Here is a 163,534-nt window from a genome sequence, read left to right as displayed (position 1 = left end):
AGTTGTGTTTAAGAGACAGTCCAAGCGCCGCATGGATGTCCACTCACACTACGAAGTCTCAGGAATTGTCGCGGTGTTTCGTGGCAGACCCACGCTGCTCGGGCGCGTCGGGATCGACAGCGCGAAATACCTCGGTATCTGCGTTGTCACCCGACCACTGAGGTTGATCCTGGGCCTGGGGCGTCGAAGCCGAAGACGATGCCGAACCGGCGCCGACAAGGTGACGATCGTGGCGTTCCTTCTCCCGCTGCGCATCGGCCGCCTCCAACTTCTTCTTCGCGTCCCGGCCTGCGAGCAGGCGACCGAGGAAGACCGAGATGGTCGCCGGGATGAAGATCACCAGAATGGTGAAGGCGGCACCGGAGGTCAGCTCGAAGAACAAGGAGTTCTGGCCGACGCTGAAGTCGACCATCAATTGCACGAACCAGGTGATCAACCCCGCCGCGAGGCCTCCGAGGACTGCGGCCTTGAGCCACAACATCGTCAGGTCCTCGCCGTATTCGGGATCGGGGTTCTTCCGACGGTCTCGAATGCCGTCGAGCCCCGCCCACACCACGACCGCAAGCAACACTGCTGCCATCCCGAGCCACCGAAGCTGAGATCCGTGCAGCGGCCACTGCGTTACCGCGACGCCAAGAAGGATCCTCACCGCCACGTTGATCAAGCACATACCGATTCCGCGTACCACCCACCCTGTCATGGGGCACAGCCTATCCATACGAGGCGCGCGATGTGGGCGACCCCACAGAACCTGGGGTCTGGGTTTCGATCCTGGCTGGACAAAGTCACAGCGGTACGTTGTACGAATGCCTGTAGATCACAGCAGTAGACGCGCTGCCCTTCGTCGCACCATGGAATCGAACGATCTCGACGCCATGTTGGTGACCGACCTGCTCAACATTCGCTACCTCACCGGTTTCACCGGATCCAACGCTGCACTGATCGTGTCGGCGCACGACTCGGCGGATCGAGAGGACAACACCGTCGTCTGCACCGACGGTCGCTATCTGACGCAGGTCGCCGAGCAGGTACCCGATCTGCGTGCTGTGATCGACAGGTCTTCGGCGGCGTATCTGCTGAGCAGCGATGTGACGCCGCGTCCGGGTTCGGTCGGTTTCGAGTCGCACGTCGTGACCGTCGACCAGCACCGAGCGTGGAGCGACATCGAACCCAAGGCGACGCTCGTACGCGCACCTGGTCTCGTCGAAGAACTGCGGATGGTCAAGGACGAGCACGAGGTCGGACTGCTTCGGGACGCATGCCGCGCGGCCGACGACGCGTTCGCGGTGTTGATCGAACGAGGCGGCGTCGCCGTCGGCCGCACCGAACTCGACGTCGCCCGTGAGCTGGAGGCTTTGATGGTCGAGCACGGCGCTGACGGCATTTCGTTCGAGACCATCGTCGCAGCGGGTCCGAACTCCGCGGTGCCGCATCACCGTCCCACCGCTGCGGTGCTGGCAACCGGCGACTTCGTCAAGTTCGACTTCGGTGCGCTTGTCGGGGGCTACCACTCGGACATGACGCGCACGGTGGTGCTCGGCACGCCGCAGGAGTGGCAGACAGACCTCTACTCGTTGGTGCAGCGCGCGCAGACCGCCGGCCGTGAGGCGCTCGCGCCGGGTGCGAGCACGGCGTCCGTGGATGCGGCGTCGCGCTCGGTGATCGAGGACGCCGGCTACGGCGAGTTCTTCCTGCACGGTCTCGGGCACGGCGTCGGACTCGAAATCCACGAAGCGCCGGGAATCGCGAAGTCGAGCACCGGTACACTCCTGTGCGGTGCAGCTGTGACCGTCGAGCCGGGTGTGTACTTCTCGGGGCGCGGAGGCGTGCGGATCGAAGACACGCTCATCGTTCGCGACGACGGTCCTGAGCTGCTGACCATGACCACCAAGGAACTTACTCTCGTGTGACGCACGGCGGTTCCTGCACACGAGAACACGAGGAGACGTAAAAGACTGTGGCTTCCACCAGTGATTTCAAGAACGGTCTCGTCCTCAGCATCGAGAATCAGCTGTGGACGATCATCGAGTTTCAGCACGTCAAGCCGGGCAAAGGCCCCGCATTCGTGCGCACCAAACTCAAGAACGTACTGTCTGGCAAGGTCGTCGACAAGACGTTCAACGCCGGAGTCAAGGTCGAGACTGCCACTGTCGACCGTCGCGACATGACGTACCTCTACCACGATGGCAGCGACTACGTCTTCATGGACGGCGACACCTACGACCAGATCTCGATCAGCGAAGCGGTGGTCGGTGACGGCGCTCGCTTCATGCTCGAGAACATGCAGGTCCAGGTCGCCACGCATGAGGGCGTACCGCTGTACGTCGAGTTGCCGGTCACCGTCGAACTCGAGGTCAAGCACACCGATCCCGGTCTGCAGGGTGACCGTTCGACCGGCGGAACCAAGCCGGCGACGCTGGAAACAGGTGCCGAGGTGTCGGTGCCTCTGTTCATCAACACCGGCGACAAGCTGAAGATCGATTCGCGCGACGGCAACTACCTCGGGCGTGTGAACTCCTAAGGTGTCGTCGAAGAATTCGTCGAAGAAGAGTTCGGCCCGCAGCGATAACGAGCCGGTCAAGAAGCTCGGTGCGCGTCACAAGGCACGCAAGCGGGCCGTGGACTTCCTGTTCGAGGCCGAAGCTCGTGATGCCGATCCGGTGCGCCTGGCGAAGGAGCGCATCGAGCTGGCCCGCGCCGACGATTCGATTGCGCCGGTCAGCGAGTACACGGAGACTCTCGTGGGCGGCGTCGCGGAGAACCTCGACCGTCTCGACAGTGTAATTTCCGACCACCTCAACGATTGGACGTTGAACCGTCTGCCTGCGGTCGACCGAGCTATCCTGCGCGTTGCGGTGTGGGAACTCTTTCACGCGACCGACGTTCCACCGGTCGTTGCGGTCGACGAGGCCGTCGAGCTTGCGAAACAATTGTCCACCGACGATTCGCCGTCCTTCGTGAACGGCGTGCTCGGCCAGATCGTGCTGGTGGCCCCGCAGGTCCGGGCAGCTGCTGCCGCTGTGTCCTCGCGCAGCGACGAAGCCGGCGACAAGTAATTCGGCTCACGCGACGCTCCCTGAATAACAGGTTCGGGGAGCGTCGTTGCTAGGCTGGTGCACTGTCAGACATCCTTTAACGATCCGTCCAGAGAGGCGGAGAAGGAGGTCGTAGTTTGCCTGCGTCCGAACCACCCTCCAGCTCGTCCCGCGAACTTCTGTCCGCTGCCGATGTAGGCCGGACCATTGCGCGGATGGCACATCAGATCATCGAGAAGACCGCGCTCGACTCAGCCGACGCGCCTCGTGTGGTCCTGCTGGGAATCCCCACCCGCGGCACAACCCTCGCCGAGCGGCTCGCCGACCGGATCGACACCTTCTCCGGGATCAGGCCACCGGTAGGCTCCCTCGACATCACGCTCTACCGCGACGATCTTCGCGGCAAGCCACACCGCCCACTCGAACGCACCTCGGTTCCTTCCGGTGGGGTCGACGACGCCCTGGTCGTGCTGGTCGACGACGTACTCTTCTCCGGACGTACGGTGCGGTCGGCGTTGGATGCGCTGCGCGATCTGGGTCGTCCACGCGCGGTCCAGCTGGCAGTCCTGATCGATCGGGGTCATCGTGAGCTTCCGCTTCGCGCCGATTACGTGGGCAAGAACGTCCCGACCGCCCGTACCGAAGACGTGTCGGTGCAGCTCGTCGAGCACGACGGACACGACGGGGTCAGCCTGGCCGCTACGAGGGAAGCCAAGTGAAGCATCTGCTGTCCGTATCCGATCTCACTCTCGAATCGGCAACCGAACTGCTCGACGAAGCCGACCGGTTCGAGCAGGCGCTGCTCGGCCGTGAGGTGAAGAAGCTCCCCACCCTGCGAGGCCGCACCGTCATGACGGTGTTCTTCGAAAACTCGACGCGGACGCGGGTGTCGTTCGAGGTTGCAGGCAAGTGGATGAGCGCCGATGTGATCAACGTCAGCGCGAGCAGCTCGTCGGTATCGAAGGGCGAGTCCCTGCGCGACACCGCGATGACCCTGCGCGCAGCAGGCGCCGACGCTCTGGTCGTACGGCATCCGGCGTCGGGTGCCGCGCACCAGATCGCTCAGTGGACAGCTGGACAAGGCGACGGCGGTGGTCCGGCGGTGATCAATGCCGGTGACGGAACGCACGAACACCCCACGCAGGCTCTGCTCGATGCCCTGACGCTGCGTCAACGTCTCGGATCCATCGCGGGTAAGCGAGTCGGGATCGTCGGCGACATCCTGCACAGCCGGGTCGCTCGGTCGAACGCGATTCTGCTGTCGACCCTCGGTGCCGAGGTGGTGCTCATCGCGCCCCCGACGTTGTTGCCTGTCGGCGCGTCGATGTGGCCGGTCCGGGTATCGCACAACATCGACGCCGAGCTGCCGGCTCTCGATGCCGTATTGATGCTGCGGGTGCAGGCCGAGCGTATGAACGGTGGGTTCTTTCCGTCACCCAAGGAATACTCGATCACCTACGGGTTGTCCCAGAGAAGGATGGATCTGCTGCCCGAGCATGCCGTCGTGCTGCACCCGGGTCCGATGCTGCGCGGCATGGAGATCGCATCCTCAGTAGCTGATTCTCCCAGAACTGCAGTCCTACAACAGGTTACGAACGGGGTTCACGTGCGCATGGCGGTTCTGTTCCGATTGCTCGTCGGTTCGGACGGGGGTGCGTGATGAGCGTGCTGCTGAAGGGCGTCCTCGTTTACGGCGAAGAACCCGCGACCGACGTATTGATCGACGACGGCCAGATTGCCTCGATCGGACCCGATCTCGACCCCGGCGACGCAGAGGTCGTCGAGGGTCACGGTCAGATTCTGCTCCCCGGTTTCGTCGACCTACACACACACTTGCGTGAGCCCGGCCGCGAGGACACCGAGACCATCGAGACCGGTTCCGCCGCTGCCGCGCTCGGCGGCTACACCGCGGTGTTCGCCATGGCCAACACCGCGCCGGTTGCCGACTCGGTCGTCATTACCGACCACGTGTGGCGACGGGGTCAGGAGGTCGGCCTGGTCGACGTGCACCCGGTCGGCGCGATCACCGTCGGTCTCGGTGGCAAGCAGCTCGCCGAGATGGCGACGATGGCTGCCGGAGTCGGCAAGGTGCGGATGTTCTCCGACGACGGCAAATGTGTCGACGACCCGTTGATCATGCGGCGGGCTCTCGAATACTCCAGTTCGCTGGGCGTGCTCATTGCGCAACACGCCGAGGAACCACGACTGACGGTCGGCGCGATCGCGCACGAAGGGCCGACGGCTGCTCGTCTCGGGCTCGCCGGATGGCCGAGGGCGGCCGAGGAGTCGATCGTCGCCCGCGATGCTCTGCTTGCGCGTGATGCCGGAGCGGCCGTGCACATCTGCCACGCCTCGACAGCCGGAACCGTGGAATTGTTGAAGTGGGCTCGCGGACAGGGCATTTCGATCACTGCAGAGGTGACGCCGCATCACCTGCTGCTGGACGACTCGAGGCTCGAGACATACGACGCGATCAACAAGGTCAACCCGCCGTTGCGTGAGGCTTCGGACGTCGAGGCATTGCGGCGCGGTTTGGCGGACGGCACGGTCGACTGCGTCGCGACGGATCACGCTCCGCACGCCGAGCAGGACAAGTGCTGTGAATTCGCGCAGGCCAAGCCAGGCATGCTCGGATTGGAGACGGCGTTGGCGATCGTCGTGCAGACGATGGTGGAACCGGGATTGCTGGATTGGCGCGGTGTCGCGCGCGTGATGAGTGAGCGCCCGGCGCAGATCGTCGGACTGGCTGATCAGGGCAGGCCCATCGAGGTCGGGGAGGTCGCGAACCTCGTCCTCGTCGATCCGAGCGCACCGTGGACGGTCGTCGGCAAGAGCCTCGCGAGTATCTCCGACAACACCCCGTTCGAGTCGATGACGTTCTCGGCGAAGGTCACCACGACTGTGCTGCGCGGAAGAATCACCGCTCGCGATGGCGTGACGCGGTCCAAGGTCGGTGATTGAGAATGGACAGGATTCTCATCGTCATCGGCTTCATCGTCTTCTGGATCGCCATGATCGGCCTCATCTTCTGGGGTTGGCGCGGGCGCCAGAAGCGCCAGGCCGAATCCATCGGATCCTTCCCGGAGGTACCCGCAGACCTCGGCGAGACGCTGATCGAGGCGTCGACCGGGCTGTACGTCGGCAGCACCATCGCGCCGAGCTGGCAGGACCGAATTGCCGTCGGCGACATCGGACACCGCGCGACCGCGGAACTGTCGCGGCACACCGAAGGCATTCTGCTCACGCGCACCGGAGAGTCCACCATCTGGATTCCGCAGAAATCGGTGCGCGCGATCCGAACCGAGCGAGGGCTGGCAGGCAAAGTCATGAGCAAGGACGGACTGCTCGTGATCCGTTGGGTTCTCCCGACCGGAACCGAGATCGACACAGGATTCCGAGCTGATGACAAGCTCGTCTACCCCGAGTGGGTAGACCCGGACACACATACGAACGATACGAAGGAGACAACCGCGTGAGCAGCGCAGTTCTTGTTCTGGAGGACGGCCGGATATTTCGCGGCACCACCTTCGGAGCCCAGGGCCGGACGCTCGGAGAAGCCGTGTTCTGCACCGGGATGACCGGTTACCAGGAGACACTCACCGACCCCAGCTACCACCGACAGATCGTCGTCGCCACGGCGCCGCAGATCGGCAACACCGGCTGGAATCTAGAGGACGGCGAGGCCGCCAGTGCGCAGGATCCCAACAAGATCTGGGTTGCGGGTTACGTCGTACGCGATCCCGCGCGGCGCACGTCGAGTTGGCGAGCAACGGGATCACTGCAGGATCAGCTCGAAGCCCAGAACGTCGTCGGAATCGCTGGTATCGACACGCGCGCGCTAGTTCGACACCTCCGCAGCCGCGGCTCCATGCGTGCCGGAGTGTTCTCCGGTGACTCCCTCGGCACAGAGGGCGAGATGCTGGAGCAGGTGCTCGACCAGCCGTCGATGCTCGGTGCCGATCTGGCCGGTGAGGTCACGACGTCTGTCGGTTACACCATCGAGCCGTCCGACACGGCCCGCTTCACGGTCGTCGCAGTCGACCTCGGTATCAAGACGAACACCCCACGCATGTTCGCCGAGCGCGGTATCCGCGTCCACGTCGTCCCCTCCGCCACCAGCGTCGAGCAGATTCTCGACCTGAATCCCGACGGAGTCTTCCTGTCCAACGGCCCAGGGGACCCGGCGACAGCGGATACGAACGTCGCCTTGACCCGCGAGGTACTGGCCCGGAAGCTGCCGCTGTTCGGTATCTGCTTCGGCAACCAGATCCTCGGTCGCGCGCTCGGACGCTCGACCTACAAGATGAAGTTCGGCCACCGAGGCATGAACATCCCGGTGATCGAACACACCACCGGACGTATTGCCATCACCGCGCAGAATCACGGATTCGCGCTCGAAGGCGAAGCCGGTGAAGAATTCGACACCGATTTCGGACGTGCGCGCATCAGCCACACATGTGCGAACGATGGCACCGTCGAGGGCGTCGAACTGCTCGACGGCCGTGCCTTCTCGGTTCAGTACCACCCCGAGGCCGCGGCCGGTCCACACGACGCCGCGTATCTCTTCGATCGGTTCACATCAGTGCTCGAGGGAGTTGACAAGTAATGCCACGCCGCAGCGATCTGGGCCACGTCCTGGTGATCGGTTCGGGGCCGATCGTCATCGGTCAGGCCTGTGAGTTCGACTACTCCGGAACCCAGGCTTGCCGGGTGCTCCGCGAGGAGGGGCTGCGCGTCAGCCTGGTCAATTCGAACCCCGCAACGATCATGACCGACCCGGAGTTCGCGGACGCGACGTACGTCGAACCGATCACCCCGGATTTCATCGAGAAGATCTTCGCTCGGGAGGCCGCCCAGGGCCACCCGATCGACGCCGTCCTCGCGACCCTCGGCGGTCAGACAGCTCTCAATGCAGCCGTGGGACTACACGATCAGGGCATTCTCGCCAAGTACGACGTCGAGTTGATCGGCGCGGACTTCGACGCCATCCAGCGCGGTGAAGACCGTCAGATGTTCAAGGACATCGTCACGAAGGTCGGCGGAGAGTCGGCCAAATCGGCTGTCTGCTACACGATGGACGAGGTCCGTGCGACGGTTGAAGAACTCGGTTTCCCGGTCGTGGTTCGGCCGTCGTTCACGATGGGCGGGCTCGGCTCGGGGCTGGCGTACAACGACGCCGATCTGACCCGCATCGCGGGCGGTGGTCTGGCGGCATCGCCGACCGCGAACGTCCTGATCGAGGAGTCGATCCTCGGCTGGAAGGAATACGAACTCGAGCTCATGCGCGACGGCCGCGACAACGTGGTCATCGTCTGTTCCATCGAGAACGTCGATCCTGTCGGGGTGCACACCGGCGACTCGGTGACCGTCGCGCCCGCGACGACGCTGACCGACCGCGAGTACCAGAAGATGCGTGACCTCTCGATCGACATCCTTCGTGAGGTGGGCGTCGACACCGGTGGCTGCAACATCCAGTTTGCGATGGATCCGGCCGACGGTCGACTCGTCGTCATCGAGATGAACCCGCGGGTATCGCGGTCCTCGGCGTTGGCGTCCAAGGCGACCGGCTACCCGATCGCGAAGATGGCCGCCAAGCTCGCCATCGGCTACACATTGGACGAGATCGTCAACGACATCACCAAGGAAACTCCTGCTTGCTTCGAGCCGACTCTGGACTACGTGGTCGTCAAGGCACCGCGCTTCGCCTTCGAAAAGTTCCCTGGCGCCGACGGCACCCTGACCACGACGATGAAGTCCGTCGGTGAGGCGATGTCCATCGGGCGTAACTTCACCGAGGCGTTCGGCAAGGTGATGCGTTCGCTGGAGACCAAACGCGCGGGCTACTGGACCGGTCCTGACGTGGAGGCAGAGAGTCTCGACGCGCTTCTGAAGGATCTCAGCGTTCCGCAGGACGGACGCATGTACGGGATCGAAAAGGCATTCGCGCTCGGGGCGACTCTGGAGCAGCTGTTCGACGCCACCAAGATCGACCCGTGGTTCCTCGACCAGTTCCAGCAGATCCACGAACTCGGTAACGAACTCCGCGCGGCCGCCGACTTCGACGAAGTCTTGTTGCGTCAAGCGAAGTACCACGGCCTGTCGGATCGCCAGATCGCAGCGCTGCGACCGGAGCTGGGCGGCGAGGACGGCGTGCGCGCACTGCGCGATCAGCTCGGGGTGCATCCGGTGTACAAGACGGTCGACACCTGCGCCGCCGAGTTCGAGGCGAAGACCCCATACCACTACGGCACCTACGAACTGGACCCCGAAGCCGAGTCCGAGGTCGCTGAGCAGCGTGAGCGGGACAAGGTCCTCATTCTCGGCTCCGGACCGAACCGAATCGGCCAGGGCATCGAGTTCGACTACTCGTGCGTCCACGCGGCACAGACGTTGTCCGAGGCCGGCTACGAGACCGTGATGATCAACTGCAACCCAGAGACCGTCTCGACCGACTACGACACGGCAGACCGTCTCTACTTCGAACCGTTGACGTTCGAGGACGTGCTCGAGGTGTATCGCGCGGAATCCGCGTCGGGCACGGTGGCGGGCGTCATCGTCCAGCTCGGTGGCCAGACTCCGCTCGGCCTCGCCAAGCGGTTGAAGGCCGCCGGCGTGCCGATCGTCGGAACCAGCCCCGAGGCGATCGATCTCGCGGAAGATCGCGGCGAGTTCGGGCGAGTTCTCACCGAAGCCGGACTTCCCGCACCGAAGTTCGGTACGGCGACGACGTTCGACGGCGCCCGCGACATCGCAGGCAGCATCGGCTATCCCGTGCTGGTCCGGCCGTCGTACGTTCTCGGCGGACGCGGCATGGAGATCGTGTACGACGAGGCGTCGCTCGCGGACTACATCTCGCGTGCAACCGAGATCTCGGACGACCGTCCGGTGCTCGTCGACAGGTTCCTCGAAGACGCCGTCGAAATCGATGTCGACGCTCTGTGCGACGGTACCGAGGTCTACCTGGGTGGCGTCATGGAGCACATCGAGGAGGCCGGGATTCACTCCGGTGACTCGGCATGTGCGCTTCCGCCGATCACGTTGGGCCGCTCCGACATCGAGAACGTCCGTCGCTCGACGGAGTTGCTGGCCAAGGGTATCGGCGTCAAGGGTCTGCTCAACGTTCAGTACGCGCTCAAGGACGACATCCTCTACGTGCTCGAGGCGAACCCGAGGGCAAGCCGCACGGTCCCGTTCGTGTCCAAGGCAACGGCAGTGCAGTTGGCGAAAGCCTGCGCCCGCGTCATGCTGGGCGAGTCGATCGCCGACCTGCGGGCGAGCGGAATGCTCCCCGCCGTGGGAGATGGCGGCACGACGCCACTCGGTGCTCCGATCGCCGTCAAGGAAGCGGTGCTGCCGTTCAACAGGTTCCGGCGCGCAGACGGCACCGGAGTGGACACGCTGCTGAGTCCGGAAATGAAGTCGACGGGCGAAGTCATGGGTATCGACGCCGACTTCGGTACGGCGTTCGCCAAGAGCCAGACGGCGGCCTACGGTTCGTTGCCCGCGTCGGGTGCCGTGTTCGTGTCCGTCGCGAACAAGGACAAGCGTTCCCTGATCTTCCCGGTCAAGCGGCTCGCGGACCTGGGGTTCACGATCCTGGCCACCGAGGGTACAGCGGAGGTGCTGCGGCGAAACGGAATCACGTGTGAGCAGGTCTACAAGCAGTCCGGAGAAGAGGTGCCCGAAGGTGCCGTCACCATCGTCGATCGCATCCTTGCCGGAGACATCGCCATGGTGATCAACACTCCGTACGGTAATTCCGGACCACGCGTGGACGGGTACGAGATCCGCAGTGCGGCCGTCGCTCAGAACATTCCGTGCATCACGACCGTGCAGGGCGCATCGGCGGCAGTGCAGGGTATCGAGGCCGGCCTTGCGGGCGACATCGGTGTGCGGTCGTTGCAGGACCTGCATGCGGTACTGGCTGCAGGAGTGGGACAGGCATGAGTGCGCAGGGATGGCTGGATCGGCTCCGCGCGGCGACGTCCGCTCGAGGGCGTCTGTGTGTGGGGATCGATCCGCATCCTGCGTTGCTCGAGCAGTGGGGTCTGCCGCGCGACGCCGACGGACTCGAGAAGTTCGCCGAGATCTGTGTGGAAGCGTTCGTGGGCGAGATCGCGGTGGTCAAGCCGCAGGTCGCTTTTTTCGAGGCCTACGGTAGCCCCGGGTACGCGGTGCTCGAACGGACCATCTCGGTGCTGCGCGACGCCGGAACGCTCGTGATCGCCGACGCGAAGCGCGGCGATATCGGCAGCACCATGAGCGCATACGCGCAGTCGTGGCTCGGTGCGGACTCTCCGCTGTCCTCCGACGCGGTGACGGTGTCCCCGTACCTGGGCTTCGATTCGCTGAACGAGACGTTCGCGCTCGCCGAGGCGGGCGGTAGGGGAGTATTCGTCCTGGCCCGGACCTCCAACCCCGAGGGGGCTTCGCTGCAGCAGGCGGTCGCGACCGGGCGCACCGTAGGCCAATCGATCGTCGACGCCGGAGCTGCGGTCAACTCGGACGGTTCGGCGACCGTCGGACTGGTGGTCGGAGCGACGCGTGATCACGGTCTGGATCTGTCGGGCTTCACCGGACCGATTCTCGCGCCTGGCCTCGGAGCGCAGGGCGCGAGTGTCGAGGATCTGGCACAGATATTCAGTGGCTCGCTGAAGCTGTTGTTGCCCAATTCTTCCCGAGGTGTCCTCCGCGCCGGTCCGTCGGTCGAAGCGCTTCAGGATGCGGCCAAGAGCCTGCGGGACGAGATCGAAGCGGCCCTGCCATAGATGATCGCTGATCTTCGCCCGGCTACGGGGGCGGGTTAGCGGTCGGGCCGATGCGTCGGTACCGTCGCTGTAGTTGCTGGTAGCCGCTGGTCTTTCAGCAGCGACGTGCACCACAGCCGATGAGTGCATTGTTCACCGACGAACGATACGGAGGAAACGTGGCGCTTCCCCAGTTGACCCCAGAGCAGCGTGCTGCCGCTCTCGAGAAGGCAGCTGCTGCCCGCAAGGTCAGGGCCGAGCTCAAGGAGCGCCTCAAACGAGGCGGCACTGATCTCAAGCAGGTGCTCGCGGACGCCGAGACCGATGAGATCATCGGCAAGATGAAGGTGTCGGCGTTGCTGGAGGCACTGCCCAAGGTCGGCAAGGTCAAGGCCCAGGAGCTGATGACGGAGTTGGAAATCGCGTCGTCTCGGCGTCTGCGCGGCCTCGGCGATCGTCAACGCAAAGCTCTGTTGACCAAATTCGATTTCGAAGCCTGAGATGACACACGACTCGTCACCACACGGGAGGGGCCGGCTGATCGTATTGGCAGGTCCCTCCGGTGTCGGCAAATCCAGCGTCGTTCGAGTCCTTCGGCGGGTGCTGCCCGAACTGTGGTTCAGCGTGTCCGTCACCACGCGGGCGCCGCGGCCCGGTGAGGTCGACGGTGAGGACTACCACTTCGTCACCCCGGAGGAGTTCGACCGGATGATCGAAGCGGACGAATTGTTGGAGTGGGCGAGTGTGCACAGCGGTCTGCACCGTTCCGGCACCCCGGCTGCTCCCGTCGAGCAAGCTTTGAACGAGGGCAAGCCCGTTCTGCTCGAGCTCGATCTTGCCGGTGCGCGGGCGGTTCGCATCTCCAAGCCCGAGGCGACGCTCGTGTTCATGGCGCCGCCGACGTGGGACGATCTGGTGCATCGATTGACCTCACGGGCTACTGAGGAAGGTGCCGCGACCGAGCGCAGACTCGAGACCGCAAAGGTCGAGTTGGCAGCGCAGGAGGAGTTCGACACGGTCATTGTCAATACCGATGTCGACCATTCGTGCGAAGAGTTGGTATCCTTGTTGGTCGGTAGGTCGTCGGTCGGTTGACACCGGCTTTCATGACGTCCCGAATAGTCGCCGAACAGCGTTTTCGCAGCACCAACGATGCAATTTCAGGAGATCAACAGTGAGCAGCACTTCAGTGGCCGGTTCCGACTTCGACGCGCACAGCGCACTCCCGGCTTACGACACGCCGCTCGGTATCACCAACCCACCGATCGACGAGCTCCTCGCTCGGACGTCGTCGAAGTACGCGCTGGTGATCTACGCAGCCAAGCGTGCGCGCCAGATCAACGACTACTACAACCAGCTCGGTGACGGCATCCTCGAGTATGTCGGCCCGCTCGTCGAGCCCGGCCTCCAGGAGAAGCCGCTGTCGATCGCGCTTCGCGAGATCCACGAAGACCTGCTCGAGCACACCGAAGGCGAATGAGAATCGGTAAGGACTAGAGCCGTTGCGCGTAGTCGTCGGAGTGGGCGGCGGTATTGCCGCCTACAAGAGTTGTTCCCTCATCCGTAGCTTCACCGAGAACGGTCACCACGTTCGCGTCATCCCCACCCAATCCGCGTTGGAATTCGTGGGGAAGGCAACCTTCGAGGCGCTGTCCGGGAGCCCGGTACACACGGACGTCTTCTCCGATGTGCCCGAGGTGCCGCACGTCCGTCTAGGCAAGGAAGCTGACCTCCTCGTCGTTGCCCCTGCCACTGCGGACCTGATGGCTCGCCTTGCTGGTGGTCGAGCAGACGACTTGCTCGCGGCCACCCTGCTCACTGCGCGCTGCCCGGTGCTGCTCGCTCCGGCGATGCACACCGAAATGTGGGAGCACCCCGCGACAGTCGCCAACGTCGAGACGCTGCGCAGCCGCGGTGTCACGGTGCTCGAGCCTGCATCGGGTCGGTTGACGGGCCGCGACACCGGAGCCGGCCGTTTGCCGGAGCCCGACGAGATCTTCGGTCTCGCGATGCTCCTCGCGGAGCGCGCCGATGCGTTGCCTCGGGATCTGGTCGGGCGCAAGCTTGTGATCACCGCAGGTGGAACCCGCGAACCCCTCGATCCCGTTCGGTTTCTCGGCAACAGAAGTTCGGGCAAGCAGGGGTATGCGCTCGCCCGTGTCGCGGCGCAGCGCGGCGCCGACGTGACTTTGATTGCCGGCTTCACCACCGAGCTTGCCGATCCAGCAGCCGTCGATGTCGTCCACGTGAAGACCGCACAGCAGATGCAGACAGCGGTTCGCAAGTACGCACCGGATGCCGATGCGATCGTCATGGCTGCTGCCGTGGCCGATTTTCGCCCGGCAACCATCGCGGGAAGCAAGATCAAGAAGGGCGCGAACGAGCCGGATTCGATTCCGCTGGTGCGCAACGACGACATCCTTGCGGGTCTCGTCGATGCGCGGACCGCCGGAGAAATCGAATCATCGACTGTCATAGTCGGTTTCGCAGCCGAGACCGGCGACGAACACGGCGATGTGCTCACGTATGCGCGTGCGAAGCTCGCGAGGAAAGGCTGTGACCTCCTCGTGGTGAATGCAGTGGGCGACGGCAAGGCGTTCGAGGTCGACCACAACGACGGTTGGCTTCTCGGCTCCGACGGTTCCGAGTCCGCACTGGGTGAGGGATCCAAGGCTTTGCTCGCCGGTCGTGTACTCGACGCGGTGGTCGCTGTCTTCGAGTCGGCTTCGAATCAGCGGTGATTTCAATGGTGCACACGCGCTGTGCGCACGACTAGTGTCTAAATGCGCCTCGCGTCTCTTCGGGACTGCGGCGCCGACACTTGTCCATATAGCTTGGCCGAAACGAATGCGATGACACACGTCGAGAGGAAATCCGTGAGCAAGCCCGGCAGTCGGCTCTTCACCAGTGAATCGGTGACAGAGGGTCACCCAGACAAGATCTGCGACGCGATCAGCGACTCCATTCTCGATGCATTGCTCGCCGAGGACCCACGGTCACGAGTGGCCGTCGAGACGTTGGTCACCACCGGCCAGGTCCATGTCGCAGGCGAGGTCAACACGACTGCGTGGGCGGACATCCCCAAGATCGTCCGCGAGAAGGTCCTCGAAATCGGGTACGACTCGTCGGCCAAGGGATTCGACGGCAATTCGTGTGGGGTAAATGTCGCAATCGGCGCACAGTCTCCTGAAATTGCTCAAGGCGTCGACAATTCCCACGAAGCCAGAGTCGAGGGTCTGTCCGACGACGAGATCGATCGTCAGGGTGCAGGCGACCAGGGACTGATGTTCGGTTACGCCAACACCGACACCCCCGAGCTGATGCCGCTGCCGATCGCTCTGGCACACCGGCTGGCGCGTCGACTCACCGAGGTTCGCAAGAGTGGTGTGCTGCCGTACTTGCGTCCGGATGGTAAGACCCAGGTCACCATCGAATACGACGGTGACCGAGCAGTTCGACTCGACACTGTCGTCGTGTCCACGCAGCACGCTGCCGACATCGACCTGGACAACCTGCTGACTCCCGACATCCGTGAAAAGGTGCTCGGAGCGGTCCTCGCGGAGCTCGACGTTTCCACTCTGGATACGTCGAACGTTCGGCTTCTCGTGAATCCGACCGGCAAGTTCGTCCTCGGTGGACCTATGGGCGATGCGGGCCTGACCGGTCGCAAGATCATCGTCGACACGTACGGGGGCATGGCGCGTCACGGCGGCGGAGCGTTCTCGGGCAAGGACCCGTCCAAGGTCGACCGTAGCGCCGCGTACGCGATGCGCTGGGTCGCCAAGAATGCTGTCGCGGCGGGGCTTGCGGACCGCATCGAGGTGCAGGTTGCTTACGCGATCGGCAAAGCGGCACCCGTCGGACTGTTCGTCGAGACATTCGGCACCGAGAAGACAGACCCGGCGCGAATCCAGGCCGCGATTTCCGAGGTCTTCGATCTACGCCCGGGCGCGATCATCCGCGACCTCGATCTGCTCCGCCCGATCTACGCGCAGACCGCTGCGTACGGCCACTTCGGCCGTACGGATATCGACCTGCCATGGGAGTCGACCGACCGGGCCGACAAGCTTCGCGCGGCCGCGGGACTCGCCTGAGCGGGGTAACTTCAGGGGCAGCATCCGAGCTTCCCATTGCTCGGGTGCTGCCGCTTTTGCCTCTCGCGCACCTCGACCGCGAATTCGACTACCTCGTTCCCGCGCAGTTCGATTCCGACGCCAAACCTGGTGTTCGCGTTCGTATTAGGTTTGCCGGCAGGCTCGTCGACGGCTACATTCTCGAGCGGGCGGCGACCAGTGACCATTCGGGCAAACTCGGCTTTCTCGACCGTGTCGTGTCCGCGGAGCGGGTGCTGACCCCCGAGATCACCGAGTTGGTATCCGCAGTGGCGCATCGGTACGCCGGTACCAGAGCAGATGTGCTGAGGTTGGCGGTGCCGCCGCGGCACGCGAAGGTGGAATCCGAGCCCGTTCCCGAGGTGCCCAGCATCGCAGCGCCCACCGATGTCACAGGGTGGGATCAATACACCCACGGCGGCGCGTTCGTCGATGCTGTGCGTGCGAATCGCAGTCCCCGCGCAGTGTGGCAGGCGCTCCCCGGTGAGGATTGGCCTCGCCGTATCGCCGAGATCGCCGCAGTGACGGCAAGTTCCGGACGAAGTACGGTCATAGTCGTCCCCGACCAGCGTGACCTGGACCGGATGACGGCTGCGTGCGAGTCGGTGGTGGGAGCCGATACGGTGGTCGCATTGTCGGCTGGTCTCGGCCCCGCGAAACGCTATCGCCGATGGCTCGCAGCGTTGCGCCGCGAAGTCTCGATCGTTGTCGGTACCCGAAGCTCGGTCTTTGCTCCCGTGCAGAACCTGGGCCTGATGGTGCTCTGGGACGACGGCGACGACGGGTATGCCGAACCACGGTCGCCGTATCCACACGCCCGGGAGGTCGCGCTTCTACGCGCACACGGAACCGGGTGTGCGGTGGTCCTCGCCGGGCATGCCCGAACCGCAGAAGCAGAAGCGCTCGTCGACGCCGGGTGGGCACACGACCTCGTCGCGCCGAGAGAAACAGTCCGTGCACGTCAACCTCACATCGTGGCGTTGGCGGACAGTGATCACGCGCTGGCTCGAGATCCGGGTGCGAGAGCCGCGCGATTGCCGGCAATCGCGTTCGAGGCGGCTCGGGCGGCGTTGAAGGACGGGCTGGGCGTTCTCGTCCAGGTTCCCCGCGGTGGGTACGTCCCGTCGCTGGCATGTGGCAAATGCCGGAACCCGGCGCGATGCCGTCGGTGCAACGGGCCTCTGTCACTCCCGTCGGCCCCGGGCGCAGACGGGGCGGGCAGCCCGACATGTCGATGGTGCGGGGTAGCGGACACGAACCACAAGTGCACTGTCTGCGGTTCGCGCACGCTACGCGCCGTCGTGATCGGTGCGCACCGCACCGCAGAAGAACTCGGTCGTGCGTTCCCTGGTGTGCCGGTGCATACTTCGGGCGGCGCTTCGGTATTGGACTCGGTGGCGCCGGGTCCGTCGCTGGTTATTTCCACCGTGGGGGCGGAGCCGAGGATCCCCGACGGATACGGCGCGGCACTGCTTCTCGACGGGTGGGCGTTGCTCGGCCGCGCGGACCTGCGTGCTGCCGAGGAGACGCTGCGACGATGGATGACTGCGGGCGCGCTCGTTCGGTCGGGTGCGGACGGTGGCCGAGTTGTCGTCGTGGCCGAATCGGAAATCCCGACGGTTCAGGCACTCGTGCGGTGGGATCCTGTCGGTCACGCACGTAGCCAGCTCGACGAACGAGTCGAGGTCAGGTTTCCTCCCGCCGTGCACGTCGCGGCCATCGATGGAACCACTGCTGCAATCACGGCTCTGGTCGAGAACACTGCTCTGCCGGAGGATACCGAGATCCTCGGACCGGTCGAGCTTCCCGAGGGACAGCGGCTGCCTGCAGGCGGGGGCGAGGACAGGATTCCGGGAGACGTGCAGCGAATCCTGCTCCGAGTGCCTCGGCGGGACGGCGGTGCCCTGGCCCGGTCGTTGGCCGACTCGCAGGCTGCCAGCAGCGCGAAGAAGAGCACCGAAGCAGTCCGGGTACAGATCGACCCGATCAGAATCGGCTGACGCGCATCATGAGGTCGGGAAAATGACGCGCTGGCGAGTCTTTCGACGTGCGGCGGACCCGCCCCCAGTGCAGGGTCCCAAAATCCCGTTGGATCGACTGTTGAGAATCGTGTCGTTGTCTCATGGCAACGACCCCGCGGCGACGCCGATTTTTCCAGGTGACCCGGAGTTTTTGGTGGAGACCACTGCGACCGTCGCCGAGGACGGCTACTACCTGCAGAACGTCCACGAGGGGGAGCACACTGGCTCGCACTGGGGTGCTCCCGCGCATTTTCAGGACGGTGGGCTGACGGCTGATCAATTGCTTCCCGAAGACCTGTTCCTCCCTGCGGTCAAGATCGACATTCGCGAGGAGTCGGCTGCGAACGCGGACTATGCGGTGACGGTGGCGGATCTTCAGCGGTGGGAGTCGGCGCATGGCCGAATCCCGTCGGGAGCTGCGGTCATTCTGTGGACAGGGTGGGAATCCCGTTGGGGCACAGGCGCATACGCAAACGCGGACGTGAATGGTGTGATGCACCACCCGGGGTTCTCGGCCGACGCGGCACAGTGGCTCATCGATACCGGAAGGCTCGCAACGCGCGGAGCGTTGGGATCGGACACATTCGGCCCGGATCTGGGTAACGACAGCACGTATGCGGTCTCGATCAAGCTGTACGACCTGCATCGCCTCAGCCTGGAAAATTTGCGCAATCTCGGTGAGCTGCCGCCAACAGGCGCACACGTTCTGGTCGGCGGTCCGATCAATCGGGCAGGCTCCGGATCGCCCGCGACTATTTTCGGATTGATCCCTCGGTTGCCCTGAGCTCCCATACCTGTTCGCAAGACTGTCCTTGCCAAAGATGCATTGCCGATATATCGTCAATATGTCCAACCAACCAAAGAAGGAGACGGACATGGAGAACTTTTACGAAGCACGGCGGTGGCCTCGGGCTGGAGGCGAGCTGCCTCACCCGCACCGACGAGGTAGGCACGGCGGACACGGCGGGCCGGGAGGATTCGGTGTAGGCGGCAGTCTCGGCCGTGGCAGGGGACGGGGAGGTCGTGGCCGTCGGGGAGACGTACGGGCGGCCGTTCTGCTCCTGCTGGACGAGTCGCCGATGCACGGGTACGAACTCATCCAGCAAATTGTGTCCAGAAGCGACGGTGCATGGAAGCCGAGTCCGGGCTCCATCTATCCTGCTCTGTCTCAGCTCGAAGACGAAGGTCTGGTCCTCATCGAGAAGGTCGAGGGTCGCAAGACTGCACGTCTGACCGAGTCCGGACGGAAGTTCGTCGACGAACACCGGGCAGATCTCGGGTCGCCCTGGGACGATGTTCGCAGCAGTGTCGGTGGCGACGCCATGGACCTTCGCGGACTGATCGGTCTCTTGATGGGCGCGGCCGGTCAGGTCGCGGCAGTAGGAACGGCAGACCAGGTGAAAGCTGCGAGCGAGGTCCTGACGGACGCGCGTAGGCGTCTGTATCGGATCCTGGCAGAGGAGGATCGGCCCGACTCGGACTCGGCCGACCGAGGATCCTTAGAATAGGTAGTTCGTGACAAATCCGTTTCACCTATTCGTTGGAGTCCACTGGTGCGAGTTGTGTTCGCAGGTACGCCTGACCCGGCAGTTCCGTCGTTGGAGCGACTGATCGCGTCGGACAAGCACGATGTGGTCGCCGTGGTAACGCGTCCCGACGCCGCTGCGGGGCGTGGGCGACGAGTCAGCCGCTCACCCGTGGGCATCCTTGCGGACCAGCACGGCATTCCGGTGCTCACGCCTGACCGGCCGTCCGACCCGCAGTTCATCGAAGCACTCTCCGAGCTCGACCCCGATGTCTGCCCGGTGGTCGCATACGGCGCGTTGCTGCCGCGTCCTGTGCTGAACATCCCGAAGTTCGGATGGATCAATCTTCACTTCTCCCTCCTGCCGGCCTGGCGCGGCGCTGCCCCGGTCCAGGCCGCCGTCGCGGCGGGGGACGACGTCACCGGAGCGTCCACGTTCCTGCTCGAGGAAGGCATGGACACCGGTCCGGTTCTGGGTGTGGTCACCGAGTCCATCAAGCCCACCGATACGGCAGGCGATCTCCTCTCCCGGCTCGCCGTCAGCGGAGCTGCGTTGCTCGAGGCCACACTGGACGCAATCGAATCGGGGGAAGCGTCGGCCATTGCTCAGTCCGAGGACGGCGTTTCCTACGCTCACAAAGTCACCGTGGACTCGGCTCGAATCGATTGGTCTTCCTCTGCTGCCGCAGTCGATCGGCATGTTCGCTCGGTGACCCCGGCACCTGGTGCATGGACGACGATCGGCGACATTCGACTGAAGGTTGCGCCGGTGACACTCTCCGACATGGTTCTCGAACCCGGCCACATCGTGGTCAGGAAAGACGGTGTGTTCGTGGGAACAGCAACTAACGCCGTATCCCTCGGCGACATCCAGCCCCAGGGCAAGAAATTGATGAAGGCACTCGACTGGGCACGCGGTGCCCGTCTGACCGAAACGGCGGTAGCCCTGTGAACAATCGTCCAGGATCTCGGAGTGCGAAGGGAAACCGCCCCGAACGCGGCAACGGTCCATCGTCGGCGCCGCCTGTCGACAAGGCCAGGTTGGCTGCCCGCGATGTCTTGAAGGCCGTCCGCGAGCGCGACGCGTACGCGAACCTGGTACTCCCCGGCCTGCTGCGCGACCGCAAGCTGGATACTCGAGATGCTGCATTGGCTACCGAGCTCGCCTACGGTGCCTCGCGTGCGCGTGGCCTCCTCGATGCGGTGATCGAAAGCGGTTCGGGTCGCGCGATTTCCGATATCGACGGGGGACTGCTCGACATTCTGCGTCTGGGTGCCTATCAATTGCTTCGCACGAGAGTTGCGCCGCACGCTGCGGTAGCGACCTCCGTTGATCTGGCGCGCGCCGAATTCGGAAGCGGCAAAGCAGGTTTCGTCAATGCTGTACTCAGGCGTGTGTCCGAGAAGACAGCTGAGCAATGGGTAGACGAACTCGCTCCGGACGCGGCCGAGGATCCGGTCGGCCATCTCGCTTTCGAATACGCTCATCCGAAGTGGATTGCGCAGGCGTTCGCAGACGCGCTCGGTGCCGATGCAGCCGAACTCGCCGACGTTCTCGAAGCCGACGACACCAGGCCCGCAGTGCATCTTGTTGCCCGCCCCGGCGAGATTTCGGCTGAGGAGTTGGCGCTCGTCACCGGCGGCGAAGAAGGTCGATATTCGCCGTACGCGGTGTATCTCGACGGTGGTGACCCGGGAAAGCTGGACGCGGTGCGCGACGGTCTGGCGGGAGTGCAGGACGAGGGAAGCCAACTCGTCGCACGGGCGCTGACGCTGGCGCCCCTGGATGGACCGGACGGCGGCCGCTGGTTGGACCTGTGTGCAGGGCCAGGCGGAAAGGCTGCATTGCTCGGTGCCATCGCCGAGATCGACGGCGCACACGTCGATGCCGTGGAACCGACGCCGCATCGTGCGGAGCTGGTCCGCAAGACGACCAAGTCCTTGCCGGTCACCGTGCACGTCGTCGACGGCCGGGAAACCGGACTCGACGGCGGATACGACCGCGTCCTCGTCGATGCGCCGTGCACCGGCCTCGGCGCGCTTCGGCGACGCCCCGAGGCTCGTTGGCGTCGGTCGGCGAAGGATGTCGGCGCCCTGGTCTCGCTGCAGAGGGAGCTTCTTGCATCGGCGTTGAAGCTCGTCAGGCCGGGCGGTGTGGTCATGTATTCGACGTGCTCGCCGCATCTTTCGGAGACTGTGGCTGTCGTAGCGGACGCAGTTCGTCGGTACGGTGCCCTCGAGCTCGACACCCGCACGCTGGTGCCCGAGGTGCCCGCCATCGGTGATGGACCTTCGGTGCAGTTGTGGCCGCACCGGCACGGCACGGACGCCATGTTCATGGCGGCCCTGCAGCGGCCCGTCAGCTAGCTCTACGTTCCACATCGAGCGGCCTCGGTGTCGAATCGGCAGTGGAGCGATATCGATGACCGGTAGGGGTCACAAGATCGAAGGAGTGCAGCTGCCCGGGCGCGCCGTCGGCGCGTGCGGACCATCCGGGTGTCTCCTTGGCGTAGTTGCAGGCCTCGCACAGGCCGGCACCGTTGTGTTCGCTCGTCGCGCCGCCTGCGTGATGTGGGGTGATGTGGTCGTGGTGCCGAACCGGGGCGTTGCAGTACGGCGTTCGGCACCATCGGTCTCGGAGATCGATCAGCGTGGCCAGGGATTTTGGGAAAGCCCGCGCGGCCGACTCCATGGCAGTGACGGCACCGGTACTGGGTTTGCTGTACAGCCTGCGTAGCGTCGCCGTGCCGTCGCTATCGATCGTATTCGCCACTACGTCACGCGCCAGTGCGGCCGGGATCCGTACCCGTGAGCATGTGCCGGCTCCTGTCCTCCCGCCAACAATGCCTCGTCGGAGATCACGATGACGACTTCCACGGGCACGCCTGTCGCTGTGGACGCGCCGGTGCACCGTTCGACGAGTAGGTCGGCCATGATCTGGTTCTTGCTGCGTTCGACAACGTCGTGGGTGCACATGATGGTGTCGGCGTCTCGGCTGAGCGTGGCGTTACAGCCACTGCGTCTTTCATCGGCAACAAGGCGGTCAGGTACGCCATCGAATCCGGTGCAGGCCTCGAGGTGACTCCCCGCTGACCTGGTGCCTTCCTGGCTCGTTCACTATGGCGGCGCAGACTCGCTCGACGGCCAAGGCATATGCCTTGCCGCGAACTCTTTTGTCTCCCAACCCTCGTAGCGTTACAGGGTCGGAGCAGAGCTGCTCGTCGATGTAGCGACGGTCTTCGCGGTCGAGGCAAATGATCTCTTTGATGATCAACGACGTACGCCATTCGTTCAGGACGCCCGTTCGCAATAGTTCCAGCGCGTTCGGCATGTCGTCGACCAGCATCCGAGCTTGGCCGAGCAGGTGACCTCCACGATTCGGTGATTCCCTGCGAGCCAACGCTATCTGCGCAGAAACCCCCTTGGACAATCGTTCGTTGGGTGTGCCACGACGTCGTCGTTCGTTGCGAACCGCGTTCTCGAAGTCGATACTGATCACCGTCTGGGCGGCGCACACCGCTGATTTCAAGTCCTCGAGCGCGCCGATCTGGTCGATGCGGTCGATGTTGGAAATGTCGGCATCGATCTCTCGAACTGCTACCGCGAACGCTGCAATGTCTGAGCTGTCCACAATCGCCCCTTCGAATGTATGTTCGAGCGTAGCAAAGAGATTGGGCTGCAGCAAGTTTCATCGATGTGAATGCACATTCATAGCTTCAGAGTCGGCCGATCCGTCGGACCGGAGGCTGCAGCGGCGTCTGCTAGGTATTCAGCTGGTCGTTGTCAGCGGTGACGATCTGCTCTGCGTGTGCTCGCCTGGCTTCGATCTCCGAAAGCTGGAAGAGGTCGCTGATGCACTGGTTGCTTGCGCCTAGGAATGCGTAAGGAAAGTCGAAGTGCGGGGCCATGCACCATGAGTGATCGGCGGGCCACCAGATGTTTGGCCTGAGCCCGCGGTAGGAGTCTATTGCGCGCTCGACGGGGCCTCTGAGCAGGATGTAGTTGTACCCGGCTATCTGGACGGAAGGTGTCGAGTCGCGTATCTCGTCCAGGGCGGTGTTGCCTTCCCACAGGGCGAACCAACAGTCATGTGGTGTGCCGGTGTGCTCGGCGAGCAGGCGCGATATGACTGCCAGTTGTTCGGACCCGCGGCCTACACGGGGGAACAGGATCCGCGCATATGCATCGAATCCAACGGGTACAAGGGTTCCCACCGTCGTCTTGGGAACGGCGTTCACGTTGTCGGCGACCCATCGACCTTCTGAGACCTCGTGCTGAAGATCGTCGTCGGACCACTCGCCATGCATGACACAAGTGTGCACCCGGCTGGGCATGCAAGTACCGGTCGATGAGTGTGGGAGTAGCCCGAGTATGAATAGGCAGACGATCCGGGGCTCAGCGACCAGCACACTCGCGACTCTGCAGAGCGACCCCGATGGAGTCTCAGCGTCCGTCACCTCGATCGACTCCGAAGCACAGGCGTTCACCGACTGGTCGAACGGCCAGGTCATCATGGATCCCGTTGGTGCCTCGGTGATGGAAGCCGAGGAATGTTTGCATGACGCGACTACTGCAACCGTCGAGATCGTCTGGGGTCGGGCTCCGGTACAAGCAGGCCCAACCGTCAGGCCAGGGGTAGAGCACTGCGAAAGACGCATTAGGCTCTTGACCGTGGCAGCCCCGATGATCGCACCGTCCATTCTTTCCGCCGACTTCGCTCGCCTGGGTGAGGAAGCCGAGGCCGTAGCGGGTTCGGACTGGCTTCACGTCGATGTCATGGACGCACACTTCGTGCCGAATCTGACGCTCGGGCTGCCGGTGGTCCAGAGTTTGCTGAAGGCGACCGACATTCCGCTCGATTGCCACCTCATGATCGAGGACCCGGCTCGCTGGGCGCCCCCGTACGCCGAGGCTGGGGCATACAACGTGACGTTCCACGCGGAAGCGACGGACGATCCGATCGCAGTCGCCAAGGATATTCGTGCGGCCGGCGCACGCGCTGGTCTGAGCGTCAAGCCGGGCACCCCTATCGAGCCGTATCTCGAGATCCTTCGTGAATTCGACACATTGCTCGTGATGAGTGTCGAACCGGGATTCGGCGGCCAGTCGTTCATGCCCGAGGTGCTGAGCAAGGCTCGTGCCGTTCGCAGACTCGTCGATGCAGGTGAATTGACGCTGGTCGTGGAGATCGACGGCGGAATCAACGCCGACACCATCGAGCAGGCTGCCGAGGCCGGAATCGACTGCTTCGTCGCGGGTTCTGCGGTATACGGAACCGCGGATCCAGCAGCCACCGTCCGTGCCCTGCGGGCCCAAGCCGCCGGGGCGTCCAAGCACCTGTCGCTCTGATGGCGACGGACGGCCGCGTCAGCGAAAGCGACGCGATGGAAATCGCCATCGAAGCCTCCGAAGCGGCCCGAGGCCGGACGAGTCCCAATCCGCCGGTCGGCGCAGTCGTTCTGGATGCCGACGGTGTCGTAATAGGGGTCGGGTCCACCCGTCCGCCTGGTGGGGCGCACGCAGAAATAGTTGCGTTGCAGCGCGCGGGGGAGAAGGCGCGCGGCGGTACCGCGGTAGTGACGTTGGAGCCGTGCAACCACACCGGTCGCACTGGACCGTGTTCCCAGGCGCTCGTCGAAGCGGGAATTGCCAGGGTCGTCTACGCGGTGTCCGATCCCAATCCGCTGGCCAGAGGCGGCGCCCACACCCTCGAAGACGCAGGAGTCGACGTCGAGTCGGGTCTCGGCGCGGACGCCGTCGAGCAGGGTCCGTTGAGGGCATGGTTGCACAAGCAGCGAACCGGCCGTCCCCACATCACCTGGAAGTACGCCGCCAGTCTGGACGGTCGAAGCGCGGCGCAGGATGGTTCGAGTCAATGGATCACCGGTCCCGACGCTCGCGCGCATGTCCACGCTCAGCGCGCCAAACTCGACGCCATCATCGTCGGCACTGGGACCGTCGAAACCGACGATCCGCTGCTGACGGCGCGCTTTCCCGACGGGTCGAATTCGCCTCAGCAGCCGGTTCGGATCGTCGTAGGTGAACGCGACATCGCTGCGTCCGCGCGCATTCGCAACGCGGACGCCCCCACGACGTTCTTGCGCACCCGCGATCCGAACGTCGTGATCGAGGCTCTGGTCGAGCACACCGACGTTCTGCTCGAAGGCGGCCCCCGACTGGCCGGTGCGTTCCTTGCCGCAGGACTCGTCGACCGCGTCGTCGCGTACATCGCCCCGGTCGTCCTCGGTGCGGGGACCGCAGCGGTGGAGAATGCGGGCGTCGGAACAATTTCCGACGCCAAGAGGTTCTCGATCGAGAGCGTTGCCGTGCTCGGATCGGACGTCGTCGTCAGTGCGATCCCCATCCGACAGGTGCAGTCCGCGAGCCACCCCGGCCTCGCCGAAGAGAAGTGAGAACAACTGTGTTCACCGGAATAGTCGAAGAACTCGGCGAGATCGTCGGCAAAGAAGACCTGACCGACGCGGCCCGTTTCACCGTCAAGGGTCCGATCGTGACCTCGGATGCCGGCCACGGCGATTCCATCGCAGTCAACGGCGTCTGCTTGACGGTCGTCGACGTCCTTGCCGATGGCGCGTTCACCGCTGATGTCATGCAGGAGACGTTGAATCGGTCGAGCTTGCAACGTCTGGAGGTCGGCAGCCGGGTCAACCTCGAACGCGCGGCATCCCTCGGCAGCAGGCTGGGCGGTCATCTCGTGCAGGGACATGTCGACGGAACCGGCACTGTCGTGAGCCGCGCGCCGTCGGAGAACTGGACGGTCGTGCGGATCGCGATGCCGACCTCGGTCGCCCGGTACGTCGTCGAGAAAGGATCGATCACGGTGGACGGAGTGTCGTTGACAGTGTCGGGCCTCGGTCAGGACGACAACGCCGAACACTGGTTCGAGATCTCGTTGATTCCCACCACACTCGACCTGACCACATTGGGCCGTTCGGACGTCGGAACACCGGTCAATCTCGAGGTCGACGTGATCGCCAAGTATGTCGAGCGACTGCAGACCCTGGCCGCGGACTAGGTGTGCCGGAAAGTACTGTGAAGGTGTATCTGCACCGCACATTCCGGGTCCAGAACGAAACGTATGGAGCGTAGGACGTGACTAGGTTCGACAGTATCGAGCGTGCGGTCGCTGACATCGCCGCAGGTAAAGCGGTAGTGGTAGTCGATGACGAAGATCGCGAGAACGAAGGCGATCTGATTTTCGCAGCCGAGAAAGCAACACCGGAACTCGTGGCATTCATGGTGCGCTACACCTCCGGCTACCTGTGTGTACCGCTGTCAGGCGAAGATTGCGACCGTCTCGGACTGCCGCCCATGTTTGCCACCAACCAGGACAAGCACGGCACCGCGTACACCGTCACTGTCGATGCACGAGAGGGAATCGGAACCGGAATCTCGGCGTCGGACCGTGCTGCGACGATGCGGCTTCTTGCCGATGCGAACACGGGCGCAAACGACTTCACCCGTCCGGGCCACGTCGTACCGCTGCGGGCCAAGGAGGGCGGAGTGCTCCGTCGGCCCGGCCACACCGAGGCCGCCGTCGACCTTGCGCGTATGGCTGATCTCCGTCCGGCGGGAGTCATCTGCGAGATCGTCAGCCAAAAAGACGAGGGCGCGATGGCTCAGACGGATGAGCTTCGGGTGTTCGCCGACGATCACGACCTGGCTCTGATCTCCATCGCCGACCTCATCGCATGGCGTCGAAAGCACGAGAAGCATGTCGTGCGTGTCGCGGACGCTCGAATACCGACCGCGCACGGCACCTTCCGAGCGGTCGGCTACCAAAGCGTCTACGACGAGGTCGAGCATGTAGCTCTGGTGCGCGGCGATATCCAGGGGCCCGACGGCGACGGCAGTGACGTGCTTGTGCGAGTTCACTCGGAGTGCCTGACCGGGGATGTGTTCGGTTCGCTCCGCTGCGATTGCGGGCCGCAGCTGGACGCAGCCCTCGACATGATTGCGCAGGAGGGACGCGGCGTCGTGTTGTACATGCGTGGCCATGAGGGACGCGGAATCGGATTGCTGCACAAGTTGCAGGCTTACCAACTTCAGGATGCGGGTTCGGACACCGTCGATGCCAACCTCCAGCTGGGACTGCCCGCCGATTCCCGGGATTACGGAATCGGCGCGCAGATACTCGTCGACCTCGGTATCTCCTCGATGCGGCTGCTGACCAACAACCCGGCCAAGCGCGTCGGGCTCGACGGGTACGGTTTGCACGTCACCGAACGCGTTCCGATGCCGTTGCGGGCCAACGCGGAAAACTTGACCTACCTACGCACGAAGCGAGATCGCATGGGTCACGATCTCGTCGGCCTCGACGACTACGAAAGCGGACAGCTCTCGTGAGCGGCGAAGGCGAACCGCGACTCGAACTCGACGGCGCCGCAAGCCTCAAGATCGCCATCGTCGCCGGCCAATGGCATCGAACCGTGTCCGAGGCTCTTCTCGAGGGCGCACAGAAGAAGATTGCCGAAGCCGGAGTCACCGACGTGACGGTGGTGCGGGTGGCGGGCGCCATCGAACTACCCGTTGTGGCACAGGCTCTTGCACGCAATCACGATGCGGTCGTCGCGCTCGGTGTCGTCATCCGTGGCGGCACCCCGCACTTCGAGTACGTGTGTGACGCCGTGACGGCCGGCCTGACCCGTGTGTCCCTCGACGAGAGCACACCCGTCACCAACGGTGTCCTTACCACCGACGACGAGCAGCAAGCCCTCGATCGTTCGGGCCTGCCGGGCTCGAAGGAGGACAAGGGAGCGCAAGCGGCGGCTGCGGCGATCGACACCGCGCTGACACTCAAGCATCTGCGCCAGCCGTGGACCGATCAGGACTTTCGATGACCGACGGTGACTGGGATCTCGAGGTCCGTTCGAAGAAGTCCGCCAGGTACGCAATCGCCGCCGCAGTGCTGCTCGTCGTAGCGCACACGACGGTTGCAATCCTGCTGCGTGTCTCGCCGACCGGGGTCTACTTTCGGACTGCGGACCAAATCGCGATGGCCGGAATCGGGTTCCTGCTCGCCGGAGTTGCCCTGCTGCTGACTCGGCCACGAATCCGGGTGGGGAAGAACGGCGTCGCGGTACGGAACATTTTCTCCGAACGGCTCATCGAATGGGATCTCGTTCGTGGTCTTTCCTTCCCGGACGGCGCGATATGGGCCCGAGTCGACATCCCCGACGACGAGTTCATTCCGGTCATGGCCATCCAGTCGAACGATCGCGAACACGCCGTTGCGGCCGTTCGTACCTTCAGGTCGTTGGAGGCCAAGTACTCCGTCGGACCCAACGACTAGCCTGGGTTTCGTGTCCGATCCAGCTACATATCGCCCGGCAACCGGAACCATCCCGGTCGAACCCGGCGTGTACAAATTTCGTGATCCACATGGACGCGTGATCTATGTCGGCAAGGCCAAGAGTCTACGAAGCCGACTCAATTCGTACTTTGCCGACGTCGCGTCGCTTCATCCTCGTACCCGTCAGATGGTCACCACCGCGGCATCGGTCGAGTGGACCGTCGTCACCACCGAGGTCGAGGCCCTGCAGCTCGAATACAACTGGATCAAGGAGTTCGACCCCCGGTTCAACGTTCGGTACCGGGATGACAAGAGCTACCCGATGCTCGCGGTCACCATGAACGAGGAGTACCCGCGACTGTTCGTCTACCGCGGTCCGCGCCGCAAAGGCGTGCGGTACTTCGGTCCGTATGCGCACGCGTGGGCTATTCGTGAGACGTTGGATCTGCTACTGAGAGTTTTCCCGGCACGCACCTGTTCGGCCGGTGTTCTCAAGCGTCACAAGCAGATCGGTCGCCCCTGCCTTCTCGGATACATCGACAAGTGCTCGGCGCCGTGCACCGGCCGCGTGAACGCCGACGAACATCGACGGATAGTCGAGGACTTCTGCGACTTCCTGTCCGGTAAGACGGACAAGCTCGTTCGGCAGCTCGAGAAGAAGATGCAGGACGCGTCGGAGAATTTGGACTTCGAGACGGCCGCACGGTTGCGCGACGACGTCGGTGCGCTCAAGCGAGCGCTCGAGAAGCAAGCCGTGGTGCTCGGTGACGGCACCGATGCCGATCTCGTTGCGTTCGCCACCGATCCGCTCGAGGCAGCCGTCCAGGTGTTCCATGTCCGCGGTGGCCGTGTGCGGGGCCAGCGAGGATGGGTCGTCGAGAAAGCCGGTGAGGTCGTCGAGACACGGCGCGACGATCAGTCGGATCTACCGGCTCTCGTCGAGCAGTTCCTGACCCAGTTCTACGGGCAGGAGGCCGCGCTGTCCTCCCAGACGCCGGGAAACGAGGACGGCAGTTCCAATGCGGTGCCGAAGGAAGTGCTCGTGCCTGTGCTGCCGGCAAATGCCGACGAAGTCCAGCTGTGGCTTTCCGCGCTCCGCGGGTCGAACGTGCAGCTGCGGGTGCCGCAGCGTGGTGACAAGAAGGCGCTGGCCGAGACCGTCGAGCGCAACGCCAAAGAAGCTCTGCAGCAACACAAATTGAAAAGAGCCGGCGACTTCACCTCCAGGTCCGCGGCGCTGCAGGGAATCCAGGAAGCACTCGATCTCGACTCCGCGCCATTGCGCATCGAGTGCATCGACATCTCGCATGTTCAGGGGACCGACGTGGTCGCCTCGCTCGTGGTGTTCGAAGACGGCCTGCCACGCAAGAGCGACTATCGGCACTACGCCATCAAGGAGGCGGCCGGCGACGGTCACTCCGACGACGTCGCGAGTATCGCCGAGGTGACGCGTCGACGATTCCTTCGACACAGCTCGGATGCCGGCGTCGCCGACTCGGGTGGCGACCTGTCACCGGAAGCGTCGTTGGACCCGCAGACCGGTCGTCCTCGACGCTTCGCGTATCCGCCGAATCTGTTCGTCGTGGACGGCGGCGCACCTCAGGTGGCCGCTGCAGCCGAGGTGCTCGACGAGTTGGGTGTGACGGACGTAGCCGTCGTCGGGCTCGCGAAGCGATTGGAAGAGGTGTGGGTGCCCGGAGAATCCGATCCGGTCATCCTGCCGAGGACGAGCGAATCGCTGTACCTGCTGCAGCGAGTGCGCGACGAGGCTCACAGATTCGCCATCACGTTCCATCGCAGCAAGCGCTCACGCCGGATGACCGCATCGGCTCTCGATTCGGTCCGGGGACTGGGGGAGACCCGACGGACTGCCTTGGTGACCCACTTCGGGTCTGTGGCCAAGTTGAAACAGGCGACGATCACCGAGATCACCGAGGTTCCCGGGATCGGCGAGACCACTGCCAAAGCAGTGCTCGACGCGCTCGGTGCCGGTGACCCGGAAGCTGCGCAGAGGGTAGGTTTGGGCCCGGCGGTTCCGCAGGTGGGCAATGATGATGTCGCGCAGGTTCGGGGTCGGCCCGAGACAACTTCGACAGGGCAGGCGTTCACGTGAGCGAATCGGACAATATCGAGGTCGCCCTGGTCACGGGACTGTCGGGCGCTGGACTCCGTACGGCGGCCAAGGTTCTGGAAGATCTGGGCTGGTACGTCGCAGACAATCTGCCGCCCGAACTCATCTCCAAGATGATCGATCTCGGACTGGAGTCCGAGCCACGAATCGAGCGGCTGGCACTGGTCATGGACGTGCGTAGTCGGCTGTTCACCGGTGATCTCGGCTGGGTCGTGCGCGAGCTGGACACGAAGGGCGTGCGCAATCGGGTGCTGTTCCTCGACGCGACCGACGCCGTTCTGATTCAGCGCTTCGAGTCCAACCGTCGAAGTCATCCACTGCAGAATGATGGCCAGGACGGAACCCTGACCGAGGGAATTGCCGCGGAGCGGGAGCGTCTGGCACAGGTCAAGGCGGCCGCCGACGTGGTCATCGACACCACGTCCCTGTCGGTGCATCAGCTCCGGCGAAGGGTCGAGGCGTCGTTCGGAGGAACGGACGCCGCGATGATCGGTGTCACAGTGCAATCGTTCGGTTTCAAGTACGGCCTGCCGATCGATTCCGATCTCGTCTGTGACGTCCGATTCCTGCCGAACCCTCACTGGGTTCCCGAACTGCGCGAGCACACCGGACGGGAGGCCGCAGTTCGTGACTACGTACTCGGTCAGGCCGGCGCCCAGGACTACCTGGAGACTTATCACCACCTTCTGCAGCTGACGGTCGACGGATACCGCAGAGAGGGCAAGAGCTATATGACCGTGGCAGTCGGCTGTACCGGGGGAAAGCACCGAAGCGTGGCCATGACCGAAGCACTGGCAGCCATGCTCGATCGGCACGACGACCTGTCGGTGCGGGTCCTGCACCGAGATGTGGGCCGCGAATGACGAGATCCACACATACCGGGATGAAGGTTGTCGCACTGGGCGGCGGCCACGGTCTCTACGCGACGCTGAGCGCCGCGCGGATGCTCGCATCGGACGTGACCGCCGTCGTCACCGTGGCCGACGACGGCGGATCCTCGGGACGACTCCGAGCCGAACTCGGCATGCTTCCACCGGGTGACCTCCGAATGGCATTGGCGGCGTTGTCTTCGGAGGAGCCGCGGACCCGGATGTGGGCCGACGTGATGCAGCACCGATTCGGCGGGTCGGGCGCGCTGGCAGGCCATTCCGTCGGCAACTTGATCCTCGCTGGGCTCACCGAAGTGCTCGGGGACACGGTGCTGGCACTGGACGAAGCGGCACGGTTGCTCGGTATCGACGGGCGAGTGGTGCCGATGGCGCCCATACCGCTCGACATCGAGGCGGATGTGTCGGGACTGGAAGACGACCCGCGAGTCAGCCGTGTCATCCGCGGGCAGGTCGCGGTAGCGACGACTCCCGGAAAGGTCCGACGCGTCCGTTTGCTGCCTGCGGATCCACCTGCGACGCCGGAGGCACTGGCGGCAATCGCGGCTGCCGATCTCGTGGTCCTTGGACCTGGATCGTGGTTTTCGAGTGTGATTCCCCACGTTCTCGTTCCGGAGTTGCTCACCGCGCTCGATCGGTCCTCGGCGCAGAAGGTCCTGGTCCTCAATCTTGCTCCTGAGCTCGGCGAGACCACTGGATTCTCTGCGGAAAGACATCTGCACGTACTGTCCCAACACGCACCCGAATTCGGTGTCGACCATGTGGTGGTCGACTCGGCGTTCGTGCCCCCTGGCGGCGAACGCGAACATCTCGCGCGAGCGGCGGCACGCTTGGGAGCGCAGGTCGTCTACGTCGACGTCGCCGAACCGGGTACTCACGCTCATCATTTCGGAAAGTTGGCTGCGGCCCTCGGTAGCATCGTCTCCTCACAGGGAGACGCCGCGTCGAGTGTGCCGCGCAGAGAGGGGATCACTTCGTGGCCATGACAGCGGAGGTGAAGGACGAGCTCAGCAGGCTCGCCATCACTCAGGTGAGTTGTAGACGAGCCGAGGTCTCGGCTTTGCTGCGGTTTGCCGGTGGGCTTCACATCGTTGCCGGACGAGTCGTGGTGGAGGCAGAGGTCGACCTCGGTTCGATCGCTCGACGTCTACGCCGGGAGATATTCGACCTGTACGGGTACTCCTCCGACGTACACGTTCTCAGTGCAGGCGGGCTGCGCAAGAGTTCGCGGTACGTGGTGCGTGTCGCCAAGGACGGCGAGGCTCTAGCGCGGCAGACCGGGCTGCTCGACATGCGTGGGCGACCGGTCCGAGGTCTCCCGGCTCAGGTGGTCGGTGGAACGGTCGGCGACGCCGAGGCGGCGTGGCGTGGCGCCTTTCTGGCGCACGGATCGCTCACGGAGCCCGGTCGGTCCTCGGCACTCGAGATCAGCTGTCCTGGTCCGGAGGCTGCCCTGGCGCTCGTCGGTGCGGCTCGGCGTCTCGGGGTAGCGGCGAAGGCGCGCGAAGTGCGAGGAACGGATCGAGTGGTGGTGCGCGACGGTGAGGCAATCGGCGCACTGCTGACGCGGATGGGCGCGCAGGACACCCGGCTGGTGTGGGAGGAGCGCCGCATGCGACGAGAAGTCCGCGCGACCGCGAACCGGCTTGCCAACTTCGACGACGCCAATTTGCGGCGATCTGCGCGTGCCGCAGTCGCAGCAGCAGCACGGGTCGAACGGGCGCTGCTGATACTCGGAGACGACGTCCCCGATCATCTTGCCGCTGCAGGCTCGCTTCGAGTTCAGCACCGGCAGGCGTCCCTCGAAGAGCTCGGCCAACTTGCGGATCCCCCCATGACGAAGGATGCCGTCGCCGGACGTATCAGGCGGTTGTTGTCGATGGCGGACCGGAAAGCGAAGGACACGGGTATTCCGGACACGGAGTCGGCGGTCACCTCGGAGTTGCTCGACGAGGCCTGACCCAGGTTGCGGGTGACGCGCGCGCAACCGAAGCCTGACCACTAGGGTGGAAACCGCATGTGGGGATGTACCTACGTGCAGAACACGACAATTGGTTCAACAACTTAGGAGCGAACAGTGACGATCCGGGTAGGCGTGAACGGCTTCGGCCGCATCGGACGTAACTTCTTCAGGGCGGTCGATGCGCAGAAAGCACTGGGCACCACCGACATCGAGATCGTGGCTGTCAACGACCTGACCGACAACGCGACGCTCGCTCACCTGCTGAAGTACGACTCCATCCTCGGCCGTCTGCCGTACGAGGTCTCGCTCGACGGTGACGACACGATCGTCGTCGGGGATCAGCGCATCAAGGCCTTGGCGCACCGTGGACCGTTGAACGAGCTTCCGTGGGGCGAGCTGGGCGTCGACGTCGTCGTCGAGTCCACCGGTATCTTCACCGATGCGGCAAAGGCCAAGGGACACCTCGACGCCGGCGCCAAGAAGGTCATCATCTCGGCTCCGGCCAAGGGTGAGGACATCACCATCGTCATGGGCGTCAACGACGACAAGTACGACGGCAGCCAGAACATCATCTCCAACGCCTCGTGCACCACCAACTGCCTCGGCCCCATCGCCAAGGTGCTCGACGACGAGTTCGGCATCGTCAAGGGCCTCATGACGACGATCCACGCATACACGCAGGATCAGAACCTGCAGGACGGCCCGCACAGCGACCTCCGTCGTGCGCGTGCAGCTGCCCTCAACGTCGTGCCGACCGGAACGGGTGCAGCCAAGGCAATCGGCCTGGTTCTCCCGCAGCTGCTCGGCAAGCTCGACGGATACGCACTCCGGGTGCCGATCCCGACGGGTTCGGTTACCGACCTGACAGCGAACCTGAAGAAGTCCGCGTCTGTCGAAGAGATCAACGCTGCAATGAAGGCGGCTGCAGAAGGCCCGCTGAAGGGCATTCTGAAGTACACCGAGGATCCGATCGTGTCCTCGGACATCGTCACCGATCCGCACTCGTCGATCTTCGATGCAGGCCTCACCAAGGTCATCGACGACCAGGTCAAGATCGTGTCCTGGTACGACAACGAGTGGGGCTACTCCAACCGCCTCGCCGATCTCATCGGACTCGTCGGAAAGTCTCTCTGATCACATGGCAGTCAAGACTTTGCAGGACTTGATCGACGCAGGCGTATCCGGTCGCGCGGTGCTCGTGCGCTCGGACTTCAACGTACCGATCGAGAACGGTGTCATCACCGATCCCGGTCGGATCGTTGCGTCGCTCCCCACGCTGAACGCGTTGCTCGACGCGGGCGCCAAGCTGATCGTCACCGCACATCTGGGCCGTCCGGACGGCAAGCCGGATGCGAAGTACTCACTCGCCCCGGTGGCATCGAAGCTGGCCGAGCTACTCGGACGCCATGTTCAGTTGGCGGGCGATGTCGTCGGTCAGGATGCCCAGGCTCGCGCAGAAGGTCTCACCGACGGCGACGTGCTGCTGCTCGAGAACATCCGATTCGACCCTCGCGAAACCAGCAAGGACGAAACGGAACGAGCGAAGCTGGCAGCCGAGCTGGTCGCACTGACCGACGGTGAGGGCGCATTCGTGTCCGACGGCTTCGGCGTCGTCCATCGCAAGCAGGCGTCGGTGTACGACGTGGCGCAGTTGCTGCCGTCGTACGCGGGCGGCCTGGTGGCCACCGAGGTCGACGTGCTCGCCAAACTCACCGAGGACCCGGCACGGCCGTACGCAGTGGTTCTCGGTGGCTCGAAGGTGTCGGACAAGCTCGGCGTCATCGAGGCGCTGGCTCCGAAGGTCGACACCCTCGTGATCGGCGGCGGCATGGCCTTCACATTCCTTGCGGCGCAGGGCTACTCGGTCGGATCCTCGCTACTGCAGGAGGACCAGATCGACGTCTGCAAAGATCTGCTGGAGCGGTTCGGCGACGTCATCCACTTGCCGGTGGACATCGTCGTCGGCGACAAGTTCGCCGCGGACGCAGAAGCAAAGACGGTCGAAGCGTCGGGCATTCCCGACGGTTGGATGGGCCTGGACATCGGACCCGAATCGGTCCGCCGATTCAGTGTGGTGCTCTCCAACGCCAAGACGATCTTCTGGAACGGCCCAGCCGGCGTGTTCGAGTTCGAGAAGTTCGCAGCCGGAACCAAAGGCATCGCGGAGTCGATCGTCGGCGCAACGGCGAAGGGCGCCTTCAGTGTCGTCGGAGGTGGCGATTCCGCCGCAGCCGTCCGGGCGCTCGGACTGCCGGACGACGGTTTCTCGCACATCTCGACCGGAGGAGGCGCGTCGCTCGAGTACCTCGAGGGCAAGCAGCTTCCCGGTCTCGCGGCATTGGAAGGCTGAACCACCATGGCACGTAAGCCGCTCATCGCAGGCAACTGGAAGATGAATCTGAATCACCTCGAGGCAATTTCGCTGGTGCAGAAGATCGCCTTCTCGCTCCCGGCGAAGTACTTCGACAAGGTGGACGTGACGGTCATCCCGCCGTTCACCGATATCCGTAGCGTGCAGACGCTGATCGAGGGCGACAAGCTTCTGCTCACCTTCGGCGCGCAGGACGTGTCGGCCCACGATTCGGGCGCGTACACCGGCGAGATCAGCGGCGCGATGCTGGCCAAGCTCGGCTGCACCTTCGTCGTGGTCGGACACTCCGAGCGTCGTACGTTGCACAGCGAGGACGACGCGGCCGTACTGGCCAAGACCAAGGCTGCGTTGAAGCACGGGTTGACCCCCATCGTGTGCATCGGTGAGGGCCTCAACATCCGCGAGGCCGGTGAGCACGTGTCCTACAACGTGACGCAGCTCCGTGGATCGTTGGCAGGATTGTCCGCCGATGAGATCTCGAAGGTCGTCATTGCGTACGAACCCGTGTGGGCAATCGGCACTGGACGGGTCGCAAGCGCGTCGGACGCACAAGAAGTGTGCTCGGCGATTCGTGAAGAACTGAAGACCCTCGCCTCCGCTGAGGTCGCCGCGGGTGTTCGTGTTCTCTACGGCGGCTCGGTCAACGCCAAGAACGTCGGAGAAATCGTCGGCCAGCCGGACGTCGACGGTGCCCTTGTCGGTGGCGCCTCGCTCAAGGCGGACGAGTTCGCCACGCTGTCGGCTATCGCCGCCGGTGGGCCACTGCCCTGATCGGTAGAAGCCGGAAGTAGCTCGACGCTGCCGTGTCGCGTGCCCGTGTGGGGCGTGGCACGGCAGCGTGCGCCCGGCAGGTAAGCTGTGATGGGTTGTGAGCTGAATCGATGTGAGGCGGATATGGATCTGTTCCTGGATATTTTGCTGGTTGTCACCAGCCTGACGCTCATTCTGCTGGTGCTGCTGCACCGGGGTAAGGGCGGCGGCCTGTCCAGTCTGTTCGGTGGTGGTGTTCAGTCTTCGCTGTCGAGCTCTACCGTCGTCGAGAAGAACCTCGATCGGTTGACGATCTTCACAGGCATCGTCTGGCTCATCGCGATTCTCGGAATCGGTCTCGAGATCAAGTTCTCCTGACCTCTCTCGGACTGCGTCCGAGGTTCGCGTGCACGATAATCGTTTCATGAGCGAAACCCATTTCGAGTCGTCCGGATCTCCGGCGTTCGTCACCCCAACGGCACACGGCCGCGAGTTGACCGAACCGCTACGGGAAGACATCCGCTATCTCGGCGGAATTCTCGGCGAGATCATTCGCGAACACGAGGGCGACGAAGTCTTCGAACTGGTCGAACGTGCTCGTGTCGAATCGTTCGCGGTTCGTCGTTCCGAGGTCGGACGTCACGATTCCCTCGGCATCTATTCCAATGTCGAAGTAGCTCGCGCCATCCCGCTGATTCGGGCCTTCAGCCATTTTTCCCTCCTCGCAAATCTTGCCGAGGATCTACACCGCGAGCGTCGTCGCGCCATCCACCTCGACCGCGAGGATCCGCCGCAGGACAGCAGTCTCGACGCCACGTGGAACAAGCTCGATGCCGCGAATCTGACCAGGACTCAGGTCGCCGAAGCGCTGACCGATTCGCTTGTCGCGCCGGTGATCACAGCGCACCCGACCGAAACTCGCCGTCGCACGGTGTTCGATGTGCAGTCCAAGATCACCGAACTCATGCGCAGGCGCGAGGGTGCAACCTCAACGCACTCGGCAGGCGGTCCTCGGGCCTCGAAAGAGCTTGCCGTCATCGATGCGTCGATTCGCCGTCAGGTGTTGACGTTGTGGGAGACCGCGTTGATCAGGCTCTCGCGCCTCCGTATTCAGGACGAGATCGAGGTCGGACTCCGCTATTTCGAGACCTCGCTGTTCGATGTCATTCCGGCACTCAACGCCGATGTCAGGGAGGCGCTGAGGCAGCGATGGCCGGAGGACGATCTCCTTCCGCGGCCGATCCTGCGGCCCGGCTCGTGGATCGGTGGTGACCGCGACGGCAACCCCAACGTCACCGCCGACGTTGTACACACTGCAACCCATCAGGCAGGCTTCGCCGCCTTCTCGCGCTATCTCGATGAATTGGTCGCGCTGGAGAAAGAACTGTCGATGTCTGCTCGTCTGGTATCGGTCACCGACGAATTGGCAACTCTCGCAGCAAAATCGGGCGATCCAGAGGATCAGCGCAACGACGAGCCGTATCGGGTGGCTGTGCGCGGTATTCGTGCCAGGCTCACCGCGACGGCGGTGAAGGTCCTCGATTCGGTGCCCGTCGCGGGACTGGACCTGGGCTCGACTCCCTACGCCACGCCCCAGGACGTGCTCGATGATCTCGACACGATCGACCGTGCGTTGCGTGCCGACGGTGACGCGCTGATCGCCGACGACCGGCTTCAGTCGCTTCGCCGATCGGTGGAAACGTTCGGATTCCACCTGCAGGCCTTGGACATGCGACAGAACTCGGAAACACACGAGGAAGTGGTAGCGGAGCTGCTGGCGTGGGCGGGCGTGCACCCCGACTATCTGTCGTTGGAGGAGGATGAGCGTGTCGCTGTCCTCTCCCGTGAACTCACGACGCGTCGACCGCTCGTCGGCCCGACCGCGGAGCTGAGCGAACTCGCTGCCAAGGAACTGGGCATCGTGCGCGCAGCGAAGGTGGCGATCGACCACCTGGGACCCGACACGATTCAGAACTACATCATCAGTATGTGCCAGTCGGTGAGTGACATGCTCGAGGCCGCGTTGCTGCTCAAAGAAGCGGGAATTTTCGATCCCGGTGCCGATGGAACGGCACCCACGTCGACGGTCGGCGTCGTCCCACTCTTCGAAACCATCGAGGATCTACAGCAAGGTGCCGCCACTCTCGTGGCCACGCTCGATGTTCCCGTCTACCGTGCGTTGGTCGCAGGCCGCGGCATGAACCAGGAAGTCATGCTCGGCTATTCCGATTCCAACAAGGACGGAGGCTACCTCGCGGCGAACTGGGCACTCTATCGTGCCGAACTCGACCTACTGGAGGCTTCCCGCAAGACCGGAATCAGGTTGCGGCTTTTCCATGGTCGCGGCGGTACGGTCGGTCGCGGCGGTGGACCGAGTTACGACGCCATCCTCGCGCAGCCTCCTGGCGTCGTGCAAGGTTCGCTTCGGCTCACCGAGCAGGGTGAGATCATCGCGGCCAAGTACGCCGAGCCGTCGATGGCCCGTCGAAACCTGGAATCGCTCGTCGCGGGCACTCTGGAGTCGACACTTCTGGACGTCGAGGGACTCGGTGACGGAGCCGAACCTGCCTACGAGGTCTTGGACGACCTTGCGGCCAAAGCACGTGCGGCATATGGCCGTCTGGTTCACGAGGAGCCCGGTTTCGTCGAGTACTTCCGCACGTCCACTCCTGTCGCCGAGGTGGGGGAGTTGAACATCGGAAGCAGGCCCGCCTCGCGCAAGCCGACGAATTCGGTCTACGATCTTCGCGCTATTCCGTGGGTGATGTCGTGGAGTCAGTGCCGCGTGATGCTGCCTGGCTGGTACGGCACCGGATCTGCGTTCGCGGAGTGGGTCGATGGCGACGACGCCAAGTTGGCCGTGTTGACCGACCTGTATCGGAAGTGGCCGTTCTTCCAGACTGTGCTGTCCAATCTCGCGCAGGTGATGGCGAAGTCGGATCTCGGAATCGCTGCTCGGTACGCCGAACTCGTTCCGGACGAGGAGCTGCGCCGTCGAATCTTCGGAATGATCGAGGCCGAACACGCCAGGACCATCGACATGTACCTGAAGATCACCGGGTACTCCCGGCTGCTCGAGGACAACTCCTCGCTCGAACGATCCGTCCACAACAGGTTCCCGTACCTCGAGCCGCTCAATCAGATGCAGGTCGAGATGCTTCGGCGCTACCGCGCAGGCGACGACGACGAGCGCGTCAAGCGTGGAATTCTGCTCACGATGAACGGCCTTGCGACGGCGCTGCGAAACAGCGGCTAGGGCGACTCTCCGGGTAGGTGGAACCGGACGGTGCCCGGTCGCGTCCAAAGAAGTATGAGGCAATGCAGCAACAGCGCAGAGGGATGGCGCGACGGAACCGCCTACCGCGTGCAGGGTAGGCGGTTCGTCAGGTCGAACACCGCGCACGAAGAATGCTGCGATGGCGAGGACGCAGAACAGCAGAGAAAAGACACCGACGGCGCGGAACCCAGCTAGCGGAGTACTACTGCTTGTCGAGTTCCGATGCAGCGGCTGTGTCCAAGAACCACACTGTCGATTCGGACCCGGCAGCGCCGGCCGACGGAACGTCATCCGAATCAGCGCCACCTACCGCTGCGGCAACGGCCTCGGCTTTGTTCGCTCCCGACACCAGTAACCACACGTGTTGGGCCCGGCGCACGGCGGGGAGCGTCAACGTGATTCGAACCGGAGGTGGCTTGGGGGAGTCCTCGACCGCGACCACGTATCGGTGCTGCTCACGCACTGCATCCGTATGTGGGAACAACGAATTGATGTGGCCTTCACCGCCCATTCCGAGGAGGTGGATGTCGAACGCGGGCGTGTGCTCGCCGCCAGAACGTGCCCCAAGGATCTGTGCGTACGCCGCCGCAGCCACCTCAGGATCACTTCCGTGCGGGCCATCGGACGCGGCCATCCGAAAGACACGATCCGGATGCACGTCGACGTGATCGAGCAGCGCCTTCGACGCTTGGACCTCGTTGCGCTCGGGATCACCCGAGGGCAGGAAGCGTTCGTCGCCGAAGTAGATATCGACGTTGCCCCAGTCGATGGCTCCCGAGTCCGCGCAAAGAGCGTCCAACAGCGCTATTCCGGTTCCACCACCGGTGAGCACGACGGACGCCGAACCACGCTCGGCCTGGGCCGCCGTCACAACATCTACGAATCGAGCTCGAGCAGCGTCGACCAACGCCTGCGCGTCCAGAAACTGAAGAACCGATGTCTTACTCATAGCTCACTTTCGACAGTCCGTTCAGTGCCAGCTCGTAGATCTCGTCCGTGTCGAGACGACGCAACTCCTCGGCGAGGCATTCACGCGTCTCACGCCGCGCCAGAGCTACTTCGGCGTCCGGTTGACCGGTACGACGCAGCGTCGCGGTCTTACCGGTCTGTGGACGAGTGATCGAGATACTCGTGGTTTCGCGCTGCAGTTCCACCCGAAGTTCGCCGGTTCGACGATGGACTTCGATTCCGAGCTTCGCTGCAAGCCAACCGGCGAGGATGTCCAGAGCTGGCTCCTCGCTGAGGCCGGATACCGTTGCGGACACGACCTTCTCGTGCGGAGCCTGATCGAGCGCGGTCGCCAGAAGACCGCGCCAGTACGTGATTCGGCTCCACGATAGGTCGGTGTCGCCGTCGTTGTAGCTCGACAGGCGACCCTTGATTGCCGCAGTGGTATCCGGCGCGTTCGTCGCATCGGTGATACGACGAATGGCGAGGCGTCCCAATGGGTCCTTGGCTGGAACCGCGGGGGCCTCGTCCGGCCACCACGCAACGATGGGGGTATCCGGCAGAAGAAATGGAATCACGACACTGTGTTCGTGATTTGCCAGCTCGCCGTTGAGGCGCAGTACCACAACCTCGGATGCACCCGCGTCGCCGCCGACTCGAATCTGCGCATCGAGACTGGACTCTGCGGACCTGTCACCGTGCATCAGCACGATGACCCTGCAGGGGTGTTCGCGACTTGCCTCGTTCGCCGCAGCGATGGCGCGTTCCGCCTTGCCCGAATCTCGGCTGGCCACGATGAGCGTGAGGACGCGCCCGATGGTGACGGCACCCCCGGACTCGCGCAGTTCGACCAGCTGTTTGCCGACCTCGGCCGTCGTGGTGGCGGGAATGTCGACAATCACGGCCTTCTCCATTCTCGTCCGGTGCGTTCCATCATTTCGTCGCCCGACGACGGACCCCATGTTCCGGCCTCGTAGGGCTCGGCGGTCCCGCCCGAAGCCCAGAATTCGAGGATCGGGTCAAGGATCTTCCACGACAGCTCGACCTCGGCGTTGACCGGGAACAGTGATGGTTCACCGAGCAGGACGTCGAGGATCAAGCGTTCGTAGGCCTCGGGCGAGGATTCGGTGAACGCTTGTCCGTAGCTGAAGTCCATGCTGACGTCACGCACCTGCATGCTCGAGCCCGGCACCTTGGAACCGAACCGCATGGTGACGCCCTCGTCGGGCTGAACCCTGATGACGAGAGCGTTCTGGCCCAGTTCCTCGGTCATCGTGGCGTCGAACGGCAGGTGCGGTGCCCGCTTGAAGACCATGGCGATTTCGGTGACACGACGCCCGAGCGCCTTGCCTGTCCGGAGGTAGAACGGCACCCCGCCCCACCGGCGAGTGTCCACCTCGAGCGTGATGGCCGCATAGGTCTCGGTGTTGGACTCGGAGTCGAATCCTTCTTCCTCCTTGAGCCCCTTCACCTTCTGGCTTCCCTGCCAACCGGCTGCGTATTGACCGCGCGCTGACGTCTGATCCAACGGTTCGGCCAGTTTGGTGGCCGAGAGAACCTTGATCTTCTCCGACTGAAGCTCGGACGGGCTGAAGCTGACGGGTTCTTCCATCGCGGTAATCGCCAGAAGCTGCAACAGGTGATTCTGGATGACGTCGCGTGCGGCGCCGATGCCGTCGTAATAGCCTGCACGACCGCCCAATCCGATGTCCTCGGCCATCGTGATCTGCACATGGTCGACGTAGTGAGCGTTCCAGATCGGATCGAAGAGCTGATTGGCGAACCGCAACGCCAGGATGTTCTGAACGGTCTCTTTGCCGAGGTAGTGGTCGATCCGGAACACCCGGTCCTCCGGGAACACCCGGTTCACCACGGCATTGAGTTCCTTGGCGCTGGCCAGGTCATGGCCGAATGGCTTCTCGATCACCACGCGTCGCCACTTGTCGTCTACACTCTGCGCCAGTCCGGAACGTGAAAGCTGTTCCAGCACAACAGGAAAAGCGCCAGGCGGAATGGACAAATAGAATGCGTGATTGCCGCCGGTGCCGCGGGTGGAGTCCAGCTCGGCGAGCGTGGCGGCGAGCGTGTCGAAGGCGGCATCATCGTCGAACGATCCCTGTACGAACCGGAATCCCTCGGCGAGGGTGTCCCACACTTCTTCACTGAAGGGGGTACGCGCGTGATCCCGCACCGAATCGTGCACGATCTTGGCGAAATCCTGATCTGCCCACTCCCGACGGGCGAATCCGACCAGGGCGAAACCGGGGGGTAGAAGCCCCCGGTTCGCCAGGTCGTACACCGCAGGCATGAGCTTCTTTCGTGCCAGATCGCCTGTGACACCGAAAATCACCAGACTGCAAGGTCCGGCAATTCGAGGTAGACGCTTGTCACGAGGGTCGCGGAGCGGGTTGTGCCACTCCGCCTGATCCTTGAGGTTCGAGTCTGCGGCGTTCACGTATCAGCTTTTCTGGCCCGCTTGACGAAGCTGCTCGCCAGTGGCCTCCAGCAGTTCGCTCCACGATGCCTCGAACTTCTCGACGCCCTCGTTCTCGAGAGTGAGGAAGACATCGGTGATGTCGATGCCGATCGCCGAGAGCTTGTCGAAGACTTCCTGGGACTCGACGCCCTTGCCCGAGATGGTGTCGCCGGTCACGTCGCCGTGGTCGGCGACGGCGTCGAGTGTCTTTTCCGGCATCGTGTTGACGGTGTTGGGGGACACCAGCTCGGTGACGTACAGCGTGTCCGGGTACGCCGGGTTCTTCACGCCCGTCGATGCCCAGAGCGGACGCTGGGGGCGTCCACCGGAGCCGGCGAGTTCGTGGAAGCGGGGCCCGACCTCGAATGTCTGCTGGTAGGCCACGTACGCCAGCCGTGCGTTGGCCAGTGCGGCCTTGCCCTTGAGTGCTTCGGCGTCGGGGGTGCCGATCTTGTCGAGCCGTGCGTCGATTTCAGTGTCGACACGCGAGACGAAGAACGACGCGACGGAGTGAATCTTGTCGAGGTCGTGCCCGGCTGCCCGAGCAGCTTCGAGACCGTCCAGGTACGCGCCGATGACGGCCTCGTAGCGCTCGACGGAGAAGATCAATGTGACGTTGACGCTGATGCCCTCGCCGATGACCTTCGCGATGGCCGGGATGCCCGCCTCGGTGGCCGGGATCTTGATCAGCACGTTGGGACGGTCGACGATCTTCCACAGTTCGATTGCCTGAGCGATCGTCTTTTCGGTGTCGTGAGCCAGACGCGGATCGACCTCGATCGAGACGCGGCCGTCGACACCTGCCGACGACTGGAAGACCGGAGTGAAGATGTCGCACGCGTTGCGTACGTCGTCGGTCGTGACGGTCCGGATCGTGGCGTCCACGTCAGCGCCGCGCTCGGCCAACTCGTTGACCTGCGCGTCGTAGGCATCGCCCTTGCTGAGTGCTGCCTGGAAGATCGACGGGTTCGTCGTGACGCCGACGACGCTCTTGGTGTCGATCAGTTCTTGCAGGTTGCCGGAGGAGATGCGGTCGCGAGAAAGATCGTCGAGCCAGACGGATACGCCTGCTGCGGACAGATCTGCAAGGTTCTTGTTCTGGGTCATTCGGGGTTATCCCTTCACATTGGTGATCGAGCGCTGCGCGGCCGCGGTCACGGCCTCGGCAGTGAATCCGAACTCACGGAAGAGCGTCTTGGCATCTGCGGATTCGCCGTAGTGCTCGAGGGAGATGATCTCGCCGAAGCCGCCGACGATCTTCCACCACGGCATCGCGATGCCGGCTTCGATCGACACACGAGCCTTGACGGTCGGCGGGATGACCTGGTCGCGGTAGTTCTGATCCTGGCTTTCGAACCATTCCACGCACGGCATCGAGACGACACGCGCAGCAATTCCCTGTGCCTCGAGCTGCTTCTGCGCGTCGACGGCGTACTGCAATTCGGACCCGGTGCCGATGAGCACGACATCGGGCGCCGCCTTGGAGGACTCGGAGAGGATGTAGCCACCCTTCGACACACCCTCGTAGCTCGTTCCCTCCAGAATGGGGATGCCCTGACGCGTCAGGGCCAAACCGACAGGACCGCTGCTGCTGGATCGGGCAAGAACCGACTGCCACGCGTACGCGGTCTCGTTGGCGTCACCCGGGCGAACCACCGACAGATTCGGGATGGCGCGCAGCGCGGCGAGGTGCTCGACCGGCTGGTGCGTCGGACCGTCCTCACCGAGTCCGATGGAGTCGTGAGTCCAGACGTAGATGGGATCGATGTCCATCAACGACGCCAGCCGAACTGCCGGACGCATGTAGTCGCTGAACTGCATGAACGTGCCGCCGTAGGCGCGGGTGGGTCCGTGCATGACAATGCCGGACAGGATCGCGCCCATCGCGTGCTCGCGGATGCCGAAGTGCAGCGTGCGACCGTAGGGCTCGGCATCCCAGTCGTCGGTCGAGATCGATGTGGGACCGAACGACTTGGCGCCCTTGATCGTGGTGTTGTTGCTACCGGCGAGGTCGGCGGATCCGCCCCACAGCTCGGGCAGTACGGGTCCGACGGCATTGAGGACCTCACCGGACGCCGCGCGGGTTGCGATGGCTTTGCTGCCTGGTTCCCAGGTCGGGAGGACGTCGGTCCAGCCCTCGGGAAGATCTCCGGCGGTCAGTCGATCGAGAAGCTGCTTGCGCTCGGGCTCGCGTGCGGCCCAAGCGTCGAATTCGGTGTTCCACTCTGCGTGTGCCTTGCGTCCACGCTCGGTAAGCGCCCGGGTGTGCGCAATGACCTCGTCGGTGACTTCGAACTTCTTCTCCGGGTCGAATCCGAGGGCCTTCTTGACCTTCTCGATCTCCTCGTCGCCGAGTGCGGCGCCGTGTACTGCACCGGTGTTCATCATGGTCGGTGCAGGGAACCCGATGATGGTGCGCAGAACGATGATCGACGGCTTGTCGGTGACGGCCTTGGCTGCCTCGATGGCTGCCTCGATCGCGGTGACGTTCTCCCCGCCCTCGACTACCTGAACGTGCCAGCCGTACGCCTCGTAGCGAGCGGCCGTGTTCTCCGACAGTGCGATGTCGGTCGAGTGCTCGATCGAGATCTTGTTGTCGTCGTAGAACAGGATCAGGTTGCCGAGCTGCTGCGTTCCGGCCAGAGACGACGCCTCGGAAGTGATGCCCTCTTCGATGTCGCCATCCGATGCGATGACATAGATGAAGTGGTCGAACGGGCTGTCTCCGAGTGCGGGCTCGGGATCGAACAGTCCACGCTCACGGCGCGATGCCATCGCCATGCCGACTGCCGAGGCCAATCCCTGGCCGAGAGGGCCGGTGGTGATCTCGACGCCGTCTGTGTGGCGGAACTCGGGGTGGCCGGGAGTCTTCGACTTGTAGGTGCGCAGCGACTCGATGTCGATCAGTTCGAGTCCGAAGCCGCCCAAGTACAACTGCAGGTACAGGGTCAGGCTCGAGTGACCGCACGAGAGAACGAAGCGGTCGCGACCGATCCAGGTGGTGTCGGTCGGATCGTGACGCATCGTGCGCTGAAAGAGTGTGTAGGCGAGCGGTGCCAGGCTCATTGCAGTGCCGGGGTGACCGTTGCCGACCTTCTGTACCGCATCCGCAGCGAGGACTCTGACGGTGTCGACCGCCCTGGTGTCCAGGTCCGTCCAGTCGCTGGGGTGGTGCGCCGTGGTGAGGACGTCAATATCGTCTGTGATCGACACGAGCAGAGATCTCCTGACATTGGTACGAGTGTGGCCGTAACGCGACCGATCGCGATGTAGATCTTTCGCGTCCGCTACCAGCCTAGTTCCGCGCGCGCTTGCTGTCGTGCCATCCCCCTATCAGGCGCCTGCAACGCGGTTTGGGTGCCCTGAGAATTGGAGACGGGGTGCTCGACGTCTACCATCGCCTGTAGTAGTGCGCGCCGCACCGATCGACGGTGGAGGAGTGCGCGCTGAAGATCATGTGTGTTTCGAGCCCGTGCAAGGAGACGTAGTGCGAATTGGGCAGCAGCCGGGCGGCCACGGATTCGCAGGCGGCTCTGGTCATCCCGACGACCACGAGGTCGAGGACTTCGGCGACGAGGGCGCGCAGGTGAAGTCTGCGCCTCGTCGGGCGCTGGCCCTGATCATGGCCTATGTCGCGTTGACCAAGCCGCGAGTCATCGAACTTCTGCTCGTCACGACCATCCCGGCGATGCTGTTGGCCGATCGCGGTCAGGTGCAGCCCGGTCTCATCCTCACGACGCTGTTCGGCGGCATGCTCGCTGCGGCAAGCGCGAATTGCCTCAACATGGTCGCGGACGCAGACATCGACAAGGTGATGGCGCGCACCGCGAAGCGACCGCTCGCACGCGGCGCGATGCCCGTCTCGCACGCGTTCGTGTTCGGTGTGACGCTTGGCGTCGTGTCGTTCTTCTGGCTGTGGACCACCACGAACCTGCTGAGTGGAATCCTCGCCGTCGTCACCATCTGCTTCTACATTTTCGTCTACACGCTCGTTCTCAAGCGTCGAACGTCGCAGAACGTGGTGTGGGGCGGTGCGGCCGGCTGCATGCCGGTGATGATCGGCTGGTCCGCGGTGACCGGGACGATCGGCTGGCAGGCCGTGGTGATGTTCATGGTCATCTTCCTGTGGACCCCACCTCATACCTGGGCTCTCATGCTCCGGTACAAGGAGGACTACCAGGCGGCGAATGTGCCGATGCTGCCCGCGGTGGCGTCAGAGACCAAGGTCACCAAGCACATCGTGGTGTACGCATGGGCCACGGTCGCCGCCACTCTTGCACTGGCTCCTGGATCGGGTGTGATCTACGCCGTCGTGGCACTGGCGTCTGGAATCTGGTTCCTCGTCGTGGCGCATCGACTCTATGCGGGGGTGCGGGCCGGGACCCCGGTCAAACCCCTCAAGCTGTTCATTCTGTCCAACGAATACCTGGCGCTGGTGTTCTGCGGTCTTGCGGTCGATTCCGTCCTCGGCTGGGATACCCTCGCTCAGCTACTGACCTGAGGCCGGTACCTGGGAATCACGGGATCAGCACGATGGATCCGGTCGTACGACGCCCTTCGAGGTCCTCGTGCGCAGCAGTGGCTTTCGACAGCGGATAGCGTGCGCCGACTCGGATGTCGAGCGCACCGTCGGAGACCGCCTTGAACACCTCACCTGCACGCCATTCCAGTTCACTGCGGTCACGAACGTGGTGGGCAAGCGTAGGGCGCGTCAGGAAGAGCGAACCTGCCGAGTTGAGTCGCTGCGGGTCGAACGGCGGCACCGGACCACTCGCAGCACCGAACAGGGCAAGCGTTCCGCGAACACGCAACGCCGCCAGGCTCTGCTCGAAGGTCGCGGCCCCGACGCCGTCGTAGACCGCGTGGACACCCTGACCCTCGGTGAGTTCGCGGACCCGCGCGGCAATGTCGTCGTCGTACCGCACTACATCGGATGCGCCTGCGGTGCGCGAGAGTTGCTCCTTCTCGTCCGTGGATACGGTGCTGATCACCCGGACACCCCGAGCGACCGCAAGCTGGGTCAAGATCAACCCGACGCCACCCGCGCCGGCGTGGACGAGGACGGTCTCACCGGACCGTGCAGGGTAGGTGGACCGGATCAGGTAGTGCGCAGTCATGCCCTGGAGCAGCGTCGACGCGGCCTGGTCGGCCGGCACACCTTCGGGCACTGCCACAGCGCTCCGCGCGGGGACCAGGACTTGCTCGGCATAGCTGCCCGGGGCACTCGCCCAGGCGACGCGCTGGCCTACGAAGAACTCACTCACCTCGGCGCCGACATGCTCCACGACGCCGCATCCCTCCTCACCCGGCACGTAGGGGAGTGCACGGCTGTACAACCCACTGCGGAAGTACGTGTCGATGAAGTTGACTCCTGCCGCCTCGACCCTGACGAGCAGCTCTCCTGGCCCGGGGACCGGCTCTGGAAGGTCGACCGTAGTCATCACCTCGGGGCCACCGTGTTCTCGAATCTCCACTGCGCGCATGCTCCCGTTCTACACGGGCGGCAAAGGCAGGTATCGGCGCGGCCGAAGTTACCGGCGGGTATCGTCTCCAGGTATGGCGACCGAAGCAGAGAACACGACATCGGACACGGACGCGGGCACCGATACGAAAGTGAAGGTACCGCCTCATGCGCTGTCCGCGATCAAGGCATTCGTCGGCGAACACGGTGGTACCGGAAACGTGGTCATTCAGCCGATCGGCCGGGTAGGCACGCGGGTGACTCTCGTCGGTGCCGACGGCGTTCTCGGTGATCAGGTCGTGGAGAACAACGACATCGCCCACGCGCTCGTCGACGCGGTCGACGGACTCACCGAGTCCGAATGGGATCGCGAACTGGTCAGTTCGGTCAATCCTGCTCGCGGGCACTACCGCAAGATGGCCGGGTGGGTTGCTCGACAGACTCGCTTCCCCAAGGCGCGCAACTCAGCGATGGAATAGAGCTCGAAAAAATTCGGCACTCGCCGGAACCATTCGACGGTTCGTTGCGTCGAAACATATGGAGAGGTAGTCGGTCGTCTGAGGGGGAGACCGGCTACCTCTCCTCCGTCATACTGTGCTCGGCTCCACACTTGGCGTCCGCACTCGGCATGCAGCCCATACGGCTGCCGTTGCGGCGGTGCATGCTCCTGCTCCCGCCACATGCACGGCAACGAGTGCGGCAGGCACGTCGGTCAGATACTGAACGATTCCGATGAGCGCCTGCGCGAGCACGATCGCGACGACTATCTTCAAGCGTTTCTTGACCATCTCCGGAGCCCTGACTGCGTAGAGAGCGAATCCGAGGCCGACCAGCAGCGCGAGATAGCCCACCAGGAGTTGTGAGTGCAGGTGGACGAGCGTCACTACCTCCACCTGGAAGCGGGGGACGGGTTCGTCGATGCTCTTGTCTCCTGCATGCGGGCCGGCCCCCGTGACCATCGTGCCTGCGATGAGAACACCGGCGAGCAGAATTCCGGACAACCCGGTGAGAAGTCGCAGAGGTTCGGGAACCGTCTTCGTCACCAGCGAGTCGGAATCCCGTTCACCGATCTTGAAGTACAGCAGCGTCGCCAACCACACCATCGCCATCGATGCGATGAAGTGGATGGCGACGGTCCACCACAGGAGGCCGGTGAGCACGGTGACTCCACCGAGAATGGCTTGCACGACGGTTCCGAGTGGCATCAGCCATGCAAAGACGAGGACCCCGCGGCGACGGCGTGCGCGAGTGACCGCGAGCACGATGGCCGCGGCCGCGAGTACAACCACGAACGTGAGCAGCCGATTGCCGAATTCGACGGCCTGGTGCAGGACCGGAACTTCGGAGACACCGACGGGTGTGAAGCTGCCGGGAAAGCACTGCGGCCACGTCGGACATCCGAGACCGGACGCGGTGACGCGCACGATCGCGCCGGTCACAGCTATCCCACCCTGGGTGAGGATGACGATGAACGCCAGGATCTTCTGCACCCGCAACGACGGCAGTGGCAATCGGTCGACTAGACGCAGGAACACTCGATACAGCACGTGACGATGGTAAACGGCGGTCAACTACAGGCTGTCGTTGACCCCGTCGGCCTGCTCAGGTGAACCGGAAGGTACGTACCGCGAGCCAGCCGCACAGCAGCGCCCACCCGGTGAGGACGGCTATCCCGAACCAGTCCAGCGAGCCGGTGACGGCTTGACCGAGCGCTTCGGCGAGAGCGCCGGACGGAACAACTCGCGCGATGGTGTGCAGCGCGGTAGGGAGTTCCTCGGCCAGTACGACGAGCGAGCCTATTCCCAGCATGACGAACCAGAGAATGTTGGCGAGCGCGAGAACGATCTCGGCTCGCAGAGTCCCGCCGAGCAGCAGGCCCATCGTCGCGAACGTCACGGTCCCGAGTGCTATCACCACTGCACCGAGAAGTAGACCGGCTGGGGCGGGTCGCCATCCGAGTGCAAGTCCGATCGAGCCCAGCACGACCGACTGCAGGACGACGACCAACAGTACGGCGGCCGCCTTGCCCCCGATGATTCCCCACTTGGGCAACGGCGTCGCACCTAGGCGTTTCAGCGCGCCGTAGCGGCGGTCGAAACCTACTGCGATGGCTTGGCCGGTGAAGGCCGTCGACATGACGGCCACCATCATCACTGCCGGAACGACCTGGTTCACCGGTTCGGTGCCCATCGCGCCGAGCGGGAGCAGAGTCAGCCCGACCAGGAGGGTGATCGGAATGAACATGGTGAGCAGCAGTTGTTCACCGTTTCGCAGCAACAGCTTCAATTCGAGGAGCGATTGCGCCGTCAACATGACCATCGGCGAACTGGGCTGCGGTTTCGGGGCGAAGAGCCCGACTTCGAAGCGATTGTCGGCCACCCGGACATCTCTGCGCGCCGTCATCGTCTCAGCTCCCTGCCGGTCAATTCCAGAAATACGTCTTCCAGGCGCCGTTGATCAACCTGGAGTTCGGTGGCAAGGACGTCTTGTTCGGCGCACCACGACGTGACCGTGACCAGGATCGGCGGCTCGATGACGCCTTCGATCACATATGAACCAGGTGTCTCTTCGGTCGGGTGGTAACCGGGAGGCAGAGCCGCATCGAGCAGCGACAGCTCGAGACGCGGAGGGGCGCTGAATCGCAACCGGCCCTCGGCGCCCTGTTTGGTCAGCTCGGACGCGGTCCCGGAGGCGACGATCTTGCCGTGATCGATGATGACCAACTCGTCGGCGAGTTGCTCTGCTTCGTCCATCAAGTGTGTCGTGATGAGGACGCTGACGCCGTCGCGGCGAAGTGCGTCGATCAACTCCCACACCAGCAACCGTGCCTGCGCGTCGAGCCCTGCGGTCGGCTCGTCGAGGAAGACGAGTTCGGGACGGCCGACAATGGCGCATGCCAATGCCAGTCGCTGCTGCTGCCCACCGGACAGACGTCGATACGGGGTCTTGACGGCGTGTTCCAAGCCAAGACAATCGAGAAGCCAGTCGGGGTCGAGGGGGTCGGCCGAGTACGACGCGACGAGTCGGAGCATCTCACCGGCTTTCGCCCCCGGATAGGCGCCACCGCCCTGCAGCATGACGCCGATGCGCGGGCGTAGCTGTGAGGATTGACCGACAGGATCGAGACCCAGTACGCGAACGGTCCCCGAGTCCGGAGTGACGAATCCTTCGCACATCTCCACCGTGGTGGTCTTGCCTGCGCCGTTCGGGCCGAGCAGCGCCAGTACCTGCGCTTGACCGACCTCGAGTCGGAGGCCATCGACCGCCGCCACGCCGTCGTACGTCTTTCGTACGTCGGTCAACTGCACTGCGGGCTGCGCCGACTTCGACGCCCCGCTTCTTCTCTGCGCACCGGCGATCACGAGGAACCAGCGTATTCCTCGCCCGCGCGGCCTGGCACCGGTGGTCCGGTCGTGCCGCGCCACGGCAGACTGGAGCGGGTAAGCAGAAACAGGATTCCAATGGTCAAGATGGTCATCACCGCTGCTTGAACGATCTGGAACGGCTGGTACTCGCTGCCGTTCGGCATCAGGATGACACTCACGATCGAGGAGAAGGCGATGGCCGGTCCGCGGAAAGCGCGAGTCGTCGCCCACGCCGCGAGTGGGGTGACTGCCCATAGCAGGTACCAGGGCTGGACCACCGGGAACAGAAGTACCACCGCACCCAGAGTCACCCCGAGAGCTCCGACCGGATGCAGACGTCCCTTCAGTACCGCGACCAACATGCGTAGCGCGACGAACCCGGCGACGACGGCGGCAATCGGACGCGTGAGACCGAGCACAGCAGTCGTGTGGTCACCCAGCCCGAGCAGAACCCCGGCGAAACCGGTGCCGAGGCCCAGGATCGTCGGTATCGACATCCAGCTCCGCACAACGCCCGCCGTACCGAGTGTATTGATCCACCCGAAGCCCAACCCACTGACGACGCTGACCCCGCCGATGATCACGATGGCGACGGCACCGAGCAGCGCCGCGGACGACAGGACCGCCCGCGGCGTCCCACCCCATCTCCTGGCAAGCGCCATTCCGACGAAACCGAGGGCGATCAACGACGGAATCTTCACCGTCGACGACAACGCGATGAGGCCGGCACCGGCTATCAAGAGCAACAACGGCTTTCCTTGCAGCGGCTTCGCGGACGCTATTGCACGTAGACCCAGCTCAGTACCCGCCAGCATCAGTCCGATCATCAACGCCTCGTTGTGAATACCTGCCACGAGGTGAAAGAGCAGGAGGGGGTTGGCCGCGCCGAGCCACAGCGCGCTGACCGAGGCGACACCACACCGACGTGCCAGGCGGGGAAGCGCCCACACGATCAGCGCGACCCCGGCGAGGGCGAGCAGGCGATGAAAGAAGATGCCGGCGACGATGTTCTCTCCGGTCAACCACGTGATTCCTTTACCCATCCAGAGAAACAGTGGGCCGTAGGGTGCTGGGGTGTCGCGCCAGATGTTCGGCACCGTACGAGTGAGGACGTTGTCGACGCCGAGGGCCCCAGCGGGACCGATCGCATAGGGATCGAGTCCGCGGGCGGTGATCTCGCTCTGCGCGAGATACGAGTAGACGTCGCGGCTGAACATCGGGGGCGCGACGCACAGCGGCAGGATCCACAGCAGGAGCGTCCGGTCCAACTGAGACCGCGTCATCCGACGAGGTACGTTTCCGTCCCGGAGCCGACCTACTGCGAATCTGCCGAGGAGCAACCAGGCCAGCACCACCATGACGGTGCCGATCATGGTTACGGTCAGAGCGGTCGTCGCCATCCGAGAGGGAAGGCTGAGTATCCGGATTCCGACGACGGGGTTCTGAAGCACCGGTTGTGCCCCCGCTCCCAGCGCACCGAGAGACATCATGATCGCTCCGGCGGCGCCGAAACGTCGAATTCCGCGCAGTTGACGGGTCTCGGTTTCGTTCAGACCGGGCGCTTCGGCCTCGTCGCCGTGAAGGACCGAAACACTGGACGAGGGTTGGTTCGCATCGAGACCGACGATGCGTCTGACGGTGTGGGCGACGCGCGCGCGAATCGGCAGTTCTGGTTCCGGCCGAGTCTCGTCGGAGTTCAGCTCGTCTGCGGTCGGTGGCACGTTGGCAGCGTAGCCGTGACCACTTCGAACGTCTGAAGGCCGCTAGCGCTGACGCGTCCGGGGAGGTATGCAACTCCTTGCGGGGACGCTGTATTCCCTGGTCCCGCCATCGGGTGAAGAAGGGCACCCTTGCTGGACCGGTGCCGACAATTCCGTCACACTGGTGTTGTGAAAACAGCAATGAGCTCTACGCGTGCGGACGGAAGTGCCGATGTCGGCATGACTGCTCCGCCGGGAGTCGAGGCTGTGCTGAGTTCTTCGGCTGCTGGTCAGGCTACCGCGGGCCAGGAAGGACACACTCGGTCTGCCGTGGTGACACTTCTTCTCGAAGAGGGTCCGATCACCGCCTCGGATATCGGTAATCGACTCGGCTTGAGCGCAGCAGGCGTTCGCCGTCACCTCGAAGCTCTCATCGACAACGGGGAAGCACGTGTCGCGCCGGTGCGCGCACTTCGTCAGCGCGGTCGGGGCCGCCCTGCCAAGCACTTCCAGCTGACCGCCGTTGGACGCAACAAGCTCGGCCATACGTACGACGATCTTGCCGGCGCTGCGATGCGTCAGCTGCGCAAGATCGGTGGTGACGCCGCAATCGAGACCTTCGCACGCCAGCGAGTCGATGCGATCGTGGCGGACGTCGAACCCGTGGACGGTGACCGTCCCGCTGACGTCGAGGAAGCCGCCGACAGGATTGCGGACGCATTCACCGCAGCTGGTTTCGCCGCATCGACGCGGGTGGTGGGCAACGGTGTACAGATTTGCCAACACCACTGCCCGGTCTCGCACGTCGCCGCAGAATTCCCCGAGCTCTGCGATGCGGAGCGTGCGGCGTTCTCCGAATTGCTCGGCACCCACGTGCAACGCCTCGCGACCATCGCGAACGGCGACTGTGCCTGCACCACCCACGTACCCCTCAACATGCCGACCAGACGAACCACCCCCTCGACAGTGTCCGGCGCGCAGCCCCGCGCCGGAGAACGCACAAGCCTCCGGAAGGAGCTCGCATGACCGTCACACCAGATCAGGTGACACCAGCAGCGCCGATGACCCCAGCAGTGCCGATGACGCAGGACGAGACCATTGCCTCGCTCGGCACCTACGGCTACGGCTGGTCCGACTCGGACGTTGCCGGTGAAAGCGCGAAGCGCGGCCTTTCGGAAGCAGTCGTGCGCGACATCTCTTCCAAGAAGAGCGAGCCCGAGTGGATGTTGGAAGCTCGGCTGAAGGCGCTGAAGACCTTCGATCGCAAGCCGATGCCGAACTGGGGTTCCAACCTCGACGGAATCGACTTCGACAACATCAAGTACTTCGTGCGCTCCAGCGAGAAGCAGGCTGCAACGTGGGAGGACCTGCCGGAGGACATCAAGAACACCTACGACAAGCTCGGCATCCCCGAGGCGGAGAAGCAGCGCCTGGTTTCCGGTGTCGCCGCTCAGTACGAGTCCGAGGTGGTCTACCACTCGATCCGTGAGGACCTCGAAGCGCAGGGTGTGTTGTTCCTCGACACCGACACCGCGCTCAAGGAGCAGCCGGAGCTGTTCCGCGAGTACTTCGGCACCGTGATTCCCGCAGGCGACAACAAGTTCTCTGCGCTGAACACGGCCGTATGGTCCGGTGGATCGTTCATCTACATCCCGCCGGGCGTTCACGTGGACATCCCGCTGCAGGCCTACTTCCGGATCAACACCGAGAACATGGGTCAGTTCGAGCGCACGCTGATCATCGTCGACGAGGGTGCCTACGTGCACTACGTCGAGGGTTGCACCGCGCCGATCTACAAGTCGGATTCGTTGCACTCCGCCGTGGTGGAGATCATCGTCAAGAAGGGCGGTCGTTGCCGCTACACGACCATTCAGAACTGGTCGAACAACGTCTACAACCTGGTCACCAAGCGCGCCAAGGCCGAGGCAGGCGCAACGATGGAGTGGGTCGACGGCAACATCGGCTCCAAGGTCACCATGAAGTACCCGGCCGTCTGGATGACTGGTGAGTACGCCAAGGGCGAGGTTCTCTCGGTCGCGTTCGCCGGACCGGACCAACACCAGGACACCGGCTCGAAGATGCTGCACCTGGCGCCGCACACCTCGTCGAACATCGTCAGCAAGTCGGTGGCGCGTGGCGGAGGCCGCACGTCGTACCGCGGCCTGATTCAGATCAACAAGGGCGCGTACGGTTCGCGCTCGACGGTGAAGTGCGATGCGCTGCTGGTCGACACGATCTCGCGCTCGGATACCTACCCGTACGTGGACATCCGCGAGGACGACGTCTCGATGGGACACGAGGCAACCGTGTCCAAGGTCAGCGACGATCAACTTTTCTACCTGATGAGTCGTGGTCTGACCGAGGACGAAGCAATGGCGATGGTCGTGCGAGGTTTCGTCGAGCCGATCGCTCGTGAGCTCCCGATGGAATACGCGCTCGAGCTCAACCGGCTCATCGAGCTTCAGATGGAAGGGTCGGTCGGATAAGTGAGCAATCCCCTTGCAGGAGTTCCTCTCGACGGAGTGATCGGCGCAGTCAACTCCGAAAACCCGACCTCGGGCCGGGAAGACAAGTCGAAGCTCGTCGCCAACAAAGGTGCTCAGTTCACCTCGTACGACGTCGACGCCTTCGAGATTCCATCCGGGCGCGACGAGCTGTGGCGCTTCACACCGCTTCGGCGGCTGCGTGGTCTTCACGACGGGTCTGCGCCGGCCACCTCGGGCGCCGATATCGCTGTGTCCGCCCCCGACGGAGTGACGATCGAGAAGGTCGGTCGTGACGACAAGCGTCTCGGCGTCGCCGGCGTCCCTGCGGACCGTGTCGCAGCGCAGGCGTATTCGGCGTTCGCAGAGGCAACCGTGGTGACTGTTGCATCGGAGGTCGAGGTCGACGGGCCCGTCGACATCACGATCACCGGACCCGGCATCGATGCAGTGGCCTACGGGCACCTGCAGATTCGGCTCGAGAAGTTCGCGAAGGCCACCGTGGTGATCGATCAGATCGGCAGCGGAACGTACGCCGAGAACATCGAGTTCATCGTCGACGACAGCGCACAACTCACCGTCGTCCTGATTCAGGACTGGGAGATCGACACCGTGCACGTTGGGGCGCACCACGCTCGCCTCGGTCGCGATTCGGTACTCCGCCACTTCAACGTAAGTCTCGGCGGCGACCTGGTTCGCGTCAGTCCCACGGTCCACTACGACGCTCCGGGAGGCGACGCGGAGCTCTTCGGTCTGTACTTCGCCGATGCCGGTCAGCACCTCGAACAGCGACTGCTGGTGGACCACACGGCTCCCAAGTGCAAGTCGAATGTGCTCTACAAGGGCGCACTTCAAGGTGAGACCGGGCCGGGAAAGGTCGACGCACACACTGTGTGGATCGGGGACGTGCTCATTCGCGCGGAAGCCGAGGACACCAGCACGTTCGAGTTCAATCGCAATCTCGTCCTCACCGACGGTGCACGCGCGGACTCCGTGCCGAACCTCGAGATCGAAACGGGTGAGATCCTCGGCGCCGGACACGCAAGTGCCACCGGCCGATTCGACGACGAGCAGTTGTTCTACCTGCGCGCCCGCGGAATTTCCGAAGAAGCCGCCCGCCGATTGATCGTGCGCGGCTTCTTCCACGAGATCATCGACCGGATTCCGGTCGCCGCGGTGCGCGAGCGACTCGACGCCGCAATCGAGACCGAACTCGCCCTGACCGGCGCCTAGTCATTTAAACGAACTTCGTAAGGAAACGTCATGTCCACGCTAGAAATCCGCGACTTGCACGTCAGCGTCGCCAACTCGGACGCCTCCGCAGATCCGATCGACATCCTCAAGGGAGTCGACCTGACGGTGAAGTCCGGCGAAACCCACGCCATCATGGGTCCCAACGGATCCGGCAAGTCCACGCTGTCCTACGCGATCGCAGGACACCCCAAATACACCGTCACCTCGGGGACCATCACCCTCGACGGCGAGAACGTTCTCGACATGAGCGTCGACGAGCGTGCTCGTGCAGGCTTGTTCCTCGCGATGCAGTACCCCGTCGAGGTGCCCGGCGTGTCGATGTCCAACTTCCTCCGCACGGCCGCGACCGCTGTCCGTGGAGATGCACCGAAGCTTCGCCTGTGGGTCAAAGAAGTGAAGAACGCGATGGGCGAGCTGGAGATCAAGGACGAGTTCGCTGACCGTAGCGTCAACGAAGGGTTCTCCGGTGGCGAAAAGAAGCGTCACGAGATCCTTCAGCTCGGTCTGCTCAAGCCCAAGATCGCCATCCTCGACGAGACCGACTCAGGGCTCGACGTCGATGCGCTTCGCGTGGTGTCCGAGGGAGTCAACGCATACAAGGAGCGCGAGGACGGCGGAGTTCTGCTGATCACGCACTACACGCGAATCCTGCGATACATCAAGCCGGACTTCGTACACGTCTTCGTCGGCGGCAAGATCGTCCAGTCAGGCGGCGCAGAACTCGCCGACGAGCTGGAGTCGAACGGCTACGCCGGATTCACGCAGGCTGCAACGACCGGAGCGTGACCATGGCCAGTCCTGCACCAGCAACCCTGAACGAGAGAACATTCGACGTCTCGTCGGTCCGAGCGGACTTCCCGATCCTGGCTCGGACGGTACGCGACGGCAAACCGCTGGTGTATCTCGATTCCGGTGCCACGTCTCAGCGGCCGGTGCAGGTGTTGGATGCCGAACGTGAATTCCTGGTCACGTGCAACGCTGCTGTCCATCGGGGTGCGCATCAACTCGCGGAGGAAGCCACCGACGCGTACGAGGGTGCTCGTGCGCTCATCGGATCGTTCGTCGGAGCAGATGCCGACGAGCTGGTGTTCACCAAGAATGCGACCGAGTCGTTGAACCTGATCGCCTACGTGCTCGGGGACGATCGCTTCGACCGCCACGTCGGGCCTGGCGACGAGATCGTCATCACCGAGTTGGAACATCACGCGAACCTCGTTCCCTGGCAAGAACTTGCCCGGCGCACCGGAGCGACGCTGCGCTGGTACGGCGTGACCGAAGACGGACGGATCGACCTCGACTCGCTCGAACTGACGGACGCGGTCAAAGTCGTAGCATTCACTCATCAGTCGAACGTCACCGGCGCCGTGGCACCCGTCGAGGAGCTCGTGCGTCGAGCGCACTCGGTCGGTGCGCTCGTCGTCCTCGACGCCTGCCAGTCGGTTCCGCACATGGCAGTCGACTTCCACGCGCTCGACGTCGACTACGCCGCTTTCTCCGGGCACAAGATGCTCGGACCGTCGGGCGTCGGTGTGCTGTACGGCAAGGCCGCTCTCCTCGAGGCGATGCCGCCGTTCATCACCGGAGGGTCGATGATCGAGACCGTCACCATGGAGAAGACGACGTACGCGCCGCCGCCTCAACGGTTCGAGGCCGGAGTACCTATGACGTCGCAGGTCGTCGGATTGGGCGCTGCAGTGCAGTACTTGGACGCGATCGGGATCGATTCCATAGCGGCACACGAGAAAACGCTCGTCGCAGCAACTCTCGCCGAATTCGGCGCGATCGACGGCCTCCGTGTGATCGGACCGAACGACAACGTGAACCGCGGTTCTGCCGTCTCTTTCGTGGTGGACGGAATCCACGCCCACGACCTCGGTCAGATCCTCGATGACGAGGGTGTTGCGATACGCGTCGGACACCACTGCGCGTGGCCGCTGCACCGCCGGTTCGGTGTTGCTGCAACAGCACGGGCGTCGTTCGCGCTGTACAACACCGTCGACGAGGTAGCGGTTCTGGCCAGCGCGATTCGGCGTGCTCAGCGTTTCTTCGGGGGCACCCTCGGAGCAGGAGACGCCTGAGATGCGAATGGAACAGATGTACCAGGAAGTGATCCTCGATCACTACAAGCATCCGCATGGACGAGGCCTCCGCGAACCGTTCGGCGCCGAGGTGCATCACGTCAATCCGACGTGCGGTGACGAAGTGACGCTGCGTGTTCACATCGACACCGATGGCATCGTCGCCGACGTCTCTTACGACGGCCAGGGATGCTCCATCAGTCAAGCGGCCACCTCCGTCCTCACCGACCAAGTCGTCGGGCACTCGGTCGACAGAGCGCTCGAGATCGTCGAAGCATTCAGTGCGATGGTCGGGAGCCGGGGTAACGTCGAGGGGGACGAGGACGTCATCGGTGACGGGATCGCCTTCGCCGGTGTCTCGAAGTACCCGGCTCGCGTCAAGTGCGCATTGCTCGGGTGGATGGCTTTCAAGGACGCGGTTGTTCGAATAGTAGAAGCTCCGCACGAAGAACCCGCACGATCGTAGAGGACTGAAAGCATGACCGAAACACCCGTTACAGGTACACCCGAAACTGCGCCGGCGGCACTGACTGCCGAGGAGATCAAGGTCCTGGAGGACCTCGAAGAGGCGATGCGCGACGTCGTCGATCCGGAGCTCGGCATCAATGTCGTCGATCTCGGGCTGGTGTACGACATCAAGATCGACGACGAGGACGTCGTCACCGTCGACATGACATTGACCTCGGCGGCGTGCCCGCTCACCGATGTCATCGAGGATCAGGCCCGTGGCGCACTCGTGCGTAGCGGCCTGTGTTCCGATCTCAAGATCAACTGGGTCTGGCTGCCACCATGGGGCCCGGACAAGATCACCGACGACGGCCGCGAGCAGCTCAGGGCGCTCGGCTTCACCGTCTGACGAGTTTCAGGCGCCTTTGCGTTCGGCGGTCTTCTTGGCTGCCGTCTCCTTGGCCGGTGCTTTCTTCGCGGCTGCTTTCTTCGCCGCCGCTGAATTGGTTGCAGCCTTCTTGGCAGGTGCTTTCTTCGCCGGAGGTTTCTGCGCGTCCGTTTTCTCGGCCGACGCAGAACTCTTCGCGTTTTTGCCGGCTGCTTCCACGCTGCGCTGCAAGGCGGCTACCAGGTCGACTACCTCTGCGTCCTCTCCGTCGTCCGAGGATGCCTCCTCGGTACGGATGACCTTCTCGCCACCGTTGGCGATCGTGTCGTCGATCAATTTGCGAAGCTCGATCTGGTAATCGTCGGTGTACTCGGTCGGGTCGAAGTCCGAGGACATGCTCTCGACGAGGGACGTCGCCATCTTCACTTCCTGCGGCCGGGCGTCAGGCGCGTCGTCGAGGGACGGAAATTCCGCGGCACGGACCTCGTCGGGCCAGAGCAGGGTCTGAATCACCAACACATCGTCCCGTACGCGAAGCGCAGCGAGGCGTGTCTTCTGCCGCAATGTGAAATGGACCAGAGCCGTGCGCTCGGTGTCCATCAGCGTTTGGCGCAGGAGCACGTACGCCTTCGGTGACGACGAATCCGGCTCGAGGAAGTAACTCTTGTCGAACAGAATCGGGTCGATCTGGTCGGTCGGAACGAATTCCAGCACCGGTATTTCGTGCTTCTCGGCGGCCGGCAGTTTGTCGAAGTCCTCGTCGGTGATGATCACCCGTTCACCGTCGGGGGAGTCGTACGCCTTGTCGATGTCGGCGAACTGCACCGACTTGCCGCATTCGGAGCACACGCGGTCGTACTTGATCCGACCGCCGTCCTTCGCATGCACCTGGTGGAATCTGATGTCGTGTGTCTCGGTGGCGGAGTACACCTTTACCGGGACGTTGACGAGTCCGAAGGCGATCGAGCCCTTCCAAATGGAACGCATGGGGTTCATGATTCCCGAGATGCGTGCCTCAGTCGACCCATAGCTCGAAATTCACCGGCCCAACACAGTGCGAGCGATGGCGATACGAGCTGCGGACGGCAGTGTCGGAAACATCCTGGTCATGGCGAGGGCAGTACCCGTCGCGTCGGATCGGCCGGACAGATACGACCTCTGCAGTGTCACCGGCAGATCGAAGAAGCTCGCGAAGAAGTGCGGAACCAGCTCGGGATCGAGGCCGAGCGCGGTACGAAGCCCCAGATTCCGCAGACGCTGAACGGTCCATACGGACAGTGTGCCGACTCGTTTTCCGTGTCGTAGCGCGTCGACGACACTGTCGGCCGCAGCCAGGGACGCAGCGACGCTGTATCCAGTTGCAGGATGCATCATCGATGATCGTGCGCCGAACCGCACCGAGCCTCGATCCGAGTGCGAGCGCGGTGGCGGTTGAACCGGAAAGCGGACCCGCTCGACCGGCTCGGTGCCGGACAGCGTCAGTCCTCGACTCGCCAATCTCGTGTGCAGTCTGCGCCGCAGTTCCCGGTAGTCCAGCGGGGGCCTGCCGACCAGGCATGTTTCTTCGAGCAGCAGGTGGTGTGCGTCGAGCGCGACGGCGTACAGGAAGCTCGGCACCGCCGAGGTCGCGGCGCCGTTGTCGTAGCGCCAGTCCATGAACCACGCACCCGAGCCCTCCAGGAGCGGCTCGGCCTGGTCACGGTCGACCACGACGCCGTATGCCGTCTGTTCCGCCAGCCCGGTCAGGCCCATCGAACCCCGAGCATCGACGACGGTGCGGCCCGTCAGTTCCCGACCGTCGGTGAGGCGGACCGAGGTCGACGTCACCGACGCGGCAGTGCCCGCCAACACGCGGACTTTCTCGGTCTCGAGAGATTTCTGCAGCGCAGCCGTATCGAGCACGCAGTACGTCCGGTCGATCGGTTGCAGCTTTGTCGTGAACGCTGCGGGCATGTCGGTGATGGAACCGACCGCCGATGTCGGCAACCACTCCGGCAGTTCGTCGGCCCAGGCAGAGTAGGTCGGCGTCCATTGCCGATCCGGATGGGTATCGACGGCGATGACGTCCATGTCCGCGACCGACGCCCGGCTGCTCAGTGCTCGGCCTGCTGGTCCGAGCCCTACGACGACGAGGTCGGCGGACAGTGAACGGTTCACAGTCCGCCGGTTGCCAACAGGCCGCCGTCGACTCTGATCGTTTCGCCGGTGATCCAGGACGATTCGTCGGACACCAGGAACCCGACCAGGCTCGCGACGTCCTCGGGAGTTCCGAGACGCTTCATCGGATAGACGGCAGCGGCGTTGTCCTCGCCTGCCGCGACGAGTGCTTCGGCGAACTTGGTCTTGACGACGCCTGGCGCGACCGCGTTGACCCGGATCGACGGGCCGAGTTGCCAGGCAAGTTCCTCGGTCAACCGGATCAGTGCGGCCTTGGACGCTCCGTACGCGGCGATGACCCCGGTCGAACGCAACCCGGCGACGCTCGCCAGGTTGACGACTGCGCCTCCATGCTCACCCATCCATCCGCGATAGGCCTCCTGCACGAACCCGAGCGTCGCTACGACGTTCGTGTCGAAGATCTTCTTGACACCTTCGAGATCGGCTTCCATGAGCGATCCGTACACCGGATTGATGCCGGTGTTGTTGATGAGTATGTCGAGTGAGCCCAACTGCTCCACCGTCCGGTCGACGGCATCACGACGAGAATCGGAGTCACCTGCGTTGCCCGGCAGGTCCAAGACCTGCGCCCCGGCAGGCGCGCCCGCGAGTAGATCACGAGCGGCTTCCGCGAGGGGTTCCGGCTTGCGCGCCGTGATGGCCACCTTCGCGCCTCGGCTCAGCAGTTCGGCGGCAATTGCCTTGCCGATTCCGCGACTGGCTCCTGTGATCAGTGCAACTCGGCCTGTCAAATCCCTGTTGGGTGCAGTGTTCTCAGCGGTCATGCGCGAGACGTTACCGGTGTCACGGCTGTTCGTGTCCGGAGCACACCGTTGGAGGGGCTAAAATGAGTGGTTGCTCGGGTACCTGAACGATCGTCTTCCTTTTCTGGCAGCCAGCCAGTCGGGTTTTCGGCCCCGACTCGTCTGCACATCATCCGCAATCGCTAGGAGCCCCCGCGTGATCACCGCCACCGACTTGGAAGTTCGTGCCGGTGTCCGCACGTTGCTCATGGCACCAGGACCTGCGCTTCGCGTGCAGGCCGGCGATCGCATAGGGCTCGTCGGGCGCAACGGCGCAGGCAAGACGACGACCCTGCGCATCCTGGCAGGCGAGGGCGAGCCGTACGCGGGTTCGGTCGTCCGAACGGGAGATCTGGGCTACCTGCCTCAGGATCCGAAGGAAGGCGACCTCGACGTACTCGCCAAGGATCGTGTGTTGTCGGCCCGTGGTCTCGACACGTTGCTCCATCAGATGGAGAAGCAGCAGGCGCTGATGGCCGAGGTCGCCGACGAGAGTCGGCTCGATCGTGCGGTGCGCAAGTACGGCGACTTGGAGGAGCGTTTCGCTTCCCTCGGCGGCTACGAGGCCGAAAGTGAAGCGGCGCGAATCTGCAACAGTCTCGGACTCGCCGATCGCATTCTCGCCCAGCCTCTGCGGACGCTGTCCGGCGGGCAGCGACGACGCGTCGAACTCGCCCGTATCCTTTTCGCTGCGTCCGACGGCAGCGGTGGACGCAGCGACACCACCTTGCTCCTCGACGAGCCCACCAACCACCTCGACGCGGACTCGATCACCTGGCTACGCGGATTTCTGCAGAGTCACGAAGGTGGCTTGATCGTCATCAGTCACGATGTCGAACTGCTCGGCGACGTGGTCAACCGGGTCTGGTTCCTCGACGCCGTTCGCGGCGAAGCCGACATCTACAACATGAATTGGAAGAAGTACCTCGACGCACGCGCAACGGACGAGCAGCGCCGACGCCGCGAACGCGCGAATGCGGAGAAGAAGGCCGGCGCATTGCGCGTTCAGGCCGCCAAGATGGGCGCCAAGGCAACCAAAGCTGTTGCGGCGCAGAACATGGCCAAGCGTGCGGACAAGCTGATGGCCAATCTCGATGCCGAACGAGTGTCCGACAAGGTCGCCCACATTCGCTTCCCTGATCCCGCGCCGTGCGGCAAGACGCCCCTCATGGCCAAGAACCTCACCAAGATGTACGGCTCGCTCGAGATTTTCGCCGGCGTCGACCTCGCGATCGACAGGGGCAGTCGAGTAGTGGTCCTCGGACTCAACGGTGCCGGTAAGACGACGCTGTTGCGGATCTTGGCAGGAACCGAGAAGGCCGACACCGGTGAGATCGAACCGGGCCACGGAATGCGTGTCGGATACTTCGCGCAGGAGCACGACACGCTCGACGACAACGCGTCCGTGTGGGAGAACATCCGTCACGCAGCGCCCGATACCGGCGAGCAGGAGCTGCGATCGTTGCTCGGTGCGTTCATGTTCACCGGACCTCAACTCGAGCAGCCGGCGGGAACGTTGTCCGGTGGCGAGAAGACGCGTCTCGCTCTGGCCGGACTGGTGTCCTCGGCTGCGAACGTACTGCTGCTCGATGAGCCGACCAACAACTTGGACCCGATTTCACGTGAACAGGTCCTCGACGCTCTTCGTAGCTACAAGGGCGCGGTCGTTCTCGTCACCCACGATCCAGGTGCGGCCGAGGCACTCTCGCCCGAGCGCGTGATTCTCCTTCCGGACGGCACCGAGGACCACTGGTCGCAGGAGTATCTGGAGCTTATCCAGTTGGCGTGATCGCGGCCTGATATTCGGCTGTTCGCCCGTGGTGGGTGTCTGTGTCATCTACCCTTCAGTGGTAGGGGGATTTCGTGAGCGAAGAGCCACCTGCTCGGCTCCAGCGTCGCTGACTGGAGGAACCTATGGCCCGGTCGAATGCACCGTCGTACGTGAAAGGCGCTCGTATCACGGGTGATTCACGCGACCGATTGCAATCCACACTGAAGGAACTCTACGAGGCCGGAGCCAGCATCAGATCCTTGGCAGACCGCACCGGCCGGTCGTACGGATTCGTTCACAAGGTGCTCGCCGAGTCCGGCACCGTCCTGCGATCGCGGGGCGGACCGAACCGCAAGAAGGCGGGCGCACAGCCCTAGCTCGTCGGGTCCGGCTTCCGAACGGATTCCTCGACTAGGTCGAGCACCGCGGACAGATTCGGTCCGCCCTGCCCTGACGCGATACGCGCGACCAGCCCGTCGAGTATCAAGTCGAGATAGTCGACCATCACCTCCTGCGCGACGTCGTCGCGCAATCGACCAGCTGTCTTCTGACGTTCCAGTCGTGCAGCCGTTGCATCGGTGAGCTCGGCCGACTGCTCGGCCCAACTTCTTCTGAAGTCGAGGTCGGTGCGGAGTCGCCGGGCAATCTCGAGTCTGGTACCGAGCCACTCGAATCGGTCCGGTTCCTCGAGCATGTCCCTCATCACCTGGACGAGACCTTGAGTCGATGCCACCTCCGCCATCCGACGCGCATCCTCCTGCGCGAGCGCGAGAAACAACCCGTCCTTGTCCTTGAAGTGGTGGAAGATCGCACCGCGGGACAACCCGGTAGCTTGTTCGAGACGCCGAACCGTTGCGCCTTCGTATCCGTATTCGCCGAAGCACTTGCGCGCGCCGTCGAGGATCTCGCTCCGCCTCGCGGCCAATTGGTCTTCACTGACCTTCGGCACTGTGTGTTGTCCCCACTCTCGCTGAGATGTCCCTCGAATGACGATGGACCCGGAAGAGGCATGCTTTCCGGGTCCATCGTCTTCCGAGAAGGATCAGTACATCGAACTGGTAGAGCCGATCATCAGCCCCTGATCATGTTGCGGAGCACGTACTGCAGGATGCCGCCGTTGCGGTAGTAGTCCGCCTCACCGGGTGTATCGATACGGACGACCGCGTCGAACTCGACCTTGCTGCCGTCGGTCTTGGTAGCCGTCACAGCCATCGTCTTCGGCGTGATGCCGTCGTTCAGCTTTTCGATTCCGACGATGTCGAAGGTCTCGGTTCCGTCGAGCTTCAGCGACGCAGCGCTCTCGCCGACAGGGAACTGCAGCGGAACGACGCCCATACCGATCAGGTTGGAGCGGTGAATACGCTCGAACGACTCGGTGATGACGGCCTTGACTCCGAGGAGCGAGGTGCCCTTCGCTGCCCAGTCACGAGAAGAACCCGAACCGTATTCCTTACCGCCCAGGACGACGAGCGGGATGCCGGCTGCCTGGTAGTTCTGCGACGCGTCGTAGATGAACGACTGCGGTCCACCGTCTTGCGTGAAGTCGCGAGTGTAGCCACCCGACACGTCGTCGAGGAGCTGGTTCTTCAGACGGATGTTCGCGAAGGTTCCGCGAATCATGACCTCGTGGTTTCCGCGGCGCGATCCGAGCGAGTTGTAGTCCTTGCGTTCCACACCGTGCGAATCCAGGTACTGCGCTGCGGGAGTGCCTGCCTTGATCGGGCCTGCGGGGCTGATGTGGTCGGTGGTGACCGAATCGCCGAGCAGCGCGAGGACACGGGCGCCCTTGATGTCCTTGACTGGAGCCGGATCCATCGTCATGCCGTCGAAGTACGGAGGCTTCCGCACGTAGGTGGACTTCGGATCCCATTCGAAGGTGTCGCCCTCGGGGGTGGAGAGGTTCTGCCAACGGCTGTCGCCGGCGAAGATCGTCTCGTAGGACTTGGTGAACATGTCCCGGCTGATCGACGACTTGATCGTGTCTTCGATCTCCTGCGACGACGGCCAGATGTCCTTCAGGAACACCGGGTTGCCCTCGTGGTCGTTGCCCAGAGCGTCGGTCTCGAAGTCGAAGTCCATCGTGCCCGCGAGACCGTAGGCGATGACCAGCGGAGGCGATGCCAGGTAGTTCATCTTGACGTCGGGGGAGATGCGGCCTTCGAAGTTGCGGTTGCCCGACAGCACTGCGGTGACCGACAGGTCGTTGTCGTTGATCGCCTTCGAGATCGGCTCGAGCAGCGGACCGGTGTTGCCGATACACGTCGTGCAGCCATAGCCGCCGAGGTAGTAGCCGAGCTTCTCGAGGTACGGCCACAGGCCGGCCTTCTCGTAGTAGTCCGTGACGACCTGCGAGCCGGGCGCCATGTTGGTCTTGACCCAGGGCTTGGTCGAGAGGCCCTTCTCGACGGCGTTGCGGGCGAGCAGGGCTGCGCCGAGCATGACCGACGGGTTCGAGGTATTGGTGCACGACGTGATGCCGGCGACGACGACAGCGCCGTGATCGAGAACGAACTCGCCGCTCTCGTCGGTGGTGACCTTGACCGGCTTGCTCGGGCGCCCCTCGGCACCGTTGGCTGCGGTCTGAACGTTGATTGCGCCGTCGTCCGCGAAGGACAGCGTGGCAGGGTCGGAGGCCGGGAAGGATTCCTCCACAGCCTCGTCGAGCTGCGAGTGCTCGGTCGGGTAGTTCTCCTCCACGTAGTTGTGGATGTCCTTGCGGAAGGCAACCTTGGACTCGGACAACAGGATTCGATCCTGCGGACGCTTCGGCCCTGCGATGGACGGAACGACCGTGTTGAGATCGAGCTCGATGTACTCGGAGTACACGGCTTCTTTCTCGGGGTCGTGCCACATGCCCTGTTCCTTGGCGTACGCCTCGACGAGCGCGAGCTGCTCGTCGCTGCGGCCGGTCAGGCGCAGGTAGTTGATGGTCTCTTCGTCGATCGGGAAAATCGCTGCCGTGGAACCGAATTCGGGGCTCATGTTGCCGAGCGTGGCGCGGTTGGCCAGCGGCACCTCGGCGACGCCCTTGCCGTAGAACTCGACGAACTTGCCGACGACACCGTGCTTGCGCAACATCTCGGTGGCGGTCAGAACGACGTCGGTTGCCGTGACGCCCGGCTGGATCTCACCGGACAGCTTGAAGCCGACTACGCGGGGGATGAGCATGGAGACGGGCTGGCCGAGCATTGCTGCCTCGGCCTCGATGCCGCCGACGCCCCAGCCGAGGACACCGAGTCCGTTGACCATCGTGGTGTGCGAGTCGGTTCCGACGCAGGTGTCGGGGTATGCCTGGCCCTTGCGGGTCATGACGGTCGGCGCGAGGTACTCGATGTTGACCTGGTGGACGATGCCCATGCCGGGAGGGACGACCTTGAAGTCGTCGAATGCGCCTTGGCCCCAACGTAGGAACTGGTACCGCTCGCCGTTGCGTTGGTACTCGAGGTCGACGTTGCGCTCGAGTGCATCGGCGCGACCGAATACGTCGAGGATCACCGAGTGGTCGATGACCATGTCTGCGGGGGAGAGTGGATTGACCTTGTTCGGATCGCCGCCGAGAGTGGTGACGGCCTCACGCATCGTGGCAAGGTCGACCACGCAGGGCACACCGGTGAAGTCCTGCATGATGACACGTGCAGGCGTGAACTGGATTTCGATGCTCGGATCGGCCGAGGGGTCCCACGACGCGATCGAACGAATGTGGTCGGCGGTGATGTTGGCACCGTCTTCGGTGCGAAGGAGGTTCTCCGCGAGGACCTTCAATGCGTAGGGCAACTTCTCGGCGCCAGGCAAGGCCGACAGGCGGAAGATCTCGTACGAGTTCTCTCCGACTTCGAGGGTGCCCTTTGCACCGAATGAATCATTACTGGCGGTCACTTCAGCTCCACTCGTCTTGAGGCACACCGCCGACAGGGCTGTGTCGACGGATGAAGCGAGACTCACTTCGCGCGGCTGTCGCCGCGGGTGAACATCTCGTGGTCGAGTCTAACAGTACGCTTGTCCTGTTGAAAACGAAGGGCAGCCTACATTGCTGTACTCTGCTTTCGCACTCCCGATTGTCGTGCAGTTCCGACACCTTCGCAATGCAGGGGAGCCTCACTCGCAGACGATCGACCGGACTGGGTGCACGCGGCCGGTGCGGCGAGTGACGTAGGGTTCGTCTCGTCCTTACGACGACGCTCTTCGACTGGAACCTCTGTGATGCCTGAACCGATACTCGCTTTCGTTCCCCTGCTGGCCGATGTGCCACCCGGGATCGACGTCGACGACATCGTGGCCGAAGTAGCGGCAACCGGTGTCAGTGCGCCGGCACCGCTCGAGAGCGACTTGCAGTCGGCCGTCGCCCGCGCCGAAGAACATGGGATCGACCTGTCCATCATCGTGGTGGATCGGGATCCGCGGCACGACTCGCAGTTGCGCGACCTCGCTACCGCGGTCGGAGCCGAGGACGGTGGCACGGTGCTGGTGCTCAGTCCCGGCCAGGTGGGGTCCTTCAGTGACAGTGTCAGCCGCGTGACCTTGGAGGCGGGACAGGATCGGACGTACACCGGGAACCCTGTCGTGGCGGCGGACAACTTCGTCGACACCCTGGTCGGTCCCCAGACTCCGTGGACGCTGATCACCACGGTGGTGATTCTGGTCGTCGCTGGGTGCGGTGCTGCCACCACCTTCGCCAAGATGCGTCGTCGCGCACGTGCAGCAGAGTCGCGTCCAGTCGACGAGACTAGGACCACGTTGCCAGGCTGACGACCCGCCCGAACGATCTGCCCCCGACGTTTCGTTGCCGGGGGCATTTTCCTGTCCGGCCGAAAAAAGTCGAAAAAACTGTTTCCGGCAAATGCCGAGATCAGCGCGTTTTCGCAGGTCGAATTACAAATGTGTCGTTTGGGACTGGAGTTTCCTTAGTGTGCAAAGTGTCGTACGGTGCCATTGGCACTGCTGGGGAAGGAGTGTCGCAGAGGGCACAGGTCTATCCGGGGCGACCCGAGAGGCCAGTGCTGCGGGTGTGGCTGACGTGGCACACCCGTCGTGTTGCTGCGCGCTTTCTCCCTGCCCGGCGAATGCGACGGTGACACCCGGATCGAGGTGTCGACGATCCGCTCGTCCGGCGTCGAGGCTTCCTCACGGAAGCATCGCGAGCGCCGGGACCGAGGGAGACATTTGTGAGGCGACGGACATTCCGCGGCGCACGCCGCAGCGCGTTCTCGAACACAGTTCGTGCACTGATAGGTGCAGGTGTCGTCGTCGCACTGATGGGTGCGGTGTCCGGCACTGCCGCGGCAGTGCCCCCGCCCCCTCCCAATCCGTCGGACTCCGAGATAGCGGCGGCGGGTTCGCGCGTGGACGAGCAGCTCGGTGCGGTAGGTCAGCTGATCAACGAGGTGGCGGCGGCAAACCAGCAGCTCGCTCAACTAGACGCCGAAGTGGCCATCCGGCGCGAGGAGGTCAACAAGGCGCTGGTCGACCTCCAGAACGCGCGTGATGCCGCAGATATCGCAGCTCAGTTCGTCGTGACCGCCCAGCAAGCCCTCGCCGACGCCGGTACGCAGATCCACGCTGCTCAGCAGAAGTTCAACGAGTTCGCAGTATCCAGCTACACCCAAGGAACTGGCGTCGCGTCGGTGTCTTCGTTCCTCGGGGCGAGCGGGCCCGAGGATGTGCTCGACCGAGCGCAGGTGCTGAAGGTCTTGTCGAACAACCAGAACGCTGTACTCGACGGACTTCAGCGAGCTCGTACCGAGCAGGCCAACAAGGATTCCGCTGCGCGTGAATCCAAGCAGCAGGCCGATGCCGCTGCAGCGGAAGCCGACGCGCAAAAGGTTGCTGCAGAGCAGGCCATCGCCACTGCCCGTGCCGCTCTGCAGGCGCAGGCAGACCAAAAGGCCGTGATCGAATCGCAGCGGGATGCTGCGCAGAGTCAGTTGGATGTGGCGCGGACGGACGTTGCCGGTCTCCAAGGACAACGTGTCGCCTACTCCGCATGGGAGCAGCAGAAGGCCGCCGAGGACGCCGCCATAGCGGCAGCCGCCTCAGCAGCACGCGACGCTGCCGTGCAGGCGGCGGCGCGGGTGGCAGCGAATCAGGCTGCCGCGGCAGCGGCTGCCGCGGCTGCCGCTGGGCAGCGATCGCACACCGATATCGATGGAACCGAGTCCGACTCCGACACGAGCACCACGACCCCGACGACGCCGAAGAGGCCGCGCAGTACCACCCAGACCCCGTCCGTCACCGGAAGTGCTGCTGTCGAACTGGCCATCGACCGCGGAATGTCGCAGCTCGGCGTGCCCTACTCGTGGGGCGGCGGTGACGAGAACGGTCCCACCAAGGGAATTCGAGACGGCGGAGTGGCCGACAGTTACGGCGACTACAACAAGGTCGGCTTCGACTGCTCGGGCCTGATGATCTACGCGTTCGCCGGACTCGGTATCTCGTTGCCGCACTACACCGGCTATCAGTACACAGCAGGCAAGCAGGTGCCGTCATCCGATATGAAGCGTGGGGACATGCTGTTCTACGGACCGAACGCCAGCCAGCATGTCGCGCTGTACCTGGGCGACGGCAAGATGCTGGAAGCGCCCCAATCCGGCAGTGTCGTCAAGGTCTCGCCTGTGCGGTACGACGGGATGACACCGTACGCGGTTCGGATGGTTTCCTGACCCTCTTGGCTACCGGCGTTGGCTCGCGTGCCCTCGGCCAACGGACGGTACGGCTAAGCTCGCGAGCGAACGCCGGTAGCCTGGGGTGGGACTGTCGGCGCGTGTAGTTCATTGCCTGGAATCTAGGGCAGCGGACCTGCAAGGACGTGCCCCCCAACATGTCGAGTGAAAGCGGTGGATTCTTGGTGGCATCACGTGACGGCAGTGTGTCGAACAGCAGTGTCTCGAATAGCAGTGTCTCGAACAGCAGCGCGTCGAACAGCAGCGCGTCGAACAGCAGCGCGTCGGAAAGCGCTGCGGCCAAAGTCGGCAGCGCACCCGCGGGCGTGAGCGGGCTTGCGCAGGACGTTCAGATTTTGGAGAAGGCCGTCTACGAAGTGAAGCGCGTGATCGTCGGTCAGGACCGACTGGTCGAACGCATCCTCGTCGGTTTGCTGGCTCGCGGGCACGTTCTACTCGAAGGTGTTCCCGGTGTCGCCAAGACGCTGGCAGTCGAGACGTTCGCGAAAGTCGTCGGCGGGTCGTTCTCGCGCGTCCAGTTCACTCCCGACCTCGTGCCGACCGACCTCATCGGAACTCGGATCTATCGCCAAGGTCGTGAAGAGTTCGACACCGAACTCGGTCCGGTCGTCGCCAACTTCGTCCTGGCAGACGAGATCAACCGCGCTCCTGCCAAAGTGCAGTCCGCGTTGCTGGAAGTCATGGCCGAGCGGCACGTGACCATCGGCGGCAAGACTTTCCAGATGCCCGATCCATTCCTCGTGATGGCCACTCAGAACCCGATCGAGAACGAAGGCGTCTACCCCCTTCCGGAGGCCCAACGAGACCGGTTCCTCTTCAAGATCGTGGTCGACTATCCCTCGGTGGAGGAAGAACGCGAGATCGTTTATCGCATGGGAACCGCGGTTCCGACGCCGAAGCAGATTCTCGACCCCGAAGAACTCGTCCGTCTGCAGACGGTGGCGAGCACAGTATTCGTACACCACGCACTCGTCGACTACGTCGTGCGCGTCATCGCAGCCACGCGAACACCGGAGCAGCTGGGTCTCGATGATGTCGCGAGCTGGATCGCCTACGGTGCGTCACCCCGTGCGACGCTCGGAATCATCGCGGCATCGCGAGCATTGGCGCTGCTTCGCGGACGTGACTACGTGGTCCCGCAGGATGTGCTCGAAGTGATTCCGGACGTCCTTCGCCACCGACTCGTGCTGTCGTACGACGCGCTTGCCGACGAGGTCACTCCCGAACACGTCATCACGAAAATTCTCCAGACCGTCGGGCTTCCGCAGGTTGCACCGCAAGCAGTGGGGGGCTCCCCGCAGCATCCGCTTCCTCCGCAGGGGCAACCGAACTACCAGGGCCAGCCGAACTACCAGGGCCAGCCGAACTACCAGGCCCAGCCGAACCAACAAGCGCAGCCGAACCAACAAGCCCAACCGCACAACCAGGCGCAGTTCCCTTACCCGAACCAGCCTGCCGCTCCCGGCCAACAGCCTGGCCCAGGGCAGTTTTCCGGCAACGGAACATATCAGGGTCACAACGGTCCAGCGGCTCCATCGCTCGACAAGTCGGCCGTCAACGAGTCGACCGTCAATGAGTCGACTGCAGGTAGCCAGAAGCAGTGAGCGGGGCACTGGCCGATGGTTCGGCAGGCCGTCACGATCCGAGGCCGCCGTCGTTCCGAAGCGGTGAGCTGCGCGATCCGTCCCTCGGGGCGGCCCTGCGGACGCTGGAACTGACGGTTCGTCGGCGCCTGGACGGTGTGCTGCACGGCGATCATCTCGGACTGATACCGGGGCCGGGATCGGAGCCGGGCGATGCTCGGGAGTACCAACCTGGCGACGACGTTCGGCAAATGGATTGGTCCGTCACGGCACGGACGACGCACCCACACGTTCGGCAGTCCGTCGCGGATCGAGAACTCGAGACCTGGATGGTGCTCGATCTGTCCGCAAGTCTCGATTTCGGGACCACCGGATGCGAGAAGCGCGACCTTGCTGTTGCAGCGGCCGCGGCGATCACACATTTGACCAGTGGAGGCGGAAATCGCATCGGTGCAGTCGTGGCCACCGGTGCCAACACGACACGTATACCCGCCCGCGGAGGGCAGGTCCACAGGCAGGCGATGCTGCGCACGATCGCCACGACGCCGAGCGCTGCCGACGGGGTGCGGGGCGATCTTCGAGGTGCCATCGAGTCGCTGCGACGACCTCAACGTCGCCGCGGCATGGCGGTGATCATCAGCGACTTTCTCGGGCCCATCGACTGGGAACGTTCGCTGCGCGCGATCGCTGCGCGCCACGATGTCCTCGCCGTCGAAGTCGTCGACCCCCGCGACCTCGAGCTTCCCGACATAGGAGATGTGGTGCTGCACGACCCCGAATCCGGGCGCACCCGCGAATTCAGTACGACGCCACAGCTGCGCGCCGACTTCGCCGAGGCGGCGAATGCGCATCGAGAGGATGTCGAGCGGGTGTTGCGTCGCTGCGGCGCCCCCCGGATGACGCTTCGAACCGACGGTGACTGGATCGCGGACGTTGTGAGGTTCGTGTCCTCGCGTCGACACACCCTCGGCGCGAGCGCGGTCAACACGGCACGGGCGGGTCGCCGGTGAGCCTGTCGGACTTCGCCTCTCCCTGGTGGCTGCTCTTCCTGCTGGTCGTCATTGCCCTTGTCGTCGGTTACGTGGTGGTGCAGCGTCGTCGGCAGAAGCACACACTGCTTTTTTCGAACATGGAGTTGCTCGAAACAGTCGCGCCGACGCGTCCCGGATATTGGCGTCACGTACCGACAGCGCTGGTCCTGGTCGGTTTGATGTTCCTGACGGTTGCGCTGGCCGGTCCGACGTCGGATCAGCGGGTCCCGCGCAACCGCGCGACGGTCATGCTCGTCATCGACGTGTCGCTCTCCATGGAGGCAACCGACGTCGAGCCGTCGCGCCTGGCCGCTGCGCAAGAGGCCGGGAAGTCGTTCGCCGACGGCCTGACTCCGGGTATCAACCTGGGCCTTGTCGCGTTCGCCGGCACCGCCTCGGTATTGGTGTCGCCGACCGCCAATCGTGAGGCGACCAAGGCTGCGATCGACAAGCTGCAACTGAGCGAACGAACAGCGACCGGGGAGGCAATCTTCACTTCCCTGCAGTCCATAGACACACTCGGTGCTGTGTTGGGTGGAGGCGACGCGGCTCCTCCTGCACGGATCGTTCTGCTGTCCGATGGGAAGCAGACCGTTCCCGAGAACCCCGACGATCCGCGAGGGGGATACACCGCCGCACGGGCGGCAGCGGAGAAGGACGTCCCGATCTCGACGATCTCGTTCGGCACCAGCTACGGCACCGTCGACATCGAAACCGAATCGGGGTCCGAGCGCGTTCCAGTGCCGGTCGACGACCCCTCTCTTCGGGAGATCGCCACCCTGTCCGGCGGAAGCTTTTTCACTGCATCGTCACTCGAAGAGCTTCGGGACGTATACGACACGCTCGAAGAACAGATCGGCTTCGAAATCACCCGCGGCGACGCGAGCAGGCCATGGTTGATTCTCGGAGTTCTCTTCACCGCAGCAGGATTGGGCACAGCCTTGGTACTCCGTCAAAGATTGCCCTGATTCGCTGTCACTACTCACCAGTAGGTTTCACTTTGTCATCGCAGAACGAACAGATAGGTTGCAGGCATGTCCAAACCCGACTTCATCGCCCGATCGGTACTCGTCACCGGAGGTAACCGAGGCATCGGTCTGTCCATCGCCCAGCGTCTTGCCGCTGACGGCCACAAGGTGGCCGTCACCCATCGTGGTTCAGGAGTGCCGGACGGGTTGTTCGGGGTTGTCTGCGACGTGACCGACTCGGACTCCGTGGACAAGGCTTTCAAAGAGGTAGAAGAGAAGCAGGGCCCCGTCGAGGTGCTGGTGTCGAATGCAGGAATCACTGACGACACACTCATCATGCGAATGAGCGAGGATCAGTTCTCCAAGGTCATCGATGCAAACTTGACCGGTGCGTTCCGCGTCGCCAAGCGAGCGAGTCGCTCGATGCTGCGCGCCCGCTACGGTCGCTTCATCTTCCTTGGCTCCGCAGTCGGTCTCATGGGAACCCCAGGCCAAGCGAACTACGCTGCCTCCAAGGCGGGCGTCATCGGGCTTGCGCGATCGCTGACTCGTGAACTCGGTTCACGGTCCATCACCGCGAACGTTGTGGCCCCCGGCTTCATCGACACAGAGATGACTCAGGCGCTCGACGAGAAGTACCAGGAGTTGGCCATCAGTGCGATCCCTCTTTCTCGCAAAGGCAAGACCGAGGAAGTAGCGGGTGTCGTCAGTTGGCTGGCGTCCGAGGACGCGTCGTATGTTTCTGGCGCTGTAATTCCGGTCGACGGCGGGCTCGGCATGGGCCACTGATTCACCTCAAGGATTTCTCGTTTCGATTCGATCGTTAAGGAAGACACATGGGCGGACTGCTCGAAGGTAAGACAATTCTCGTGACCGGCATCATCACCGATGCCTCGATCGCATTCCACGCGGCGGCGATGGCCCAGAACCAGGGTGCGAAGGTCATCATCACCGGGTTCGATCGGCTGCGGCTGATCGACCGGATCGCGCAGCGCCTGCCGCAGCCGGTTCCCCCGGCGATCGAGCTGGACGCCACCAACGAGGAGCACCTCGCTGCGCTTGCCGACCGTGTGCGTGAACTTGCGCCCGAGGGTGTGGACGGAGTGCTGCACTCCATAGCTTTCGCGCCGCGCACGTTGATGGGGCCGGGTGCAAAGCCGTTCCTCGAGGGCCCCGGCCCTGACGCTGCACGTGCGTTCGAAATTTCGGCGTGGAGTTACGCGTCGCTCGCCCGCGCTGTTCTTCCCGTCATGAACGAGGGCGGATCGATCGTCGGCATGGACTTCGATCCTCGTACTGCGATGCCGTACTACAACTGGATGGGTGTCGCCAAGGCCGCCCTGGAGTCGGTCAACCGCTACGTCGCCCGCGAGGTCGGTGAAGCAAAGCGCATTCGGTCGAATCTTGTTGCCGCTGGACCGATCCGGACGCTCGCAGCAAAAGCCATTGCAGGTACCGCGACCGGCGACGCACAGAAGATGCAGCAGCTCAACGAGTACTGGGACGGCGCCTCGCCGATCGGCTGGAACTACGACGACCCGACCGTGGTGGCCAAGTCGATCGTTGCGCTGCTGTCCGATTGGCTGCCCGGCACCACAGGATCGATCATCTACGTAGACGGCGGTGCGAGTCACAACACGTACCTGCCCGACAACATGTAGTTCTCGCGCTCGGCGCACCACATCGGCCCGGATGGACGGCAGTTCTCGTCCATCCGGGCCGATGTGCGTGAAGGTCTCTCGAGGGCCGAGCGCACAATGGAAGCATGACGACGTCCACTGATTTCGACGCTCTACTGGTTCTCTCGTTCGGTGGCCCCGAAGAACCCGCACACGTCAGGCCGTTTCTCGAGAACGTTACGCGCGGACGCGGTGTGCCGCCCGAACGACTGGATGCAGTCGTGGAGCACTACATGCATTTCGGGGGAGTCTCGCCGATCAATGCACTCAACCGCGACATCATCGCGGCAGTCGAGGCCGAATTGGCCACTGCCGGAATCGACCTCCCGGTGTACTTCGGCAACCGAAATTGGCACCCCATGGTCGAGGACACCGTCGCCGAGATGCGCGCGAACGGTGTCGAACGTGCTCTCGTGTTTCCCACCTCTGCGTGGGGCGGATACTCGGGGTGCCGCCAGTACCACGAGGATCTCGCTCGCGCCCGAGAGTCAGTGGGTTCGGGCGCACCCGATCTGGTGAAGATTCGCCAGTACTACGACCACCCGCTGATGGTTGCCGCATTCGCCGACGCCATCACTGCGGCGCTCGACCAACTTCCCGCCGAACGGAGGGCAGGGGCTCGGCTGGTGTTCACTGCTCATTCGATCCCCGATGCCGCCGACGCGAACGCCGGCCCACCCGCCGACGGCGGTCACCTCTACAGCCGCCAGGTTGCCGACGCATCCGCACTAGCTGCTGCTGCGGCGGGGATCGACGAGTACGACGTAGTGTGGCAGTCGCGGTCCGGACCTCCGCAGGTGCCGTGGCTCGAGCCGGACATCTGCGATCACCTCGATGCGTTGGCGGACAAAGGAGTCGATGCGGTTGTCGTGTGCCCGATCGGCTTCGTGTCCGACCATCTCGAAGTCGTATGGGATCTCGATACCGAGGCCGAGGAGAAGGCCAAGGAACGTCGCATGGCGTTCGCGCGCGCCTCGACGCCTGGTACCGACGAACGGTTCGCGAAAATGGTGGTCGAATTGATACGCGAGCACGTCGAAGGTGCCGCCGCGCGCGGTATCGGTTCGGTGCCGAGCTACGGCGAGACGCTCAATGGCCAGCGGTGTGCACTCGGGTGCTGCGAACAACCGGTCCGGCCGACCCGAAACTAGGTGCGGGGCACACTCGAGGCGATCCCGGCGGCGACCGCACTCAGCCGCGCCGACCGAACTGACGCCCACAGTGGCCTGATCAGCTCCTCACGAGCCATGGCAGCCGCCGCAGTGGGAGCCTCGGTCGGCGCGCATGTCCGTGCTACGGACAGAATCGCGGAGACACGATCGGCCGACTCGAGGACTCGCATCGCTCGTTCGGGAATGTCTGCCGGGTAACGATGGCGCATCAGCTCCGACAATTCGTTCGCGATGCGAGTTCGAGGGTCGCCCTCGTTGCTTCTCGTGGGCAGTGTTCGGGTGGGCAGTGACTGCATCGATCCGAGTGCGTCCGCGGCGCCACGAACGGCATCACGCATCGCGAATTCGGCCTCACCGAGCGAGAAGTCGTGTACGTAGTGGCCGAGCACGTCGACGGCGAACACCGTCCAGCGCATGACGTCGGGACCCTCGACGGTGGGTACGAAGGCCAGACCTTCGGTTCCGGCGAGACCGACGACGACGGCTTGTCCGGCGGTGAGAGCAGCTCGTGTGAATCCGGTTCCGGGAGGGAGATTCTCGACAGCCCCCGGCCCGGGTAGAAGAAGCTCGATGACGGCGTCGGAGCTCGGGTTCGGGATCTGCGCGCGGATGGCCGTCAACACCGACGCGACGCCGTCTGCTCGTGGGCTCGGCCAGGCCAGACCGGTGCGCTGTGCAGTCGTTTCGTCGGCTGCAACGACGAGGTGCATCGGGGCCCAGTCGGCCATGGCGTCGATGACGTCGTCGGGCGCACTGACGCCCGCCAGCCACGAACTGGTCCACAGGGCGAGGCTTGCGCTTGGAGAACTCACGACTCACGAGTTTAGGTCGGCGTGGCGCGGTGTGCTCGGTCGCGGGGGTCGCTAAAGTCGTCGCCCGTGGCGGATATGTACGGCGGAGACATCCTTTCTGGGCACAGCCGAATGCGGAAGGTGCCCGCACCTCGGGTTCCCGCGGAGCGTGGCCTTGTCGTCGAGGATGCGGGTAGCGGTTTCTGCGGTGCGGTCGTCGGGTTCGAAAGGACGTACGACGGTGACTTCGTCCGGCTGGAGGATTCGGCCCGAACCACCCGGCTCTTCGCGCTTCGAGAAGCTGCGTTTCTCATCGATGGCAAGCGCGTCACACTCGAACGTGCTGTGACAGCTCCTAAGCCGACGGGTGCCACCCGATCTGCGTCCGGCTCGACAAAGGTCGACGGATTGCGGGCTCGTACCGCCCGCGCCAGTCGGATCTGGGTGGAGGGCGTCCACGACGCGGCGCTGGTGGAACGTGTCTGGGGCCACGACCTGCGTGTGGAAGGTGTCGTCGTCGAACATCTGGAAGGTCTCGACAATCTGGGTGGCCGTCTCGCGGAATTCGCACCGGGGCCGAATCGCCGCGTAGGTGTTCTCGTCGACCACCTGGTGACGGGCTCGAAGGAATCCAAGCTCACGACATCCCTCGGCCCACACGTTCTGGTGACGGGTCATCCATACATCGATGTATGGGAAGCGGTGCGGCCGGGGGCGGTCGGTATCGACGCATGGCCGAAGATCCCCCGAGGACAGGACTGGAAGACGGGCATCTGTCGTGAGCTCGGTTGGGGTACCCCGAAGGAGGGTTGGCGGCACGTGTATTCGTCGGTCTCGAGCTTCCGGGATCTGGAGGCACCATTGATCGGGGCAGTCGAACAGCTGGTCGATTTCGTGACGGAGTGACATCCACCGTCCAGTGTCCGATTTCTGGTTAGATGGACATTGTGGCGGCGATCATCTGGCTCATTGCAGGAATTGCACTCGCGGCAGCCGAAGCGCTGACGGGAGATTTCTTCTTGCTCATGCTCGCCGGTGGTGCTCTGGCAACAGCCGGTATCTCCGCCGTCACGGATTTCCCGGTGTGGGCGGACGCCATCGTGTTCGGACTCGTGTCTTTGGTACTGGTTCTGGGCGTACGGCCGATTCTGTTGCGGCGCTTCGCCGCTCCGCCTGCGCTCGCTACCAATACTGCTGCATTGACTGGCAAGAGTGCTGTTGTGCTGGAACAGGTTGCAGCACACGAAGGTCAGGTCAAGCTCGGCGGCGAGGTGTGGACTGCACGTCCCCTCGACGAATCCGAGGTATATGCGCCGGGAACCACCGTGACCGTGATGGAAATAGACGGAGCTACAGCCGTCGTGTGGAGGGGACCGTAGTTTCATGGCAGCACTGATCGTTCTCGGCGTGATCGTTCTTCTCGTAGTCGTCCTCGTGGCCAAGTCCGTGTCTATAGTCCCGCAGGCCGAGGCCGCAGTGATCGAGCGACTTGGTCGCTATGTCCGGACCGTGTCCGGGCAGCTCACGTTTCTCGTTCCGTTCGTGGACCGAATCAGGGCCAAGGTCGACCTCCGCGAGCGGGTCGTGTCCTTCCCCCCGCAGCCAGTTATCACCAAGGACAACTTGACGGTCTCGATCGATACCGTCGTGTATTTCCAGGTGACCAATCCCCAGTCTGCGGTGTACGAGATCAACAACTACATCGTGGGCGTCGAGCAGCTGACCACCACCACTCTTCGTAACGTGGTCGGCGGTATGACCCTCGAAGAGACACTGACATCTCGCGACTCGATCAACGGGCAGCTACGGGTCGTCCTCGATGAAGCGACGGGTCGATGGGGTCTGCGCGTTGCTCGGGTCGAGTTGAAGAGCATCGACCCACCGCCGTCGATCCAGGAGTCGATGGAGAAGCAGATGAAGGCCGACCGCGAGAAGCGGGCCACCATTCTGACTGCCGAGGGCCATCGTGAGTCCGCGATCAAGACTGCCGAGGGCGACAAGCAGAGCCGCATTCTCGCAGCCGAGGGTGGCAAGCAGGCTGCCATCCTGACGGCCGAGGGCGAGCGCCAGTCGCGCATCCTTCGTGCCGAGGGCGACCGAGCAGCAAAATACCTTCAGGCCCAGGGCCAGGCCAAGGCCATCGAAAAAGTGTTCGCGGCGATCAAGAACGGTAAGCCGACGCCGGAACTGCTTGCCTACCAGTACATGCAGACACTTCCGCAGATGGCACAGGGCGACGCCAACAAGGTCTGGATGATTCCGAGTGACTTCGGCGATGCCCTGAAGGGGTTTGCCAAGACACTGGGTGCACCGGGCGAGGACGGTGTCTTCCGTTTCGAGCCGAGCGCGAATACAAGCGACGATTCGGTACCTGTCGACGATTCCGAAGAGATCGCCGAATGGTTCGAAACCAAGACCGATCCAGCTGTGGCCGAGGCAGTCGCGGCTGCCGAGGCAGTTGCCCGGACTCCGGTCGACACCTCGCTTGCTCCTGACCCCAGTCTGACGAAGGGGTCCGATCTAGGGGAGCTGTCTGCACCTGCCGCTGCACCGGCCTTCGAGGCGGAGCCGGAGCGGTAGGCGTACTCAGCTCACCAGGGCATATCCGACACCGCAGACGGCCGCTGCCCACACAACGCTGGTGAACGTGCCGATGATGAATTGTTCGGAAGCAGACGTGGCGGCAGGGTGAGTAGGCGCGGAGTGCGTTTCGGCGGCGCGTAGTTCCGGGTAGCGCGCCAGGCCCTTGACGGCCAACACGATTGCAATGCCCTCGGGCCATCCAGCGAGGATCGACGCTGCGACGGCGGTCCGCTCCAGTACGCCGATCGTTCGACCGCCGTGGAGGGGCCCGGCCTGGCCGTCGGGTTCGGCCGTTCCGTCGCGGCGGGCGAGACGAAAGACCGCCGTTACGATCGCGGACCCGCCTGCCGCGGCTGCGACGACGGTCACGACGTAGGTCGTCGCCAAGGCGACGCCCTGCACACGGTCGGCTTGCAGTCCCGTGACGGCGGCGAGACCCAGCAACGTCGCCGAGGCGAGTGCGGTGGTCCAGGATGGGAGCGGTGGCCGGGACGGCACCACCGACAAAGCCGCGGCGAGCGCAAGCAGTACGAGTGTGGCTACTGGCATGGGTTCCCCGATTTCTGTGTGTCGACACCGATGTCGGTGAGCAAGTTGGTGGCCAGTCGTCGTCCGTCGGCCTCGATGCTCCACCTCGCTACCGACAGTCTTTGAGACATGGCTTGCTTGCTGATCCCCAGACGTTCGGCTGCGTGTGTCTGGGTAAGCCCGGCAGCCATCAAGTCTGCCGCCTCATGTCCCTGTTCCGTGCGGTCGGTGATGAGGAGCGCAACGAGTGCAAGCGCGGTCTCGGCGTCGCGGCATCGACTCGCACGATCTGCGTCGGCCGTGTTGATTGCGACGCCGCCGGGTGCGTTCTTGGCGCGGGTGACCGCCTCGCGTGCCGCTTCGAATGCCGCGCCGCGTCCTGCTCGGGTGGTTTTCGGTAAAGGTTCTTCGACCGCTCCGATTCCGATCCCCACACTCCAAGTTCCTAGTCGAACCAGTGTCAGTGCGATGTCGATCACAGTGCGGGCGCCCGTGGCCGAACCTTCGATCACAGCTTGAACCTCGTCGCCTGCGGTTCGGTCGAACGGCCGCAGGAGTGGAACGTCGCGCATCGAGTCGAGCAGCGCTTCCACGCGATCGACATCACGTCGACTTCGCCGCTGGTCGATGGTCATCACGAACATCCGACAAGGCTATGGGGTTGACAAGGGGATGTCAACTCTTATGGCTTGACTTCCCCAGGTCAAGCTTCGAGGGCTGACCAGATCGTTCGCGGCGCGTGATCGAGAGCCGCCAGTCGATCGCGAGTCCGATAACACCCAGGGCTATGCACGAACCGGACAGCGCAAGCATCAACGGATCCGCGTTTCCGCCCAGGGCATCACCGAGGACGACGATGCCCACGGTTCCTGGTACGACGCCGACCGCCGTCGCAACGGCGAACGGTGCGAGACGAATCGACGACACTCCACAGCAGTAGTTCACGACCGAGAACGGGACGGGGGCAATCAGCCGCAATGACCCCACTGCCAGCCATCCTCGCCTTGCGAGGCTGTCGTCGATCATCCGAGCGGCGGGGTGGGTCATTCTGGTCGCGAACCATTCTCTTCCGACGACACGGACCATCACCAGCGCCAAAACCGCACTGACGGTCGAGGCGCCGACGGTCACAGCGAGACCGGTGACCGGACCGAACAGCACGCCTGCGGCCAGGGTGAACAGTGTGCGGGGAATCGGTGCCACGGTCGCAATTGCGTGGACTGCGAAGAACGCGAGCGGAAACGCCGGACCGATCGAAACGGACCACTCGCGCATTTGCTCGATCGAGGGATGCGGGGCGAGAATTCCCGCCAGTGCGAGGGCCAGGATGAGTACGACGAGGCCGATCAGCCGTGGATCTCGAAAGCGCCTCATCACATCCACCGACACTACCGGCGTGCACCGAAGTGGTGAACGCCACGAAACCACCTCCCGTGCAAACGTGAGGTGATCCTCACGATAGTGTCGGAGCAATCGCGGTTAACATCACAGAAGTCGCAATTTGTCGATCGACCGAAAGTCGATTGAGTCGAGGGAGCATTCACCGTGTCCGTTGCTTCACAAGAAGATGCTTCACAAGAGGACGCCTCACGAAGCGCGTATGCAGCGTGGCAGAAGGCGGTCGCCGCGGTTCTCGCGAAGTCGCGGAGAGTCGACATCGAGGATCTCCCGAGTGATCCGGAGCATTTGCTCGACACCACTACGTACGACGGGGTCACCATCCACCCCCTCTACGGCACATTGGACGAACAGCCCGAGGCTCCACTGCCCGGCGCGTTTCCGTACGTTCGCGGCCGCGATGCGACACGTGACGTGAACGCCGGTTGGAAGGTCAGTGCGCGATTCGGTGCCGGACAGTCCGATCCCGAGGCCGTCAATCGGTCGATCCTCGACGGTTTGAACAACGGCGTCAGTGCTCTCTGGCTCTGCATCGGCGAATCCGACCTTTCCGTCGGGGGAATTCAGCGTGCACTGAGCGAGGTTCTGTTCGACCTCGTACCGATCGTCGTCGATGCCGGGGCGGAGACGGTCGATGCTGCCGCTGCCCTCCTGGCAGCGCTCGATACCGCCGATGACGTCGACCGCTCCGCGATCGACATCCGACTCGGTGCGGCAACGCTGACGTCGAAGTTCTCCGGTCGAGGGGCGCCCTCGCTCGATGCCGTCGTCGCACTTGCGCGTCAGTCGATCGAGCGACCCGAACGGGTGCGTGCGATCACCGTCGACGGCACGGTCTTCCACAATGCGGGTGCGAGTGACACACAGGAAATAGGCGCAGCCGTTGCCGCAGGGTTGGAATACCTCCGCGCGTTGACGTCGGCCGGATCGACGGCCGCTCAGGCCCTGAGTCAGCTCGAATTTCGGTTCGCTGCAACCGATGATCAGTTTCAGACGATCGCCAAGTTCCGCGCGGCGCGCATGGTGTGGGCGCGGGTGGCTCAGGTGGTCGGAGCGCCGACCTTCGGAGGTGCGCCGCAGCACGCGGTCACGTCGGAAGCGATGATGGCGCAACGTGATCCATGGGTGAACATGCTTCGCACCACTCTCGCGGCATTCGGTGCGGGCATCGGTGGAGCCGACGCAGTCACCGTCCTTCCGTTCGACGCGGCTCTCGACGGGGGAGCCTCGGGTGTGTCGAAGACGTTCTCGGCGCGAATCGCTCGGAACACACAGCTGCTGTTGCTCGAAGAATCGCATCTGGGTCGCGTGCTCGATCCCGGCGCCGGCTCATGGTACGTCGAGCAGCTCACGGACGAATTGGCCGAGACGGCTTGGAAGTTCATCCAGGAGATCGAGGCCGACGGTGGATACCTGGCCGCATTGGACTCGGGGTCGCTCGCTGCTTCGATCGCAGCGGTCAAGACGGCACGCGATTCGGACATCGCGCACCGGCGCACACCTCTCACCGGCGTGAACGAATTCCCGAATCTCGCCGAGGCGCCCCTGCCTGCCAGTTCGAAGAGCTCCGTCGTGCACCGATACGGCGCAGCATTCGAGGCGCTGCGGGACCGGTCCGATGCATACCTCGGCGAGCACGACGTCAGGCCATTGGTGCTCCTTGCACCGATCGGCTCGGTAGCAGAGCACAACATCCGAACGACCTTTGCGGCCAATCTTCTTGCGTCGGGCGGAATTCATACCGAGAACCCAGGTCCGCTGACCACCGAGACCATTGCGGGTGCCGTCACATCCTCGGGCGCGCGAATCGCCGTCCTGTGTGGAACCGACAAGCGGTATGCGGCCGAAGCAGGGGCCGCAGTTGTTGCGCTACGCCGAGCCGGAATCGAGCGAGTCCTTCTCGCCGGGTCCGACAAGGTCTTCGTCGATATCGCAGGTCCCGAGCGGCCCGACGATTTCCTGACCGCCCAGGTCGACGCCGTCGCCGTCCTGACCGATCTTCTCGAATCCCTTGGAGCCTGACGATGACTACTCATGACTCCCGGACGTCACACATCATCGGCAGTTTCGCGGATGTGCCGCTGAAGGACCCGCACACTCCGACGCCGACGGCACCGACCGCAGCGGACGTCGCGGCCCATATCGAGGCGGGCGCGGCAGCGAACAACTACACCGCCGAGCAGGTGGTCTGGTCCACGCCGGAAGGCATCGACGTCAAGCCGGTGTTCACCAAGGCGGACCGCGACGAAGCCGAGGCCGAAGGCTATCCAATCGACAGCTACCCTGGCGCTCCGCCGTTCGTGCGCGGGCCGTATCCGACGATGTACGTCAACCAGCCGTGGACGATCCGTCAGTATGCCGGATTCTCGACCGCGGCCGAGTCGAATGCGTTCTACCGGCGGAATCTCGCTGCCGGGCAGAAGGGCCTGTCGGTCGCGTTCGACCTCGCGACGCACCGCGGCTACGACTCGGATCATCCGCGCGTACAGGGTGACGTCGGAATGGCCGGCGTCGCCATCGATTCCATCTACGACATGCGGCAGCTGTTCGACGGTATCGACCTGGGTAGTGTGTCGGTGTCGATGACCATGAACGGTGCGGTGCTGCCGATTCTGGCTTTGTATGTCGCCGCCGCGCAGGAGCAGGGTGTCGGTCCCGAGAAGCTGGCGGGGACGATTCAGAACGACATCCTCAAAGAGTTCATGGTGCGCAACACTTACATCTATCCGCCGAAGCCGTCGATGCGGATCATTTCCGACATCTTCGCGTACACCAGCTCCGAGATGCCCAAGTACAACTCGATCTCGATATCGGGCTACCACATCCAGGAAGCCGGCGCGACAGCCGATCTGGAGCTGGCGTACACCCTCGCCGACGGTGTGGAGTACATTCGCGCCGGCCTCGACGCAGGCATGGACATCGATACGTTCGCACCGCGCCTGTCGTTCTTCTGGGCCATCGGGATGAACTTCTTCATGGAGGTGGCAAAGCTTCGCGCCGGTCGTCTTCTCTGGTCCGAGCTGGTACAGAAGTTCGAACCGAAGAGTGCGAAGTCGCTTTCCCTACGGACACATTCACAGACATCGGGCTGGTCGCTGACTGCGCAGGACGTGTTCAACAACGTTGCTCGGACCTGTGTCGAAGCGATGGCGGCAACTCAGGGACACACACAGTCACTGCACACCAACGCGCTCGACGAAGCACTTGCACTGCCGACCGACTTCTCTGCCCGCATCGCGCGTAACACGCAGTTGCTGATCCAGCAGGAGTCCAACACGGTGCGGCCGATCGATCCGTGGGGCGGATCGCACTACGTGGAGTGGCTTACCCATCAGCTGGCCAATCGCGCACGTGCACACATCGAAGAGGTCGAGGCAGCAGGAGGCATGGCTCAAGCGATCGGGGAGGGGATTCCCAAACTCCGCATCGAAGAAGCCGCGGCACGCACTCAGGCACGTATCGACTCGGGGCGGCAGCCACTCGTCGGCGTCAACAAGTACGTGCCGGACGAGCCCGACACCATCGAGGTTCTCAAGGTCGAGAACTCCAAGGTGCGACGCGAGCAGATCGAGAAGCTGGAGCGGTTGCGGGCCGAACGCGACACCGAAGCAGTCGAGGCGGCTCTGGCGAACCTGACCCGCGCGGCCGCGTCGACAGAGTCCGGTATGGAGAACAACCTGCTCCATCTCGCGATCGACGCCGCGCGCAAGATGGCCACCGTCGGGGAGATTTCCGACGCGCTGGAGAAGGTGTACGGGCGTCATCAGGCCGAAATCCGGACAATCAGTGGTGTGTACCGCGACGAAGCAGGCAAAGCGAAGAACCTGACCCGAGCGACCGAGTTGGTCGAGCAGTTCGCCGAAGACGAAGGGCGACGCCCGCGCGTGCTCGTCTGCAAGATGGGCCAGGACGGTCACGACCGTGGTCAGAAGGTCATCGCGACCGCGTTCGCGGACATCGGATTCGATGTCGACGTCGGGCCACTGTTCCAGACGCCCGAGGAGGTTGCCCGTCAGGCAGCGGACAACGACGTTCACGTCGTAGGCGTCTCCTCGTTGGCAGCCGGTCACCTGACCCTGGTTCCCGCACTGCGTGAGGCGCTCGCAGCCGTGGATCGCCCCGACATCATGATCGTCGTCGGCGGCGTCATCCCGCCGGGAGACTTCGACGAGCTGTACGAGGCGGGTGCCGCGGCGATCTTCCCACCGGGAACGGTCATCGCCGACGCAGCTATCGGGCTGGTCCAGAAGTTGTCGGAGCAGCTCGGACACGGTCCGAGTACGGACACCCACGAGGCATCCGCGTAAAGAATGACTGCTCCGAAGAAGCCTGCAGGCCGGAACATCGACATCGAGGCCGTGGCAGCGTCCGTGTTGGCCAACGAACGATCTGGGTTGGCCCGCGCGATCACGCTGGTCGAGTCGAGTCGTACCGACCATCGTGACCTAGCGCAGCAACTGTTGCTGAAGTTGCTGCCTAAGGCTGGTGGGTCGCACCGTGTCGGGATCACCGGCGTTCCAGGTGTCGGTAAGTCGACGTTCATCGACGCGCTCGGCATGTACCTGATCGACAAGGGACACAAGGTCGCGGTGCTGGCCGTAGACCCCTCCTCGACTAGGACAGGTGGATCGATCCTGGGCGACAAGACGCGCATGGCGAACTTGGCTGTCCAGAAAGACGCATACATTCGACCGTCGCCCACGTCGGGCACACTCGGGGGAGTTGCTCGGGCAACGCGCGAGACGATCGTGCTGCTCGAGGCAGCGGGATTCGACGTCATCCTCGTCGAGACAGTCGGTGTCGGGCAGTCCGAGGTGACTGTTGCGAACATGGTGGACTGCTTTGCTTTTCTCACTCTGGCGCGTACGGGTGATCAGTTGCAGGGGATCAAGAAGGGCGTTCTCGAACTCGCCGATCTGGTCGCCGTCAACAAAGCCGACGGCAAGCACGCGGTAGAGGCGAAGGGTGCAGCGCGCGAACTCGCCGGTGCTCTACGCATGATCTATCCGCACGACGCGATCTGGCAGCCGCCGGTTCTGACGATGAGTGCGCTGGAAAAGACCGGGATGGACGAGTTCTGGGACACCGTGCTCAGACATCGGCAAGTGTTGACCGATGCAGGCGAGTTCGCCGAGAAGCGTCGTACGCAACAGGTCGACTGGACGTGGACGATGGTCAACGATCAGCTTCTGCGTCGACTCGCGCAGAACCCCGCTGTGAAAGCCATCCGATCGAGCGTCGAACGCCGTGTCCGCGACGGTTCGCTGACCGCTGCTTTGGGAGCTCAGGAATTGCTCGATGCGTTCGATGGGGCTTAGCGAGTAGTCAGTAGAGACGGGACGCGAGGGCTCCGACCCGTTCGATGAGGTCGTCGAAGAAGGCTGCGGGGTCGGTAGTGGTTGCGACCACTGCGTTGCGGGGACGCCCCCACATTCCGCGCCAGTCCGCGACCGTCGTTCCACGAGTCAACGTTCCGTTCAGCTCGACGTCCACCGTCGCCGGACGGACTGTCGCGATACCAGGGTTCAGTGCGACGGCCGCGGCGAACGGGTCGTGCATGTGTGCGAGGAATCCCTGGTCGTGGTCACGATGAAATTCCATGTAGAACCGCACGGCGTCGGAGAAGTGGCGGACGAGCGGATTGGACGCGGTCGACCTCGTCGTCGACGAATCGGTCGCCGACACGATTTCGGCGGGAGTACTTCCGGCGCGGGCGGCCAGCTGCGCGACGTGCGCGGGAGTCATTTCGATGGTCTCGGTGACGTCGAGCGGGCAGATGATCGGTAGTCGGCCGTGTGGTAGGCCCGAGAATGCCGCGAACACTTCCGATGCCGCTTCCGGATCGACGGCGATGTTCCATTCACTCGTCGGCGTCGTGTTTCCTGGATGCTGGAACGCGCCACCCATCACTACCAGTCGCTTCAGCAGCTGCGGTAGATCTGGCTCGATCCGAATTGCCGTCGCCAGATTCGTCAGCGGTCCGGTCACGAGCCCAGTGATCTCACCCGGCCGTTCACGGGCCAACTCCACCCACGCGGTGGCCGCGTCGCGTTCGGACACCGCGCGGGTGGAACGCGGCAGCTCGGCGTACCCGATACCTTGCGGCCCGTGCGTGTCCTCGGTAGTCATCAGCGGAGCGACCAGGGGTGCCTGTGCGCCGAGGGTGACCTCGATTTGGCCGGCTCGGCACAGATCGAGCCACGCCAGGTTGTTGGCGGCAACCTGGTTCACCGGCACGTTGCCCGCGGTGGACGCGATCGACACGATCTCGGCCTCGGGACTGGCCAGCAGGTAGAGCAGAGCGAGCGAGTCGTCGATTCCGGTGTCGACGTCGACGATCAGGGGCACCGAGGCTGGATCGTCGATCAAACTTTCTTGGCCCAGATCTCGAAACCGGCGGCGCGGAGCCGTGTCACCAAGGCATCACCGATCCCAGTGGCCGGGGTGAGAACGCCTGCAGCGTCAGGCAACTCACTTCGGTTGTGCACCAATGCCAGCGCAGATTCGCCGAGCATCACCGACGTCGCCTTGTAACCGGGATCGCCGGTGGCCTTCACCCTCGATCGATAGTGCGCACCCGAGGTCGTCGTCGTGTACAGGTCCATGGTGAAGTGCCCGCTGTCCTGTGCTTTGGGACTCGGACCCTCGCCCGGCTTGGGCAGCACGCGATCGAGAATCTTCTTCGGCAACACGGTCATGCCGACGACTACTGCGCCGAGGCCCGCTGACACAGCACCGGCGATGACGGGCGATGCAAAAGAAGAACCGACGGACATTACTTCCCGGTAGCGAAATTCCTTGCCGTAGGCCCACTCTCGCAGAGCATTGCTACGCCTGACGACGCGTGTGTTGTACGACGCCATGACGAACGGCGCCTTCCAGCCGCGTACGCCCGGTGCGATGTCCTTACCGTTGACAAGTGCTACGTCGGACTGGCGACCCAGATCCGGTTCGAGCGACCGATCGGGGCTCAGGGAGTAGGGCCGTGCGGCAAGGCGGCGCAGCTTGCCATCCTTCTTGACCTCGTCGATCTGGGTTCGCAACGAATCGATGGTGCCGCCGCTCACCCCTCCGCGCATCGCGCTGACGACGAGTGTGGTGTCGGTGAGTTCGCCCGCTCCGTCGTCGGTGACGGCCGAGTACAGCACGTGCACACCGATATCCGACGGAATCGAATCGAAACCGCACGAGTGGATGATCCTGGCACCGGTGCTCCGAGCGATCTCGTGATTGGCGTCGATGCTCTTTCTGGCGAAGAGAACCTCACCGGTGAGGTCGACGTAGTCGGTGCCGGATTCTGCGCACACCGTGGTCAGCGGCAAGCCGTACTTCGCGTACGGGCCGACAGTGGTGATCACGACGCGCGTGCTGGCGGCCAGTGCGCGGAGCGAGTCGATGTCGCTCGCATCGGCCTCGACGAGCGGCCACTGTGCGGCACCGGCGGGTAGTGCCTTTCTGGCGGCCTCCAGCCGCGTCAGTGACCGACCGGCGAGAGCGACTTTCGTGTTCGCAGGCGCATGCTCCGCCAGATACGCCGCCGTGAGACGACCGACGAATCCGGTGGCGCCGTACACCACGATGTCGTAGTCACGTTGCGTGGGAGTGCTGTCGGTCGGATCGGTCGAAGTCATATACGGACACTAACGCGTATCACTTCGTGAGTCGAAGAGCCGAGCGTGAGCGCGCGCGGATCACGAAGAATCCGGCCCAGGAGAGCGCGACAGCGCACGCTGCAGTGAGTCGTACGGCGGCGAGCGCACTGTCGGGGTAGATCACTCCGGTGAGGTAATAATCGATGAACCCGGTCGACGGAAGTGCGGCTCCGCCGGCATGTTGGCGCGCCCAGTTCTCCAATGAGGTCAGCGGGCAGTCGATACCGACGACGATGGACGCGAAACCCCATGCGGCCGCACACGCGTGCAGAAGGATCGTTCGCGGCCACCGCCACGCAACGAACCCACCGACGACGACGTACACGATGAATGCCAGGTGCAGCACCATCGTCACGTCCGCGAGCACTCGATACAGCATGACCGAATCGTATGCCTCAGAACGACCACGTGTGCACTGGTCGGCCCTCGTGCATCAGGGTGAGGTAGTCGGCCAGCATGCCTGCCAGTGCGGACTCGCGGTCGTCTCCTGCGCGTTCCCGGGCAACGACGGCATCGCGTTGCCACACCGAGCCGGATCTCTTGCTCAGGCAGCGGCCTTCGATCACACCCAGGTATCGGTCTCGCACCGAGCTCTCGACGCCGTAGGCAGCGAGGCCGGCGTCGGCCATCGGGAGCAAGCGGCGGAGCACCAGTTCCTGGGGGCTGACCCATCCCACCTCAGGCCAGTAGAGACGAGAGCCGAAGCCGGTACGGGCCGCGGAGTGGAGATTCTCGACGGCTGCGTCGTAGGTCATCTGGGTCCACAGTGGCCGGTCGGCATCGGCGAGGGTGCGGACCGTGCCGTAGTAGAACGCAGCGTCGGCCAGTGTGTCGACGATCGAGGGCCCGGCCGGGAGCACCCGGTTCTCCAGCCGTAGATGATGGCTGCCACCGGAGCGGTCGTAGATCGGCCGATTCCAGCGGTAGACCGTCCCGTTGTGCATCCTGAGCTCCGACAGATCGGGCGTACCTCCTTCGGCGAGTACCGCTTTCGGATCCTCGTCGCTGCACACGGGAAGGAGAGCGGGGAAGTAGCGGGAGTTCTCCTCGAACAGGTCGAAGATCGACGTGATCCATCGTTCGCCGAACCACACCCGAGGCCGGACGCCTTGATTCTTGAGTTCCTGCGGCCTGGTGTCCGTCGCTTGTTCGAACAGCGGAATCCGTGTTTCGTGCCAGAGAGCACGGCCGGCGAAGAACGGTGAGTTCGCGGCGAGGGCAACCTGCACGCCGGCAAGTGCCTGTGCCGCATTCCAGTAGGAGGCGAACTCGTCCGGAGCCACCTGCAAGTGCAACTGCACCGACGTGCACGCGGCCTCCGGGAGAATGGTGTCGGTGATCGTCGACAGTTCCTCCGCTGCTTCGGCTCCCGGCAGAGCCACACCGCTGATCTGGAGTTCGATGTCCTCGCCGCGAGCAGCGAAGATCTGCTGGTTCAAGAGGTCGTAGCGTGGGTTGGCAGACAGCCAGCGATGTTCGAAGTGCTCTTCGGACAGTGTGGGGAGCATTCCGATCATCGCCAGGCGGCTGCCGGACTCACGTGCGCGCGTGTCGGCAGCGTTCAGAGACCTCCTGAGGTCGTCCTCGAGTTCTCGAACGCTGGTACCTCGCAGCGGTCGCGGCGCGACGTTGATCTCGATGTTGAACTGTCCGAGTTCGGTTTGGTAATCGGGATCGGCAATAGCGTCGAGTACTTTCGCGTTCGCCATCGACGGCGCCATTTTCTCGTCGACGAGGTTGAGTTCGACTTCCATCCCGATCATGGGTTCGCCGATCTCGAACGTCTCGTCTGCCAGCATGATCGCGAGTGCGTCCAGACAGTCCTGCACCTTCTGCCTGAATCGGTGCCTGTCCTGCCGAGAGAATTTGCGCTGTTCGACGTCGTCGCCCATCTCTGCCCCACCGTTTCTCGCCCGACGTTCACCCAGGAAGTGAAGGTATATCCGGCAGTATTACAGGGCAAACGCCGCGCAAAGGCGGTTACCAGGGTGACGGGGAGAAGTCCTTGAGGAATTGGCCGTGGACGTCGACGCCGAGTTCGCCCTGCACGATGGGATCGTAGACGCGCGCAGCACCGTCGACCAGGTCGAGGGGAGCGTGGAATCCCTCGCCTGCGAGACGCATCTTCGTCGGATGTGGACGTTCGTCGGTGATCCACCCCGTGTCCACCGCACTCATGAGGATGCCGCTCTCCAGCATCTCTTTCGCACTCGTCCGGGTCAGCATGTTCAGTGCTGCCTTCGCCATATTGGTGTGCGGATGTCCAGGTCCCTTGTACGCGCGGCTGAACTGGCCTTCCATTGCCGAAACGTTGACGACGTACTTGCGTCTGGCAGGCGACGCTTCCATCGCGGCGCGAAGCCGGGACACGAGAATGAACGGTGCGACCGAATTGCAGAGCTGCACTTCGAGTAGCTCCACGGGATCGACCTGCTCGACGGTGTGAATCCAGCTGTTCGTATCGGCGAGGTCGGGAACCAGTCCGCCCGCGTCGATCGCGATTCCCTTCTCGATACGTTCGGCAGTTGCCGAACCGGCACGCAGGGCAAGCGAACTCACTGCCTCGGCCGAGAGAGCCTCGCCCGAGACTGCACCGGTATCGGAATGGGGCAGGGAACTCGCGAGCGATGCGGGATGGGCTTCGCTGGTCTTGCCGAATGTGATGACATCGGGCCGAGCGCCCGACGGCAGTGCTTCGGATTCGGCGTCGATCAACGCGCTGTAGGACCCGGGGGAGCGCTTGACCGTCTGCGCGGCATTGTTGATGAGGATGTCGAGCGGTCCCTCGGCTGCGACGGAGTCCGCGAGGGCCACGACCTGCGCCGGGTCGCGCAGGTCGATGCCGACGATTCGTAGACGGTGCAACCAGGTGTCGCTGTCGTCCATGGCGGAGAATCTGCGGATAGCGTCGCCCGGAAACCGTGTAGTGATGGTCGTGTGTGCACCGTCGCGCAATAGCCGAAGTGCTATGTACATTCCGATTTTCGCGCGGCCTCCGGTGAGCAACGCCCGTCGACCCGACAGGTCCGTTCGGGCATCACGCTTGCTTCGGTTCAGTTCCGCGCAGTCGGGGCACAGTTGGTGGTAGAAGGCGTCGACGAGGGTGTAGCGCTGCTTGCAGATGTAGCAGGGCCTTGCGCGAATCAGAGTTCCCGCGTACTCACCCGACGTCCGTGTCGTCAGCGACAGTCCTGCAGTCTCGTCGTCGATCCGATTGGGCGACCCCGTTGCGGTCGACTCGACGACTGCTCGATCCGCATCGGATTTCGCGTTCCGTGCCGCGATTCGCCGTGATCGTTTGAGGTCCTTGAACAGCTGCCCCGACGCTCGTTGAACGACAATCGAATCAGGATGGTTCTTGTCGAGGGCGCCTGCCAATTTCAGCACTCGCAGGCAGGTGTCCAGATCGGCCGAATCGATGCCGGCCGAATCCCCGTCGGTTGAATCCCCGTCGTACTGAGGATCGGTCATCGGTTCGTCCTTCCAGGCGGTCACACAACCGGTCGTGCACGACCGGGCTCACACAACGAGCTAGGCCCCGATTCCAAAGGAACCGGGGCCTAGGTCGTCTGTCTCAACTCAGAACTTGCGGATCGAAGTTTCGATCTCTGGTGTCCGAGGGGGGACTTGAACCCCCACGTCCGTTAATAGGACACTAGCACCTCAAGCTAGCGCGTCTGCCATTCCGCCACTCGGACCAGTTGCACACCTGCTCGCTGCGTGCTGGACAAAGATATACGACGCGTACCCGATCGCCCAAATCCGCACGTCAGTTCATCCGAAGGACTGCAATGGGTGGTAGGAAAGTGGGGTGTCTTCCGTCGAGAACTCCCCGAACGACCGTGTCCGTACGAATGCTCTCGACGAGGTCGTCGATCTCGTCAGCGCCCTGATCCGATTCGACACCTCGAACACCGGAGAGCTGGAGACCACCAAGGGTGAGAAGGAGTGCGCCGAGTGGGTGGCGCTCAAGCTCCAGGAGGTCGGATACGAGACCGAGTACGTCGAATCCGGCGCTCCAGGACGAGGCAACGTCTTCGCGACTCTGGCTGGTGCCGATCCGACTCGCGGAACGCTCCTGATCCACGGTCATCTCGACGTCGTGCCCGCCGAGCCCGCGGACTGGAGCGTGCATCCGTTCTCCGGCGCCGTCGAGGGCGGGTACGTGTGGGGCCGCGGGGCCGTGGACATGAAGGACATGGTCGGCATGGCACTGGCGCTGGCGCGCCAGTTCAAATCGAACGGAACCGTCCCGCCGCGCACCATCATGTTCGCGTTCCTCGCCGACGAGGAGAACGGTGGGAGGTGGGGATCGCAGTGGCTGGTGCAGAATCGTCCCGACCTGTTCGAGGGTGTGACGGAGGCCGTCGGTGAAGTGGGCGGATTCTCGTTGACCGTCGCGCGGCCGGATGGAACCGAGAAGCGTCTCTACATGGTGGAAACTGCCGAGAAGGGTCTCGGCTGGATGAAGCTCACTGCCAAGGCCCGCGCCGGACACGGATCCTTTCTGCACGACGAGAACGCCGTGACCTATCTTGCCGAGGCGGTCGCGAAGTTGGGCAACCACACGTTCCCGCTGGTCATTTCCGATTCGGTCGCAGAATTCCTGGCCGCGGTGGCGGAGGAAACCGGTCTGGATTTCGACCCGGCCTCACCAGACCTCGACGGAACCCTGCAGAAACTCGGAAGCATCGCGCGAATCGTCGGAGCAACGCTGAGGGACACCGCGAACCCGACGATGCTCGAGGCGGGCTACAAGGCGAACGTCATCCCGCAGTCTGCCGAGGCGGTGGTGGATTGCCGTGTCGTTCCGGGTCGGCAGGCGGAGTTCGAACGCGAGGTCGACGAGCTGATCGGCCCCAACGTCGAACGTGAGTGGATCACCAAGCTCGATTCCTACGAGACCACGTTCGACGGTCATCTCGTCGACGCGATGAACGACGCCGTCCTCGCACACGACGAGAACGGTCGTACGGTTCCGTACATGTTGTCCGGTGGCACGGACGCGAAGGCGTTCGCGAAATTGGGGATCAGGTGCTTCGGGTTCGCTCCACTCAAACTCCCGCCCGAGCTGGACTTCGCAGCACTGTTCCATGGCGTAGACGAGCGTGTTCCTGTCAGTTCGCTCGAGTTCGGTACACAGGTGTTGGAACACTTTCTGCTGCACAGCTGATTCGAAAGGAATTCTCTTGACATACGACCCATACGCCGCCCTGCCTGATCTACCTTCGTTCGAGTTGACGTCCGAGGACATCACCGAGGGCTCGACTCTCGGCCTCCAGCAGGTCAGCGGGATCATGGGCGCAAGCGGACACGACAGTTCGCCCCAGCTCTCCTGGTCCGGCTTCCCCGCGGAGACGAAGAGCTTCGCACTGAGCGTCTACGACCCCGATGCGCCGACGGCGTCCGGATTCTGGCACTGGGCGGTCGCGAACATTCCCGTGTCCACCACCTCGCTGGTCGCCGGTGCGGGCGACGACGGGGGCACCGGAATTCCCATCAGCGCGGTGACGCTGAAGAACGATGCTGGGCTGTTTCGCTACATCGGCGCAGCTCCGCCTGCGGGGCACGGACCGCACCGCTACATCGTCGCGGTGCACGCAGTCGACGTGGAGCGACTCGAAGTCGACGAAACGGCTACGCCGGCATTTCTCGGGTTCAACTTGTTCTCCCATGCCATCGCGCGCGCGACGTTGACGGGTGTGTACGAAGCCTGACCACCGCAGCGCCGAGGCCGTACGAGGGTTCACGCCCGAGTACGGCCTCGGTGCGTTTCAGCGGTTCTCGGAGCCGACAGCGTCGGTCAACGAGGCAAATCCCGCGGCCCGCGCGTGCTGCGCAATGCCTCTGTTGAGCGAGCGCATCCAGAACGGGCCACCGTAGATGAACCCCGTGTATCCCTGAACCAGTGAGGCACCTGCGGTGATTCTCTGCCACGCCTGGTCGGCCGTCTCGATACCGCCGACCGAGATCAGTGCGATCTGCGCACCGACTCGCCCGTAGAGCCGTCGTAGCACCTCGAGCGATCGGTCGGCGAGCGGCGCTCCCGACAGGCCGCCCATTCCTGCCTCGTCGACGACGGCGGCTGGCGTGCGGAGGCCAGACCGACCGATCGTCGTGTTGGTAGCGACGATTCCGGCGAGCCCGAGTTCGACGGCCAGGTCCGCGACAGCGTCGATGTCCTCGTCCGACAGGTCGGGTGCAATCTTTACCAACACAGGCACGGACGACACCGCGAGCACCGCAGACAGGATGGGGCGCAGGGACTCCACGGCCTGTAGGTCGCGCAGCCCCGGGGTGTTGGGTGAGCTGACGTTCACGACGAGGAAGTCTGCGAGCGGTCCGAGGAGCGTTGCGCTCGCGGTGTAGTCGGCAGCGGCTTCCGCGGCGGGCGTCACCTTGGTCTTGCCGATGTTGGCACCGATCGGAATCCCACCTCGGCGAGTGCGCAGAACATTGGCAGCTGCCCCTGCACCGTGATTGTTGAACCCCATTCTGTTCACCAGGGCCCGGTCGTCGGGGAGCCGAAACAGTCGCGGCTGCGGATTGCCAGGCTGCGCCTGTGCGGTGACGGTCCCGATTTCGGCGAAGCCGAAGCCGAGAGCGCCCCAGGTGTCGACTCCGTCGGCGTTCTTGTCGAAGCCGGCGGCCAGCCCGACCGGGTTGGGAAATTCGATCCCGAACACAGTGCTTTTCAACACTGGATCTTCCACGACGAGCAGTCGAACCAGCAACGACCGAAGCGGTGGAAATGCTGTCACTGCACGCATCGAACGAAACGCGATGTGATGGATGCGTTCCGGTGAGATCAGGAACATCAGTCGAAGCAGTGCCTGGTACACGATCCTTCTCTCCTACTTGATTCCCGGCTCCGGGATGTGATGGCTGGTCTTCTTCCGTTTGAGCAGAACCTTGCGGCTTCCATCGGTGTAGAGCCGAACACGGGACAGTTCCCAGCCGCCGAACTCGGCCTGGATCGCCAACCGCATGGACGCGGTCACCCTCGTCACATCAGGCGGAAGCCGAAGCGGGACGTACTCCCAGTCGTCGGAAGCGGACTCCCATTCGGCTGGCATTCGGTTTCGCGTGCTGTTGTTCTTCGACACCGTGGCCTCTCGCATCTTCTCGCGTGCTCGCCGATCGAACTCAGATCCTGTCGCCCGGAGCAACCTTCTGGAGACCATCTCCGACCGCCGAACCGACGTAGAGGTCACCGGTCTCCGAATCGACAGCGATCGAATCCGGCTGCCTCACCGTGGAGAACCTGCCTGCTTCGACCGGGATTCCGGTGTCCAGCGTGTATCCGACCACCTCGTTGTCTCCCGGAGTGCTCACCCACACGATGTCGGACTTGTCATCGTAAGTCAGCGCCCATGGTTGCGTACCGACTGGAAAGCGCTGCCGCAGGAGCAAGTCCTCGGACGAGTACACGAGAAGCTCACTTCCGGCCGCGTCGGTGACGAGGATCCGCCCGTACTCATCGGTGTCCAACCGGGCTGCACCCGTACCTGCGCGCAATGCCAAACCGAGTGATCCGCCGTCGACGTCGATCTTCGTCAGTGACGTTTGATTGCGATCCAACGCGGCGAGGCCGTAGCGAGTCGAGGCCAAGGCGTCGACCGACGACAGTCCGGTGATGGTCTGTGATTCGTTCGTCTCGGTGTCGATAATGTGAATGGTGCCACTGTCGTCACCAGTAGCGACCCGTCCGTCCTGGAGTCGTGCCGCACTGAGCAGACTCCCGTCCACCGGCACCGTCTGTACTTCCGAGCTGCGGAGGTCCACCATCGCCAACTCGCCGTCCATCGGAAGCAGGAGCGATCCGTCTCCCGTTGGGACGATATCGGCGGGCGCGGACGGGAGCGTCACGCTGCGCGGTTGGGCGTCGACGTCGTCGGCGTCGAACATCAGGAGCGTCGTCCGGGAGTCGTCGAGAGCGACAACAGAGCGCGAGCTTGCATCGAATGTGGTGAAATGCAGTCCGGAGGGGAACGCAGTCACCGAACCACTCGGGGGAGTGGACAATTGCGGGGAATCGACTCCCGCCAACGGTTCGACACTGACCGAGTCGGGTTCGTCGGGAGAACTGTTGTCGGAGCATCCGGCCAGCAGCACACACGCCGATGCGGAAGCTACCGCGACGACGGTTCGCCACGGGGTACGTCGGTCTTTCATGGATCCGCCAGTTCCTTGATCGTTCGGATTCGCTTCGATGGTTACCCCAGCCTGCCTGATCGGTCCGACGGAGACGGCGCCGGAGTACTTGATCGGAAATGGGCCATAACAGCTGTACCGTGTTCACGGGGAAACAACGAGGAGTTCAGTTGGTTGCCGAGGAAAGATACAGCGCGGTCCCGACGGGGCTGAAGTTCGACGTCGAGCAGGTCACCACCGGCGCACAAGCGAGTGGGTTCGGCAGCACCGAAGACAACCGACCGTTCGCCTTCCGCGTCTACAAGAGCACTCTCTACCTCGAGATCTATCGGGCCGACCTCCCGACGCCGGTTCCGGACAAGTCGGATGTGACGGCAGTCTCCGAGCAATCGGTCACGGAGATCGACCTCACGGACGAGCGGAGCATCGTCGCGGCCGTTCGAGATGCCGTCAGCAACGCCGACGATCTCAGCGCTGGGCCGAAGGAATCGTCTGCCGTGCGTTCGTTTCTCGAACGTGTGGGATCTGTCTTCGAGAGCATCTAGTCGTCTCGCACGGGTAGTACGAGCAATCCGCCGGTCCGGGGATGGTCGAGCACTTCCACGCGGTGGTTGTACACCCGCGTCAACAGGTCGGCGTCGAGCACCTGGCGAGGAGGACCGAGCGCATCGAGGGATCCGTTGTCGAGGATGGCAATTCTGTCCGCGTACGCGGCGGCAAGCCCTAGGTCGTGCAGGACGACGACCACCGCGTCCCCGTGTGCAGCGCGTGCCCGCGCCACTGCCATGACCGCTTCCTGATGGCCGAGATCGAGCGCTGCGGTCGGTTCGTCCAACAGCAGGGTCGAGGTTCGCTGTGCAAGCACGCGAGCCAGTGACACCCTGGCGCGTTCGCCTCCGGACAGGCTCGCGAACGGGCGATCCGCGAACACTGCCACGTCGCACTCGTCCATCGCGGATGCCACCGCGTCGTCGTCATCATCGGCGAATTCGGTTCCCTGCCACGGGGAGCGGCCCATCCGGATCACCTGCTCGGCGGTGAACGAGAAGCCGACCGTGTGGTGCTGGGGAAGAACTGCTCGCCGGCGGGCCACGCGTACATCCGCCCACTCGTGTAGCGGACGACCGTGCAACGCGACTGCGCCGGCGTGAGCCCGAAGCTCACCGGCGAGCACTGCAAGCAAGGTCGACTTACCTGCTCCGTTCGGGCCGACCAGTGCGAGTACCTCTCCCGCCACGATATCGAGGTCGATCCTGCTCAGAATTTTCCGACCGGATCGAACGGCATCCACGCTCCGCAGGCTCATGGTCACCGAGCCGTCGGTGATCGGCTCGAGCGAGTCGAGGGTTCGCCTGAACGGGTTCATGCCCACCCGCCTTGTTTGGCGCGCGTGCGACGCAGCATCCAGAAGAAGAACGGCGCACCGAGGAGGGACGTGATCATTCCGAGGGGCATGTCCACGTTGTCCACCATGCTGCGTGCCAGGAGGTCCGACGCGAGGAGCACCACCGCACCACACAAAGCGCTGGCCGGAACGAGGGTGCGGTGTGCCGGTCCGAGCAGCATCCGCATGAGGTGCGGCACCACGAGCCCGACGAACAGAATGATGCCGGTGAAGGCAACCGAGGATGCAACCAGTATCGCGACGACGACGATGGCAATCTGACGAAGACCTTCGACGTTCACTCCGAGGTGGCGAGCGACGTTTTCGCCGAGTGCAAGCAGATCGAGGCGCCGCGACAGGGCGACCGATGCCGCGATTCCCACTGCAGCGAGCGGAGTGACCACCGACACAGCCTGCCAGGTGGCGCCGGCAAGGGATCCCAACTGCCAGAACACGATCTGGTCCCGTGCAGCCGGTAATGCGATGAACGTGAACAGCGCGATCAATCCGCCTGCGAACGCGTTGATCGCGACACCCGTCAGGATCAGCGTGACGACCTCGGTTCGGCCGCCACCGCGGGCGAGAACATAGACGGCGACGGTCGTGATCAGTCCGCCGAGAAACGCAGCCGTCGCCACCGACCACACACCCGCGAACGCGCCGCCGAGCACGAAGACCGAGGACGCCCCCACTGCTGCACCCGAAGAGACTCCGATGATGCCCGGCTCGGCGAGAGGATTCGCGAACACGCCTTGCAGTAGTGCGCCAGCGCACCCCAAGCTTGCACCGACTACCGCACCGAGGGCTATCCGCGGGAACCTGACCTGCCACAACGTGACCTCACCGCTCGGATGCGCGGGCATGGGCCCGATGTCGAGGCCGATCCGGTGGAGCACGCTACCCACGACCTCCCACGGAGTCGTCGGAACCTGGCCGACGCACGCCGAGAACACCGCGAGGCCGAGACCGAGCACGACAAGGGCTGCAAACACCGACACCGTGCGTGACCGCCCGTCGATCGACATCACTGCGCAGGGTCGTAGACGGCTCTGGCCAGGGCATCGAGAACCTTGCCGGTATTTGGTCCGAAACTCAGTACGACTCCGTCCGCCATGTCGACCACCCGCTCGGACTGTCCGGCCGGAGTCTGCGCGATTCCTGGCACCTGTTCGAGGCCGGCGATCCCGCCGATCGATTCCAAGCCACCGGTCATCATCAGAATGACGTCGGGAGCTGCTGCGATGAGAGCCTCACTGGTGATCGCCACGAACTGTTGAGTTACCCCGGACGCGGTACCGGCATCGGTGGCCCCGAGCGCCTCGATGAGAGCGTCTGCGCCCGATCCTGGACCGGCCAGCATCTTGATAGCGGACCCGCGCATGTAGAGGAACGCGATCTTCAATGGTTCGCCGTCCGTCGGCGCCAGTGCGCGTGCAGCGGCGATCTCGGACATCGTTCGTTCGGCGAGCCGATCACCCTGTTCCGGTACACCGAGTGCGGCGGCGACGGACTCGATCTGGCCTGCCACACCGTCCATCGAACGTGTCGGGTCGAAGTAGACGACGGCGATTCCGGCCGCGCGCAGTTGATCCTGGACTCCTCGGGGTCCGATGCTGGTGTCGGTGAGTACGACTGTCGGGTCGAGCGCGAGGATTCCCTCCGCGCTGAGTGAGTGTCCGGTCGGTGTGACATCGGTGACGTCGGCGACCGCGGGAAACGATGCAGAGGTGTCGCGCCCGACGAGGTTGTCTCCGAGACCGAGCGCGTAGACCGTCGTCGTGAGCGTTCCGTATTGATCTGCCGCAACGATCCTGCTGGTATCGGTGATCGTGACGTCGACGCCGTCGAAGCTACGCACCGTCGCAGGCAGGGACGGCGTCGGTGCCGATTCGATAGGTTCTGGATCGGGATCGCTGATCTCCGCGGTCCGTGGACCGACGACCGAGTCGGTTGCTGCAACCTCAGGACCGGAGCAGGCGACGAGGGCACAGATCGTCGTCACAGCGATCGAGGCCACCGCGATCCTCGTGAGAAACGTCATGCGACGCGTTGACTCTCGGGCTTCTTCGACGTCCACGGAGACAAGGTTAGCCTGTGCAGGGTCAGCTGCTGACGTCGTCCAATGCAGCGGCGATGGCAGGTGGCAATTCCAGATCCTCCGCGACGAGAATGCCGGTCAGCTGGGCCAGATCGCGCGCGCCGACGATAGCCGACGCAACACCAGGGCGGTCGCGAGCCCACGCCAGCGCGACGGTGAGCGGGGATGTCTTCAGCCCGCTGGCGGCCGTGACAGCGGCATCGACGACGTTGACAGCGGTGTCGGTGAGGTATCCCGCGATCGCGTCCGCGTGTGCATCGTCCGCGCCACGCGAGTCGGCGGGAGTGCCCTGGCTGTACTTGCCGGTGAGAACGCCACCTGCCAAGGGCACCGCGGCAAGAACTCCCACGCCATGGTGCCGAGCAGCCGGAAGAAGTTCGTCCTCCACGCCGCGCGCCAACAGCGAGTATTCCGCCTGCGTGGCGACGATCCGCCCGGCGCCGGCTGCACCCGCCGCCGTCGCCAGCTGCCAGCCGAGGTATCCGCGCGCCCCGACGTAGCGCACCTTCCCACTGGTGACTGCGTAGTCGAGCGTCGCCGCAACCTCGTCGACCGGGGTGTATTGATCCCAGGTACCGATCTGCCACAGATCGAGGTATTCGGTTCCGAGCTCGCGAAGTGTTGTCTCCAGCTGGTCGAGGAGGGCCCGCCTCGAACAATCGATGCGGTACCGGCCCTTGGATGTCGTGATCCCAGCGGAGCCGCTCACGATCAACTCACGGCGGGGCACGACGTCGTCGAGGACCTCGGCGAGTACCCGTTGCGCGCGGCCTTCGCCGTACGACGGGGAGGTGTCGACGAGGGTGCCTCCGGCCTCGGCGAATGCCGACAGCTGGGCTGCGGCGTCGTCGCCGTCGGTCCCGCTGCCCCAACCGAGTGTGCCGAGACCGACACGCGACACGCGCAGGCCGCTGGAGCCGACAGATCTCTGCTTCATGGTGTTCGAGGATTCCTCACGTTTTTTTCGGGCCACGCATTTTTCGGGCGCAGTGGCACCAGGTGAGCACAGTAGTGCGCGAGAGGCGGTCGTGCGAGCCTGCCGCGCCGCGCACCGAGAGTCGCGGCCGATACCGCCCGCGCCCGCCGGGTACGGTCGTGGCCGTGAATTATGTAGACGGCACCTCGGCGGTGCGGCAGTGATCGGCGAATCGATGACCTGGGTACAGGCGATCATCCTCGGTGCGGTGCAGGGCCTGACCGAGTTCCTTCCCATTTCATCGTCCGGCCATCTGCGCATCGTGTCGGAAGTGTTCTTCGGTGACGATGCCGGTGCGTCGTTCACAGCGGTGAGTCAACTCGGGACCGAGGCAGCCGTGCTGCTGTTCTTCTGGCGGGACATCGTGCGGATCGTGCGTGCGTGGTTCGCCGGTCTGCTCGACAAGTCGAAGCGAGAACTCGACTATCGATTGGGCTGGTATGTGATCATCGCCACCATTCCCATCGGCATTCTCGGTTTCCTGTTCAAGGATCAGATCCGAACCGGCGCACGAAACTTGTGGCTCATCGCCACGATGCTCATCGTGTTCGCCATCGTCATCGCCGTCGCCGAGTACGTCGGAGCCAAACGCAGGCCGATCGAGAAGATCACCACGAAGGACGGCCTGATCATGGGAGCCGCGCAGTGCCTGGCATTGATTCCCGGGGTATCTCGTTCCGGCGCGACGACGAGCGCAGGCCTGTTCATGGGCCTGGAACGCGAGGCCGCAGTGCGATTCTCGTTCCTGTTGGCGATTCCGGCGGTCACCGCATCGGGTCTGTTCTCGCTTCCCGACGCGTTCGAGCCGGCCGGAGAAGGCCTGAACGCATCAGGCGCTCAACTCGTCGTCGCGACGATCATCGCGTTCGCACTCGGCTACGCGTCGATCGCCTGGCTGCTGAAGTTCGTCGCGAATCACTCGCTGTACTGGTTCGTCGGGTACCGGATCGTGCTCGGTGCCGGAGTAATGGCGCTGCTGGCCGCGGGAGTCGTCTCGGCTACGTGACCGAAGGCCGCTACTAGGGTGGTGTCATGACGGTGATCTTGCTGCGGCACGGCCGCTCGACTTCGAACACAGCAGGAACATTGGCGGGGCGGTCGCTCGGTGTCGAGCTGGATGACAAGGGACGCGAGCAGGCAGCGCACGTCGCCGATCGTCTGGGTTCGCTGCCGATCGAAGAAGTTGTGCGTTCGCCCCTGCAGCGATGCGAGCAGACGGTTCTGCCGTTGTCCGAACGGCGGGGATTGACTCCGGTCGTCGACGACCGACTGGTCGAAGTCGACTACGGATCGTGGACTGGCCGAACCATCAAGGAACTTCTTGCGGAGCCGTTGTGGAAGGTTGTCCAGCAACACCCTTCGGCCGCAGTGTTTCCTGGCGGCGAGGGATTGGCGGCAGTACAGGCGAGGGCGGTGTCGGCAGTCCGTGAGCATGATGCTCGACTTGCCGCGGAGTACGGACGCGATGTGCTGTGGGTTGCGTGTTCGCACGGAGACGTCATCAAGTCGATCGTTGCCGACGCCGTCGGATGTCATCTGGATTCATTTCAGCGAATCGTGGCGGACCCGGCGTCGATCAGTGTGATCAGATACACCACCACCAGGCCGTTCGTAGTACGTACCAACGACATGGGACTGGACCTGTCGGGATTGGTGGCGGCGCCGGCTAAAGCCGAGTCCGACGCCGTCCCGGGCGGAGGTTCCGGGACGTAGCGCCGACATAGCGGATAATGGAACTTCGAGGGCCCGAAGCGGAGGGTCCTCGAAAACGAAATGCAGGAGGTGCAATGCCACGCGCAATACATGTTTTCCGCACCCCTGATCGATTTGTCGCGGGAACTGTGGGCGAGCCGGGCGACCGATCGTTCTTCCTCCAGGCGGTCCACGATGCCCGTGTGGTGTCGGTGGCTCTCGAGAAACAGCAGGTGCAGGTTCTCGCCGACAGGATGGGTCTGCTGTTGGAGGAAGTCCATCGTCGGTTCGGCGCGGATGTTCCTCCCGAGGAGACCGAGGTGGGCGACACCAGTCCTCTGCTGACCCCGATCGACACCGAATTCAGGGTCGGCACCATGGGGCTCGGTTGGGACGCCGATGCAGGTGCAGTGGTTGTGGAATTGTTGGCGGTGAGCGAGTCGGAAATCGACGAGTCCGTCGTCCTCGACGACACCGAGGAGGGTCCCGACGCGGTTCGGGTGTTCCTGACCCCGATTCAGGCACGAGAGTTCGCTCTGCGTTCGGAGCGGGTCATCGCAGCCGGACGCGCGCCGTGCCCGTTGTGCGGCCAACCGCTCACCCAGGACGGTCACATCTGCATACGCACCAACGGCTACCGGCGTGATGCGACCTTCGGGTCGGCGGCCGAACTCGGCGACGAGCTTTGACCGAAGGCCGGCCGCTGTTCGAGGGGCGGCACGCGATGGAGACAGGCGACCTCACGGTGGTCGGTCGAGTGGTGTCCGCAAGCAATGCGACGTTGGTATGTGAGGCAGCGGCCGGCGAGAACGACGCGCCGGTCCGATGCGTCTACAAGCCCGTCAGGGGAGAGGTGCCGCTCTGGGATTTCCCGGACGGGACGCTGGCGGGCCGCGAAGTGGCATCGTACGAGATATCCAACGCGCTGGGATGGGACGTCATACCGACGACGATTCTGCGGGACGGCCCGTTCGGTCCAGGCATGGTGCAGCGGTGGATCGACACACCGGAGCGGCACGGTGAGCACGGCGATCGGGTGGATCTCGTCGACATCTGTCGACCGGACCTCGTTCCGTCCGGGTGGATCCCGGTGTTGGAGGCGTACGACGGTGAGGGCCAGGAAGTCGCCCTCATTCACGCCGACGACCCACGACTGCAGCGCATGGCCGTTCTCGACATTCTTCTCAACAACGCGGACCGCAAAGGTGGCCACGCCCTCGAAGGCCTCGACGGGTACGTCTACGGAGTCGATCACGGCATCTGTCTGCACCACGACGACAAACTACGGACCGTCCTGTGGGGTTGGGCAGGTACAGCCGTCGATGACGCTCTGATGGCAGACATCGCCGATTTCGTCGAGTCGTTCGCCGATCGGGTGGAGCCACGCGTGCGAGGCCACATCACCGAATCGGAGACGGACGCTTTGCTCGCACGTGCACGCGCGCTCGTGCAGAACCCCGTCATGCCGCAGCCGCGTTCCAATAGGCCTATACCGTGGCCCGCCTTCTGATACCTCTCGGATAGGCTCGAGTGCATGCATTCCTGGTCCGATACAACCGTTCCGTCGATCCCTGGTCAGGGACCCCCGCTTCGGTTGTACGACACCGCTGATCGCCAAGTCAGGCCCGTCACGCCCGGCGCCGAAGCGAAGATGTACGTCTGCGGAATAACGCCGTACGACGCTACTCACCTCGGCCATGCAGCCACTTACCTCACCTTCGATCTGGTCAACCGCTTGTGGCGTGACGCCGGACACGATGTGCACTACGTCCAGAACGTGACCGACGTGGACGACCCGCTGTTCGAACGCGCGAACAGAGACGGCGAGAGCTGGATCACCCTCGGCAACCGCGAGATTCAACTGTTCCGGGAGGATATGGAAGCGCTCCGGATTCTTCCCCCGCGCGACTACATCGGTGCCGTCGAATCCGTCGACGAGGTCATCGAATTGGTGGAGAAGCTGATTGCGTCCGGTGCCGCGTACGTCGTCGACGATGCCGAGTTCCCCGATGTCTATTTTCGGGCCGACGCCAACGCGGCGTTCGGCTACGAATCCGGATACGACCGGGCGACGATGGACAAGTTCTTCGCCGAACGCGGAGGGGATCCGGACAGGGCAGGCAAGCGTGATTCGCTCGATGCGTTGTTGTGGCGTACCGAACGCGAGGGTGAGCCGTCGTGGCCCTCTCCGTTCGGAGCCGGCCGACCCGGCTGGCACGTCGAATGTGCCGCGATCGCACTGAACCGTATCGGCACCGGCTTCGATATTCAGGGCGGTGGAAGTGACCTTATTTTCCCGCACCACGAGTTCTCCGCCGCACACGCAGAAGCGGCAACGGGTGGTGAGCGGTTCGCGCGGCACTACGTACACACGGGAATGATCGGTCTCGACGGCGAGAAGATGTCGAAGAGTCGCGGGAATCTGGTGTTCGTCTCGAAGCTACGGGCTGCAGGAGTAGACCCGTCGGCCGTCCGACTCGGTTTGCTGTCCGGGCATTATCGCCAGGACCGGGCGTGGACCGACGAGGTTCTCGAGCGCGCGCACACGCGGCTGGAGTTGTGGCGTGCTGCAGCTGGTCTCGATTCGGCTACCAATGCGGACGATGTGATCATGCGCCTGCGGCAGCACCTCGCCGATGATCTCGACACCCCGAAAGCACTCGATGCACTCGATGCGTGGGCCAGTTTCGCGGTGGAGCGCGGGGGTTCGGACAACGCTGCACCCGGTGCGTTCGCCGATGCGGTCGACGCATTGCTCGGCATTCCGCTGCGCTGAAGTTCCAAGTCAGGCTGAGATTCTAGGTCAGGTCGCGCAGCAGGTCCGGGATCGAGCGTTCCTCCATCACCGGGCGGCCGGACTCGTGCATGGCGACGGCGAGAGCTGGATCCCAGGGACTCGCCGTCGGAAACCCTTTGAGCGGCTCGGAGTTTCGTGCGTCGAGAGCGTGGAGGTACGACTCGCAGTCCATGCGCCATGGCTTCGCGCCGTAGCGCGCGATCGCACGCGAGGTCATGTGCAGTCCAGCCCAGTCGAAGTCGTTGCGCCAGTACACTTCTGTCCCCGGCCTCAGGCCTGACAGTAGCTTGTGTACCGCTGCCGAGGGCTGGCCGTCCGTGCAGACGATGCTCGCCGAGCCGGCAATCGACGTGCGGGCAGCCGCTGCGACGACGGCGATGTTCTCGCACACGAAGATTGTGTCGGCGGAGTTGGTGAGCGCTCCTCGTCCGATCATGTCGAGCGTGAGTGGGAAGGGTATCCCCTCCGCCGCTGCCTCGTTCAGCCACCTACCCACGACGTGGTCTTCCGCGACACGGTAGCGGAGAACGACGACGCGGCTCGAGAGAGCGTCCACCGACACTCCCGCGGTTTCCCATAGCAACCGGATACCGACCGGGTCGGCAGGGCGTGGTACTCCCTCACGAAGCGACAATGCGTCGAGTACCAATTTGGGTGCGCCGCCCGAGGAGAGGGCCTTGGTGTCACCGACTGCCAGTTCGGCGAGCTCGGTGAGCGAGAGTCCGTCGACGGGAAGAACGGCAAGTACGCGGGCGGCCGTTCGTAGCGAGTCGACCGCGACGCGACCGCCCAGTGTCCCGTCTTGGTTGAGCAGGGACGACAGCCATCTATCCGCCCAGTCGCCGTGGGTGCCGTCAGCGAGAAGCGTTCGCGCCTCGGCGAGGGCACTGGCCTTGACCTCGGCCTTGTCAGCCGCCAGACGCTTTTTGTCCTGAAGCGGGGAATCGGCGTCGAGGGTGTCGAGCAGACCCAGCCCACCATTGAGCGGATGCGCGAGCCACTCGTCGAACCGCACCAGATCGAGTCGGGTGGACTTCGCGCGGCTGTGCAGGCCCGCATTGGATCGCGAGATCGCGCTGCACAGTCGCCACAGTTCCGGGGGATCACCGAGGTGAACGGTGATGTTTCCGCCGACCTTCAGCCAGTTGGACTCCACCTTCTTGCGAGCAGCTGCCAGGAGCGCGTCGAGCTCGGCGGTGCCACGCCAGCCGGCCGTACGGTCATCGGACAAATTCGAGACCACCTTCTGCTCGGGTCGGCACCCGTCTGGTGAGCGGCGAGCCCAACGCGGCCGCTAGGTCGGTGCCGTCGTGCTCGGCGAACAGCTCGCCGTTCTCCCACACCAACAATGCCGCACTGACCGTGTTCTCTGCCGTGGAATGCGCGAGATCGTAGTGTGCGCATCCTGGCACGTCGGAGTACGTGATCCACAGGTCGTAGCCGGTCATGAACAGATCGAGGTCGAACTGCACACTGAGCCCGAGCAACTCACTTCGTCCGTTGTCGTCGACGCCCGCGAACGCTTCGTCGAGGGCAAGCAGGCGAGGGGAGTGTGGATCAGCCGAGGACAGCATCACGTGCGCGGCCGCGAAGAGTGGGAGGTGCAGTGAGACCGATTGTTCGCCGCCCGAGAGCGCACTGTGCCTGGCCACGGTCAGACGATCCTCGGTGCCGTCACCACTGATGAGGTTGAACGAAAAGACCCGCCAACGGCGGTAGTCCAACGTCGACGCCAAGATCTCCGGATACGACCGTTCGGGGTGCGCGGCGCGCGCGATACGAATCTCCGACGCGAAATGCGCGCGCATGGACGCGAGGTCGTCGGCTCCGAGCGAGGACGCGTCGCGGTCGAGCAATTTCGAGACCTCACGAGCACCCTCCTCGAGGTTGTCCGCGAGTACCCAGTGAACCCCGATGGTGTTGCCCGAGGACATCTTTCGCTGCTTCATCTCCGATGCCATCTGCGCAATGAGCTCGCGTGCGTCGACAGTGCGTTCGTGGATCTGCTGAGCCAATCCGGTGAGCAACGCGTCCTCGAGGATGCGGCGTTCGTGTTCGGTCAGCAGTGTCTCCTGGTTGGAGCGTGCTTCACCGATCCGATCCGCGAACTCGCCGATCGACGAATAACCCTGTTCGTCCTGAACCCGCACGACTGTCAGGCCGTCGGGCGCATCCCACTGCAATCGGTAATCCTGCCCCGATGACGCGAGTTGTGAGTCGAACTCCTGCAGCGCACTCGTCAGAGCCGTTCGTGTGCTCTTGCGATACGACTCGCTCGCCTTGACCGAACTCGTGGCTTCGTCCAAAGCCGCATGCAGCCGATGCACCGCCGGGGGTAGCACCTCGATCTCCTCGTCGGGAGATGTCGCGTTCTGAATGCGGTACAGGATTTGTTCGACGCTGAGCCACGCCGACTCGCTCGACGGCCAGGAATACACGTCGGAGCCTTCGGAGTGGACCGTGGGCACACCGAGGATGGTGAGGAGATCCCGGCGCGCGTACGGCGCCAAACGGGCGGCGTCGCCGATGCCCTCGGTGAGTGCAGCGCGCAGGCCCTCCTGTGCCGTGTTGCACGCGCCCTCGGCTTTGCCGATGGCTTCACCGGCTTCCTTGTCCGCCTTACGGGCTGCTCGCTGCTCGACCTTGCTCGCCTCGATCTTCTCGCGGGCCTTCTCGAGATCGGCGTTGATCTGCTCGGCGGTGGAGCCGAGCTTGTCGCTCAAGATCTCCAGACGCTTCACCTGCTGTAGATAGTTCTCCTCGGCTATCGCCGCTTCCTCGGCCAGCTCCTCGGCGAGCCCGGTCGTCTCCTCCAACCGGTTGAGCGCTTCGCGGCGACGTTCGGCCTCGCGCACATGCTCGCCTCGTCGACGAAGGACGAGCTCACCCTGGTTCTGGAAGTGCCGGATAGCGGCCGCGAGCGAGTCGATCTCTCGCGCCGAATGCGGCGTGCGGTGGGCGACCGCGGTGGTCCGCAGATGCTTCTCCTTCGCGGACAGCTCTGCGATCGCCTGGTCGAGTTCGCTCGAGGCCGCCGTTGCACCCGCTTGAGACGTCCGCAACGCTCCGGCGGACTCGGTGACAGCTTTTTGCGCCTTGATGATTGCGGACGCCCTCGGCAGCTGTTTGGCCGCCGCAGCAAGACCTCGAAGCAACTCCGCCGCTGCGCGTTCTTCTTCGCGTGCCGCAGTCGCCGACGCTTCCGTCGATTCGATGGAGGCATCCAGTTCGGCGATACGGGCCGCACGGCGGCGTGCACGGGCGGTCGCGCCGATGTACTCGGCATCGGGTTTGACGTGACGCCCACGCTGGACTCCTTGCCAGAATCGACCGTCGACGCCGATCGAGGTTACCGCGTCCTCGGCGGGTCCCAACGCGATCGAAGCCAGCACGTCGCGGACCAGGGATTCGGGCACCCCGGTTCCCGGTTCGGGATCGAGAACGTCGGACAGGGTCCGGCCGGTCGGGCGTGCATCCTCTGGCGCGGGAACGAGGTATTGCTCGGACAGCATGGACTCGGGAACGTCCGTCGGTGATATCCAGCCGTCGAGGAGATTGGCTGCGTGGAGAGCGGATTCGATGCCCGCCGCTTCGGATGGATCGACACCGTCGACGAATCGGACCAGTTTCCACAGTGGCGCGCCGTCCCGATCGTCACGGGTGGAAGTTCGTGCAGCGAACGGCGGGGGAGCGTCGTCGTGCTGGGCACTGACGAGGTCGCGTTCGGAGCGCATAGCGGCCAATTCTTCGGCCAGGGCGGACGCGGTGACACCTGCCTGGGTGCGTCGACTGCGGACGGTCTCCAGTCCTTCGGCCGACGCGTCGGCGAGGACGGCGTCGAGGCTCGGCGCATCGTCTTCGCCGATGTGCGGCACCGCAGCGTCCAGAGCCTCGAACGCTGCTGCGGTGACACCCGCGGCCAGGTAGCGAGCCGAGTTCTCGGACCTCCACGACCGCAGAGCCGAACTGTATTGCGCGCGTGCAAGTTCCACGGAGGCTTCGGCCTCGATGACCGAGGCGCGAGACGCCTCCAGGAGTTCGCGCGCGCGGGCCGCACTCTTGTCCGCACGGGCGCGTTCGGTGGACGCCTTCTCCACCGTCCCGAGAGCGTCGCGCACCGCGCGAACATCGCCGTCGCGTTCTTCGGCGTGCCCTCTCAGCGCTGTGCTGAACTGGTCGGTTCGTGCGCTCGCAGGCATCGACGCCCACGCGATTCCGGCATCCTCCGCCGCCGTCTGTAGGTCGTCCTCCGCCCGGTTGAGTGCAGCGACCGCGTCCGCGAGCGCTGAATCGGCGCGGGCTGATTCGGTGGCACGCTTTTCGAGATCGGACTGTGCGCCTCGCGCGCGTTCGGATTGCTGGGCCGCCGAGACCTTCAGCTTCGCAGCCGATTCCGCTAGATCATCGAGCTGCTGTTTGCCCTCGTAGGCACTCGAGCGCTGCAGTGTCTCGCGGTCGGCCACGGCCTGATCGAGTGCCCGTTCGGCGTCGTCGAACCGCTTTTCCGCGGCCAGGCGCTCCTGCAGCCGCCGCTCCTTCAGTGCAGCCGCTGCGAAATGTGCCGTCGTTGCATGCGTGACGGCTTCGAGTCTGCGGGAGACTTGCTCCACATCCGAGCGGACCTGTACCCGAAGGTACTTCGAGTACACCCCGACGAAGTTCTTGGCTGCCTGATCGGCTTGGGCAAGCCCTTCCAAGGCCCGTCCCACTTCTTCCATGTCGCTGAACGAGCGTGCAGCCTCGAGCACCAGTTGCTCGTCGAGCGGACGCAACCCGTCGGTCAGTGCCTGCGACAACCCCTTCGGGTCGAGGTTCTTCGCCAATTGGGGTCTGCGCAAGGTCAGGATGAGATTGATCAGTTGGTCGTAGCGCTGCGCACCGAGGCCGAACATACGGGCGTCGATCGCCGCCCGATAGTCCACCGGGCGGTCGGTCAGTGCATCCGTCCCGAGTTGATCCGCCAGTTGTTTCTTGGTGAGCGGACGGTCGTCGGACCCGAGCAGTGAGAAATCGACTCCGACGCGCCCGTCCGCGACGAAATACCAGCGCGTGACCTTGTCGTTCTGTCTGCTCGCCCGCATGCCGATACCGACGGTCACCGATTCTGGATCCTCGCGCGATCCCCGGCCGAACTCCATCCATACGTACGAGTGAGCGCTCTCCTGACCGCGGTAGAGCAAGTTCGACTTCATCGTGCGCTCTTCGCCTGCGAACGGGTTGAGACGTCGCGGCTCGATACGGCCGTCGAGGACGAACGGGAACAGTACCTCCAGCGCCTTGGTCTTGCCCGATCCGTTCGGACCACGCAGCACGAGACGTCCGTCGGCGAAGGAAAATTCCTGATCGCGGTAGTCCCAGAGATTGATGATCCCGGCTCGAGTGGGGCGAAAGCGCTGAGAATGTGCGGTCATCTAGTGCGTCTCTGTTTCTGTGTCCGGTGAAGTGCCGTCGAAGAGGGAGTTCTGAGGGGCGCGGTCTCGCACGCTGACCATCACGTCACGGTAGCGAGCGATGGCAGGAAGAACGATGATTCCGCCGGATACGATGCTCACCAGCCGCAGTCGGTGGAGCATCGTCACCGCTCGTTCTCTCAGCCCGTCCGGATCCGCTTGCCACTGAGCGGCAAATGTTCGTCCGAATCGTTCGACCAAGTCGGTCACGGTTCCCCGGAGCCAACTGTTCTCGATGAACGGGTATGTAACAGAACCGATTCCGTTGTCGACTCCGGTTCCTGCTATCCCGAATTCGGCAAGGTCGTCGAATATGCCGCCACCGGGGATTGCACCGTCCAAGCGTTCGATCAGATCCCCGTCACCGGGAATCGAATGTCGGGTGAGCTCCGCAGCGTCGGGATCGACGACGCGATCGGAAATCTCGCCGGCGAGTAGGAGCGCCACCTGCGCAATGGTTCCGGTACTGGGAAAGCGTATGTCGGACAGCCGCCCCGACGTGTCGATCAACGTGACCCCCTCGGCACGCCGTTCGGCGACGAGGCCCGTCAACAGTTCGACGTCGGTGACGGTCCGCTCGGCGGCCAATGCGGTCCGGCCGTCCTGATCCAGATCGTCGAAGTACACAACAGGGCGCTCGATCAAGGCGCGCCGTACTTTTCGGAGCGTGTCCTTCGGGTCCGCCGGCTGACGGATCTCCTCGTCGTCGAGAGGTGCCTCGGCTCCGACAAGCAAACCGGTGACCGAACGCAGGTGCTGGACAGCTCGGGGTGGTCTGAACATGGCAACGACCACGGACCGTTCGATGTCGTACAGAGCCTCGCCCGAAGACGGATTGTTGGCCCAACCACCCGCGTCGCCGTCGGCCAGCGAGATCGCACCGCGTGCGGCCAGCCACCCGACGGCGTCGACGAAGGCATCGCGGTCCGACGCCCGGTCGGCTTCGAGATCGACACCGTCGACCTGTCCGGCCTCGGCGGCAACATGGTCGGCCAACTCAGAGAGGGTGATCTGGTTGCCTGCGCGGCCGAGTGCGGCCAACGCCAATGCAAGATTGGCGTAGCGTCGTCGGTCGAAAATGCGATCGGTCGCGGTACGCGCAGGTTGGGTCGGATCGAGGGCGTCGAGGACCGGGAACAACCGCGCGGTCGTCTCGGTTACTTCGAGGCGGTAGCCGAAGAGTTCGAGTAGGTCCTCGCGCAGTTCGGTCGCCCAGCGCCTCAGCAGCGGAAGGGCGATCCGGTCGGGATACGTCGAGGTCACCAGGTGGTTCGCCAGTGCAACTCTGGCGGCACGTTGGTACGAATCGAGTGCAAGCGAGGGGATTTCGCGGGCTCTCATCGGCGAGTCACCTCGGCAACCTCGAGCTGCAGGCGGTCCAGGTGCAGCCGTCCGCGAGAAGTCCGTACGACGGTGGAGGTGTCGCTGTCACTGAGCGTCAGCTTCACGCCGCTGTCGGAGCCGGTGGATCCCGACGTGTGGCCGCTGACCCGAACCCGAGCGGTCAGAGCGGCATTGAGCAAGCTGAGCAGCACTTCGGTCTCCTGCTCGTTCAACGTGCGGTCGTAGACACCTGTCGTGGCCAACGATTGCGCGGCGGCACTACGGACGCGCTGTGCGTGCAACTGCTGCTCGCGGAGCCGACGGATTCCACCGTCGTTGCGCTGAAGCCTCCCTGGTAGTCCGGGCGATGGCGTTCGACCTGTTTCGGCCAACGTGCGTGAGATCTCGACGGGCGGAGCCTCCCACCAGGTTCGTGAGGTCGGAATGATGTCGGCGTCCGGATGCACCATCGACAGATGCCGGGGGCGACCGAGTCCGAACACGGCGTGGAACAGGGCGTGGGCGCTGTCTTCGGTCGGGGTGTTCGCGAACCAACCCGCAAGGTGGCGCAACTGACTCTCCCGTGAGACTCCGCCCTTGCGGGTTTCGGTGACCCGCCGCAACAGGGACAGCACCGCCGCGATCGCACTCATCGTTCCCTCGCGAAGCCGTTCCGATTCGCTGAGCTCCGCCTCGGCGGCGACGAACCAGTGTGAGAGACCGGTCCATCGAGCGCGCCAGTCGGCCTCACGCTCCGCAGTCGACAGGAACACTCGCTCGTCGCTGACCGCCGCCCGCTCGATCAGCTCCGATATCCCCGTCGACTCGACCACGGCGATCGCGTCGGCCAGCTTCGGCGCGTACCGCGTCAGATCGGAGCTGAACTCGCGCATGTGCGTCAGCAAGGCGTCCTTGTGGACGAGGAACGTCTCGGGCGTGATTTCCGTGGTGCGGACCAGGTCACCCAACACCAGGTAGAAGTGAGCGGCGCGGGTCGCCATCTCGGACAGGGTCGAGTCGAGCCGGCTGAGTTTGCGATAGATACGGTCGCCGTCGGCCTGACGGTTGGCCTCGGCGAGTTCGTGCATGTCGGCGAGCAGCTCCGGCAGGACCAGACGTGACAGCGATGCGTCGTCGAGTCGCGCACCGAGTACGTCCTCGACTGCTCGGAACGCTTTGTACCCCGCCTGGCTGAACTGATAGACGAAGTGCCGGTTTCGATACTCGGCCAGCGTTGCCGCCCGGGATCCGTCGTAGCTTCGCTCGAGAAGCTCCCATGCATGCAGTTGTTCTAACAGGGGGGCAATCTCGGACGCACTCAACTCCAGCTCGTCGGGGCCGTTCTTGGCCAGCGTGTCCGCAATATCGGCGGCGTGCAGCAGCACCACATAGTTGGCCCGCGCGATGTCGAAGGCCCGCAGCACCCAGAGGTACTCGTTGTGCTTTTCGGCGACGGTGAACGCGAACAGCTTGAGGCGATCTTCCTGCAGAAACGCAGCTGCCGCACCCAGCCGTACGTTGTCACCCGATTCGCTCACTGGAACAGGGTAGGCGCCCACCGGGTACGAGTGAAAATGCAGCTGTGCGAGCAGCGATCACACCTCGATCGTCACCTTCCCGTCGACGACGGCTGCAGGGTAGGTCCGCACCGAGTCGATCCCGCTCGGACATGCCCCGGTATCGAGAGAGAACGTGTATTGATGCAGCGGACACATCACGATCGATCCGTCGATCTGACCGTCCGCCAGGGGACCGCCCTTGTGCGGGCAGACGGCATCCATCGCCCGGACGGTTCCGTCGGCGAGCAGGAACACTGCCACCTGCTTGCCGTCGACCACATACGCGCGGCCCTCGCCCGGCGTCAGATCCTCTAGTGCACCGACCGGAATGCTCATCGGACCGGCACCTGAGGCAGCGGCAACAGCGGCAGCGACGGAGTGAACTGAGCGGGCGACTTCTGCTCCACCCGGTCCTGCCACGGGTCCCGGTATCCGTCTACGGAGGTCTGCATGCGCTGCTCCAGTCCTTCCACGATTCCCTCGGAGTCCTCGATCAACGTTCGTTGCAGCACCTCCAAGCCGATTCGGGGGACCCAGGCGTACGTGCGCTCCAGCCACTGGGCGCTCTCGCGATAGTGCTGAATGAAAATCCCCGCGACCCGAAGTACCTCGTCGCCCCCGACGACCGTCGCCAGCAGATCGCCCTTCCTGATGTGGGCCCCTGCGGCCCCGCCTACATAGATCTCCCACTTGTCTTCGCCGACCGACACGACACCGAAGTCCTTGCACAGAGCCTCGGAGCAATTTCGAGGGCATCCGGCCACTGCGAGCTTGAGCTTCGCCGGCGTCTCCAACCCTTGGAACCGTTCTTCGAGCGCAATACCGAGCGCTGTCGAATCACCGAGACCGAAGCGGCAGAAGTCGCTTCCGACACAGGTCTTGACGGTCCGCATGCTCTTGCCGTAAGCGAAGCCGGAGGGCATGTCGAGATCGCCCCACACCTTCGGTAGATCTTCCTTCTTGATGCCGAGCAGGTCGATGCGCTGCCCGCCGGTGACTTTGACCAGCGGCACGTTGTATTTGTCCGCGACGTCCGCGATCTTACGCAGCTGGCCCGGCGTGGTGACGCCACCTTTCATCTGCGGCACCACCGAGAACGTGCCGTCGCGCTGAATATTGGCGTGCACGCGGTCGTTGATGAACAATGCGCCGCGCTCGTCGACCCAATCGGGCCCCCAGATCGTGCGTAGCAGCGACGCGAGCGGCATCTTCGACGGCACATCCTCGCTGCCGTCGGTCGCGAGTTCGGTGAACACCTGCGACACCGAACGAAGATCGCGCTCGCGTATGACATCGATGAGAGCGGGCTTGGACAACGGAATGGATGGGACGTACCAGTCTGCTGCTGGATCGGTCTCGAGCGCGCCACCGGCCGCGCAGGCGAGGATGTCGGCCACGAGTCCCTTGCACGAACCGCAGCCCTTGCCCGCCCGGGTCGCCGCGGTGACGTCGCCCATCGATTTCGCCCCGGCATGCACGCAGGCGACGATCGCGCCCTTGGTGACGCCGTTGCAGTTGCACACCTGGACGTCGTCCGCGAGTTCGGCTGCACCTGTTGCTGCGGTCGGCGTCCCCATGTCGAAGAGCATGCTGATCCGCTCGTCCGGTAGTGGCACCTTCTCGTCGAACGCCTGGGTCAGGAAGTTGGCCTTGCTGATGTCGCCGAGAAGCGTTGCTCCGATGAGCTTTCCGTCCCGGACCACCACGCTCTTGTAGGTCCCGCTTCTGGGTTCGTAGAACTGAACGAACTCGTCGTCGTCACGTTCGGGGCCCTTCACGCCCATCGCCGCGACGTCGACGCCAGCGACCTTCAGTTTCGTCGTCAATCGTGAACCGTGGTATGCGGCGGAAGGATTCGCTCCGGAGAGATGCTCGGCGAGCACGACGGCCTGCTCCCACAGTGGCGCCACCAGCCCGTACACCTCACCGCGATGCTGGCAGCACTCGCCGACGGCGTAGATGGATCCTTCGTCCTCGCAGCGCAACTGGTCGTCGACGACGATTCCGCGTTCGATAACGAGGCCGCCGCCACGTGCGAACTCGACGTTCGGCCTGATTCCGGCCGTCACGACGATCATGTCTGCAGGTAGTGACGTGTCGTCGTTGAACCCGACGCCGGCGACGCGTCCTGATTCGTCTCGAAGTACCGAGGTCGTTCGTTTCGAGGTGTGCACACCGACGCCGAGTGACTCGATCTTGTTGCGCAGCAGGCGTCCACCACGCTCGTCCAACTGCTGGTTCATCAAGTGACCGGGGGAGTGCACGACGTCGACGTCGAGTCCCTGGGTGCGTAGCCCGTACGCAGCCTCCAGCCCGAGCAGCCCGCCACCGATCACGACCGCACGCAAATCGTTCTGGGATGCTGCCATCTGAAGCATTCCGTTGGTGTCTGCAATCGTCCGGAATCCGAACACTCCGCGGGCCAGGCGACCGTCGGGTTCCCGTAGCCCGTCCATGTTGGGGAAGAACGTGTTGCTGCCCGTGGCAATGATCAGAGTGTCGTACTCGACGATGCGTCCGCTTTCGCAGCGGACCGACTTCGCGAACCGATCGAGCGCGACAGCCCGGTCCCCGGCGAACAAGGTGACGCCGTTCTCGCGGTACCAGCTCATCGGATTGAGAAGCAGGTCCTCGTCGTCGACGCCCGACTCGCCGGCAAGCACATGCGAGAGCATGATTCGGTTGTAATTGCCGTACGGCTCGTCTCCGATCATGGTGACGTCGAATTTCTCGGCACCGCGCTTGAGAATCTCCTCGACGGTCCGGGCTCCTGCCATCCCGTTCCCGACGACGAGTAGCCGCGTTCTGGGATCGCTGTTCATCAGATCAACACCAAGCCGAAGTCGACGACGACCTCGCCCGTCGTGCCCTCGGGTGCCGCGACGACGAGCTCGAGCACCGAGTCGGGATCGACGTCCTCGACCACGCGAAGAGGAATGTTCACCCCGCTCTTGGCTCCCATGGGGAACACGCGCATCGGCTGGCCGTCTTTGAGCAGCGACACCACGATCAGCTCGTCGGAGGAGTTGCCTCCGCGAAAGTACAGCGGTTGAGCGATCGATCCCGAAGGCACGACGAACGTGGTGGACGAATCCACCGCCTCGGGTTTGCCGAGTCCATGTCCGGTGAACGGGAAGACGCCCTGAAGGAACCGCGGTGTGCTTGCCATGGACACCAGGTTGCGGTGCCTGGGTGACACCGCCGCTGCGCCTGCGTTACGTGGGGATCAGAAAGAACTCACCGAGCCGCAGCAACCCCTGTGCGGCCGGTGCAGTCACAGGCCGAAGTTGCCTGGTCCCCGGCGTCGGAGGTAGCGCTCGAACTCTGCTGCGATGGCGTCACCGTCGATCTTCGAGATGGCCTCGGAGATGTCTACCTCCGCGTCACCTCGTTCCTCGAGGGTGCGCACGTACTCGCTGATCTCCTCGTCTTCCTTCGTCATCTCGGTGACCGCTTCCTCCCAGTCCTCGGCCTGCGACGGAAGCTCGCCGAGCGGCACCTCGATGTCGAGGACATCTTCGACTCGCTGCAGCAACGCCACGGTCGCCTTGGGATTCGGCGGCTGCGACACGTAGTGCGGAACAGCTGCCCAGAACGACACCGCCGGGACGCCCGCTTTGACACATTCGTCCTGCAGGACGCCCGTGATGCCGGTCGGACCCTCGTACCGTGTCTGCTCGAGGTTGAAGCGCTCGGCTGCCTCGACGCTGTAGGCGCTGCCGGTGACCGGAACGGGACGGGTGTGCGGCGTGTCGGCCAGCAGGGCGCCGAGGATGACCACGGTGTCCACACCCAACTGCTCGACGAACTCGAGAAGGTCGTCGCAGAAGCTTCGCCACCTCATATTCGGTTCGATCCCGCGCAGTAGGACCACATCGCGGGCACTGCCGGGAGGTGAACACACCGACAACCTGGTCGACGGCCACGCAATCTCGCGGGTGACGCCGTCGACCTGCCGGATTGTCGGACGATTCACCTGGTAGTCGTAGTAGTCCTCGGAATCCAATTCGGCCAGCGGGGTCGCATCCCAAATCAACTCGAGATGTTCGACAGCTCCACTCGCTGCGTCGCCCGCGTCGTTCCAGCCCTCGAATGCGGCAACCAGGATGGGATTCCGTAGCGACGGTAGTTCGAGTTCCTCGTCGAGATCGTCGTCGGAGTCGACTTCGGAATCCGACGGAATCGGTGTTGCGTTCGACACAGCCGAGGACACCGCGGCCAGCAGGGTTTCGGCCGCACTATCCGAATTGCCGTGTTCGGTGTCGTCTCTGTCGGCGGGAAAATTGCCGTCTCGGTTTCGGGGACTCACCACGACAGCCTACGACCAGCCGGCGCTGTCGTGGTCACGGCATGAAGCCCACTAGTCTGTAGTGATGCCTGCGCTACACAAGACAAGTCTGCTCGATGCGATCGAAACTCGCGTTGTCATCGGCGACGGGGCTATGGGAACGATGCTGCAGGACGCCAACCTCACGCTCGACGACTTCCTCGGCCTCGAGGGATGCAACGAAATCCTCAACGACACGCGCCCCGACGTGCTACGCGAGATCCACCGCGCCTACTTCGACGCAGGTGCCGATGCCGTCGAAACCAACACGTTCGGCTGCAATCTGCCGAACCTCGCGGACTACGACATCTCCGATCGAATCCGGGAACTGTCGGAGAAGGGCACGAGGCTCGCGCGGGAGACCGCCGACGAGATGGGCCCTGGACGCGACGGTATGGGCCGCTTCGTTCTCGGCTCGATGGGTCCTGGTACCAAGCTGCCGACCCTCGGACACGCACCGTTCGCGGTCCTGCGTGATGCATATACCGAGGCTGCTCTCGGGATGATCGACGGCGGCGCCGACGCCATCCTCGTCGAGACCTGCCAGGACCTGCTTCAGGTCAAAGCGGCAATCATCGGTAGCCAGCACGCCATGGACAAACTGGGTGTGCGGATTCCGATCATCACGCATGTGACCGTCGAAACGACCGGCGCGATGCTCCTGGGCAGCGAAATCGGCGCGGCATTGACTGCGCTGGAACCCCTCGGCATCGACATGATCGGGCTGAACTGCGCGACCGGGCCTGCCGAGATGAGCGAGCACCTACGGCATCTGTCCAAGCATTCGACACTCCCCGTCTCGGTCATGCCCAACGCCGGCCTGCCGACGCTGGGTCCACGAGGCGCGGAGTATCCATTGACGGCGCCCGAGCTTGCAACTGCCCTCGGCGGTTTCGTCTCGGAATACGGCCTGTCTTTGGTCGGAGGCTGCTGCGGCACCACTCCCGAGCACATTCGGCAGGTGGCCGATCTCGTGCACGGTACGGCGAAGGCGACGCGCGTTCCGACTCCCGAGCCCGGGGTCGCATCGCTGTACTCCGCTGTCCCGTTCGAGCAGGATGCCAGCATTCTGATGATCGGCGAGCGGACCAACTCCAACGGATCCAAGGCGTTCCGCGACGCGATGCTCGCCGAGGACTACGAGAAGTGCCTCGACATCGCCAAGGACCAGACGCGCGACGGCGCCCACATGCTCGATCTCAACGTGGACTACGTCGGCCGCGACGGGGCAGCCGACATGGCCGCGTTGGCCAGCCGCCTGGCGACGGCATCGACGCTGCCGATCATGCTCGACTCCACCGAACCGGCGGTCCTGGAGGCTGGTCTCGAACACCTCGGCGGACGCAGTGCGGTCAACTCGGTCAACTACGAGGACGGAGACGGACCGGACTCCCGCTTCCAGAAGATCATGACGCTGGTCAAGGAACATGGCGCGGCCGTCGTCGCACTCACCATCGACGAGGAAGGCCAGGCTCGTACCGCCGAGTGGAAGGTGCGGGTCGCCGACCGACTCATCGAGGACATCACCACCAACTGGGGGCTGAGCCACGAGGACATCATCGTCGACACTTTGACTTTCCCGATCTCGACCGGACAGGAAGAGGTGCGGCGTGACGGCATCGAGACGATCGAGGCCATCCGTCAGCTCAAGGCGAAGTACCCCAAGGTGCACACGACGCTCGGTCTGTCCAACATCTCGTTCGGACTGAACGCGGCCGCCCGACAGGTCCTCAACTCGGTATTCCTGCACGAATGCACCGAAGCCGGACTCGACACAGCCATCGTGCACGCGTCGAAGATTCTGCCGATGAACAAGATTCCCGACGAGCAGCGTGAGACCGCACTGGATCTGGTCTACGATCGCCGCTCCGAAGGGTACGACCCGCTGCAGAAGCTCATGCAGCTCTTCGAGGGTGTCTCGGCGGCGTCGGCTCGTGAATCTCGGGCAGAGGAACTCGGTCGGTTGCCGCTCTTCGAGCGACTGGAGCGCCGCATAGTGGACGGCGAGCGCAACGGTCTCGACGACGATCTCGATGCCGCAATGGACCAGAAGCCGCCGCTGGAAATCATCAACGAGACGTTGTTGTCCGGGATGAAGACGGTCGGCGAGCTGTTCGGGTCAGGCCAGATGCAGCTGCCGTTCGTGCTGGCCTCCGCCGAAGTCATGAAAGCCGCTGTCGCCTACCTCGAACCACATATGGAAGCCACGGACGACGACGGAAAGGGCCGGATCGTTCTGGGCACCGTCAAGGGCGACGTGCACGACATCGGCAAGAACCTCGTGGACATCATCCTCAGCAACAACGGCTACGAGGTCGTCAATCTCGGTATCAAGCAACCCATCTCGACCATTCTCGAAGCGGCGATCGACAAGCGCGCCGATGTGATCGGTATGTCGGGGCTGTTGGTGAAGTCGACGGTGGTCATGAAGGACAACCTGATCGAACTCAACAACAAGGGCGTTGCCGAGCAGTTCCCCGTGCTGCTGGGTGGTGCCGCTCTGACTCGGTCCTACGTCGAGAACGACCTGCAGGACGTCTACCAGGGCGATGTTCACTATGCACGCGACGCATTCGAAGGTCTGCGGTTGATGGACACGATCATGACCACCAAGCGCGGCGGGGGACCGGCGCCCGACAGCCCGGAGGCGCTGGAAGCGCGAGCCAAGGCCGAGGAGCGCAAGACTCGACACGAGCGGTCGAGGCGGATTGCCGAGCAGCGTAAGGCCGCTGCCGTTCCGGTCGTCGTTCCGGAGAGGTCGGATGTCGCCACGGACGTCGAGACTCCGGTACCGCCGTTCTGGGGTACTCGCATCGTCAAGGGTGTGTCGTTGGCGGAGTATTCGGGGCTGCTCGACGAGCGGGCACTGTTCCTCGGTCAGTGGGGTCTTCGCGGCGCACGTAAAGGCGAAGGCGCCACGTACGAGGATCTGGTGGAGTCGGAAGGCAAGCCCCGACTCCGTTATTGGCTCGACAGGCTCAGTACCGACGGAATTCTCGCGCATGCCGCCCTGGTCTACGGCTATTTCCCGGCGGTGTCCGAAGGTGACGATGTCGTCGTGCTCACCGAGCCGACCCCCGATGCTCCCGAGCGGTTCAGGTTCACCTTTCCGCGTCAGCAGCGAGATCGATTCCTGTGCATCGCCGACTTCGTTCGCTCCCGTGCGTCTGCTCGCGAGAGCGGGCAGGTCGACGTGCTGCCGATGAACCTCGTGACAATGGGTCAGCCCATTGCCGACTTCGCCAACGAACTGTTCGCGGCCGATGCGTATCGCGACTACCTCGAAGTGCACGGAATCGGTGTACAGCTGACCGAAGCGCTCGCCGAGTATTGGCATCGCCGTGTTCGCGAGGAACTGAAATTGACCGGCGGCCGCACCGTTGCAGCAGAAGATCCCGCGGACGCGGAGGGATACTTCAAACTCGAATATCGAGGTGCGCGTTACTCGTTCGGGTACGGAGCATGCCCGGACCTGGAGGATCGCATCAAGCTCGCGGCACTACTCGAACCAGAACGAATCGGCGTCAAACTGTCCGAGGAGTTGCAATTGCATCCCGAGCAGTCCACCGACGCATTCGTACTGCACCACCCGGAGGCCAAGTACTTCAATGTCTGAACCCAATGCGTCGAATGTGTCCGATTTGAGGGGCGTCCTGTGGGACATGGACGGAACCTTGCTGGATTCGGAGAAGATCTGGGACGTCGCGGTTGCCGAGCTGTCTCTCGAACTGGGTCGAGTGTTGACCGCGGAAGTTCGAACGAGCACACTCGGCAATTCCATGCACGGAGCACTGCGAAAAGTGTTCGCCCACACGGGAACCGAAGCGACCGAGCAGTCTTTGGGATGGGCCCGCAACTGGTTGACGGACCGTGTCGGGCAGCTGTTTTCCGAGGGTATCCCGTGGCGCCCCGGTGCCAAGGACGCCCTAGCGCTCGCGCGTGAGATGGGTCTGGGCACCGCATTGGTGACCAATACCGAACGTGGACTCGTCGAGACCGCTCTGGAGACGATCGGGCGTGAGTACTTCGACTTCACCGTCAGCGGTGACGAGGTCGAAGAAGGCAAGCCGCATCCGGCGCCGTACCTCCTGGGTGCGTCCCTACTCGGGCTCGACCCGTCGCACTGTCTCGCGGTCGAGGATTCCCCGACTGGTTCGCTGGCCGCGTTCCGAGCGGGGTGCTCGGTACTGCTCGTGCCCTCCGAAGTCGAAGTGTCGGCCGAGTCCGGATACGTCCTCCGCGATTCGCTCGTCGGGATCAGCGCGGAGGAGTTGCGGTCCGCGTGGTGCGATGCACGCTCGGCCACCTCGTCATGAAAGAATCGCTAACCGTGAAGACCTTCGACTCCCTGTTCGCCGAGCTGACCGACCGCGCTGTCACCCGCCCCGAGGGCTCGGGCACCGTTGCTGCGTTGGATGCAGGCGTGCATGCCCAGGGTAAGAAGATCATCGAAGAGGCGGGTGAAGTCTGGATCGCCGCCGAGCACGAGGGTGACGAGGCACTCGCCGAGGAGATTTCGCAGTTGCTGTACTGGGTTCAGGTTCTCATGGTGGGGCGCGGTCTGACGCTCGACGACGTCTACCGACATCTGTGAGCGTTCTCGTTTCGAGCGGCACGCTCTCTGACCTCGTACTTCTTCTGACCTAAGGACCTCGCAATGTTGCGTGTAGCAGTTCCCAACAAGGGCGCCCTCTCCGAATCCTCCGCCGAGATCTTGCAGGAAGCCGGATACCGGCGACGTAGCGACTCGAAGGATCTCACCGTCCTCGATCCAGCCAACGGCGTCGAATTCTTCTTCCTACGCCCGAAGGACATCGCGATCTACGTCGGGTCGGGCCAGCTCGACCTCGGTATCACGGGACGCGATCTGGCGTTGGACTCCGGGGCTCCGGTCGACGAGTTGCTCTCTCTCGGTTTCGGCCGTTCGACATTCCGCTATGCGGCCCCGCAGGGCAAGGACTGGTCCACTGACGATCTCGGCGGGCTGCGCATCGCGACGTCGTATCCCAACCTCGTCAAGGCAGACCTCGCCTCCCGCGGGCTGGAAGCGACCGTCATTCGTCTGGACGGTGCGGTCGAGATCTCTATCCAGCTCGGTGTGGCGGATGCGATCGCCGACGTCGTCGAGTCGGGTCGCTCGCTCCGACAGAACAACTTGGTCGCCTTCGGCGAGTCACTGTGCGACTCCGAGGGTGTGCTGATCGAGCGCGCCGGAAGCGCCAGCTCCGACAAGACTCGCAAGCAGCTGATCGCGCGTGTGCAGGGCGTCGTATTCGCGCAGCAGTACCTGATGCTCGACTACGACTGCCCGAAATCCATTCTCGACGAGGCTGTGAAGATCACTCCCGGCATCGAGTCGCCGACGCTGTCCCCGATGGCGGATGAGAACTGGATCGCGGTGCGCGCCATGGTGTCTCGCAAGGTTCACAACACGGTGATGGACGATCTAGCCGACCTCGGCGCGAAGGCCATTCTGGCTTCGGACATCAGGTCCTGCCGAGCTTTCTGACCTCAGGTTCGATTTCGCGGACGTACCAACACGGTCTGTGTAATACGCCCCACAGGTCCGAGGTGGTCGTGTAGAACTCCAGCCGACATCGCGAAACCATCTGGACCGGTGGATGTTTCGGCTGAGAGGCCGATCCATTCGCCGTCCGGGATACGGAACAGGTGAACGGTGAGGTCGGTGTTGAGGAATGTCCATCGGTCGATGTCGAGTTTGGCGCCGATGCCGTTGGCGATGTCTGCCACGGAGAACAGGCGCTCGAGTGGTGTCATGGTCTCGCCCAACACCAGACTCGTTGTCGGAGTGGCCCATACCTGACCTGGTCCTGCTCCGCCGATCTCGGTGATCGCGCGAATGTCCACGTTGTCGATGTATCCGCTGTTCCACGACTTGCCCCACACATGGGGTGTGGTTTCCGAGAGCGGCTTCAGCGGGACGTCCGCCGCATGCACGACGTGCGAGGTGTCCACGGTGGCCAATCTCCACGCGGTTCCTCGCGCGACTGCACGTTCTGTACCGCCCTCGGTGCGTGCCCACAGCTCGGCAACTACCAGTTCGATATTCTTGCCTGGCCGTTCGACCCATGATCTGACTTCGATGTCCGCGATAGGCACCGGCCCGAGAAGCTCTATCACGACTCGGGTGACGCGTACATCCTCGCGTGCGCCGATCCGCTCCAGAGCGCGTACCAGCAGCGCAGACGGTGGTGCCCCGTGCTGCATGGTAGAGGCCCAGGTGCCGATGGATCGCTCTGTGGCACCGAACACCTCGTTGCCCGCCGCATTCACACCGAGAGGTACGAAAAATGCGTTCTCGTTCATGCCTGTGTGCTCGCTGCTTCTGCGACCTCGGGCCAACCGGGGTAGGTCGGGGGAGTTCCACCGAACTCGGGGCACAGAGCTTGGTGATCGCACCATGTGCACAACTTGCCTCGCTTGGGCTGAAAGTCTCCCGTTTTCCCTGCTACGAGAATGGCTTTCCAGATCGCCGACAACATCCGTTCGAACCGGAGCAGTTCCCCCTCGTCCGGGGTGTAAGTCAGGGACTGTTTGTCCGCGAGGTACATCAACTTGAGCTGAGCCGGGACAATGCCACGCATGCGCATGACGATCAAGGCGTAGAACTTCATCTGGAAGAGCGCTTTTGCCTCGGTGAATTCCCGAGGAGCTTTGCCCGTCTTGTAGTCCACCACGCGCACCATTCCGTTGGGCGCCACGTCGATGCGGTCTATGAAACCGCGCAGCGGCGTCCCGTCGTCCAGATCGATCTCGACGCGCTGCTCGCACGATTCCGGATCGAATCGAGTCGGGTCTTCCATCTCGTAGTACCCCGCGACGAGGTCACGCGCCTGCTCGAGCAGTGTGGCGAGGTCGTTGTCGGCAATGAAGTCGGCGACGCCCGGAGACTCGGTGCGGACACGATCCCACGCGGGCTCGACGAGACCGACTGCGGTGTCCGAATGGCGTGCCGCGGTGGGCATCCCGTACAACGCTTCGAGTGCTGCGTGAACCACGGTGCCTTTGACCTGTGCCGTGGTCGACTTCTCGGGGATCCGGTCGATGGCCCGAAACCGGTAGAGCAGCGGACACTGTTTGAAGTCGCCGGCGCGTGACGGTGAGAGTGCCGGCTTGCTACGCCTGGTGGGGCTCATCGGGGCAAGCGGCGCGGGCGTATCGGTAATACTCACGCCCTGCACACTAAGCCCGTGGACCGACAGAACTGCGCAAGGCCGTAGTCTGGGCAGCCGAGTCGCCAGTCCAACCCGGACCGACTGCACCACATCAGTTCATCGAAAGAGGTAGTCGGCTGTGTCTTCGGACGAGATCACGGAAGCCGGCCCCGCCGGCCCCGCACGAAGCGGCCCGTTCCGAGTCGGAGATCGCGTCCAGCTGACGGACGGCAAAGGCCGGCACTACACGGTCGTTCTCGACGCAGGCAAGGAATTCCACACGCACCGCGGTGGCATCACGCACGACGCGTTGATCGGCGCGGACGAGGGCAGCGTCGTCACCTCGGTGAACGGAACTCCGTACCTCGCTCTTCGGCCCCTGCTCACCGACTATGTGTTGTCGATGCCGCGCGGCGCGCAGGTCATCTACCCGAAGGATGCCGCGCAGATAGTGCACGAAGGTGACGTCTTTCCCGGTGCACGGGTACTCGAGGCCGGTGCGGGTTCGGGCGCGCTCACGTGTTCCTTGCTCCGAGCCGTGGGAACGACAGGGACCGTCATCTCGTACGAGATCCGCCAGGATCACGCCGACTACGCGGTGAAGAACGTCGAGACGTTCTTCGGGGAGCGCCCGCCCAACTGGGACCTCACCGTCGCCGACATCGATCAATTCGGTGTCGACCATCCGGGGGAGACCGTCGATCGCGTGATCTTGGACATGCTCTCGCCGTGGGACGCGCTACCCGCGGTGTCGGATGCTCTCGTACCGGGCGGAGTGTTGATCGTCTATGTCGCCACCGTCACGCAGCTGTCGCGTGTCGTCGAGGCGCTCCGCGCGCAGGAATGCTGGACCGAGCCACGGTCGTGGGAATCCATCGTTCGAGGGTGGCATGTCGTCGGTTTGGCGGTGCGTCCCGAGCATCGGATGCAGGGACACACCGCCTTCCTCGTCAGCGCTCGAAAATTGGCGGCCGGGACCGTCACCCCGAAGCCACAGCGAAGGTCCGGCAAGGGCTGAGCTAGACGCAGGGAGCCTGGCCCATCGCCAGCAGTTGGCAGGCACTGGTTTCGGACACCTTCCAGTGGCCGTCGATCAGGACCCAGGTGTTGGGGGTCGGGGCTGCCGTCCCGCGCGGCGTCGCAATTGCGACGAGCGCAGTCGCGGTCTCGCCTTCGACCGTAGGCTCTTGGACTTCGAAAGTGATCTCGCCGTAGTTGGCGAGGGCGGCCGTCATTTGCTCCAGATTCGCCAGGCGCGCTTGCCCGTTCTCGATGTCGGCCGCTTTCGTTGCGGCGTCGACGTCCGGGGCGACGACAAGGGCCAAAGAGTCGGTGAGCTCCTTGACGGTCGGAGCAGTCACGGCGGCCACCGCTGTGGTCGGGGGCGTGTCGGAAGTCGCCGACGACGAAGGTTCCGAACTGTGATCGGAATCTTCTCCCGAGCTGCAACCGGCAGCGACGAGCGTAGCGGCCGCGAGCGCGACGAAAGCGGAAGATGTGCGCATTTTCACTGGTGAAGCCCCTCTTCTGTGCAGCATGTTCGCGTGCATTTCAGGTGAGGCTAACATGGCAAAAGTCGCCGGTCCCGAGGCTTCCTCGTGCGATCGAGGACCACTGCGAGAACGTGTCCCCACGCGCTTTTGCGTATGTGCCGGTAGCGTTGGTAGATCGGGACTGGGAGGAGTCGCTCATGAGCTCAACAGACAATCCGGATTCGGCTGCGGCCAGGGCAGAACTCGAGGATCTACGCTCCGAGGCAGCGTCCCTACGGCGTCAGCTCGGTCAACTCGGTGAACCGCCCGAGCATGTGCGCGAGCTGGAGGCCCGCATCGACTCGTTGTCGTTGCGCAATTCCAAGCTGATGGACACGCTCAAGGAAGCCCGCCAACAGCTGATCGCGTTGCGGGAGGAAGTGGACCGGCTCGGCCAACCGCCGAGTGGCTACGGCATTCTGATGGCGGTCCACGACGACGACACCGTCGACGTCTTCACCTCCGGGCGCAAGATGCGGTTGGCATGCTCGCCCAACATCGAAGCCGATGTCCTCGCGCCGGGCCAGACAGTTCGGCTCAACGAGGCACTCACCATCGTCGAGGCCGGGTCGTTCGAGCAGATCGGTGAGATCAGCACTCTGCGCGAACTTCTCGGTGACGGAACACGCGCTCTCGTGGTTGGCCACGCCGACGAAGAACGTGTGGTGTGGTTGGCCAAGCCGCTCTACGAGATGGCCAACGACGACACTCCGGAAGATCCCGACGAGCCGTCGCGCAGGCTGCGTCCGGGCGACTCGCTCCTCGTCGACACCAAAGCTGGGTACGCCTTCGAGCGTGTTCCGAAGGCCGAAGTCGAGGACCTTGTGCTCGAGGAAGTGCCCGATGTCGGCTACGAGGATATCGGTGGTCTCGGGCGTCAGATCGAACAGATTCGAGACGCGGTCGAGTTGCCCTTCCTGCACAAGGACCTGTTCCGCGAGTACTCACTGCGGCCACCGAAAGGTGTTCTGCTCTACGGGCCTCCAGGATGCGGCAAGACGCTCATCGCCAAGGCCGTCGCGAATTCACTCGCGAAGAAGATCGCCGAAGCACGTGGCCAGGATGCGAAGGAAGCCAAGTCGTTCTTCCTCAACATCAAAGGCCCGGAGTTGCTCAACAAGTTCGTCGGCGAGACCGAACGTCACATTCGAATGATCTTCCAGCGCGCGCGAGAGAAGGCATCGGAAGGTACACCGGTCATCGTCTTCTTCGACGAGATGGACTCGATCTTCCGCACCCGTGGTTCCGGAGTGTCCTCGGACGTCGAAACCACGGTCGTTCCGCAGCTCCTGGCCGAGATCGACGGTGTCGAGGGGTTGGAGAACGTCATCGTGATCGGCGCGTCCAACCGCGAGGACATGATCGACCCGGCAATCCTGCGCCCCGGCAGGCTCGACGTGAAGATCAAGATCGAACGACCGGATGCGGAATCCGCTCAGGACATCTTCTCGAAGTACCTCACCGACTCGTTGCCGGTCAACGCCGACGATCTCGCCGAATTCGGAGGCGATCGTGTCGCATGCATTCGCGCGATGATCGAGCGCGTCGTCGATCGCATGTACGCCGAAAGCGAAGACAATCGTTTCCTCGAGGTCACCTACGCCAACGGTGACAAGGAGGTTCTGTACTTCAAGGACTTCAACTCGGGAGCGATGATTCAGAACATCGTCGACAGGTCGAAGAAGTACGCGATCAAGTCGGTCCTCGAGTCGGGAACTCCAGGCCTTCGTGTTCAGCACCTGTTCGATTCGATCGTGGACGAATTCGCCGAGAACGAGGACCTGCCCAACACGACCAACCCGGACGACTGGGCGCGAATCTCGGGCAAGAAGGGTGAGCGAATCGTGTACATCCGAACGTTGGTCACTGGGAAGAACGCGAGCGCCTCACGCGCGATCGACACAGAATCCAACACCGGTCAGTATTTGTAAGTTACACAAACCGAAAACGCTGCCCGCGGCCGTCACGATGGTCGCGGGCAGCGTTTTCTCGTGCTCGGATCGGGATGCCTGCCGCACGGACGCCGACGCTCGTTCGAGTCAGACGCCGCCGATCACCTAGGCTCGGCCCTATGGAGCGCATCATCGGCATCGAGGTCGAGTACGGAATTTCCTCCCCGACGGAACCGACGGCCAATCCGATCCTCACATCGACACAGGCTGTGCTCGCCTACGCGGCGGCGGCCGGCGTCCCGCGCGCGAAGCGAACCCGGTGGGACTACGAGGTCGAATCGCCATTGCGAGATGCCCGTGGTTTCGACTTGGGTCGATTCAGCGGTCCGGCGCCGGTGATCGATGCCGACGAGGTCGGTGCGGCGAACATGATCCTCACCAACGGCGCTCGCCTCTACGTCGACCACGCGCACCCCGAGTACTCTGCCCCCGAGGTTCGCGACCCGCTCGATGCCGTCATCTGGGACAAAGCCGGTGAGCGAGTCATGGAAGCCGCTGCCCGCCACGCCTCCAGCGTTCCCGGCGCACCGAGACTGCAGCTGTACAAGAACAATGTCGACGGCAAGGGTGCCTCCTACGGCACCCACGAGAACTACCTGATGTCACGGGCGACGCCGTTCTCGGCTGTTATCGCAGGACTGTCGCCGTTCTTCGCCTCGCGCCAGGTGATCACCGGTTCAGGGCGCGTCGGGATCGGGCAGTCCGGCGACGAGGCCGGGTTCCAGCTGTCCCAGCGAGCCGACTACATCGAAGTCGAGGTCGGGCTCGAAACGACGCTCAAGCGCGGCATCATCAACACTCGCGACGAACCTCATGCAGATGCCGACAAGTACCGCCGGTTGCACTGCATCATCGGCGACGCGAACCTCGCCGAGATGGCCACCTACCTCAAGGTCGGCACGACGGCTCTGGTTCTCGACATCATCGAGGCGGGTGTCGATCTGTCCGATCTCCAGTTGGCCCGACCTGTGACGGCAGTGCATCAGATCAGCCACGACCCGACACTCCGTCAGGCGGTCGCACTTGCCGACGGTCGCGAACTGACCGCCCTTGCGTTGCAGCGGATCTATCACCAGCGAGTGGCCAAGTTCGTCGCGAGTGAGGGCAGGAACGACCCCCGCGTAGCCGACATCCTGGACAAATGGGCGATGGTGCTGGATCTATTGGAGCGAGATCCGATGGAGTGCGCGAACCTGCTCGACTGGCCCGCCAAGCTGCGCCTTCTCGAAGGCTTCCGCCAGCGTGAGGGGCTCGGATGGTCGGCGCCGCGGTTACACCTTGTCGACTTGCAGTACTCGGACGTTCGCCTCGACAAAGGTTTGTACAACAGGCTCGTTGCGCGCGGCTCGATGGAACGCCTGGTCACCGAGCAGCAAGTCCTCGACGCTATCTCCAACCCACCGTCGGACACGCGCGCTTACTTCCGTGGCGAGGTGTTGCGCAAGTTCGGCGCCGACATCGCGGCTGCGAGTTGGGATTCGGTCATCTTCGATCTGGGCGGCGATTCGCTGGTTCGCATTCCGACTCTCGAGCCGCTCCGAGGCAGCAAAGCACACGTGGGCGCACTCCTCGAGTCTGCCGAAACTGCAGCGGAACTGGTCGAACAACTGACGACCTGACCGATTCCGCAGTGTCTTGCCACCCCAAGAGGGGACCCAATCGGTAGGGTGAAGGTCCGAGCAGGTACTGCGAATACGTAAGGAGGTCGGCGACTATGGCTCAAGAGCAGACACGGCGCTCTGGCGGTGGCGACGGCGACGACGAGGTCCCCGGTGAGGCCGGTGGTGGTCAGGAACGACGCGAGAAGCTGGCGGAAGAGACCGATGACCTCCTCGACGAGATCGACGACGTGCTCGAGGAAAACGCTGAAGACTTCGTCCGTGCCTACGTTCAGAAGGGCGGCCAGTGACGGTGGATCGCTCAGCGAACCCGGCTGCGGGCGATCTGTTCCCGCAATTCGGCTCGCATCATTCTTCGTTCACCGATCATCTACGTGATCACGCACCGCACCTTCTTCCGGAGAACCGTGTGACTCCGTCCGACGGTCCGCTGTCCGGTGGATCGCTGTCCGGTGGATCGCTGTCGGACATTGCGCCGCATGGCACGACCATCGTTGCCGTGGCGTATGCGGGTGGCGTGTTGATCGCCGGCGATCGGCGCGCGACGCAGGGAAACCTGATCGCGAATCGCGACATGCAGAAAGTGTTCGTGACCGACGACTTCTCGGCGGCTGGAATTGCAGGTACCGCCGGAATAGCGATCGAACTCGTCAGGCTGTTCGCCGTCGAACTCGAACACTACGAGAAGATCGAAGGCGTGCCGCTGACGTTCAACGGCAAAGCCAACAAGCTGTCCTCGATGGTGCGCAGCAACCTGGGCGCAGCGATGCAGGGCCTGGCGGCGGTCCCTCTTCTCGTGGGCTTCGACGTCGACATCACCGACCCCGAACGTGCGGGCAGAATCGTCTCGTACGACGTCGTCGGTGGCCGCTACGAGGAACAGTCCGGCTACCACGCAGTCGGATCAGGTTCGTTGTTCGCGAAGTCGGCGATGAAGAAGTTGTACACCCCAGGTCTCGGTGAGGACGACGCACTCAGGGCCGTGGTGGAGTCGCTGTTCGACGCCGCCGACGACGACTCGGCGACGGGTGGTCCCGACGTCACTCGCGGGATCTACCCGACCGCAGTGACCATCACCAGCGTGGGTGCGAACGAAGTCGCGCAGTCACGGATTGCCGATGCCGCACACGCGGTGATCGCTGAGCGTGCAGTGCAAGGGGGGACGGCGTCATGACCATGCCGTATTACGCATCAGCCGAGCAGATCATGCGCGATCGCTCGGAACTGGCGCGCAAGGGTATTGCTCGCGGTCGAAGTGTCATCGTTCTGTCGTATGCAGACGGCGTCCTCTTCGTTGCCGAAAACCGCTCGTCCGCCCTGCACAAGGTCAGCGAACTGTACGACCGTCTCGGTTTTGCAGCGGTAGGTAAGTACAACGAGTTCGAGAATCTGCGCAAGGCTGGAATCCTGCACGCGGATACCAAGGGGTACACCTACGACCGGCGCGACGTCACCGGTCGCTCTCTTGCCAAAACGTATGCACAGGCGCTGGGTACGATCTTCACCGAGCAACTCAAGCCGTACGAGGTCGAGATCTGTGTCGCCGAGGTTTCGCATTCGGACGAGCCGGTGTCGAGTCAGTTGTACCGGATCACGTACGACGGATCGATCGTCGACGAGCAGGATTTCGTCGTCATGGGTGGTACCACCGAGCCGATCGTCACTGCACTGAGGGCGTCGTACCGATCCGGGTTGGATCTCGCAACGGCGGTACAAATTTCGGTAGCCGCGCTGGGTGCGGGCGCGGCCCCGCCTCCGAACGGCGCGGCCGAATCCGACAAGAAGACTCTCGAGGTGAGTTCGCTCGAGGTCGCAGTCTTGGATCAGGCCCGTCCGCGTAGGGCTTTCCGACGTATCGCCGGCGCGGCCTTGCAGGACATGCTCCCTGCTGACACTGAGCAGGATCCTGCACCGCCGACCGACTAGTCAGAACACCCCGACACGGCCTCGGCTTCTACTGCTCTCGGTAGAGGACGAGGCCGTTGTCGTCGACACCGAACTCGAAGCTGCGGCCGTCCGCCGTCACTTCACCATCGGTCGCGAGGGCGACCGATGGTCCGACGACGTCCACCGCCAACGTGCGGACCGAGGAATGTACGTACGTCGACGACGCCCCCAGCGTGCCGGTCAACGCGGCCAGGACAAGCCGCGTGCGGGACAGGAACGGGGTCGACGGCAGGTATCGCACGTCGAGGGTCCCGGATCCGATGGACGGCCGCGACATGGGAACTTGGTCGGCTGGAGCGTACTGGCCGTTGCCGACGAAGAGCATCCACACTGCCTGTGGACGCCCGTCCAGCTCGATCTCGAGCGGGCGGGCGCTTGCAAGCACTCGAATCATGGCGACAGCAGCAGCCGGCCACTTTCCGATTCGACCCTCCAACTTCTCACGAAGTCGAACCGAGTCGGGATATCCGCCGAAGGTCGCGGTATTGACGAAGGGCACCCTCTCGTTGCCGTCCACGAGAACCCGTGCGAGATCGACATGAGCCGCGACGCCACTCTCAACGGCGGAGGCAGTCGATTCGATGTCCGCGACGCCTGCATCCCGCGCAAAGTGATTGAGTGTCCCGCCGGGAAACACCGCCAGCGGTAATTCGTGCCGAACGGCGGATTCGGCCACACTGACGATCGTCCCGTCGCCGCCGCAGACCCCCAACGCCTTGGGCGCAGACCGGTCGATGAGATCTTCGAGTTGTTCGTTGAAATCGTGTCCGGGTTCCGGTTCGAATATCTCGGCGTTCGGGAGACGGTCACGGATCGACTTCGCGATTCCGTCGTCGGAACCGGAGCCGGGATTGACGAGAACCAACATTCCTTGGCCACCAGGAAGCGCAGGGACATCCACGCGCTTACCCAGAACGGCAGGCTCTTCGGTGCGAACCGCCCACCACCGTCGAGTGGACAGAGCGATTCCGACTCCCAGCGCAGCACCGGCCAGAACATCGGAGGGCCAGTGGACGCCCGTATGCACTCGCGAGTAGCAGACCGCCGCCGCGAGGGGTGCCAAAGCTGCTCCGGCGAGCGGTGATTCGAGTGCTACCCCGGTTGCGAACGCGGCGGCCGACGCCGAGTGCCCGGACGGGAACGAGGACGACACCGGCGGCGATAGCACCCTACGCACGAACGGCGTTCGTTCGAATCCCGGACGTATCCGCGGAAACATGGGCTTGAGAATTCCGTTGGCGAGCACACTTGCGCCTGCCACGCCCAGCAATCCGCGCACCGCGCCTCGCCGGGTCGGTCCGGGACGGGCCGCAAGCAGGCCGGCCGTTGCACCCCAGAGCAGGCTGTGATCGGCTGCTTTGCTCAAGCTTCGCAGGGCCGGATCGGCGATGGATGCGCGACTTGCCGCTGTGCGATCGAAGAGTCGAACGTCCCATGCATGGATCAGGTCGGGCGTCGTTCTCGGTGTCTCGGTCACCGGTCCAGCCTAGGCGCCCCCATGTCGACACAGCGTTTCTCGCCTCGTTCGAACGCTCCATCAGCGCGTGTGCGTTGTACTGTCGAAGTGTGCAGCGACGAATTATGGGCATCGAGACCGAGTTCGGTGTCACGTGTACTTTTCACGGGCACAGGCGGCTGAGTCCGGACGAGGTGGCTCGGTACCTGTTCCGCAGAGTCGTGTCCTGGGGACGAAGCTCCAATGTGTTCCTTCGCAACGGTGCGCGGTTGTACCTCGACGTCGGTTCGCACCCCGAGTACGCGACTGCCGAGTGCGACTCGCTTCTGCAGCTGGTCACTCATGATCGGGCAGGGGAGCGGGTGCTGGAGGAGTTGTTGATCGACGCCGAGCAGCGCCTCGCCGAAGAGGGCATCGGCGGCGACATCTACCTCTTCAAGAACAACACCGATTCGGCGGGAAACTCTTACGGATGCCACGAGAATTACCTCGTTCAGCGTGCCGGTGAGTTCTCGCGGATTTCCGACGTGCTGCTGCCGTTCCTCGTCACGCGGCAGTTGATCTGTGGCGCCGGCAAGATCCTGCAGACACCCAAAGCGGCCACGTTTTGCCTTTCTCAACGCGCGGAGCACATCTGGGAGGGCGTCTCCTCGGCGACCACTCGGTCCCGGCCGATCATCAACACCCGCGACGAGCCCCATGCCGACGCCGAGAAATACCGTCGTTTGCACGTCATCGTCGGCGATTCCAACATGGCCGAGACGACCACGATGTTGAAGGTCGGCACGGGGGCGCTGGTGCTGGAGATGATCGAGGCCGGTGTCTCGTTCCGAGATTTCGCTCTGGACAACCCGATCAGGGCAATTCGTGAGGTCAGCCATGATTTGACGGGTCGTCGACCGGTGCGGCTTGCGGGCGGACGTCAGGCGAGCGCACTCGAGATTCAACGGGAGTACTACTCCCGTGCAGTCGAGCACTTGAAGACGCGTGAACCCGACACACAGATCGAGCAGGTAGTCGACCTGTGGGGCAGGACGCTGGACGCCGTCGAGGCTCAAGATTTCGCGAAGGTGGACACCGAGATCGATTGGGTCATCAAGCGCAAATTGTTCCAGCGATATCAGGACCGGTACTCGATGGAGCTGTCCGATCCCAAGATTGCGCAGTTGGACCTCGCCTATCACGACATCAAACGCGGACGTGGCGTGTTCGACCTGCTGCAGCGCAAGGGACTGGCCAAGCGCATCACCGAGGACGAGCAGATCGACGAGGCTGTCGATCTGCCGCCGCAGACGACACGCGCCAAACTGCGTGGCGAATTCATCACCGCCGCGCAGGAGGCGGGCCGTGACTTCACCGTCGACTGGGTCCACTTGAAGCTCAACGACCAGGCCCAACGTACCGTTCTGTGCAAGGACCCTTTCCGGTCCGTGGACGAACGGGTGGAGCGCTTGATTGCGTCGATGTAGCCGACTCGGCGCGGACCGATAGGGTTCGTCAGGTGGCGATCACCAAAGTCGAGCGGTTGATGAACCTGGTCATCTGTCTGTTGTCGACGCGTCAGTTCGTTACGGCGGAGCGCATCAAGGACAGTGTGGCCGGATACGGCGATTCGGGGTCCGACGAAGCCTTCAGCCGGATGTTCGAGCGCGACAAGAACGAGCTGCGTGATCTGGGTGTCCCGCTCGAGACTGGCATCTCGGTGGGAAACGGCGGTGTCGAAGGGTATCGAATCAACAGGGACGCCTACGAGCTGCCCGAGATCGACCTGACACGCGAGGAGTCCGCTGCGGTCGCTGTCGCTGTCCAGCTGTGGGAGTCTCCCGAGCTGACATCGGCAGCGCAGAGCGCGCTGGTGAAACTTCGAGCAGCAGGTATCCAGGTGGATCAAGACGAGTCCGCAGCATCGGTCACCGCGGTTCCCGCCCGGACCAGGGGATCGGAGCCGGCGCTCGGAGCCCTCCTTGCCGCTGTCGACGCCGGAAGGTCGGTTCGCTTTCAGCACCGAAGTTCGGCAACGGATCCGTTCACGGTGCGGACGGTGGAGCCGTGGGGAGTGGTCACCTTCCGCGGTAGGTGGTACCTCGTCGGACACGATGTCGACCGTGACGACATCAGAACCTTCCGGCTTTCCCGAATCGGCGACGACGTCGAAGCGTTCGGTCGTGCGGGAAGCGTGCACAAGCCCGACGACGTCGATCTGCAATCGATCGTCGAGCGAGTTGCGGGCACAGCCGAGGTGAGCGGTACGGCGACGGTGTGGGTCGCACACGACGGTGCCGTGGAAATCAGAAGAATGGGAACGATCGTGGAGGACCGAACCGTGGGCAACCGTCACGGGTCGGTTGTCCGGATGCCGGTTCGATCCTGGGAATGGGTGACGAGAATGATTGCAGGTCACGGGCCCGATGCGCTCGTTCTCGATCCGCCCGAGTTGCGCTCCGACGTCATCGCCGCGTTGCGTTCGGCAGTGTCGGAGGGTGTTCGATGAGCGCGCGGTTGTCGGTCCGGCTCGCCCGATTACTCAACATGGTGCCGTTCTTTCTCGCCAACCCCGGTTTGAGTGCGGCCGAGGCAGCTCAGGAGCTCGGGGTGTCCACCACGACCCTGATGACCGATCTGAACCAGCTGTGGATGTGTGGCCTTCCCGGATACGGGCCCGGCGACCTCATCGACCTGTCGTTCTCGGAGGAGAGCATCGAGGTCACGTTCTCGGCCGGTATCGATCGACCGTTGAGGCTGACATCGACGGAGGCCACTGCACTTCTGGTTGCGCTGAGGTCGTTGACGTCGATGGCAGGAATGGTCGATCCGAGTGCCGCGCAGAGTGCGATTGCCAAGATCGAGGACGCGGCCGGGTCAGCGGCGGCGAACGTACCCCGCTCGTCGACCAGCGATTCGGACGCGAACACGGTGATGGGCCCAGTGGCCGCAGCAGTGCGGGCTGCGCTGCGCAATCAGCATGCGCTCGACTTGACCTACTACTCGGCTTCACGCGATGCAGTCTCGGAGCGCATCGTCGATCCCATCCGTACCGTGCTGATCGACGATCACACCTACCTCCAGGCCTGGTGTCGACGAGCCGAGGGTGTTCGCTTGTTCCGATTCGATCGGATCGACCGTGCCGTGGAGTTGGCCGAGCCGTCGCGACCACCTCAGGACGTTCCACAGGACGACAGTTTCGAGATCTTCAACGACGATCCGACGCTGCCGCAGGCCCGGCTTCGCATCGCCCCGGGCTATGCGTGGGTCATGGACTACTACCCGATGACTCAGGTCGGTGCAGACGACGACGGCTCGATCGTGGTGACGATGCGCTTCGCTACTCAGGCCTGGATGACACGCCTGACATTGGGTTTCGGCGAGAGCATCGAAGTGCTGAGCCCCCCGGAGTTGCGCAGAAGTGTCGCCGATCGTGCCCGAAGCGCGTTGACCGCGTATTCCCTGCTCCAGTGACCACGAAGTGCATCGTGTAAGCGTGAAGTGCACTGTGAACGTGCGGGAAACGTCCGGTGACGGGGGACGCTCCGTGCCGAGACGTCGGGTAGGCTCGAATCATCTGATCTTGGGAGGTACACATGGGAGCCATGAGCCCGTGGCATTGGGCCATCGTCGCTTTGGTCGTCGTCATTCTGTTCGGCTCGAAGAAGCTGCCCGATGCAGCTCGCGGGCTCGGCCGGTCGCTTCGCATTTTCAAGAGCGAAGTCAAGGAGATGCAGAACGACGGCAAGACGGACGCCGTGCCGACTCAGCCTTCCGCACCTGCTCAGCTCGATCCGCAGGCCAACGTGCAGGCGAGCAACATTCATGCCACCAACGGTGTGAACGCTCAGCCGGACACCAAGTCCGCCTGACGGCTGAACTGTGGCAAACCGGGGTGCTGACCAGCACCCCGGTTCACTGCTGAGCGAAGACAGAGAATGCGAATCCCGTTCGATCCACGGCGCAGCAAGCGCCGCTTGAATCCCGACGGCACAATGTCGTTGGTCGATCACCTGTACGAACTGCGTACCCGGCTCATGTGGGCGATCGTGGCCATGGCGTTCACGACGGCCTTCGGCTTCTTCTGGTACTCGCACACGATCCTCGGCATCGAAAGCCTGGGCGATCTGCTCCGGGGGCCCTACTGCTCCCTGGACCCGAGCCTGCGGGCCAATCTCAGCAACGACGACGAGTGTCGCCTGCTGGCCACCGGCCCGTTCGACCAGTTCCTTCTTCGGTTCAAGGTTGCCTTCACTGCCGGTGTCGTCATTGCCTGCCCGATTTGGCTGTACCAGATCTGGGCGTTCGTCACCCCGGGTCTGTACAAGCAGGAACGTCGATACGCGATCTCGTTCGTGACGTCGGCTGCGGTGCTGTTCGTCGGCGGTGCGGTGCTGGCGTATTACATCGTCGCCAAGGGCCTGCACTTCTTGCTGTCGATCGGCGACAATGTGCAGATCACTGCGCTGAGCGGCGAGCAATATTTCGGCTTCGTGATCAATCTGTTGATCATCTTCGGAGTGAGTTTCGAGATTCCGTTGCTGGTCGTGGCGCTGAACTTCGTCGGTGTGTTGACCTACGAGCGGCTGAAGGCGTGGCGACGCGGTCTCATCATGGGGTTGTTCGTATTCGCGGCGATCGCCACCCCTGGTCAGGACCCGTTCTCCATGCTCGCGCTCGCGCTCGCACTGACACTGCTCTTCGAGATCGCAGTGCAGATCGCCCGGATCCACGACAGGCGTAAATTGCGCAAGAGAACCGACGAATGGGGTGAAGTATCCGATGACGAAGCAACGTCCATCGATTCCGCGAGTCCACTTGCATCCCCGAACCCCGTCTCACCTGCAGCACGACCGAATCGGGACTACACCGACACCATCTGATGTGATCATGTGACGGTGTCGACGTCGCAGCTTCAACGGTTCGCCGGAGATCTGAGTTTTCCCCTCGACCGGTTCCAGATCGACGCATGTACGGCGTTGGAGGCCGGCCACGGCGTGTTGGTCTGCGCGCCGACTGGCGCGGGTAAGACGATCATCGGTGAGTTCGCAGTGCATCTGGCCCTGGCTGCGGGCCGAAAGTGCTTCTACACGACCCCGATCAAGGCTCTCAGCAATCAGAAGTTCGCCGAGCTCACCGCTCGCTACGGCCGGGACACGGTCGGCCTACTGACGGGCGACTCGAGTATCAATCCAGACGCCCCGATCGTCATCATGACGACCGAGGTTCTCCGCAACATGCTCTATGCCTCGTCCGATGCTCTCCGTGGCCTGTCCCATGTGGTCATGGATGAGGTGCACTACCTCGCGGACCGCTTCCGCGGCGCGGTGTGGGAAGAGGTCATTCTGCACCTGTCGCAGGACGTGCGTCTGGTGAGCTTGTCCGCAACGGTCAGCAACGCCGAGGAGTTCGGTGCATGGATGGAAACCGTGCGCGGAGACACCACGGTGGTCGTGGACGAGAACCGCCCGGTACCACTGTCGCAGCACATCATGGTCGGCCGACGGCTGTTCGACCTCTTCGACAGCCGGTCGCAATCTGGTGACGGCGCCGCAAAACTCGTCGTCGACCGCGAACTGCTTCGGCACGTCAAACAGCGGCAATCGTTGGACCACGCCGACCGATGGCAGGCGCCACACGGTCGCAGCAGGGGACGGGGTGGCCACAACACGAGCGCAGCCAATCGACCTCTGCCCAGACCGGAGGTCATCGCCAAGCTCGACCAAGAAGGACTTCTCCCGGCGATCACGTTCATCTTCAGCCGTGCAGGATGTGACGGTGCGCTCACGCAGTGCCTGAGATCCCGTTTGGTACTGACGACGCCCGAGCAAGCAGAGGAAATCCGCTACATCATCGACAAGCACACCTCCGAATTGCCGCGTGAAGACCTCGAAGTGCTGGGCTACTGGGAATGGCGCGAAGCGCTCGAGCGCGGGCTTGCCGCCCACCACGCGGGGATGCTGCCCGTATTTCGGCACACCGTCGAGGAGCTGTTCGTCAAGGGTCTGGTGCGAGCGGTCTTCGCGACGGAAACTCTCGCGCTCGGTATCAACATGCCTGCACGCACGGTCGTTCTCGAGAAGTTGGTCAAGTACAACGGTGAGACTCACGCGGAACTGACGCCGGGGGAGTATACCCAGCTGACCGGCCGAGCCGGCAGGCGCGGAATCGACATCGAAGGACACGCGGTCGTCCTGTGGCAACCGGGCACCGAGCCGACGGAAGTTGCCGGGCTTGCATCGACACGAACGTTCCCGCTGCGCAGTTCGTTCCGCCCGGGCTACAACATGTCCATCAACCTCGTCGAACAGTTCGGCGCGGCCGAGTCACGCGAACTGCTCGAGCGATCCTTCGCACAGTTCCAGGCCGACCGTTCGGTGGTCGGATTGGTTCGCGGGATCGACCGCAACACCAAAACCCTCGAACAGCTGCTCGCCCGTCTGGGAGGGGCCGATGGGGAGTACTTCGAATACGCGGCACTCCGCGAACGACTCAAGGATCGAGAGAAGACACTCGAGAAGCAGGGCAGGCAGGATCGTCGAGATCGCGCCGTCGATTCGCTGCGCGGCCTCTCGCGCGGCGATGTCGTGTCGATACCGAGTGGCAAGCGCAGCGGACTGGCGGTCGTCCTCGAGCCCGACGACGATCGAGCCGATCCACGGCCTCTCGTACTGACCGAGGACGCGTGGGCGGGACACCTGTCGGCCGCAGACTTTCCATCGCCCGCAGAGTCTCTGGGACGCATGCGGTTGCCCAGGTTCGTCGATCATCGAACTGCGAGAACCCGCCGTGACCTATCGGCTGCGTTGAGGTCGACCGGCATCTCCGCATCGTCGGATCGGAAACGGCGCAAGTCGACGGCAGCCGATGACCGAGAGCTGGCTACGTTGCGGCGCAGCATCAGATCGCACGCAGTGCACTCGCGGCCCGATCGGGACGAACTGGGGCGCATCGGGGAGCGGTACAACAAGCTGGCCCGGGACACCGAGTCCATGAGGCAGAAGGTCTCCGCCACGACGAATTCGTTGGCGCGCACGTTCGACCGCATCCTGTCGTTGCTGAACGAACGCGACTACATCACCGCTGGGCACACTCCGTCGGTGACCGAGCACGGCTCCAGGCTGTCCAGGATCTACTCCGAGTCCGACCTGTTGGTCGCTGAGTGTCTACGCCAGGGACTGTGGCGAGGTCTTGCGCCCGCAGAGCTCGCGGCGGTGGTGTCCGCAGTGGTGTTCGAATCTCGGCAGGAAGGTGACACGGCGCCGCAGGGCCCGACGGGACCGATCCGTCACGCACTGGCCGAGACGGTCCGGGTGTGGGGTGAGTTGCGGGCCGATGAAGTTCGCCACAAGCTGCCGCCTACGCGGGAGCCCGAGATGGGTTTCGTCAAGGCCGTCTACCGCTGGGCGAGCAACAACACTCTCGCGGACGCACTGCTCGCTGCGGGAGACCACGGCAAGGCCTTGTCGGGAGGCGACTTCGTTCGCTGGTGCCGACAGGTGATCGATCTGCTCGACCAGGTGCGGCTCGCGACGCCGGATCCGGAGCTTTCCAAGACTGCCTCGCGTGCTGTCTCGGCGCTACGCCGAGGAGTTGTTGCAGTCGACGCTGCATGACCGTGTCCGATATGGTTGCGGCCGATCAATCGAATACCAGTGGAGGCGAGATGAGCGGCCCGTACGGTCCGAACAACCCTGACGATCAATGGTCTCGCGATCAGGGCAAGCCGGAAAGTGGATCACCGGAGACGGAGAAGTGGAGCCAGCCCCAGCCCGGCCCCACCGGTCCGGAACAAGGGTGGGGGCAGGCCCCGAATCCACAGGCCCCGAATCCACAGGGCCAGTATCCGCAGCCTCAGTACGGGCAGCCTGGATACCCGCAGGGCCAGTACCCGCAGGGTGGATACCCGGGAGCTCAGGGCCAGTACCCGCAGGGCGGATACCCGCAGCCGGGCCAGCCTCCACAGCCGGGCCAGTACCCCCAGCCGGGGCAGTATCCCCAGCAAGGGCAATATCCTCCGCAGCAGTACGGCCAGGGTCAGTACCCGGGACAGACTCAGCAGCCTCCGTGGAACCAGGGCCAGTACCCGCAGCAGACACCTGGACCGCAGGACCAGTGGAACCCAGGTCAGCAGCCACCGGCCAGCGGCAAATCCAAGACTCCGCTCTTCGTCATCGGCGGACTGATTCTCGCAATCGTCGTGATCGTGGGTCTCGTCCTCACATTCGGCGGATCCAAGAATCTGGATCGAGCGGCAGCCGAATCAGGCGTCGAAGAGATCGTCACTGGAACCTACGGCGCGTCGTCGGTGTCCGACGTCTCGTGCCCCGACGGCGAAAAGATCGAAGAGGGCGCGTCCTTCGAGTGCACGCTGCAGGTCGACGGCTTCGACAGGACCGTCACGTTGACCTTCACCGACGACAACGGCACATACGAGGTCTCGCGTCCACGCTGAACCAACGCGTGCAGTCAAGCGCCGTGGGCCGCCAGCGCAGCTACCAGTCGGTCCACGGCGCCCTTGATTCCCAGTTCCTCGGCGAGTTCGCCGAGGCGTTCGGCGTCAGCGGGCACCGCCGGAATCACGTCCGATCGCGACATATGAACCTCGGCGTCCGTCACAACTCTGACCACTGGAAGCGCCGCGTCGAGGTAGTCGGCAGCGGCTGCAAGCTTCGCTCGAACCCCCTGCGCCATATCCGAAGTGGGATCCAGCGCCGCCGCCCTGAGTGCGGCGACCGACCCGTACCGAAGCATCAGCGTCGACGCCGTTTTCTCGCCGACCCCCTTGACTCCGGGTAGACCGTCGGACGCGTCGCCACGAAGGAGCGCGAGCTCTGCGTACGCCTGTCCCGCGCGGTCGAGTGGAACTCCGTATTTCTCGGCTACCTCGGCGGGGCCGAACAATTCGGCCTTGGCGAGACCGCGACCCACGTAGAGAACCTTGACCTGATTGGGTTCGTCGGCCGCGACCTGAAGCAAATCTCGATCACCACTGACCACGACGACAGGGTCCTGGCGTTCACGAAATGCCAAGGTGCCGAGAACATCGTCGGCCTCCAGGCCTTCGGCCCCCGCAGTAGCGATGCCTGCGGCAGCCAACACTGCCACGATCATGTCGACCTGCGGCGTGAGATTGTCCGGGACTTCTTCGCTTTCGGGCGTGCCCGACGCAGCTTCGGCGACTCGGTGTGCCTTGTACGACGGAACTGCATCGACGCGGAACTGCGGCCGCCAGTTCAGGTCAAGGCACACCGCCAGGCGACTCGGCTCGGTTCTGGCCATCAATGCGGACACCATGTCAACGAATCCACGCACCGCGTTCACCGGCCTCCCATCCGGTGCCGTAATCGATTCCGGCAGTGCGTAGTAGGCGCGGAACCATAGGCTCGCTCCGTCGAGCAGGAGCAGAGGCGAGTTTCCTGGGGCAGTCATGGCCATCATCTTGCCAAACGCCGATAGCCTGTAGGAATGAGTTCCGATTCGACGACGCCAGCAGCCAGATTCTCCTCCGAGATCTACGCCTCACGATTGTCACGAGCTGCCGAGTACGCAGGCCAGGCGGGGCTCGACGCCTTGCTCATCACCCCGGGCCCGGACCTGCAGTACCTTGTCGGTTCACGAGCCGGTTCGTTCGAACGGCTGATCTGTCTCGTGATCCCCGCCGACGGAACGACTCCGACCATTGTGGTGCCCCGGTTGGAGCTTGCCGCGCTGAAGGAATCGGCAGTGGCGGATCTCGGTCTGACGGTTTCGGACTGGGTGGACGGGTTCAGCCCGTACGACATCGTCGCTGCAGGTCTTCCCTCAGGTGCAGCCACCGCGGTGGACGATGCGATGCCTGCGTTGCATTTCGTACCGCTCGCACAGCGTCTCGGCCGAACCCCCATTCTCGCGACGGGGGTCCTTCGTCGGCTGCGCATGCTGAAGGACGACGCGGAGATCGATGCACTTCGCCGCGCCGGGCAGGCCATCGACCGTGTGCACAGCCGGATGGGTGACTTCTTGGCGGTGGGCCGAACCGAGGCCGCTGTCGCCGCAGACATCGCTGCTGCCATCCTCGAGGAGGGGCACACCGAGGCCGCCTTCATCATCGTCGGCTCGGGCCCCCACGGCGCCGATCCGCACCACGAGGTCTCCGACCGGGTCATCGAGGCGGGCGACGTCGTCGTGATAGACATCGGTGGGCCGGTTGCACCCGGATACAACTCGGACTCGACGCGAACGTACGTCCTGGGTGAGCCGACAGCTGAGGTGGCCGCGCAGTACGCCACTCTCGAACGAGCGCAGCAGGCTGCCGTGGACGCAGTCAGGCCTGGCGTGACGGCCGAGTCGATCGATGCCGCGGCTCGCGACATTCTGGTTGCCGAAGGGCTCGGTGAGGCCTTCCTGCATCGCACCGGTCACGGGATCGGGCTGTCCGTGCACGAGGAGCCGTACATCGTGGCAGGCAACGACATCGAACTCACCGAGGGCATGGCATTCAGCATCGAGCCGGGCATCTACTTCCACGGGCTGTGGGGCGCGCGGATCGAAGATATCGTAGTGGTGACCGCCGACGGGTGCGAGTCCGTCAACCTGCGACCACACGGACTGACGGTTCTTCCTATCGGTTGAGCAACGACCTCGAACCCAGAATTCGCCGCACCGCGATTCGAACGACCACTCGTTCGGGATTCTCTCGCGGAACGCGGTAGCGCTGCGCGTACCGATTCTCGGCGTCGACTACGTCGTCCGGTGCGGTGAGTACGTCCGATGCCCCTTCGAGGGTCAGCCATCGTGCTCCATCGACCTGACTCACTGCGGCGTAGCCACCGCGCGTGGCGTTGAGCGCCTTCTGGGACGCCCGACTGGTGATCACCCGAACCACGGAGCTCTCCGCATCCCACGTGAATCCGACGGCAACGACATGCGGCGTTCCGTCCTTGCGGAGGGTCGTCAGTGTCGCAAGATGACGCTCGGCAAGGAACTGGGTTGCATCCGACGTGAGAGACGCGGGGGTGGTGGCCATGCTGCAAACGGTAATCGGCGAGACTGTCGGGTGTGACACCCACTCGCGAAAACGGCACTCTCCTGATCCTCGGCGGACGCAGCGAGATCGGACTGGAAGTCGCCACGCGCCTTGCCCGCGGCAGAACCGTCGTGCTGGCTGCACGGCGAAGTAGTGACATGGGCGAACAGATCGAGAGGGTGTCCGCGGCGGGCGCCAGCGAGGTGGCCACCGTCGAATTCGACGCCGACGATCTGAGCTCCCATGCCGAGTTGTTGCGATCAGTGGCCCAGTCATACGGACAGTTGGCGACTGTCGTGCTGGCGTTCGGGATTCTCGGTGAGCAAGCGAGAGCCGAAGTCGACGCCGCTCATGCGTTGGCGATCATCCATACCGACTACGTCGCACAGGTTTCCGTCCTCACTCATGCCGCGAACCTGTTGCGCGAGCAGGGGAGCGGACAGCTGGTGGTGTTCTCTTCGGTGGCAGGCGTCCGCGTGCGCAAGGCCAACTACGTCTACGGTTCCGCGAAGGCCGGCTTGCACGGTTTTGCCAGCGGCCTGTCCGATGCCCTCCACGGAACCGGTGTCGGTCTCCTGCTCGTCACGCCTGGATTCGTCATCGGGTCGATGACCGAGGGAATGACACCCGCGCCGTTCTCGAGTACTCCGGGTCAGGTGGCCGACGCAGTAGTGCGCGCACTCGCCAAGGGCCGCACCACGGTGTGGGTGCCGGGGATTCTGGCGCCCATCTACCTCATCCTGCACATGGTGCCGGCGTGGTTGTGGCGAAAGCTACCCCGGTGACGGCACTTCCGATCGACGTCGTCGGTATCGGTGCCGACGGGTGGGATGGGCTCGCGGAGTCGGCGCGGAGGGTGGTCGCCGAGGCGGACATGGTGTTCGGTTCGGTGCGGCAGCTCGCCTCGCTGCCTCTCACCGCCGAGCGCCGTCGCTGCTGGCCGAGCCCACTGCTTCCGAACCTGCGATCGCTGATCGACGAGTTCGACGGTCAGCAGATCTGTGTACTCGCGAGCGGGGACCCGATGTTTCACGGGATCGGCGTCAGCCTGGTACGCGAGTTCGGCGCGGCCCGGCTGCGAGTGATTCCTGCGCCGTCGTCGCTGTCGCTGGCATGTGCACGGCTCGGATGGGCAGTACACACCACGACGACCGTGAGCGTGGTGAATTCACCTGTTTCCACCCTCCTGCCCGCATTGTCCGACGGGGTACGAGTACTTGTCCTGTCTCGCAACGAGCAGACCCCCGCAGAGGTAGCCGCGTTGCTTCGCAATTCTGGGTTCGGGCGATCACGTTTCACCGTGTTGGAACAGCTCGGTGGCCCCGACGAGAGAACCCTGTCCACCACAGCGGGTGCATGGGCCCACCCAGCCGGAGATGCGCTGAACGTCGTTGCCATCGAGTGCGTTGCCGATCCTCTCGCTATCAGAACGACTCGTGTCCCCGGGTTACCGGACAGTGTGTACACCGGCGACGGACAGCTCACCAAGTCGGAGGTCCGAGCTCTCACGCTCGCTGCGCTGGCGCCGGCTCCCGGTGAGCTTCTCTGGGACGTCGGCGGGGGATCGGGGTCGATTGCGATCGAATGGATGCGCACCGATCCGCGATGCCGCGCAACGGTGTTCGAATCATCACCGAGCAGGTGTGCGCAGATCGAAACCAACGCTGCGGCCCTGGGCGTACCGGGATTGAACATCATTGCCGGGAAAGCACCGCAGACCTTCGACTCTCGATTCCCCGATGCGGTGTTCATCGGCGGCGGCCTCACCGCGCCGGGCATGATCGATGCCTGCTGGGAACGGCTGGCGCCAGGGGGTCGCCTGGTGGTCAACTCTGTCACCGCGGAGTCCGAAGCGCTTCTGTTGACTTGTGTCTCGCGCTTCGGCGGTTCGCTGCGAAAATTTCAGATCTACCGTGCCGAGCCTCTCGGTTCCTTCACGAGTTGGCGCCCACAGCTTCCCGTTGCGCAATGGATCGCTGTCAAGCTGTGAAGATCTTGCTGCTGGGGGGCACGACGGAGTCGAGGGCTCTCGCCGAGTTGCTCGCGGCAGATACGCGAATCGATGTAGTGACATCGCTAGCGGGGCGCGTGCGCCGGCCGGTATTGCCGGGAGGTGCTGTCAGACTCGGCGGATTCGGTGGGGCCGAGGGTCTCGCCGGATGGATCGTAGACAACGATATCGATGTGGTCGTCGATGCCACGCATCCCTTCGCGGCGGCGATAACAGCGAATGCCCATGCTGCCGCCACCGCCACCGACGTTCCCCTCGTCCAACTCGTGCGTCCGGAATGGCGACCCGAGCCCGGGGACGATTGGGTTTCCGCGGCTTCGGTGACCGAGGCGGCATCGATTGTGGAATCGACTGCGCAGCGGGCATTTCTGACCATCGGACGGCAGGGTGTGAACGCATTCGCACACATCGAGCGGACATGGTTTCTCGTGCGTTGTATCGATCCGCCCGAGGTACCGATGCCTCCGAATCACCGATCGCTACTGACGCGAGGGCCTTTCGACGTCGACGACGAGATAGCTCTGCTACGCGATCATCGCATCGACGTGGTGGTCAGCAAGAACAGCGGAGGAGCGATGACGGAGGCGAAAATCATCGCAGCACGCGCCCTCGGCATCACCGTCGTGATGATCGAGCGACCACTGTTGCCCGTCGGAGATGTCGTCACCGACTCCCCGGAGGCGGTAGTGGACTGGCTGCGGTCGACCGAACCGATCTAGGGATAGCGTCGGGACGTGAAAACCTGAGCACCGCAGCCGGTCCCGACGATTCGAGTCTGCGAGGAACCGATGATCAGCAGGCACCGCATATCGATTTCTCTCGGTTCGAGATCGGCCAGGCGGACGGTGCGGACGGATTCCTGGTCGCTACCGACAGCCCGCCCGATCACCACAGGAGTATCCGGGCCTCGGTGTTCGAGGAGAAGATCGCGCATCGCCCCGACCTGCCACGTTCGCGACTTGGAGGCGGGGTTGTACACCGCGATCGCCATGTCGGCGGCAGCTACGGCTGCCAGTCGTGTGGCCACTATGTCCCACGGCTTCAGACGATCGGACAGCGAGATGACAGCGTAGTCGTGACCGAGTGGGGCTCCGACTCGGCTCGCGACGGCATTGGCCGCTGTCATGCCTGGTACCACCCGGACAGGGACTCCCGACCACTCGGGCTCGGCCGCCACTTCGAGGACGGCAGCTGCCATCGCGAACACGCCAGGGTCGCCGGACGACACAACGACGACGCGCTTTCCCCGTTTGGCCAGGTCGAGCGCGAAAGCCGCCCGCTCGGACTCGACCCTGTTGTCGCTCGCATGACGGACCTGGCCGGTGCGCACAGCGACCCGATCCAGATAGGTTACGTACCCGACCAGATCCGTTGCAGCTGAAAGCTCGTGGCGAACCTCGTCCGTCGTCCACCGGTCGGCACCAGGTCCCAGGCCGACGACGACGACCTCGCCGCGCGATGATTTCTCGGTTCGATTGTTCGAGGGGCTCGGAACCAAGGCGATCGAGAAGTACGGAACCGCTGATGCGTCGACGTCCGCGACATCGAGAACACGCTGTCGTTCGGTGCTCGCACGTTCGACGTATTTGGCCTCGCCGAGCCTCCCCGAAATCTCCAGAGCCTTCACCACAGTCGGAAATGTTCTGCCGAGCTTCATGATCGCAGCGGCATCCGTGGCGCGCAGGCGGCGCGCCAGTTCCTCTACCGGCAACGTTCCCGGCAACACCGTGAAGACTTCGTCGCGTTCGACCAGGGGAGTCGCCAACGCTGCCGACGCCGCGCTGACCGACGTCACCCCCGGAACGACTTCCACGTCGAACCGGTCGGCGAGTCGCTTGTGCATGTGCATGTACGAGCTGTAGAAAAGCGGGTCACCCTCGGCGAGCAGAGCCACTGATCTGCCTGCCTGAAGGTGAGCGGCCAGCCGCGCCGCTGCATTCTCGTAGAATTCGTCTATCGCACCCTGGTAGCCGCCGGGGTGATCGGTGGTCTCGGTTGTCACGGGGTAGACGAGATGTTCTTCGGTTTGATCGTCTCGCATGTATCGGTCCGCGACACCTCGAGAGATGCTGCGCCCGTGCTGCGCGCTGTGGAAGGCAATCACGTCGGCTTCGCCGATGATGCGGGCAGCCTTGACCGTCACGAGTTCTGGGTCGCCCGGTCCGAGACCTACACCCCACAATTTTCCAGGTTTCACAGTCATTCTTCTTCACTCGCAATGGCATTCACTGCGGCGGCGGTGATCGCGCTACCGCCGCGGCGACCGCGGACTACGAGGTACTCCACGCCCAGACCGGACGCGATCAGATCTTCCTTGGATTCCGCTGCACCGATGAACCCGACGGGTCCACCGACGATGGCGGCCGGCTTCGGAGCGCCATCGGCAAGCATCTCGAGAAGATGGAAGAGCGCGGTCGGCGCATTGCCGATCGCGACAACAGCCCCACCGAGTCGGTCGCCCCACAGTTCCAGCGCGGCGGCGGTGCGAGTGGTGCCCATCTTCTCGGCCAGAGCGCGGACCGTCGGATCGGACAACGTACAGACCACTTCGTTGTCTGCAGGTAGGCGTCGGCGGGTCACACCGGCTGCCACCATGTTCGCGTCGCACAGTATCGGCGCGCCCGCATTCAGAGCTGCGCGTGCATCGCGCACGACGTTCGGCGTCGCCGCCACCACCTCGGTCAGATCGACTTCACCACTGGCGTGAATCATGCGGACGACGACCTGGGCGATGCCGGGGGAGAATGCCGACAGGTCTGCTTCGGCCCTGATGGTTGCGAAGGACTGTCGGTAGATCTCCGCACCGTCGCGGATGTAGTCGTGCATGGTGCTCACGATAGGTCAGGTCCGCCGCGCGTCAGGACACCCGGTAGCCGGAAGGTCCGGCAACGACATCGAGTACAGCGCCCTTGGGCTTGCCGCATCTGCGGTCGCAGCCCGACCAATGTTGACGTCCGGAGCGCGTGACGGCGCCGGTCTCGATCGCATCTCTCAAGTCGGATCGAACGTCTGCATGCGACTTCTCGCATCCCGGAGATCCGGTACATGCGCTAGCGTCGATCCAGGGCGAATTCTCGTCGAAGATAAGGCCCATCGGAGCGAGCACCCGTACGACTGCCTCCGCCGCATTCTCGTCGAGATCGCAGACTACGAGACTGCGCCAGGGAGTCATCACGAGCGGCGTGTCGATCGCAGCCAAGAACTCGCCGAGGCGCGCGTCGAGAGTGCCCAGCGCGAGTGCACCTCCGAGAGACACCCATCCATCGTCCTGGGGTATCCAGCCGATGGGCGGAACACCGTCCGGCGCGACGAGCGAATCGACGTTGTCCGCCGGTGTGAGACCCAGCTCTGTGAGTACGCGTGCGCGACCGTCGTCGAGTTCGCTCAACCGCCACTCGGTGGTGCGCATGCGGACGAACGCCCTCGCTGACGCCACCAAGACGTCGACGACGTCGCTTCCAACGATGCGCACCCGCGAGTCGACCCCGGATAACACCAGCGCATACGTGGTGGGGGTCACAGCGCGCACGGCGAAATCCGGGTCGGACGCGATCACGTCACCTCGGCCGTCGTCGAGTGCGAACAACGTCCGCCCGGGAAGGCCGGCCAATTCACGGTCCGCGCACACCGCGTCGTCCAGCGTCGATATCAGCCCGCGCACATCGACGAGACCGCCGACGCGGCCGGTCAGCGGCGACGCGAGTATGTTCCGTACGCGTTCGTGCGTCGCGGACGGCAGCAGGCCCGCGTCTGCGAGTCTGCGGGCCAGCTCATCGCTGTCCTGCACCGCGCGAAACTGAATGTTGCCTCGGGAGGTCAGCTCCATCGATCCGTTGCCGAGGTCGCGGGCAGCCTGGGCGAGGGCGAGCATCTGGCCGGGCGTCAGTTGTCCGCCGGGTAGTCGAACCCGGGCCAACGGACCGTCGGCTGCCTGATGTGTCGACAGCGCACCCGGGCATCTGTCGGGTACAGCTCTCGGATCGGTCGAACTCACGACACCCAGGCTACAAGTGCATCTTGTTCGCAGCTCGCGACCGTTCGCGCTGCTCGCGCATTTTCGCATCGAACTCGGCTCGCCACTGCTCGCTGACCGAGATCGCGTTGCCGCGAGCTTCCTCGACACTGAGCTCGACTGGGAAGCCGTAGGTGTCGTACAGAACGAAAAGTTCTTCGCCGGTCACGAGCCGATCCGACATTCGGACGAGCTCTCGTAGGCCACGTCGCAGAGTCTGCCGGAAGGCTTTCTCCTCCTTGACCAGTGCGGCGATGACGTCGTCGTGGCGCTCGGCCACCTCCGGGTACGCGTCGCGATAGAGATCGGCAATAGTGGGCACGATCTTCTGCAAAAAGTTCTCCTCCACCCCCAACTCGAAGGCGTATCGGATCGCGCGGCGAACCAGGCGTCGCAGGACGTATCCCTGTTCCTTGTTACTCGGACGTACGCCGTCGACCGCCAGAAAGACCGCGCCGCGAAGGTGGTCGGCAACGACCCGCATGGCGGTCGTGTGCGTGTCGTAGGCCTTGCCCGTCACGCTCTGCAGCTGTTCGACGATCGGCCACAGCAGGCTGCTTCGGAACACGTCGGGACTGTTCAGAGCCGCTGCGGCGATCCGCTCCAGACCGCCCCCGTAGTCGACATTTCTGCGTGGCAGGGCTGCAAAACCGTCCTCGGTGCGGGCATACTGCATGAACACTGAATTTCCCAGCTCGATGTACCGGCCGCAGTCGCAGTTCTGGTGGCAGTACTGCCCGTACGCGGTGTCGTGTTGGACGTCCGGGTAGAGGTAGAAGACCTCCGAATCAGGTCCACCAGGTTCGCCGACCGGCATCGCTTCGGCCGCGCCTGCCCGGCACCACCAGTTCTTGCCGCCGTAGAACGCGATGCGGGCACCGTGGTTGCCCACTTCGCCGCCTTGTCGCTCGGTTCCGAGGTCGACCTGGTCGGCATCGATGCCCGCAGTGTCGAACAGCGAAGCCCAGATGTCGGCGCTCTCGGTGTCCTTGGGAATGCCGTTTTGTTCGTCTCCTGCGAAGCAGGTCACGTAGATCCTGGCGGGATCGAGTCCGACGACATCGGTCAGAAACTCCCAGAACCACGGAATCTGCTCGGATTTGAAGTAGTCGCCCAGGCTCCAGTTGCCGAGCATCTCGAAAAAAGTCGTATGACGGTTGTCGCCGACTTCTTCTATGTCCTGGACGCGGACGCACGGCTGACTGTCGGTCAGTCTGGTGCCATCCGGATGCTCTGCACCCAGCAGATAGGGCAGGAGTTGCTGCATCCCACTGCCGTTGAAGAGAGTTGTCGGATCATTTCGCGGGACGAGGTTCGCCCGCTCGATCGGGTGATGTCCGCGTGCCGAGTAGAACTGCAGGTAGGCGCTGCGTATGGCTCTGGCATCCATTCGAAGGATGCTACGTCCGTTCGGTAGAGTTCGCGGTTGGATCGGCTCGGGCCGAGAGGAAGCCGGTGTAAGTCCGGAGCGGTCGCGCCACTGTCACAGCCAGACCCTCTCCCGCGAGCTCGAGAACTGCATGGCAACCGAGGGGCGCGAAACCCTTCAGGAGGGCGTTACCTGTGATCCTGCTCCTGTCCACGTCGGACACCGATCTACTCAGCGCGCGAGCAAGCGGCGTCGATTACCGGTGGGGGAACCCGTCCAGGCTGCTCGCCGACGACGTTCCCGAGCTGGCAATGGGTGCCGAACTGATCGTTCTACGAATCCTCGGATCGAAACGGTCGTGGGAGGAGGGCGTGGATGCAGTACTCGCCACGGGGCTTCCCGTAGTCGTTCTCGGTGGCGAGCAAGCACCGGACGCCGAGTTGATGGAATTGTCGACGGTTCCGGGGAACGTCGCCGCCCAAGCGCACAATTATCTCGCCGAAGGCGGGCCGGAGAATCTGGCGCAGCTGTTCGGCTTCCTCTCCGACACCGTGCTCCTCACCGGACATGGATTCTCAGCTCCGGCGCACACGCCGACCTGGGGCGTTCTCGAGCGCACGCAGCACGCCGACGCAACGGGGCCCGTCATTGCGATTCTGTATTACCGCGCCCAACATCTCGCCGGTAACACCGCCTACATCGACGCACTGAGTTCGGCCGTCGAGTCGGCGGGCGGCAGGGCGCTACCGATCTTCTGCGCGTCTCTGCGGACTGCCGAGCGTGAACTCCTGGACACACTGAAGTCTGCCGACGCGATGATCGTGACCGTGCTGGCCGCAGGCGGGACCAAGCCTGCAGGTGCGTCGGCAGGTGGGGACGACGAAGCGTGGGACGTCGCGGAACTGGCTGCCCTCGACGTACCGATCCTGCAGGGCCTGTGCCTGACCAGTAGTCGTGCGACGTGGAACGAGAACGACGACGGTCTATCGCCGCTCGATGTCGCGACTCAGGTCGCCGTTCCCGAGTTCGACGGCCGACTCATCACAGTTCCGTTCTCGTTCAAGGAGATCGACGGTGACGGCTTGACGACGTACGTCCCCGATCACGAGCGGGCGGCGCGTGTGGCAGGAATCGCAGTTCGGCACGCGAAACTACGGCATATCCCGGCTTCGGATCGACGGATCGCGCTCATGTTCTCGGCGTATCCGACCAAACACGCTCGGATCGGCAACGCAGTCGGGCTCGATACTCCAGCCAGCGCGATCGCCCTGATGACCGATATGCGTAGCGCCGGATACGATCTCGGACCCATGGACGGTCCGGATGCAATCCCGGGCCTGGCAGCGCGCGACGGTGATGCCCTCATCCACGCGCTGATCGCCCGCGGTGGTCAGGATCCGGACTGGCTGACTGCCGAGCAGCTCGAAGGTAACCCGATTCGTATCTCGGCTGCGCGGTATCGGTCGTGGTTCGCTAGCTTGCCCGAGGACCTGACGTCCGCTGTCGAGGAGCACTGGGGGCCGGCACCGGGCGATCTGTACGTCGATCGATCCTCGGATCCCGACGGTGAGATCGTGATCGCAGCAATGCAATTCGGAAACGTCGTCATCATGGTCCAGCCGCCGCGCGGGTTCGGCGAGAGACCAGTTGCGATCTATCACGACCCGGATCTGCCGCCGAGCCACCACTACCTGGCTGCCTACCGCTGGATTCGAGCTTCGACTGCCGACGGCGGGTTCGGGGCGGACGCGATGGTGCATCTCGGCAAGCACGGGAACCTCGAATGGTTGCCGGGCAAGACCCTCGGAATGTCCGCATCGTGTGGCACCGATGCCGCGCTCGGCGACCTGCCGCTGATCTACCCGTTCCTCGTCAATGATCCCGGCGAGGGAACTCAGGCCAAGCGGCGTGCGCACGCAACCCTCGTCGACCATCTCATTCCTCCGATGGCCCGCGCAGAGAGCTACGGCGACATCGCACGTCTCGAGCAGCTGCTCGACGAGCACGCCAACATCTCAGCCCTCGACCCAGCAAAACTGCCTGCCATTCGTCAGCAGATCTGGACCCTGATGACGGCAGCGCAGATGCACCATGATCTCGGTCTGGAGGAGCGGCCTGACGAGGAAGTATTCGACGACATGCTGCTTCATGTCGATGGCTGGCTATGCGAGATCAAGGACGTGCAGATTCGAGACGGCCTGCACATTCTCGGGCAAGAGCCCGTCGGCGACGCCGAAGTCGAGCTCGTCCTCGCCATGCTTCGCGCACGCCAGATGTGGGGCGGTGAGCAGTCTGTTCCCGGACTGAGGGAAGCTCTCGGCCTCAGCGAAGACGGCGACGAGGAACGTGTCCGTGTCGACGAAGTCGAGTCGATCGCTCATGGTCTCGTCGCGGAGATGCAGCAGACCCAGTGGGACCCGGCCGAAGCCGAGCGGGTTGCCGGCGAGCACGGTTCGACGGTCGCGGAGATTCTTCGATTTGCAGCCACCGAGGTGGTGCCTCGTCTACGGGGAACCTCTCGTGAGATCGATCAGGTTCTGCATGCGCTCGACGGCGGATTCATCGCCGCGGGCCCGAGCGGTTCGCCCCTACGAGGCTTGATCAACGTGTTGCCGACCGGACGCAACTTCTATTCGGTCGATCCGAAGGCCGTGCCGTCGAAACTGGCATGGGAAACGGGTCAGGCGATGGCTGAATCGCTTCTGGCGCGATACAGACAGGACCATGGCGAGTGGCCGAAGTCGGTCGGTCTCTCGGTGTGGGGCACGTCGGCCATGCGGACTTCCGGAGACGATGTCGCCGAGGTCTTCGCGCTCCTCGGGGTGTCACCGGTGTGGGACGAGGCATCGCGCCGCGTCACGAGGCTCTCGGTGATCGAGCTCGAGGAACTCGGCCGACCACGTATCGACGTGACGGTGCGAATCAGCGGCTTCTTCCGAGATGCATTCCCCCATGTGCTGGCATTGCTCGACGACGCGGTGCGACTCGTCGCAGCGCTCGACGAGCCCGCGGATCAGAACTTCGTTCGCGCGCATGCCCAGGCGGATCTTGCCGAGCATGGCGACGAACGGCGTTCGACGACAAGAATCTTCGGATCGAAGCCGGGTACCTACGGTGCAGGTCTGTTGCAGTTGATCGACAGCAAGACCTGGCGCAGCGACACAGATCTTGCGCAGGTTTACACGACGTGGGGTGGCTTTGCGTACGGACGAGGACTCGACGGAGTTCCCGCGTCGGACGACATGCGGACTGCATACAAACGGATCGCGGTTGCGGCGAAGAACACCGACACTCGAGAACACGACATCGCCGACTCGGACGACTACTTCCAGTACCACGGGGGCATGGTTGCCACCGTTCGTGCGTTGACGGGCAAGTCTCCAGAGGCGTACATCGGCGACAGCACACGGCCTGAGTCCGTGCGCACCCGCACGTTGTCGGAGGAAACTGCCCGCGTGTTCCGTGCGCGGGTGGTCAATCCGCGGTGGCTCGAAGCGATGCGTCGACACGGTTACAAGGGCGCGTTCGAGATGGCCGCGACCGTCGACTACCTGTTCGGGTACGACGCCACCACCAATGTCGTCGCGGACTGGATGTACGAGAAGCTCGCCGAGACCTATGTGCTCGATGAGCAGAATCAGAAGTTCATGAAGCAATCGAACCCGTGGGCGTTGCACGGCATCGCCGAGCGGTTGCTCGAGGCCGCCGAACGCGAGATGTGGGCCGAACCCGATGCCCAGATCCTGAATGGGCTGCGTCAGATCTATCTGGAAACAGAAGGAGATTTGGAGGGGGAATAGCCGTATTCTTGGCCCATGGCCACGTTTCAGGAGATTGCAGACGGAAAGTACGTCTCGCTCACGACGTTCAAGAAGGACGGCACGCCCGTCGCCACCCCGTTGTGGGGAGCGCGCGACGGCGACAGACTGTTGGTCTGGACCACTGCAGACTCGTGGAAGGTCAAGCGGATCAAGCGAAACGCCGCGGTGACTGTCGCGCCGTGCTCGGCTCGTGGAAAAGTTACGGGCGAGAAGATCAGCGGTGTCGCCGAGATACTCGACTCGGCCGGTACGGAAAAAGCTCGAGCCGCGATATCCTCGAAATACGGCATCCTCGGATGGTTGACGGTGAAGGGCAGTTCGCTACGGCGTGGCAAGTCGGGCACTGTGGGCATTTCGGTCGTGCCGGCCTGAATTTCGACGCATACTTCTCGGTGTGCCCCCTACGTCGGTAGCTGATCTGGTACTGCTTGGAACCGTGCTGACGGTCGACCCGTCTTTACCCACCGCCGGGGCGGTCGCTGTTCGAGCCGGCAAAATCGTGACGGTGGGTTCCCGAGACGAGATCGAAGAGCAGATCGGGCCAGAGACCCGTGTCGTCGACGTCGGCGACGGATGCGTGATGCCTGGATTGGTCGAGGCGCACGGGCATCCACTGATGGAAGCGCTGGTGTTGTCGGACCGCATGGTCGATATTCGTCCAGTCACGATGAAGAATTCCGATGACGTGGTAGCGGCTATTCGGCGCGAAGTCGCGCGGCGAGGCGCGGAAGGTGCGTTCCTGAGCGGATGGGACGCCCTGCTGCAGAACGGACTGCCTGAACCTTCGCTTGCATGGTTGAACTCGATTGCGCCTACGACACCGCTTGTCGTGCTGCATAATTCGGGCCATCTCGCGTTCTTCAACTCGGCCGCAGCCTCGAGTGTCGGGCTGGACCGGAACACGCCGGACCCCAAGGGGGCGGCATACGGTCGCGACGCAGACGGCGAATTGGACGGAACTGCCCGCGAAACAGGAGCCGTGTTCCCTCTGGTTGCGGGTGCGATGACCGCCGGCGCATACCCGGCGATGCTTGTCGCCGAGTGCGCACGATTGAATCGCGCAGGGCTGACGACGTGCTCCGAGATGGCATACGACCCCGACTTCGGTCCCGCAGTCGACGCACTGAGTGCATCGGGTGCGCTCACCGTCCGGCTCCGAACCTACGAGATGTCGAACCCGTCGATGACAGCACACAACCAACCCTCGAGCGGCGACGACATGGTTCGCCACACCGGCATCAAGATATGGGTCGACGGCTCCCCGTGGATCGGAAACATCGACCTGACGTTTCCATACCTCGATACGGACGCAACGAGGGCCATCGGCGTCCAGCCGGGATCCTGCGGACATGCCAACTACACCCGCGAGCAGTTGACCGACATCGTCGACGCATACTTCCCGCGAGGGTGGCCGATAGCCTGCCACGTCATGGGGGACAATGGGATCGATACCATCCTCGACGTGTACCAGAGCGCCCTCGAGCGCCACCCGCGGTCCGATCATCGTCTGCGGCTGGAGCATGTGGGCGCCATTCGCCAGGATCAATTGGAACGAGCAGTCGCGCTGGGCGTCACGTGCAGTTTGTTCGTCGATCAGATTCACTACTGGGGTGATGTTCTGGTCGATGGACTGTTCGGTCCCGAACACGGAACACGCTGGATGCCTGCGGGTTCGGCGGTTGCGGCGGGCATGCGAATCTCGCTACACAACGACCCGCCCGTCACGCCCGAGGAGCCGCTGCGCAACATTTCGGTCGCAGTAACACGAACCACTCCGAGCGGACGCGTGTCCGCCCCCGAGGAACGGCTCACCGTCGAGCAGGCGATTCGCGCGCAGACCATCGATGCAGCGTGGCAGTTGTTTGCGGACGATATCGTCGGGTCGATCGAGGTGGGGAAGTACGCGGACTTCGTTGTCTTGTCTGCAGACCCACGTGAGATACCCCCGGAGAAGATCGCCGAACTGGACGTTCGAGCGACCTTCCTCGGCGGAGTGCAGGTCTACAACGGATCAGCCTAGAAGTGCCGGAATCCATGGATCACTTACTCTGCCTGACCAATTCGCGAGGCGCTCGGTCGGTCCGGCGCCCGGTCGTGACTCGACGACCTCGTCGAAGGGCATGAAGTTGCGTGTGTCTGCCGGGATTGCCTTCACTGCCGCGGTCAGCACAGGCGTCACCATCCCGGGGGGTGCTTCGTACGATTGGCCGGTTGCGACAGCGAGGTCCCACCCGTGCACGAATGTTTCGTTCAGATAGGCCCACATCGCTGCGCGGCCGGGAACCACACCCCATGGTGCGGCGACCGTCGTATCGAGCTTTACGTCGTCTTCCCAGGCTTTCGTTGCTGCTGCAGCTTCGGCCGTGTACGCCGAGCTGGGATCGCCGAAGCCCTCCAGTACGAACGGCACCGATTCCGCACTGCCGCCGTTGCCCATCGTGGCAGCGCGTCGAACACCGGCGAGCTGGTGTCCGATCAGCGTAGCGACGTCGAACTCGGTGCACGGCGTGGGGAGCGGCATCTGTTCGGTGCGCACTTCTCGGATCAGTGCGGCGACCCAGTCGAGGGCATCGCGGTAGAGGTGACGGGGATCGATGTCTGGTGCGGTCATGTGAACAGTCAAACTGCTATATATGTCACCTTGTGTCATATATTTCTGAAATGATCGGTCGATGCGGGCAGACAGGCTGATTTCGTTGGTCCTCCTGCTGCGCAATCGCGGACGAATGTCGGCGTCACAACTCGCGCACGAGTTGGAGGTGTCCGAACGGACGGTAATGCGTGATATCGACGCACTGTCGACGTCAGGTTTTCCCGTCTTCGCCGAACGCGGACGGCACGGTGGATTCGAGCTCCTTCCGGGCTTCACCACCGACCTGACCGGACTGACAGTCGAGGAAGCCACGGCACTGTTGTCAGCCGATGCGTCGGCATCACTCGGAATGTCCACGTCGTTCGCTTCGGCGATGCGAAAGGTTGCTGCGTCGCTTCCAGAGGATCAGCGGCGTGTGGCTACGGACGTGGCCGATCGTGTACTGGTTCGCCCAGACGGGTGGCTCGGAGACGGTCCAAGAGACCAGCACCTGGGAGTCGTCCAACAGGCTGTGTTCGAAGGCAGGCGCCTGCAGATCGAGTACGAGGGGCGCGCCAAACCTGCGCGCGTGCGCACGGTCGACCCTCTCGGGCTGGTCTATGCCGCCGGCACTTGGTATCTGTTGGCGACCTGCGACGGGCGGGATCGGACGTATCGGGTGGGGCGCATTCTGTTTGCAACGGTGACCGACGACCCTGCACAGCGAAGCGCGTCGATCGACCTCGCTGCGATGTGGGACGCCAGGCGCGCGCAGTTCCGGGAAACTCGAAACCTTGTCGACGTTCGACTTCGAGTCCGCGCCGAATGTGTGAAGCAGGTCGAGGCAACAGCAATTCAGATCGGCGAAGTTTGTGACGAGCGCGACGGATGGTTGGAACTGAACGTCGTTCTCGGCGGTTCGGCCCACGCAGGGTCGCTCGTCTGGATGCTGGGTGGCGACTGCGAAGTACTGGGACCCGCAGAGCTGCGCGCGGAGATCCACCTCCGTGCGCAACGGATGATGTCGAGTCACGCTCCCTAGACTTGATTGCGCCAACGCCATTCGCTGCGAAACGGGCTGCCCGGTAGCTCTATCCTGCCAGTGGCCCACAGTAGTTCGGAGTAGCTACCGGCCGTCTGCGTGCCCGCGACCTCAGGAAAGAGCCTGACCACTGTGCGTCTGCACACTGCTTCGTGAGGTGCCCATTCGACCTCAGTGCCCGAGAAGATGTCGTGACCGTGGACGATCACTTCCACGCACGCCATTGCCGCAAAGCCCTCGCCGCCGGTTCGGCCGTAAACGTGGTCGGCAGTGACACGCGGGGGAGTCGCTTCGGCGATCGCGATCAGCAAATTCGACGCCGAGCCGATCAAGGCTGCAATTCCCTGCGGGCCTGCAGCACGTTTCGAGTGGACGAGTTCGTCGGGTGCGCCGACCCGCCGTCTCGTGGTCTCGAACGGAAGGTCGGCGGGATATGACGGCGCAGCCAACGTCGCCGCGTAGACGAAGAGGTCGTCTGCCAGGTGTTCTGCGGTCTCCCACCGGGTCCAGGCGAGCCTTCCTGCCTGCTCGTCCCACTGACCCATCGGAACGCGCATGACACCATCGAGGAGTGTGTTTACAAGATGTCGAACATCTTGGGTGCGAGTTGCCACCGAGTCGGTCATGGATCGCACGCTGCCTTCATGCGTCCGGTGTTGTCCAGCATATTTTCTCCACTGCTCTTGTGTGCGGTCGTAGTTCGGGTGGGCTGAAGTAGTTGTTGCCGTGTGGGTCGGTGGTGCGGATGACG

149 protein-coding genes and 1 tRNA gene are annotated in these 163,534 nt (G+C 63.8%); 93 read left to right on the top strand and 57 right to left on the bottom strand.

Going from position 1 to position 163,534, the window contains the following annotated elements; all coding sequences use genetic code 11:
• Positions 1–58: 58 nt before the first annotated feature.
• On the bottom strand, positions 59–700 hold the full coding sequence (locus tag ACODSO_RS08995) for a B-4DMT family transporter (RefSeq protein WP_489036533.1): 642 nt from the start codon (positions 698–700) through the stop codon (positions 59–61).
• A gap of 106 nt (positions 701–806) precedes the next feature.
• On the opposite strand from ACODSO_RS08995, the gene ACODSO_RS08990 reads away from it, so the two are divergent.
• The 20 genes from ACODSO_RS08990 to ACODSO_RS08895 all read left to right on the top strand — a co-directional run bounded on the left by ACODSO_RS08990 (position 807) and on the right by ACODSO_RS08895 (position 21,807).
• Positions 807–1,910 carry a M24 family metallopeptidase gene (locus tag ACODSO_RS08990; protein ID WP_489036532.1) on the top strand — a complete coding sequence of 368 codons (1,104 nt, stop codon included), beginning with the start codon at positions 807–809 and terminating at the stop codon, positions 1,908–1,910.
• Positions 1,911–1,957: 47 nt separating this feature from the next.
• Positions 1,958–2,521 carry an elongation factor P gene (gene efp / locus ACODSO_RS08985; RefSeq protein ID WP_489036531.1) on the top strand — a complete coding sequence of 188 codons (564 nt, stop codon included), beginning with the start codon at positions 1,958–1,960 and terminating at the stop codon, positions 2,519–2,521.
• A 1-nt stretch (position 2,522) separates the two neighbouring features.
• Positions 2,523–3,056, top strand: coding sequence for a transcription antitermination factor NusB (gene nusB, locus ACODSO_RS08980; RefSeq protein WP_489036530.1), 534 nt, complete (start codon positions 2,523–2,525; stop codon positions 3,054–3,056).
• A gap of 116 nt (positions 3,057–3,172) precedes the next feature.
• The gene (gene pyrR, locus ACODSO_RS08975; protein ID WP_068376102.1) at positions 3,173–3,754 is read left to right on the top strand and encodes a bifunctional pyr operon transcriptional regulator/uracil phosphoribosyltransferase PyrR; all 582 of its coding nucleotides are present in this window, start codon (positions 3,173–3,175) and stop codon (positions 3,752–3,754) included.
• Positions 3,751–4,695, top strand: coding sequence for an aspartate carbamoyltransferase catalytic subunit (locus tag ACODSO_RS08970; protein WP_489036529.1), 945 nt, complete (start codon positions 3,751–3,753; stop codon positions 4,693–4,695). The genes pyrR and ACODSO_RS08970 overlap by 4 nt, the downstream gene beginning before the upstream one ends.
• The gene (locus tag ACODSO_RS08965) at positions 4,695–5,996 is read left to right on the top strand and encodes a dihydroorotase (RefSeq protein ID WP_489036528.1); all 1,302 of its coding nucleotides are present in this window, start codon (positions 4,695–4,697) and stop codon (positions 5,994–5,996) included. The genes ACODSO_RS08970 and ACODSO_RS08965 overlap by 1 nt, the downstream gene beginning before the upstream one ends.
• Positions 5,997–5,998: 2 nt before the next feature.
• Positions 5,999–6,511: a PH-like domain-containing protein gene (locus ACODSO_RS08960; RefSeq protein ID WP_489036526.1), complete on the top strand. Its 513-nt coding sequence runs from the start codon at positions 5,999–6,001 to the stop codon at positions 6,509–6,511.
• Positions 6,508–7,641: a glutamine-hydrolyzing carbamoyl-phosphate synthase small subunit gene (carA, locus tag ACODSO_RS08955; RefSeq protein ID WP_489036525.1), complete on the top strand. Its 1,134-nt coding sequence runs from the start codon at positions 6,508–6,510 to the stop codon at positions 7,639–7,641. Before ACODSO_RS08960 ends, carA begins: the two co-directional genes overlap by 4 nt.
• On the top strand, positions 7,641–10,982 hold the full coding sequence (carB, locus tag ACODSO_RS08950) for a carbamoyl-phosphate synthase large subunit (protein WP_489036523.1): 3,342 nt from the start codon (positions 7,641–7,643) through the stop codon (positions 10,980–10,982). Before carA ends, carB begins: the two co-directional genes overlap by 1 nt.
• Positions 10,979–11,803: an orotidine-5'-phosphate decarboxylase gene (pyrF, locus tag ACODSO_RS08945; RefSeq protein WP_489036521.1), complete on the top strand. Its 825-nt coding sequence runs from the start codon at positions 10,979–10,981 to the stop codon at positions 11,801–11,803. Before carB ends, pyrF begins: the two co-directional genes overlap by 4 nt.
• A gap of 158 nt (positions 11,804–11,961) precedes the next feature.
• On the top strand, positions 11,962–12,282 hold the full coding sequence (gene mihF / locus ACODSO_RS08940; RefSeq protein ID WP_068376129.1) for an integration host factor, actinobacterial type: 321 nt from the start codon (positions 11,962–11,964) through the stop codon (positions 12,280–12,282).
• Between the two features lies 1 nt (position 12,283).
• The gene (gene gmk / locus ACODSO_RS08935; protein ID WP_068376116.1) at positions 12,284–12,877 is read left to right on the top strand and encodes a guanylate kinase; all 594 of its coding nucleotides are present in this window, start codon (positions 12,284–12,286) and stop codon (positions 12,875–12,877) included.
• 79 nt (positions 12,878–12,956) lie between these two features.
• The gene (gene rpoZ / locus ACODSO_RS08930) at positions 12,957–13,262 is read left to right on the top strand and encodes a DNA-directed RNA polymerase subunit omega (protein WP_068376118.1); all 306 of its coding nucleotides are present in this window, start codon (positions 12,957–12,959) and stop codon (positions 13,260–13,262) included.
• 22 nt (positions 13,263–13,284) lie between these two features.
• The gene (coaBC, locus tag ACODSO_RS08925; protein ID WP_489036518.1) at positions 13,285–14,523 is read left to right on the top strand and encodes a bifunctional phosphopantothenoylcysteine decarboxylase/phosphopantothenate--cysteine ligase CoaBC; all 1,239 of its coding nucleotides are present in this window, start codon (positions 13,285–13,287) and stop codon (positions 14,521–14,523) included.
• 135 nt (positions 14,524–14,658) lie between these two features.
• A complete protein-coding gene (gene metK / locus ACODSO_RS08920) occupies positions 14,659–15,876 on the top strand; it encodes a methionine adenosyltransferase (RefSeq protein ID WP_489036516.1) in 1,218 nt (405 codons plus the stop codon).
• Positions 15,822–17,894: a primosomal protein N' gene (locus ACODSO_RS08915; RefSeq protein WP_489036514.1), complete on the top strand. Its 2,073-nt coding sequence runs from the start codon at positions 15,822–15,824 to the stop codon at positions 17,892–17,894. The genes metK and ACODSO_RS08915 overlap by 55 nt, the downstream gene beginning before the upstream one ends.
• Before the next feature lie 22 nt (positions 17,895–17,916).
• A complete protein-coding gene (locus tag ACODSO_RS08910) occupies positions 17,917–18,699 on the top strand; it encodes a cyclase family protein (protein WP_489036513.1) in 783 nt (260 codons plus the stop codon).
• 91 nt (positions 18,700–18,790) lie between these two features.
• Positions 18,791–19,423 (top strand): PadR family transcriptional regulator, encoded by a 633-nt coding sequence (locus tag ACODSO_RS08905; RefSeq protein WP_082897506.1) that lies wholly within the window; start codon positions 18,791–18,793, stop codon positions 19,421–19,423.
• 45 nt (positions 19,424–19,468) lie between these two features.
• Positions 19,469–20,392 carry a methionyl-tRNA formyltransferase gene (fmt, locus tag ACODSO_RS08900; protein ID WP_489036510.1) on the top strand — a complete coding sequence of 308 codons (924 nt, stop codon included), beginning with the start codon at positions 19,469–19,471 and terminating at the stop codon, positions 20,390–20,392.
• On the top strand, positions 20,347–21,807 hold the full coding sequence (locus ACODSO_RS08895; RefSeq protein ID WP_489036549.1) for an RsmB/NOP family class I SAM-dependent RNA methyltransferase: 1,461 nt from the start codon (positions 20,347–20,349) through the stop codon (positions 21,805–21,807). The genes fmt and ACODSO_RS08895 overlap by 46 nt, the downstream gene beginning before the upstream one ends.
• Here the strand turns inward: ACODSO_RS08895 and ACODSO_RS08890 are convergent.
• From ACODSO_RS08890 to ACODSO_RS08875, 4 genes are all read right to left on the bottom strand, one after another.
• Positions 21,800–22,213 (bottom strand): HNH endonuclease, encoded by a 414-nt coding sequence (locus ACODSO_RS08890; RefSeq protein ID WP_489036508.1) that lies wholly within the window; start codon positions 22,211–22,213, stop codon positions 21,800–21,802. The genes ACODSO_RS08895 and ACODSO_RS08890 overlap by 8 nt on opposite strands.
• A complete protein-coding gene (locus ACODSO_RS08885) occupies positions 22,213–22,416 on the bottom strand; it encodes a hypothetical protein (protein WP_489036506.1) in 204 nt (67 codons plus the stop codon). Before ACODSO_RS08885 ends, ACODSO_RS08890 begins: the two co-directional genes overlap by 1 nt.
• Before the next feature lie 67 nt (positions 22,417–22,483).
• Complete coding sequence (locus tag ACODSO_RS08880; RefSeq protein ID WP_489036505.1) at positions 22,484–23,071, bottom strand: hypothetical protein; 588 nt, start codon at positions 23,069–23,071, stop codon at positions 22,484–22,486.
• A 130-nt stretch (positions 23,072–23,201) separates the two neighbouring features.
• Positions 23,202–23,747, bottom strand: coding sequence for a hypothetical protein (locus tag ACODSO_RS08875; protein ID WP_489036504.1), 546 nt, complete (start codon positions 23,745–23,747; stop codon positions 23,202–23,204).
• A gap of 364 nt (positions 23,748–24,111) precedes the next feature.
• Here ACODSO_RS08875 and rpe point away from each other — a divergent pair, with 364 nt between their 5' ends.
• The 15 genes from rpe to ppc all read left to right on the top strand — a co-directional run bounded on the left by rpe (position 24,112) and on the right by ppc (position 40,111).
• Positions 24,112–24,789, top strand: coding sequence for a ribulose-phosphate 3-epimerase (rpe, locus tag ACODSO_RS08870; protein WP_068368515.1), 678 nt, complete (start codon positions 24,112–24,114; stop codon positions 24,787–24,789).
• Positions 24,789–25,853: a bifunctional diaminohydroxyphosphoribosylaminopyrimidine deaminase/5-amino-6-(5-phosphoribosylamino)uracil reductase RibD gene (ribD, locus tag ACODSO_RS08865; RefSeq protein ID WP_489036503.1), complete on the top strand. Its 1,065-nt coding sequence runs from the start codon at positions 24,789–24,791 to the stop codon at positions 25,851–25,853. The genes rpe and ribD overlap by 1 nt, the downstream gene beginning before the upstream one ends.
• A gap of 8 nt (positions 25,854–25,861) precedes the next feature.
• A complete protein-coding gene (locus ACODSO_RS08860) occupies positions 25,862–26,476 on the top strand; it encodes a riboflavin synthase (RefSeq protein WP_068368502.1) in 615 nt (204 codons plus the stop codon).
• Between the two features lie 77 nt (positions 26,477–26,553).
• Complete coding sequence (locus ACODSO_RS08855) at positions 26,554–27,807, top strand: bifunctional 3,4-dihydroxy-2-butanone-4-phosphate synthase/GTP cyclohydrolase II (RefSeq protein ID WP_068368500.1); 1,254 nt, start codon at positions 26,554–26,556, stop codon at positions 27,805–27,807.
• A complete protein-coding gene (gene ribH, locus ACODSO_RS08850) occupies positions 27,804–28,301 on the top strand; it encodes a 6,7-dimethyl-8-ribityllumazine synthase (protein WP_068368497.1) in 498 nt (165 codons plus the stop codon). The genes ACODSO_RS08855 and ribH overlap by 4 nt, the downstream gene beginning before the upstream one ends.
• Positions 28,298–28,753 (top strand): PH domain-containing protein, encoded by a 456-nt coding sequence (locus ACODSO_RS08845; RefSeq protein ID WP_068368495.1) that lies wholly within the window; start codon positions 28,298–28,300, stop codon positions 28,751–28,753. The genes ribH and ACODSO_RS08845 overlap by 4 nt, the downstream gene beginning before the upstream one ends.
• Positions 28,754–28,763: 10 nt before the next feature.
• Entirely contained in the window at positions 28,764–30,866 is a 2,103-nt protein-coding gene (gene uvrC, locus ACODSO_RS08840; protein ID WP_489036500.1) for an excinuclease ABC subunit UvrC, read from the top strand.
• Positions 30,863–31,747 carry an RNase adapter RapZ gene (rapZ, locus tag ACODSO_RS08835; RefSeq protein WP_489036499.1) on the top strand — a complete coding sequence of 295 codons (885 nt, stop codon included), beginning with the start codon at positions 30,863–30,865 and terminating at the stop codon, positions 31,745–31,747. Before uvrC ends, rapZ begins: the two co-directional genes overlap by 4 nt.
• Positions 31,744–32,757 (top strand): gluconeogenesis factor YvcK family protein, encoded by a 1,014-nt coding sequence (locus tag ACODSO_RS08830; RefSeq protein WP_489036497.1) that lies wholly within the window; start codon positions 31,744–31,746, stop codon positions 32,755–32,757. Before rapZ ends, ACODSO_RS08830 begins: the two co-directional genes overlap by 4 nt.
• The gene (gene whiA, locus ACODSO_RS08825) at positions 32,748–33,731 is read left to right on the top strand and encodes a DNA-binding protein WhiA (RefSeq protein ID WP_068368485.1); all 984 of its coding nucleotides are present in this window, start codon (positions 32,748–32,750) and stop codon (positions 33,729–33,731) included. Before ACODSO_RS08830 ends, whiA begins: the two co-directional genes overlap by 10 nt.
• A gap of 117 nt (positions 33,732–33,848) precedes the next feature.
• Entirely contained in the window at positions 33,849–34,868 is a 1,020-nt protein-coding gene (gap, locus tag ACODSO_RS08820; RefSeq protein ID WP_068368482.1) for a type I glyceraldehyde-3-phosphate dehydrogenase, read from the top strand.
• Between the two features lie 4 nt (positions 34,869–34,872).
• Positions 34,873–36,084, top strand: a complete 1,212-nt coding sequence (locus ACODSO_RS08815; RefSeq protein ID WP_489036494.1) for a phosphoglycerate kinase — start codon at positions 34,873–34,875, stop codon at positions 36,082–36,084.
• A 6-nt stretch (positions 36,085–36,090) separates the two neighbouring features.
• Complete coding sequence (gene tpiA / locus ACODSO_RS08810; RefSeq protein ID WP_068368476.1) at positions 36,091–36,876, top strand: triose-phosphate isomerase; 786 nt, start codon at positions 36,091–36,093, stop codon at positions 36,874–36,876.
• 123 nt (positions 36,877–36,999) lie between these two features.
• Complete coding sequence (gene secG, locus ACODSO_RS08805) at positions 37,000–37,233, top strand: preprotein translocase subunit SecG (RefSeq protein ID WP_068368472.1); 234 nt, start codon at positions 37,000–37,002, stop codon at positions 37,231–37,233.
• 46 nt (positions 37,234–37,279) lie between these two features.
• Complete coding sequence (gene ppc, locus ACODSO_RS08800; RefSeq protein ID WP_489036492.1) at positions 37,280–40,111, top strand: phosphoenolpyruvate carboxylase; 2,832 nt, start codon at positions 37,280–37,282, stop codon at positions 40,109–40,111.
• A gap of 223 nt (positions 40,112–40,334) precedes the next feature.
• On the opposite strand, the gene pgl is transcribed toward ppc, so the two are convergent.
• The 5 genes from pgl to tkt are packed head-to-tail and all read right to left on the bottom strand — an operon-like array spanning position 40,335 to position 46,769.
• Entirely contained in the window at positions 40,335–41,081 is a 747-nt protein-coding gene (gene pgl, locus ACODSO_RS08795) for a 6-phosphogluconolactonase (protein WP_489036490.1), read from the bottom strand.
• Complete coding sequence (gene opcA / locus ACODSO_RS08790; protein WP_489036488.1) at positions 41,074–41,982, bottom strand: glucose-6-phosphate dehydrogenase assembly protein OpcA; 909 nt, start codon at positions 41,980–41,982, stop codon at positions 41,074–41,076. Before opcA ends, pgl begins: the two co-directional genes overlap by 8 nt.
• Positions 41,979–43,535 carry a glucose-6-phosphate dehydrogenase gene (gene zwf / locus ACODSO_RS08785; protein WP_489036487.1) on the bottom strand — a complete coding sequence of 519 codons (1,557 nt, stop codon included), beginning with the start codon at positions 43,533–43,535 and terminating at the stop codon, positions 41,979–41,981. Before zwf ends, opcA begins: the two co-directional genes overlap by 4 nt.
• Positions 43,536–43,538: 3 nt before the next feature.
• Positions 43,539–44,663, bottom strand: a complete 1,125-nt coding sequence (tal, locus tag ACODSO_RS08780; RefSeq protein ID WP_489036485.1) for a transaldolase — start codon at positions 44,661–44,663, stop codon at positions 43,539–43,541.
• A gap of 6 nt (positions 44,664–44,669) precedes the next feature.
• Complete coding sequence (tkt, locus tag ACODSO_RS08775; RefSeq protein WP_489036483.1) at positions 44,670–46,769, bottom strand: transketolase; 2,100 nt, start codon at positions 46,767–46,769, stop codon at positions 44,670–44,672.
• A gap of 274 nt (positions 46,770–47,043) precedes the next feature.
• Between tkt and ACODSO_RS08770 the strand changes: the two genes are divergently transcribed.
• Complete coding sequence (locus tag ACODSO_RS08770) at positions 47,044–48,057, top strand: heme o synthase (protein WP_489036482.1); 1,014 nt, start codon at positions 47,044–47,046, stop codon at positions 48,055–48,057.
• 16 nt (positions 48,058–48,073) lie between these two features.
• Here ACODSO_RS08770 and ACODSO_RS08765 read toward each other — a convergent pair whose 3' ends face one another.
• Positions 48,074–49,039 (bottom strand): quinone oxidoreductase family protein, encoded by a 966-nt coding sequence (locus ACODSO_RS08765; protein WP_489036480.1) that lies wholly within the window; start codon positions 49,037–49,039, stop codon positions 48,074–48,076.
• Positions 49,040–49,112: 73 nt separating this feature from the next.
• On the opposite strand from ACODSO_RS08765, the gene ACODSO_RS08760 reads away from it, so the two are divergent.
• Positions 49,113–49,496 carry a hypothetical protein gene (locus ACODSO_RS08760; protein ID WP_489036478.1) on the top strand — a complete coding sequence of 128 codons (384 nt, stop codon included), beginning with the start codon at positions 49,113–49,115 and terminating at the stop codon, positions 49,494–49,496.
• Between the two features lie 108 nt (positions 49,497–49,604).
• Here ACODSO_RS08760 and ACODSO_RS08755 read toward each other — a convergent pair whose 3' ends face one another.
• From ACODSO_RS08755 to mptB, 4 genes are read right to left on the bottom strand one after another with little or no spacing between them, the layout of a single operon-like run.
• Positions 49,605–50,564 (bottom strand): COX15/CtaA family protein, encoded by a 960-nt coding sequence (locus ACODSO_RS08755; protein WP_489036476.1) that lies wholly within the window; start codon positions 50,562–50,564, stop codon positions 49,605–49,607.
• 55 nt (positions 50,565–50,619) lie between these two features.
• Positions 50,620–51,420, bottom strand: a complete 801-nt coding sequence (locus ACODSO_RS08750) for an ABC transporter permease (RefSeq protein WP_489036475.1) — start codon at positions 51,418–51,420, stop codon at positions 50,620–50,622.
• A complete protein-coding gene (locus tag ACODSO_RS08745) occupies positions 51,417–52,379 on the bottom strand; it encodes an ABC transporter ATP-binding protein (protein WP_231912308.1) in 963 nt (320 codons plus the stop codon). Before ACODSO_RS08745 ends, ACODSO_RS08750 begins: the two co-directional genes overlap by 4 nt.
• Positions 52,376–54,103: a polyprenol phosphomannose-dependent alpha 1,6 mannosyltransferase MptB gene (mptB, locus tag ACODSO_RS08740; protein WP_489036473.1), complete on the bottom strand. Its 1,728-nt coding sequence runs from the start codon at positions 54,101–54,103 to the stop codon at positions 52,376–52,378. The genes ACODSO_RS08745 and mptB overlap by 4 nt, the downstream gene beginning before the upstream one ends.
• A gap of 180 nt (positions 54,104–54,283) precedes the next feature.
• Here mptB and ACODSO_RS08735 point away from each other — a divergent pair, with 180 nt between their 5' ends.
• From ACODSO_RS08735 to ACODSO_RS08705, 7 genes are read left to right on the top strand one after another with little or no spacing between them, the layout of a single operon-like run.
• Positions 54,284–55,108: a helix-turn-helix transcriptional regulator gene (locus ACODSO_RS08735; RefSeq protein ID WP_489036547.1), complete on the top strand. Its 825-nt coding sequence runs from the start codon at positions 54,284–54,286 to the stop codon at positions 55,106–55,108.
• 53 nt (positions 55,109–55,161) lie between these two features.
• A complete protein-coding gene (gene sufB, locus ACODSO_RS08730) occupies positions 55,162–56,568 on the top strand; it encodes a Fe-S cluster assembly protein SufB (protein ID WP_442971309.1) in 1,407 nt (468 codons plus the stop codon).
• Positions 56,569–57,798 (top strand): Fe-S cluster assembly protein SufD, encoded by a 1,230-nt coding sequence (sufD, locus tag ACODSO_RS08725; protein WP_489036471.1) that lies wholly within the window; start codon positions 56,569–56,571, stop codon positions 57,796–57,798. It abuts the gene before it with no gap.
• Positions 57,799–57,828: 30 nt separating this feature from the next.
• Positions 57,829–58,605 (top strand): Fe-S cluster assembly ATPase SufC, encoded by a 777-nt coding sequence (gene sufC, locus ACODSO_RS08720; protein ID WP_068368416.1) that lies wholly within the window; start codon positions 57,829–57,831, stop codon positions 58,603–58,605.
• Positions 58,606–58,607: 2 nt separating this feature from the next.
• Positions 58,608–59,897: a cysteine desulfurase gene (locus ACODSO_RS08715; protein ID WP_489036470.1), complete on the top strand. Its 1,290-nt coding sequence runs from the start codon at positions 58,608–58,610 to the stop codon at positions 59,895–59,897.
• 1 nt (position 59,898) lies between these two features.
• Entirely contained in the window at positions 59,899–60,363 is a 465-nt protein-coding gene (gene sufU / locus ACODSO_RS08710; protein ID WP_068368410.1) for a Fe-S cluster assembly sulfur transfer protein SufU, read from the top strand.
• A 12-nt stretch (positions 60,364–60,375) separates the two neighbouring features.
• The gene (locus tag ACODSO_RS08705; protein WP_068368407.1) at positions 60,376–60,753 is read left to right on the top strand and encodes a metal-sulfur cluster assembly factor; all 378 of its coding nucleotides are present in this window, start codon (positions 60,376–60,378) and stop codon (positions 60,751–60,753) included.
• 6 nt (positions 60,754–60,759) lie between these two features.
• Here the strand turns inward: ACODSO_RS08705 and ku are convergent, their stop codons facing one another.
• The 3 genes from ku to ACODSO_RS08690 are packed head-to-tail and all read right to left on the bottom strand — an operon-like array spanning position 60,760 to position 63,674.
• The gene (gene ku, locus ACODSO_RS08700) at positions 60,760–61,719 is read right to left on the bottom strand and encodes a non-homologous end joining protein Ku (protein ID WP_489036468.1); all 960 of its coding nucleotides are present in this window, start codon (positions 61,717–61,719) and stop codon (positions 60,760–60,762) included.
• 51 nt (positions 61,720–61,770) lie between these two features.
• Entirely contained in the window at positions 61,771–62,889 is a 1,119-nt protein-coding gene (locus tag ACODSO_RS08695; RefSeq protein WP_489036466.1) for a lycopene cyclase family protein, read from the bottom strand.
• The gene (locus ACODSO_RS08690) at positions 62,886–63,674 is read right to left on the bottom strand and encodes an SDR family oxidoreductase (protein ID WP_489036464.1); all 789 of its coding nucleotides are present in this window, start codon (positions 63,672–63,674) and stop codon (positions 62,886–62,888) included. Before ACODSO_RS08690 ends, ACODSO_RS08695 begins: the two co-directional genes overlap by 4 nt.
• 175 nt (positions 63,675–63,849) lie before the next feature.
• Here ACODSO_RS08690 and ACODSO_RS08685 point away from each other — a divergent pair, with 175 nt between their 5' ends.
• Positions 63,850–65,481, top strand: a complete 1,632-nt coding sequence (locus tag ACODSO_RS08685) for an ABC-F family ATP-binding cassette domain-containing protein (protein ID WP_068368395.1) — start codon at positions 63,850–63,852, stop codon at positions 65,479–65,481.
• A gap of 125 nt (positions 65,482–65,606) precedes the next feature.
• Entirely contained in the window at positions 65,607–65,840 is a 234-nt protein-coding gene (locus tag ACODSO_RS08680) for a helix-turn-helix domain-containing protein (RefSeq protein ID WP_489036462.1), read from the top strand.
• Here ACODSO_RS08680 and ACODSO_RS08675 read toward each other — a convergent pair.
• Both ACODSO_RS08675 and acnA read right to left on the bottom strand, forming a co-directional pair.
• Positions 65,837–66,412: a TetR/AcrR family transcriptional regulator gene (locus ACODSO_RS08675; protein ID WP_489036461.1), complete on the bottom strand. Its 576-nt coding sequence runs from the start codon at positions 66,410–66,412 to the stop codon at positions 65,837–65,839. The two genes, ACODSO_RS08680 and ACODSO_RS08675, sit on opposite strands and share 4 nt — an antisense overlap.
• A gap of 122 nt (positions 66,413–66,534) precedes the next feature.
• The gene (acnA, locus tag ACODSO_RS08670; protein ID WP_489036459.1) at positions 66,535–69,339 is read right to left on the bottom strand and encodes an aconitate hydratase AcnA; all 2,805 of its coding nucleotides are present in this window, start codon (positions 69,337–69,339) and stop codon (positions 66,535–66,537) included.
• A gap of 324 nt (positions 69,340–69,663) precedes the next feature.
• Here acnA and ACODSO_RS08665 point away from each other — a divergent pair, with 324 nt between their 5' ends.
• The 8 genes from ACODSO_RS08665 (at position 69,664) to ACODSO_RS08630 (ending at position 78,552) form a co-directional block, all read left to right on the top strand.
• A complete protein-coding gene (locus tag ACODSO_RS08665) occupies positions 69,664–70,209 on the top strand; it encodes an Rv1476 family membrane protein (protein WP_489036458.1) in 546 nt (181 codons plus the stop codon).
• Between the two features lie 416 nt (positions 70,210–70,625).
• Positions 70,626–72,119: an NlpC/P60 family protein gene (locus ACODSO_RS08660; protein WP_489036457.1), complete on the top strand. Its 1,494-nt coding sequence runs from the start codon at positions 70,626–70,628 to the stop codon at positions 72,117–72,119.
• Positions 72,120–72,277: 158 nt separating this feature from the next.
• Entirely contained in the window at positions 72,278–73,744 is a 1,467-nt protein-coding gene (locus tag ACODSO_RS08655; protein ID WP_489036456.1) for an AAA family ATPase, read from the top strand.
• Entirely contained in the window at positions 73,741–74,733 is a 993-nt protein-coding gene (locus ACODSO_RS08650; RefSeq protein WP_489036454.1) for a DUF58 domain-containing protein, read from the top strand. The genes ACODSO_RS08655 and ACODSO_RS08650 overlap by 4 nt, the downstream gene beginning before the upstream one ends.
• Entirely contained in the window at positions 74,730–75,722 is a 993-nt protein-coding gene (locus tag ACODSO_RS08645; RefSeq protein WP_068368694.1) for a VWA domain-containing protein, read from the top strand. Before ACODSO_RS08650 ends, ACODSO_RS08645 begins: the two co-directional genes overlap by 4 nt.
• 66 nt (positions 75,723–75,788) lie before the next feature.
• The gene (gene fabG1, locus ACODSO_RS08640; RefSeq protein WP_489036453.1) at positions 75,789–76,511 is read left to right on the top strand and encodes a 3-oxoacyl-ACP reductase FabG1; all 723 of its coding nucleotides are present in this window, start codon (positions 75,789–75,791) and stop codon (positions 76,509–76,511) included.
• A gap of 47 nt (positions 76,512–76,558) precedes the next feature.
• Positions 76,559–77,383 (top strand): NADH-dependent enoyl-ACP reductase InhA, encoded by an 825-nt coding sequence (gene inhA, locus ACODSO_RS08635; protein WP_068368688.1) that lies wholly within the window; start codon positions 76,559–76,561, stop codon positions 77,381–77,383.
• 104 nt (positions 77,384–77,487) lie between these two features.
• Positions 77,488–78,552, top strand: a complete 1,065-nt coding sequence (locus ACODSO_RS08630) for a ferrochelatase (protein WP_489036450.1) — start codon at positions 77,488–77,490, stop codon at positions 78,550–78,552.
• On the opposite strand, the gene ACODSO_RS08625 is transcribed toward ACODSO_RS08630, so the two are convergent.
• Positions 78,549–79,385, bottom strand: coding sequence for a hypothetical protein (locus ACODSO_RS08625; RefSeq protein ID WP_489036448.1), 837 nt, complete (start codon positions 79,383–79,385; stop codon positions 78,549–78,551). The genes ACODSO_RS08630 and ACODSO_RS08625 overlap by 4 nt on opposite strands.
• Positions 79,386–79,460: 75 nt before the next feature.
• Here ACODSO_RS08625 and ACODSO_RS08620 point away from each other — a divergent pair, with 75 nt between their 5' ends.
• From ACODSO_RS08620 to ACODSO_RS08610, 3 genes are read left to right on the top strand one after another with little or no spacing between them, the layout of a single operon-like run.
• On the top strand, positions 79,461–80,270 hold the full coding sequence (locus tag ACODSO_RS08620) for a DUF3097 domain-containing protein (protein ID WP_489036545.1): 810 nt from the start codon (positions 79,461–79,463) through the stop codon (positions 80,268–80,270).
• Between the two features lie 41 nt (positions 80,271–80,311).
• Entirely contained in the window at positions 80,312–80,743 is a 432-nt protein-coding gene (locus ACODSO_RS08615; protein WP_489036544.1) for an NfeD family protein, read from the top strand.
• Between the two features lie 4 nt (positions 80,744–80,747).
• On the top strand, positions 80,748–81,944 hold the full coding sequence (locus tag ACODSO_RS08610) for an SPFH domain-containing protein (protein WP_489036446.1): 1,197 nt from the start codon (positions 80,748–80,750) through the stop codon (positions 81,942–81,944).
• Between the two features lie 6 nt (positions 81,945–81,950).
• Here the strand turns inward: ACODSO_RS08610 and ACODSO_RS08605 are convergent, their stop codons facing one another.
• Genes ACODSO_RS08605 through ACODSO_RS08595 form a run of 3 tightly spaced genes read right to left on the bottom strand, consistent with a single transcriptional unit; the run spans position 81,951 to position 83,849 of the window.
• The gene (locus ACODSO_RS08605) at positions 81,951–82,496 is read right to left on the bottom strand and encodes a hypothetical protein (RefSeq protein WP_489036445.1); all 546 of its coding nucleotides are present in this window, start codon (positions 82,494–82,496) and stop codon (positions 81,951–81,953) included.
• Positions 82,487–83,119, bottom strand: a complete 633-nt coding sequence (locus tag ACODSO_RS08600; RefSeq protein WP_489036443.1) for a hypothetical protein — start codon at positions 83,117–83,119, stop codon at positions 82,487–82,489. Before ACODSO_RS08600 ends, ACODSO_RS08605 begins: the two co-directional genes overlap by 10 nt.
• A gap of 31 nt (positions 83,120–83,150) precedes the next feature.
• Complete coding sequence (locus ACODSO_RS08595) at positions 83,151–83,849, bottom strand: TVP38/TMEM64 family protein (RefSeq protein WP_489036441.1); 699 nt, start codon at positions 83,847–83,849, stop codon at positions 83,151–83,153.
• A gap of 171 nt (positions 83,850–84,020) precedes the next feature.
• Between ACODSO_RS08595 and ACODSO_RS08590 the strand changes: the two genes are divergently transcribed.
• The 3 genes from ACODSO_RS08590 to meaB are packed head-to-tail and all read left to right on the top strand — an operon-like array spanning position 84,021 to position 89,191.
• A complete protein-coding gene (locus tag ACODSO_RS08590) occupies positions 84,021–85,895 on the top strand; it encodes a methylmalonyl-CoA mutase family protein (protein ID WP_489036440.1) in 1,875 nt (624 codons plus the stop codon).
• Between the two features lie 2 nt (positions 85,896–85,897).
• Complete coding sequence (gene scpA, locus ACODSO_RS08585) at positions 85,898–88,180, top strand: methylmalonyl-CoA mutase (protein ID WP_489036439.1); 2,283 nt, start codon at positions 85,898–85,900, stop codon at positions 88,178–88,180.
• Between the two features lie 3 nt (positions 88,181–88,183).
• Positions 88,184–89,191: a methylmalonyl Co-A mutase-associated GTPase MeaB gene (gene meaB, locus ACODSO_RS08580; RefSeq protein WP_489036438.1), complete on the top strand. Its 1,008-nt coding sequence runs from the start codon at positions 88,184–88,186 to the stop codon at positions 89,189–89,191.
• Between the two features lie 7 nt (positions 89,192–89,198).
• Here meaB and ACODSO_RS08575 read toward each other — a convergent pair whose 3' ends face one another.
• The 6 genes from ACODSO_RS08575 to ACODSO_RS08550 all read right to left on the bottom strand — a co-directional run bounded on the left by ACODSO_RS08575 (position 89,199) and on the right by ACODSO_RS08550 (position 95,223).
• Positions 89,199–90,239, bottom strand: coding sequence for a nucleoside hydrolase (locus ACODSO_RS08575; RefSeq protein WP_489036542.1), 1,041 nt, complete (start codon positions 90,237–90,239; stop codon positions 89,199–89,201).
• Complete coding sequence (locus tag ACODSO_RS08570) at positions 90,239–91,504, bottom strand: saccharopine dehydrogenase family protein (RefSeq protein WP_489036436.1); 1,266 nt, start codon at positions 91,502–91,504, stop codon at positions 90,239–90,241. The genes ACODSO_RS08575 and ACODSO_RS08570 overlap by 1 nt, the downstream gene beginning before the upstream one ends.
• Before the next feature lie 19 nt (positions 91,505–91,523).
• Positions 91,524–91,904 carry a DUF2784 domain-containing protein gene (locus ACODSO_RS08565; protein WP_489036434.1) on the bottom strand — a complete coding sequence of 127 codons (381 nt, stop codon included), beginning with the start codon at positions 91,902–91,904 and terminating at the stop codon, positions 91,524–91,526.
• A 16-nt stretch (positions 91,905–91,920) separates the two neighbouring features.
• The gene (locus ACODSO_RS08560; protein ID WP_489036432.1) at positions 91,921–93,417 is read right to left on the bottom strand and encodes a glutamate-cysteine ligase family protein; all 1,497 of its coding nucleotides are present in this window, start codon (positions 93,415–93,417) and stop codon (positions 91,921–91,923) included.
• A gap of 88 nt (positions 93,418–93,505) precedes the next feature.
• Positions 93,506–94,996: an SDR family NAD(P)-dependent oxidoreductase gene (locus ACODSO_RS08555; protein WP_489036430.1), complete on the bottom strand. Its 1,491-nt coding sequence runs from the start codon at positions 94,994–94,996 to the stop codon at positions 93,506–93,508.
• 138 nt (positions 94,997–95,134) lie between these two features.
• Positions 95,135–95,223: transfer RNA gene (locus tag ACODSO_RS08550), tRNA-Leu, on the bottom strand.
• A gap of 113 nt (positions 95,224–95,336) precedes the next feature.
• On the opposite strand from ACODSO_RS08550, the gene ACODSO_RS08545 reads away from it, so the two are divergent.
• Positions 95,337–96,698 carry a M20/M25/M40 family metallo-hydrolase gene (locus tag ACODSO_RS08545; protein WP_489036429.1) on the top strand — a complete coding sequence of 454 codons (1,362 nt, stop codon included), beginning with the start codon at positions 95,337–95,339 and terminating at the stop codon, positions 96,696–96,698.
• Between the two features lie 16 nt (positions 96,699–96,714).
• Positions 96,715–97,242, top strand: a complete 528-nt coding sequence (locus tag ACODSO_RS08540; RefSeq protein WP_489036428.1) for a YbhB/YbcL family Raf kinase inhibitor-like protein — start codon at positions 96,715–96,717, stop codon at positions 97,240–97,242.
• Between the two features lie 57 nt (positions 97,243–97,299).
• Here ACODSO_RS08540 and ACODSO_RS08535 read toward each other — a convergent pair whose 3' ends face one another.
• The 3 genes from ACODSO_RS08535 to ACODSO_RS08525 form a co-directional block, all read right to left on the bottom strand.
• Positions 97,300–98,367, bottom strand: coding sequence for a quinone-dependent dihydroorotate dehydrogenase (locus tag ACODSO_RS08535; protein ID WP_489036427.1), 1,068 nt, complete (start codon positions 98,365–98,367; stop codon positions 97,300–97,302).
• 12 nt (positions 98,368–98,379) lie between these two features.
• Positions 98,380–98,601, bottom strand: coding sequence for a DUF5703 family protein (locus tag ACODSO_RS08530; protein ID WP_489036426.1), 222 nt, complete (start codon positions 98,599–98,601; stop codon positions 98,380–98,382).
• Between the two features lie 70 nt (positions 98,602–98,671).
• Positions 98,672–99,700 (bottom strand): NHL repeat-containing protein, encoded by a 1,029-nt coding sequence (locus tag ACODSO_RS08525; RefSeq protein WP_489036425.1) that lies wholly within the window; start codon positions 99,698–99,700, stop codon positions 98,672–98,674.
• 149 nt (positions 99,701–99,849) lie between these two features.
• Between ACODSO_RS08525 and ACODSO_RS08520 the strand changes: the two genes are divergently transcribed.
• Entirely contained in the window at positions 99,850–100,224 is a 375-nt protein-coding gene (locus ACODSO_RS08520; RefSeq protein ID WP_489036424.1) for a hypothetical protein, read from the top strand.
• Here ACODSO_RS08520 and ACODSO_RS08515 read toward each other — a convergent pair.
• From ACODSO_RS08515 to ACODSO_RS08500, 4 genes are all read right to left on the bottom strand, one after another.
• Positions 100,221–101,045: a heme ABC transporter ATP-binding protein gene (locus ACODSO_RS08515; RefSeq protein WP_489036423.1), complete on the bottom strand. Its 825-nt coding sequence runs from the start codon at positions 101,043–101,045 to the stop codon at positions 100,221–100,223. The genes ACODSO_RS08520 and ACODSO_RS08515 overlap by 4 nt on opposite strands.
• Positions 101,042–102,088, bottom strand: coding sequence for a FecCD family ABC transporter permease (locus ACODSO_RS08510; RefSeq protein ID WP_489036422.1), 1,047 nt, complete (start codon positions 102,086–102,088; stop codon positions 101,042–101,044). Before ACODSO_RS08510 ends, ACODSO_RS08515 begins: the two co-directional genes overlap by 4 nt.
• Entirely contained in the window at positions 102,088–103,104 is a 1,017-nt protein-coding gene (locus ACODSO_RS08505; protein ID WP_489036541.1) for a heme/hemin ABC transporter substrate-binding protein, read from the bottom strand. The genes ACODSO_RS08510 and ACODSO_RS08505 overlap by 1 nt, the downstream gene beginning before the upstream one ends.
• A 61-nt stretch (positions 103,105–103,165) precedes the next feature.
• Positions 103,166–104,098 carry an aldo/keto reductase gene (locus tag ACODSO_RS08500; RefSeq protein ID WP_489036421.1) on the bottom strand — a complete coding sequence of 311 codons (933 nt, stop codon included), beginning with the start codon at positions 104,096–104,098 and terminating at the stop codon, positions 103,166–103,168.
• A gap of 202 nt (positions 104,099–104,300) precedes the next feature.
• On the opposite strand from ACODSO_RS08500, the gene ACODSO_RS08495 reads away from it, so the two are divergent.
• From ACODSO_RS08495 to mshC, 5 genes are all read left to right on the top strand, one after another.
• Complete coding sequence (locus ACODSO_RS08495; protein WP_197480551.1) at positions 104,301–105,143, top strand: undecaprenyl-diphosphate phosphatase; 843 nt, start codon at positions 104,301–104,303, stop codon at positions 105,141–105,143.
• Between the two features lie 26 nt (positions 105,144–105,169).
• Complete coding sequence (locus tag ACODSO_RS08490) at positions 105,170–105,850, top strand: histidine phosphatase family protein (RefSeq protein WP_489036420.1); 681 nt, start codon at positions 105,170–105,172, stop codon at positions 105,848–105,850.
• Positions 105,851–105,924: 74 nt separating this feature from the next.
• Positions 105,925–106,518 carry a DUF3090 domain-containing protein gene (locus tag ACODSO_RS08485; RefSeq protein ID WP_068368609.1) on the top strand — a complete coding sequence of 198 codons (594 nt, stop codon included), beginning with the start codon at positions 105,925–105,927 and terminating at the stop codon, positions 106,516–106,518.
• Between the two features lie 35 nt (positions 106,519–106,553).
• Positions 106,554–107,339, top strand: coding sequence for an SCO1664 family protein (locus tag ACODSO_RS08480; RefSeq protein WP_489036419.1), 786 nt, complete (start codon positions 106,554–106,556; stop codon positions 107,337–107,339).
• A gap of 24 nt (positions 107,340–107,363) precedes the next feature.
• Complete coding sequence (gene mshC / locus ACODSO_RS08475; RefSeq protein WP_489036418.1) at positions 107,364–108,605, top strand: cysteine--1-D-myo-inosityl 2-amino-2-deoxy-alpha-D-glucopyranoside ligase; 1,242 nt, start codon at positions 107,364–107,366, stop codon at positions 108,603–108,605.
• Between the two features lie 22 nt (positions 108,606–108,627).
• Here mshC and ACODSO_RS08470 read toward each other — a convergent pair whose 3' ends face one another.
• The 8 genes from ACODSO_RS08470 to ACODSO_RS08435 all read right to left on the bottom strand — a co-directional run bounded on the left by ACODSO_RS08470 (position 108,628) and on the right by ACODSO_RS08435 (position 121,141).
• The gene (locus ACODSO_RS08470) at positions 108,628–109,857 is read right to left on the bottom strand and encodes a DUF2399 domain-containing protein (RefSeq protein WP_489036417.1); all 1,230 of its coding nucleotides are present in this window, start codon (positions 109,855–109,857) and stop codon (positions 108,628–108,630) included.
• Entirely contained in the window at positions 109,847–114,037 is a 4,191-nt protein-coding gene (locus ACODSO_RS08465) for a TIGR02680 family protein (protein WP_489036416.1), read from the bottom strand. The genes ACODSO_RS08470 and ACODSO_RS08465 overlap by 11 nt, the downstream gene beginning before the upstream one ends.
• Positions 114,038–115,417 carry a TIGR02678 family protein gene (locus ACODSO_RS08460; protein WP_489036415.1) on the bottom strand — a complete coding sequence of 460 codons (1,380 nt, stop codon included), beginning with the start codon at positions 115,415–115,417 and terminating at the stop codon, positions 114,038–114,040.
• The gene (locus tag ACODSO_RS08455; RefSeq protein WP_489036539.1) at positions 115,414–116,910 is read right to left on the bottom strand and encodes a TIGR02677 family protein; all 1,497 of its coding nucleotides are present in this window, start codon (positions 116,908–116,910) and stop codon (positions 115,414–115,416) included. The genes ACODSO_RS08460 and ACODSO_RS08455 overlap by 4 nt, the downstream gene beginning before the upstream one ends.
• 84 nt (positions 116,911–116,994) lie before the next feature.
• Positions 116,995–117,294 (bottom strand): Rieske (2Fe-2S) protein, encoded by a 300-nt coding sequence (locus ACODSO_RS08450; protein ID WP_068368589.1) that lies wholly within the window; start codon positions 117,292–117,294, stop codon positions 116,995–116,997.
• Complete coding sequence (gene nirB / locus ACODSO_RS08445) at positions 117,291–119,780, bottom strand: nitrite reductase large subunit NirB (protein WP_489036414.1); 2,490 nt, start codon at positions 119,778–119,780, stop codon at positions 117,291–117,293. Before nirB ends, ACODSO_RS08450 begins: the two co-directional genes overlap by 4 nt.
• Positions 119,780–120,127 (bottom strand): molybdopterin oxidoreductase, encoded by a 348-nt coding sequence (locus ACODSO_RS08440; RefSeq protein WP_489036413.1) that lies wholly within the window; start codon positions 120,125–120,127, stop codon positions 119,780–119,782. The genes nirB and ACODSO_RS08440 overlap by 1 nt, the downstream gene beginning before the upstream one ends.
• 105 nt (positions 120,128–120,232) lie before the next feature.
• Positions 120,233–121,141 (bottom strand): PAC2 family protein, encoded by a 909-nt coding sequence (locus ACODSO_RS08435; RefSeq protein ID WP_489036538.1) that lies wholly within the window; start codon positions 121,139–121,141, stop codon positions 120,233–120,235.
• A gap of 190 nt (positions 121,142–121,331) precedes the next feature.
• Here ACODSO_RS08435 and metH point away from each other — a divergent pair, with 190 nt between their 5' ends.
• From metH to hisG, 4 genes are all read left to right on the top strand, one after another.
• Positions 121,332–124,901, top strand: a complete 3,570-nt coding sequence (metH, locus tag ACODSO_RS08430; RefSeq protein WP_489036412.1) for a methionine synthase — start codon at positions 121,332–121,334, stop codon at positions 124,899–124,901.
• A complete protein-coding gene (locus tag ACODSO_RS08425; protein WP_489036411.1) occupies positions 124,894–125,601 on the top strand; it encodes an HAD family hydrolase in 708 nt (235 codons plus the stop codon). Before metH ends, ACODSO_RS08425 begins: the two co-directional genes overlap by 8 nt.
• Positions 125,598–125,879: a phosphoribosyl-ATP diphosphatase gene (locus tag ACODSO_RS08420; RefSeq protein WP_156520128.1), complete on the top strand. Its 282-nt coding sequence runs from the start codon at positions 125,598–125,600 to the stop codon at positions 125,877–125,879. Before ACODSO_RS08425 ends, ACODSO_RS08420 begins: the two co-directional genes overlap by 4 nt.
• A 63-nt stretch (positions 125,880–125,942) precedes the next feature.
• A complete protein-coding gene (gene hisG / locus ACODSO_RS08415; protein WP_489036410.1) occupies positions 125,943–126,794 on the top strand; it encodes an ATP phosphoribosyltransferase in 852 nt (283 codons plus the stop codon).
• A gap of 2 nt (positions 126,795–126,796) precedes the next feature.
• On the opposite strand, the gene ACODSO_RS08410 is transcribed toward hisG, so the two are convergent.
• Positions 126,797–127,612 (bottom strand): thioesterase family protein, encoded by an 816-nt coding sequence (locus ACODSO_RS08410; RefSeq protein WP_489036409.1) that lies wholly within the window; start codon positions 127,610–127,612, stop codon positions 126,797–126,799.
• On the bottom strand, positions 127,609–128,478 hold the full coding sequence (locus ACODSO_RS08405; RefSeq protein WP_489036408.1) for a RecB family exonuclease: 870 nt from the start codon (positions 128,476–128,478) through the stop codon (positions 127,609–127,611). The genes ACODSO_RS08410 and ACODSO_RS08405 overlap by 4 nt, the downstream gene beginning before the upstream one ends.
• 121 nt (positions 128,479–128,599) lie before the next feature.
• Between ACODSO_RS08405 and ACODSO_RS08400 the strand changes: the two genes are divergently transcribed.
• The gene (locus ACODSO_RS08400; RefSeq protein WP_489036407.1) at positions 128,600–129,478 is read left to right on the top strand and encodes a tRNA (adenine-N1)-methyltransferase; all 879 of its coding nucleotides are present in this window, start codon (positions 128,600–128,602) and stop codon (positions 129,476–129,478) included.
• Between the two features lies 1 nt (position 129,479).
• Here the strand turns inward: ACODSO_RS08400 and ACODSO_RS08395 are convergent, their stop codons facing one another.
• On the bottom strand, positions 129,480–129,965 hold the full coding sequence (locus ACODSO_RS08395) for a WKL family lipoprotein (RefSeq protein WP_489036405.1): 486 nt from the start codon (positions 129,963–129,965) through the stop codon (positions 129,480–129,482).
• Between the two features lie 185 nt (positions 129,966–130,150).
• Here ACODSO_RS08395 and arc point away from each other — a divergent pair, with 185 nt between their 5' ends.
• The 5 genes from arc (at position 130,151) to prcA (ending at position 135,489) form a co-directional block, all read left to right on the top strand.
• Entirely contained in the window at positions 130,151–131,923 is a 1,773-nt protein-coding gene (gene arc / locus ACODSO_RS08390; RefSeq protein ID WP_489036404.1) for a proteasome ATPase, read from the top strand.
• Positions 131,924–132,063: 140 nt separating this feature from the next.
• A complete protein-coding gene (gene dop / locus ACODSO_RS08385; protein ID WP_489036402.1) occupies positions 132,064–133,563 on the top strand; it encodes a depupylase/deamidase Dop in 1,500 nt (499 codons plus the stop codon).
• 95 nt (positions 133,564–133,658) lie between these two features.
• On the top strand, positions 133,659–133,853 hold the full coding sequence (locus tag ACODSO_RS08380) for a ubiquitin-like protein Pup (RefSeq protein WP_019666269.1): 195 nt from the start codon (positions 133,659–133,661) through the stop codon (positions 133,851–133,853).
• Positions 133,850–134,737: a proteasome subunit beta gene (prcB, locus tag ACODSO_RS08375; RefSeq protein ID WP_489036399.1), complete on the top strand. Its 888-nt coding sequence runs from the start codon at positions 133,850–133,852 to the stop codon at positions 134,735–134,737. The genes ACODSO_RS08380 and prcB overlap by 4 nt, the downstream gene beginning before the upstream one ends.
• Positions 134,734–135,489, top strand: a complete 756-nt coding sequence (gene prcA / locus ACODSO_RS08370) for a proteasome subunit alpha (protein ID WP_489036397.1) — start codon at positions 134,734–134,736, stop codon at positions 135,487–135,489. The genes prcB and prcA overlap by 4 nt, the downstream gene beginning before the upstream one ends.
• 28 nt (positions 135,490–135,517) lie before the next feature.
• On the opposite strand, the gene ACODSO_RS08365 is transcribed toward prcA, so the two are convergent.
• Positions 135,518–136,987, bottom strand: coding sequence for a bifunctional phosphatase PAP2/diacylglycerol kinase family protein (locus ACODSO_RS08365; RefSeq protein WP_489036396.1), 1,470 nt, complete (start codon positions 136,985–136,987; stop codon positions 135,518–135,520).
• Positions 136,988–137,076: 89 nt separating this feature from the next.
• On the opposite strand from ACODSO_RS08365, the gene pafA reads away from it, so the two are divergent.
• The 7 genes from pafA to ACODSO_RS08330 all read left to right on the top strand — a co-directional run bounded on the left by pafA (position 137,077) and on the right by ACODSO_RS08330 (position 145,403).
• Positions 137,077–138,435: a Pup--protein ligase gene (pafA, locus tag ACODSO_RS08360; protein ID WP_489036395.1), complete on the top strand. Its 1,359-nt coding sequence runs from the start codon at positions 137,077–137,079 to the stop codon at positions 138,433–138,435.
• Between the two features lie 32 nt (positions 138,436–138,467).
• Positions 138,468–139,457: a helix-turn-helix transcriptional regulator gene (locus ACODSO_RS08355; RefSeq protein ID WP_489036394.1), complete on the top strand. Its 990-nt coding sequence runs from the start codon at positions 138,468–138,470 to the stop codon at positions 139,455–139,457.
• A complete protein-coding gene (locus ACODSO_RS08350) occupies positions 139,454–140,422 on the top strand; it encodes a helix-turn-helix transcriptional regulator (protein WP_489036393.1) in 969 nt (322 codons plus the stop codon). The genes ACODSO_RS08355 and ACODSO_RS08350 overlap by 4 nt, the downstream gene beginning before the upstream one ends.
• 122 nt (positions 140,423–140,544) lie before the next feature.
• Positions 140,545–140,820, top strand: a complete 276-nt coding sequence (gene tatA, locus ACODSO_RS08345) for a Sec-independent protein translocase subunit TatA (RefSeq protein WP_489036392.1) — start codon at positions 140,545–140,547, stop codon at positions 140,818–140,820.
• A gap of 66 nt (positions 140,821–140,886) precedes the next feature.
• A complete protein-coding gene (gene tatC, locus ACODSO_RS08340) occupies positions 140,887–141,831 on the top strand; it encodes a twin-arginine translocase subunit TatC (protein WP_489036391.1) in 945 nt (314 codons plus the stop codon).
• 9 nt (positions 141,832–141,840) lie between these two features.
• Positions 141,841–144,564 carry a DEAD/DEAH box helicase gene (locus ACODSO_RS08335; RefSeq protein ID WP_489036390.1) on the top strand — a complete coding sequence of 908 codons (2,724 nt, stop codon included), beginning with the start codon at positions 141,841–141,843 and terminating at the stop codon, positions 144,562–144,564.
• Positions 144,561–145,403, top strand: coding sequence for a DUF4333 domain-containing protein (locus ACODSO_RS08330; RefSeq protein WP_489036388.1), 843 nt, complete (start codon positions 144,561–144,563; stop codon positions 145,401–145,403). The genes ACODSO_RS08335 and ACODSO_RS08330 overlap by 4 nt, the downstream gene beginning before the upstream one ends.
• A gap of 14 nt (positions 145,404–145,417) precedes the next feature.
• On the opposite strand, the gene ACODSO_RS08325 is transcribed toward ACODSO_RS08330, so the two are convergent.
• Positions 145,418–146,389, bottom strand: a complete 972-nt coding sequence (locus tag ACODSO_RS08325) for a 5'-3' exonuclease (protein ID WP_489036386.1) — start codon at positions 146,387–146,389, stop codon at positions 145,418–145,420.
• Between the two features lie 27 nt (positions 146,390–146,416).
• Here ACODSO_RS08325 and ACODSO_RS08320 point away from each other — a divergent pair, with 27 nt between their 5' ends.
• Positions 146,417–147,562, top strand: coding sequence for a M24 family metallopeptidase (locus ACODSO_RS08320; protein ID WP_489036385.1), 1,146 nt, complete (start codon positions 146,417–146,419; stop codon positions 147,560–147,562).
• Here ACODSO_RS08320 and ACODSO_RS08315 read toward each other — a convergent pair.
• Positions 147,552–147,956, bottom strand: a complete 405-nt coding sequence (locus ACODSO_RS08315; RefSeq protein ID WP_489036383.1) for a TIGR03618 family F420-dependent PPOX class oxidoreductase — start codon at positions 147,954–147,956, stop codon at positions 147,552–147,554. The genes ACODSO_RS08320 and ACODSO_RS08315 overlap by 11 nt on opposite strands.
• Positions 147,957–147,979: 23 nt before the next feature.
• Between ACODSO_RS08315 and dprE2 the strand changes: the two genes are divergently transcribed.
• The 3 genes from dprE2 to ACODSO_RS08300 are packed head-to-tail and all read left to right on the top strand — an operon-like array spanning position 147,980 to position 150,686.
• On the top strand, positions 147,980–148,741 hold the full coding sequence (gene dprE2, locus ACODSO_RS08310) for a decaprenylphospho-beta-D-erythro-pentofuranosid-2-ulose 2-reductase (RefSeq protein WP_489036536.1): 762 nt from the start codon (positions 147,980–147,982) through the stop codon (positions 148,739–148,741).
• Positions 148,720–149,946, top strand: a complete 1,227-nt coding sequence (cbiE, locus tag ACODSO_RS08305; protein ID WP_489036534.1) for a precorrin-6y C5,15-methyltransferase (decarboxylating) subunit CbiE — start codon at positions 148,720–148,722, stop codon at positions 149,944–149,946. The genes dprE2 and cbiE overlap by 22 nt, the downstream gene beginning before the upstream one ends.
• Entirely contained in the window at positions 149,925–150,686 is a 762-nt protein-coding gene (locus ACODSO_RS08300; protein ID WP_489036382.1) for a cobalt-precorrin-6A reductase, read from the top strand. The genes cbiE and ACODSO_RS08300 overlap by 22 nt, the downstream gene beginning before the upstream one ends.
• Here the strand turns inward: ACODSO_RS08300 and cobJ are convergent.
• Genes cobJ through ACODSO_RS08280 form a run of 4 tightly spaced genes read right to left on the bottom strand, consistent with a single transcriptional unit; the run spans position 150,683 to position 155,369 of the window.
• Positions 150,683–152,170, bottom strand: a complete 1,488-nt coding sequence (gene cobJ, locus ACODSO_RS08295; RefSeq protein WP_489036381.1) for a precorrin-3B C(17)-methyltransferase — start codon at positions 152,168–152,170, stop codon at positions 150,683–150,685. The genes ACODSO_RS08300 and cobJ overlap by 4 nt on opposite strands.
• Positions 152,167–152,793, bottom strand: a complete 627-nt coding sequence (locus ACODSO_RS08290; protein WP_489036379.1) for a precorrin-8X methylmutase — start codon at positions 152,791–152,793, stop codon at positions 152,167–152,169. The genes cobJ and ACODSO_RS08290 overlap by 4 nt, the downstream gene beginning before the upstream one ends.
• A gap of 31 nt (positions 152,794–152,824) precedes the next feature.
• The gene (gene cobG, locus ACODSO_RS08285; RefSeq protein ID WP_489036378.1) at positions 152,825–153,961 is read right to left on the bottom strand and encodes a precorrin-3B synthase; all 1,137 of its coding nucleotides are present in this window, start codon (positions 153,959–153,961) and stop codon (positions 152,825–152,827) included.
• A 10-nt stretch (positions 153,962–153,971) separates the two neighbouring features.
• Entirely contained in the window at positions 153,972–155,369 is a 1,398-nt protein-coding gene (locus tag ACODSO_RS08280) for an alanine--tRNA ligase-related protein (RefSeq protein WP_489036377.1), read from the bottom strand.
• A 173-nt stretch (positions 155,370–155,542) separates the two neighbouring features.
• Here ACODSO_RS08280 and cobN point away from each other — a divergent pair, with 173 nt between their 5' ends.
• From cobN to ACODSO_RS08265, 3 genes are read left to right on the top strand one after another with little or no spacing between them, the layout of a single operon-like run.
• Positions 155,543–159,148: a cobaltochelatase subunit CobN gene (gene cobN / locus ACODSO_RS08275; protein WP_489036375.1), complete on the top strand. Its 3,606-nt coding sequence runs from the start codon at positions 155,543–155,545 to the stop codon at positions 159,146–159,148.
• A 15-nt stretch (positions 159,149–159,163) separates the two neighbouring features.
• Entirely contained in the window at positions 159,164–159,541 is a 378-nt protein-coding gene (locus ACODSO_RS08270; RefSeq protein WP_489036374.1) for a PPOX class F420-dependent oxidoreductase, read from the top strand.
• A gap of 22 nt (positions 159,542–159,563) precedes the next feature.
• On the top strand, positions 159,564–161,189 hold the full coding sequence (locus tag ACODSO_RS08265; RefSeq protein ID WP_489036372.1) for an amidohydrolase: 1,626 nt from the start codon (positions 159,564–159,566) through the stop codon (positions 161,187–161,189).
• Here ACODSO_RS08265 and ACODSO_RS08260 read toward each other — a convergent pair.
• The gene (locus ACODSO_RS08260) at positions 161,181–161,780 is read right to left on the bottom strand and encodes a TIGR03086 family metal-binding protein (RefSeq protein WP_489036371.1); all 600 of its coding nucleotides are present in this window, start codon (positions 161,778–161,780) and stop codon (positions 161,181–161,183) included. The two genes, ACODSO_RS08265 and ACODSO_RS08260, sit on opposite strands and share 9 nt — an antisense overlap.
• Positions 161,781–161,841: 61 nt before the next feature.
• On the opposite strand from ACODSO_RS08260, the gene ACODSO_RS08255 reads away from it, so the two are divergent.
• Positions 161,842–162,783 (top strand): helix-turn-helix transcriptional regulator, encoded by a 942-nt coding sequence (locus ACODSO_RS08255; RefSeq protein WP_489036369.1) that lies wholly within the window; start codon positions 161,842–161,844, stop codon positions 162,781–162,783.
• On the opposite strand, the gene ACODSO_RS08250 is transcribed toward ACODSO_RS08255, so the two are convergent.
• Entirely contained in the window at positions 162,780–163,409 is a 630-nt protein-coding gene (locus ACODSO_RS08250; protein WP_489036368.1) for a maleylpyruvate isomerase N-terminal domain-containing protein, read from the bottom strand. The two genes, ACODSO_RS08255 and ACODSO_RS08250, sit on opposite strands and share 4 nt — an antisense overlap.
• Positions 163,410–163,534 lie beyond the last annotated feature (125 nt).

The organism is Rhodococcus sp. FG69 (genome assembly GCF_057808915.1).
This window is presented reverse-complemented; position numbering and strand designations above follow the sequence as displayed.

What these genes read in the sequence shown, in the direction of transcription:
- pgl (WP_489036490.1), bottom strand. Translation starts at nt 41,081, where the DNA reads ATGAGTAAGACATCGGTTCTTCAGTTTCTGGACGCGCAGGCGTTGGTC.
- arc (WP_489036404.1), top strand. Translation starts at nt 130,151, where the DNA reads ATGAGCTCAACAGACAATCCGGATTCGGCTGCGGCCAGGGCAGAACTC.
- ACODSO_RS08330 (WP_489036388.1), top strand. Translation starts at nt 144,561, where the DNA reads ATGACCGTGTCCGATATGGTTGCGGCCGATCAATCGAATACCAGTGGA.
- tpiA (WP_068368476.1), top strand. Translation starts at nt 36,091, where the DNA reads ATGGCACGTAAGCCGCTCATCGCAGGCAACTGGAAGATGAATCTGAAT.
- scpA (WP_489036439.1), top strand. Translation starts at nt 85,898, where the DNA reads ATGACTACTCATGACTCCCGGACGTCACACATCATCGGCAGTTTCGCG.
- ACODSO_RS08505 (WP_489036541.1), bottom strand. Translation starts at nt 103,104, where the DNA reads ATGACGTTTCTCACGAGGATCGCGGTGGCCTCGATCGCTGTGACGACG.
- prcA (WP_489036397.1), top strand. Translation starts at nt 134,734, where the DNA reads ATGACCATGCCGTATTACGCATCAGCCGAGCAGATCATGCGCGATCGC.
- ACODSO_RS08510 (WP_489036422.1), bottom strand. Translation starts at nt 102,088, where the DNA reads ATGTCGATCGACGGGCGGTCACGCACGGTGTCGGTGTTTGCAGCCCTT.
- tatA (WP_489036392.1), top strand. Translation starts at nt 140,545, where the DNA reads ATGGGAGCCATGAGCCCGTGGCATTGGGCCATCGTCGCTTTGGTCGTC.
- ACODSO_RS08965 (WP_489036528.1), top strand. Translation starts at nt 4,695, where the DNA reads ATGAGCGTGCTGCTGAAGGGCGTCCTCGTTTACGGCGAAGAACCCGCG.
- ACODSO_RS08440 (WP_489036413.1), bottom strand. Translation starts at nt 120,127, where the DNA reads ATGGCAAGCACACCGCGGTTCCTTCAGGGCGTCTTCCCGTTCACCGGA.
- ACODSO_RS08610 (WP_489036446.1), top strand. Translation starts at nt 80,748, where the DNA reads ATGGCAGCACTGATCGTTCTCGGCGTGATCGTTCTTCTCGTAGTCGTC.
- ACODSO_RS08845 (WP_068368495.1), top strand. Translation starts at nt 28,298, where the DNA reads ATGACCGACGGTGACTGGGATCTCGAGGTCCGTTCGAAGAAGTCCGCC.
- ACODSO_RS08570 (WP_489036436.1), bottom strand. Translation starts at nt 91,504, where the DNA reads ATGACTTCGACCGATCCGACCGACAGCACTCCCACGCAACGTGACTAC.
- ACODSO_RS08630 (WP_489036450.1), top strand. Translation starts at nt 77,488, where the DNA reads ATGACGACGTCCACTGATTTCGACGCTCTACTGGTTCTCTCGTTCGGT.
- ACODSO_RS08665 (WP_489036458.1), top strand. Translation starts at nt 69,664, where the DNA reads ATGCCTGAACCGATACTCGCTTTCGTTCCCCTGCTGGCCGATGTGCCA.
- cobJ (WP_489036381.1), bottom strand. Translation starts at nt 152,170, where the DNA reads ATGACTGTGAAACCTGGAAAATTGTGGGGTGTAGGTCTCGGACCGGGC.
- ACODSO_RS08875 (WP_489036504.1), bottom strand. Translation starts at nt 23,747, where the DNA reads ATGCATGGCGAGTGGTCCGACGACGATCTTCAGCACGAGGTCTCAGAA.
- ACODSO_RS08750 (WP_489036475.1), bottom strand. Translation starts at nt 51,420, where the DNA reads ATGACGGCGCGCAGAGATGTCCGGGTGGCCGACAATCGCTTCGAAGTC.
- ACODSO_RS08605 (WP_489036445.1), bottom strand. Translation starts at nt 82,496, where the DNA reads ATGCCAGTAGCCACACTCGTACTGCTTGCGCTCGCCGCGGCTTTGTCG.
- ACODSO_RS08525 (WP_489036425.1), bottom strand. Translation starts at nt 99,700, where the DNA reads ATGAAAGACCGACGTACCCCGTGGCGAACCGTCGTCGCGGTAGCTTCC.
- ACODSO_RS08255 (WP_489036369.1), top strand. Translation starts at nt 161,842, where the DNA reads ATGCGGGCAGACAGGCTGATTTCGTTGGTCCTCCTGCTGCGCAATCGC.
- ACODSO_RS08465 (WP_489036416.1), bottom strand. Translation starts at nt 114,037, where the DNA reads ATGACCGCACATTCTCAGCGCTTTCGCCCCACTCGAGCCGGGATCATC.
- ACODSO_RS08380 (WP_019666269.1), top strand. Translation starts at nt 133,659, where the DNA reads ATGGCTCAAGAGCAGACACGGCGCTCTGGCGGTGGCGACGGCGACGAC.
- ACODSO_RS08530 (WP_489036426.1), bottom strand. Translation starts at nt 98,601, where the DNA reads ATGCCAGCCGAATGGGAGTCCGCTTCCGACGACTGGGAGTACGTCCCG.
- pyrF (WP_489036521.1), top strand. Translation starts at nt 10,979, where the DNA reads ATGAGTGCGCAGGGATGGCTGGATCGGCTCCGCGCGGCGACGTCCGCT.
- fabG1 (WP_489036453.1), top strand. Translation starts at nt 75,789, where the DNA reads ATGTCCAAACCCGACTTCATCGCCCGATCGGTACTCGTCACCGGAGGT.
- ACODSO_RS08395 (WP_489036405.1), bottom strand. Translation starts at nt 129,965, where the DNA reads ATGCGCACATCTTCCGCTTTCGTCGCGCTCGCGGCCGCTACGCTCGTC.
- tal (WP_489036485.1), bottom strand. Translation starts at nt 44,663, where the DNA reads ATGACCCAGAACAAGAACCTTGCAGATCTGTCCGCAGCAGGCGTATCC.
- meaB (WP_489036438.1), top strand. Translation starts at nt 88,184, where the DNA reads ATGACTGCTCCGAAGAAGCCTGCAGGCCGGAACATCGACATCGAGGCC.
- ACODSO_RS08350 (WP_489036393.1), top strand. Translation starts at nt 139,454, where the DNA reads ATGAGCGCGCGGTTGTCGGTCCGGCTCGCCCGATTACTCAACATGGTG.
- ACODSO_RS08905 (WP_082897506.1), top strand. Translation starts at nt 18,791, where the DNA reads ATGGAGAACTTTTACGAAGCACGGCGGTGGCCTCGGGCTGGAGGCGAG.
- ACODSO_RS08290 (WP_489036379.1), bottom strand. Translation starts at nt 152,793, where the DNA reads ATGCACGACTACATCCGCGACGGTGCGGAGATCTACCGACAGTCCTTC.
- ACODSO_RS08300 (WP_489036382.1), top strand. Translation starts at nt 149,925, where the DNA reads ATGGATCGCTGTCAAGCTGTGAAGATCTTGCTGCTGGGGGGCACGACG.
- ACODSO_RS08595 (WP_489036441.1), bottom strand. Translation starts at nt 83,849, where the DNA reads ATGAGGCGCTTTCGAGATCCACGGCTGATCGGCCTCGTCGTACTCATC.
- ACODSO_RS08765 (WP_489036480.1), bottom strand. Translation starts at nt 49,039, where the DNA reads ATGCGCGCAGTGGAGATTCGAGAACACGGTGGCCCCGAGGTGATGACT.
- metH (WP_489036412.1), top strand. Translation starts at nt 121,332, where the DNA reads ATGCCTGCGCTACACAAGACAAGTCTGCTCGATGCGATCGAAACTCGC.
- sufC (WP_068368416.1), top strand. Translation starts at nt 57,829, where the DNA reads ATGTCCACGCTAGAAATCCGCGACTTGCACGTCAGCGTCGCCAACTCG.
- ACODSO_RS08990 (WP_489036532.1), top strand. Translation starts at nt 807, where the DNA reads ATGCCTGTAGATCACAGCAGTAGACGCGCTGCCCTTCGTCGCACCATG.
- ACODSO_RS08410 (WP_489036409.1), bottom strand. Translation starts at nt 127,612, where the DNA reads ATGAACGAGAACGCATTTTTCGTACCTCTCGGTGTGAATGCGGCGGGC.
- ppc (WP_489036492.1), top strand. Translation starts at nt 37,280, where the DNA reads ATGAGCGAAACCCATTTCGAGTCGTCCGGATCTCCGGCGTTCGTCACC.
- ACODSO_RS08555 (WP_489036430.1), bottom strand. Translation starts at nt 94,996, where the DNA reads ATGACCGATCCTCAGTACGACGGGGATTCAACCGACGGGGATTCGGCC.
- ACODSO_RS08320 (WP_489036385.1), top strand. Translation starts at nt 146,417, where the DNA reads ATGAGTTCCGATTCGACGACGCCAGCAGCCAGATTCTCCTCCGAGATC.
- ACODSO_RS08260 (WP_489036371.1), bottom strand. Translation starts at nt 161,780, where the DNA reads ATGACCGCACCAGACATCGATCCCCGTCACCTCTACCGCGATGCCCTC.
- ACODSO_RS08830 (WP_489036497.1), top strand. Translation starts at nt 31,744, where the DNA reads ATGACGAGATCCACACATACCGGGATGAAGGTTGTCGCACTGGGCGGC.
- ACODSO_RS08250 (WP_489036368.1), bottom strand. Translation starts at nt 163,409, where the DNA reads ATGACCGACTCGGTGGCAACTCGCACCCAAGATGTTCGACATCTTGTA.
- ACODSO_RS08315 (WP_489036383.1), bottom strand. Translation starts at nt 147,956, where the DNA reads ATGGCCACCACCCCCGCGTCTCTCACGTCGGATGCAACCCAGTTCCTT.
- ACODSO_RS08500 (WP_489036421.1), bottom strand. Translation starts at nt 104,098, where the DNA reads ATGAAGCAGAGATCTGTCGGCTCCAGCGGCCTGCGCGTGTCGCGTGTC.
- ACODSO_RS08620 (WP_489036545.1), top strand. Translation starts at nt 79,461, where the DNA reads ATGTACGGCGGAGACATCCTTTCTGGGCACAGCCGAATGCGGAAGGTG.
- hisG (WP_489036410.1), top strand. Translation starts at nt 125,943, where the DNA reads ATGTTGCGTGTAGCAGTTCCCAACAAGGGCGCCCTCTCCGAATCCTCC.
- ACODSO_RS08910 (WP_489036513.1), top strand. Translation starts at nt 17,917, where the DNA reads ATGACGCGCTGGCGAGTCTTTCGACGTGCGGCGGACCCGCCCCCAGTG.
- ACODSO_RS08960 (WP_489036526.1), top strand. Translation starts at nt 5,999, where the DNA reads ATGGACAGGATTCTCATCGTCATCGGCTTCATCGTCTTCTGGATCGCC.
- ACODSO_RS08280 (WP_489036377.1), bottom strand. Translation starts at nt 155,369, where the DNA reads ATGGATGCCAGAGCCATACGCAGCGCCTACCTGCAGTTCTACTCGGCA.
- ACODSO_RS08760 (WP_489036478.1), top strand. Translation starts at nt 49,113, where the DNA reads ATGGCGACCGAAGCAGAGAACACGACATCGGACACGGACGCGGGCACC.
- secG (WP_068368472.1), top strand. Translation starts at nt 37,000, where the DNA reads ATGGATCTGTTCCTGGATATTTTGCTGGTTGTCACCAGCCTGACGCTC.
- ACODSO_RS08655 (WP_489036456.1), top strand. Translation starts at nt 72,278, where the DNA reads ATGTCGAGTGAAAGCGGTGGATTCTTGGTGGCATCACGTGACGGCAGT.
- ACODSO_RS08485 (WP_068368609.1), top strand. Translation starts at nt 105,925, where the DNA reads ATGCCACGCGCAATACATGTTTTCCGCACCCCTGATCGATTTGTCGCG.
- gmk (WP_068376116.1), top strand. Translation starts at nt 12,284, where the DNA reads ATGACACACGACTCGTCACCACACGGGAGGGGCCGGCTGATCGTATTG.
- dop (WP_489036402.1), top strand. Translation starts at nt 132,064, where the DNA reads ATGGAGCGCATCATCGGCATCGAGGTCGAGTACGGAATTTCCTCCCCG.
- tatC (WP_489036391.1), top strand. Translation starts at nt 140,887, where the DNA reads ATGCGAATCCCGTTCGATCCACGGCGCAGCAAGCGCCGCTTGAATCCC.
- ACODSO_RS08425 (WP_489036411.1), top strand. Translation starts at nt 124,894, where the DNA reads ATGTCTGAACCCAATGCGTCGAATGTGTCCGATTTGAGGGGCGTCCTG.
- ACODSO_RS08690 (WP_489036464.1), bottom strand. Translation starts at nt 63,674, where the DNA reads ATGACCGCTGAGAACACTGCACCCAACAGGGATTTGACAGGCCGAGTT.
- ACODSO_RS08450 (WP_068368589.1), bottom strand. Translation starts at nt 117,294, where the DNA reads ATGAGCATTCCGGTCGGTGCACTAGAGGATCTGACGCCGGGCGAGGGC.
- sufB (WP_442971309.1), top strand. Translation starts at nt 55,162, where the DNA reads ATGACGCAGGACGAGACCATTGCCTCGCTCGGCACCTACGGCTACGGC.
- ACODSO_RS08680 (WP_489036462.1), top strand. Translation starts at nt 65,607, where the DNA reads ATGGCCCGGTCGAATGCACCGTCGTACGTGAAAGGCGCTCGTATCACG.
- ACODSO_RS08515 (WP_489036423.1), bottom strand. Translation starts at nt 101,045, where the DNA reads ATGAACCCGTTCAGGCGAACCCTCGACTCGCTCGAGCCGATCACCGAC.
- ACODSO_RS08885 (WP_489036506.1), bottom strand. Translation starts at nt 22,416, where the DNA reads ATGTGCACCCACGACGTTGTCGAACGCAGCAAGAACCAGATCATGGCC.
- ACODSO_RS08420 (WP_156520128.1), top strand. Translation starts at nt 125,598, where the DNA reads ATGAAAGAATCGCTAACCGTGAAGACCTTCGACTCCCTGTTCGCCGAG.
- ACODSO_RS08600 (WP_489036443.1), bottom strand. Translation starts at nt 83,119, where the DNA reads ATGTTCGTGATGACCATCGACCAGCGGCGAAGTCGACGTGATGTCGAT.
- ku (WP_489036468.1), bottom strand. Translation starts at nt 61,719, where the DNA reads ATGCGTTCCATTTGGAAGGGCTCGATCGCCTTCGGACTCGTCAACGTC.
- ACODSO_RS08560 (WP_489036432.1), bottom strand. Translation starts at nt 93,417, where the DNA reads ATGGGCGACGACGTCGAACAGCGCAAATTCTCTCGGCAGGACAGGCAC.
- ACODSO_RS08995 (WP_489036533.1), bottom strand. Translation starts at nt 700, where the DNA reads ATGACAGGGTGGGTGGTACGCGGAATCGGTATGTGCTTGATCAACGTG.
- ACODSO_RS08565 (WP_489036434.1), bottom strand. Translation starts at nt 91,904, where the DNA reads ATGCTGTATCGAGTGCTCGCGGACGTGACGATGGTGCTGCACCTGGCA.
- ACODSO_RS08915 (WP_489036514.1), top strand. Translation starts at nt 15,822, where the DNA reads ATGGGAGTCGACCGACCGGGCCGACAAGCTTCGCGCGGCCGCGGGACT.
- sufU (WP_068368410.1), top strand. Translation starts at nt 59,899, where the DNA reads ATGCGAATGGAACAGATGTACCAGGAAGTGATCCTCGATCACTACAAG.
- nirB (WP_489036414.1), bottom strand. Translation starts at nt 119,780, where the DNA reads ATGAACAGCGATCCCAGAACGCGGCTACTCGTCGTCGGGAACGGGATG.
- ACODSO_RS08460 (WP_489036415.1), bottom strand. Translation starts at nt 115,417, where the DNA reads ATGAGAGCCCGCGAAATCCCCTCGCTTGCACTCGATTCGTACCAACGT.
- mshC (WP_489036418.1), top strand. Translation starts at nt 107,364, where the DNA reads ATGCATTCCTGGTCCGATACAACCGTTCCGTCGATCCCTGGTCAGGGA.
- ACODSO_RS08705 (WP_068368407.1), top strand. Translation starts at nt 60,376, where the DNA reads ATGACCGAAACACCCGTTACAGGTACACCCGAAACTGCGCCGGCGGCA.
- ribD (WP_489036503.1), top strand. Translation starts at nt 24,789, where the DNA reads ATGGCGACGGACGGCCGCGTCAGCGAAAGCGACGCGATGGAAATCGCC.
- ACODSO_RS08815 (WP_489036494.1), top strand. Translation starts at nt 34,873, where the DNA reads ATGGCAGTCAAGACTTTGCAGGACTTGATCGACGCAGGCGTATCCGGT.
- ACODSO_RS08490 (WP_489036420.1), top strand. Translation starts at nt 105,170, where the DNA reads ATGACGGTGATCTTGCTGCGGCACGGCCGCTCGACTTCGAACACAGCA.
- ACODSO_RS08735 (WP_489036547.1), top strand. Translation starts at nt 54,284, where the DNA reads ATGAGCTCTACGCGTGCGGACGGAAGTGCCGATGTCGGCATGACTGCT.
- carB (WP_489036523.1), top strand. Translation starts at nt 7,641, where the DNA reads ATGCCACGCCGCAGCGATCTGGGCCACGTCCTGGTGATCGGTTCGGGG.
- ACODSO_RS08270 (WP_489036374.1), top strand. Translation starts at nt 159,164, where the DNA reads ATGGCCACGTTTCAGGAGATTGCAGACGGAAAGTACGTCTCGCTCACG.
- ACODSO_RS08480 (WP_489036419.1), top strand. Translation starts at nt 106,554, where the DNA reads ATGGAGACAGGCGACCTCACGGTGGTCGGTCGAGTGGTGTCCGCAAGC.
- ACODSO_RS08715 (WP_489036470.1), top strand. Translation starts at nt 58,608, where the DNA reads ATGGCCAGTCCTGCACCAGCAACCCTGAACGAGAGAACATTCGACGTC.
- ACODSO_RS08325 (WP_489036386.1), bottom strand. Translation starts at nt 146,389, where the DNA reads ATGATGGCCATGACTGCCCCAGGAAACTCGCCTCTGCTCCTGCTCGAC.
- inhA (WP_068368688.1), top strand. Translation starts at nt 76,559, where the DNA reads ATGGGCGGACTGCTCGAAGGTAAGACAATTCTCGTGACCGGCATCATC.